The sequence below is a fragment of the Phycisphaerales bacterium genome, from assembly GCA_029268515.1.
In the GTDB taxonomy this organism is placed as follows: domain Bacteria; phylum Planctomycetota; class Phycisphaerae; order Phycisphaerales; family SM1A02; genus JAQWNP01.
In genome coordinates this window covers 1-216873 of record JAQWNP010000002.1, presented here as the reverse complement: position 1 = coordinate 216873, position 216873 = coordinate 1, and the positions used below count along the sequence as shown (strand labels likewise).

General features: G+C 53.4%; 185 protein-coding genes, 3 tRNA genes and 2 pseudogenes. 89 read left to right on the top strand and 101 right to left on the bottom strand.

Translation table 11 applies throughout. From position 1 onward, the window contains the following. The 13 genes from P8J86_02370 to cysS form a co-directional block, all read right to left on the bottom strand. Positions 1-1247, bottom strand: a 1247-nt coding sequence (locus tag P8J86_02370) for an FG-GAP repeat protein (GenBank protein ID MDG2053531.1), incomplete at its 3' end; no start/stop codon positions are given. Positions 1248-1746: 499 nt separating this feature from the next. Continuing rightward, entirely contained in the window at positions 1747-2655 is a 909-nt protein-coding gene (locus tag P8J86_02365) for a sulfotransferase (protein MDG2053530.1), read from the bottom strand. Between the two features lie 86 nt (positions 2656-2741). Next, positions 2742-3524 carry a transcription termination/antitermination protein NusG gene (nusG, locus tag P8J86_02360; GenBank protein ID MDG2053529.1) on the bottom strand — a complete coding sequence of 261 codons (783 nt, stop codon included), beginning with the start codon at positions 3522-3524 and terminating at the stop codon, positions 2742-2744. 49 nt (positions 3525-3573) lie between these two features. Beyond that, positions 3574-3945: a preprotein translocase subunit SecE gene (gene secE, locus P8J86_02355; GenBank protein ID MDG2053528.1), complete on the bottom strand. Its 372-nt coding sequence runs from the start codon at positions 3943-3945 to the stop codon at positions 3574-3576. 105 nt (positions 3946-4050) lie between these two features. Then, positions 4051-4123 (bottom strand) — tRNA-Trp (locus P8J86_02350). A 34-nt stretch (positions 4124-4157) separates the two neighbouring features. Further along, on the bottom strand, positions 4158-4337 hold the full coding sequence (rpmG, locus tag P8J86_02345; GenBank protein ID MDG2053527.1) for a 50S ribosomal protein L33: 180 nt from the start codon (positions 4335-4337) through the stop codon (positions 4158-4160). A gap of 97 nt (positions 4338-4434) precedes the next feature. Further along, complete coding sequence (gene tuf / locus P8J86_02340; protein MDG2053526.1) at positions 4435-5634, bottom strand: elongation factor Tu; 1200 nt, start codon at positions 5632-5634, stop codon at positions 4435-4437. 211 nt (positions 5635-5845) lie between these two features. Beyond that, positions 5846-5917 (bottom strand) — tRNA-Thr (locus P8J86_02335). Positions 5918-6183: 266 nt separating this feature from the next. After that, entirely contained in the window at positions 6184-7242 is a 1059-nt protein-coding gene (locus P8J86_02330; GenBank protein ID MDG2053525.1) for a prepilin-type N-terminal cleavage/methylation domain-containing protein, read from the bottom strand. Positions 7243-7492: 250 nt separating this feature from the next. Further along, on the bottom strand, positions 7493-8692 hold the full coding sequence (locus P8J86_02325) for a YbfB/YjiJ family MFS transporter (protein MDG2053524.1): 1200 nt from the start codon (positions 8690-8692) through the stop codon (positions 7493-7495). Positions 8693-8768: 76 nt separating this feature from the next. Then, positions 8769-10001, bottom strand: coding sequence for a transcription termination factor Rho (gene rho / locus P8J86_02320; protein ID MDG2053523.1), 1233 nt, complete (start codon positions 9999-10001; stop codon positions 8769-8771). Positions 10002-10604: 603 nt separating this feature from the next. After that, complete coding sequence (gene coaE, locus P8J86_02315) at positions 10605-11246, bottom strand: dephospho-CoA kinase (protein ID MDG2053522.1); 642 nt, start codon at positions 11244-11246, stop codon at positions 10605-10607. Next, on the bottom strand, positions 11246-12817 hold the full coding sequence (gene cysS, locus P8J86_02310) for a cysteine--tRNA ligase (protein ID MDG2053521.1): 1572 nt from the start codon (positions 12815-12817) through the stop codon (positions 11246-11248). The genes coaE and cysS overlap by 1 nt, the downstream gene beginning before the upstream one ends. 136 nt (positions 12818-12953) lie before the next feature. Between cysS and P8J86_02305 the strand changes: the two genes are divergently transcribed. Beyond that, positions 12954-13895, top strand: a complete 942-nt coding sequence (locus P8J86_02305) for an NAD-dependent epimerase/dehydratase family protein (GenBank protein MDG2053520.1) — start codon at positions 12954-12956, stop codon at positions 13893-13895. A 29-nt stretch (positions 13896-13924) separates the two neighbouring features. Here P8J86_02305 and fliS read toward each other — a convergent pair whose 3' ends face one another. The 3 genes from fliS to P8J86_02290 all read right to left on the bottom strand — a co-directional run bounded on the left by fliS (position 13925) and on the right by P8J86_02290 (position 18964). Then, on the bottom strand, positions 13925-14374 hold the full coding sequence (gene fliS / locus P8J86_02300; protein MDG2053519.1) for a flagellar export chaperone FliS: 450 nt from the start codon (positions 14372-14374) through the stop codon (positions 13925-13927). Positions 14375-14406: 32 nt separating this feature from the next. Beyond that, on the bottom strand, positions 14407-17631 hold the full coding sequence (gene fliD, locus P8J86_02295) for a flagellar filament capping protein FliD (GenBank protein MDG2053518.1): 3225 nt from the start codon (positions 17629-17631) through the stop codon (positions 14407-14409). Positions 17632-17944: 313 nt separating this feature from the next. Beyond that, positions 17945-18964, bottom strand: coding sequence for a ParB/RepB/Spo0J family partition protein (locus P8J86_02290; protein ID MDG2053517.1), 1020 nt, complete (start codon positions 18962-18964; stop codon positions 17945-17947). Between the two features lie 348 nt (positions 18965-19312). Between P8J86_02290 and P8J86_02285 the strand changes: the two genes are divergently transcribed. Next, positions 19313-20176: a HAMP domain-containing sensor histidine kinase gene (locus P8J86_02285; protein MDG2053516.1), complete on the top strand. Its 864-nt coding sequence runs from the start codon at positions 19313-19315 to the stop codon at positions 20174-20176. Positions 20177-20426: 250 nt separating this feature from the next. Here P8J86_02285 and P8J86_02280 read toward each other — a convergent pair whose 3' ends face one another. Further along, positions 20427-21563 carry an ABC transporter ATP-binding protein gene (locus P8J86_02280; GenBank protein MDG2053515.1) on the bottom strand — a complete coding sequence of 379 codons (1137 nt, stop codon included), beginning with the start codon at positions 21561-21563 and terminating at the stop codon, positions 20427-20429. 188 nt (positions 21564-21751) lie between these two features. Here P8J86_02280 and P8J86_02275 point away from each other — a divergent pair, with 188 nt between their 5' ends. Further along, complete coding sequence (locus tag P8J86_02275; GenBank protein MDG2053514.1) at positions 21752-22132, top strand: DciA family protein; 381 nt, start codon at positions 21752-21754, stop codon at positions 22130-22132. Between the two features lie 22 nt (positions 22133-22154). On the opposite strand, the gene P8J86_02270 is transcribed toward P8J86_02275, so the two are convergent. From P8J86_02270 to P8J86_02255, 4 genes are read right to left on the bottom strand one after another with little or no spacing between them, the layout of a single operon-like run. After that, positions 22155-22595 (bottom strand): thioesterase family protein, encoded by a 441-nt coding sequence (locus P8J86_02270; protein ID MDG2053513.1) that lies wholly within the window; start codon positions 22593-22595, stop codon positions 22155-22157. Positions 22596-22653: 58 nt separating this feature from the next. After that, positions 22654-24036, bottom strand: coding sequence for a 50S ribosome-binding GTPase (locus tag P8J86_02265; GenBank protein MDG2053512.1), 1383 nt, complete (start codon positions 24034-24036; stop codon positions 22654-22656). Between the two features lie 46 nt (positions 24037-24082). After that, entirely contained in the window at positions 24083-26407 is a 2325-nt protein-coding gene (locus P8J86_02260) for a YidC/Oxa1 family insertase periplasmic-domain containing protein (GenBank protein MDG2053511.1), read from the bottom strand. Positions 26408-26461: 54 nt separating this feature from the next. Continuing rightward, entirely contained in the window at positions 26462-27217 is a 756-nt protein-coding gene (locus tag P8J86_02255; GenBank protein MDG2053510.1) for a metallophosphoesterase family protein, read from the bottom strand. Between the two features lie 185 nt (positions 27218-27402). Between P8J86_02255 and lpdA the strand changes: the two genes are divergently transcribed. Both lpdA and P8J86_02245 read left to right on the top strand, forming a co-directional pair. Next, positions 27403-28896 (top strand): dihydrolipoyl dehydrogenase, encoded by a 1494-nt coding sequence (gene lpdA / locus P8J86_02250; protein ID MDG2053509.1) that lies wholly within the window; start codon positions 27403-27405, stop codon positions 28894-28896. 26 nt (positions 28897-28922) lie between these two features. Then, positions 28923-30149: a pitrilysin family protein gene (locus tag P8J86_02245; protein ID MDG2053508.1), complete on the top strand. Its 1227-nt coding sequence runs from the start codon at positions 28923-28925 to the stop codon at positions 30147-30149. Here P8J86_02245 and P8J86_02240 read toward each other — a convergent pair. Further along, complete coding sequence (locus tag P8J86_02240) at positions 30120-31676, bottom strand: GGDEF domain-containing protein (GenBank protein ID MDG2053507.1); 1557 nt, start codon at positions 31674-31676, stop codon at positions 30120-30122. The two genes, P8J86_02245 and P8J86_02240, sit on opposite strands and share 30 nt — an antisense overlap. 200 nt (positions 31677-31876) lie before the next feature. Beyond that, on the bottom strand, positions 31877-32617 hold the full coding sequence (gene recO / locus P8J86_02235) for a DNA repair protein RecO (protein ID MDG2053506.1): 741 nt from the start codon (positions 32615-32617) through the stop codon (positions 31877-31879). Between the two features lie 143 nt (positions 32618-32760). On the opposite strand from recO, the gene P8J86_02230 reads away from it, so the two are divergent. The 3 genes from P8J86_02230 to murJ are packed head-to-tail and all read left to right on the top strand — an operon-like array spanning position 32761 to position 36360. Next, a complete protein-coding gene (locus P8J86_02230) occupies positions 32761-33600 on the top strand; it encodes a ParA family protein (GenBank protein ID MDG2053505.1) in 840 nt (279 codons plus the stop codon). After that, positions 33593-34705 (top strand): VanZ family protein, encoded by a 1113-nt coding sequence (locus tag P8J86_02225; protein ID MDG2053504.1) that lies wholly within the window; start codon positions 33593-33595, stop codon positions 34703-34705. Before P8J86_02230 ends, P8J86_02225 begins: the two co-directional genes overlap by 8 nt. A gap of 38 nt (positions 34706-34743) precedes the next feature. Next, the gene (gene murJ, locus P8J86_02220) at positions 34744-36360 is read left to right on the top strand and encodes a murein biosynthesis integral membrane protein MurJ (protein MDG2053503.1); all 1617 of its coding nucleotides are present in this window, start codon (positions 34744-34746) and stop codon (positions 36358-36360) included. On the opposite strand, the gene P8J86_02215 is transcribed toward murJ, so the two are convergent. Continuing rightward, positions 36347-37750 carry a radical SAM protein gene (locus tag P8J86_02215; protein ID MDG2053502.1) on the bottom strand — a complete coding sequence of 468 codons (1404 nt, stop codon included), beginning with the start codon at positions 37748-37750 and terminating at the stop codon, positions 36347-36349. The genes murJ and P8J86_02215 overlap by 14 nt on opposite strands. A gap of 251 nt (positions 37751-38001) precedes the next feature. Between P8J86_02215 and P8J86_02210 the strand changes: the two genes are divergently transcribed. Beyond that, on the top strand, positions 38002-40758 hold the full coding sequence (locus P8J86_02210) for a hypothetical protein (protein ID MDG2053501.1): 2757 nt from the start codon (positions 38002-38004) through the stop codon (positions 40756-40758). A 328-nt stretch (positions 40759-41086) separates the two neighbouring features. Here P8J86_02210 and P8J86_02205 read toward each other — a convergent pair whose 3' ends face one another. Then, positions 41087-41830: a hypothetical protein gene (locus tag P8J86_02205; GenBank protein MDG2053500.1), complete on the bottom strand. Its 744-nt coding sequence runs from the start codon at positions 41828-41830 to the stop codon at positions 41087-41089. 98 nt (positions 41831-41928) lie between these two features. On the opposite strand from P8J86_02205, the gene P8J86_02200 reads away from it, so the two are divergent. Next, complete coding sequence (locus P8J86_02200; GenBank protein MDG2053499.1) at positions 41929-42495, top strand: molybdenum cofactor guanylyltransferase; 567 nt, start codon at positions 41929-41931, stop codon at positions 42493-42495. 23 nt (positions 42496-42518) lie between these two features. Here P8J86_02200 and P8J86_02195 read toward each other — a convergent pair whose 3' ends face one another. The 9 genes from P8J86_02195 to ispE all read right to left on the bottom strand — a co-directional run bounded on the left by P8J86_02195 (position 42519) and on the right by ispE (position 52308). Next, complete coding sequence (locus P8J86_02195; GenBank protein MDG2053498.1) at positions 42519-43076, bottom strand: hypothetical protein; 558 nt, start codon at positions 43074-43076, stop codon at positions 42519-42521. A gap of 34 nt (positions 43077-43110) precedes the next feature. Then, positions 43111-44226 (bottom strand): ABC transporter permease, encoded by a 1116-nt coding sequence (locus P8J86_02190; protein MDG2053497.1) that lies wholly within the window; start codon positions 44224-44226, stop codon positions 43111-43113. A gap of 59 nt (positions 44227-44285) precedes the next feature. Continuing rightward, complete coding sequence (locus tag P8J86_02185; protein MDG2053496.1) at positions 44286-45446, bottom strand: ABC transporter permease; 1161 nt, start codon at positions 45444-45446, stop codon at positions 44286-44288. Continuing rightward, positions 45443-46150 carry an ABC transporter ATP-binding protein gene (locus P8J86_02180; GenBank protein ID MDG2053495.1) on the bottom strand — a complete coding sequence of 236 codons (708 nt, stop codon included), beginning with the start codon at positions 46148-46150 and terminating at the stop codon, positions 45443-45445. Before P8J86_02180 ends, P8J86_02185 begins: the two co-directional genes overlap by 4 nt. Further along, entirely contained in the window at positions 46147-47478 is a 1332-nt protein-coding gene (locus tag P8J86_02175) for an efflux RND transporter periplasmic adaptor subunit (GenBank protein ID MDG2053494.1), read from the bottom strand. The genes P8J86_02180 and P8J86_02175 overlap by 4 nt, the downstream gene beginning before the upstream one ends. A 99-nt stretch (positions 47479-47577) precedes the next feature. Next, positions 47578-48018, bottom strand: coding sequence for a hypothetical protein (locus P8J86_02170; protein ID MDG2053493.1), 441 nt, complete (start codon positions 48016-48018; stop codon positions 47578-47580). Between the two features lie 148 nt (positions 48019-48166). Further along, positions 48167-49621 carry a pyridoxal-dependent decarboxylase gene (locus P8J86_02165; protein ID MDG2053492.1) on the bottom strand — a complete coding sequence of 485 codons (1455 nt, stop codon included), beginning with the start codon at positions 49619-49621 and terminating at the stop codon, positions 48167-48169. Beyond that, a complete protein-coding gene (locus P8J86_02160; protein ID MDG2053491.1) occupies positions 49618-51318 on the bottom strand; it encodes a M3 family oligoendopeptidase in 1701 nt (566 codons plus the stop codon). The genes P8J86_02165 and P8J86_02160 overlap by 4 nt, the downstream gene beginning before the upstream one ends. Before the next feature lie 114 nt (positions 51319-51432). After that, a complete protein-coding gene (gene ispE, locus P8J86_02155) occupies positions 51433-52308 on the bottom strand; it encodes a 4-(cytidine 5'-diphospho)-2-C-methyl-D-erythritol kinase (protein ID MDG2053490.1) in 876 nt (291 codons plus the stop codon). A gap of 134 nt (positions 52309-52442) precedes the next feature. On the opposite strand from ispE, the gene P8J86_02150 reads away from it, so the two are divergent. After that, the gene (locus P8J86_02150; protein ID MDG2053489.1) at positions 52443-56159 is read left to right on the top strand and encodes a hypothetical protein; all 3717 of its coding nucleotides are present in this window, start codon (positions 52443-52445) and stop codon (positions 56157-56159) included. On the opposite strand, the gene P8J86_02145 is transcribed toward P8J86_02150, so the two are convergent. Next, a complete protein-coding gene (locus P8J86_02145; GenBank protein ID MDG2053488.1) occupies positions 56156-57262 on the bottom strand; it encodes a Nif3-like dinuclear metal center hexameric protein in 1107 nt (368 codons plus the stop codon). The genes P8J86_02150 and P8J86_02145 overlap by 4 nt on opposite strands. Before the next feature lie 31 nt (positions 57263-57293). Further along, positions 57294-58721: a hypothetical protein gene (locus tag P8J86_02140; GenBank protein MDG2053487.1), complete on the bottom strand. Its 1428-nt coding sequence runs from the start codon at positions 58719-58721 to the stop codon at positions 57294-57296. A 223-nt stretch (positions 58722-58944) separates the two neighbouring features. Here P8J86_02140 and P8J86_02135 point away from each other — a divergent pair, with 223 nt between their 5' ends. After that, positions 58945-59790 (top strand): Bax inhibitor-1/YccA family protein, encoded by an 846-nt coding sequence (locus P8J86_02135; protein MDG2053486.1) that lies wholly within the window; start codon positions 58945-58947, stop codon positions 59788-59790. Here P8J86_02135 and ugpC read toward each other — a convergent pair. Next, a complete protein-coding gene (ugpC, locus tag P8J86_02130) occupies positions 59787-60890 on the bottom strand; it encodes a sn-glycerol-3-phosphate ABC transporter ATP-binding protein UgpC (GenBank protein MDG2053485.1) in 1104 nt (367 codons plus the stop codon). The two genes, P8J86_02135 and ugpC, sit on opposite strands and share 4 nt — an antisense overlap. 114 nt (positions 60891-61004) lie before the next feature. On the opposite strand from ugpC, the gene P8J86_02125 reads away from it, so the two are divergent. Next, positions 61005-63485, top strand: a complete 2481-nt coding sequence (locus P8J86_02125) for a hypothetical protein (GenBank protein ID MDG2053484.1) — start codon at positions 61005-61007, stop codon at positions 63483-63485. An 8-nt stretch (positions 63486-63493) separates the two neighbouring features. Here P8J86_02125 and P8J86_02120 read toward each other — a convergent pair whose 3' ends face one another. The 14 genes from P8J86_02120 to P8J86_02055 form a co-directional block, all read right to left on the bottom strand. Next, positions 63494-64645, bottom strand: a complete 1152-nt coding sequence (locus tag P8J86_02120; protein MDG2053483.1) for an ABC transporter permease subunit — start codon at positions 64643-64645, stop codon at positions 63494-63496. Continuing rightward, positions 64642-65535, bottom strand: a complete 894-nt coding sequence (locus P8J86_02115) for a sugar ABC transporter permease (GenBank protein ID MDG2053482.1) — start codon at positions 65533-65535, stop codon at positions 64642-64644. Before P8J86_02115 ends, P8J86_02120 begins: the two co-directional genes overlap by 4 nt. Continuing rightward, on the bottom strand, positions 65532-66905 hold the full coding sequence (locus P8J86_02110; GenBank protein MDG2053481.1) for an extracellular solute-binding protein: 1374 nt from the start codon (positions 66903-66905) through the stop codon (positions 65532-65534). Before P8J86_02110 ends, P8J86_02115 begins: the two co-directional genes overlap by 4 nt. A 97-nt stretch (positions 66906-67002) precedes the next feature. Continuing rightward, positions 67003-70089, bottom strand: a complete 3087-nt coding sequence (locus P8J86_02105) for a glycoside hydrolase family 38 C-terminal domain-containing protein (GenBank protein MDG2053480.1) — start codon at positions 70087-70089, stop codon at positions 67003-67005. A gap of 23 nt (positions 70090-70112) precedes the next feature. Then, the gene (gene ribB / locus P8J86_02100; GenBank protein MDG2053479.1) at positions 70113-71333 is read right to left on the bottom strand and encodes a 3,4-dihydroxy-2-butanone-4-phosphate synthase; all 1221 of its coding nucleotides are present in this window, start codon (positions 71331-71333) and stop codon (positions 70113-70115) included. 202 nt (positions 71334-71535) lie between these two features. Beyond that, positions 71536-72315, bottom strand: a complete 780-nt coding sequence (locus P8J86_02095) for an FkbM family methyltransferase (GenBank protein MDG2053478.1) — start codon at positions 72313-72315, stop codon at positions 71536-71538. A 205-nt stretch (positions 72316-72520) separates the two neighbouring features. Further along, positions 72521-73393 (bottom strand): hypothetical protein, encoded by an 873-nt coding sequence (locus tag P8J86_02090; GenBank protein ID MDG2053477.1) that lies wholly within the window; start codon positions 73391-73393, stop codon positions 72521-72523. 220 nt (positions 73394-73613) lie between these two features. Further along, the gene (locus P8J86_02085) at positions 73614-74921 is read right to left on the bottom strand and encodes a hemolysin family protein (protein MDG2053476.1); all 1308 of its coding nucleotides are present in this window, start codon (positions 74919-74921) and stop codon (positions 73614-73616) included. Continuing rightward, positions 74918-75514, bottom strand: a complete 597-nt coding sequence (gene ybeY / locus P8J86_02080) for an rRNA maturation RNase YbeY (GenBank protein ID MDG2053475.1) — start codon at positions 75512-75514, stop codon at positions 74918-74920. The genes P8J86_02085 and ybeY overlap by 4 nt, the downstream gene beginning before the upstream one ends. Before the next feature lie 194 nt (positions 75515-75708). Then, complete coding sequence (gene nuoF, locus P8J86_02075) at positions 75709-77067, bottom strand: NADH-quinone oxidoreductase subunit NuoF (protein ID MDG2053474.1); 1359 nt, start codon at positions 77065-77067, stop codon at positions 75709-75711. A gap of 26 nt (positions 77068-77093) precedes the next feature. Next, entirely contained in the window at positions 77094-77279 is a 186-nt protein-coding gene (locus tag P8J86_02070) for a hypothetical protein (GenBank protein ID MDG2053473.1), read from the bottom strand. 26 nt (positions 77280-77305) lie between these two features. Next, complete coding sequence (gene nuoE / locus P8J86_02065) at positions 77306-77833, bottom strand: NADH-quinone oxidoreductase subunit NuoE (protein MDG2053472.1); 528 nt, start codon at positions 77831-77833, stop codon at positions 77306-77308. A gap of 62 nt (positions 77834-77895) precedes the next feature. Next, positions 77896-79188, bottom strand: a complete 1293-nt coding sequence (locus tag P8J86_02060; GenBank protein MDG2053471.1) for an NADH-quinone oxidoreductase subunit D — start codon at positions 79186-79188, stop codon at positions 77896-77898. 123 nt (positions 79189-79311) lie between these two features. Next, positions 79312-81039 carry an iron ABC transporter permease gene (locus P8J86_02055; GenBank protein MDG2053470.1) on the bottom strand — a complete coding sequence of 576 codons (1728 nt, stop codon included), beginning with the start codon at positions 81037-81039 and terminating at the stop codon, positions 79312-79314. Positions 81040-81496: 457 nt separating this feature from the next. Here P8J86_02055 and P8J86_02050 point away from each other — a divergent pair, with 457 nt between their 5' ends. Further along, the gene (locus P8J86_02050; protein MDG2053469.1) at positions 81497-83968 is read left to right on the top strand and encodes a lectin-like protein; all 2472 of its coding nucleotides are present in this window, start codon (positions 81497-81499) and stop codon (positions 83966-83968) included. A gap of 181 nt (positions 83969-84149) precedes the next feature. Here the strand turns inward: P8J86_02050 and P8J86_02045 are convergent, their stop codons facing one another. Next, positions 84150-85745, bottom strand: a complete 1596-nt coding sequence (locus P8J86_02045; GenBank protein ID MDG2053468.1) for a hypothetical protein — start codon at positions 85743-85745, stop codon at positions 84150-84152. A 283-nt stretch (positions 85746-86028) separates the two neighbouring features. After that, on the bottom strand, positions 86029-86679 hold the full coding sequence (locus P8J86_02040; GenBank protein ID MDG2053467.1) for a hypothetical protein: 651 nt from the start codon (positions 86677-86679) through the stop codon (positions 86029-86031). A gap of 89 nt (positions 86680-86768) precedes the next feature. Here P8J86_02040 and P8J86_02035 point away from each other — a divergent pair, with 89 nt between their 5' ends. The 3 genes from P8J86_02035 (at position 86769) to P8J86_02025 (ending at position 90198) form a co-directional block, all read left to right on the top strand. Next, positions 86769-87740 carry an aspartate carbamoyltransferase catalytic subunit gene (locus P8J86_02035; protein ID MDG2053466.1) on the top strand — a complete coding sequence of 324 codons (972 nt, stop codon included), beginning with the start codon at positions 86769-86771 and terminating at the stop codon, positions 87738-87740. A 43-nt stretch (positions 87741-87783) separates the two neighbouring features. After that, positions 87784-88095: a FliM/FliN family flagellar motor switch protein gene (locus P8J86_02030; protein ID MDG2053465.1), complete on the top strand. Its 312-nt coding sequence runs from the start codon at positions 87784-87786 to the stop codon at positions 88093-88095. A gap of 78 nt (positions 88096-88173) precedes the next feature. Further along, on the top strand, positions 88174-90198 hold the full coding sequence (locus tag P8J86_02025) for a glycoside hydrolase family 15 protein (protein ID MDG2053464.1): 2025 nt from the start codon (positions 88174-88176) through the stop codon (positions 90196-90198). Positions 90199-90233: 35 nt separating this feature from the next. Here P8J86_02025 and P8J86_02020 read toward each other — a convergent pair whose 3' ends face one another. From P8J86_02020 to atpD, 5 genes are all read right to left on the bottom strand, one after another. After that, positions 90234-91880 carry a molybdopterin-dependent oxidoreductase gene (locus tag P8J86_02020; protein ID MDG2053463.1) on the bottom strand — a complete coding sequence of 549 codons (1647 nt, stop codon included), beginning with the start codon at positions 91878-91880 and terminating at the stop codon, positions 90234-90236. Between the two features lie 70 nt (positions 91881-91950). Continuing rightward, positions 91951-92652, bottom strand: coding sequence for a hypothetical protein (locus tag P8J86_02015; protein MDG2053462.1), 702 nt, complete (start codon positions 92650-92652; stop codon positions 91951-91953). A 91-nt stretch (positions 92653-92743) separates the two neighbouring features. Next, a complete protein-coding gene (locus P8J86_02010) occupies positions 92744-94843 on the bottom strand; it encodes a Zn-dependent oligopeptidase (protein ID MDG2053461.1) in 2100 nt (699 codons plus the stop codon). A 69-nt stretch (positions 94844-94912) separates the two neighbouring features. Next, the gene (locus tag P8J86_02005; GenBank protein ID MDG2053460.1) at positions 94913-96325 is read right to left on the bottom strand and encodes an FKBP-type peptidyl-prolyl cis-trans isomerase; all 1413 of its coding nucleotides are present in this window, start codon (positions 96323-96325) and stop codon (positions 94913-94915) included. Between the two features lie 110 nt (positions 96326-96435). Further along, entirely contained in the window at positions 96436-97878 is a 1443-nt protein-coding gene (gene atpD, locus P8J86_02000) for a F0F1 ATP synthase subunit beta (protein MDG2053459.1), read from the bottom strand. Positions 97879-98126: 248 nt separating this feature from the next. Here atpD and P8J86_01995 point away from each other — a divergent pair, with 248 nt between their 5' ends. From P8J86_01995 to P8J86_01970, 6 genes are all read left to right on the top strand, one after another. After that, positions 98127-98552: a polyketide synthase dehydratase domain-containing protein gene (locus P8J86_01995; protein MDG2053458.1), complete on the top strand. Its 426-nt coding sequence runs from the start codon at positions 98127-98129 to the stop codon at positions 98550-98552. Positions 98553-98622: 70 nt separating this feature from the next. Beyond that, positions 98623-99024, top strand: a complete 402-nt coding sequence (locus P8J86_01990) for a phosphopantetheine-binding protein (protein MDG2053457.1) — start codon at positions 98623-98625, stop codon at positions 99022-99024. A 73-nt stretch (positions 99025-99097) separates the two neighbouring features. Continuing rightward, a complete protein-coding gene (locus P8J86_01985) occupies positions 99098-99622 on the top strand; it encodes a hypothetical protein (protein MDG2053456.1) in 525 nt (174 codons plus the stop codon). A gap of 293 nt (positions 99623-99915) precedes the next feature. After that, complete coding sequence (coaD, locus tag P8J86_01980; GenBank protein ID MDG2053455.1) at positions 99916-100485, top strand: pantetheine-phosphate adenylyltransferase; 570 nt, start codon at positions 99916-99918, stop codon at positions 100483-100485. Positions 100486-100497: 12 nt separating this feature from the next. Next, positions 100498-101190 (top strand): hypothetical protein, encoded by a 693-nt coding sequence (locus P8J86_01975; protein ID MDG2053454.1) that lies wholly within the window; start codon positions 100498-100500, stop codon positions 101188-101190. Continuing rightward, positions 101187-103226 carry a hypothetical protein gene (locus P8J86_01970; protein ID MDG2053453.1) on the top strand — a complete coding sequence of 680 codons (2040 nt, stop codon included), beginning with the start codon at positions 101187-101189 and terminating at the stop codon, positions 103224-103226. Before P8J86_01975 ends, P8J86_01970 begins: the two co-directional genes overlap by 4 nt. Here P8J86_01970 and P8J86_01965 read toward each other — a convergent pair. Then, complete coding sequence (locus P8J86_01965) at positions 103223-104734, bottom strand: chloride channel protein (protein MDG2053452.1); 1512 nt, start codon at positions 104732-104734, stop codon at positions 103223-103225. The genes P8J86_01970 and P8J86_01965 overlap by 4 nt on opposite strands. Before the next feature lie 330 nt (positions 104735-105064). Between P8J86_01965 and P8J86_01960 the strand changes: the two genes are divergently transcribed. The 4 genes from P8J86_01960 (at position 105065) to P8J86_01945 (ending at position 111489) form a co-directional block, all read left to right on the top strand. Beyond that, positions 105065-107425, top strand: a complete 2361-nt coding sequence (locus tag P8J86_01960; protein MDG2053451.1) for a VIT domain-containing protein — start codon at positions 105065-105067, stop codon at positions 107423-107425. 92 nt (positions 107426-107517) lie between these two features. Continuing rightward, positions 107518-108753 (top strand): VWA domain-containing protein, encoded by a 1236-nt coding sequence (locus P8J86_01955; GenBank protein MDG2053450.1) that lies wholly within the window; start codon positions 107518-107520, stop codon positions 108751-108753. Between the two features lie 106 nt (positions 108754-108859). Further along, positions 108860-109567, top strand: coding sequence for a response regulator transcription factor (locus tag P8J86_01950; GenBank protein ID MDG2053449.1), 708 nt, complete (start codon positions 108860-108862; stop codon positions 109565-109567). After that, positions 109564-111489, top strand: coding sequence for a HAMP domain-containing sensor histidine kinase (locus tag P8J86_01945; GenBank protein ID MDG2053448.1), 1926 nt, complete (start codon positions 109564-109566; stop codon positions 111487-111489). Before P8J86_01950 ends, P8J86_01945 begins: the two co-directional genes overlap by 4 nt. 15 nt (positions 111490-111504) lie before the next feature. On the opposite strand, the gene gpmI is transcribed toward P8J86_01945, so the two are convergent. Then, the gene (gene gpmI, locus P8J86_01940; protein MDG2053447.1) at positions 111505-113151 is read right to left on the bottom strand and encodes a 2,3-bisphosphoglycerate-independent phosphoglycerate mutase; all 1647 of its coding nucleotides are present in this window, start codon (positions 113149-113151) and stop codon (positions 111505-111507) included. Positions 113152-113289: 138 nt separating this feature from the next. Between gpmI and P8J86_01935 the strand changes: the two genes are divergently transcribed. Next, positions 113290-114117, top strand: coding sequence for a YggS family pyridoxal phosphate-dependent enzyme (locus P8J86_01935; protein ID MDG2053446.1), 828 nt, complete (start codon positions 113290-113292; stop codon positions 114115-114117). Between the two features lie 23 nt (positions 114118-114140). On the opposite strand, the gene P8J86_01930 is transcribed toward P8J86_01935, so the two are convergent. Then, positions 114141-114785 carry a redox-sensing transcriptional repressor Rex gene (locus tag P8J86_01930; GenBank protein ID MDG2053445.1) on the bottom strand — a complete coding sequence of 215 codons (645 nt, stop codon included), beginning with the start codon at positions 114783-114785 and terminating at the stop codon, positions 114141-114143. A gap of 80 nt (positions 114786-114865) precedes the next feature. Between P8J86_01930 and metF the strand changes: the two genes are divergently transcribed. From metF to P8J86_01895, 7 genes are all read left to right on the top strand, one after another. Beyond that, entirely contained in the window at positions 114866-115795 is a 930-nt protein-coding gene (gene metF, locus P8J86_01925) for a methylenetetrahydrofolate reductase [NAD(P)H] (protein MDG2053444.1), read from the top strand. 45 nt (positions 115796-115840) lie between these two features. Next, complete coding sequence (locus P8J86_01920) at positions 115841-116053, top strand: hypothetical protein (protein MDG2053443.1); 213 nt, start codon at positions 115841-115843, stop codon at positions 116051-116053. 97 nt (positions 116054-116150) lie between these two features. Next, the gene (locus tag P8J86_01915) at positions 116151-116528 is read left to right on the top strand and encodes a hypothetical protein (GenBank protein MDG2053442.1); all 378 of its coding nucleotides are present in this window, start codon (positions 116151-116153) and stop codon (positions 116526-116528) included. 25 nt (positions 116529-116553) lie between these two features. Then, a complete protein-coding gene (locus P8J86_01910; GenBank protein ID MDG2053441.1) occupies positions 116554-116904 on the top strand; it encodes a hypothetical protein in 351 nt (116 codons plus the stop codon). 42 nt (positions 116905-116946) lie between these two features. After that, positions 116947-117861 (top strand): deoxyribose-phosphate aldolase, encoded by a 915-nt coding sequence (deoC, locus tag P8J86_01905; GenBank protein ID MDG2053440.1) that lies wholly within the window; start codon positions 116947-116949, stop codon positions 117859-117861. A gap of 28 nt (positions 117862-117889) precedes the next feature. Further along, the gene (locus P8J86_01900; protein MDG2053439.1) at positions 117890-119374 is read left to right on the top strand and encodes an aldehyde dehydrogenase family protein; all 1485 of its coding nucleotides are present in this window, start codon (positions 117890-117892) and stop codon (positions 119372-119374) included. Between the two features lie 13 nt (positions 119375-119387). Next, complete coding sequence (locus tag P8J86_01895) at positions 119388-120263, top strand: aldehyde dehydrogenase family protein (GenBank protein MDG2053438.1); 876 nt, start codon at positions 119388-119390, stop codon at positions 120261-120263. Positions 120264-120357: 94 nt separating this feature from the next. Here the strand turns inward: P8J86_01895 and P8J86_01890 are convergent, their stop codons facing one another. Beyond that, positions 120358-121281: a hypothetical protein gene (locus tag P8J86_01890; protein MDG2053437.1), complete on the bottom strand. Its 924-nt coding sequence runs from the start codon at positions 121279-121281 to the stop codon at positions 120358-120360. Positions 121282-121528: 247 nt separating this feature from the next. Between P8J86_01890 and P8J86_01885 the strand changes: the two genes are divergently transcribed. Beyond that, positions 121529-121855 (top strand): flagellar biosynthesis anti-sigma factor FlgM, encoded by a 327-nt coding sequence (locus tag P8J86_01885; GenBank protein MDG2053436.1) that lies wholly within the window; start codon positions 121529-121531, stop codon positions 121853-121855. A gap of 64 nt (positions 121856-121919) precedes the next feature. After that, on the top strand, positions 121920-122870 hold the full coding sequence (locus P8J86_01880) for a hypothetical protein (GenBank protein ID MDG2053435.1): 951 nt from the start codon (positions 121920-121922) through the stop codon (positions 122868-122870). A gap of 52 nt (positions 122871-122922) precedes the next feature. Here P8J86_01880 and P8J86_01875 read toward each other — a convergent pair whose 3' ends face one another. From P8J86_01875 to P8J86_01865, 3 genes are all read right to left on the bottom strand, one after another. Next, entirely contained in the window at positions 122923-123177 is a 255-nt protein-coding gene (locus P8J86_01875; GenBank protein MDG2053434.1) for a hypothetical protein, read from the bottom strand. 49 nt (positions 123178-123226) lie between these two features. Beyond that, complete coding sequence (locus P8J86_01870) at positions 123227-124453, bottom strand: pitrilysin family protein (protein ID MDG2053433.1); 1227 nt, start codon at positions 124451-124453, stop codon at positions 123227-123229. A gap of 104 nt (positions 124454-124557) precedes the next feature. Next, positions 124558-125280, bottom strand: a complete 723-nt coding sequence (locus P8J86_01865) for a dihydrodipicolinate reductase C-terminal domain-containing protein (protein ID MDG2053432.1) — start codon at positions 125278-125280, stop codon at positions 124558-124560. A gap of 148 nt (positions 125281-125428) precedes the next feature. Here P8J86_01865 and P8J86_01860 point away from each other — a divergent pair, with 148 nt between their 5' ends. Further along, the gene (locus P8J86_01860; protein MDG2053431.1) at positions 125429-125569 is read left to right on the top strand and encodes a hypothetical protein; all 141 of its coding nucleotides are present in this window, start codon (positions 125429-125431) and stop codon (positions 125567-125569) included. Between the two features lie 299 nt (positions 125570-125868). Then, positions 125869-126132, top strand: coding sequence for a ferredoxin family protein (locus P8J86_01855; protein MDG2053430.1), 264 nt, complete (start codon positions 125869-125871; stop codon positions 126130-126132). An 11-nt stretch (positions 126133-126143) separates the two neighbouring features. Here P8J86_01855 and P8J86_01850 read toward each other — a convergent pair whose 3' ends face one another. Beyond that, a complete protein-coding gene (locus P8J86_01850) occupies positions 126144-126557 on the bottom strand; it encodes a hypothetical protein (GenBank protein ID MDG2053429.1) in 414 nt (137 codons plus the stop codon). Positions 126558-126686: 129 nt separating this feature from the next. On the opposite strand from P8J86_01850, the gene P8J86_01845 reads away from it, so the two are divergent. Both P8J86_01845 and P8J86_01840 read left to right on the top strand, forming a co-directional pair. Continuing rightward, a complete protein-coding gene (locus P8J86_01845) occupies positions 126687-127130 on the top strand; it encodes a hypothetical protein (protein ID MDG2053428.1) in 444 nt (147 codons plus the stop codon). Further along, positions 127127-127366 (top strand): hypothetical protein, encoded by a 240-nt coding sequence (locus tag P8J86_01840; protein ID MDG2053427.1) that lies wholly within the window; start codon positions 127127-127129, stop codon positions 127364-127366. Before P8J86_01845 ends, P8J86_01840 begins: the two co-directional genes overlap by 4 nt. A 124-nt stretch (positions 127367-127490) precedes the next feature. Here P8J86_01840 and P8J86_01835 read toward each other — a convergent pair whose 3' ends face one another. Next, positions 127491-127631 carry a hypothetical protein gene (locus tag P8J86_01835; GenBank protein ID MDG2053426.1) on the bottom strand — a complete coding sequence of 47 codons (141 nt, stop codon included), beginning with the start codon at positions 127629-127631 and terminating at the stop codon, positions 127491-127493. A 45-nt stretch (positions 127632-127676) separates the two neighbouring features. On the opposite strand from P8J86_01835, the gene P8J86_01830 reads away from it, so the two are divergent. Next, a complete protein-coding gene (locus P8J86_01830; protein ID MDG2053425.1) occupies positions 127677-128450 on the top strand; it encodes a sigma-70 family RNA polymerase sigma factor in 774 nt (257 codons plus the stop codon). Between the two features lie 28 nt (positions 128451-128478). Here the strand turns inward: P8J86_01830 and P8J86_01825 are convergent, their stop codons facing one another. From P8J86_01825 to P8J86_01800, 6 genes are all read right to left on the bottom strand, one after another. Next, complete coding sequence (locus P8J86_01825; GenBank protein MDG2053424.1) at positions 128479-130560, bottom strand: hypothetical protein; 2082 nt, start codon at positions 130558-130560, stop codon at positions 128479-128481. Beyond that, on the bottom strand, positions 130557-131021 hold the full coding sequence (locus P8J86_01820) for a biopolymer transporter ExbD (protein ID MDG2053423.1): 465 nt from the start codon (positions 131019-131021) through the stop codon (positions 130557-130559). Before P8J86_01820 ends, P8J86_01825 begins: the two co-directional genes overlap by 4 nt. Next, complete coding sequence (locus P8J86_01815; protein MDG2053422.1) at positions 131018-131467, bottom strand: biopolymer transporter ExbD; 450 nt, start codon at positions 131465-131467, stop codon at positions 131018-131020. The genes P8J86_01820 and P8J86_01815 overlap by 4 nt, the downstream gene beginning before the upstream one ends. Further along, the gene (locus P8J86_01810; protein ID MDG2053421.1) at positions 131464-132210 is read right to left on the bottom strand and encodes a MotA/TolQ/ExbB proton channel family protein; all 747 of its coding nucleotides are present in this window, start codon (positions 132208-132210) and stop codon (positions 131464-131466) included. Before P8J86_01810 ends, P8J86_01815 begins: the two co-directional genes overlap by 4 nt. Continuing rightward, positions 132207-133112, bottom strand: a complete 906-nt coding sequence (locus P8J86_01805; protein MDG2053420.1) for a hypothetical protein — start codon at positions 133110-133112, stop codon at positions 132207-132209. Before P8J86_01805 ends, P8J86_01810 begins: the two co-directional genes overlap by 4 nt. Before the next feature lie 79 nt (positions 133113-133191). Then, positions 133192-133929: a DoxX family protein gene (locus tag P8J86_01800; GenBank protein ID MDG2053419.1), complete on the bottom strand. Its 738-nt coding sequence runs from the start codon at positions 133927-133929 to the stop codon at positions 133192-133194. Positions 133930-134010: 81 nt separating this feature from the next. Between P8J86_01800 and P8J86_01795 the strand changes: the two genes are divergently transcribed. Together P8J86_01795 and P8J86_01790 are read left to right on the top strand one after the other, a co-directional pair. Continuing rightward, positions 134011-134092, top strand: a tRNA-Leu gene (locus tag P8J86_01795). A gap of 32 nt (positions 134093-134124) precedes the next feature. Further along, a complete protein-coding gene (locus tag P8J86_01790; GenBank protein ID MDG2053418.1) occupies positions 134125-135477 on the top strand; it encodes a 3-deoxy-7-phosphoheptulonate synthase class II in 1353 nt (450 codons plus the stop codon). A 30-nt stretch (positions 135478-135507) separates the two neighbouring features. On the opposite strand, the gene P8J86_01785 is transcribed toward P8J86_01790, so the two are convergent. Then, entirely contained in the window at positions 135508-135714 is a 207-nt protein-coding gene (locus tag P8J86_01785; protein MDG2053417.1) for a hypothetical protein, read from the bottom strand. On the opposite strand from P8J86_01785, the gene P8J86_01780 reads away from it, so the two are divergent. The 4 genes and pseudogenes from P8J86_01780 (at position 135713) to P8J86_01765 (ending at position 141804) form a co-directional block, all read left to right on the top strand. Further along, complete coding sequence (locus P8J86_01780) at positions 135713-136981, top strand: beta-ketoacyl synthase N-terminal-like domain-containing protein (protein ID MDG2053416.1); 1269 nt, start codon at positions 135713-135715, stop codon at positions 136979-136981. The two genes, P8J86_01785 and P8J86_01780, sit on opposite strands and share 2 nt — an antisense overlap. Further along, positions 136978-138282, top strand: a complete 1305-nt coding sequence (locus P8J86_01775; protein MDG2053415.1) for a beta-ketoacyl-[acyl-carrier-protein] synthase family protein — start codon at positions 136978-136980, stop codon at positions 138280-138282. Before P8J86_01780 ends, P8J86_01775 begins: the two co-directional genes overlap by 4 nt. 138 nt (positions 138283-138420) lie before the next feature. Next, positions 138421-141501 (top strand): annotated as a pseudogene (locus tag P8J86_01770) (hypothetical protein). A 198-nt stretch (positions 141502-141699) separates the two neighbouring features. Further along, positions 141700-141804, top strand: a pseudogene (locus tag P8J86_01765) (thrombospondin type 3 repeat-containing protein). Positions 141805-142242: 438 nt separating this feature from the next. On the opposite strand, the gene holA reads toward P8J86_01765, so the two are convergent. Further along, positions 142243-143253 (bottom strand): DNA polymerase III subunit delta, encoded by a 1011-nt coding sequence (gene holA / locus P8J86_01760; GenBank protein MDG2053414.1) that lies wholly within the window; start codon positions 143251-143253, stop codon positions 142243-142245. A 79-nt stretch (positions 143254-143332) separates the two neighbouring features. Here holA and P8J86_01755 point away from each other — a divergent pair, with 79 nt between their 5' ends. The 8 genes from P8J86_01755 to P8J86_01720 all read left to right on the top strand — a co-directional run bounded on the left by P8J86_01755 (position 143333) and on the right by P8J86_01720 (position 148923). After that, on the top strand, positions 143333-144760 hold the full coding sequence (locus P8J86_01755) for an ATP-binding protein (protein ID MDG2053413.1): 1428 nt from the start codon (positions 143333-143335) through the stop codon (positions 144758-144760). Positions 144761-144886: 126 nt separating this feature from the next. Continuing rightward, complete coding sequence (locus tag P8J86_01750; GenBank protein MDG2053412.1) at positions 144887-145477, top strand: ATP-dependent Clp protease proteolytic subunit; 591 nt, start codon at positions 144887-144889, stop codon at positions 145475-145477. Positions 145478-145482: 5 nt separating this feature from the next. Continuing rightward, positions 145483-146103, top strand: a complete 621-nt coding sequence (locus P8J86_01745; GenBank protein MDG2053411.1) for an ATP-dependent Clp protease proteolytic subunit — start codon at positions 145483-145485, stop codon at positions 146101-146103. Beyond that, positions 146103-146732: a hypothetical protein gene (locus P8J86_01740; GenBank protein ID MDG2053410.1), complete on the top strand. Its 630-nt coding sequence runs from the start codon at positions 146103-146105 to the stop codon at positions 146730-146732. Before P8J86_01745 ends, P8J86_01740 begins: the two co-directional genes overlap by 1 nt. A 26-nt stretch (positions 146733-146758) precedes the next feature. Next, positions 146759-146950: a hypothetical protein gene (locus P8J86_01735; protein ID MDG2053409.1), complete on the top strand. Its 192-nt coding sequence runs from the start codon at positions 146759-146761 to the stop codon at positions 146948-146950. Beyond that, the gene (locus P8J86_01730; GenBank protein MDG2053408.1) at positions 146947-147753 is read left to right on the top strand and encodes a peptidoglycan recognition family protein; all 807 of its coding nucleotides are present in this window, start codon (positions 146947-146949) and stop codon (positions 147751-147753) included. Before P8J86_01735 ends, P8J86_01730 begins: the two co-directional genes overlap by 4 nt. Positions 147754-147818: 65 nt before the next feature. Beyond that, positions 147819-148679, top strand: a complete 861-nt coding sequence (locus P8J86_01725; GenBank protein MDG2053407.1) for a serine/threonine-protein kinase — start codon at positions 147819-147821, stop codon at positions 148677-148679. Continuing rightward, positions 148669-148923 carry a (2Fe-2S)-binding protein gene (locus P8J86_01720; protein ID MDG2053406.1) on the top strand — a complete coding sequence of 85 codons (255 nt, stop codon included), beginning with the start codon at positions 148669-148671 and terminating at the stop codon, positions 148921-148923. The genes P8J86_01725 and P8J86_01720 overlap by 11 nt, the downstream gene beginning before the upstream one ends. Here the strand turns inward: P8J86_01720 and P8J86_01715 are convergent. Further along, entirely contained in the window at positions 148920-149375 is a 456-nt protein-coding gene (locus tag P8J86_01715; protein MDG2053405.1) for a hypothetical protein, read from the bottom strand. The genes P8J86_01720 and P8J86_01715 overlap by 4 nt on opposite strands. Before the next feature lie 7 nt (positions 149376-149382). On the opposite strand from P8J86_01715, the gene P8J86_01710 reads away from it, so the two are divergent. Both P8J86_01710 and P8J86_01705 read left to right on the top strand, forming a co-directional pair. Then, the gene (locus tag P8J86_01710) at positions 149383-150051 is read left to right on the top strand and encodes a tetratricopeptide repeat protein (GenBank protein ID MDG2053404.1); all 669 of its coding nucleotides are present in this window, start codon (positions 149383-149385) and stop codon (positions 150049-150051) included. Continuing rightward, positions 150048-151001 carry a methyltransferase domain-containing protein gene (locus P8J86_01705; GenBank protein MDG2053403.1) on the top strand — a complete coding sequence of 318 codons (954 nt, stop codon included), beginning with the start codon at positions 150048-150050 and terminating at the stop codon, positions 150999-151001. The genes P8J86_01710 and P8J86_01705 overlap by 4 nt, the downstream gene beginning before the upstream one ends. 2 nt (positions 151002-151003) lie before the next feature. On the opposite strand, the gene P8J86_01700 is transcribed toward P8J86_01705, so the two are convergent. Continuing rightward, entirely contained in the window at positions 151004-152821 is a 1818-nt protein-coding gene (locus tag P8J86_01700; protein MDG2053402.1) for a hypothetical protein, read from the bottom strand. Between the two features lie 50 nt (positions 152822-152871). Between P8J86_01700 and metG the strand changes: the two genes are divergently transcribed. After that, the gene (gene metG, locus P8J86_01695) at positions 152872-154461 is read left to right on the top strand and encodes a methionine--tRNA ligase (protein MDG2053401.1); all 1590 of its coding nucleotides are present in this window, start codon (positions 152872-152874) and stop codon (positions 154459-154461) included. A 25-nt stretch (positions 154462-154486) separates the two neighbouring features. Here the strand turns inward: metG and P8J86_01690 are convergent, their stop codons facing one another. The 5 genes from P8J86_01690 to P8J86_01670 form a co-directional block, all read right to left on the bottom strand. Further along, positions 154487-155185, bottom strand: a complete 699-nt coding sequence (locus P8J86_01690; GenBank protein MDG2053400.1) for a phosphatidylserine decarboxylase — start codon at positions 155183-155185, stop codon at positions 154487-154489. A gap of 6 nt (positions 155186-155191) precedes the next feature. Continuing rightward, a complete protein-coding gene (locus P8J86_01685; GenBank protein ID MDG2053399.1) occupies positions 155192-156172 on the bottom strand; it encodes a helix-turn-helix domain-containing protein in 981 nt (326 codons plus the stop codon). A gap of 133 nt (positions 156173-156305) precedes the next feature. Next, positions 156306-160307, bottom strand: coding sequence for a S8 family serine peptidase (locus P8J86_01680; protein ID MDG2053398.1), 4002 nt, complete (start codon positions 160305-160307; stop codon positions 156306-156308). Positions 160308-160732: 425 nt separating this feature from the next. Then, positions 160733-161059, bottom strand: a complete 327-nt coding sequence (locus tag P8J86_01675; protein MDG2053397.1) for a hypothetical protein — start codon at positions 161057-161059, stop codon at positions 160733-160735. A 20-nt stretch (positions 161060-161079) separates the two neighbouring features. Next, the gene (locus tag P8J86_01670) at positions 161080-161757 is read right to left on the bottom strand and encodes a UvrB/UvrC motif-containing protein (protein MDG2053396.1); all 678 of its coding nucleotides are present in this window, start codon (positions 161755-161757) and stop codon (positions 161080-161082) included. A 321-nt stretch (positions 161758-162078) separates the two neighbouring features. On the opposite strand from P8J86_01670, the gene P8J86_01665 reads away from it, so the two are divergent. After that, entirely contained in the window at positions 162079-162915 is an 837-nt protein-coding gene (locus P8J86_01665) for an RNA polymerase sigma factor RpoD/SigA (GenBank protein ID MDG2053395.1), read from the top strand. Positions 162916-162922: 7 nt separating this feature from the next. Here P8J86_01665 and gcvT read toward each other — a convergent pair whose 3' ends face one another. Together gcvT and lpxD (P8J86_01655) are read right to left on the bottom strand one after the other, a co-directional pair. Beyond that, positions 162923-164047 (bottom strand): glycine cleavage system aminomethyltransferase GcvT, encoded by a 1125-nt coding sequence (gcvT, locus tag P8J86_01660; protein ID MDG2053394.1) that lies wholly within the window; start codon positions 164045-164047, stop codon positions 162923-162925. Positions 164048-164066: 19 nt separating this feature from the next. Continuing rightward, positions 164067-165104 carry a UDP-3-O-(3-hydroxymyristoyl)glucosamine N-acyltransferase gene (gene lpxD, locus P8J86_01655; protein ID MDG2053393.1) on the bottom strand — a complete coding sequence of 346 codons (1038 nt, stop codon included), beginning with the start codon at positions 165102-165104 and terminating at the stop codon, positions 164067-164069. Positions 165105-165227: 123 nt separating this feature from the next. On the opposite strand from lpxD (P8J86_01655), the gene bamA reads away from it, so the two are divergent. The 6 genes from bamA to lpxA are packed head-to-tail and all read left to right on the top strand — an operon-like array spanning position 165228 to position 172142. Continuing rightward, positions 165228-167549 (top strand): outer membrane protein assembly factor BamA, encoded by a 2322-nt coding sequence (bamA, locus tag P8J86_01650; GenBank protein ID MDG2053392.1) that lies wholly within the window; start codon positions 165228-165230, stop codon positions 167547-167549. 29 nt (positions 167550-167578) lie between these two features. Further along, entirely contained in the window at positions 167579-168208 is a 630-nt protein-coding gene (locus P8J86_01645; protein MDG2053391.1) for an OmpH family outer membrane protein, read from the top strand. A 19-nt stretch (positions 168209-168227) separates the two neighbouring features. After that, complete coding sequence (locus P8J86_01640) at positions 168228-168833, top strand: OmpH family outer membrane protein (protein MDG2053390.1); 606 nt, start codon at positions 168228-168230, stop codon at positions 168831-168833. A gap of 19 nt (positions 168834-168852) precedes the next feature. Beyond that, a complete protein-coding gene (lpxD, locus tag P8J86_01635) occupies positions 168853-169878 on the top strand; it encodes a UDP-3-O-(3-hydroxymyristoyl)glucosamine N-acyltransferase (GenBank protein ID MDG2053389.1) in 1026 nt (341 codons plus the stop codon). 29 nt (positions 169879-169907) lie between these two features. Beyond that, complete coding sequence (lpxC, locus tag P8J86_01630) at positions 169908-171269, top strand: UDP-3-O-acyl-N-acetylglucosamine deacetylase (GenBank protein MDG2053388.1); 1362 nt, start codon at positions 169908-169910, stop codon at positions 171267-171269. Positions 171270-171296: 27 nt separating this feature from the next. Beyond that, on the top strand, positions 171297-172142 hold the full coding sequence (gene lpxA, locus P8J86_01625; GenBank protein MDG2053387.1) for an acyl-ACP--UDP-N-acetylglucosamine O-acyltransferase: 846 nt from the start codon (positions 171297-171299) through the stop codon (positions 172140-172142). Between the two features lie 7 nt (positions 172143-172149). Here lpxA and P8J86_01620 read toward each other — a convergent pair whose 3' ends face one another. Next, positions 172150-172587, bottom strand: a complete 438-nt coding sequence (locus P8J86_01620; protein MDG2053386.1) for a hypothetical protein — start codon at positions 172585-172587, stop codon at positions 172150-172152. 160 nt (positions 172588-172747) lie between these two features. On the opposite strand from P8J86_01620, the gene P8J86_01615 reads away from it, so the two are divergent. From P8J86_01615 to glmM, 7 genes are all read left to right on the top strand, one after another. Continuing rightward, a complete protein-coding gene (locus tag P8J86_01615; protein ID MDG2053385.1) occupies positions 172748-173803 on the top strand; it encodes a type IV pilus twitching motility protein PilT in 1056 nt (351 codons plus the stop codon). A 63-nt stretch (positions 173804-173866) separates the two neighbouring features. Further along, positions 173867-175036 carry a type II secretion system F family protein gene (locus P8J86_01610; protein MDG2053384.1) on the top strand — a complete coding sequence of 390 codons (1170 nt, stop codon included), beginning with the start codon at positions 173867-173869 and terminating at the stop codon, positions 175034-175036. Then, positions 175036-175572, top strand: coding sequence for a hypothetical protein (locus P8J86_01605; GenBank protein MDG2053383.1), 537 nt, complete (start codon positions 175036-175038; stop codon positions 175570-175572). The genes P8J86_01610 and P8J86_01605 overlap by 1 nt, the downstream gene beginning before the upstream one ends. After that, positions 175569-177914 (top strand): hypothetical protein, encoded by a 2346-nt coding sequence (locus tag P8J86_01600; GenBank protein MDG2053382.1) that lies wholly within the window; start codon positions 175569-175571, stop codon positions 177912-177914. Before P8J86_01605 ends, P8J86_01600 begins: the two co-directional genes overlap by 4 nt. Beyond that, positions 177908-178477: a type II secretion system protein gene (locus P8J86_01595; GenBank protein MDG2053381.1), complete on the top strand. Its 570-nt coding sequence runs from the start codon at positions 177908-177910 to the stop codon at positions 178475-178477. The genes P8J86_01600 and P8J86_01595 overlap by 7 nt, the downstream gene beginning before the upstream one ends. A 33-nt stretch (positions 178478-178510) precedes the next feature. Then, complete coding sequence (locus P8J86_01590) at positions 178511-178885, top strand: 6-carboxytetrahydropterin synthase (protein ID MDG2053380.1); 375 nt, start codon at positions 178511-178513, stop codon at positions 178883-178885. Continuing rightward, positions 178882-180246 carry a phosphoglucosamine mutase gene (glmM, locus tag P8J86_01585; protein MDG2053379.1) on the top strand — a complete coding sequence of 455 codons (1365 nt, stop codon included), beginning with the start codon at positions 178882-178884 and terminating at the stop codon, positions 180244-180246. Before P8J86_01590 ends, glmM begins: the two co-directional genes overlap by 4 nt. A 110-nt stretch (positions 180247-180356) precedes the next feature. Here glmM and P8J86_01580 read toward each other — a convergent pair whose 3' ends face one another. Both P8J86_01580 and P8J86_01575 read right to left on the bottom strand, forming a co-directional pair. Then, complete coding sequence (locus P8J86_01580) at positions 180357-180905, bottom strand: NUDIX domain-containing protein (GenBank protein MDG2053378.1); 549 nt, start codon at positions 180903-180905, stop codon at positions 180357-180359. Further along, positions 180902-181642, bottom strand: coding sequence for a pyridoxine 5'-phosphate synthase (locus tag P8J86_01575; GenBank protein ID MDG2053377.1), 741 nt, complete (start codon positions 181640-181642; stop codon positions 180902-180904). Before P8J86_01575 ends, P8J86_01580 begins: the two co-directional genes overlap by 4 nt. 81 nt (positions 181643-181723) lie before the next feature. Here P8J86_01575 and phoU point away from each other — a divergent pair, with 81 nt between their 5' ends. Genes phoU through bshB1 form a run of 8 tightly spaced genes read left to right on the top strand, consistent with a single transcriptional unit; the run spans position 181724 to position 189153 of the window. Beyond that, entirely contained in the window at positions 181724-182401 is a 678-nt protein-coding gene (gene phoU / locus P8J86_01570) for a phosphate signaling complex protein PhoU (protein ID MDG2053376.1), read from the top strand. A gap of 5 nt (positions 182402-182406) precedes the next feature. Continuing rightward, positions 182407-183828, top strand: a complete 1422-nt coding sequence (locus P8J86_01565) for a UDPGP type 1 family protein (protein ID MDG2053375.1) — start codon at positions 182407-182409, stop codon at positions 183826-183828. Between the two features lie 38 nt (positions 183829-183866). Beyond that, positions 183867-184649, top strand: a complete 783-nt coding sequence (locus tag P8J86_01560; GenBank protein MDG2053374.1) for a DedA family protein — start codon at positions 183867-183869, stop codon at positions 184647-184649. Then, positions 184646-185317 (top strand): DedA family protein, encoded by a 672-nt coding sequence (locus tag P8J86_01555; GenBank protein MDG2053373.1) that lies wholly within the window; start codon positions 184646-184648, stop codon positions 185315-185317. Before P8J86_01560 ends, P8J86_01555 begins: the two co-directional genes overlap by 4 nt. A gap of 54 nt (positions 185318-185371) precedes the next feature. Next, entirely contained in the window at positions 185372-186508 is a 1137-nt protein-coding gene (locus P8J86_01550) for an AAA family ATPase (GenBank protein ID MDG2053372.1), read from the top strand. A 2-nt stretch (positions 186509-186510) separates the two neighbouring features. Continuing rightward, complete coding sequence (gene truA / locus P8J86_01545) at positions 186511-187338, top strand: tRNA pseudouridine(38-40) synthase TruA (protein ID MDG2053371.1); 828 nt, start codon at positions 186511-186513, stop codon at positions 187336-187338. Further along, a complete protein-coding gene (locus P8J86_01540) occupies positions 187322-188425 on the top strand; it encodes a hypothetical protein (GenBank protein MDG2053370.1) in 1104 nt (367 codons plus the stop codon). The genes truA and P8J86_01540 overlap by 17 nt, the downstream gene beginning before the upstream one ends. Before the next feature lie 41 nt (positions 188426-188466). Next, complete coding sequence (gene bshB1 / locus P8J86_01535; GenBank protein ID MDG2053369.1) at positions 188467-189153, top strand: bacillithiol biosynthesis deacetylase BshB1; 687 nt, start codon at positions 188467-188469, stop codon at positions 189151-189153. On the opposite strand, the gene dut is transcribed toward bshB1, so the two are convergent. The 4 genes from dut to moaA form a co-directional block, all read right to left on the bottom strand. Then, positions 189150-189596 carry a dUTP diphosphatase gene (gene dut / locus P8J86_01530; GenBank protein MDG2053368.1) on the bottom strand — a complete coding sequence of 149 codons (447 nt, stop codon included), beginning with the start codon at positions 189594-189596 and terminating at the stop codon, positions 189150-189152. The genes bshB1 and dut overlap by 4 nt on opposite strands. Positions 189597-189644: 48 nt before the next feature. Beyond that, entirely contained in the window at positions 189645-189812 is a 168-nt protein-coding gene (locus P8J86_01525) for a hypothetical protein (GenBank protein MDG2053367.1), read from the bottom strand. Between the two features lie 804 nt (positions 189813-190616). Then, positions 190617-191639 (bottom strand): DUF368 domain-containing protein, encoded by a 1023-nt coding sequence (locus tag P8J86_01520; protein ID MDG2053366.1) that lies wholly within the window; start codon positions 191637-191639, stop codon positions 190617-190619. A gap of 40 nt (positions 191640-191679) precedes the next feature. Next, complete coding sequence (gene moaA / locus P8J86_01515) at positions 191680-192753, bottom strand: GTP 3',8-cyclase MoaA (GenBank protein ID MDG2053365.1); 1074 nt, start codon at positions 192751-192753, stop codon at positions 191680-191682. Here moaA and P8J86_01510 point away from each other — a divergent pair. Beyond that, positions 192721-193881, top strand: coding sequence for a carbohydrate-binding family 9-like protein (locus P8J86_01510; protein ID MDG2053364.1), 1161 nt, complete (start codon positions 192721-192723; stop codon positions 193879-193881). The genes moaA and P8J86_01510 overlap by 33 nt on opposite strands. Positions 193882-193965: 84 nt before the next feature. After that, positions 193966-194772, top strand: coding sequence for a hypothetical protein (locus tag P8J86_01505; GenBank protein ID MDG2053363.1), 807 nt, complete (start codon positions 193966-193968; stop codon positions 194770-194772). A 67-nt stretch (positions 194773-194839) separates the two neighbouring features. Here P8J86_01505 and P8J86_01500 read toward each other — a convergent pair whose 3' ends face one another. Genes P8J86_01500 through sufB form a run of 6 tightly spaced genes read right to left on the bottom strand, consistent with a single transcriptional unit; the run spans position 194840 to position 200330 of the window. Next, on the bottom strand, positions 194840-195151 hold the full coding sequence (locus tag P8J86_01500) for a non-heme iron oxygenase ferredoxin subunit (protein MDG2053362.1): 312 nt from the start codon (positions 195149-195151) through the stop codon (positions 194840-194842). Between the two features lie 28 nt (positions 195152-195179). Beyond that, on the bottom strand, positions 195180-195566 hold the full coding sequence (locus P8J86_01495; protein ID MDG2053361.1) for a DUF59 domain-containing protein: 387 nt from the start codon (positions 195564-195566) through the stop codon (positions 195180-195182). Next, positions 195553-196797, bottom strand: a complete 1245-nt coding sequence (locus P8J86_01490) for a cysteine desulfurase (GenBank protein ID MDG2053360.1) — start codon at positions 196795-196797, stop codon at positions 195553-195555. Before P8J86_01490 ends, P8J86_01495 begins: the two co-directional genes overlap by 14 nt. Then, the gene (gene sufD / locus P8J86_01485) at positions 196794-198083 is read right to left on the bottom strand and encodes a Fe-S cluster assembly protein SufD (GenBank protein ID MDG2053359.1); all 1290 of its coding nucleotides are present in this window, start codon (positions 198081-198083) and stop codon (positions 196794-196796) included. Before sufD ends, P8J86_01490 begins: the two co-directional genes overlap by 4 nt. 2 nt (positions 198084-198085) lie before the next feature. Then, positions 198086-198850, bottom strand: coding sequence for a Fe-S cluster assembly ATPase SufC (sufC, locus tag P8J86_01480; protein ID MDG2053358.1), 765 nt, complete (start codon positions 198848-198850; stop codon positions 198086-198088). 16 nt (positions 198851-198866) lie between these two features. Further along, on the bottom strand, positions 198867-200330 hold the full coding sequence (sufB, locus tag P8J86_01475) for a Fe-S cluster assembly protein SufB (GenBank protein ID MDG2053357.1): 1464 nt from the start codon (positions 200328-200330) through the stop codon (positions 198867-198869). Positions 200331-200489: 159 nt separating this feature from the next. Here sufB and P8J86_01470 point away from each other — a divergent pair, with 159 nt between their 5' ends. Beyond that, positions 200490-200864: an iron-sulfur cluster assembly accessory protein gene (locus tag P8J86_01470; protein MDG2053356.1), complete on the top strand. Its 375-nt coding sequence runs from the start codon at positions 200490-200492 to the stop codon at positions 200862-200864. A 64-nt stretch (positions 200865-200928) separates the two neighbouring features. Here P8J86_01470 and P8J86_01465 read toward each other — a convergent pair whose 3' ends face one another. Beyond that, on the bottom strand, positions 200929-203796 hold the full coding sequence (locus P8J86_01465) for a glycosyl hydrolase (GenBank protein ID MDG2053355.1): 2868 nt from the start codon (positions 203794-203796) through the stop codon (positions 200929-200931). A 239-nt stretch (positions 203797-204035) separates the two neighbouring features. Between P8J86_01465 and P8J86_01460 the strand changes: the two genes are divergently transcribed. From P8J86_01460 to P8J86_01445, 4 genes are all read left to right on the top strand, one after another. Next, positions 204036-205193, top strand: coding sequence for a cytochrome c (locus P8J86_01460; GenBank protein MDG2053354.1), 1158 nt, complete (start codon positions 204036-204038; stop codon positions 205191-205193). After that, positions 205190-207655, top strand: coding sequence for a PQQ-dependent sugar dehydrogenase (locus P8J86_01455; GenBank protein MDG2053353.1), 2466 nt, complete (start codon positions 205190-205192; stop codon positions 207653-207655). The genes P8J86_01460 and P8J86_01455 overlap by 4 nt, the downstream gene beginning before the upstream one ends. A gap of 97 nt (positions 207656-207752) precedes the next feature. Continuing rightward, positions 207753-209186, top strand: coding sequence for a right-handed parallel beta-helix repeat-containing protein (locus P8J86_01450; protein ID MDG2053352.1), 1434 nt, complete (start codon positions 207753-207755; stop codon positions 209184-209186). A gap of 95 nt (positions 209187-209281) precedes the next feature. Next, entirely contained in the window at positions 209282-209767 is a 486-nt protein-coding gene (locus tag P8J86_01445) for a hypothetical protein (protein ID MDG2053351.1), read from the top strand. 7 nt (positions 209768-209774) lie between these two features. Here P8J86_01445 and P8J86_01440 read toward each other — a convergent pair whose 3' ends face one another. The 3 genes from P8J86_01440 to P8J86_01430 form a co-directional block, all read right to left on the bottom strand. Next, the gene (locus P8J86_01440; GenBank protein ID MDG2053350.1) at positions 209775-212618 is read right to left on the bottom strand and encodes a ThuA domain-containing protein; all 2844 of its coding nucleotides are present in this window, start codon (positions 212616-212618) and stop codon (positions 209775-209777) included. A gap of 132 nt (positions 212619-212750) precedes the next feature. Then, the gene (locus P8J86_01435) at positions 212751-213209 is read right to left on the bottom strand and encodes an NUDIX domain-containing protein (protein MDG2053349.1); all 459 of its coding nucleotides are present in this window, start codon (positions 213207-213209) and stop codon (positions 212751-212753) included. Between the two features lie 39 nt (positions 213210-213248). Beyond that, positions 213249-215054, bottom strand: coding sequence for an ABC-F family ATP-binding cassette domain-containing protein (locus tag P8J86_01430; protein MDG2053348.1), 1806 nt, complete (start codon positions 215052-215054; stop codon positions 213249-213251). Positions 215055-215127: 73 nt separating this feature from the next. On the opposite strand from P8J86_01430, the gene typA reads away from it, so the two are divergent. Beyond that, a partial coding sequence (typA, locus tag P8J86_01425) for a translational GTPase TypA (protein MDG2053347.1) occupies positions 215128-216873 on the top strand: 1746 nt, incomplete at its 3' end.

Genomic DNA, 216873 nt, shown 5'->3' with positions numbered 1-216873 from the left:
ATCTCGATCGGCTCAACCGCGATGAAGGTCAGTGGCATTGAAGAAAGGTTGATGATGCCACCGACGTCGAAGGCGTTTGACCGGACCGCCAAGCGATCACCAGAACTTGCCTCATTGACTGCTGCCTGCAGCGTGCCATAGACTCGGTTTCCGTAATCGAGGTTGAGGACACTGTTGAGATCGAACATATACGCACTGCCGGAAAGAAGGCCGTTGTCGTCATCGCCAGCCGCACCAACCACCAATGTGTTGCCGAAGATTGAAACGCTTCCGCCGAATTGGTCCTCCGCCGCTCCATCAGAGGCGGTGAGCTTTTGCGTCTCTGACCAGACGCCTGATCCATCGCGATCAAAGACATACGCACTGCCGGAAAGAAAGCCGTTGTCGTCATCGTAGGCCGCCGTAATCGCCAATGTGTTGCCGAAGATTGAAACGCTGTTGCCGAAGTAGTCCAATTCCGCTCCATCAGAGGCGGTGAGCTTTTGCACCTCCGACCAGTTCCCTGCTCCATCGCGCTCAAAGACATACACACTGCCGGAAGCACTACCGTTGTCGTCATCGTAGTCTGCCCCGATCACCATTGTGTTGCCTGAGCTTGAAACGCTTCTGCCGAAGTAGTCCTCCGCCGCTGCATCAGAGGCGGTGAGCTTTTGCACCTCTGACCAGTTGCCATTACCATCGCGCTCAAAGACATACGCACTGCCCGAAAGCGAGCCGTTGTCGATGTTGGTATCGTAGTAGGCACCAACCACCACTGTATTGCCTACGATTGAAACGGCGTAGCCGAAGCGGTCGCCTTCCGCTCCATCAGAGGCGGTGCGCTTTTGCACCTCTGACCAGTTGCCAGCTCCATCGCGCTCGTAGACATACGCACTGCCGGAGTCGGCGCCGTTATCGTCGTCGCGGTCAGCGCCGATCACGGCATAGTTACCGGAGATCGAAACGCTGTTGCCGAAGTAGTCGAACTCCGCTCCATCAGAGGCGGTGAGCTTTTGCACCTCTGACCAGTTGCCAGCTCCATCACGCTCGAAGATGTACGCACTGCCGGAGTTCATGCCATTGTCGTCATCACCGTACGCACCGATCACGGCATAGTCACCTGAGACCGAAACGGCGTAGCCGAAGGAGTCGGCAAGCGCCCCATCAGAGGCGGTTCGTTTCGACTCAGGAAAGAAGTCGGCCATCGTCTGACCAAACACACCACTGCTGATGGCCAGCAACGTCAATACACTCAGAACAAGTTTCATCTCTCTTCTCTCCCTCTTTTTACTGACATCAAAACCCCGGCAAAGACACCTGCCCGTCGGTGGTTTACCGCCTTGGTAACTCAGTGATATCGCAACTCCCTTGAAGGCTCTGCGCAGCCCAAACCGCCATCTGTTTTAGATGGGCCTAGATATATCTGGGCCTACGTTCAAACCTAGAACCTCCCCTACAACCCTCTCAGCAATGCGATCGCTGAGGCCACTTTTGCGCCGCCTCTTCTTCATTGGCCCATGGTACTCGGTGGAGCAATGGCCCCGATAGGAAAAAGCAAACCAAATGCACACCTCACGGCACGCTACGGAGAGCCAGACCGGCCTAATACATGAAAAAAGGGGTTTGGGTTGCTTGGGCTCAAACGAACCCAGCGACGAAGGGGTTCGCCTTCAGCCTTTTGAATCTGCCAAGCATGTGGCTGCGTTTACGCGCAGCTATTACCGTAATTGACCAGCAGTATTGAAAAGTTTTGCACAGCCCCAGTTGTCAAGAACCTGGTTTTACCAGATTGAAAGCGATGATTCTAAATCGGCTGAGTGCTAGAAAAACAAGGTTCCGAGGTATCGCCACTACGAAGGTTGAACACGCCATGACATGCCAAGCGAAACAACCTCCTTGGCTCTGTACTCTTAAACTTTCAACCCAAGCATCCAGCTTTCCATCAAGAAGCGTATTGGTTTTCTTGATCATACGAAGGTATTTTCGCGCCAAGAACCATTCCACGGATCGCGGTATCGCTCGGGACGAGATCGCGGCGTTCTTACTTTTGTTTATCTCACGATCGCTTTCGAATACGCCGGCGTCTATTTCTGCGTCCGCGCCAATGTATAAGCAGATTCGCTTGAGCACCGACACCTTATCAGCATCAATTTCATCCTTCGTAATGACCAGCAAACGCTCCGGGCCAAATACCTTCGACCATTTTGTAATGATCTCATGGTAGGACTCTCCGTATTTATGTTTCCAATAGAGTTGAAAGAAAAGAAACAGCCTCCACTCTGAGAGGTTGTTGAGATTCTTGCGGCGCCCTAAAGAACGGTGGGCTCCAGACCATGCTCGGTTGATCGGATGCCTCAGCAGCAGAATGAGTTGGAGTTTGGGATAAAGTCGCTTAATACATCTAATTTGGGATCCAGAGAGCCTCGAATAAGCAACGCTGAATTCCATTCGAATCGATGCTGGTGGTTCACCGGTCGCGGGAATAAAGTTGTCCAGGTATTGCGCGTAGCTTACACCACGCAAAAAGGAATGAGAAAAGTAGTTGAGCTCCTTCCACGTTGGAACGAAGACATCCGGATGATTGCCGAGGCACTCCCACAACCAGGTACTCCCAGAACGACCCATACCGACCAGCATCACTGTTGGCCCACCGTTGTGTTTGGTTGTGTTTCTCACTGGAAGGCTCAGCTATTCAGCACGCGAAATCATTGCAACTCGAATAAGTCTCAGTGAATAATATCGCTATCGAGCAAAAAGACCGGTTAGCCTTCTGCCTTTTGAATCTGCCAGTACTCAAGCTCAATTGGTGCCTGGCGTCCAAAGATGGTAACCAAGACTCGAACGAGACCCTTATCAGGCATGACTTCATCAACCGTACCTTCGTAGTTCTCGAAGGGGCCTTCCTTGATGGTCACGTTATCGCCGCGCTCAAACTCAAGTTTGACGATCGGCGTTTCTTCCGGCTGACGTGAGTCAAAGAGCATCTTCTCAACTTCATGAGCTGCCATTGGCGTTGGACGCCCAGCCGTACCAACAAAGTCGCCTACACCAGTGGTTTCTTTGATCAGGAAGAAAACATCCTGAGGAATACGGCCGTCTTTTTCGAGGTGCATCTCAACAAAGACGTAGCCGGGATAAAGCTTTGTCTCGGTCACACGGTGCTTGCCACCTTTGAGGGTTTTGGTTTTTTCCGTTGGCACCATGATGCGCCCAACCAAATGCTCAAGTTGCTCGATCTGGACTTTTCTTACCAACGTCTCGCGAACATAGCTTTCCTTATTGGAAGCAACGCGAAGGACGAACCAGTCCATGCCTTCGCGATACATGGGCAGATCAACAGCTGGATCAAAAGCCTCGTCTTCCACAGTACCCTCAGCAGCAGACTTTTTTTCATCTGTTGGAGATGCAGATGACTCGCCAGACGATGTTGAAGCAACTTCGCTCTCAGGTTGTTTGCCGGCGTTGTCATCAGCGACTACTTCAGCTGTCTCTGCAGCATTGGTCACTTCTGAAGCCGAATCTATCTTCTCTTGCGCGTCTTGCATGAACATCTCCTGCCGTTGTGGTGTGTATCACCTAACAACGGCGACGGGCTTAAGAACCCTCGTGAAGCACATCAACCCAACTAAAGAACCTCGCGAAACCGAGGTCCAAAACCCAACACGCCAGTGCGACAAACAACGTCAGCAGGATGACTGCCTTGGTTGAAGTCCATAGCTCCCGCTTCGAAGACCAGTTGACTTTCTTCATCTCGCCTTCGGTAGCAATCATGAAATCAACAACAATCGGCTTACGACCAAATAAATAGTATCCCAAGAGCCCAAATAAAAGCCCAACAAGGATGACTGCAGCTGCTTGCACAAAGATCTGTTGTTCTACACCAGGGATTGTCAGAAGATCAGCCAGATCCCATACCCAGACGAGACCCATCAGCATGAGCAAACCATATCCGATGGCGGACATCATCCTTACCCAATAACCTTGGCCACTTTTGTATATACCGGATACTGCCATTTTATCTGTCCGCTGTGTCTATTCTCTGTCAACCCGAATCCAACTGAGACTCAAAAACACGCCGGGAGTGACTCGAACACTCAACCTGCGGATTTGGAATCCGCTGCTCTGCCAATTGAGCTACCGGCGTCTATCAGATCACCCGCGCCGTGTGGGCCTCCGGCTTACTTACGCTTAATTTTGTGCAACGTATGCTTACGCAAACGAGGGCAATACTTTTTCATACCCGCCTTGACCTTCTCATTAATACCGCCCTTAACTCGAATACTGGTGCGGTAGTTTAAATCACTGCACTCGGTGCACTGCAACCAAACAAACTCACGATCTGTTGATTTTTTGGCCATGGCTGGTCTCTCCAACCTCCCCGTCAAACGCGTTCGGCAGATGCCTTATCACATGGTTGGCGGGTGAGATACCTCTCACCCGCCCCATGATTCAATGCTATTCAAGAACCTTTGTCACCACACCAGATCCAACCGTGCGGCCACCTTCACGAACTGCGAAACGAAGGCCTTCTTCCATTGCAATAGGTTTGCCTTCAAGGTCGATGTTCATTTGGATGTTATCGCCAGGCATGCACATCTCAGCACCGCCAAGCAGATCAAGCTTACCCGTCACATCAGTTGTTCGGAAGTAGAACTGTGGCTTATAGCCAGAGAAGAATGGCGTATGACGACCACCCTCTTCTTTGGTCAACACATAAACTTCAGCTTCGAACTTGGTGTGTGGGTGAATGGAACCAGGCTTGCAAAGTACCTGGCCTCGTTCCACATCATCCTTTTCAATACCACGTAGCAAGGTGCCAACATTGTCACCTGCTGTTGCATCTTCAAGAATCTTGTTGAACATTTCGACGCCAGTCACTGTTGTTTTACGAGGTGCTTCACTGAGACCAACGATCTCAACTTCATCGCCAACGACAACTTTGCCGCGATCGATACGTCCAGTCACAACCGTGCCACGACCCTTAATAGAGAAGACGTCTTCAATTGACATCAGGAAGGGTTTGTCTGTTTCACGCTCAGGTTCTGGCACATAGCTATCAAGCGCTTCCATCAGCTCATCAATCGGCTTGCAGACCGCATCATCCGCGCCTTCTGTCTCAAGCGCTTTGAGTGCTGAACCACGAATGATTGGAATGTCATCGCCAGGGAAGTCGTAGCTTGAAAGCAGCTCACGAATTTCCATCTCGACGAGTTCCAAAAGCTCTTCGTCGTCGACCATGTCAACCTTATTCATGAACACAACCATGGCAGGCACGCCAACCTGGCGAGCCAGCAGGATATGCTCACGCGTCTGAGGCATCGGGCCGTCTGAAGCCGCAACCACAAGAATAGCGCCGTCCATTTGGGCAGCACCCGTGATCATGTTCTTGACATAGTCAGCGTGACCGGGGCAGTCGACGTGCGCGTAGTGACGCGTATCTGACTCATACTCCTGGTGACTCGTTGCGATTGTAATACCGCGAGCCTTTTCCTCTGGAGCGTTGTCAATCTGGTCAAACGCACGAGCTGCACCGAGGCCCTTGCTCGCTTGCCGCATGGTGATTGCCGCAGTCAACGTCGTCTTGCCATGGTCAATGTGACCAATCGTACCAACGTTCACGTGAGGCTTATTTCGAACAAATGTCTCCTTGGCCATCTCGAATATCTCCAACCTAAGACAAGGTGTTGAGCATTGAGTACCCAGTGCCGGACCAACCGGAGGCTGTCATACTCAATTGCACTCGACTACCTAATGTCTCTGCTGTTCCCTTTTTGTGGAACCTGTTACCCAACATCTACTTGGCTGGGTTAGGCCCAATCATCTGTTTGACAGCAACGGCTACGTACCGCCACTGATAAAGTTCTCAAGCCACCGACGGGACTTGAACCCGTGACCTCACCCTTACCAAGGGTGTGCTCTACCACTGAGCTACGGTGGCAGGCCGGGGAGTCCCAAACTTACGACCTACGCCAAACAACATGGCAGCATGTCAGAGGTATGGGCCGAGCCCGCAACCGGGAAGAATAAACCGCCCCGAAGTGGGACGGTCTAAGGGGTGAAGTGTACCTATTTCAAGCCTTGAGGCAACCTCTGAAGAGGCCCTCCTCATAGGCTTTATCAGGATTGTGCCCCCAGCACCATCAGCAGCCTGCGGATCGAGGCACTTTATGCCGCTATTTTCCGGCTTTGGCACTCGGAAAGGGCCTAATGGTCGTGATCTTCGTCTTCACAAATTGGACTATGTTTATCTGTCAGGCCTGTTACGCGGATACGTTTTCCATCCATATCCCCGGTTTCAAGGCCCTCAAGCGTGCTCCATCGACCAACACTCTCCATATGTCCATCCAAGAAGAGCATCAGGCATTGGTCGCCATATCGAAAATCCACTTGCCCCGGTGATTGATCATTAACAGCACCGGCACTAGCACCTGTGCCACCACCAACACTTGAGGCTTGACCAAAATCGTATGCATCTCTGAAGGAGTCCCAATACGCCTCATCATCAGTGGGGCGACTTGGCGGTTCTTCTTCTGACAGTGGTATTGCCCATGGATGAGCTCCAACCTCTGGACCAATGGTCTCTCCCGCCATTGAATCAACTAAGTACATTGAAATACTTGGCTGCTTGATCTGTCCGTAAGAATAGTTTTCGCCAATGCGCTGATTGAAGTGATCATTCGCCGCAAAGAAACCTGCAAGCCCTTGCTCCGAAGCGCCGTTGCCATAAGGCGTGGGACTGTCGCTTCCGACCGGGCGTGGAAAATTAAATGAGTTTCGCACGGCTGATCGCAATGGACTCGCGTCATAGTTCTGATTTGAATCGTAAACAGCACCATCTGGTGCTTTATAACGGTAATACGTTCGAGCCCGAAATGGCTCAGGATCATCAGGATCTGCATTCGGATCAACAATCCCGCCTGCAGACATCACCTTGCTATATAAGTCGTTTTCTGCCCAAAGGATGTCTGCCCAAGTGCCTTTGTTGACCGTATCTCCAAGTGCTGGATTACTACAAACCTCTCCAGGATTGTCAGCATCGGAATAGTCAAATTGGCTCGGCAAAATGGAGTCACGGTTATCGTTGCCGTACAAGGTCATCCAAGTAGAGATCTGCTTCATCCGGCTCATCGACTCAGCCCGTGCTGAGACTTTCCATGCCCCAGTAACAGCAGGCACAGTAATGGCGATGAGGATCCCAATGATTGCAATCACGGTCAGAAGCTCAATGATGGTAAACCCACGGAGCTGTTTGGTACGGATCATCAAAAATGTACTCCCAAGAGTGAATCGAAAAAAGTAGCTCGATAGATGGAGCTGGTGGCTCCAAACAACCCAAACACTTCTACCCAGAGAGCGGAGGCTTTGGCCGCCGCCACTGGAACCTATAAAAGAATACCCCTCTTAGCCGTAGAATCCAGCCCGATACAGCAGAAGTGCCTTGTTCGGTGGCCACTATGCCCATGAGCCCCACTTATGGCAAAAACAGGCGGCTTCTTCATTGAATGCCCTCGAATTAGGTGCCCTGTAGTGGCTTTGGAACTCTCACCAAGGCTGCAATGATTAGTGCCAGACTAAAACAAATAACGCCCATCCAAAATCCAGCAATGTAGCCCAGGCTGATATGAATCATCCAACCCATCGCAAATGCGCCGCCCGCCTGACCGATGTTGTATCCAACTGTCATACGCCCCCACCAAGAAGCCTGAGCCTTTGTGCCCGCAAGCTGCAAAGTGCGATGTGAATTGACGGCACCTAATCCCATTTGTGAAAGCCCAAGTACACCACCTGAGATCACAACCAACAAAACGTTATCTGTCATCACGACTGTGAGCACAGCGAGCAGACCGAGCAAGATCGCTAACATTTCAGACAACCAGCGGCCCAATAATTTAGAACCAATACCACCAAATACTGGTCCACCAAACATGACACCAAAGCCATAAACAGCAAAGACCATGGTGCTGAAAGACAGTGGCTGATCCAGCTCTTTATGAACATAAGCAGATAAGTAGATTGAGTGCGGAACGCATCCGGCGGCAGCCAAGGAGTAGGCCACCAGTAGGGTCCAGAGTCGCAGGCCATAAATATGTTGACCCGCCGCATCACTCTTATGACTCGGTGACAACTGTCGCTTTGTCAAACCCGGCCACGCAATGACGATGCAACCTGCCACCAGGGCTGCTGTAAACATCCATCCACCCGATGGGCCCTCTGAGACAAAGAGTGGTAACAGGAGACTCAACAGCACCACCCCAAAACCACCACCGGCAAAGATCAAACCAATAAGAACGCCTCGTAGCTTCGGTGATGCTCCTGCGGTCACAATGACCGGCGCTAAGATCATCCCACCCGCTGCTGTCAGCCCCGCTAAGAAGCGGCAAAATGCCAGCCACCAGAATTCTGCATTCCATGCTGTTCCAAATTCTGGCTTCCAAGCGGCACAAAGAACACTCACCAAACCTATCAATAGCGCAATACGGCATACATTTCCTGCACCAAAACGTTTTGCAAACATGGCGCAGCAGATGGCGCCGATGAGGTTCCCAATAAAATTAATGGTGCCGAGATAGCCCGCTTGGCTCGCGCTGATCCACTCGTGTTCTAACATCGATGGGATCAGTGGGGAGTATGCGTAACGAACCAAGCCGATTGCAGCAAAGAACACCGCCATGCAGGCGATGGTGCGATACCAAGTTCGATCAGCGAGTGCCATCTGCGATCACTTCTCTGGTGATGTCTGAGATACCGCCAAACGACTCCCACTGATTGCTGACAGAAGTCTTGACGACCTACGCAAGGTTCATCGTCATCAAGAACTCAGCGTTGCTCTTGGTCTTAAGCAGTCGCGTTCTCAACAACTCCATGGCCTCGACCACACTCATATCCGAAACGACCTTACGCAATCGGACAACAAGGTCCAACTCCTTGGGATCAAGAAGCAACTCTTCGCGTCGCGTGCCTGATGCAGAAATGTCGATCGCTGGCCAAATGCGCTTCTCAACAAGTTTTCGTGTCAAGTGCAATTCGGAGTTACCAGTACCCTTGAACTCTTCGAAGATGACTTCGTCAGCTTTTGAACCGGTGTCAACCAATGCTGTGGCAATAATTGTCAAAGACCCGCCGTTCTCGATGTTCCGGGCAGCGCCAAAGAACTTCTTAGGCTTAATGAGCGCTTGTGTATCAACACCGCCGGTACCAATCTTGCCCGTGTTCGGCATCGCGTTGTTATAACCACGCGCCAGTCGGGTAATAGAGTCGAGCAAGATAATGACATCACCACCGCACTCAACAATGCGCCTGGCTTTATCGGAAACCATCTCGGCAACTTGAATATGTCGTGAGGCTTCTTCATCAAACGTTGAGGCAACCACTTCGACAGAATCAGGCGTATTGCGTTTAAAGTCAGTTACTTCTTCTGGACGCTCATCAATAAGTAAGACAATAACCTTCGCTTCAGAGTGATTTCGAGCAATCGCATTGGTAATGCGCTGGAGAATAACTGTCTTACCAGTACGTGGCGGCGCAACGATGAGTGCACGCTGCCCAAAACCAAGAGGCGTCACGAGATCAATAACTCGTGTTTCAATTTCTTCAGTATCTGTTTCAAGATGAATTCGCTGATTCGGATGAAGCGGCGTGAGATTTTCAAAGGCGCCGAGATTATGCAGCTTCTTTGGATCTTGACCATTAATCGTTTCAAGACGCAGTAGTGCAAAGTAAGTCTCTGCTTCTTTTGGCGGGCGGATGAGCCCCTTGATGACCTGACCCTTGCGTAGACCAAAACGCCGCACTTGTGAGGGGCTGACATACACATCATCGGGCGACGGCATGTACGAGTACTCAGGACTTCTTAAAAATCCATACCCATCAGGCATAATCTCAAGCGTGCCTTCGCCAACCATTAAGCCCTGTTTTTGGGCGCGAGCTTTGAGAATCTCGAACACAAGTTTCTGCTTGGAAAGCGTAGCAACATCATCGAGCCCTGCCTTCTTCGCCTGCTTCGCCAATTCGCTCATGTTCATCTGCTGAAGTGCCGGCAGATCAAGAGCGTCTTTTTTGATGGTGTCGTACTTACCGTTGGTCTTTTTATCAAGAGCAGCGGCTTCTGCCTCAAGCGCTTCATCACTCGGAACATCACCCGGCTGTAGGGTGACTGTTCCAAAGCTTGGAACATATTTATGTGAGCTCTTATTGCGACGACGACGTGGTTTCTTAGTTGCCATATGTTCTTTCCGGTCCGGGGAAAGGTGGATCACCCGAGTGGGTAATAATAATTGTTTTTCTAAAAGACGTCCTCACACAATTGCGAATATACGTCGACGGTGTTTCATGTGATGAAAAGTAGCTGCATCCCGCGAAAGCAACTTTTTTACTTCTCTGGTTTGTTTCAAAGAAGTTTGAATAAGAAATCAGCCAAGTTCTTTAACCAAATGTATTTGGCAGCATTTGATAAAACAATTAGATCTGCACGCTTGGCTTCGAATAGAACGCCCACAAAGAAGTGGGAAAGGAGTCAAGAGTTGGATCCGGGTAGGCGGTGCCTGGCAGTGCCTGGCTCGCTGCTCATATCCTAGCATCTCAAATCAAAAAAAGTGAACTGACATAAAAACAGTCGCTGTTTGACGTTAATGACTTGCCTCATTCGACTCAAAACCGCCGGTCAGCTTTTCTAGAAAACGCTTTATTTCGACCTCTAGGGCCGCCAGATCACTGTTATTAGAGATCACGATATCTGCCCGTGCTCGCTTTTGATCCACTGGAATCTGGGCTTTGCTGCGTTTATCAAATTCCTCTTCAGACCAACCTCGCGTAACGGCAATGCGCTGGCGGCAGTGTGCCGGCGCTGAGTCAACATAAAGAACGACATCACATTCCTCATCAAGCCCAACTTCCATGAGAAGCGGCGCATCAATCACCAATGCCGGTGTCTCAGGAGGCACGTGCGAAAACACGGCCTCTCGGCGCTGACTCACGAGTGGGTGCAAGAGCTGCTCAAGTCGGATTCGCTCCTTAGGATCTGCAAAAACAATGCGAGCAACGACCGAGCGATCCAACGAGCCATTTTCATCAAGAATAATACCGCCCCACCAACGGACAAGCGTGTCAATGATGCCTGGCTGATTAAGTAAATCACGAACCGCGGCATCAGCATCAGCAACCACACATCCTGCTTGCTGCAGCATACTTGCAACAACACTCTTTCCCGCACCAATTGAGCCAGTCAAACCAATAACGGGTGGCGATGCGAATGTTGAATCTAAAGCCATTACTGAATAATCCGTGACCAGGTTGTTCCTTCAGCACCGTCGTGGATAGCCACGCCAAGCTCGATGAGTTCATCTCGAATTCGATCTGCTGCGGCCCAGTCTTTACTCGCTCTTGCTTGATTGCGATCCAGAATCTTCTGCTCAATCATCGTGGCATCAAGCTCAGCGATATCTGACTGTGGCTCATGTTCTAATTCCAGAATGCCTAAAACAAGATCCATACGTCGAAGTGCTTCAAGCTCTTCGAGGTAAGTTCCATGAGCATCACCATCTGTTGGTGGTGGTGGCTCATCCACTTTATAAACGGAGACGGCCTCATTCAGTGCGCCAATGGCGCCAGCAACATTGAGATCTGATTCCAGCGATGCTGCAAAGGATGGCAATGCGGCCACGAATGGCCCGACTTCAACAGCGCGTGGGTGATCGGCATACTTCATAAGCCACTCGTGCAAACGCGCCCAGCGACTTACTTGCCGTTGTGCGTCACGAAGTGTTTGCATGGTGAAGTTTGCATTCACGCGGTAGTGCGTTGCAATAATGGCCAAACGCAGCGCCGCTGGCGTACCACCTCGTGCATACAGATCACGCGGTGTATAGAACGTGCCCGCACTCTTACTCATTTTTGCGCCCTCTGTCATGAGATGGCGCGTATGAAACCAGAAACGAGCGAATAGTTCGTTTCCAGAGAGCGCACATGATTGGGCAATCTCACACTCATGGTGTGGGAATATATTGTCTTCACCACCCGAATGGATATCGATGACGCCAGAAGCTCGATCACCGAGTAATTCAAGAGCCATCACACTGCACTCAAGGTGCCATCCAGGATAACCTTCACCCCACGGGCTGGGCCACTTCATCACATGGTTCGCATCAGGCTTCCACAACATAAAGTCTGCGGGATGACGTTTGATTTTTTGCGTGGCACTATCAACGCGCCCCCCTTCGCCACTACGAAGTTGGTCAATCGTGTTTCCTGAAAGGCGCCCATAGCCTGCAAACTTCTCGACATCGAAATAGACAACACCATCTTCTGCAAGGTATGCGGAATTTTCATCGATGAGCCGCTGCACAAAGTGAACCATCGCCTCTATGTACTGCGTCGGCCGGGGCATGCGTTCTGGATACTGCTCGATGTCTTCAACAATTCTTAAGCCAAGCTGTCGAGAATCGTCAATGAATGTTTGTGCATAGAACTCTGCGACCGCATATGGGTCATCTGGATCAACACGCACTCCATCTGGAAGTTTGCCTTCCTTCTTGGCCTCTTTAAGTCGCTTTGCTGCGACCTGCATCTTGTCTTCACCCCCACCGTCCGCCGTTGCATCATCAGTCATGTGCCCAACATCAGTCAGATTCATGACCTGGATAACCTCGTGACCCATGAACTCTAGAGTACGGCGAAGGACATCTGCATTAAGAAATGCTCGAAAGTTGCCAATGTGGGCGTAGTCATAAACGGTCGGACCACAAGTGTAAAACGTGACCGTCTGATGAAGCTGATCCAAGGGCTGGAACTGCTCTTGTTGCTTAGTGAGGGTGTTATAAAGTCGAAGCGTCACGTACGTCACGGTACGCCGCCACCGCAAAGACGGCAAGGACCGGTATGATACCCACGCTCCATCAGCCCATTGCTGAGGCTCGTTCGATAGCCAAGATCTCGTTGTTTCCCCCCAAGTCAGGATCAGCAAACATCCCCACTCTCTTATGAATGATCCCACAGATTTCACCCGTCTACTCAACCAACATGTCCTCGTGACTGGTGGTGCGGGATTTATTGGCTCACATCTCTTATCAGCCCTGCAACAAATAGGCGCTCATGTCACAGTCATTGACGACCTATCGACAGGGTCAAAGGACAACGTCCCAGAAGGCATGCCATTTATTCATGGCTCGATTCTCGATCAGAAACTCGTCAAGACTGCCATACATAAATGCCGCTACCTCATTCATCTTGCAGCATTCGTGTCGGTACCTGCCAGCCATGAAACCCCAGAAGTCTGTCGCCAGATCAATGTCGATGGCACCAAGTTACTCTTAGAGGCTGCTGATGAGGCTGGTGTCCAACGTGTCGTTTTCAATAGTTCTTGCGCCGTGTATGGGTCGACGCATGACCATGCTTTATATGAATCGAGTGAGACAGCCCCAGGTTCGCCGTATGCAGAAAGCAAATTGTTAGGCGAAGAGTTAGTGGCAAAGTTCAAGGCCGATCAGCATGGAGGCATTTCACTGCGTCTTTTTAACGTCTTCGGACCGCGACAAGATCCCAACGGCCCCTATGCCGCCGCCATCCCCCAGTTTCTTGATGCGCTACGTAACGGAAACCAGCCGGTTATTTTTGGTGATGGCTTACAAACCCGTGACTTTGTGTACGTTGAAGACGTCGTGCGGGCAACAGCATCTGCACTTCTGGCCGATCAGAAATCACCGGCCGTTTACAATGTGGGCAGTGGACAGGAACATACGATTCTAGAGGTGCTTATTGGCTTGGCTGCCGCTCTTGATATGCCTGTTCATCCTCGATTTGAAAGCCCAAGGCAAGGCGATATCCGTCGCTCCTGGGCATCAATTGAATTGGCTCAGAAGTTCCTAGACTTCAATCCCGAAATCTCCCTCGAAGAGGGGCTCAAGCGTCTCACCAAAGCGTAGTGGTTTTTGAATGGATCGATACAAGTCCATTAACCAGCGATATTGACGCGCGACTGTGATGCCTGCCCATCGAGTGTCTCTACAATTGTTTGGTTGGCCTCAGCCAATGAGCCTTTTGCCATTGCCAGCTTCCAGGTCTCACATTCGTACGTAAGTAATTCAATGACCTCATCGGCAATAGCAACATCACGTCCACTGCTCGCTTCAATTAAGCGCTGATAGATGAAGAGATAGAGTGACTTCATCTTGGCACACAACTCGGGTGCCTCATCATGCTTTAGTGATGACACTAATTCCATAACGATGTCACGCGCTCGCGAGAAACTCTCATAGATTCCTTCATAGTCCTTGGCCACAATCGCCTCACGGCCTTGCGCCGTAAAACGCACAGATCCCTCCAACAGCATCAGCCGCAGCTCCGCTGGATTGGCGGTCAACACCTTGGTCTTCAAATACGCGTTGTGGGTTTCTGTACTCACTGCCTGCTCCATCGGCTTGGTCGGCCAACAAACTACATTGCGCCTTGGACAAGTCCGATATTATTCTGCAGGCTTAGCAGTGAATTGCTCTGCGATTGCATTGATGCGAGTATTGATTCCATCGCTGCAAACTCTCGTTGTAACCGCTCTCGCTTTGCTGCCAGCCGAGCTTCGTAACCCTCGATGCGACTTTCAGTCAATTCAATTTGGTTATCACGAGCATCAGCCGCACGGGCAATGGTGCCAGTAGCGCTTTCAGTCAGCCCTTCAAGCATCGCCTCGATGATGGGACCCAAGCCACGAGCAAGAATCGTGCTATTGGAACCACCGACGGTCACACCCGGCGCCACTTCCTCAGGCTCAAGCTCAACATCTTCAAGGAGTTCAAATAGATTGGAGACTGCTATGCGATCTTGTTCATAGGCTGAAAGAAACTTCTCTTGATCGAACTCTAGCTGACCACCCGAACCAAAGGTAATTCCTACCTGTTGGAGGTAAGTGAATTGCGTATCAAGTCCTTCTGCACGACTCCGAACGACGGCATTAAGCGACTCCCGCACCCTGGCTGCAGTTGCATCACCTAAGAGAATACCCTTTTGTTTCGATTCAACATCGTAGAATTCGTAGTCTTCAAGGCGCGCGATCGCCTCATTGAATGACGTGACAAAGGCCTCTACTGCTGCCGTAATCGATGTGGTATCTCGTGTGACACTGATGGTCACGGGATCAGTGGAACTTGCTTGAAGATCAAGCGTCAAGCCCTCAATAAGTTGATCAAACGTATTGGTTGAGCTGGTCACAAGAAAACCAGATTCACCCTCAGCAGCCGCAAACTCCAAACGTGCGTCCTGGGCTCGCGTCAACATGCCAAGGTTCAGATCCGTGCCCTGAGTGTCAACAATCAAATTACCTGCTCTACCACTGATGGACGACGCAAAAGAGATTCTAAAGGGCGATACAGTCGATCCGACATTCAGAACAGTCGCTGATACTGGAATGTTGGCATCGTTGACTTTGGCAGCGATTTCATTGAGCGTATCACTTGTATTCACTTCGATCACACGCTCATAAGATCCATCGATATATGAATTTTCAATCGTCGGCGATGCACCCTGTATGTTTAGATCTTGAGCCGTTGAACCAGTGACGGACTCCACCGTGATTGGAACAAATGAGCCAGTGTTCTGTGCTGGTTCGCCCAAAAACAACCCATCACCGTTCACGTTGACACCCACCTTAATGGAGAGCCCCTTTGATCGAATCAGCTGGACCAGATCATCCACGGTCTTAAGCGAACTATCCACGGTGACATCAGCACTAACGCCTACACCATCAATAATGCGAAACGTACCCGACCCAATACCTCGACCGTAGTTCAAGTCCTCTAGTTTGGTCGCAGCCCCTATGTACTTGAGCTGTAGGTTTTCACCATCAATTTTGTCGCTTGCCACCGAATTGGAAATACCCAACGAAACAGCGAGTAAGCCGGTAATCTCAAGCACGGCTGATTGGTCCATGGTCCCTGTCTTATCGATCACAGTGAGACCATTATCAGACTCTGCAATTTGAACTTCGGCCTGAACACCAGCATCCGATAGTTGTTGATTGATTCGTTTGACCATCTCGCTAATGGTCTCGACATCACCAAGCCCCGAGATCGTTGTTGAGTGACCGGCTCGATCTTTGACCGTCATGTCGCCCGTGTAATCGAGTAACCCCCCACCACTGAGATTCCGCAGAAGAACACCATTGACATCCCCAAGCAAGCGCTGGCCAGAGATGCTTGAGGCGGCAACACCCTCTCCTACCGTGAGAATCCCAAGGCTCTGCGCCGCATTCGCATTACTAGCGGTGCTCAGTACTTTCAGATTTCCAACCCCACCTGTCCCATCGATCAATTCCATCCGAAGCCCATCGGATGCGATATTGGCTGTGATCGCTCCATTATTCGCGACACCATTTGAATCAACTGCATTATTGATTGCCTGAAGTATTGATTCGAGGGTGTTTCCACCAGAGTCTGGTGGGTTGTAATCCAAAACGGAACCCATCAATGAATCGCTTCCGACACCATCCACCGAGAGCAGCCCAAGCGCCTCTGCGGTCTCATTTCCGAATTCTCCAGCGCCCACCACCTTCAGAACACCGGCCCCACCGGAGTTGTCCGTGAGGGTGAGGCGTTCCCCATTGATAATTGATAAGGAAATGGTGCCCCCGGTCTCAGTAAAGACATGATCCTGGAGCTCCCCGACCGTACTCACATTACTGAGATCGATGTTAAAGACAGTCCCATTGCGGGCCTGTATCTGTAGATCAGCTGTCAGTGGATCCGTGTCAACAGGTACACCTTCTCCATCGTTCAAAAGTGAGAGTGAGGAAGCAGCATCGATGCTCAGACCACTCAAATCGATATTAAAGACACGTCCATCCCGAGCCGTCACTTGGATGTCTGCGACACGATCCTTAATGAGAACGCCAAGGCCATCATTGAGCGTCTGTGTGGCAGAACCCTGATCGAGGTAGTAAATCGAATCACCAATGAGCGAGGTACCATCGAGGGTCCCTGCGGCAAGACCGAGATCTACAGCGATATCTGATCCGCCCAGGCCTGACACTTGCAGCGTACCCGAACCGCCACTCTGATCCGTTAATACCAAGTGATCTCCGTCGACCGTCGCAACTACTTGAACGTCCAGCGACTCATTAAACGCTCGCGTCACATCCCCGAGTGTCACCGCTGAAGTCAGATCGATGGTGGCTTGACCACCTGCTGCGTCCGTGATCAAGATACTGCCGCGCTGGACCCCAAGACCACCATTGAGTTCATTGAGTTCACGTTCCGGGCCCAACTGCCCCTGACCGAACTCAAAGCTCAAGTGCGAAAGACCAAGAGCGGTAGACTCTGCATCTTCAAAGCCCTTACTCATTCGTTGGCTATAGCTTGCAAGTCCTTTCGGGATAAAGGAATACGTTCCAGGCACGGCGCCGTTTGAGGCACTCGCAAAAATAGATTCTGGATTCGATGATGCACCCAACACCGACGTAAATAAATTGCCACTTGTGAGTGTTGAAACACTGTTGAGCACACTTAGTAAACGCGCATTGACATCAAGCAGCGCTGACTTCTCTGCCTGTAAGACTGACATTCTTTCTTGCAGTCGATACAAACCTGTCGACTGCAGCGCAATTAAATTATTGATCAACGATGCAGTATCAATACCGCTAATCAAACCAACGCCTGTTGATATTGATCCCATGGGATATCAGTCTCCTACTGTTGGTCGATGCACCAAAAGCATTGCGTGGTTTTCTCTTGCGCCTTACGGAATATCGAACCGCGCGCACCTTGACCATGCATATCTCTTGAACACTATGCAATTACTGGTCCAAGCATCTCAACGCCAACCAATGCCATATCAGGAGATCGACTGCTTAAAAATGCGCTCAATCCGCGCATCAATGAGCGGATGGTCACTCCCGATCAGATCATCTCTGCGCAGTGACAACCCATCCCCGGCAAGGGGCCTCAAGATAATGCGTAAGTCCTTGCTAATAATGGGCTTACGTATTTTACATATCTGTGTTGAAATGCAATTTGCTCAGGATCCCATCAAACTGCTCAAGGTCAAAGAAGCTGATAATAAGCTGGCCACTGCCCTTCTTTGAACCACTGCGGATATCCACGCGCGTGCCCAAGTGTTCTGCAAGTCGCCGCTCGAGATCATCAAGATGAGCAGGTCGCTGCGGTGTGATACTCGGATGAACTGCAGTGCCTTCACGAGGCGTGGGTTTCCTACTGGCAATTTGTCTTTCAAGCTCACGGACCGACCAATTGTGCTGAGCCGCAGACCGGCTCATTTCCTCTCGACGATCCTCATTTGACTCGGTGAGAAGCACCTTGGCATGCCCAAGAGAAAGCTCACCACTTCGCACTGCTGCTTGGCTAAAGGGATCCAATTCAAGGAGTCTTAAATGATTGGTCACGCTTGAGCGGTCAATGCCCACAAGATCTGCAACAGCCTTATGCGTCAACCCGAAACGATCCGAAAGACGATCGAATGCCTGAGCCCGATCCATTGGGTTCAGATCCTCTCGATGCATATTCTCAATGAGCGCTAATTCAGCACTTGTTTGATCATCCGCTTCTCGAATGACGGCAGGGACTCGGGATGCCCCAGCGAGTTGGGCCGCTCGCCAGCGTCTTTCTCCAGCAATAAGCTCATAACCGCCTGCATTATCCGACTTCCGGCGCACCACAATTGGTTGCATCAGGCCCGCTGATTTGATGGAATCGGCCAATTTAGACAAGGAGAGCTCATCAAAGTCCTGTCTGGGCTGATGTGGGTTGGCTTCAATGGTCTCAACCGCGAGCATGGTGAGGCCGCCCTCTTCTGAGATTTGCTCCGACCTTTGGTCCTGCGTTGCATTTACTGCGGTATCAAAACCATCAACAGAGCTTGCTGATGCAATAGTCACATTTGAGCTTGGCCGGACCTCAACAGGCGCTGTCGAACCAATCAAGCTGCCAAGGCCCCGCCCAAGGCGCCTCTTTGGTGGTTTGATCTTTGGGGTTGTCTTATGTGCATCCATGCGTTTTATCCTTCTATCCGTAGTTCGATCGGCCATTTTTGGTGGCATACGGTGCCTACCTGAAATGGGCCCATTAGATGTTCCACGTGGAACATACCCGAAGCTGATTCAAAGATGTTCCACGTGGAACATTGTCCAGAAACTTAAACGACTCCATAAGACTATCGGACCACATCGCCAGGTGTCCCCAAATATGTTCCACGTGGAACATCTCCTCGAAAGCACGCCTGACGCACGAATCAATAGAAATCGACTTAGCGTCGAATTTGGCTGAATTACCCCCCTCCCAAGGCCGATCAAGATTGCGGCCCATCATTGCAATGGGCCAACCCGGGAGGCACCCGACGTATGGCAAATAGAGATCCACAACCCATTACCCATGGGCAGGTCCTGGCCCGCCTTTGTGAGACAGAGACCCAACTAGAGGCGATGCGCCAAGCGTTAGAGCAATCTGATCGCCTGGCGTCTATTGGATTACTCACAGCTGCATATGCTCATGAAATCAGTAATTGCCTGAGCCCAGCTGTCGCAGCATCCGAGCTTATGGGCATATTTGACCTCAATAGTGACATGTCAGAGACCCCGCTAGCTGCTGCCCTTGCGTCTCTCCAACAGGCCGCTGACCTCAGTAGCGATCTCATTGATGCCACCACCAAACAAGCTCAACCCCAACCAACCCCGCTAAAAACCTCAATTGAGGAAGCCATCGCAGGTTTGCAGCCTATGCCGAAGTATCACGGCATTACTGTCGAACAGCGGATTCCAGCAGATTTAGTAGTCCTGATTGAGCCAGAGGCCTTGGCCCGCGTCATCATCAACCTTGTTCAGAATGCTTGCCGAATCCTTCGCTCTCAACCAGCCGGCCGGCCTCGCCGTATTGTCGTGTCATGTGAGTCTGCACCGGACGGCTTAATTGGACTCGTCATTTCAGACACTGGACCTGGTTTACCTCCAGATATTCTCCGCCAATTCCGACTCAGTGGATCCGCTCATAAATCCAGCACCTTGCCTCCAAACCCGAGCCACAATTTCCGAATTACCAAAGGTCAGCATTCGGGACAAAAGCAGGGGGCCAATGGCGTAGGGCTCATTCTCAGCCAGCGACTCATAGAAAGATCGGGTGGGGAGTTGCTGGTTGCTCATAGCAGTCACAAAGGCACCTCGTTTGTGGCAAGACTGTTAAAAGCAGATGGCCCCAGGAAATCACAATAAATATCGTATTCCAGTCTTTTGAGAACATATCAATTGACTATCGACACATTTACGCCCACGATCGATCAGGAATGGCGTAGATGCCTTTGCAATTGCGCAATTTATAGCCAGCCATAAATCTCTCAGTATCGCTGCAATTAGAGTCATTTAGGCATATTATCACGACAATAGATGTAAGTATGACACTTAACACCTGTTTGGTGTCGAAATAGTGGTGATCATGCGTCTATTTGTTGCGATCTCTCTGGATCTATTCACAGGGAACAAGGATCACATCATCTGGATGTATATAGAGACGCTCTCGTCGGGCTGTTTCCTGGGCAGGACCGTCTACGCCTTCAGAACGGTGGCCGTGGGGACCCGAGGGGTTGAGCTCCAAGACCTTCAACCTTGAGCCATCAGATAAGACGACGAGGTGCTGAGCTGTTTCACCAAGGTACATCGTTTCGGCTCTCTGTCCTTCTAGGATATTTTCAGGGCATTCCCGAGTTGAAGCATCGGTGCTGTCATCAAGTGCCTGAAGTGCTTCAGGACGAATACAACAGATGACTGATTGTCCTTCCTGCGGACTGCCACTGGGTTGCACCAGAGGGCAGGCACTTTTCAATGTCCCCGCAGCTGTCTGCACAGAAAGATACCTATTGCCTACTGGCCCCAATGTTGCTGATAGAAAGTTCGCCTCACCAAGAAACTCTGCTACGAACTGACTGCATGGCCGTCGATAGATGCCTTCAGGTGGTCCGATCTGCTTCGCTTTGCCATCCTTGAGAACAACCATTCGATCCGCCATGGAGAGCGCTTCCACCTGATCGTGGGTCACATAGATGGTGGTAATACCAGACTCCCGACAGATGCGTCTGATCTCACCTCGCATCTCAAGACGAAGCCTGGCATCGAGATTGGAGAGGGGCTCATCGAGGAGGAGCACGGTTGGCTCTACGACCAGCGCCCGAGCAAGTGCAACCCGTTGCTGTTGGCCACCAGAGAGCTGGTTTGGTTTACGCTGCGCATATTGCTCCATCTGGACGCTTGTAAGTGCTTTTTTTACAAGGCCTTGCCGTGATTCCTTGGGTATCTTTCGGACCTTAAGACCGTAGGCCACATTCTCATGAACTGTCATATGTGGCCAGAGCGCATAGCTCTGGAAAACCATCCCCGTCTGCCGTTTATTTGCCGGCAGATGTGTGACATCGCGATCTCCGAAATGAATGCTGCCTTCACTGGGATCGATAAACCCGGCAATCATGCGCAGTAGGGTGGTCTTGCCGCAACCCGATGGTCCCAGCAGAAAGAACAGCTCGCCGCTCTTGATATGCAGGTCAACCTTGTCAACCGCAGTTGTCTGTCCAAAACATTTTGTGAGGCCGGTGATGTGTACGTCAGTCATAGAGCAAGCAGGATAGAGGCGAGAGGCGTCTCGCTGCAATTCGGGGCCTGGTCCAGAGCCACAGATTCGCCTTCATTGCTACTGAGCGGGGTTAAGCATCGCCAATGAAGGTGGGGGACCTGGGGAAAACATTATTCATTTCGGATTGATGGTATCTCAATAGGCATGCCAAAGGTACGATCGATCCGATGTCAATAATCATGTCCAATCATCAACGAACAGACCAGAGTGCTGTTGAGGAACTACAGCGTTTGCGCCGATTTCGGCGCCGAGGAAAGCCCAATCTCTCCGTTGAACCGTTGATCCAGGGCATTCAAATGACAGCCCAAAGACAACATCGACGCTTAGGCAAGTGTATTGATGCCTGGGAAACATTGGTACCCGACCAGTTACGCGAGAAAACCTGTATTGAATCACTCCGACAAGGTACGTTACATGTCACTGTCACCAGCTCGGCTGTTGCCTTTGAACTGGATCGCGCTGTTCGCTCAGGTTTGCTCACGGCCCTAGCAGCACGGATACCAGGGCCTCTCCAACGCGTCCGCACGCGTATCGGATCGGTTGAATAGCCCAACCCAACCATCAATCAACTTATTGAGAAAGCGACTTGGCTTCCGTCGCGGTGATGAGCTTCATAAGTAAATCTGGAATTGGCTGTACTTCGCCGCTGCGCGTCAGGCAGGCAAGGGTAGAGCGGCCAGTTGCCAGAAGGTCTTCACCGTGCTTGAGTTGATAGCTGTGCTTGATTTTGACTCGGCTCCCACCCTCAATAGAGGTGTGCAGCACCAAGAGGTCATCGTATCGGGCGGGTTTCCGGTACTTAACAGCCAGGTCGATGACTGCTAGAAAAACGCCTTCCTCCTCAAACTGGCGATAGGTCCACCCAGTCGCTCGCAATAGCTCAGTACGACCCATCTCGAACCACACGGGGAATCGACTGTGATGAGCAACACCCATTGGATCACATTCGTTGTAACGAACGCGTAGCTCCATTGTCCCATGATCGAGAATATCTGACTCCGGTGTACTCATTCGCTGCGCTCACAGTTGATTTGTTGAGACATTAAGATAACACCACCGCTTTCCCATGCTACTTACCAATACAAAAGCTTGCGAACACATGATCAAGCACGTCATCTGGGGGCACGTGCCCAATCAGTGGCATCATAGCCGTCAAAGCGTCACGTAGTGCCGCAGCAACAAGCTCTGCATCCTGCAGTTGTCGGCTCTCACTTAGAGCAGTCATCGCTCCAGCTTCTGCCAAAGCTTGACTGGCTTCTACCAACGCTTGTCGATGCTTTGCCATAAGGCTTGGTGTTGCACGCGTTAAACTTGTTGATGTCTCACTGAGCGCTTTTCCAATTGAACTTCGAAGCGATTCAATACCAACACCAGACAACGCGCTCACCGCGAGCGGCTGCCGAGCACCGCTAGACAGATCAGCCTCACCAATTTGATCGGCCTTCGTACGAACACTAATAACACTGGACAATTCACTACCGTGGTGTGGTGATGGCTCACATGCAATCTGAACCGTCGCTCGCTCTAACGCCGTCGTTGCTGCTATTTGCATTTGTGAATCAAGTTGACCAGTGCGCTTATCCCAACCTGCTACGTCGACGAGAATACACGCCACAGAACCTGTTGCACTAGGCACCGTCAATCGTTCTGTTAACACATCGCGGGTTGTTCCCGCAACCGGCGAACTCACCGCACGCGTTTTTCCCAACAGTGCATTAAACAACGTTGATTTGCCTGCATTCGGTGGCCCAGTAATGACGACCCATGGCGTCGATTCTGGATGCTCTTTCGCTGCATGATGCCCCAGCCACTGCTGCCAGCGTTCTTGAATGGCAAGAATACGCTTATGTAATACATCCGGTTCAATAGCGACCACGTCTTCTTGATCAGTAAAGTCAATACCAGCTTCAACTAATCCAAGCAGCTGTGTAAGTTCGTCCCCACTACTTCGCGCCCAATCTCCAAAGTCTTCGCTCAACAGTAGTCTGGCTGTTTCTAACTCTTCATCTGATCGCGCTGCAATTGCTGCTGCAACACCCTCTGCTTGTGTTAATGTCAAGCGGCCATGCCAATACGCTCTCGCTGTGAACTCGCCAGGTTCAGCGCGGCGCACAAGATGCTCTTCATCTATTGCTCGCTTCGAACGATCAATAACTTCCTGAACAATACGATCAAGAAGCATTGGGTTTCCGGGACACCTCAACTCAATCACATCTTCGCCCGTGTAAGAATTTGGCGACGGGAAACTCATCACCAGTATTGGCAATGTCGTATTGCGAGAACCATCAATAACAAACCGCATTATCCGCACGCCACGCCATTGCGATTCAATAGATGATTCACAACAGTTATTAACGGCAACAACTGAATGCGCTCCACTGAGTCGTATAAGACCATGTGCGGAATGACCAGGAGGCGAAGAGATTGCGATAATGGTGGCTGATGTGTCCATGAGTACCTACTACCGCACTATCGGATCACAACAATTCACTGAACGACTAAGAGCGCTTTTTGTATCGAGGTGATGGACCGCGGCGTTTATCTTTGACACGCTGCATTGCAGCCTGGTATGCCCTTGCTCCTGGATCCTTACCTTTACCATCGCCTCCCTGCCTCTTCTTACGAGGTTTCGAAAAGTCCATGGTCTCGATCTGCTTGCGTATATGCCGGCCTTCCAGAATGCCGATCGAGCTTGATGTCAGGATATACATCGTGAGTCCGGACGGCGCGCTATACAGCATGATCGGAAAGATAAAGATAATCATGACTTGCATAAACTTTTGCTGACGCAACATCTCTTTCGACATCGATGGATTTGGTGGCGGCGCCAGGTATTTTTGCTGGATGTACCACATGACTGCCATCAATAATGGCAAGACATTGATACCAGTGATATTCACCCATCCCCAAAGTTCAATTGGCTCTTTGAACTCACCAAAGAAGTGATCTGGTGTCGCAAGGTCTGCTAGGAATGGCCAATCCCAGAATAGCTGGAAGAAACCAAAGAACGCAGGTTGCTGGCGAAGATCAAACGCAAAGTAAAGCATCGCATATAACGCGACCCAAATCGGCATTTGAAGAAACAGGGGCAAGCAGCCAAGCATCGATAGGGGATTGATGCCTTTTTCTTGCATCAGTCGCATCTGCTCTTGCTGCTGACGCTTCTTGTCGTTGGGGAACTTCTTTTTGAGTTTCTCTAACTCCGGCTTCAGCGTGCCCATCTGCTTACTAAAGCCCTGCATACTGATCTGTGATCGCTTCGTCAGTGGATGCAACAAAGCGCGTACCGTAATCACCAGCACGATAATTGCAATGCCCCAATCGAAGACCACATAGTTATGTAGGAATGTCAGGAAGTCGAGCAGAAAGATGGCCAGCCATTGAAATGTGCAACAGGCACACATTGATGACATGACATAGAGAATCATGTTGTTCATATTGAGTGCGGCATATGGCTGCTCATCACTCAAGATATACCGATCCAATGGACCAGCATAGACACCAAAATGTAGCTCTACTGTTTGATCCCCAGCAACTTTGACTGTCTCACTAATCAGTGCCGTAAACACAACCTCTTCTGGCACACCTTCACTACTGACATGTGTTTGAACTTGCGCATTGATCGCGGTCACTTCAGGCCGCAGACCCCGATCACCTTTACCCTCTGGGCTCAGTAGCGGGTGCACTGCAAGCGCGAAATATCGATTCGTAGAAGCAAACCATGAGAGGGTATACCCCTCCGCGATGGCTTCCTTTTTGGGCCACAAACTAAAATCCTGGTTCGGTGTTTCAGAAATGTGATCTTTGTAATCACCAACAATTGTGGAATACTCTTCGAGAATCTCACTACCAACCACGCGTCCGAGTCGTTTGGGATCATGCTCTAGTGCAAGCTCGTACCCATAACGGATCCGGCGGCGGTCCATGTATCGGGCTCGATCTCGGTCAAGATCGGTCGGACCATACTGAATCCAAGAAACGTCGAGTTCTTGTTGCGTCAGGTTTTTAAGATCCTGATGGAGTGTGATATCGAATTGATCACCAAGTACAAACCTCCTGGTAATCTCAAGGACGGGTTCGTCCTTCTCATTCACAATCTCAAGTCGGAAAACGCCCGGTGATATTTGCGCCCAATGAATCTTGCTGGAAAAAACCGAAACCCGCTGGCCGTTAATCTCAACAGCACTACTGCCAAGTATGGGGACCTCTATAGACTCCACAGAATTATTGTTATTCCAAGTGAATGTCTGTGAGCGTTGGAGCACGTAGCGACGGTTTTCTGGAAGTGGCACGGTAGGCGTCTGGCCTTCCGCAACTTCTTTCATGTGCTCATCTGCCTGGCGGTGTGCTGAGGCTGTTTGCCAAATATCACTAAAGACAATAGATGTGATCCCAGCGCCGGTACTCGTAAACTGCAACTCCATTGTTGCCTTGGTGGGATCAAGACTCCCCAAGGAATCAATGGTTGCATTTGGATCCGCTGAGCTGGCTACCTTCAATCCCGAAAGTGAGACCAACGTCGCATCGGTGGTCGTTGCTGGAGTCGCATCGATAACACCATTGACATCAGTGCCAGTGGGCGGCGCCGTCGCTTGTTGAGCGGTTGAGTCAGCTGCGATGTTGTTGGTGCTTGTCGCTGAAGTCGCAACATCGCCCTGAGCAGTAGCCGTCTCAGTTGGCGGGGTCTCGATCTCAGCTTGGTCTTCTGGTTGCGACTGAGGCCCGCCATAAATCACCGCAAGTACGATCCCTGCAGCAACAAGCAATACAAAAAGCGTAATGACGAGTCGGCGCGCCTCTGGATTCTGCGGTTTCTTCTTCATGAGGGATGAGCCAAGGCGGTATCAATAAATCCAAGGAAAGGGGGGCATGGGAGGCTAGCGGCCTTCTCGAAGACGATCTCCCAACCAGTTGGTTAGTTCTGCAATATCGTAGATCTTCTCAACAACGGCTTCGATGTCATATTCAAGGCGAAGAAACTCCACTGACTCTCCGTCCAAGATGGCATAACTCGCTCGTGGATCAAGATCTCGTGGTTGCCCTACAGATCCAGGGTTGATAATCGCTTTTTCTTGATCATTCAGCTTATAACGGCCTTCGAGATCACCGGGTGGGTAGAAGTCAGGTTCATCAGTAAAAACACCAGGCACATGGGTATGTCCGACCATACAGAACCGCTCCACGCGGTCAAATACCTGTTGCATCTTGACGGGACTGTTGATTGCATCTTCTGGGAAGATGTATTCGTTAATGGGTCGACGGGGCGAGCCATGGATGCATAAGAAGTTGTCGAAGCTGACCCGCACCTGAAGCCGCCCCAAGAACTCCCAACGGCGGGCTGCGTCATCTGCATTGGACTCACCCTCAAATTGAGTTCGGGTCCAATAAGCAGCCTGCTCAGCTGCCACGTTGAAGTTGGTTGGCTCATAGAGAGCTCCAAAATCATGGTTACCCATCAGGCACCATTCGCAGTGCTCAGCGACAAGATCGACGCATTCGACCGGATTGGGGCCATAACCCAAAATATCACCTAAACAGATGACCCGATCGACCTTACGGTCGGCAATATCACCGAGGACAACCCGAAGGGCCTCAAGATTTGCATGAATGTCACTGATGATCGCAGTGCGCAAGGGGTACTCCTAATACAACGTGAATCCTCGATGCTACGGGGCCACCTATCGGTCGTCAATGAGGGCCCTGTCAGGCCTGCTCGTTACCCCGCTATGAGGCTTTAGGCGGCATCACCAAAGAACCGGCCTCAGAGCGTTACAATGCCCCTCCTCATCTCGCACGGGAAGAAGATGAGCCTACACCAATGAAAGGGAAGACTGCTGTGGCTGATACCAAACACTATGACCTTATCGTCATCGGATCAGGACCGGGTGGCTATGTCGGCGCTATTCGAGCCGCCCAGTTGGGTATGAAAGTGGCATGTGTCGAACGCGATAAGTTGGGCGGCGTTTGTTTGAACTGGGGTTGCATCCCATCCAAAGCACTGTTGCACAATGCCCAGTTGGTCGACGAAGCTGTCAACCATGGCAAAGAGTGGGGCATCAACTTCACTGGCGCCAAGATTGACTTCAAGACCATTGTTGGCCGCAGCCGTGATCTCACCAAACAACTGAACGCTGGCATTGCTTATCTCTTTAAGAAAAATAAGGTTGAGCACATTGCTGGGCATGCCCACATTCTCTCGGGCAACGATGGATCTTCACCCTGTCAGGTTGAGATCAAGAAAGTATCTGGAGATTACTACCACGGTAATGGCACCGATGTGACCGAGGTCATTACCAGTGATAAAGTAATGATCGCCACTGGAGCCGCACCCAAAGAGCTGCCCTTTGCAAAGTGTGATGGGAAGACCATTGTGAGCTCATATGATGCAATGAATCTGCCCAAGCAACCCGCATCGATCGTGATCGTCGGATCTGGCGCTATCGGTATGGAGTTTGCATACTTCTACAACTGCCTTGGCACGAAGGTCACCGTGATCGAAATGGTTGACCGCATCCTTCCAATCGAAGATGAAGATGTCTCGAAGGTTGCACAGAAACTCTTCTCAGCTCAAGGTATTGAATTCCGCACCAACCACACGGTGCGTGCGGTCAAGAAATCGGGCAAAGGCCAAAAAGTCACCATTGGCCCAATGAATGATGAACAAAAATCTGAGGATCTTCAGGCAGATGTCGTCCTTGTTGCGGTCGGTGTTGGTGGCCGCTTTGAGGGGCTTTTTGAAGAAAGCCTTGGCATTGCTGTTGACCGGGGCCACATCAAGACCGACTACCAAGACGCTGAAGAGCCCACCTATCAAACAAGCGTGCCGGGCATCTATGCCATCGGCGACATCATCGGCCCACCTTGGCTCGCCCATGTTGCCTCAGAAGAAGCGGTCACCTGCGTTGAACGCATGGCTGGACACCATACGCTTGGCGTTGATTACAAATCGATTCCAGGTTGCACGTACTGCAATCCACAGATCGCATCAATTGGAATGACTGAACGAGCGGCTAAGGAAGCGGGTTTGGAATACACGGCAGGCACCTACAGTCTTAAGGCCCATGGCCGAGCGATCGCCGTTGGCGCCAATGAAGGCATTGTCAAAATCATTGCCTCAAAACCGTATGGCGAAATTCTGGGCGCGCACATCATCGGCGAGACGGCCTCGGAACTGATCTCGGAGATCTCACTGGCCATTCGACTTGAGGCAACCGCTGATGACATCATTTCAACGATGCATCCACACCCAACAATGGCAGAGGCGATCCACGAGGGTGCACTGGCAACTGAGGGTCGGATGATTCACAACTAAGAACAAGATTCGATCATTACTTATCGATGGAAATTGAATTCAAACAATCTCAACTCGCCAACGGACTCAACATTGTTGCCGAGATTAACCCCGCCGCTCACTCCACAGCGATGGGCTTTTTTGTCAATACCGGTGCCAGAGATGAAGCCTCTCGCATGATGGGGGTCAGTCACTTTCTTGAACACATGATGTTCAAGGGCACTGACACCCTCAATGCCGAAGAAGTTGATCAAGCCTTTGATGATCTTGGCGCGATCCACAACGCGTTCACAACCAGTGAAATGACCGCCTTCTGGGCACATTGTCTTCCTGATCATCGTGAGCAGGTGTTTGCGACGCTCGCCGATATTCTTCGTCCCGCCTTAAGGCCTGACGATCTCGAAGATGAACGAAAGGTCATCATCGAAGAGATCGCAATGTACGAAGACAATCCATTTTGGGTGTTGTATGAAAGGGGCATTGAGTCTTACTACGGCAATCACACATTGTCTCACCGCGTCCTTGGCACCAAAGAAACCGTTTCAAACATCTCACCGCAAGACATGAAACAGTACTTTGATGAGCGATATGCGGCGGATAACACTGTGCTCGCCGTCGCTGGTTGCCTCGACTTTGATGAGGTCGTTGCGCAGGCCAACGCTCTCTGTGATCATTGGCCTACTTCGGGCACCACTCGGTTATACCAACCAGTTGTGCCTCAATCTGATGATTTTACGATGCGTCTACCCACACTTGCGCAGGCCTACGTTGCACTCATTGCGCCGTTCCCGGGTGCGAATGATGACGACCGCTATGCCGCTGCACTTTTATCGCACATACTTGGTGGAGCTGATGGCTCACGCCTTCATTGGGCACTCATTGAAACCGGTTTGAGTGAAGATGCAGCAGCCTACTTCGATCCACGCGACCGGACCGGTGAATTCTTAGCCTATGCCGCATGTCAACCCGATCAGCTGGAGCAAGTCGAGTCATTATTGCGTAGCGAAATTGACGGGTTAATAACGTCGCTGACAGAATCTGATCTCGAGCGAGCAAGGGCGGTATTTGCAACCGCATCGACGCTCAGCGAAGAACTCTCCAGTGGACGCATGCGTCGCTTAGGTCGGCTTTGGACCTACAGTGGGGAATATCGATCTCTCGAAGATGAGCTCAAGCGTATCAGTAGTGTCACGCTGGACAATCTAAAAGAAGTAGCGACTCGCTATCCAATGGAACCAGTTGTTTCAGCTCGCCTCATTCCCGAACACAAATGAACTTGAGTTGACTGACTGACTCTGAGCAGCATCAGCGCTCACTTGAACACAACCACCACCTGCGGCTTTCGCTGCATAGACGCCAAGGTCAGCACTACGAACAAGTGTGCCTCGTTCTCCTTTGCACACCTTCGCATCGATCGTTCCAACACCCATACTTGCAGTAACACTCAAGAAAAGTGGCTGCCCGCTTTCGGTTTCACACTCTATTGGTGTCGACGAAATCATATCGCAGATATTCTGCGCAACGGCGACCGCTTCTTGAGTTGGCGATTTGAATAACAGCACGACGAATTCATCACCGCCGTAACGTGATACATGAGCGCCATTGGGCAAAGACTTGGAAAGACGTTGAGCAACATCGCTTAGAACGACGTCGCCAACTTGATGCCCATGGGTGTCATTAATCTGTTTAAAACGATCCATGTCAATAAAGATGAGTGACAATGTGACGCCTTGACGGTTCGCTGCATTAACACCATCTCGTAATGCTTGTTCAAAGCCTGCCCGATTTGCCACGCCTGTGAGCGCGTCTGTACAAGCTTGTTGGCTAAGCGATTCGTTTGCTTCACGAAGTGCTGTCGTCTCACGTTGCATCGTCAGTTGGTGTTCGATCAAACGCTCTTCAGCCTCGGCCATGATGCCATCAACACTGTTTGACTCCTCTGAAGGAATCCTGAAGAGCGAAGCGACCTCACTGGCGACCTCAGTGACACGACGTAAGACTTGCTTTGCCTGTTCGGCATCCAAGCTGAGGCGATTTCGTACTTCACTTTGGAAGGCTGCTGCCGCATCATGTGGATTCCCTGAAAGAAGTCCGGTTGCGGCAAGATTCGCCGACTGAATGAGTCGAAGAAATGATCTCCATTGATGGGGACTCTTTCCAGCATCGTGGTGCCAACGCATGGTGACCCCGAGTTGCTCTGGCAGATTCCAATGCTCCGCAATGGCCGCACCAACATCAGTATGCCCATAGCCAAATTTGGCCTTTTCCAATGCTTCTAGCTTGTCATGATTGCCTTGCGTTTTCTGTATACAAGTTTGATATTCACTGCCACAGATACGCGAGAGAGCGACCATGCCAATATCTTGCATGAGCGCTGCTAAAAAAGCGATCTCAGGATCACATATCTTTGTGACCTGGGCGAGCTCACGGGCTGCAACAGCGCCGTAAATATCTCTTCGCCAATAATCGACAAAGTCGAAACTCACATGGTTCTTGTCCTCAGCTTGAGGACGCATTGTTTCGACAAGACTAAAACCGAGTACAAGTGTCTTGACAGTGTTAAGTCCGAGATACACAAGTGCCTGTCGAATCGTCACACATGGACGAGCCAGGCCGTAATAACTTGAGTTGACCGTCCGTAGAATCTTAAAAACAAGGCCTTGATCGAGCTCAATCACACGAGCAATTTCCTTGAGATCAATATCCTCAGAAGACGTCAGTTCCAACACACGAAGCGCAATCGTGGGTAGGGAAGGCAGACGCTGGCTGCTGATAATTTGATCGATATCCAGACTTGTCATCTACTTAACCTCACATCAGGAGTTTGCTTTTTCGCCTGTGAAAGCGCTATTTGAGGTGCACTGCAAAATCTGAGCACTTCAGCCCCAAGCCACAGGTTCAGAACCTCATTTCGCTAGACCACTGCTGATATCGGCTTGGCAGAAGGGCGAATTCAGCCAGATGGGCGGCTTGACGACGAACGCCTACTTTGATGTAAAGATCAATGAAATGAGCCCGGAAGGTCCGAGAATGCCCATCGCATTGCTGCCGTTTCGCGACCAATGATCTCACGCAGATAGGCCGCTAAAAGGCGATTGGCTCGCTGAATCACTTCTTGATCCTGTGTTGGCGTTTCACCAGCCGCAATGGTGCGAAGGGCATGCACGGTCGCCACTCGAACACGCCAACGATCGCCCTCGCCAGTATCAAGCACCAAACCGCCGGCCTGTGGACTGAACGCTAAAGTCTCAGCATCGGCGGGGAACGGTTGTCCAGTCACAGCATCACGATCGATGACAGGCGTAAATCCCCCTGAACTAAGCAGACCCCATTGAAACGCCAATAGGCCTAAATCAACGTGATCTGCCAGTGCCTCCAAAGCCGCGGCCATTCCATCGAAGACCGCTGGATGGGGGTCATGGTCGGTCAGAATCCGCTGGACTGCATCGGCCATATAGAGTGCCGCTCGATTTGCCGCCAAGTGTTCATGCACATGCCTAAAAACACGCTGTAGCTGCCACTGTGTAAGCGTCGCCAAATCCGTCGATGGCTTGGTGATTGCGGTGATCTCACCCATCGTCAATACATCAAATCCGCCCGAGAAAGGGGCGTTAGGCCGCTTTGAACCCTTTGCAATACCGCGCATGAGGCCATGTTGACGTGTCAGCAGACAGATCGTCTGTGAGGTCTCAGAGTAATCCCACTGGCGGATACAAATAGCTTGATCAGTAAGGGTTGGCATGGGTTTACGCCGGTTCATTGCTTTTAGGCGAGTTCAGGCAGAGGGAGGATAGCACGCCCTGTCAAACATGGGCCATCAGTGGCCTCTCATGACCTGCGATAGCTATACTCTCTTGAATGCCCCACTGGCCGCGAACAATCGCGATGCTGAATCAAAAGGGCGGCGTTGGCAAGACCACCTCTACAGCCAACCTCGGCGCTGTTCTTGCTGATTCAGGTTGTCGAGTCCTCCTGATCGATCTCGATCCTCAGGGACACCTTACCCTCCATCTTGGACTCGCTCCTGGCCCCGATGATCCAACTGCTTATGACCTCTTGCTTGATCCTGAATGCCAAGCAAGTGACACCATCATGCATGCCCGGGACCGACTCGATGCAATCTTCTCTGAGGTTGATCTTGCCATTGCCGAGAGTGAGCTGCCAGCAGTCAAAGATCGTCAGAGCATTTTGAAACGAAAAATGGCGACCATTCGAGATCAATATGATGTCATCATTATTGACTGCCCACCAAGCCTTGGGCAGCTCACGCTGAACGCGTTGGCAATGGCTGACGAAGTGATCGTGCCAATGCAAGCGCACTTTCTTGCTCTCCAAGGTGTAGGAAGACTGCTTGAGACCGTTGAGCTCATGACACAATCGGTGAACCCGGATCTTCGTGTCACCGGAATCCTTCTTTGTATGTATGAAAGCCAAACAACTCTTGCTCGTGAAGTCGTGACTGACATCAATGAGTACTTCGAAGCTGTTCGAGATCAAGCCGTACCTTGGAACAACTGCTGCGTGCTCCAACCACCGATCCGGCGAAACATCAAGCTCGCAGAAGCGCCAAGTTTTGGACAGACCATTTTTGACTATGCACCAAATTGCAATGGTGCTCGCGACTACAGGGCTGTCGCAGATCAGTTACTTGCATTGTGGGGTGGACCACCGCCACCGCCACCAATCAGCGCTACGGTCATGCTGGATCCACACACGGATGCCTAGCCCGAAACCCTGGCGTGTTCTCTTTATCATCTATCTGATCCTCATTATTGCTGGGACTCATTGGCCACAGCTTGCCATGGGCAGCGAAGTACATCCACCACCCGACAAGCTCATCCATTTCTTGGCTTTCGCAACAGCGCCCATCCTCCTGGTCCTAACCCGCTGGCTCCCACTGATATGGGTCATTGTGCTGAGCCTTCTCTTTGCAGTTACAGATGAAATCACACAACACTATTTTGCATTTGGGCGCGTCTACAATCCATTGGACATGATCGCCAGCGTTTTGGGTGTTTTCATCGCTTCCATTTGGATCTTGGCTTTACGACCAATAGGTCATGACCCGCGTGGTGTCTGTACGGCCCGAACGATTTATCAACTTAATCTGCTGAGCTGGAAGCCTTCTTTTTGGTGGCGATTTGGGCCTGTGGTTTTACTACCGTTTTTTCTCATTACGATTGTTGTTTGGATGATCCTGTGGTTTGGATTCAACCAAAGCAATATGGAGATTGCTGTTTTAAGTGGAACGCTTTATGCGACTTGGGCAACGTACGCGCTCGTCATGAAACTGGTCCGGCATACCCCCATGACGCAATGCTGTTTCAACTGTGGCACGCTTTGTGACTCCGTCACTTTTAATAAACAAGGTCACGCACAATGTCCATCATGCGATACACCACTTCATGCTGCTCAGTGGGACAGGCTGCCACTCCCCGTGGGGCTATTGCGCCGCGCGATTCCACCATCTTTCGCAATGGCATTCGTTTACACATTGGCCATCATTGCTTTGTCCGCCGGTTTTTGCTGGGCATTTGCGGCGTGTTACGCGCATTTCTTAGATCGAAATTTTCCTTGGAATCGTGTTTTTGTTTCACTCGATGTGGTTGGCATCGTGACAGCCATCTGTCTTCTGTTTGGTCTCACAGTTTGGCTGACCCGATCAAAAATCGCAGCCCAGCTCAACAAACGCCAAAGTAGCATTTGTGTCATATGCGCCCATCAACTTGAAGATTCAGTCGCTGATCAGGGCCAGGGGGCATGTCCTCAGTGTGGAACCACTTTTCTCGTTCTTCCCGACAGCGCACCTAAACATTGCACCCTATCCTGACCACGGATCAGGCATCCTGTCGATACATCACCTGAACAATGAATGATCGACTTGAGAAGAATGCCCGTACCGTTTCTTTCCTCACTGGTGTGAGCCGTATCACCGGGTTGGCTCGTGATAGTGTGCTGAGCCGCTTGTTTGGGGCTGGCTCACTGATGGACGCATTTTTCTTCGCCTTCCTGATACCAAACCTCTTTCGCAGGTTGTTTGGTGAGGGTGCGCTTTCTGCGGCCTTCCTTCCAATCTATACGCAGCTCGACCGGGACGATCCAGATACCGCTCGTCGTCTTGCTGCACTTACTGTTGCATTATTAGTCATAGCGCTCGGTAGTTTGGTCATTCTTGGTGAGTTCATACTCTTTCTTGTTTCGCATAATCAGGGCCATGCGTCTCCAACCATTTGGCTCCTAATGCTACTGCTTCCATACATGCCGATGATTTGCACGGTTGCTATCTTTGGTGCCATGCTGCACGTGCATGGTCGTTTTGGCCCCACAGCCGCAGCACCAATCATCCTTAACGGTTGCATGATTATTGCGGCTCTCGCCGTGGGCCTCTCTGTCGATCAAACACAGTCAAACATGCGTCTCCTGACTGTTGGTGCAATCGCCGCTGCTGTATTAGTCGCTGGCATTCTTCAAATTGCTTGGTCGCTCTGGGCGCTGAAGCCATATCTTGGAAATGGCCCATGGCTCAGTGGATCTTACGAGAAAGCCATCACCGCATTTGGCAGTGTCTTGCGTCAAGCATTGCCAATGCTGCTGGGACTTGGCGTCCTGCAACTGAATGTCTTTATCGATGGACTGATTGCCAGTTATCCAACCACGATTGGCCCAACTCTTTTTGGAATTGACTATCCACTGGCTGAAGGGTCGATGGCAGATCTGAGCTTTGCTCAGCGGCTCTATCAACTTCCACTTGGCGTCTTTGGCCTGGCTATTGCAACCGCAATATTCCCTTTGCTCGCTCAACAATCTGCAGATTCAACAGCCTTCAATTCAACCGTCCGACGCGGCATTCGACTATCTCTTTTTGTGGCGCTTCCAGCGGGCGCTGGACTCATACTCGTTGCACAGCCACTGGCCGCAACCCTCTTCCAAGGCGCACGATTTACTGCTGAAGACTCGAGCCGCGTTGCATTTGTTTTAGTTGGATATGCCTCTGCTGTCTGGGCCTACTCACTTGTACATGTGCTCACCCGGGCCTTCTATGCGCGCGGCGAGGTGATGGTTCCAGTAAAGGTAGCACTCTGGATCGTCGGTCTCAATTTCGTTGGCAACATCCTGCTCATCTGGACACCACTGGGCGTGGCTGGCCTGGCCTGGTCAACGGCGATCTGCAGTGTCTTGCAAGTTGCTATTTTGTTGCGATTACTTGCTCGTCATACCGGCACCCTTGTTGATCGCCCTGTGGCGCTCTCGTGGATGAAGAGTGTTGCGACCACAGTTGTGATGTCATTGGTCGTGTGGCTTGTATCGTTAGGCGTTGGCACATCCACACCAGATTGGATAGACGCTTTGATTGAGCTCGTGATACTGGTCGCTGCCGGCATCATCACTGCCGTCTTCGCCGCCATATTATTCAAGCAGCCAGAATTGTGGTGGTTCTTACGAGGGCGAAGCGCCGAAGCGAACAACCAAATCAGCTCGCAATAGACCACTGTGATCCGTCACGGATCACTGGGCGATATAAGGTATCTCGCTCTACTGGTCTAAAACCAGATTCACGAATAGCTCTTGTCAGGTCACTGACAGAACATTCCTGACTGGTACCAGTGCCTCCAACTTTTGTAATGTCATACCAAACAACAGTGCCGTCAATGTCATCGGCACCTGCTTCAAGTTGAAGCTGCGCCATCGCAAGTGTTTGCATAATCCAAAACGCTTTAACGTGTGGAATGTTGTCGAGCATCAATCGAGAGATTGATAGTGTGCGTAAGTTCTCTAAACCTGACGGCGCTGGCAGGTACTCTAGATCACTCTCATCTGGGAAGAATGGCAATGGAATAATAGTCTGGTGGTACCCATTGGGCGTGTCGCCTGCTTGTGGCTGTATACCGTTGGTTTCCGGCCCTGTTAGCACGACCGCTTTTGCGGCTTGCCCATCATGGTTCGTTGCATCCTGGAGTCCAACTCCGAAATTCAGAGCCCAGTCATGAAGTGTCCGATCTTGTTGCTCGCGAAGCAATTGCATGTGATGCAGACGATCACTACGTAATTCCAAATGCCCATAGAGCATTGTTGCGTTGGTATTGATGCCGAGCTCATGTGCTGCGCGATGAACCTCAAGCCATTGCTCACCACGAATCTTGCCCTTAAATGCTTCGTCGTGCACACGATCATCAAATACTTCCGCACCACCTCCAGGAAGAGAATCTAGACCTGCATTCCTGAGATCCTGAAGCACCGCCTTAATTCCCTCTTTCTTATCTCGGCCGCGTTTTGAAATACGCGCTAAGTGGACGATCTCAACAGCGGTAAACGCCTTGATGTGCAATGCCGGTGCCGCCTCCTTAATGGTGCTCATCATCTCTGTGTAATAAGAGAAGGGCAGCCAAGGATGTAAGCCCCCAACGATATGGATTTCAGTCGCCCCTGACGCGGCGGCCTTAATTGCTTCTTCACGAATCTGATCAATCGAATACTCATAAGCGCCATCCTCACCCTTCTTGCGATAGAAGGCGCAGAATTTACAACTCAGAGCACAAACATTGGAATAGTTCAAATGTCGATTGACGTTGTAGTAAGCCACGTCTCCATGAAGACGTCGTCTGCATACATCGGCCAAGCTTGTGACCGTCCAAATATCACCCGTGGAGAAAAGCAACGCTCCTTCTGCCAATGTCAATCGTCGGCCAGAGGCAACTGCATCAACGATTTCAGTGAGCGCCGGATCAAATCCAGGTCGCTGGCGGATTCGATCAAAAGCAACCATGCCAATCTGCGCTGGCGTCACATGACTCGGCCCATTGACCGCCACTTGAGGTGATTCAGAATCCGCACAGGCGGGTCGGGGATCGGAGGATGGTGACTGGGTCTGGCTCATAGAGTGCTCTTTTATAGAAACAAGCAGGCAACATTATTGCTCATCTGACCAAGCAGTCTAGCGTCCAGAAGCCAGAAGAGAGGCTATCGGACCTTCACCAGGCCTGCGAGAGGCACCAATTGACCTCACCAGTGTTCTTTTCTATTTGCCCACTGAAGGTGATCTCATTCCAGGACGATATTCAGGTGCCGCCAAATCACTTTCCAAGCGGCATGGTCAGACCATCCAACTTAACTGTGCCAGAGGGTTCAATGATGAACGAACATGAAGACCACAATGCCCATAATGAGCAGTCCCAACAGCACGATGCTTGTGAAGACCACACCGATCACGATGCCGACGGAGTAGAAAGTGGCCATGACAGCCACGATACTCAAGAAACGCCCTCAGAATCAGAGGCCACCAGTCATTCACAACAGAGTGGTGAGTCGGTCCAGGTCGATACCTCTGAAGTATCAGAAGTAGACACCGGAACTCATCTCGATGATGCCGCTGGCGAAGAAATGATTGCCATTCTCGAAGATGTCGAAGCTCAATTCCAAAAGCTACGCAATGTTCAACAATCCAATGATGCGATGATCTCTTCGCTCTCCGATCGAGCACGTTCATTGTCTGAAGCCGAATCTGAGCTCGCCAATGAGCGTGATGGTTTACTCAGCAAACTCAATCACTTTGAAGAAGATCGAGCTGCCTTAGAAAAAGAACACCAGCACAATACCGAGAAATATCAGCTGGATCGCCAGGCTCTCTCTGAAGACAAACTCTCATTTGACCAGCATCAAACGACCGCTAATGAAGAACTCAAAAAGACCCAAAGCGAACTAGAAGCTGCTCAGGCTGATGTTGAAGAGCGTTCTATTACGCTTACAAAACAGCACGAAGAAGTGAAGGCCCAAGCAAGTGAATTAGAAAGTGAATCTAAGGCACTCAATAAACGCAGCGAAATGCTTGCCGCTCAGGCTCGTGAACTTGGTGACACTGCCCAGAAAATTGCCGAAGCCGATCGCACGATTTCAACACTCAACGAGACGTTAGAAGCAACGACCTCCAAGAATGAAGAAGAAGTGAAATCGCTTTCCTCCCAAAAGGCTGCCTTGGTTGAGAAGATCCAAAGTGGTAAATCCAAACGTACCCATCTACGCGAGCAGCTCGCTCTTTCAGAGAGCAATGTCAGTGATCTCCAACAAAAATTTAATGAACGCTGTGCTCAAATCGATGAACTTGATAGTTGTGTGGATTCGTTAAAGGAATCCCTGAAACACAACCAAGAACAAGCAACCGCATCCGAACATGATGCGCTCGAAATTATCGGTAATCTTGAGGCAGATCGTGACACAGCAAAAGAAAACCTCGCTTCATTGCAAGCCGCACACACTGAGAAAACCGAAGAAACTCAGACACTGACACTCCAGTGTGCTGAGCTAACAGGCCGCATCGAAAAATTGCAGACTCACCTTAGTGAACGTGAATCAAGGCTTGAAGACAATCAATCAAAGCTAAGGGTTGCTGGTGAAAAGCTCACTCATTTTGCAGAGTCTCTGAAAGGGCAAGGGCCACTACTTGAACGCGGTGCTGCTGCTATGGCAATGGTTGAAGAACAATCACGGCAGATCAAATCCCTCACAGGTGAAGTGGCGCAATTGAAGGTACAAGGTTCACCAGATGAGCTGATCAAAAAAGACGAACGTATCAAATCTCTCACAGAAGCACTGCGGCAAGCTCGCGGGCAAACCGCTGGGCAACAGGATCTTGACGCGCTTGAACAAAGCAATGCGTCGCTCTGCGAAGAATTAGAGTCAACTAAGATCACACTTCACGAAACCCAGATCGAGTTAGAGCAGGTCGAAACAACGCTTGCCAACCGGACAGACGATTCTGGCTCCACACAAGTCCATGAATCGCGTGTCGCTGAACTAGAGGCAATGCACGCCGCAATCAAAACTAAGCTCGACGAAGCAACTGCCAATGAACAAGCCGCAAGAAGTCGTTATGAAGATCAAATTAAAACGCTTGAAGAAGAGCTTGATCTTGTAAACAGTACCGCTAAATGCACTGAGGGATCTGAGTCCGGTATGGTCAAAGAACTTCGTGATAAGGCACAACGTATTAATGGTGTAGCGGTACACCTTCGTCGCCGCCGCCAACGACTTGGAAAAGTTCGCCAGCTTCTTGAATCGAGTGCCCAAGCATCATCACCTACAGGTACTGTTGATTTCGAGAAACACTCCCAGCAGCTTCGTTCTATCGAAGATCAACGACAGCAACTCACTGAGTTGCGAACCGTACTGGAATCTTCGGAACGCAAAATGATCCGACGGTGGGCCCATTCCAGAGCCGTGTTCGCATGCCTTTGGTTGCTCGTCATTGCGACCGCCATCGCTGGCGTTTCGTGGGCAGCAACTGACCACTTTCATCCAGCATTACGATCTGCGGCTGTCACGCTCAAAGCAAAGGGCACCACGCATACCAAACTGGATGCCGATCAAAATGCAACGTGGGCAAGTTGGCACAAAGATCTACTCAAGAATGAGAATTTCACTCGCACCCTTGCAAGACGAATGGGCGATCGACGTTTCGAAGAATATCGCACACCACAAGGGGTTGCTGATCGAATCGCACGAGATCTGACTGTTGACAGTTCAGTTCCTGGTGAACTCGCACTAACACTTGTTGGCACCGCTCCAGGCGAGACAGAAGCGTTCCTGAATCTTCTTACCGCAACCGTCATTGCGGAGTCTGCTCGCAACACTGGCAAACATCCTGATGGCGCCAAGGCCATTGCACCTCACCAGATAAGTGATGGCACTGGCATTCGCTATGCGAGCCTGAATCCAACGCCTGTTGCTGATGAACGCCTCGTCAAGGCACTGCCAATCTTTGGCGGCGCGCTGGCTGGTGCGATTCTATTGATTGCACTGATCTACACTTGGCTCAGTCGAGCAAAGCGAGTCTTTGATGAAGCTGATCCCGTCAGCGAGTATGAAGAAATGAACATACAAACAACCTGAGTCTCTTCAAACACCGCTGAATAAGTTGTTTTTAACCGTTCGAGAGCATTTGTTCTCGGACGGTCCTTTCTTAAACCAGTTTAATCGGGCCTTTGAGCTGTACAGGTTGTTCCATCTGTAGCGGTTTGCAGGCCAGAGGACTTCTCGACTCTCTCAATGGACACAAAATACACATCTCTGATTGGCCGATGTCTTTGGTGGAGACCCCTTGAGAACACTGTTCTGTTCTCACTCTTAGATGCCATGATTCAAATCGCCAAACATCTTGTGTATGAACAGCATCCGGCAGCACCGCTTCCATTTCCGACGGAAATGCTCGGTCAGCCTCTTAGCGATCGATGCCGCGATTTGGTTCCTGAGAAACATCAAGAGAATCGTCGGATGGAATCGCTTGCAAAGCGTTTTCATTGTCTTGGTTTTTTTGACGACGACGATCATCAGCCTCGAGCTGCTTGAATCTACGCAGACGTGATGCTTGAAAAACAAGTTGCTTAAGCCGGCGAGCCTGCGCATTTTCAATAGTGCTGGGTCTGCCTGATAGAGACGACCATCGACTGACTCGAAGATCGAGTATCTCATCTGCATCTTGTAATCTGATTCGACTCTGTAATGGCTGCGGATAAATACGTTGTCGTATACGTCCTTCCAATGGACGCTGGGCTTCCGGCACTTCTGGACGTAAGCCTTGCCGCAAACCTTCTCCAGTCAGCTGGGGATGAATCGGACCAATATAGAACGTCGTGCCGTCAGGTATTGGCGTATAAAATTGCCCCTTCTCGCCACGCTGGATCCACGCCCGGGGAAAGACCGCGGTCAACCCGCCACTGCGTCTGGCAAACATTGGGCGTTGCATCCCACGCACGCTATAGATCTGGCGAACATCGCTTGCCGGTTGCAAGCTGTCATGGCTCTGTTGCATCTTCAACGCAAGATCGGCCGCAAGATCTACCTGCTGATCCACTCGAGGATCGATCTGTTCAAGCTCAACACGTTCGATTCCAACCGCTTCCTGAGCCACTGCTGTGCCCGGTATAACAACAAGAGAAATCAACATGAGTAACCAAAACTTCATACCTATAGCCATCGGCATAGCACGGCAATCCGCTTGAAGAGCGTTTGTCAGAACCAACGATCAGACTCACCTGGAACCAAGCTGATAACCTGCTTTACATGAGCACGATCGAATCACCACTGCAGCAAGTGACCGGGGCGGTCCTCGCCGGTGGTCTCAGCACGCGAATGGGAACATCGAAACATGATCTCAAGCTTCCAGATGGACGGACAATGCTAGAGACGATGCTCAGTTTGCTTGGTGAGGTATGTCAGGAAATTGTGGTAGTCGCACCCAATATTGTGATTGCTGACCTGCCACATATCCATGATCCAAAGCCAGGCTGCGGTCCACTTGCTGGTGTCACGAAACTTTTAGAAAGCCAGATTAACCACCATTACTTAATTGTTCCTTGCGACATGCCGCACCTCACATCCAAACTGCTTTCGGAATTATGTCGCCCACTACCACATGATGCTCGGGTCTTTCGCCTCGATTTGGAACCACATCCAAGCCCACTCCCATTGGTTATCTCAAGCAACGCGAAGCTGCAGATGCAACGGGCGCAACAGCAGGGCATAAGAAGCCTGCATCGTGCACTTGCACACATTGATCTGGAAGTTCAAGTACTCCCAGATGAACAAAGAACTTGCCTACATAACGTCAATACACCTCAAGACCTTTAATCACACCACCATTGACATGGCGATCAATCGTGGTCGTGCCCCGCATGGCTAACAGGTGAGACTTTAGTAATCATGATCTTTTCTGCGTCAAGAACAAACACACCATCACTCGCTTGATTGACCTTTCCTGAGACCACCAGTGTTGTGAGAGGTTCCAAACCATCTTTGCCCTCGAGGCCAAGCGGAAGAGGGCGCCCATCGGCACCGACAACCTGAACCGTCATTGACGAGGCCATAATCTGCTCCGGCGGCTCACAACAGTAATCCCAGGGAGCAGGGCAACCATCCTCAGAAACATCACATGGTTTCAAAGAGGCATCGATTAACTGAAAGACAGCTCGGTTCTTTGCAAAGGGTTCCATCTTCCCACCAATAAGGCCAACAACTAAAGCCGTATCACCAGCTTTCTTATCCTTCAGAGTCTCGATCACTGTTTGTGGTGATCCATCAATTGAAGTCGCTACCAAATTGGCCGGTAGTGTAGGTCCACTTGATGTACTGGCCTTGTCACCTTTGTTTCCACAAGCTGATGTGACGAAGAGGAACATCAAAAGTGTTGGCACAAATATGAGTGTACGCATGACTGATATCTCCATGTATAAGTGTGTATTTAACTTAGATTGACTTAAGTGCCTCATTTATTGGGCTCCTCAAACAACGTATGGCTGGGGGTAGTACACCAAATACTGCCACACAAACGGCTGCGACCATCGCAATCATGATTTGAATTGGACCCACCAATAGTTCAAATGCCCCCATCGTAAAACGTACTTCGAGGCCATCAAGAAAGACAACACCAACCAAACAACCAAGCAGGGCCCCAGCCGTCACAGACACCACTGATTCTTGCATTAAGCTCAAACCAATTGCTGAAGGGCGCCATCCGACACAACGCAGCATTCCGAATTCCCGAATGCGCCCAATAAAGGCTGCATACATCGTATTAATGCCGCCAAAGAGTGCTCCAAGTGCAACCAGAATAGCGGTCAACCAGACAATCAACTTAATTGGCTTATAGAAAGCATCAACGCGCTGGTAATACTCTGATACCGGCATGGCAACAAGCTCCAAGTCTAAGCGTTGGAAGGCAAAGGTCTCCAAGTCAGCTAAGTCGCCACCCTTACTGGGATCCATCTCAACCAACACCGAAGAAATTCCTTCCCGTTTGGTTGCCACCATAAGATCCGTCAATGGCAGCCAAATCTCAGAAGCAAGTACTGAACCAGGTGCGACAAAGTGCCCAACAATGGTCCACGTCGTATTGTCAAAGAGAATGGTCTTACCAATCGCCAAGTCCTCGACTGAAACACCCATTTTGATCGGTGCCAGTTGCCCAACCATCAATTCATTGTAAGCCGGCCGCGGTGCCCGCCCCTCAACGATCTGTACATTCTTATGTAACAGATAAGCTGTTTCAGTAATACCCCGTGCAATAGCAAGTCGCTGCTCCGTCTGCGACTCAAGATCGACTGCAATTGCCATAACAACTTCTGGTGAGATGAACTCTAGTTCATCATTAAGTCTTCTAATGCCCGGCACTGACGCTGAAACAAGTGATGGCGTACGTGCATCAATATCACTTCGCTCTAAGCTATCTTCACTACCAGCCCCATACACAACACCTACATTTGGAGACACATCTGCTTTGAGTGAACGCTCCAAGCCATGAACGACACCACTGGCTGCGATTGCAAGTAATGCAATAAGCGCGCCAGAAAGTACGCATAACACTGTGCGCACCTTTGACCGCGAAAGATTGCGAATACCATAATCCCAGGGAAGAAGCTTCATTAGATTGCCCTAAAACAACTGACAAGATCGCGGCGAGCCGCTCGCATCGCAGGAATGATGCCTGCAATCAGTCCAATACCAGTGGCGATGCCCGCACCAATAAGAAACTGCGTAACACCAACTTCAATGGGAATCGAAATTCCCTCAACGCTCAAATTCACTCGAGACAACCAAAGCAGAATAAATGCACCAAGCGAGCCAACAATTCCGCCACAGACGCCAAGCACCAAGCCCTCTCCAACAACCAGTTGAAATACCCTTGTTCTGCGATACCCGAGTGTCTGGAGCACCGCATTATCAACAACACGATCTTGAACACTCAGTGCCATCGCATTACAAATCAATGCAAGTACTGCCGCGAGACATGCCCAACCCAAGTACCGCACGACCCCAATAATGTGCACAATGTCCCCGGCGATATCAGCAACAAAAGCACGCTCTGCTCTCGTGTGTGTTGGTGCTTGATCGCTATGAAACATCTCATCAATCTGTGCTGCTACTGCGTCCATTTTTTCCGGCCCATCAACAATTACATTGAATTGAGTGACTTGACCCTGCTTTGATCGATTCGCATATTGAATATATGGCAGGTGAACAAAAGCAAGATTGTCATAGCCAGATCGATCTGATTCCAAAATACCAGCAACAGTGACCTGATAGCCTGCCGCTTCAAACCGATCACCTACTGACAAAGATCGTCTAGAGGCCAGTGAGCTACCAAGAAATGCCGCATCGTTACGGGCTAACCATTCATCCAGTGAACCATCAATGACAACCGCATCCGTCTGCAATACGTTTTTGAAATCATCTTCCTTCATGCCGCGAAATGTCACGACATCAAGACTCGCGCGGCAATTGTTAACGACGACTTGTATAGGCATGACACGAAGAACGCCTTCGAGCTCAGTAATCCGAGATTGATAGATCTCTGGCAGCGTGCTTGTTGCTGGACAATATCGATTTTCACGATACACCACTAATGTCGTATCGTTTTCATCGGGCTGCGTTGCTATGGTCACGCCATATTGAAGACCTTCGATGAGTACGAAGAGCAGGAGCCCAATAGCCACTCCGGCAATGGTTAATCCACTACGCATCGGGCGGCCTTTAATCTGCCTCAAAATCAATCGCCAAAATCGCGTTGGAAGCCAAATGCTCATGCCATTGCCCCCGCAATCTCTTTATCACTAGGAATGACATGACCATCGAGCAAGTGAACGAGTCGATGGGCATGTCCGGCAATAGCATCATCATGGGTGACCATCAGAATCGTCATTCCGAGTTCCTGATTAAGTTCAGCAATCAAATTCATAATCTCTATCGCCGCATGTGAATCCAGATCACCAGTTGGTTCGTCTGCCACAAGGAGTGTGGGCTTTGAAACAATAGCTCGCGCAATCGCAACACGTTGCTCTTGTCCACCACTGAGCTGTCTTGGATAGTGATCAGATCGATCAGCAATACCAACTCGAATCAGCGCCTCTGAAACCGCATTATGTCGCACCTTACGAGACATCCGTTGCAAAAGTAATGGAACCTCAACGTTCTCATAAGCACTTAACACCGGAATCAAGTTATACAACTGGAATACATAACCAACTGTGCGAGCTCGCCAATCAGCCAGTTTCGCACTCGACAAACTGGTTGTATCAACACCGTCGATGACAACACGGCCAATGGTGGGACGATCAATACCCGCGATAATATTAAGCAGCGTCGTTTTGCCACTACCAGAGGGTCCCATGAGTGCGACGAATTCCCCCTTATTGATTTCCAGAGCAACACTTTGCAATGGCGTAATCTCAACGTCACCACGGTAGTACGTCCGACCAAGTGCCTCACATTGGATCATGGCGTCACTCATAAATCGAGCTCTCCATTCCATTCAGACTCGATCGCCACCGCTTCACCGGCTTCGATCTGCTTACCCTGAGTCACAATGACACGATCTCCGGGCTGTAATCCTGAACGAATAGTCACCCACCCATCGCGTACTGGTGCACCCAGCTCAACAATACGGCGCTGTGCGGTCTGACTGGCTGCATCGACAATCAAAACAACACCGCTGGCATCAGTTTGCTGATCAATCAGTCTATTTGGCAGCGTCATCTGGCGACCGATACTGGACTGTGGCGATTCCTTCTCGGACGCCGGTGAACTTTTAAAACGCACTCGTGAGAGCATTTCTGGTTTCAGTTCTTTTTCAGGATTCTTGATCTTTACCTTCACTTCAATAGTGTTTTTCTGTATGTCTGCTTGATGCACCAGTCGCGTGATTTCGCCTTCGAAAATTCTCCCAGGCAGGACATCAACAATCACCTCTGCTTGTTGACCTACGCCAATTCGAGCTGCTTCATTCAGTGGTACATCGACTCGTACCTGTAAAGATGTTGGATCATAAAGTCGCACGATATAACCCATATCTGTTTGATTCATGTTTGGTGATCGAGGCATTCCGGGCTCTGCGAGACGCTCTAAGACAACGCCATCAATGGGTGATCTGATCACTGTGCGCGACAGAGCCAATTCAGCGGTCGCTAATTCTGCGGAAGCAATTTCAATCTCAGCATCAGCAATGGCATCAGCAACTACTGCAGCTGCGTCACATTGCTTTCGATGTGCTGCAATCTTGAGTCGCTGCTGCACAACATTACGTTCAGTAGCCGCGCCCTTTTCATAGGCCTCCTCAAGTCGACTGAGCTGGTCTTCCATGACAACGCGCTCGGCATGGAGCTGCTCCATCAACGCCAATGCCTGTTGTTTTTTTGCCCGCTTGAAAGCCAAGTGTGCCTTGGCTCGCATGACATCAAGTCGGGCATCATCAGGAATCAATGACGCCAACTCATCACCCTTGGAGACAGTATGGCCTTCAAGAACATTGATTTTCTCAACCACACCTGGAATAAGTACGCTTGCGTTGACCGCAAATGGATCAGGCTCAACCCAACCGGCTGCTTGAAAGAGAATGTCTCCATCCGGCTGCGTTCGCTGATTGGCGAGGCCCACTTGCCCCGTTACTGGAAACACTTCAACGGATGTGCTTGTGCGGAATGTCGCTCGCCCACTCATCACGAGTAAGACAACGGCAAACGCCAAAAGACACGTGGGAAAGACAACCCGCGACCACCAGTGTTTAGGGGGTGGAGTCACCGTAATAGACTGAGGCTCAAGATGCTTAGATTTATATGACATGCACAGATTCCTGACGCAACTGTTTAAAAGAACCGGCTCGCTAAAAACGAGCAATATGCATAGCGCAGCTTGCTCGTCAATACACTGAGTTTTCTTTTCTTAGATGCGAAGGATCTGAATTTGAATAAGCAACTGCCGGCCAGGTGGATCACCTGGCGGCTTGGGGCTCATTCCAAGCTTCGATTGCTGAATGCTGGTGCCGTTCAAAGACTGACTTGCAATCGCGTGGTTCACATTGTCTAGTTCGTCATACGACTTGATCACGACTGATGCCATCATGGGCTCAATCGTTGGTGCATCTGTCACGCTGCAACGACACTGTGAACAGCAATCTTGGCTCGTTTGTTTTACTTGAACCGCCGCGTGACAATCCGTCGCCTTTGAGCTACAGCATGAAGGCGTCTCTTTAATCACTGGCACAAACGCAACAGAGCAGGTCTCTGTACATTGATCACAGTCCTGGCAACACAGCGCGATCGCTGGGTTCAAGAACCAGCCGAACACTGCCAGAAAGGTCATGATGGATGCAAGTCGTTTCATGTGTTACCTGAGTATAGCTCTCAAATGCATACGTAGAGAACTAGTTCTTGGATCATTCTAAGGCATAGGCCGCTTAAAATAGCCCTATTCAGCTTGTTATTGCCCCTCAGTCAAGATGACTCGGTCGGCACCATCTCGATCGACAGCACTAACTCAACTCAATTTCAGCCTGGGCTGCCGCCTGGCAAATAGACGCCCACGCCTGATCGACATGATCCTCGGTTGTTTTCGATGAGCCAATGGCCATGCGGAGCACATATTTTCCTGACAATTTGCAGTGGCTCAAATACAGCTTTCCAGATTCGTTAAGGATATCTAGTAAGCGTTCATTAATTGCATCACCACCGAGATGTCGAAATGTAACAAGCGTGAGTGGGTGAGGCGCCATTAACTCAAAGTGATCGTCGGCCTCGACGTAGGCAGCAAACTTCTGCGCCTGCTGAACATGCTCACGTGCGAATGTACGCAAACCCTCGACACCATAGTGTCTAATGACCATCCACAGTTTTAATGCCCGAAATCTTCGCCCCAGTGGAATCTGCCAATCACGGTAGTCGATCACAGCCCCTGACTCAGTTGCCTTGTTAACGAGAAACTCTGGCAAAATCGACAGTGAACTAATCAGTTCTTCCTTATTACGAATCCAAAAGCAATTACAGTCGAAATTGGTCAACATCCATTTATGAGCATTCACACTGTAGCTGTCTACCAGTTCTAGCCCCTCGTTTATCCACCGACACTCTGGCAACAATGCTGTGATTCCATACATCGCCCCATCAACATGAATCCAAATTTGATGACGTCGAGCAATAGCTGCAATTGCTGGCAGTGGGTCTACCGCGCCACAAGATGTGGTGCCAAGAGTCACTGCCACAAAAAATGGCTTTCGGCCTGCCGCGACATCTGCCTCAATCGCTGCCTCAAGCGCCTCGGGACGCATTCGGTGATCTTCATCAGTGGGTATGAGGCGAAGGAACTGAGATCCAACACCAATAATCCGCGCGCCCTTTTCAATACTCGAGTGGGCATCAGCAGAGCAGTAAGCTGCCAGTGGCTGAGCTTGCCCACTGAGACCAATTTTATTGACATCTCCAGCAGTGACACGCTCTCGAGCTGCAATCATGGCGCAAATGGCAGCACTCGAAGCAGAGTCTTGGATGACTCCACCACCATCAGTGGACGACAGAAAAGTCTTGGGCAAGTCGAGGAGGTCGACCATCCAATCAAGCATCCGCGTCTCAACCTCTGTGCACGCGGGACTGGTTGACCAAAGCATGCCCTGAACACCAAGCCCCGCAGAAAGTAGCTCGCCAAGAATTGATGGCCCAGAAACGTTGGCTGGAAAGTAAGCAAAGAAGTTTGGTGACTGCCAATGGGTTATTCCGGGCAGCACAATCTCATCAACATCTTTCATGACAGCTGACATGTCTTCTGCCTGCTGAGGTGGATGCTCTGGAAGCTTGTTGTAGATGTCACCAGGACTGACTTGAGACAGGACCGGATATTTTTCAACCTGCTCCATGTAGTTGGCGATCCAATCAATCATGGCATAGCCATGCTCTTTGAATTCGCCTGATGTCATATGCCCTGTTTGATCACTCACTCAGGCAACTCCGTAAGCACTTGTCCCACGGTATCCATTAACTTGCCCATCATTTCTGTATCAAACCTAAATTCAAGTCCTGCCGCCTCGAAGAGCTCTGGAAGAGGGCGGCTACCTCCTAATGAAAGAGCCTTTGCGTAGTTCCGAAGCGCTCGCTCCGGATCCTCCCGAAACTGCAGCCACAACTGCAACGCACCGAGCTGAGCAATGCCATATTCAATGTAATAAAACGGAACTTGGAAGGGATGGAGTTGTCGATGCCATGCGCAACTCTGAAAATGCTCGAGACCACTCCAGTCAAGAGCTGAACCAAAACGATCCTCAAGATTAACCCACGCTTCTTCCCGCTCTTGTCTTGAATGCGTTGGGGTGTCGTAGATCCAATGTTGAAATGCATCGATCGTTGCAATCCAAGGCAACATTTTAGCGAGACTCTGAAGCTGAAGACGCTGCGCCCGACTTGCTTCTTCTTCAGTATAAAACTCATCAAGATACGGAAATGATGTCAGCTCCATTGTCATAGAAGCCACTTCTGCAAACTCGATTGGCGGGTTACGGTAAGCAATCAATGGCTCATCTCGAGAGAGTAAGGAATGGAATGCGTGACCTGCTTCATGAACCATTGTCTCGACATCACGATGAAGACCCGCTGCATTCATAAAGATAAATGGAATGCGCTGGCGCTCCTTAAAGACCTGATAGCCACCTGGCTGTTTATTCATTCGAGAGTCAAGATCGAGGCAATCACCTTCACGAAGCGAATCAAACAGTTTGCCAAGAGTTGAATCCATACGATGAAAGACGCGCGAAGAGCGCTCAATAAGATCACTTGCATCAACAAATGGCCGCAGTGGTTCACGCCCATGCGGATCAACCTCAAGATCCCAAGGTCGCAGCTCACTTAGATTCAGCTGCGATGCACGCAGCCTGTCAAGTTTTCGAAGCACAGGAATACAGGTCTCTTCAACAGCTTCATGGAAAACAAAGCAGTCCTTCGGTGTATAAGCGAAGCGATGCATCGCTCTGAACATATAGGAACGGTAATCGCCAAGACCCGTATTGACACCAATCTGATGACGGATTTGAACCATACGATCGAAGATGTCGTCAATACGGTCTCGATCCTGATTACGTCGCTCAGCAACTGCCAACCAAGCGCCCTCACGGACAGATCGATCCGTGTCCTCAAAATAGCGACCCATCTGTGGCAAGGTGCGCTCTTCACCGTCAAAAACGACGCTCATGGCACCACGAATCTCCCCATACTCCTGACCGAGTTTGGTGTCCTCTGTAAAGAGTGGAATATTTTCCTCACAGAAAATCTCTACATCGCTTCGTATACCCTGAAGCAATACGCCATAGCGTTCTGAATCAAGTTGTGAAACAGCTGGCGATGAGGCCACCTTATTGTCCAATTCAAAGGCTGCTTTTTTGAGCGCCGGTTCAGTCTGCTCAACAAACCTGAGATAACCCTTCTTCGCCACTTCATCATCTGTGTGTCGAGTCATACTGACATAAAGTTCGACATGCGCTTCACTCGTGGCAGAGTCAAGCTCACTACGATCAAGTACCAGCGTCTCTAAAGCCTCCGGCTCTTCGACATCACGATTAATCAACGCATCGACAAGCGGTTGAACATCTTCGATTTGAGCGCCATTCAAATTGGCTGGAACAAAACCATCGGTTGCGGTAGCCATAGTTGACCTTTCTACTCATGAGAATTCATATTAGGAACGCACTAGGATACCGCACCAGCAAGAATCCAAGCTGCACGATGGATCAGAGTCACTGACTCGCAGTAAAGAGGGGGCTTAAGAGGTCGCTGTGGCCAATCCAGGGAGGCTCAACTCCTGGTTGACTGCCGCTACGATCGCCTCAGCATGCATTAAGTCATCACAGATCACAAACAATGTAGACCCGCTACCACTGACAGCAGTGGGTCGATTGGCCAGCGCAGTGATCTTCTCTATGTGCTGCTCAAGAATCGGAGCAACACAACAAGCTGCGGCAGTCAGATCATTGAACATCGCTTTTGGATCAATGGGTGAGTCAATCATGTCATAAATTTTCTGTGGGCACGTGGCGTTCTCTGGCAGTTCATCAAACTTCTGATAGACCTGGCCCGTGTGACAAGAGACCGCAGGGAAAAACACTGCCAAGTAGATTGGCGCTTTGAGTGTTTTATGAGTCACTCTCTCACCTAAGCCTTCTACGAGTGCGCTCCCGCCATTGATAAAGAAGGGAATATCTGAGCCGATCTCGGCTCCGATCGCTGCGAGCGTCTCACGACTCACGTTCAAGTCAAAGAGAAGATTGAGACCACGTAATGTTGCCGCGGCATCAGACGAGCCACCGCCAAGTCCACCGCCAACTGGAATTCGCTTTTCTAATTTCATTTGCAAAGGCAACGCTCGACCCACATGTGCTTGCAAAGCAAGATGCGCCCGAACAGCGAGATCATTCTTAATGGGCCAGTTGATCTCACTTTTTTGCAATGCCTCTTCATGCCAGAGAATTGCATAGCGACTCAGCCCCCCGGGCTCGAGCCGATGAAGTGTCAATTCATCGCACAAATCAAGGCCCACCATCCATGAACAGATGGGGTGCATTCCATCGGCGCCGACGGCACCGACCCAGAGTGCAAGGTTGACCTTGGCTGATGCGGATGTCTGAATCACATTTGGCATACCTACCAGCATAGCCGACACCGCAAGAGGGGATCGCTAGCCGATTCAGCGGCAGCAGCATACAAATCCCACCGTGGCGTCTAAACTACGGATTCATCAATAGCGTTTCAAAGACCTCAAAGGCGGAGATTCAAATGACCGAGACCACCTTACGAAAACGCCGCCGCTGGCTTGCTTGGGTTATTGCGCCCATCGCTGCCCTTATCATCATTCTCATCCTCCTTCCGTGGATTCTCTCGTGGGGCATCGCGCAAGCAATTGTTCGTTCACAAATGGATAAATCCATCAATGGCACTGTCAACGTTGAAGGACTTTCATTAAGTTGGTTCGGCTCACAGGAGATAGAGCACTTTGTCATTAACGGTAAAGATGGCGTTACATCAGTTGATGTCGGCGTCAAGCTCAACCGCGGCTTGTTCAGTTTACTGCTGTCGGGCATCGATCCGATTCGCATTGATCTGACTGGCGCCATCTCTACCACGCTCGATCAAGATGGCGCTTTGAGCTTAAGCAAACTTCTTTCAGATCGTAATGACAAAAAAGAAGATCCGAAAAATGATAAGGGTGGGGACAAATCAAGCAGTGATCCCATGCCTCGTATGGATATCAAGGTGCATGACTTTGCTATCACGCTGACTGAACTACCCGACAAACGCGTGTTCACTTATGACATCTCACAGCTTGACGTCGACTACCAACCCGGAGGACGCTTCTTATTAGAGGCGAAAGCCACGACAGCCGCTGATGGGCAGGATGGAAACATTACCCTCAAGGGCACCATTGACAATCTCATCAGCAAGAGTGGTGCCCTGACACCAAAGCAAGCCAAATTGGCTTTCGACATCGGCATGAACAGTGTGGGACTACCACTCACGCCTCCAAAGAGTCAGCTTAAACAGTTCACACTGCGCATGACTTCAGACGATTTATCGAAACGTTTGGTCATTGATGGAAACGCATCTGCCCAATTGGCCAATTCAGGCGCGAGTACCTTCAAGACAAACTTAGTTGTGAACGATCCGATCGTCAGAAACAGCTCTTCACAAGATTTCTCTTTCTCTCCAGCCAATCTTATTGGCACCATCGAGGGGAAAAACCTGCCAACAGCGCTCGGGCAGCCATTTGTTGCGGGTTCCCAACTGCAACTTACGGATGACATTGGAGAGACAATCGATTTCAGCGGCACCTTTGGATCGGCAGATGCACCAACAAATGAAAGTGCTGACACATCAACGAGCACAAATGGCAATAGCTATACGATCGCTATCAGTAGTTCTCAACTCAAGGCGAACTTAACGGGCACCCAGGACATTGCCAGCGGTGGGGGATCAGGGAATGGCTCTATCGATCTTAAGATCAGCCCTGCCACCGTTAAGCGACTCGCCAAGGTAGAAGTCAGCGAAGTCTTACGTACCAAGCTTGAGATTAGTCAATTCACGATTCCGACCAGCGTTAGCAGTGGTGGCATTGAAGAGATCACAGGCACAGGCACGCTTGCCATTGAAAATAATTTCCAGTTGACCGCTTCGCAAGACAATGACGTTTCGCCAGTACGGATACGAGATACGTCTATCTCTTTTAATGCCAAGGGGCTTGGGAAGAACCTTGAACTCAAGGGTGGCGCAGGCATTGGCAGTGGCTCACTGGCCATCGATCTTACTTTCGATGATTTACTTAAAGAAGATGGCTCACTACAGCACATGCCGGGTGTTATTCCGATCGGCACCATAGCGCTCAAGGATATTCCCGTCGATGTTCTTGAGAGTATTGAGTCTCTTGCCGCATCCATAGGCAACGTCAACACCGAGCAACTTTTGGGCAAAGCGATTTCTGTTGATCTCACTTCAAAAGGGCCAACAGAAGCGAGAGAGATCATTGCATCAGTTCAAGCTGCCGCCGGCACAGCCAACGGACGCGTCCAAGTTGGTCCCATTGGCGTTTCAGTGCTTGAGGCCAACGCAGACCTTACATTGACACCATCGATGGCTGCGGGTCTACAGAAGACACTTGAAGAACCAACGCTGATCCTTGCTGGACCTGCGCACCTGACTGCTTCGATTGAACCCTTCTCACTTCCCGAGAAGCTTGGTGGTGGTTTAGCGCCACCTGAAGATCCAATCAAAGCATCATTGACACTTGACCAGGTGACATTCTCTTTAGCGAAGTCATTACCCAATGGGGTCGAGCTGCGCCGAACCAAAGCAACGGTTTCATATGATGTCGCGCAAGGTGGCACCATGGCAGCGGATGTCTCAACACGCATGCGCGCTGCCCAAGGTGGGCAGGTGGCTGATCTCGCAACAACGCTCTCACTAGATCATCAATCTGATGGCTCAAAGAGCCTCACTGGATCAGCAGAACTTACCTCTATTAATACGCCCAATCTCGAAAAAGCGTTGGGTATGCCTAAAGGAAAAATCGGGCTATGGACCGGCGACAGTGGAAAGATCACCGTCAAATCCAATATGACACTGGCGCCGAATAAGAAAGAAAAAGATGCGTTGATGTTGTCCGCAGCCGAGCTGGTTGTCACAACTGCAATGCAGAATCTAAACGGCCGCGCAGATGTAAAGGTCACATCTGAGATGATCAAGGTGACAAGCCCGGGTCTGAAAACGGTGTTCAGCAGCCAAACGCTTGGTGACATCCTAGATAGAGATGTGCGAGGTAGCTCTGGTTCCTCTGGTCAGCTCACTGCAATTACAGTGACCAATGATGTACCACTGTCGCTTCAGGTCGATGCCCTTGAATTGCCACTATCCATGTTCTCCACAGAGAACGAGCAACCGGGCGACGTACATATTGATCTGACGGCAAACATGAGCCAAATTAATATTAAGTCTGGTGATGGAAGCGTTCAGTCACTGAATCCAATCAAAGCGCACTTCGCAACAAAGAGTTTAGTTGAAGGCGTTGTTCTTAAGGCCGCCTCATCTGGTGGAAGCGGATCGGGCACCGTTGATATTTCCGGAACCATCGAACGACTTACCAATCGCAAAGGTATTTGGACTCCAAAGAAACTACAAATTGATCTTCAGGGATCAATCACCCAGGTACCAACCGCACTCTTAGATGCAGCGGCTGATCTTGGTGGTGTGCTGACCGCCTCCCTTGGAGAACTTGTCAGTGGCTCATTGACCATTGACAACTTTTCAAGAGAGACTGGAAGCTTAAACCTAGATCTCAAGTCAACGAATTCACAAATGAATGCCGCTTTGGTCAACAAAGGAGGCGTCCTTCGCACTGATCCGGACTCGCCACTTAAGGGCCAAGTGATCATTACACCACTATTACGCGCCGTCGTGCTGTCGAAGATGGGACCAATTCTAGGAGACATTGATGCTGGGCAAGAACCACTTCGACTGAGTTGGTCTGACGCGGCTATTCCTATTAATGGCGAAATGAAAAATCTTGGTGGCCAACTGAAACTGACTGTTGGAGAGGTCACGTTTGATAGCGGGCTTCCACTCATGTTAGCGCTGAGCGCCGCACAGAGTTCCCACGCCAAGCAGATCAAGGGGTCAATTGATCCAATCACAGCCAACATTACCGATGGAGTTATGGTTTACGAGCCCTTTGCAGTGCATGTTGATAAGTTCAATTTTCCGATCTCTGGCAAGATCAACTTTGTAACCAATGAAATCGACATGACCACCAAACTACCTATCTATGCGCTGGGTGATGTGATCTCTGAACTGCGTCCGTATGTCAGTGATGAAGAGGTGCCCATGGAATATGTTGGCCCTATCGGAAACGCCAAATGGAAACTCAGTTCAAATTTCGATCTCGCGAAGTTTATTCTCCGCGCTACACTTCAAAATACGCTGCGACGGCGTAATGATGGAAACTAGCGCGTCTGCCAAGGTATCTGATCAGCATTGGCAATATCAACGGTCCATGACCCCATCGCACTGAGGCGTTGATCAAGAATTGGTAGGTAGCCTCTTTCCGTATTGGTATGCCCAGCAAGTACAACGCTCATGCCACGTTCAGTGGCCGCCAGTACATCGTGATGACGTGCCTCGCCAGTCACAAAAAGCTGGCAACCGGCAATCATGGCATCTTTCATGAGTGATCCACCAGCACCACAGCAAACACCAACGCGTTTGATGTCTTTGGTATCAGCTGCTGCAACGCGAAGTGAGTCGACACCAAGATGAGCTTTGATTGGATCGATCAGTTGTTCTAATTTTTGAGTGTGGGCCAGGTCAATCATCCGACCAGGCCCAGTGGTGGCCTTTGGTAGTGCCAGCAACGGATAAATATCAACCGGCACCTCTTCATAAGGATGATTTTCTCTAAGCGCATCAACGGCAGCAGACAAGTTGTCCTTTTGACACACCATCTCAAGTCGATGCTCATCAACCATCTCTAAGTTTCCAACCCCACCAACCACGGGATTGGTTGACTGGCCAGGCAAGAAGGTACCGGTTCCTGAGATCTTGAACGAGCAAGATTCATAGTCTCCAATGGCACCACAGCCAACTTTATAAAGAGCGGCGCGTATCTGATCAGTGTGCCCTTCAGGAACAAAGGTCACGAGCTTGCACATATCACTACTGGTATCGAAGGATGTTGAGACAAGTGGTGTGATCTGCCCTTCACCAACACTCGCGGCGAACCAATCAGTGATGCCATTGGCAGCGGCATCCAATGCGGTGTGCGGCGCGTAGATTGCCAAGCCTGCGGTAGCGGCTGACAACACCAGTCCAGCTGTACCGTCGCCACTCAAACGGCTCATGGGCGCAAAAATTGGCGGATGATAACTCACAACTGCATCGCACTTCTTTGCAATCGCCTCTTCCAATACCGCTGGCGTCAAGTCAATGGTCAACAAGAGTCGATCGGCGCTCCAATCGCCTTGGCCTACCAAGAGGCCAGTGTTGTCCCAATCACAGCTACCCTCAAGCGGCGCTATCGATTGCATTGCTGCGACCAGATCACCCACGTTCATCTCTTTGACTCCTGGTTTGACTCTTTTTGCATCATACGTTGCCATGGCGACCTTCGGAGCGATCCGGCCCTACACGTCTGATGAGACTCCAGGCAAGAGCAACATACACCGGCACATATGCAATCAAAAAGACCCACCACGACACTTCCCAGTCATTGGGACGAAGCCATGCGGCATATCCAAAGCTGATTGTCAGTGAGGCAATCCACAAGGCCGCGCTCGGCACGATCGGCATCATCACCAACGGCCACAGCAAATACCAGGGGTGGGCCGCTGGTGAGAGAAGCACCATTGCAAACAAAATAATGCGCGCCGCTGACCATTTGGGCAGCCCTTTGAACACCACCCAGCAAATGATCGCTAGCAAAAGAAAAATACAACAGCCCCGAGCCAACTGTTCTTGGCTGTCATTGGTCCAACCGTTCCCAACCGATCCAACACGCTCAATCAACCAAAGCAGTGGTTCATAGACGCTGCCAAAGTGCGCCCACTTCAGGGTAAACCGTGATGTCGTGGCCCAAAGGTTGGTAAAGAACTCACTTCCAGCAAACACAAATGGGCTGGCGACCAAAAAACAAACGATGATGCCCAACACCAGCGCGCCCAACCAATGAAGTGGTGGACTGCGTCGCAGCAGCACTGGTGCAATAAAGACAGTGATCGGTTTGACGAAGACTGAAAGTGCCAGTGGCACAATCCATATCCACCAAGCGCGTGGGGTCATCTCTACAAGGAACAGAGCGAGCACGAGAAAGAACAGCCCGATTGGTTCTTGGTGTCCCGAACCAGCCACTTCGGTGACCACCAAGGGATGCCAGGCGTACAACGCCACCCACCAAATACTTCGTTTGTGCCGCCAAGCGATGACCAACAGCAAACAGATCACCAACACATCAATGAGACTCAATACATAACGCTGGATCTCAACCTGTTCAGATGCAGAAACCGCACCTGTATTATTGGCAACCGTGGCGCTGAAACCAAACACCCACTGACTTGTCGGCAAGTAGATCGTGTGTAACTCTGGATTGTTCACATGAGCAAGCACTTCATCCTCACCCGGCCACATCGGCGCCCCGTCATTGATCAACTGCTGAGCACGCTGCAGTGGCGTTGCAACATACGGGCTGTCACCATGAGCCACCGCCTGGCCATCGACCACATACCGATACACGTCGTCGCTTAACTGCGGTTGACTGGTGGCCACAACCACCACACGCACCGCGATGGCAACGAAGACCAAGAGCAGCACGTCGCGCCATCGAAACAAAACCGGACCATCGCGCCGCCACAACCAGCGTGCCAAACCTGTGAGGCTTAGCCAACCCACGCCCAGCGCCAGCCACCATCGCCAAAGTCCAGCCGAGCCGCCATGACCATCAGTCATATCCATCTTGGCCAGTGCCCAGGCCGTGAGCCCTAAGCCAACTGCGGCCCCAATCAGTGAAAGCCAGTACAACCATCCCCCGCACGGGGGCAGGCAATCGGAATCTGGTTGGTTATTGGGATGCGGCACCTCAGCATGGTAAGGCAGGGCTACCCAGCACAGGAGGGGGCTCACCTCAAGGTGCTTGGTAATGCCACTTCATCTGCCTACTATAATGAGCTCTCAGGTTGCCTGGACTGGGCCGCGGCACTGTGCCGATGAGCCTTTCAGACGACTCACAATTCAAACTCTATTCGTGGAACAGCACCAAACCATGCTCAATATGCGATCAAGTAATCCAGCCCTGACCAAATACGCCCGCTCCGGACCTCAAATGGCTTCCTATGAGCAGACCGCGACTGCAGAGATCTCTGGCATTGTCAACAAGACTGCGATCTTGGTCACCATCACCATCATTGGCGGTGTGGTTGGGTACGCGGTGACACCGACCATTCCTTGGATTTTGTGGGTCGCCATGATTGGGAGTTTAATCTTTGGGCTGATCGCTGCTTTTGCAATCGGTGCCAACCCCGCCAGAGCGAAGTGGCTCGCCCCGCCCTATGCAATTCTGCAAGGGGTCTTCTTAGGCGGCTTTACCTACGTCATCAGCAACGCTCTTGAGCAAGGTGGGTATCAAGTCTCTCATGGTGTTGCCTTACAGGCATTCATCATCACGTTGTGCATCATGGTTTCAATGCTCTCGCTTTACAAGGCCAAGATACTCAAGCCCACACGTCTCTTCCAAAGCGTTTTCGTGGTCTTAATGGGTGGCATATTCTTGACCTTTATCGCTTCATTCATTGTGAGCTTTATCGAGCCTTCGATTGGTCTACCTTTCATCTCACCCTTTGCTGGCATTGAAGGTGGCCAGCCCACGACATGGGCATGGGTCGGACTGGGTTTCAACATCCTGGTACTTGGTGTTGCTGCGATGGGCTTGATCATGGACTTCAAACTCTGTGAAGACATTGTGGAAAAGCGACAGCCCAAGGCCTTTGAATGGTTCGGCGCCTTTGCACTGCTGGTCTCACTGGTGTGGATCTACTTTGAAGCCCTCAAACTTGTTGCTCGAATGACGGTGCTGACAGGTGGTAACGACTAGGCCGTTGAAGCAAGTAGGGCTCCGAAAGGGCCGGGCTCAAAGAAAAAGAGTTTGTCAGGATCAATTGCCAGTGGCATCTGCGCCGCCTGCGTAGCTAAGCGTGCATCAACACGGGCGATCATGGGCTGACCGGCGCTGGTCACACCAATCAAGTCGGTGCTTTCGCCAAGCGATTCCGCCACTTCTACCTGCAGCGTCAGCATCGAGGGTGCTTGCCCGGGCGTCAGCCCTTGCGGCCGCACCGCCATCACCACTTGATCGACATTAGCCTTTGATAACGCCGTTGCATGAGGCTCGGGAACCAAAATCTCAGCACCTTCTGCTCGTTCACAAAAGAACATCTTGCCATCGCGCTGCACCAGATGTCCATCAAGAAAATTCATCGTGGGCGAGCCAATGAAAGACGCCACAAAACGATTACATGGCTTGGTGTACGCTTCCATGGGCGTACCTAACTGCTGTAACTGTCCCTGCTCCATAATGGCCAAGCGATCAGCAAGTCCCATGGCCTCTTCTTGATCATGGGTGACATAAATCGTGGCGGTACCGATACGTCGCTGCAAAGCTTTAATTTCTGTGCGCATGGTCAAACGAAGCTGGGCGTCGAGATTCGATAGCGGCTCATCAAAGAGAAAGGCTGCTGGTTGACGTACGATGGCGCGGCCCAACGCAACCCGTTGTTGCTGACCACCAGAAAGTGCCTTGGGCTTTCTGTTGAGTAAGTCCTTGATACCCAACATCTCTGCAGCCTCTGCCACACGCTTTTCAATGTCTGCCTTTGGGATGCGACGCATCTTCAGTGCAAAGCCCATATTCTTAGCAACCGTCATGTGGGGGTAGAGTGCATAGTTTTGAAAGACCATCGCCACATCACGTTGACGTGGTGGCAAATCACTCACCTCGCGGTCGGCAATATCAACGCGCCCACTGGTCAGACGTTCGAGCCCAGCCACCAAGCGAAGGGCGGTTGACTTCCCGCATCCGGATGGTCCAACCAACACCAAGAACTCACCCTGATTGACATCAAAACTGACATCATCGACGGCCAAGACGCCGTTGGCATATTCCTTGGAAACGTGATTGAGAACGACTTGGGGCATAGAGCACTGAAGTAGGTTTGATTGGGGCCGCTGCTATATGGTCGAGTATTCATCCCTGCACTGCAATGGGCCGCGCAGGTAACATGCCTTCTGACCCTAGCCTACAGAAAAGACATGCCCAGCTCCCTCAACCGACAACATCTGACATCCGCACATTGGCAGCTTGACGCGCCAGAGGCAACCGAGCTGCCCCCTGAAGTCGCCAACGCACTACCGATCGCTGCCACGGTCCCAGGATGCGTGCATCTGGATCTTCTGACTGCTGGCCTGATCGAAGACCCGCGCCACAACCAAGCTGAAGATGACCTGGCTTGGATTGGACGCACCGCATGGCGCTATCAATGTGATTTTGATGCGGATCCAGAATTGCATGACCAGCCACAGGTTGATCTTGTCTGCGAAGGTCTTGATACGGTCGCCAAAGTATCTGTCAATGGAAAGCCCGTTGGCAGCGCCGCAAACATGTTCCATCGTCACCGCTTTCATATCACCGAGGCGCTGCAATCAGGGCGCAATCAACTGACGATCGAATTTGAGTCGCCGGTGGCATACGCCCAATCACTTTCTGAACAACTTGGTCCGCGACCAGCAAACTTCCCTTGGTCACCTTACAACTTCATTCGTAAGAGCGCCTGCAACTTTGGATGGGATTGGGGACCTCAAGTAGCCACCAGTGGTATCTGGCGTGATCTCTATCTTGAAGGACTAAGCAGCGCTCGAATCGACTCTGTGCGCCCCTTGATCACTGAAGCTTCGTCAACAGCAGCGACCGTCGATATTCATGTGAGGCTCGATCATCGTCTCAAGCACAACGAACCTCTCCAACTGAAAGCCACGGCCACGATTCAAGGCAAGTCGGTGGCATCCAAATCAATGGACTGCCAACACGACGCATCTGATCATGTCATCACACTCGACTGGCTGCAGCCAGAACTGTGGTGGCCACGCGGTCATGGATTACAACCTCTTTATGACTTGCACATTGAGCTCAGCCAAGACAGCCAAGTGCTTGACGCATGGCAAGGGCGGCTCGGTGTACGCCAAGTTGAACTCCGCCAAACACCAGATCAGGCAGGCACCTCGTTTGCATTGATGGTCAACGGCAAAGAGGTCTTTTGTCAGGGGGCCAATTGGATTCCTGAAGATCTCTTTCCAGCAGCCATGACCACACAGCGTTATCGACAGCGTATTGAGCAAGCCTGTGATGCCAACATGAACATGTTGCGTGTATGGGGTGGCGGCATCTATGAAGATGACGCGTTCTATGACATCTGTGATGAGCGGGGCATCTTGGTCTGGCAAGACTTTATGTTTGCCTGCGCCACCTACCCTGAAGATCCACCTTTTGAACAACTGGTTAAAGAAGAAGCCATTGCCGCCGTCTGTCGCCTGGCTGCCCATCCAAGCGTTGTGTTGTATTGCGGCAGCAATGAATGCGTGTGGGCCTATCAGAGTTGGGGGTTTGCTGATGATCTCAAACCGGAGTTGTCCTGGGGCGCGGGATTCTACACGCATGTGTTACCTGACATTCTTGCCATGTGGGATCCAACACGTCCATATGTACCCAGCACACCTTGGTCTGGTGATCTTGAAACACATGCCCAGGAATTAGATTGTGGTCCCCGCCATAACTGGGATGTGGAGATGGCTGGCTACCGAACACTTCTTCCTCGCTTTGTCGCAGAGTTCGGCCATCAATCACCACCAAACTTAGCCACACTTCAAGAAGCGATCGACCACGACCCGCACACTTTGGACCACCGCTGGATGGAACATCGCCAGCGCGCCGCGGGGGGCAATCTTGTTCGTTATGAAAAACCAATGGCGCAGGTATTTACGGCCACTGACAATTTCTACGTCTGGCATGGCCAGGCACAAGCACTGCAAGCTCGATCGGTGAGCCTCGGCTTGAGTTGGAACCGCTGCCACAGCAAGATCTGTGGTGGTTCATTGTTCTGGCAACTCAATGATTGCTGGGCGGGTCACTCATGGTCGGCCATTGACGTCGCTGGTCGACTCAAACCACTTTGGTATGCAGTGCGACGTGTCCTGGCGCCGCGCACCCTGGCCGTTCACGATGTCAATGGACAGCCCGTGCTCTTTGTCATTAACGACGAAGATGAAACATGGTCCATCACACTGGCCGGCCAGCGACTCGACTTTGACGGACGAGAAATCAATTCTGCTTCTCTCGCAATCCGAATACCCCCGCGCACCGCAGAGCCAGTCGCAGCGCTCGATTCGCTGCTTGGACAACCCGACAATCCAACGAATGAACTTTTGCGGATCGAGGGTGATGGCCTAGAAACAGTGTGGTTCTTTGCAGCTGATAAGGCACTTTCTTATCCCGAGCCTCAATTCGACGCAACAGTAGAGCACACGAATGCAGGCACACTCTTGTGGATCAAAGCCCACACACTGATTCGTGACATCATCTTGCGTGTGGACCTCGTCGACCCCTTGGCCACTTGTAGCGAACAGCTCGTCACGCTAGGACCTGGTCAGTCACACACCTTCGCAATCACCAGTGACCACAAACTACAACTCAGCCAACTCACCACAGCGCCAGTATTCTGGCATGCTCAGATGTCCTGAGGCAATCACTACTCTTTGACGCCCTGTGTAGCGATGCCTTCGATCAAGGAACGCTGGAAGAGTAGGAAGAGCACCAAGACCGGAATGATAATCATGGCACTTGCAGCCATGATGAGATTCCATGGCGTACCACCATGTTGAGACTGGAACATATACAAACCTAAAGCCAAGGTGTACTGGTGTTCGTGGTTCAGGAAGATCAGTGGTCCAACGAAGTCATTCCAACAGAAAATAAACTGGAGCAAAGCAACAACCGCCAGTGCTGGCTTTGCTAATGGCAGGGTAATGCGCCAAAACACACCGGCATGTGAACAACCGTCAAGCATGGCTGCCTCATCGAGCTCACGGGGAATACCCATAAAGAACTGTCGCAATAGAAAAATGCTAAAAGCGCCACCAAAGAATGAGGGCAACCACAGCGGGAGGAAGGTGCCGATGAGACCAATCTGCTTAAAGAGCAAATAGAGTGGTGCCATCAGTACTGGAAATGGAATCATCATCGTAGCCAATACCAAACCAAAGATGATGTTTCGACCACGCCAACGCACACGTGAAAATCCGTAGGCAATGATGGCGCTCGAGATGACCATGCCAATAACGCTGAGAATGGCAATGATCAAACTATTCTTCAGGTACAAAGGAAAATCTGCTTGTGATGTTTCCACAACACCAGCGTAGTTGTCCTTTGTAAAGCCCCACAGTCCTGCCCAATATTCCCCACTAAAGTAGCTATAGACATGTTCCTGACCGCGCAGCTGATCAATCTGCTGTTTAAGATCTGCTCGCCTCTGATTGTTGTCAGTCGCAGACCTTTCCAATTCCAATTGTGAAATCTGACGGCGCCGCGCCAGGGCCTCTTGCTCCATCATCTCAACCTGCAACGCAAGATCCGCCGCGCCGGGCATGCCCGCTTGTTCCTCTTGCTGGGCACTTTGCCGAAGACGATCAAGCGCTGTGACACGCGGAAGAATTGACTGATCACTTGAAAGCACTTGTTCAGTTGGCTTGAGTGAAGTCGCACCAACCCAAATGATTGGCAAGAGGAACACCAAGCACACAATCAGTAAACCGCAGACAATCGCCCATCGAGCCACAAAGCTCAATGAACCAGCTCGGCCATCACCATGTGAGCCACGAATTGTTGTTTGACTTTGTTTCATGCGGCTCGATAGTGAACAAACTTACGTGCGAGAAGGAACATGCCCCCGGTCAAGACAACGATTGCTAAAAACTGAATCCATGCCATGGCGCTGGCGTATCCCATGCGACCAAAGACGAATGCATTGTCGTAGAGATACATGGTGTAGAAGAGTGTCGCGTCATCTGGACCACCCTTGGTCATAATGTATGGAACCGCGAACACCTGAATCGACCAGATGATGCCCATCACCACGTTGAAAAGAACCGCTGGTGAAATCATCGGCAAGGTCACATGCCAGAATCGGCGCATGGGACTTACACCATCAATAGCTGATGCGTCATAGAGTGCTTGTGGCACATCACGAAGCGCTGCGAGATAAATAACCATGGCGCCACCGACATACCACAACCCCATCATGATGAGCGATGCCATCGCCCAACCTTCCGCGCCAAGCCAATCAGGTGTCGGCAATCCCACGGCGCGAAGAATGACGTTAAACAAGCCAAACTCATCGTTGTAAAGCCACATCCATCCTAATGAGGCGGCAACCAATGGGACAAGCGTCGGAAGAAACACGCAACTGCGGGCCAAACCAATCGCCGGTAGCTTTTGATTGAGTAACACTGCCAGTCCAATAGCTAAGACGGTCCCCAAGACGACACTCACAAACGCATAGATCGCTGTATTAATAATGCTGCGCCAGAAACGCGCATCACTGAAAAGCTCGACATAATTTTCTGCGCCGATATACGCAGGTGGCTCTAGGAGTGAATATTCCGTCAGGCTGTAATAAAGACTCATGCCTACAGGCACCGCGAGAAAGAGCACAAAACCAACGATCCACGGCGCAATCCAGAGCAGGCCCGTGAGCGTCGTATCACTACTCTTTGATCGCAGCGCCTTGCTCATGTTGACGCTCCTGCAGATTGTCGCTGCTGTTGTCGGCGATTGGCGACATCGATCAACTTCTGAACCCGCTCTTGTACCAATGTCAGTCGCTGCGTCGGATCTGCACCTTCCCAGATACCCTGAAATGCCGAGGTCAATAAACTCGAATACTGTGGCCAAACGCGCGTTTGTGGCAGAATCTGTACGCGAGGGCTTTTGGCAATGGCATCATGGACCGCCACATATGGATTTGGATGACCTTGATCAAATCCAGGCGAGACCTCACTCATAGGCGAACTCTTACAGTGACCCAGCGCCAATGTCTCTTGCACATCTGGCTGCTGCATATAACGGAGAAATGTAAACGCCTCTTCTGGGTGCGGACAGCCACGGGGAATCATGATGACGTCTGCTTCAAGAAGACCACGTGGCACATCTGGATCAGGAAGTCCTTCGTCGATGGGCACTGGGCCGCATCCATACTCAAAGCTGGGAGCAAACAAACGAGCCACATTAGCCATCCAAGGGCCTTGGATAATCATCCCCACCTTGTTGGTAAGAAACGGATTTTGAGCAGTGAAATAGCTACGACCAAAGCCCGACGCAAAACTACGGGCCGCTGCCTGTCCCATCTTTTTGGGGTAACCCGCCACCCAGTCGTACGCCTTTATATTGGCAGGGTTTGTGGCGGTTGCTTGATCTGTTGTTGGGTCATACCAGCTGCCATCAAAGAGAACCGGCCAAATGTATGGCCACCAGTCAGGCACTGTTTGCATGAAGCCTGCACGGATTAACTTCCCTTCAGCATCATGCTTATTCATTTTCATCGCAAATGCATCAAGTTCAGCAATGGTCTTCGGCGGCTTCTCCGGATCAAGTCCAGCTGCTCGAAACAACTGTTTGTTGTAATACAGCGCCATTGTGTAACACGTGTTGACTCCAGCCCACTGACGACCGCGATACGTCAGCAACTTCCAGATGCCACTGGGGTAGTGGTGCGCGCCAAGTGGATCACTGTCCTTAAATTCATCTAAGGGCATCACCGCCCCAGCCTGTGCAAACTGAGAAACGTTGTAACTAAACAACCCAACCAGATCTGGTGGATCACCGCCACCGATCGCCACCATAGACTTTGCCGCAATATCGCTGACTGGCAGGCGCCGCACCCAGATGCGATCCTGCATTTGATTGAAACGATCAACAACGCCTTGAACGGCCTGCCCCTCTGGCCCTGTCCACTTTTCCCAGTAGTCGAGCACGGTTCGGTTCTTGGGAATATCTGCAAGGCTGCGGGGTCGATATGGCCAAACGGCATAGGCAACACCCGCTGCAGCCATTGCACCAATGGCTGTTCGCCGAGTAACCGTTGTAGTGGTGTGCAGCACGCTCATAACGAAACCTCACGTGCATGCTACTTGCTAGACGTCAAAGAGAAAAACAACGCATGCCAAACCGATCCTTCAGAGCAATCACAACCACGCACTTGCTCTAGTGAGCGAGGAGTGTCACGATCTCAAAGGGCCGCATCGAGAGGCTGGTTTGATGTGATACACCATCATGATTGACAACCCCAGTCAATGGCCGTTCACGAAGATCAACCAAGGCAACATCGCTGATGGGGGACTGCCAGTGTACTTGCACCTCCACATTGCGGCCTCGGGTTTCAACAAGACGAAGCACTGTTCCATCACCTTGCTCAGCAACCTTGAGGCATGCAATTTCTACTGGGCCACCATCAGAAGTACTTAGTTCGATGGGCCGCGCCGAGGTGCCGCCCGTGTCTGTTTGGGGTGTATGACTGTTGATTTTCTTGACTGTTATTGGCTCATTCAACGCAGCAGCTTGACCATCAACATTCGCCTGGCGCCAATCACCGCCATGTGGCAAGAGGCTATAGCTCAAACTGTGAACACCGAGGTCAGCCGTCGCATCAGGAAACTGAGAACCACGCACCAGTGACAAACCCATCATGTTGTCATGACATGAGTGGCCATACACCCCATCATTAAGTAAAGCCACTCCCAAGCCAGGCTGTGATACATCCATCCATCGATGACAACAAAACTCGAATCGGGCTCGCTGCCAAGCACTGTTGCGGCCCGTCATTCGGCGCATATGACCAAACTGAATGTCGCATGTGGCCCAACGAGCATTTACTGCAACGGGCATCAACGCTCTCAACAACTTCTGTGATTCACCCCACTGAATCTCTGTTTGGATATCCAATCGAGCACTTGCTGCATTTAAGATATATCGCTGCACAATGCGACTCGATACGCCGAATTGTCGCTCCACTCGGACACACCCTCGCAGTGGATGATCCACTTCGACCTCTATTTTTTCAGGCGAATCATTAAGCGGCTTTGGATGTTCCAAGTAAGACTCATCAATATCCCATGCTTCCCAGTACTCAGGCTGATCGTCATAGAGCACCAATTGATTCAGGCTTTGATCCTGTGCGCACGCATTACCCTCAAAAGACGCACCAGTCAGAGATGAAATCTGCCCAAGATCATTCAACACCACACGAAGTACGCCGTTGTCTAATGAGCGCTCCGTTGTGACCACCGGTTGTGGTAACTTTGGATTGATCTGATCAACGATCGTCACACTCATTGGATCAAGACCAGCGACATAAGATAATTCACCTTCATATTCAACAACCGCCTGCTGAACATGAGAAGTTGAATTCACCACTGCTAACTGTGTGTTCTCATCGCTCACTGTCAACGTACTTATGAGCCGATCCAACTGGCTGCCCACAATCTCATCAGTGCGATTTTTAACTTCTTCATGATCACGATGAGCATCGACATACACATTGGCAATACTGCTTCCAGGAAGTATGTCATGGAATTGATTCAGCAATGTTAAACGCCATGCTTCTTGCAGCGAGGTTCGCTCATCGACATGAATGCCCCCATTCATCATACATAGCACTTCAGCAAGTCGAAGGCGTTCTTCCGCTCGCCGATTGGCTTGCTTGAGTCGGCGATGTGTTGTGAGGGTACCCCGGTGAAGTTCTAAATACAGTTCGCCATCATGCAGTGGAAGTGTGTTACTAGAGGCCACTTGAGTCAATAGTTCCGAAGCAAAATGACGCATGTCCCCAAACTCGACGTTGGGCATTTCGGCCAATTCATTTGCAAGACCAACCCTTGCGATCATCTCAACAGTTGGTCCACCACCACCATCACCAAAACCAAACGGTTGTAGATACGGAAGACCTCTGCCGCCTGCCTTACTACGAGCTCTCTGTTGTCCTGCTAAAAGACGTTCGGGATCAAGCTTCGCGTTGTAGTCATGCCCCGGCGTTTGTTGAGACACCACTTCTGTACCATCAATGCCACGCCATCGGAATGTCATAAAAGGAAAGCCTGTGGTCTGACTCCATGACAGCTTATTGGTAATAAAGAGATTGATTCCAGCCAGCTTCATTATTTGTGGAAGTGAGGCAGGAAACCCAAATGTATCAGGCAGAAAAAGAAATGATGGCTGGTGTTCCTCGCCAAAGTGCTCGATGTTGAACTTCGCGGCATGCAGAATTTGTCTAATGAGCGCCTCGCCAGACGGCACATTACAGTCTGGCTCGATCCACATCGCACCACTCACTTCCCATCGTCCCTCTTTGATGCGCTGATCAATCTGCTTGAACAACGCGGGCGCGTCTTGCATGACCCACTGGTACTGCTGTGGCTGTGTGGCCGTAAAACAGAAACGCTGACTGTCCTTGCGTTCCATTAAACGCAGGACATTTGCGAAGGTGCGAATGCACTTACGTCTTGTTTCTCGAATTGGCCAGAGCCAGGCCGTATCAATATGAGCATGGCCAGTCGCAATCACGCAAACATCTTTAGACAACTGATCTTGAGACCCAAGCATCGATAAGACATCAATTGCATGGTCAATCTGCTTACCAGTCAGATGCGATTGATTCTTCTCAACGATGTCACACACACGATGAATCAACTGCGTCGCAAGTTTTCCCAATGCGTGGCCATGACCTACGGTCATTAATGTGAGCCGGGCAAACTCGAGTCGTGTACGGAGCTGCCATGCGTGCTCATTCCGGTGTGCCAGCGCACACTGTTTGAGACAGCCAGGTTCAGACTCTTCCCACTGGGTTTTTGTTTCATCACTGTCCCACCAAAACGTAGTGGTGCCCAAGGATGCATTACAGGCCGCTTCGATAAAAAGTGACACCTCTGCCTCTTCAACACCTGCGTCAGAGATCAGCGCCCAATCACGATTGATATCGAAACCTTGCCGAGGCACACCATCTTGCCAAAGTAATGCCTCAGTGCTGCTTGAGAAACGAAGGTACACCGGCTGTCCCGCAAGCTTGCTTGGTTGGCTTCCTGTGACATGAAACCACGCGGTTGACCACGCCGGTCCCCATCGCTCACCCAGCTCAAAGGGAAGATAGGATTGCTGAGTTGCTGTTTGATATGAGATCGGATCTTGGCACTGGTAAATAGACACGTCCAACGGCACATTGACTGACCAAGCCGCCGAATCAAGGATCGCCTCAACTTCTTGGCAACGTGCTAGACAATCGTCATGGGCGTCAGACACTTAATGTCCCTGTTCGTTTTTTATTAGACAGTACTGACCTTCGATGATTCACTGCGGTGTACTTCTACCTGCTCAACAATCTCAAGGCCAAAGGCACCAAGACCCGTCATATGCTTAGGCGTATTGGTGAGAATTCGCAGCTTGGTCAGACCTAACTCTCGAAGAATTTGCCCACCAATACCAAACTCACGGTTTTCCATAGGCTGCACACGTGATGCAATTGAATCACTTCGGGTGAGGTCTGGGGCATTGACATCATCATGATGAGGCCGAGAAATCTGCAAGATGCGCTGGCGTAAGCCATCTCCCGCAAGTTCGGGTCGCAGATAAATCAGGGCACCATGACCTGCTTCCTGAAGGGCGCGCATCGAAGCATGCAAGGTCTCCGCTGTTGGATTGTGACCCTCATTAAAAACATCGCCAAGTAGATCTCGGCGGTGCATTCGAACGAGTACGGGATCTTGAATCGGAATAATGTGTCCAGTTGGGCTGAGCTTGCCTACATCGCCGACGCAGAAAGCAAGGTGTGGCAATGGATCAATCACACTTCGAAATGCGACTAAAGTGAACGGACCTTCAGGCGTATCGACCTGCACACCTTCCTGGGGTGACATGCGTTCAACGAGGCTTTCACGGGCTAAGCGATATTCAATAATCTGCTCGACCGAACACATCTTAATGTTGTGTTCTCGGCAGAGAATTTCAAGATCTGGTATCCGTGCCATTTCTCCGTCAGGTCGAACAATCTCGATAATTGCAGCGCCTGGTTTGAGGCCGGCAAGCGTACAAAGATCTACCGATCCTTCTGTTTGGCCAGTGCGAACAAGCACGCCACCTTTACGAGCTTTAAGTGGATTGATATGACCGGGGCGCACGAAGTCGTCCGGCTGACTGTCTGGATCAATGAGCAACTTGATGGTGGCCACTCGATCGGCCGCTGAGATGCCGGTACCAACACCATGCCGTGGATGACCATCAACGCTCACCGTCAGTGGTGTGCCTCGAAGTGAATCATTGGTCGATACTTGAGGCGTCAGATGTAATCGCTCGCAAGATGCTTGATCGAGCGCCACACAGAGGTAGCCGCCTCCAACTCGAGTCATGAAGTTGATGATTCCAATATCAATCTTCTCAGCAGCGCACACAAAGTCGCCTTCGTTCTCGCGGGATTCATCGTCCACAAGAACAATCAGTTTGCCTTCACTCAGATCGTCGAGAATTTCCGGAATAGAGCTCAGTGTCATGAGCTACATATTGTAGTCAGCAGACAGACTCATGCGCGATGAACCTTCTGCAAACCTGCTCAAGGTGACCTCATTGGTCAATGGGGCCGAGCAAAGGTCTTATCAACATGGCATTGCGGCACGCCGGCGACGAGATACCAGCGTGCGAGCGTCGTTATGATCTGAGTCACTCAGGCGACTTGGCGACTTGCGTCGGCATGCGTCAGAAATGAGACGTGTTGGAGAAGAGGGGGTGGTCTTCACGCACGAACACGAGGTCGATCTGGTTCATGGCTGCGTCCAGGGGTCGCCGATGGAGCTCGATCACCTCACAAGCCCGAAAGTCACGCGCAGCCAAATAAGCGATCACCGTATCCACAAGGGGACAGCCCTTGTTGATCTCAATCAATGACACCTCGAGCAGCACCATGTCACACTTTGAGAGCACTCCCTCGCCGCCTGCCAGAACCTCCAATTCGTAGCCCTGGGTGTCCAGCTTGAGTAATACACTGCCCTCCAACCTCTCCAAGTCGATCACGCTGTCCAGCGTCTGCAACATTCGCTCTTCGACCTCGCGAGGCAGCGGGCTGTTTTCATGAAAGACCGAGGAGCCCGACTCCATGACCGCGAACTCCACTTTGGCCCCGGCCTCCTTCCCAAGGAGCTCCTGAATCGCTGTCGCGCCCAGCTCCCGTGCCGCCCCCGCGAACTCCGGAATGATCGCGGCGTTTGGCTCGACCATGACCTGCTTCGACGCTGGCCAGATCTTATGAACCCCTCGCGACCAGTCCCCCTTAAAGGCGCCCACGTCGATGATGGTCGCGGGCTCGTATCCACGATCACGCAGCAGCCTCAATCCATGAAACATGTGCGGCGCTAAGGCGTAGCGAAAGGCGAAGAGGTCGAACTCCTCCCGCGCGATATCAAAGCCCAGGTGAAGAATCGCGTGGCGAATCCGTTTAGGGAGGGCCTGACCCACATCCTTGATGAATTTCTTTAGCATCTGACTCTTACCCAAATCTGCTTTCCCAGGGCTGCTCCCGCCGCGTCTGTTATTAATAGTAAGGTCTTAACGACTGGCTCTTCGATCATTGCGACGCACTGCAGAAAAGCCATGGGCTCGACCTGAAGTGCGGCCAATCGGGACTGCTTCGCGTCCCGTCGTCGCCGCACTGTGGTTCCAGTGTGACGTAACCTTGGGCCTTCGCTTACTCTTGCTCAGTGGTATTTTTCGATCTCGTTCCATTCATATTCTCCTCGATCATGGACATCAGTGTGGCCTGAGCCTCATCGTCATGGCCCATTGCTGCCTGCGTCTCCATCAAGGTTATCAACATGGCATTGCGGCACGCCCGCTGCCACCTCATTGGAGTTCTATTTTCCGTGGAGGCCAAAAGCTTCGACAACATATCTACGCGCTTCGCTGGCTCCACATGCTTCTTTATAAGGTCGATACCCCAGAGTGTGACCAACGCCTCATTTTCCATAAATGACAAAGCGATTTCACTCTCCTCAATGCGTTGCCACATTGGATGATCGTTTGGTTCAGAATTTTCATGTTCATCAGAATGCAAATCAATAAACATCTCAAGATGTTCGCTCTGCTGATCCTCCGAAGCCATGGCCTTATTAACAAGATCACGATACGTGTTCATGCCTTGTTGCATGAGCATTTCACGAGCTTGAGGTGGAAGTGGCTCATCGAGATGAGAACTATCAACGACTTCACCATTGACAATCACTGTATGAGAAGCATGATCACCACTATTCCAGTCATCGGGCATCTCCCCATCAAAGATCATCTCGATATCAACAGACGTCATCAGATCGCCTGGTTGAGATGATGATTCTGAATGGCGAGTCACCACAAACGTTTGGCCGTCCATGGAATGACCTTCACTCCCACGGACGATGAATTGCTGCTCACCTTCTTTGTCATGAGACTGCGAAGTGATGACTTCTGGAGAACTCGCATGGCTCTTGGCTTGAGCAGTTGATGTCTTTTGGTTTTTACAGCCAGCAGCGAAAACTCCGCCCACCAATACGACCGTAAAAATCAACCCAAAACACCGAGGCATCATTTTGATTCTCCTGAAAACTTGCTGCGCCCCAACGCCTCTCTGCAAGCCGATGAACTGAATGTTGAATCGGCACAACTGTATCTGCGCAGTGAACGAATCATAACTTATGCAAATACACCATAAGTGGCATTGTGCAATGCGCGCTGAGTTTCTTTGCTAAAAAGTTGAATAACCCTACAAAAAGACGCGTTTCCTATAGGTTACTCATGTAATGAACGCATTATTCATCATCATTCGGCGCATGCTCACCACTTGTTAAAGGCGCCTCAACCAATGCGACCGCAACTCGTTGAATGTGTGTAGGTGTCGCTTGCAACACCGTAAAGTGGGTATGAGCAGCTTCAATAACCTCACCAACTTGAGGCACGCGGCCAATATACGCCAGTAGGTATCCACCAACAGTGTCGTACTCTTCATCCTCCGGAAGGCTCAACCTGAGCTTTTCGTTGAGGTCATCAATATGGAAGCGACCATCGACTTCTGCATGGCGTTTGTCGATCATTCGAAGTTCGGGCTCTTCATCACCATTGGGCTCATGCTCATCATGAATTTCACCAACAATTTCTTCGAGCACATCCTCAATAGTAACCAGGCCCAAGGTGCCACCATACTCATCAATAACAATCGCAAGATGCACCTCACTGCGTTGAAAATCTGCAAGCAGTTCACGAACTGGTCGAGACTCTGGCACCACGATCGGCTGGCGCAATAGTGGCGATAACTTAAAATCAGAAGTGTCTTCCCCGAGGTACGGGACCAGATCTTTGACATAAAGAATGCCCGCGATCTGATCGAGGCTGCCTTTGTACACCGGGATGCGTGAATGACCAGCATCCACAATGAATGATCTAATGAAAGTTAAGTCGTCTGTGAGTTCGATACCTTCAACATCTGTACGCGGCGTCATCACTTCGCCGACATCTGTCGAATTAAACTCGACGACATTTTCCAACATTGCCGCTGCGTGCTCATCCAGCCCACCCTCACGATGTGTATCTTCGATACTCTGAAGAAGCTCAGCCTCCACCTTGTCTTCTGTCTCAAGATGAACGCCCGAAAGTCGCCGAACCACTTCATCGACGAAACGAAACAACCAAGAGAATGGGCATCCCAAAAAGATTAGAACTGAAACAGCTGGAATCGAATGTGCTAGAAATTTAGTCCCTGCATGCACAACAAGTGCCTGAGTGACCATATCTCGCACAATCCACAGCAACAGCACTGCGACTGCGCAGGCGCCCACCAACTCAAGCCAAAACGTCCAATGTTCTGCTTCAAAGTCAACAAAGTAAAAGAGAATAAAGCCAAAGAATGCTATTGAGGCAAGTGTGCGCAGAATGGTCGCCATCAGTACGGCGCTTCGCGCGTTTTTACTTAACCATGCGGCCTTGTGTTCACGATTACTTGACTCCAATGCGCGGGCAAGTCCTGCCTGGGATATATCTGCTAACGCAAGTTCTATTGCGGAAAGATACGTAGCTAAGATGAGTAGAATTGAGGGCACAATCCATGCAAAGATGGGCATCATGAGTCTGGCCCCCCTGAAAAGAGGGGACCAATGCCAATCGCTGTCAGAATGCGATCTTCCTCATCATGCATTTGAGTAAATGCTTCTGCATTGGTGTCGTCATGTCCATCACAGTGCAACATGCCATGAATGGCATAGAGCAGCAACTCACTGTCAACGGCGTGTCCACGTTGGGTTGCTTGTCTCTGCGCCTCATCAAAGCAGATAGCGATATCTGCCACCTCTTTACTCGACTCTGTATCTACATCGAATGTCAATACATCTGTCGGCGTTGGATCACCACAATGCTGATCATGCAAGGCACACATCGCAGCATCATCAATGATGGCGATCGCAAAACTCTTGTCTTGTGTCTTGAGATAAGTAGCGGCTTGTTTGAGTTGAGTTGTAACAAGCTCAAGGTCAATCACGCAGGGACGATCAATTGACCAGATCACATCCACTTCACAGACGCACTGATGTCCTGGGCAATCCTCTTTAGATTGCTTTTGTGTCTTTTCCGGTTCAGGAGGTTGGTCAGGATCTGCCAGCGGCGCTTCTGATGAGCCGGGTGCAGATTCTGACGAGGCGGACGGTTCCGCAATGGGTGCCATTAAATTTGATGACCTCAAAACGTCTTGAATGATGGGCATGGTTGATTGACGCCGCCCACCGCAGCGATGCAGACCGAATCTGCTAGACGACACAGCATAGGCTCGCACCGCTGTGTGGCAAGGGTAATTCCTGCCACGTTGCATCAGTGGCCAGGAAGGGGCCTTCCAGACGTTCTTGGGGCCCTTGATTACCTTTATTCGGTTTGACCACCGACTGTTACCGGAACATAAGATGCCCGTACGCGAGATTCAAATTCACTGCGATATTTGTTGACGATGGTTCGTACCGCCCAGTTGGTACCGTCTGCCAAACCACAAATGGTAGTGCCTGGCATTGAGCCCATTGATCCCGCAACTTCAAGAAGCAGGTCAAGATCTTTCGTTGTTGCATCACCAGCCTCAATTCTGCACAACAACTTATAAACCCACGGCGCACCCTCACGACATGGTGTGCATTGACCACATGACTCGTTACTAAAGAAACGAGCAATATTTCTTGCTACCGAAACCATATCGGTATCTTGGTCGAAGACCGTGGGGCAAGCTGTACCAAGACCCATGACCTCGTACCGGCGACCAATGTCAAAATCCATTTCGGCGCCAAATTGATCGGCGCCGAGTATGCCCATGCTGACGCCTCCAGCAATCGCGCCCTTATAGGTCTTGCCACCTCGCATACCGCCACAGTACGTATCGACGAGATCATTGAGAGGAATACCCAGGCCAACTTCAAAAACACCAGGACGCTCGACATGACCTGAAACGCCAACAAGTTTCGGTCCATAACTCGGAGGGCCACCAATCGAAGAGGCAACCCCAATCGACTGAAACCATTCTGTGCCGCGTGTCAGAATAGAAGGCAAGCATGCCAGCGTTTCTACATTGTTAACAATCGTTGGTCGCCCAAAGAGACCCTCAACTGCTGGGAAAGGTGGTTTGACGCGGGGCCAACCTCGTTTACCTTCAATGGCCTCTAACAAACCAGTTTCTTCGCCACAAATATAAGCCCCGGCGCTGCGATGTAAGTAGCACTCGACTGCAAAATCTGTCTTACCGTTCAAGAGGCCTTTGGATCCAAAGATCCCTTTGTCGTATGCCTCTTGAATCGCTTGCTCAATCACACGGGCTTGGTGATGGTATTCGCCGCGGATAAAAAAGTAAGCCGTATCAAGTCGGCACGCCCAGCAGGCAATAGCGATACCCTCAAGTATCAGGTGTGGGTCGTAATCACAGAAGAGTCTATCTTTGAAAGTGCCTGGCTCGGCTTCGTCACAGTTCACAGCAAGATAGCGCCGCTTCCCATCAGGTTCAGGAAGAAACGTCCACTTCAAACCACACGGAAAGCCAGCGCCACCACGACCCCTTAGTTGTGATTCCTTGACCAAATCAACAATCGCCGCTGGATCCATCGTGAGGGCTTGATCAAGTGCTTGGTAGCCACCGGTCTGAACAAACTCGTCATAACCAACCAGATGCCTGTCACGTGGATCCCCCCATGGCGCCGTTGGAATGCGCTGGGTCAGTATGGGTTCTTTCATGTGGTAAGTAGACATTGATTGCGATCTCAGCTGGACATGTTTTAGGAATCTTGATTTGTTCGTGTGGCCTTAAACTCAACTTCTTCAACCGTGGTGCGTCGTAGTGTTACATCACCTTGTTCTCGCTCCTCAGTGGTGCGGCTGATCTCCCGGCGCTCTGAGTTTTCAGAAGGCGTGGTCTTGATCGCACGACCAACATGGCCGACGAACTCGCCGATGCATCGCATGATCGACTTTTTCTGATTTGAAGCCATCAATCTGGCAGACTTTCGAGAATTTTTTCCAGCGATGTGATACTCAAGTTGTCATAGCGTTGGTCATTGACCAAGGCACATGGCGCTGTATCACATGCACCAAGACACTCCATAGTCAGTAAGGTGAACTTACCGTCGTCGGTTGTTTCATGCGGTTCGATGTCGAGCTTTTCACGCACATAGTCGACGATCGCCTGGTGACCACAAACCTCACAGGCAATTGACTGGCATACTGCGACTACATACTTACCAACTGGCTCTAAATGGTAATCCTCATAGAAGGATGCCGTGTCAAGCACATCACCTGGTGTGATCTCTAAAAAGAGAGCAATCTCAACCATTGCTTGAGCAGCAATGTAACCATAGTGGTGTTGCACATCGTGGAGAATGGGCATCAACGCACCCATTTTTGTTTCATACCTGGGTAACACGTCTTTACGATAGGACTCAAGCATCTGCGGCGTGAGATAAGGAATATCACGCTTTTCAATCTTGGTAGTTGCAGATGGTTTGGCTCGCCAAGTCATGTTGTTGTTTCCGAATTGCTACTGCGCACTCTCGTGCAAAGAAAAGGTAGGGGGGTTTCAATCTAACGATCGAGCTCCGCCGCGATCACATTAATCGAACCGAGTACCGCTACAAGGTCGGCCAGTTGATGTCCTTCAAACATCTTGGGAAATGTTTGGTAGTTAATAAAGCTTGGTGGACGCACAGCCACGCGCCAAGGGCAGCGGCCACCATCACCCACGATGTAATAACCAAGTTCACCATTGGGTCCTTCGATGGCACCATAGCACTCTCCAACAGGTGTATCCCAACCTCGGTTGGTCATGACCAACTCAAAGTGTTGAATCGTCGCTTCAATAGAACCATAGACATCGCCTTTATCCGGCAACCGAGTCTTCCCTTCAGGATCTGAGTCGATTGGGCCGTCAGGAATGTTGTCAATCAGTTGATCAATAATACGCCGGGATTGTCTGAGTTCTTCAAGTCGCACCAGATAGCGACAAAGGCAGTCACCGTGGGTTGCGATAGGCACATCAAACTTTACAGCTTCAGCGCCCTGGCCGTCCCAATTGTCTTTGTAGCACAGGTACGGCTCGTCCTTTCGAAGATCTCGCTTAACGCCAGAGGCCCGTGCCAGTGGTCCAGATAGTGACCATGCAATCGCATCTTCTTCAGTAATGATGCCAACATCTTTAACACGATCAATAAAAATACGATTGGTATTGAGCAACGTCTCAATATCATTCATGGCTTTCGGAAGTCTGACATCGATGAATTTTCGAACCATGGTTCGGAACACTGCCATATCTGGAATGTCACGCATCATGCCGCCAACACGGGTTCCATCTGGATGGAACCTTTGTCCAAACAGAAAGTCGAGAATGTCATAGATGTGTTCTCTCTCATTAAAACCATAGAGAAAACCTGTGAAAGCACCTAGATCAAGCGCAGCGGCGCCGACACAAAGCAGGTGGTTTTGAATACGCCCAAGCTCTGCAAGAATCGTTCTCACCACTTTGCAACGTGGTGTCAGATCAATCCCGAAGAGAACTTCAGCCGCGTGATGCCATGCCACATCGTTGACGATGGGGCTGATGTAGTCCATACGACTAATGGTGCACACATATTGGTTGTAATCGTGGTGTTCGCCTAACTTCTCAAATCCCGAGTGCAAATAGCCACAGTGGGGAATGGCCCGTACGACACGCTCCCCATCAAGCTGCAAAATAATTCTCAGCGTGGTGTGGGTCGCTGGATGCTGGGGGCCAAAGTTCAAAACCCAGCGGTCGCCACCATCAACGAGCGTCTCGTCAAGATAATCGACGGAATCAGCATCAACGGTATAGCCCTCATCGGGATGGATGGAATAGGGCATAGGTGGTCAGTTCCTGATCTAATTTATCGCCAGTGGATGGGTCTGGTGATGCCCAAAGCCCTGCTTTGTGACATCTTTCACGAAGGGAAAGTATACCCAGCTGCCTGCGTTATTGACGGTTTATTAGACCCGGAAGATGGCACCCATTTTCTTACCCATCATCACTGAGGCTCCAATGAGCGTGGCCGCCAGGAGTGCCATGCCCCAAACGCCCATCGCACTGGCAATGGCGGGACCATCGCCCAATCGCTCAAAGAGCACATAAATCGCCTTGGTCATGGGGAAGTCAGCCTCACGCTGAGCCAGAATGATCGAGTCTGAAACCTCGAGCATGGCAAAGCTAAAGGCCAAAAGAGCACCTGCAATCAAGTTCGCCATGATCAGTGGCACGATGATGGTCCGAATAGCCCGGAGCTTGCTTGCTCCCATATTCAAAGCTGCTTCTTCAAGCTGCCCCGAAGTCTGTTCCAAGCCTGAGGCGGTCGCGCGAACGACATAGGGAAGACGCCGAACCGCATATGCGATGACTAGCAAGACCGCTGGATTGGGCTCAGCGCCGGTCACACTGAGCACGCCTTCAAGCGGATCGCCCTCTCCGAAAGGCCAGCGTAAGGTCACGGCCACATATCCAAAGGCCATCACCAAACCGGGAACGGCCAGCGGCAACATGGAGAGGCTATCTAGGAGCGTGCGGCCCCAGATGCGGGTGCGAACAATTAAGTAGGCAATCAACAGCCCAATACCAAGATCGAGTGCGACCGCGCACACTGAATACACGAGACTGTTTTCAATAGACCCCATTGCTAAGGGATGGGTCAGCGCATCGTCATAGTATTGAAGTGTGAACTGCTGTGGGAAGATGGACTGATACCACGAACCATCCACCGCAAGACTCGAAAGTACAACACTGATATGTGGGCTGACCGCCATCAGCACAACAACCGTACATAGTGTTAAAGCACCCAGCGCAGCAATACCTTTTAACTTCTTAGGTATCGCCTGAACCGAGGCTTTGGCATACATTTCATGGCCTCGGCGGCCGAAAAAGAATTTGCCAACGACATAAATTCCAATCGCGATCGCAAGCATGACCGCAGTCAGCGCATAGGGTTGCTGCGAATCAGACATTTCCTTTATCAACTGAAAGATCTGTACTGGAGCAACTTGCTGATAGTCGAACATCAGCGGTGTACCAAGCTCTGTAAATGACCAGATGAAGACAATCGTGCTACCCGCAAAGAGTCCCGGGCGAATCAGCGGAAGCGTGATCTTCGTGAAGCGACTCCAGGGACCAGCACCAACATTCTCTGCCGCTTCAGTTAACGCTGGATCCAGATTGGCAAGTGATGCCGTGGCGTTGAGATAAATGATTGGATACAGGTGCAGCGCTTCGATCACGACAATCGCCCAGAAGCCACCTTTACCAATAAAGTCAAAACCAGTTTCGAGAAGACCTAGATCTATCAACAGTGTGTTGATAGCGCCACTACGTCCAAGCAAGTGGGTAAGACCAATCGCACCAACAAACGGTGGCAAGATTAAGGGCACTAAAATCAGTGCGCCAAAAACTTTTTTCCCTGGAAAGTCATAACGCGCCGTGAGCCCTGCCAGTGGTAATGAAATGATGATCGAAAGCAGTGTGGTACAACCAGCAATCGCCAATGCATTGAGGAGGCTGTTGCGCAACACTTCATTGGTGAACACCTCACCGATGTGATAAAGCGTAAAGCCACCGTCATAAGAAACAAACGCACCTTCGATCGTCAGCCAAATCGGGTAGATCAGGCACACAGCAAAGAGCACCAGGAGGGTGATCATGAGGATGGAAGGGCCCACAGAGCGGCGTTTCATGGGGGAAGTTTACTGCACCGCCACTCACATTCGTGAAAGTCTTGTTTATCGCTCTTGTTTGGCCAGTATTTCGTAGGAAAAAAGAGCCAAAAAGGCTATGCTCGACGGCTGAAAAGTTGGCTGGTCAACATGTTTCTAGCCATGCAGGGATTTCTAGGTGACTATTTTGGGCCCAACTCCTAGAGGATCCTTGCCAAGTAAACCGGGGCGTCTTCGCTCAGACGGCGACAGGTCTTGGCGAGGCGATTATCCACTTAAGTCCTCTCAAGGTAGCGCCATCGTGAGCATTGATCGCGATGAGCCATAGAACTGCGCAGCAACCTTTGCTTCTGCTAGGCTCTGGGTCGGTAAGTGATGTTTGAGAGGGAAGTTGTGAAAATCGTGTCGCAGTTGTGGGAAGACGACTGTTAATTCACACGAGTCACACAACCACGTTCGTACAACTTGGAGATCAGAGATGAAGACCCCCAACTGCTTCGCAGTCTTTGTCGCGTTGTTTGGCGCGTTGTTCACTATTTCAACCAGTGCAGCAGGCCAAGCCGTGCAGTGGACCCAAGCCGAGGGGGGCAATGGGAACTGGTATGAGGCTGTCGATATCGACAGCACGTATCACGCGGCCCGCTCATATTGCGAAGACCTTGGCGGGCATCTCGTCAGCTTAACTTCTGCGGATGAAGATACCTGGGTGTATACCAACCTCGATGGCGGAGACGCCCGATGGATTGGCGCCTATCAGGACATCAATTCACCAGAATATTCTGAACCAAATGGTGGGTGGGGTTGGGTCAGTGGTGAGGCTTGGTCCTATACCAATTGGAATGGCGATGGCCCTGACAATAACGATTTGAGCGTCCCCGATGAAGAGGCTGGACACTACTGTTGTGGTGGTGCTTGGAATGATCTGTATGAAGTCACAAACGGCAGCCCGGTTGAAAGAAAGTTCATTATGGAATGGTCCGCCGACTGCAACGACGACGGCATGGTCGACTACGGACAGATCTTAAACGGTGAACTGACTGATAATGATGGCAACGGTGTACCGGACATCTGCGAGCCAATTACTGTCGACGACGACGGGCTCGACGATCCTGACGCCGACTTCGACAACATTCAGGATGCGATCAATGCGTCCAGTGACGGCGACGCGATCCTCGTCATGCCAGGCACGTATACGAGCAACGGCAACAGCGTCATCACACTGCCCAATCACGGCATCAGCATCATCGGCAGCGGCGGCGCTGCAACCACCATCGTTGACGGCCAGGACGCACGCCGAGGACTCATCGGCAATGGTGGCGGTGACAACGGCACGGTGATCGAGGGACTGACGTTCCAGCACGGCCGCGCCGACAATGGTGGCGGTCTGTACCTGTTTGACTGTGACCCGACTATTCGCAACTGCATCATTCTCGAAAACAACGCCACTCAGGATGGTGGTGGAATCTTCTGCCGACGAAGCGATCCAGTCATCGAGAACAGCACGATTGAGAAAAACATCTCAACTCAGGGTGGTGGCGGCTTCCTGTGCTGGGAAAATTGCTCCCCATTTATTGCAAATACTACGTTTGCTGAAAATACTTCCACCAGCAGCGGTGGCGGCGGATTCTTTGCTGGAAATGACAGCAGCTTTACACTGACGGACTGCACCTTCGATTCCAATACCGCGAGTACTAGTTCAGGTGCAGCATCCATACAGGATTCGACCGGGCAGATCGCCACCTGCACCTTCAATGCCAACTCGGCCCCAATGACGGGCGGCGCACTGACCATCTACGACGGCCCGGTTTCGGTCACTAACAGTGTCTTCACTGGAAACACCTCAGGCGATGGCGGTGCCATTCGCTTCTTCACGGATTGTGACGTCACGCTGGATGGCTGCACGTTCAACAACAACCTGGCAACTGATCGGGGCGGGGCATTGTTCCTCACAATCAATCCTGGCGCAATCGTTGATGTCAAGAACTGCAACATTCATCACAATGTGGCCGATGGCCATCCAGATGGGTTCGGCGGTGGCATTGCCGGAGGTGGCTGGAACGGTGATGACACTGAGCCAAAACTCGAGAATACGGTGGTCTGCCAAAATATCCCCGACCAGATCGATGGCGAAGGGTCATACCAGGGCTATGTCGACAACGGCGGTAATACCGTGTGCGAGCTGCAACAATGGCGCGTCGAAGATGGCGGGAACGGGAATTGGTATGAGCGCTTCTCAGTCGCTCAGATTGATTGGACCGAGGCGGCGGCAGCTGCTGACAATCAGGGTGGTTACTTGGCGACCATGACATCTGTTGAGGAAAATGCCTTTATCACCAGTAGTTTCCCCTTGGTTGACTCAGGACCCGGGTACTGGCTTGGTGGAACAAAGGAAGGTACCGGTCAATGGCAGTGGGTCACCGGTGAATCTTGGAGCTATGAAGCTTGGAACCAGGGCGACTGCCATCCATCGATGCAGCCATCTGATGTAGAAGGTCGAGATTACCTCGACATGTTCTGTCAGCAAGGTGATGTGGCGTACTGGTCAAATGATTGGGATGACTGGACTGGTAGTTTGGGTTATGTTGTTGAATGGTCTGCCGACTGTAACGGTGACGGCATTGTCGACTACGGACAGATCTTAAGCGGCGAACTCGCTGACGATGATGGCAACGGTGTGCCAGATGTTTGTGAGGAATGCCCAGGTGACATCATTGATGATGGTGTAGTTGACCTTATTGATTTCACAGCGTTCCTAGTGAACTTCGGTGCCACCGGTGAGAACATCGCAGATCTCAACGGCGATCTGGTTGTTGATCTCAACGACTTCTCAATCTTCTTGGTCAACTATGGCAATGTGTGTGAAACACGCAGCGCTGTCGCAGAGACCGGTCTAGGCAAGGTTGCCCCAACGCACCACATTGGAGGCGTTCCACGCAGGTCAATGAACTAATACGTTTCTCTTCCTTGATACCAACCAAAAGGGCGTCGTTTTCAAAACGGCGCCCTTTTTTGATGACTGTATCGATCGTTGACCAGTACACCGACCACGCCCTAGGTCTAGGTCTAGGTAATGCCATCTCGAATAGAAAGTGATTAAGGAGCTGGTCAAATGCCCCAGATTTCATGTGCACTTAGCCGCCAGCAGTCGTCCCGAAGTTCACAAGAAAGATAGAGAAGTCCGAGATGTTGACCGTCCGGTCGCCATTCAAGTCGCCGACACACGCGTCACCAAGATCACAGCTGATGCCAAAGTTCACTAGGAAAATCGAGAAATCTGAAATATCGACAATGTTGTCATTATTGAAGTCACCCACCAATACGACCTCTGATGATTCTGGAATCTTCCATGCGACTGCCACATCGCTCGTTGCATTTGAAGTGCCATCAACACGAGACACCTGCAACACATATTCACCAGGCGCTAAATTTGTGGCATGAATAAGTTCAACATTGTCAATAGCACTCTCACTGGTCACATTGCCGCCAAAGACACGCGGGCCTTGCCCAAGTAGTGAATTGAGATCATTGCCTGAAACAGACCAAAGCAATAGATCAAAGTCTGCAACATAACTAGTCGAAAATACTGTGTTTGTTTTTCGATACCACGTTGCCAAGAACTCAACGTCGCTTGCCTCAGTCAACTCAAAACGCCAATAAGAACTGTCGCCAATCGTGATGGTATCGAGGGCCCAACCTGGTGCCGAGATTGTGTTTTCTGAGGGAACGGTACTCTGGCCATTCGTTTCGCCATTGGCCAGAATAAGGTGACTGTCATCAACCCAGAGGCTACCCGCACCATAGACTTCATCAAGACCACGATCGGTCCATCCTCGTGTCGCACCCGCATCAACAGGATTATTGGTCCAGTCATTGCTCCGATCAGCGCCACAAAGTAGAACTGCTTTGATGACATCAGGTCGCTGTGCATCAGGGTTGCCTACAAGTTCAGAATCGGTGCGCGCTGTCTCAAGAAGCAGTGAAGCCGCAGCCCCAACAACAGGCGTAACAAAACTCGTAAAACTACTACCTGGGGCCACCATATCGGGCTTGTTACGACCCGGACCATCATTACCTGAACCAACATCGGTTGACGCATGCGTACCATCAACGGTACCAACACTGATGCTGTTATAGCCATGAGACATCAGGGGATAGGCTGGTTCACTATTGTTTACGCCCACACACATAATGACATTGTCTCGATCGACCACATAATCAGCTCGGCGTAGAATCTGATTGTCCCAGCTACCAGCACTTCCAATCCATGAGTGGTTCACGACTTTCTGATCAGAGGGAGTCACAAGCGGCACACCGCTTGTTCCGACTCGCAAAACCGAACTGATCCAATCGTTGACTTCATAAATATATGCTTTATCAATTCCTGGCGCGATGCTCCGGGCCAGACCGAACAAGTCCTTCGAAACTTGGGTGGCATGGCTGGACGCACCAGACGGGCCACTAGATTCAATGATCGTCTTACCCGCAAACTGTCCCGCATTTTCATCTGGTGCGTAACTGCCGCTACTCGTAGCGGTCTCAACTTGGCCAACAGCAACACCACTCCCTGTGGGAACATCGCCAATTCGTTCAGCCAGCGCTTCTAAACCAGTAACAGCGTCATTGGGATTTGCCCAAGCCAAGCCACTGGCCAAACCAACAGCTGCAAATGCCATTGATATGAGCCCACACTTGGGCTGCTTTCGTTTGTTTTGATTCGAAGCCCGCATCAACCTGCTCCCTGATCGTGGTCAGACATCATAGGTACGCAATCTATTGTTCGGCGTGCGAAAATGCCATCCTTTAAGCCTATCGATAGATCGGCCCCTGGCAAAGAAAACTCAGCGCTTTCCAAGTCTATTTAGATTTCTCGTAGAGACATAATCGTCGATTTTAGTCAGAAAACGACTATTTTGTCTTTAAAGAGCCGTGTCTGCCGCATGAGCGAGCCCATTATCGAGAACTTGGATTGGCTGGTGGCTGATTGGGCGGCACCTGAGCATCAAACCCAGTTCAGTGGCCTCGTTCCCAGTTATTGGCTGGTCGCTGAGTGGGCGGTATTTGAGCATCCGCTGCTTCATCGGATAAATGGCTCAGTTCATGACTCACTGTGGCCAAGAGTCGACGCTCAAAGGCCTCATCACGATGCACTGATGTCCAGATAATGCCCTTTTGGGTTTGCCTGCCTGGATCATTGGCAACGAAAACACCCGAGCGATTGCGCGTCCAAGAGTTCCGTTGGTAGCCAGGTTGCCCCGCCCGCTCAAGAAAGACCCAAGCTCGCAACTCAAGTTCACCCTTGTAATCGGTGAGGTCGAGATCAGCCGAGCCCAGAGCCACCATATCGGGGCCGGTTAAGACCTCGGTTGCCCGAAGAACTGACTCTTCGAACCCCACTGGTGTGAATTCAAAACGAACTGTGCGTCGATGCATGCCCAGGGTATTTTCCATGGCATCTGAAAAGGTAGGGTTATCCGTCTTCCAAGGCTCAAATATTGAACTGGCAATGGCTGGATCAGTCTCAATAACCCCATTTCGCCGATCACGCATTCGCGCCGGCATACCCCACTGATTTGCTGCCTCCACAGCCGCATCAAAGGCCTGGTTATATGACGATGATTCCACCGTTAAGACATCGGGGCCTTTGTTGGACTGGCAGCCCATGCCGATCAGAACCAGGCTAGCCAGAAGGCAAATTGAAGTCGGGCGGTGCATATGTGCAGTCTACCCGAGACCGGCGGTAGAATTGCAGCATGCCCACAGTGCCTCCATCTACCCCCCAACATCTGCTTCAACTCGAGGGGCTTTCAGCCGCTGAACTGACGGCATTTGTCGTACGGGCCATCGATCTCCGCGAGCAACCTGATCCAGGACCAAAAAACGGACCACTGGCTGGAAGGGCCATGGCCAACCTCTTCTTTGAAGACTCTACCCGGACAAGACTCAGCTTCACTCGAGCCGCTCAGCGGTTGGGGATCCATGTCCTTGATCTCTACGCTTCAAGCTCAAGCGTATCGAAAGGTGAAACACTTCTTGATACTGCTCGCAATGTCAATGCCATGGGCGTTGATGCCATCGTTATTCGCTGCACACCCAGTGGGGGCGCCGCACTGCTCGCCGAACACCTCGATTGTTCAATCATCAACGCTGGCGATGGCAAACACGAACATCCCACTCAAGGTTTACTTGATCTGATGACGCTTCTGGAACATTTTGCAGAGGGCCCAGTACCAAGCGGGCATGAACTTCAAGGCAAGCGTATTGCCATTGTCGGTGATATTGACTCCAGTCGAGTTGCTCGCTCGAATATCCATGGGCTCACAACAATGGGTGCCAATGTGGTTTTGGTTGGTCCATCCCAACTTGTGCCAGAAACACTTTTACATTTACCCAGGCCCTCTGGAGGTGCCAGTGGAGGCGTTGAGATAACCAATGATCTTGACGCTGTTCTTTCAGATTTAGATGCGATCATGATGTTGCGTGTCCAGTTTGAACGGCACGAAAATGACGTCATCGGTGCCGATTATCCGGAACAATTTGGACTGACGCCCGCCCGGGCAGCGAAGCTCAAGCCATCCGCACCAGTGCTCCATCCCGGACCTGTCAACCGCGACTTTGAACTGTCTGCTGCCGTCGCAGATGACCAAAGCCGCAGCCTCATCCTGCAGCAGGTCAGTAACGGCGTGGCGGTGCGCATGGCTGTGCTAGAAGAATTGTTGGGCTGAGTCGCGTCTTTCCAGAAGGACATGTTGTTGATGAGATGATCGCTTGGCCGATACTAGAAACATGCCAAGATCACTCGAAGCAATCAAGACCCTTGAAGTGCCAATTATTGTCCGTTTAGCACAGTGTAAATTGTCAATGAAACGAATCTCTACGCTCACACCTGGTGAGATCATCGATCTTGGCATTTCGCTTGAGACCGATGCATCCTCCGGCGGTTCGGGGCCCCTGGATATTCTCGTCAACAACCAAAAGATCGCCCAAGGGCAAGCCGTTAAGGTTGGCGAGAACTATGGTGTCAAAGTAGGCCAACTCGACGATTTGGACACACGAATCACCGCGTTGAGTACAGGCTAAGACACTCCACCTATAAATTTTCTACTCATGGCAGCCTATCACCTATGATGGAAGTCGTTCTTTAAAGGGAGTCATTCCATGCCTCGTGATATTCCCGTCGGCAATGGTGACATGCTTGTCACATTCGACAACCTCTACCAAATTCGCGATATCTACTATCCACACGTTGGCCTACCAAACCATACTGATGGCCATGTACAGCGTTTTGGTGTCTGGGCCGATGGTAACTTTGCTTGGATCAGCGACCCCGAATGGAAACGAGAACTTCGTTACAAGCCCGACACAATGATCACTGAGGTTTTGCTGAAGCACCCGAAGCTTCAGCTTGAGTTGTTGTGCTGTGATGCAGTTGACTATGGATCACCTGTCTACTTCAGACATATCACTGTCACCAACCTCACGAGCAAACCCAGAGACGTTCGCGTCTTCTTCCATCATGACATCTCCGTCAATGGCTCTCCAGTTGGTGATACAGTCAATTATGACCCGGTTTTGGCTGGTCTCGTGCACTACAAAGATGGCACCTACTTCATTATCAATGGATGTGATGATCGAAAGTGTGGCATCGATCACTGGAGCACCGGAGCCAAGCGAATCAACGAAGCAGAGGGCACATGGCGCGACGCCGAAGATGGAAATCTCTCTTGCAATGCCATTGCACAAGGCTCTGTTGACTCCACTGTTGGTTTCAACTTGCAATTACAGCCGCGGGGCAGTGGTGGGCTGGTCTATTGGCTGGGCGCAGGCGAGTCGTACGAGGATATCAAGCAGCTCAACCAGAAGATCCTCAGCAAGACCGCACGACGCATGATGAGTCGAACCGAAGCGTATTGGCGGCTTTGGGCATGTAAGGAACCAACTGACTTCTCTCCATTGGCTGAGCCAATCCGAGACATGTTCATTCGCAGTGAGCTCATTCTCCGCACCCAAATTGACAATGACGGCGCCATCATTGCTGCCAACGACTCGGATATCACACGCTTCTCTGGTGACACCTACTCCTATATGTGGCCACGGGACGGAGCGCTCTGCGCCCATGCACTTATATTGTCTGGACAGGGCGAGTTGAGCCGAAATTTCTTTCGCTTCTGTGAACGCGTCATCGAGCCAGATGGCTTCTTCCTTCACAAGTACAACCCGACTGGTACATTTGCATCAAGCTGGCATCCATGGATGATGGAGGGGCGCCGAGTCCTACCAATCCAGCAAGATGAAACTGCACTCATGCTCTGGGCGCTGTGGCGACACTTTGAGGTTTTCAGAGATGTGGAGTTCATTAAGAGCACCTACACACCACTGATCATCAACCCTGCCCGCTGGATGCTTGAGCACCGCGATCACAATGGTCTTCCAAAACCCAGTTGGGATCTCTGGGAAGAGCGGTGGGGCGTCCATACGTTCACTGTGTCATCAACGATTGGAGCACTCAATGCTGCAGCCGCATTCGCCAATGAGCTTGGTGCTGCTGACCATGCAGCAGAATTCCATGAAGCAGCCCAACGAATGCGCGGCGCGCTCATCCGACATCTTTGGGTTGAAGAGGAAGGCCGCTTCGCTCGTATGGCAACGCCACAAGAAGATGGCACTTACCACTTAGATATGACTGTTGATGCAGCGATGTATAGCCTCTTTGCATTCGGAGCGTTTTCTCCTGATGACCCAATGGTGACATCAACGATGAATAGCATCAAAGAAAAACTCTGGGTTGGTACACCCATTGGTGGGTTGGCACGTTATGAGAATGACTATTACCACCAAATTGAACATGATGACATTGAGAAAGTACCCGGTAATCCATGGGCTATTTGTACGCTCTGGCTTGCGCAATATGAGATTGCCAAAGCAAAGAACATCGAAGATTTGAAGCACGCAATACCCTACATAGATTGGGTGCATCAACGCTCTTTGATCTCTGGTGTGATCGCTGAACAATTCGACCCTTACACTGGTTCACCAATCTCGGTGAGTCCATTGTCATGGTCACATGCAACGGTGATGACTGTGGTGATGCAGTATCTACTCAAACACGCTGAGATTACTGGCAAGCCATTGAGTTCGATGGCCGCCCTCGTCAAAGGCCTGCGCCAACCCTCCGGCGACTGACCTAAGTAAATCATATGTTTCTTTGTGAGACCGTACTAAAGCTCGATGAGTTCCATGTCTGAATCAAGCGATGTGTCGAGTACTGGCAATGAAACGTCTTTGATAAACATCTCTAAACCAGTCACTTTTGCCATACGTTCACGCACATTAGCGGGATTGAAGTATCCCAATGATTCACCGCTTAAGTCCGCCAAAAGATCAATGGCAATTTGTGCTTCACTCTTGCAATAGTCAATCGGTTCAATGGCACGCTCAAAAGCCTGTAGTCGACCATGAACGTCTTCAAACGTACCTGACTTCTCAACCCAAGTCGCTGTCGGTAGTAATACATCCGCACGACGGGATAGTTGACTCTCCAGCGTATCAAGCAGTATGAGCTTGCGATCCTGTCCGATACCAGTAATCAGTTGCTCCGTTGCCCAGGCACTCGGGTAGTTCCCTGTTGCAAAAATAAGATCGATACTTGGACAAGAAGCCATGTGTGCTAACAGTGATTCATACTCAACGATCTTGTTTTTGAAAGTGGCCAAGACACGACGTACACCGCGAGCATTCGGCGCTTTCTCTGCGTAGGAGGTATACCCACTCGGAAACGTTTTATCTTCTCCATGTCGAGGCACTGGCCCCACTGCAAAGGTCACGTCGGCATCCAAGCTGCTGGCGTACTGAGCCAACAACCAGACGTCTTCACAACTCAACATTGGACTTACCAGTACGAGCATCGATTTAGAGGCTCGCATGAGGGCATTCGCTTCGTGATAAGCCGCCTCCCAAGCATGCCCGGCCTCTGGCATTTCAAATGCATCTTGACCACGAATTGCTGGCACTCGCAACCGCTCTTCCGCGTGAACAAATTTCCAGCCATAGCGAACCTCATCGGTAATCCACCATTGCTTATGGAATGGGTTGGGACGGGGCTTAACGCGATAGACAACACCATCATTATGTTCGACCGAAATATTGTCACCAGAGCAGGTCAAACCATCGATCGATGCTGTTCTCTTGAGGAACCAAACTCGTTGTTGGAACAGAAAATCTTTATCGAGCAGTGCTCCAACAGGGCAGATGTCGATGACATTTGCACTGAGTTCGTTATCCAAAGCCATACCTGGAAACACATCTATTTCCTCATGCCCGCCACGGCCCTGCACAAGGAGTTCTCCAGTTCCTGTCACCTCACGCGTAAATCGCACGCATCGTGTGCACATAATGCACCGGTCAGCGTACAGCAATACATGTGGTCCAAGATCCTTCTTGGGTTGTTTGATCTTGTCTTCTGTAAAACGCGATTGCCCACGCCCATATTGGTAGGCATAGTCCTGTAAATAACACTCACCTGCCTGATCACAGACCGGACAATCAACTGGATGGTTGATGAGCAGATACTCCATCACTGCCTTTTGATTGGCGATCGCCTTTGGGCTCTCGGTATAAACCACCTGGCCATCTTGTGCATGCGTCTGGCAGGTTGGAAGGAGCTTGCCCATGGACTCAAGCTTGCCTTCGTTCCGTGGATTTGGTGCCCAAACCTCAGCGAGACAGATTCGGCAATTCGCGGGAATTGAGAGCTCAGGGTGATAGCAGTAGTGGGGAATCGGCAAGTCATGATCAAGCGCGATCTGCAGGATCGTCTGCCCCTGATCGAAGTCGTAGGTCTGTTCGTTGATTGTGATTGAAGGCATGATGATTCCCGGGACTTGTCTGAGAAGGCAATCGTAGCAGCGGCCCACGCTCGATGCACGGCGCTTTGGGCTAATCTGAGAGCTCGCCGATCTGGGTCTCAGCCGTCAGGAGGAGGCTCCCATCTTCGACCACCACATCCCTGATCAACACATGACGGCCGTCAAATAGGGGAACTATGGAGGAAAACCCCTGCTGTCCCTGCATTGTGGCGATTGCTTGATCAGCCATTTCTTGATCAAGCTCTGCCTCTGGGATCGCAGAACGCAGGTATTTAATGACCCGGGCCATTGGGTCACCAGGAATTGAAATGCGGCCAAGGCCCACACTTGATACCCGTAAAAAGAGCTCACCGTCGCGCACCTCTGGCTCAAAGCCGGCAACAACACAAGATGGTGAGTCGGTGTTGCCAAACCAGGTGGCTAGTTGGATTTCATCTGGCACGAAGTTCAACTGGGGTTGGTTGACGCTTTCGGGAAACCGAGCCTCAAATTGGCCCTCCATCCAATCTGGCAGACGGGCTGCAATCCAAGCATTGACAACCGCCTCATCGATACGAATTCGCCACAGCTCATTCGGTTCCCGAATGAGCTGGAAAGCCTCAACAAGTTGCATCTCGCCAAGTTCACCTGCACGCATGACCACGGGATCGTCCCCTGCGAGTGGTTGATACCAGGAAGGTGGGAGCGTGGTGAGGTACCAGATGACTCCCACTGCAACCAGCGGAATACTGCACGCCAACAGCACGATATTGATACCAACCCGTACAGACATGATGAAAGTGTAAAGAAAATGGCCTGTTTAGATGAGAGCGCACCACGACACGCAGTCAATGAACTCTACCCACGTACGCAAAGAGAAGAACTTATTGATCCATTTGTGGATCAAGACCCAGATGATTCAGGAAAGCATCCATCCGCGGATCACGGCCAAGATACTCAACAACCATATCCATTGCATCCTGACTACCACCACGCGAGAGAATCATCTGGCGGTAATAGTCACCTGCTTCTGGACTCAATAGACCCAGCTCACCAAAACGCTCATACATATCCTGAGCAAAAACGAGGGACCAAAGATATCCGTAGTAGCCTGCTTGATACCCCGTCAGGTGGCCAAAGCCTGCCTGAAAGCGGGTGGTTGGAACGGCCTCATATAGCTCGATATCTTCAAAGAGATCTAGACCGAGCTGCGTTGTATCAACCTCACCACCGGGCACATTGTGATACGCCTGATCGACCATCCCGTAGTAGATCTGATGCTCCGCAAGCATACCCGAGCCAAGGTTTTTGGCAGCAATCATCCCCTCTACAAGCGCCGGTGGGATTGGCTCGCCAGTCTCGTAATGGCGGGCATAGATTGCAAGAATCTCTGGTTCCCACACCCAGTTTTCCAACATCTGACTTGGCGCTTCTACAAAATCACGTTCCACATTTGTGCCTCCAAGCGAAGCATATTGTGTGTCGGAAAGAATCGTGTGAATACCGTGGCCGAACTCATGCAAAAATGTCTGCATCTCATCGTGCGTCAGCAGTGATGGTTTATCTGATGTTGGCTTAGTGAAGTTACACACCAATGCTGCCACTGGCACTTGGCGCTCGCCATTTGGAAGTGTCTTCGATTGACGCACGCCCCACTGCGCTGCGTGTCCATACTTTCCTGGACGGGGGTGCAGATCCAGATAGAACATGCCCAGTGTCTCGCCAGAATCCTCATCTTTGACCAAGAAGAGTCTGACATCTTCGTGCCAAAGGGCCGGCCCGTATGCTGTCGCCTGATCGGTGACTTCTTCAAAGACAACACCAAAGAGTTTGTTGTTGATTGAAAAAATGGTTTCCATCGCCCCATCGATAGGGAAATATTTCTGCACTTCTTTTGAATCAACAGCATATTTACCTTGCTGCAGCTTACCCACGTAGTACGAAAAATCCCACGGACGCAAGACGGCATTTGGATCACCCGTGTCATCACGCTTCACTTGCGTGAATTCATTCCAATCCTGCTCCGCCTTCTTACGAACAATTGGCCGAAGGCCAGCATAAAATTCCGCAACACGGCCGGCATTCTTAGACATTCGTACTTCAGTTTCATAATCAGCGGCAGTTTCATAGCCCAGCATCTCTGCGACCTGCGCACGCAGTTCAAGCATGTTCTCGAGCACCTGAACGTTCTTAGAACCCCCGCGACGCTTATAGGCTGTCCACACTTTTTGGCGGCTGGTTTCATCATCAGCATAGTCAAGCAACGGCCCAAACGTGGGGTAATCAAGCGTCACAACATACACGCCATTTGATTCTTTGAGCCCATCAATAAAATCATCGTCCATGCCAACGAGCTCTTCACGTGTCAAAAGCACCGTCGTCTCATCTTCAAGAATATTGGTGTCAAACTCCTGAGCAAGCTTGGCGATCTGCTTTTGCATTGCGGTGAGCTGTGCTCTGGCCTCGGGCGAAAGATCCATTCCAGCACGCCGATAGTCTCGCACTGCATCACGAAGCAATCTTGCCTGCTCACCCTCTAACTGTGGGTTGGTAGCGGCGTACGCGCTCACCGCGTGATATAAACCCTCATTTTTTCCGAAGTCGATGAGCCATGCATCAAGCTTTTCTGTTGCCATACGACCAGCTGTCTGAATGTCAGAATCTGGTGATACATATGACAAGAACTGGTTCATGTTGGTTTGATTCTCAAGCTCATTGAGCAAATCATCGATTGCACCAACAGTGTTATCAAAGTTCCGCTGATCATCAGGAATGGCGACGATCACCGCTATTTGCTCATCTGCATTGGCAAGTGCCTGATCAACATGCGCAGAGACTTGATCAGCAGGGACTGCAATCGGTTTGCCGCCAGCCAATTCTTGGGCAACTGCCATCTTTGTGGCAAGTCCGCAGAGCAGTATTGCAAACACCAAACATTGACTACAAACCTTGGTACGCTGCGAAGTGGGGGAGCTCACCATCATTTTGCATTTCCTCGTTGTTATACGTTAGAACGGGCATCCATTTTCAATGACTGGCGCCGCTGTTGAGGATCAGTCGTGGTCGTGACCACTATGATCGTGATCGCTGTGGTCGTGATCGTCGTGATCGCTGTGGTCGTGATCGCTGTGGTCGCTGTGGTCGTGATCGCTGTGGTCGTGACCACTATGATCGTGATCGTCAGTGTCTGTCTGCGATAGCGGCTCAGTCGGATCAACATCGATCAACTCAACATCGAAGATCAACAGCGCATGCGGAGGAATTGCCGGTGGCGACCCGGCTTTACCATAGGCGAGCTCAGACGGAATCACGAGCTTCCGCTTTGAACCTACCTGCATACTGCCAACACCTTCGCTCCAGCCGGGTATCACTTGACCAAGCTTAAAGTCGACTGGTTGATCACGATCGTATGAGCTATCAAACACAGAGCCATCAACTAAATAGCCTGTGTAGTGCACACGAACATTCGTCTCAGGACCCGTCGGTGATGCCCCATCGCCCGCTTCGATTTCATAGCTTTTGAGACCTGACTCCGATGTCGTGGGCGCTGAAGTTGCGTGCCACCCGGGCAGCGGGTCAGGCAAACTCGACCAGGGATCAATGGCAATAAGATTCACATCGAAAATAATGCTTGCGCCAGGTGGCAGTGCTTGTTGTGGCTTTCCATTGATTAAGGTTTGGTGCCACGGAATCACTATCTTTCGCTGGCCGCCAATCGCAAGGCCTTGTAGCCCATCGCGCCACCCTGGAAAAAGTTCGACCGGTAAATCTTCTGTTCCGCCAACTTGGCTTGAGTCATAGATGACTTGTCCATCAGTCAGGTATGCTTTGGCATTGACGCGAACAAAATTGTGATCTGTATCAACCTTGGCGCCGGTTCCAGTTGCGACATCAGAAATCTGGACACCAGATTCAAGCAGCATCATTTCATTTTCAGATGACTTGCCCGGCATCGTTTCTGGAAGCCGCGACCATCGATTAATGTCTAGCAGTTCAACTTCAAATACCAAGTCTGAATTTGGTGCGATCAATGGGGGAACACCTTGCTCACCATAGGCTTGATCAGTAGGAACCCAGAGAAGACGTTTGCCGCCGACACGCATGCCCTGTGTACCTTCACGCCAACCAGGAATCACCTGCTCAAGTGGAAGTGTCACTGAAGAACCACGCTCAATCGAGCTATCAAAGATCGTTCCATCAGCCAGCTGACCGGTGTAATGGACCGTCAGGAAAAGACTGTCGCCATCAACTTGTTTTCCATCACCCTCACTGAGATCGACATAGCGCGTTCCAGAAGCCGTGGTTGCTGCATCCTCCGGCATCACTGGTGCCGATACAGGCGCGACTGCTGAAGCTCCAGGTGCTGCTGGAGGCACGACGGTAACTGAATCATCACTGGTTGGCGTCGATGTTGAAGGCGCCGTCGTCGTTTCTTTTGGCTCATCTTCGGCAGAACACGACAGCATGCTGCTGGCGCTTCCAACCAGTAACGACGCGATCAATAAGCTCGATGAAAAGCATTTCAATCGTCGACATCTGCGACTTTCTGCTGCGCACGTGTTGCAAGCAGCATTCATCATGCCACTGTTGCCATCTGCTCAGCCTTCGCTTTGGCGTCTTCGAGCGTATTGACATACATGAAGGCGCCCTCAGGCAGATCATCACCTTCTCCATCACAAAGACGCTCGAATGAATCAATGGTGTCTTCGAGCGGACTTGCAACACCAGGAATGCCTGTGAATACTTCACCAACATAGAAAGGCTGACTCAGGAAGCGTTCAATCTTACGAGCGCGACCAACCGCTAACTTATCTTCTTCAGAAAGCTCATCTACACCAAGGATGGCGATGATGTCTTGAAGGTCACGGTAACGCTGCAAAATACTCTGGACGCGACGTGCCACTGCGTAATGTCGTTCACCCACAATTGCTGGGTCAAGAATTCGCGAAGATGACGCCAGTGGGTCAACCGCAGGATAGATGCCCTTCTCGGCAATTGTTCGCTCAAGAACAACAAATGCATCGAGGTGAGTAAAGGCCGTCGCAGGTGCTGGATCTGTCAGGTCATCGGCAGGCACGTAGATCGCTTGCACTGATGTAATAGCACCTCGGGATGTTGAAGTAATACGCTCCTGCATCTCACCCATCTCTGTCGACAGTGTGGGCTGATATCCCACTGCTGAGGGCATACGGCCAAGAAGTGCAGAGACTTCAGAACCCGCTTGTGTGAAGCGGAAGACGTTATCAATAAAGACCAGTGTTTCTTTACCAGACGCATCACGAAACTCTTCTGCCATCGTCAGAGCAGCGAGGCCAACACGAAGCCGTGCTCCGGGGGGTTCATTCATCTGACCAAAGACCATGGCAACCTTATCAATGACATTCGCCGTGTTGCCCTCATCATCTGTGTACTCAGCTTCTTGCATTTCCAACCAAAGGTCGTTGCCTTCACGCGTACGCTCGCCAACACCTGCAAATACTGAGTAACCACCAAAGTTTCGGGCCACACGTGCAATCATCTCTTGAATGATCACTGTCTTACCTACACCAGCACCGCCAAACAAACCAATCTTGCCGCCACGCACAAACGGGCAGAGAAGATCAACCACCTTGATGCCGGTTTCAAGTATCTCTGTTCTCGGATTTAGATCAGCGAGCTCTGGTGGCTCTCTGTGAATGGGACGCCTTAATTCTGATTCAACTGGGCCGCGGTTATCGACCGGCTCGCCAAGCAAGTTGAATACGCGACCAAGTACCGACTCACCAACGGGTACGGTCACGGGGCTACCGATATCGGTGCAGGATTGGCCGCGCCGAAGTCCATCGGTACTGGCCAAAGCCACGCAACGCACTTGGCCTCCACCAAGGTGCTTACTGACTTCACCGACCAAGCGTAGTGCCTGACCTTGAAGATCAATCTCGCATTCCACTGCATTGTAAATCTGAGGAATGTCGTTTTCGGGAAACTGTGCGTCGAAGGTCGACCCGATGACCTGGATGATGGTGCCACTGGTGGCCATATGCCTGATTCCTGAATATGTAAGAGAAAATAGGGCGGGCGATGCTCATGACGACCCCCGCGCGGAAGCGGTCACGAAGAATCGCTAGAACCCTGATGAACGGCAGAGGATAGCCCTTAGATGGCCCTCTGCCAAGGTGCCTAGATCTCCCAAAAAAGGGTTTTTTGAGGTGCGGCACCGATGGCTCTTGCTACAAGGCCTATCTCTGCTAGGTTCTTGCCAGCTGAAGTAAGGAATTAAGTGCTGTTATGAAGTTCAGAATGGTGGACCAGGTTGTTGAACGCACCCCCGACCGGGTGGTCACCATCAAGCAGGTTTCGCTTGCTGAAGAGTACCTGCGCGATCACTTTCCTGGATTTCCGGTGCTGCCAGGCATCCTTATGGTCGAGGCCATGGCCCAGGCAGCTCGAGTCATGCTTGGCGAAGAAGGTGACCAATTCGTGCTCGGACAGGTAAAAGCAATGAAATTTGGGCATGTGGTCCGCCCAGGCGATGCACTCTGGATCGAGGTTAAACTCATCAAGAGGCTCGAAAATGGTGAGGTCAACTGCAGAGCCTCCGGGCGGGTCCTGGCCGCCACAGCAGAAGAAGCACCGGAGCTGGGGGCGACAGCTGCAACCGGACGGTTTACCATGCGACCCGTCCGCACCACCGCGGCTATTCAATCCGTGTGAGAGTGGATGCCATGAGAGCCTACGTAGGTTCTTGGGCAATCAGACTGAATTGAAACTACAGGAGCGCGGCGTGCTCAATCGCGACGAGATATACGACCAAGTCAAAGAAGTTCTCGAAGATGCACTTGGTGCGGATCAAGAGGACATCACCATGGGCGCAAGTCTGACCAAAGATCTTGAGGCCGAGTCAATTGACTTCCTCGACATCGTCTTCCGCCTAGAGAAAGCTTTCTCTACACCCGAAAAGCCATTCAAAATTTCTCAGGGCGAATTGTTCCCTGAGAACCTGATGGAAAATGCTGATTGGGTACAGGACGGGAGACTGACAGACGCAGGCATTGAAATGCTTCGCGAAAGAATGCCTCACGTTGATTTTTCATCGATCGAAGATGAACGTGAGGTCACCAAGGTTGCAGATGCATTGACTGTTGCGTCAATCGTTGACTTTGTTGCTCGCAAGCTTGACTCATAAAAAGTTCTGAGTTGATCTTTCTCCGAATGCGATGGATATGCCCAGTTTTTAGGGTTATGGAGATTATTGGTTGATGCGTTGGCTCTGGATTGACAAGATCATTGACTTTGAAGAAGGCAAAGTCCTTCGCGCTATCAAGGCAGTGACGCCGGGCGAAGAACAGCTCCACAGTCCTATGGACAGCGAGGGAAACCCGTTGCCACCAACGATGCCATCTACATTTGTTATAGAGGGTATGGCTCAAGCTGCCGGTATTCTTGTAGGCACCGCAACTCGATTCTCTGAAAAAGTCGTGCTGGCCAAAATTACCAAAGCCAGCTTTGATCGCGAAATTGGGGTAGGGGAACTCATACGCTTCTCTGCCGAGCTTGATCGCCTCGATGACCAAGGCGCTGCAACCAGTGGTTTTATTGATGTACGTCTTCGTGGTCCCCAGCCGAACGCTCGTCAGTGGGAAAGAGTTGGCACTGTGGATCTCATGTTTGGCCACCTGGACCGCAATATGTCTGGCATCGAGTTTCCAGAAGAGAACTTTGTATTCTCCGATAACTTTGCATTCTTGCTCGAGGATGCTGGGCTCTCGCATCTCCTGCCTTGATGGCAATAGGTGCCCATAACTCGGTTTTCCCCCTCCAGATCCCCCATACGTGATGCTTCCTCTCCCAGACCATTCAATTGGATGGGCTTGGGCTTTGCTTCCAAACAAGAGCTTGCATATGGCCAGGGGAAATGGAAACTCCTATCGATTCGACATTCATAGCCCCCTGGATCGGCCCCGTACTGGTTTGCCTCCCCGGACGGGGCCTTTTTTTCTTTTGACCCAGCGATACCGCATCAGCCACGATGAATGGGGATTCAGATCGTCTCTTCTGGCGATAGAATGACCCAATCATGACTGGCAGTGCTTTATCTCATATCGCTATCTACCCAGGGTCATTTGACCCGATGACATTTGGACATCTTGACGTCGTACGTCGAGCCCGCCAGATGTTTGACCATCTCATTGTGGGAATCGGTGTTAACCCGGAGAAGCCAACGCTCTTCTCCGTCAAGTCACGTATCAACATGACAAAACGCCTCATTGATGAATTGGTTGCTGAAGATGACAGTGGCTCCACCGTTGAAGTTGAATCGTATGAAGGGCTCACTGTTGACTTTGCTCGAGAAAAACAAGCCTGTGCTTTGATCAGAGGCATTCGCAACATCAGCGATTTGGCGATGGAATGTCAATTGGCTATTACGAATCGCCAGGTCGCAGACATTGAGACTGTCTTTGTGGTCACTGGCGAGCCCTATGCGTACACCAGTTCGAGTCTGATACGGCAGGTTGCAGCGATGGGTGGTGATGTGAACCGGCTGAATTCAATCGTTCCACAGATTGTCATTGATCGTCTTCGCAAATTACAAGCGGATCCCAAAACCCCACTTCAAAAGCTCGTTCGAGATGACTCCATTGAGTAAACCAAACCTCTTATGACCTATCCACAATTTTGCATTATCTCAATTGGCACACTCTCCGCCAATTCGATCTGGAATGAACAGAGTGATACACGAACGGGCCATAGCACCACGACGCTTGTCTCAGTCGGAGACGAGCATGTGCTCGTCAATCCTTCGCTACCACCGGCGGCTTTGTTAGCCCGGCTCTCAGAGCGAACGAACATTCGCCCCGAGCAGATCTCACGTGTTTTCCTGACCTCTTTCGATATTGAAAACCGCCGTGGTCTTTCTGTTTTTTCTGACGCACACTGGTTGATGTACCAACCCGAAATAGAGGCTGCCAGCGAAACACTTGAAGTACGTAATAGCGAAGCGTTAGCTGATGAGAACTTTGATTTGGCGGCTCTCTACGAGCAAGACTTAGAAATTCTGGGCCGCATTGAGGCCGCTCCAGATCATGTCTTAGCCAATGTCGATCTCTTCCCCTTAATTGGCGTTACACCTGGCTGTTGCGGACTCATACTTTCTGAAGCAAGGCGCACCGTACTGATCTCTGGTGATGCCATACCATCTGATGAACACCTGCAACGCGGTGAGGTTCTTTCCACTAGTTGGGATTTAAAGCTCTCGCAAGAGGCCTTAAAAGAATCACTTGAGATCGCTGATGTCATCATACCGGGTCGTGACAATGTAATTCTCAATCCACTACGAACCGTGTTCTCATGAAATGGCAACCGCTTTGCAAGCTTGCTGATGACTGCAAATCTTGGTTGGCTTTTTGCTTTTTCCTGGCCATTATTTTGGCCCTCGCTCCTGCACCATCAGTCGCACAAACTCAAGAAGAGTCAACTCAAGATAAAGACACTGTCCAAGATCCTGCAGAACTACATTGGGCCGTGAAACTTGGACTGCGCGTGCGGCAGTTAGACTTAGCGATACCATTGATTGATCAGGTGGTATTGGTTCCCGACCCAGCGACGTATCTTCAGGAAATCGCCAGGTGGTCTCCGACGGCAAGATGGCCCGTACTCATTGAAGATGAGCATTTTTGCTCAATGTTTATTCGTCGCTTTAAACCGAGTCGTGTTCTTCGACGAACATCATCAAACGGTCTGCCTACTGATAAAAAAACACTCCAGCAAACACTCAGGGGCGTCGTCATCAAAGCGCTTGGTGGCCAACCAAACAAACAGTCGCTTTCAGATCTTCTCCAAGGGAGTCAATACCCTCCGCCTGGTGTTGTGATAACCAGTGTTGATGATCCCGCCTGGGTTGCTGCAGTTGCACTTGCTGCGGGACGAGCTCAGCCCCTGGCTTGGATGGATACTGACTGGGGTCCCGAAAAAGAGTGGACCTCCATTCAAAAGGGTATGTCACTCATGGCTGAAGTGCGGATGATTCTTGACCGTACCGGGCTGCCTTGGGAAGAACCAGGTGACACGATTGAGACGCTCACCATTTGTCGCAAGATGCCGATTGGCGTGCATCTCAATATGCCAATTGAAGTACAGCCGCCATTACCTAATCAGACGTCGGGCAGACTTGGACTTGCAACGACGGATGCCATTGGCCGAGACCATGTCGCCAAGCGGGGGGTTTACACCGGCTGGATATTCGGTGATGAGAAACGCTGTGCCTATGTCGCCATGTGCTCTTTGTTTCTGCCACGCACCAAGGTCACTTTGGTTGATGGTTATGCCAACAAGACACGTGGCATGGAGCCCTATGATCTGTCAGAGGCTGCAAAAGCCTTGAACACGATGGGCTATGGTGTTGACCTTTTTAAGGGCGGACAGGCAAGCCCGCTTAATTGGCAGCGAAGACTTGTAGGTGGCCTCACCACTGACTTGTTTTTTATGAACTCACGGGGCAGGTGTACCCAGTTTGGCCTTGTTAAAGGAGATGGTGAAGCTGTTGACGTTCCCCTACTAAACACACCTGTTGCAATGCAGTTTATTCACAGTTACTCCATGTGCAATCCCAGCGACCCTGCAACAATCGCTGGCATGTGGCTCTCACATGGTGCGTACTCTTACGTTGGTTCAATATCAGAACCGTATCTTGCCGCATTTGTTCCGACGATCCGTGTGGCAGAAAAAATGGTGAACTTTGTGCCATTCATCATCAGCTGCCGCTGGTGGCCTGAGGCAAGCCCATTCTCCCGCCCCTGGCGCGTGAGCACTTTTGGTGACCCACTTATGTTGGCGCCATCTCCAAACCGTTACGACATTCAGCGCGTCGCACCGCCTGACGACGGCCAGATTAGCTTGCGCACTCAAGCTGTAAGTCTCATGCGCAGCGCCACTAAGAATAGTGATGCTGCTGACTATGCCAAGGCCATTCGATTGCTTGTCCTGATTGGTGAGGATCAACTGGCTATTGAATTCTGGGAATTGGCTCAAAAAAATGGGGTCGAAAATTCAGGCTCAACCGCGATCCTCGGGCCTCTCTTTCGTGCAAAGGACCAAGAGGCTTTCTTGACTGCCTGGCAAGCAACCTCAGATAAAACCGCAATTGACCGGGATATGCTCTGGCATCTTTGTGGCAATCTAATGACCTTTGAAACACATCAAAAGATCATCAATACACTCTCAAAGAATTTGCGACGGCGTAGTCACGGGACCGACTTAACACGACTCGCCCCGTACTTGGAAAGAACAGAGGGCTGGGCAACCGTTCGTCAATTAGCCGAATCGGGACTGAAGACTGCGACGAATCAAGAGGCCATTGATCGCTATCAAGCCATCTTGGACCAATACTAAGTTTGCGCCGCCGGCTGGCCGCCGCTTTCCTTTGATTCACCTGTTGCTGATTTAACTGGATCATCAAGGTTCTTGAGGAAGATATCTGCCAAAGCCTCATAGATAGCCGTGCGACATACTAAGTGCGACATCTCATAAGCAATCACTGCCGTTGCTGCCAATGCAATCGTCATGTAGCGCCCATCGGTCATTTCAACCAATATGACGAAGCACGTAATTGGACTCTGTACCACGCCTGTGAAGTACGCCACCATGAACATCATCACGACAGCCTTCATCGAGATGCCATCGAATAAAGTACTAAACAAAGGGTGAGCAACTTGGCCAATTCCAGCGCCAACAGAAAGACTGGGATCAAACAAGCCACCAGGAATACCGCTAATCAGGCAGAAGAAATTCGCTGCTGCCTTGGTAATTGGATAATGCCATGGGAAGGATGTTTCAGCCAACCATGGAAAATCTGGCTGCGCTTCTTGCATGAGGATGATCTGAGCCTCAGCAAATCCACTCCCGTAGGAAAGACCGCTTGAAATAAGTGCGAGGCCGCCAAGACATGCTCCAAGAAAACCGGCTGTCATGTAGGGATGCTTTTTAACGTTGCGTGTGACGACTGGCGTAAAGTGAACCACCATCCAGGCAAAACAGCCACCGAGAAGGCCGCCGATGATGCCGATGACAGGTACGGCGATCCACTGCATGACGCCGTCTAACTCAACATTGCCGCCCTTATTGACATTGCCATAGAACAAGTAATCACCGAGGAAGACGATCCCGACCACGCAGGCGATGATCACGGTTCGAATAATCGTTCCCGCATTGTTCTTTTCGAACCCACGGCCAATCTCTTCAAAGGCAAAGACAATGCCAGCAATAGGCGCGTTGAAGGCCGCAGCAATACCAGCACCACCGCCACCAAGAATGAGGCCGCGTCTTACTAAATTCTGTTGAAAACGGGTCACCTTCGTAATCAGATACATACAGCATGCGCCCACGTGCACGGAAGGGCCTTCACGACCAATCGTCATACCGGTAAACAGGCCAATGGTCAGCAACAACATCTTGCCTAGCGCAATGCGCAGTGAAAGCATGCGTTTGCGAATTGGTCCCTCGGGCGTCTTGAGCGATGCAATCGCTTGAGGAATACCGGTGCCCTCTGTCCCTTTAAAATAGACGTCTCTTAAACGGCAAATCACAATCATGCCGACGATGACCAGAGCGATCGGGATGATCGTGCCCAGGGCGCCAGGCATGGTCCAGGTCCAATCGTTTTCAATGCCGAACCAGCTAAAGAACATGCCGACTTCGGCATCACCCTTCATGACCTCAAAAAAGAGCCGGCCAACTTCTTCCACACGATTAAAGTAAAGCGCCGCAAGTCCAGTCAGAATTGCTGCTATCAGAAAGAGGCTGTAACGGAACCAAGCATGCCTCGAGAAGATCTCTTGTCGCCAGGGGTGGCGTTCGACTTCGGCCTCAAGGTTAGTTGGATTCTGTTCCTTTGGATCCATCACACTTCTTCTCTGTCTTCTCTGAAAATCACGCGACCTCGATCACGGCGGCGGCCACCCATTCCATGATGCTATTTATAACAGGCCCATGAGAATGGGGGCTGATTAATCCCATTCTGGCAAGATGCTGCATGTGACAAATCTGTTACAGCAAGGGGGCCCTAGTCTTCGTAATACCCTATGAAAACAAGTCCTAGCAAGACCCGCAGCCACTCTCAAAACCACACGTTACATAGCCGTTACCAATCATCAGCGGTCCCAGACGTATTCTCTAGTGAGGCGAGAACACCGTTCTCCAAACAATACAAAGCTCCTGTCTGAGGATTGCACATGTTGCTCATACCCCCAAGAAATATTCGGCTGCCACACACCGTCCGCCGTGCCTCAATAACGATGATTTCATCATTGCTACTGATGGCACCGGCGGTAGTGGCGCAGACAGTCACAAACAACATCAACATCATCATTCCCCAAGTTCATCCGTGGGCCATGCCAATGGCCAACCACAGACCAAACCATGTATCGCCAATAATGGTACGCCCCAATCTTCAACCGATGGTGTTGATCGAGTCTGTTGATGTGGATGTAGACATCAAGGGTCAGGTTGCGACCACCCGACTCGGACTGAACCTCGTAAACCAATCCAGCCAAGACCAGGAATCACAACTTCTTTTACCTGTGCCAGATGGCGCTGTGGTGACTGAATTTGCACTCGAAGGCACGGCGCTCTCGGCAAAAGCTGATCTTCTGCCAAGCCACGAAGCCAGGCGAATCTATGACGAGATCGTCAGCAATCTTCGTGATCCCGCACTACTCGAATTCGCTGGTTACAACCTGGTACGTTCGAGCGTTTTTCCTGTGCCTGCGCAAGGTAAGCAGACAATCATCCTGACCTACGAACAGATTCTCGGCGGTGATGGAAATCGCATCGACTATGCCATACCTCGAAGTGAATCACTAAGGCAGCATGCGCCATGGAACATACGTTTCCAGATAAGTGATGAAACCCCAGTCTCAATGGTGTATTCACCAAGCCACGATCTGATCACAAAACGTAAAAGTGGGTCAAGCTTTCATGGCGAGATTTCTGAAAAAGCTCGGACCGAACCCGGTAGTTTCCGTCTGTCATACCTGCGTGACCGTGATGCCATGAATGCTTCAGTAATCGCCTATCCAGATACCACTTCTGGCCAAGGCGGTCACTTCTTGTTCATGTTAGGGATGCCTACTACTGATGCCGCAGACAACGGAACCCTACAACGAGAGGTCACGATCGTCCTTGATCGCTCGGGATCAATGGCTGGTGTCAAACTACAGCAAGCGTGCCTGGCAGCACTTCAAGTGATCTCAGCTCTTGAAGATGGCGAGGCCTTCAACATCATCGATTACTCAACTGGCGTTGACCAATTTGCAGCTCAACCAGTCATTAAAACAGATGAGACTGTCAGACAAGCAGAGGCCTATCTCTCTAGCATTCGTTCAATTGGTGGCACCAACATTAACAGCGCTTTGCGAGCAGCACTCAAACAGCCACCGATGGAGGGTTATCTGTCCATGGTTCTGTTCTTAACCGATGGCCTACCGACTGTTGGTGAGACATCTGAAGTCGCGATCCGCGAAAGTGTGGAAGAACACAACAATCACAACAGACGCATCTTTACATTCGGCGTCGGCAATGATGTCAATGCGCCGCTGCTCGATCACATTGCAGACTCAAGCCGGGCAACCAGTACTTTTGTTCTTCCCCATGAGGATGTGGAGCTCAAAGTTGCCCGTACCTTCCGACAACTTTCTGGCCCTGTGTTTGCGGACACCACATTGATCACACGAGATTCGGCAGGCAACCAATCAACGCGTCTGGTGCGTGAAATGACGCCACAGCAAATACCTGATGTCTTTGATGGCGACTATTTGATTCTGCTCGGCAGGTACATCGACAATCAGCCAATCACCTTTGAAATCAGCGGAAAAACTGCCTTGGGTCCAAAGAACCATGTCTTTACTTTCGACCCATCTGATGCCTCGGTAGACAATTCTTACGTTGCTCGTCTTTGGGCGAGCCGTCAGATCGCATATTTGATCGATCAGATTCGCCAAGCCGGCGCCGCTGAAGCCGCGAACCCACTCAATGCCGCGACCACAATGACTGAGCCAAAAATAGTTGAACTGGTCGAAGAAATTATGCGTCTCTCGACGACCTATGGAATACTCACGGAGTACACCTCCTTCCTGGCGACCGATGGCACGCATTTACCAAACACCGCTGCCCGTTGGGGTGCTGCTGTTGGAGGTTGCATGACCGAGCTTGAAGATCGTGCCATTAGCAACCGTAGTGGCGCGGGAGCTGTCACCCAAAGTCTCAACTTGTATGCCTCGAAAAACGTTGAGCAGCTTGGCTACAGAAACGGGTTCTTCGATGCCGAACAAAACGAGGTCTCATTCGAAACAGTGCAGCAGATCTGCGACCACACCTTCTTTTACCGCGGAGGCACCTGGTTTGATGCACAACTCATCAACGAACAAGTTGAAAGCGATCCTGACGTAGTCATTGACTTTGGAACACCCGAGCACATGAATCTCGTACGTGAACTAGTCAAAGAAAGGCGTCAAGGCGTACTCTCGCTAGATGGTCCAATTGTGCTTCGCCGCAATGGCTTGACTTACCTCATCAAGGCAGCAGATGACTGCTAAGGCCAACCATTTGCAATAACCCTTACTTCCCATACGTCACTCTTTAAAATAATTTCGAGCCAACCGCTCACACACAAAATGGAGTCCACAAAATGAATCCCACCCGAGTTCTTCTCACCGGACTGTTAGCGACAAGTTTCTTTGCGATCACGCCCTCTGCCACAGCTCAAGATCCGGCAGTGACCACGGCGACTGATCAATCGCAACAACCTGCCGAGCAACCCACCATTGATCTGGTGATCTGCTTGGACACCAGCAATTCAATGGATGGTCTCATTAATGCCGCTCGCACTAAGATTTGGCAGATTGTCAATGATCTTGCTCTTGCTGAACCAACGCCGCGTTTGCGCATTGCACTGCTCGACTACGGCAATGATTCTCTTGATCCAGAAACAGGATGGGTTCGGATTGACTCGCCCTTCACAGAAGACCTTGATCTCATCTCACAGCAGCTCTTTGCGTTGACCACTGATGGCGGCAAAGAATACGTCGGGCGCGTGCTTCAACGATCACTTGAAAACCTCGACTGGACGGATTCGGAAGACACTCTAAAACTGATTGTGGTTTCAGGAAATGAAAGCGCTGATCAAGACCCTGAATACAACTTTCAAGCGGTATGTCGCGAACTTATTGCCAAGGGCATCATGGTCAACTCGATCTACTGCGGGGCTGTCACCAACGAAGACGCGCCGGGCTGGACACAAATTGCAAAACTGACAGATGGTCAGTTTGCCTCAATTGATCCTGACTATCAAGAAGTTGCAGTCGTAACACCATTCGATACTGAAATGGCTGATCTCAGCACAAAAATTAATACCACCTACATTCCCATGGGCGAAGCCGGAGCAGCCGCATGGTCCAACCAGACAGAACAAGACTTCAACGCAGCCAGCATAGGTGCGGGCGCCGCAGCATCACGCTCTGGTACAAAAAGTAACAGTCTCTACTATTGCGGCTGGGACTTATGTGATGCCCTCGACCGTGAGGAGGTTGATCTTGACAACATCGATGACGAGGCACTTCCTGAAAATATGCAAAAGATGACGAAGGAAGAGCGTGTGGCTTATGTCGAAACCAAAAAGGCTGAACGCCAGGTGATCCAAAGTCAGATTCAAGAATTGAGCAAAAAACGTGAGGCCTTCATTACTGAAGCACGCAAGGGCCTCGCGGAAGACAACGAACAAGCATTTGATGTGGTTGTTCGAGCAGCAATTCGTGGCCAAGCAGAGAACAAAGGCTTTGTATTCCCAGAAGCACCTGTAGCCGATGATGCCTCAAGCGTTGAGACCCCTGAAGAAACCACTGAAAGCAGCGATACCTCCTCCTAACCGGCCTCTTCTTCTCTCTCTCGGACTGCCGCGAAGGCCACCCAACCCTCGCGGCAGTCTTTTTCTTATCATCCAACCAACAACCTTCTTCGAGGAAGCATCTGAAATGAAGAAACGAAACATCCTGGTTGTCGAAGATGATGGACCAATCCGTCAAGGTTTGGTCGACGCCTTAGAGAGCGGTGGCTATGACGTGATATCGACCGGCAATGGAAAAGATGGTTTGGTGCTCGCGATTGAATCAGATCTTGATCTGGTACTGCTTGATGTGATGCTGCCTGAGATGAATGGGTTCGATGTGCTGCGACATTTACGCCGCGCCTCACCAACACTACCTGTCATCATGGTGACTGCAAGAGGTGCTGAGAATGACCGCGTTGAGGGCCTTTCACACGGCGCCGACGACTACGTTCTCAAGCCCTTTAGCGCTCGTGAACTCCTTGCCCGCGTTGAAGCTGTCCTGCGTCGTTCACCAGCTCGTCCGATTGATGTGCGCCGACTCAGTTTTCCCGGCGCCGTCCTTGATCTGGAATTACGAGAGGTCACTTATGATGATGATCCTGCCCCCAAGTCACTCTCTGAGAGAGAAGTAGGCATTCTTCGTTACCTCGCAACCAATAAAAGTCGTGTCGTCCAGCGCGAGGAACTGCTACAAAATGTGTGGGGACTCGATCCTCGTGGTGTGCATACGCGAACCATTGATATGCACATCGCTCGGCTGAGAGAGAAGCTACCCGCTGGTGATGAAATCGTCCGAACAGTACGTGGCAAAGGCTACACACTCGGAGACACCGTCGAGGTCGCGGCCTCATGAATCGACATTGGAAAATTTGGCTTGTGTTCAGTGGCGTTGCCTTTCTCGGGCTCGCCTCGCTTGTCGTACTTTCCTTTATCGTCATTTCATTAAGCCAAAACGCAATTCGTGATAGCGCCGAAGATCAGCATGGTGATCAAAGACGGCTTGCTATTTCTAATATGGAAGCATGGCTCTTGCCTTTGCTTTCACGAGAAGCGGATCGGGAACCACAGCAATATCAGCCTTTCTATCAACTTGGAACCGCGTTCAATCAGACGCTACTTAATCCGATATCGCTTCATCAGTTTGTGGTGCCATCTCCACTCCTGACATCAACTGATCAATTCGTACTTGTTCATTTCGAACTTAATGAGGCAGGAGATATCTCATCTCCTGAAGTACCAACAAGACCGAGTTATCGAGATTTAGCCGAAGCTGCCGGGATTAGTCCACTTGAGATTGACAAGTCCAAGAAGGCGTTAGTGCGCGTCAAAGAGATTCTCGCTTCCTTAAACAACAATCAGCCACTTCTTACCCGGATTACAGAAATGGAGAATTTCTACACCATCGGAAGTGAGCGAATCAATGAGAGTCTGGCCCAGCAACAACTAGACATTGAGAGCGAAAATTTTCAAAGTGCGACCGAACCGGCTTCTGAGGGCGCTGATTTGGCACTGGCGCTTGATTCGGCAGGCTGGGTTGGACGATCTCAGCGTGCCGTTGTTGCGCAGTCTGTCGATCAAGACAGAGCCTATGGCAACAACCCATCTGGAGGCGGGGGCTTTGGCGGGGGCTTCGGCGCAGGCTCCAAAGACGGCATTATCATTGGCAGTACCAAAGCGACTGTTGGCGGCCTCGTACCACTTTGGCAACATGACACCACTGAAGAACATTCGCTGCTCTATGTCCGTCGCTACATCAGACCTGATGGCGAGAAGATGGTGCAGGGCTTGTTGGTTGATTGGCCGGCCTTACAAGCTGCATTACTTGAACAAATTGTGACGCCGCTGAATGGGGCGCGTTTTGAGCCCTGGCAAGGGGCGCCCAAGGCAGCGCTGATTGATGCTGGGTTTATCAAGGCTGGACTCCCATCAATCATGGCTGAACTCATTGACGATGGAGCCCTCATCACTATTGGAGTGAGTTGGAGCACCACCACCCTCATATTAGTGATTTGCTGGATTGCAGCGGCTGTTGCCTTTGTGGCTGTTGGTCTCATGCTGCGAAGCAGTGTTCTTTATGGTGAGCGGCGGAGCATGTTCGCCTCCGCAGTCACTCACGAATTGAGAACTCCACTCACCACCTTTCGAATGTACTCTGAAATGCTGGCCGACGGTCTCATTACCGAACCAAGCAAGCGCCAACAGTATCTTGAAACACTACGAAGTGAGTCTGATCGTCTCTCAGGTTTGGTTGAGAATGTGTTGGCTTACGCACGCCTCGAAGAAGGAAGGCATCGAGTCGCAGCCCGCCGTGTTGAATTCCGTCAATTGATTGAGTCACTTCGCACCTTACTGTCACGACGTTGTGATGCCGAGGCGCGTCCATGTTCAATCACCGTTCATGGATCTCAAGATGCTGAGCTCTATATCGATGTCGAGTCACTTGAGCAGGTGCTCTTCAACCTGATTGATAATGCCTGCAAATATGGAATCAACCCCGACCGTCCCGAAATTGAAGTTGATGCAAACTTGACTGAGAAACATCTGTCCTTTGAAGTTCGTGATTACGGGCCTGGTATCAATCACGCACAGTCCAACGCTATTTTTAAGGCATTTGATCGCGGCGAAAGAGCAAGTGATCCAGCGCCCGGCATTGGGCTTGGGCTCGCGCTTGCGCGACAGATGGCGGCCTCTATGGGTGGTCATCTTGTTTTGCGTGAAGATATTGGCGAGGGGGCCATGTTTGAATTGACTATTCCACTCAAGTATGAACCATAACCAAATCAATGTCTTCTAATCAGTCTCAAGAATTGACTGGCCGGTCATTGCTTTCGGCGGATCAATGTTCATCATGAAGAGTACGGTTGGCGCCACGTCAGCGAGACGGCCACCTTCGCGGAGCTTCATGTCTTTGAAAGCCTCTCCAATAATGTAGAGTGGCACTTCATAAGTGGTGTGTTTTGTATGAGGGGAAACACCGTCATCCATCCGCATTTGCTCTGCATTCCCATGGTCTGCAGTGACAATCAATGAACCACCTTGTTGAAGCGTTGCTTCAACAATTTCGCCAACACACGCATCCACAACTTCAATGGCTTTGATTGCCGCTTCCAAGTTGCCGGTATGACCAACCATATCGCCGTTGGCAAAGTTGACCACAATCAACGCAGGACATTTTTCAGAAGCAATCTGCTCTAAAACCGCATCACGCACTTCGTATGCAGACATCTCAGGTTTTTGATCGTAGGTTGATACGTCTTTTGGACTTTGAGCAAGGTATCGGCTCTCTCCCGCGTAAAGTTCTTCCTGGTAATCATTGAAAAAGAAGGTCACGTGCGGGAATTTCTCTGTTTCTGCGCAACGAAACTGTGTGAGTCCTGCATCAGCAATCACCTGCCCAAGAATATCTGGCATGGTTGGTGGCTTTGAAAACGCAATCACCACTGGTAGGCCTGATTCATAACCCGTCATCGTGCAGAAATAGAGGTTGCTTATTAAGCCGCCACGATCAAAGCCGCCACCCGGTTCCTTATGAAAGCGAGCTTCATCAAAAGTAAACGCTTTGGTCAACTCCCGTGGCCGATCGCCGCGATAGTTAAAGAAGATCACGGCGTCTCCGTTTTCAATCAAGCCAATAGGTTTTCCTGAAGTGTCCACAATCTGTGTTGGCACAATAAACTCATCACCATGACGATTCTGATCAGTCGGATTTTCGTAATACCACGACACCGCCTCTGCAGCGGTTGATTCTTGACGAATCTCTGGCACTTGATCGAGGTCTTTGTAGGCCACTTGGTGTCCCGTAAGAGCCTCATAGGCACGAGCCTCGCGCTCCCAGCGATTGTCACGATCCATCGCATAAAAACGCCCCATCACCGTACCGATGCGACCAACCTTTGCCTCACTCAGTTTATTTTCAAGCCCTTCAATAAAACCGCGGCCGGAGGTCGGCCCCACATCACGGCCATCAGTAATGGCATGAACCACCAGCCGATCCGCCGCAAGCTGCTGCTTTTTGGCAAGATCAATCAATGCATAAAGATGGTTGATATGGCTATGAACACTACCGTCACTGACCAAGCCAATCAGGTGAAGGCGTCCCGATGTCTTGCTCACGTGCTCGAAAGCCTCCAAGAAGGCGTCTACTTGGGCAAAACTGCCATCTTCAACCGCCTTGTTTAATCGCATCAGCTCCTGGGGCACAATTCGGCCGGCGCCAATATTCTGGTGACCAACTTCAGAGTTGCCCATGGTGTCGGCAGGGAGACCCACATCCCGGCAGCAGGTGTGAATCAAGGCTCTTGGCCAGGCTCCATCGAGTTGATCCGCAATGGGCGTCTTTGCAAGGTGAACGGCGTTGAATGGATCGTGTTCGGGGTGTGGATTCTGGCCCCAACCATCTCGCACGATCAAGACAAGTGGTGCGTGTTTTGATGCCATTCAGATAGGGTAGCCGAAGCCTCAGGGCCGTGTGACACTGGCCAGAGACCATAAGGTAGGAGGGGCCTTGGGCAAAGTTCTTCCACAAAACACCAACTCTATGAGGTTCTGGCTTTGCTGGGCGTTGAGTCGCGGGGTATGCTCACAAGCATGCAGGATGCAACTGATACCACAACGGAAACGCCAGCGACCGATTCGCTGCGTAAAAGGTACGAACAAGTCAAAGCAAAAGTAGCTGCTGCGGCAAAGCGAAGCGGCCGGCCGGCAAACTCCATCATTCTGGTGGCTGTGACCAAGTACGCCTCTATGGACCAAGTACGAGAGTTGGTCAGGCTGGGGCAGGCCGATCTTGCTGAAAGTCAGGTCCAGAACTTGATGCAGCGCGCCGCACAGCTCGACGAGTTTGTACAACGACATCGAGAACTTGGACAATCTGGTGCCACCACGTTGCCAGAACAAGTTCGCTGGCACATGATTGGCCATCTACAACGCAACAAGGTTCGAAAGGCTATTGGCGTCATCCGCCTCGTACATAGTCTTGACTCACTACGTCTCGCAGAAGAGCTCCAGGCTATTGCTGGGCGACTCGATGCTGAGAATCCCGTCGAGTTGCTCATTCAAGTAAATATCTCGGGCGAAAAGTCGAAGTATGGCGTTGCACCTGCTGCTGCTCGTCATCTGGTCGAACAGATTGACACCATGCTTGCTTTGCGACCGCGCGGCCTGATGTGTATGGCTCCTTTGACCGAAGACCCGGAAGAGGTCAGACCAGTCTTTGAACGATGCCAGGAACTGTTTGAAGACATTCGTCGCGCTGGTGTCGGCGGCGAGAAGTTCAACATTCTTTCAATGGGTATGACTCATGATTATGAGGTCGCCATTGAGTGTGGTGCTAATTTAGTCCGAGTTGGCTCCGCAATCTTCAAGGAAGATGGAGAGCCATACGGGCCGCAAAACCGTAAGTGATGACCAGCTCATACACCGCTATGTTAGGCTGAGTGCTCGTTAATCCCTAGCGATACTTGGCAAACCAATTGCTCAAGCGACAGGGTAAGATCAACGTCCACCACAGAGCATCCCTCTGCATGCAAGCGGATTGGTGCAAAGTTTAAGATGCCTTTAACGCCCGCTTTTACCAGACGATCTGTGACTGCCTGAGCAGCTTCAGCGGGTGTCGCCACAATCCCAACGCGGATGCCTCGTTCCACAATCAGCTGCTCTAGATCTTTGAGTGGACGAACCCGATGACCCGCGACGGTGGTGCCAACCACCTGTGGATCTGAGTCAAATACCGCTGCAACATCAAAACCCTTGTCGCCAAAACGACCATAGCCCATAAGAGCTCGGCCTAACTTTCCCGCGCCAACAACCGTGACATGCCATGCACGATCTGTACCCAATACATGGCGAAGACCATTGGCTAGCTCATCGGCCTTATAGCCAATACCTGGATGACCGGTCTGGCCAACGAAAGCTAAGTCTTTGCGAACCTGTGCATCAGTAATGCCCAGGGCTCGCCCAAGCTGTTGGCTACTCACCGTCTGATCATCATGATCGCCGCTCGACTCAAGCTCACGCAAATACAGACTCAGTCGTTTGACTGTCGGCGCCGGAATTGATGACTTCGATGGCAAAAGTTTCGTCCTGTGGATGAGAGATCAATTCTATCAGCTCGCGGATATGGAGTATCCCTCTGACGTGATACGATGGGCCTATGCATATGAACGATGTCTTCAATCGCGATTCCATGACCTTTTCTTTCGAGTTTTTCCCTCCAAACTCTCAGAAAGCTGCTGCCATTCTGCTTCAACGTATTGCTGAACTTGAGCAGCTTCGACCATCATTCGTCTCCGTTACTTATGGCGCGGGTGGCTCAACGAGGGATCGCACGCATGAGCTGGTACTAAAGATCAAACGACAGACTTCCTTAGAACCAGTACCGCATTTGACTTGCATCGGCCAGAGTCGTCAGGACATGCATCAGATCTTGGCTCAATATGCCAAGGAGGGTATTAGTAATATTCTCGCGCTACGCGGTGATTGGCCTCCTGAAAAAGAGGCCTACGACCATTCGCTTTCCGACTTCCCTCATGCAAAAGACTTGGTTACTGATATCGCTCAGTTCAATACTTCTGGCAAGCACCCCGAATCTCGAGGATTTGGTATTGGGGTTGCAGGTTTTCCTGAGGGCCATCCCGAGACTCCAAATCGGCTGATGCAAATGGACTACCTCAAGGAAAAGGTCGATGCTGGCGCAGACTATGTTTGCACACAGATGTTCTTTGACAACAACGCGTTTTACGATTGGCGAGATCGGTGTGAACTTGCCGGCATCAAAGTCCCACTCGTTGCAGGCATTATGCCCATCACTTCCGTCCAGAGTATGCGTCGCATGGCTGATCTTGCCGCTGGCACCAATTTCCCTGCAGCACTACAGCGGCGAATCTACCGCTGCCAGGATGATCCTGATGCAGTCCAGCGTGTCGGTGTCCATTGGGCGACTGAACAATGTGGCAATCTCATCGACAACGGAGTTCGAGGTATTCACTTCTATACTTTGAACCGATCACAAGCCACCCTTGACATATTCCGATCCCTGGGCATCGGTGATACCGCCTCTCTGCGACACCAATCAGGGTCATAGCATCAGGAAAGCGAGTCTCGGCCTGGGCCTTGTTATGCTATCCGGATGAACCTTAATGCCGCCATCATCCGACTACTGATACTGAGCCTTCCTGTGATCTGGATTGCGCAAGACGTCCTGGCGGCGCCAGTTGCACCTCCAAGCCCTGAACTACGAAAGTCACCTGCAGCATGGATTGGCATACTGCTCATGGTATTGCTGGTGGTGGTCATACTTGTGATCAGCCTATGGCCGTCAAAACGCGGCCATCAAGACTGATTGGAAGGCCGGTGCGTAGAATAAGGTCCGGGACGATCGCCCGATGCTTTGTTGTGCTGCGCATCGGGATAAGCAAAACAAGTGAAGGAGTATTTCTATGTCACAGCCATCGCCAAAAACTGGCATTGACCCACCCATTGAAGAATACGCGCAAACCGATTCCTCGAATGCTCTCGGTGAACCGCATCGCAAACGACGTCTCTTTTCGGGTGTTCGCGGTCTGGTTGTTTTGAATATTGCGCTACTGCTCGTGCTCGGGACCATCATCTTTGCACCTCAGACAATTGCGCAGATGGGATCACGAAGCACGTACGCTCTGATATCAAGCCATATCAATGGCATGCAGACCGACGTGGTTTTCATTCTGGATACGACATCATCCGAAATGATCGCCATTAGCTACAACCCTCAAACAAATTCCATAGAGCGCCTCGGCTACCGCAGGCTTTCCTCGGATGGCTCCCGTGTCCGCTAAGGCAAAATTTCTACTGGAGAGCAACATGTCCAACACACCACGATCAAAAAACACCGGCAATTCCATCAGTACTGCTGCCGCCATTCTTTGGGGCTCGGCTTTCATTCTGGTGGCCATGATTATTATCCAAGGTGGCGCACTTACCAATAACAATGCCCATGCAGAACTGGTGACCTCTGTCAATGGTTACTCGATGCTGACCGGCTCAGCGGGATCCGGTCCCAAGGAACGGCCCCATGAGCTGCTGTATGTTGCAGATGATCGCGATCAGACCCTGATGATCTATGAAATCAAAGATGCCCGCACGCAGCGAGGTTTAAATCTGCTTTGGGCAGGCAGACTGCCACAGATGTTTGGTGCTGCTCGGCTCCCTTAGTGCCAAAAAGGGCCGATGACGTCAGTTCGGTACACTATGAGAATGGATCGACGCACTACAGATGCCGTAATGGTCGAGCAACGAGCTCGGGCGATGACGCGCCGATCCATCAAGACTGAGGCGAAGCAAGTGGCCCTTCGATTGGCCATCGCCATGATTGATCTCACCACATTAGAAGGCAAAGACTCACCACAGAAGATTAAATCACTGTGTCGCAAGGCCATTCGCCCCTACGACGGGCTCCTCGATTTAGAAGTCCCGCCTGTTGCTGCTGTCTGCGTCTATCCATCGCTTGTCCCAGTCGCCATCGACACATTGGCAAACTCAACCGTCTGCGTCGCCTCTGTTGCAACTGGTTTTCCAAGCGGCCAGTACCCCCTGGATATTCGTCTGGCAGATGTTAAGCAAGCGGTCGAAGACGGCGCTGATGAAATCGACATGGTCATTAACCGCGGCGCGTTCCTTGCTGGCAAATACGATCAGGTTGCCTCCGAGATTACAAAGACGCGCCTGGCATGCGGTCCCGCAAGACTTAAAATTATTCTTGAAACAGGTGAACTGGAAACATACGACAACATAAGGCAAGCCAGTGATCTCGCCATCTCTGCGGCAGCGGATGCGGGACCAATTGAAACTGGAGACGTCTTTATAAAAACATCGACTGGAAAGGTGTCGCCGGGTGCCACGATGGCCAGTACTTTGGTCATGCTTGAAGCCATTCGTGACCATTACCATGCAACCGGTGTTCGTATTGGCATGAAGCCTGCTGGCGGCATTCGAACTGCCAAAACAGCTATTCATTACTTAGTCATGCTTAAAGAAACACTTGGTAACGCCTGGCTCACACCGGAGCTCTTCCGCTTCGGCGCCTCCACACTGCTTAACGATCTACTCAGGCAGGTTGTTAAACAAGAAACTGGACATTACACCGCAGGATGGGATTTCTCCATTGCCTAAGTAGGCATGGAGCGCGAAGGAGACTGTATTGAATACGCGCATTGAAATCGATGCTTCACAAGACTCGGCCGAGGCAACCAATTTTAATTGGGAATACAGCCCTGCGCCAGAACGAATGCAGATTGATATTCAAGATCGGTACGGGCTGTTTATTGATGGCAAGTTCCAGCCACCAACCTCTAAGAAGTACTTCAAGACATTCAACCCTGCAACTGAAGAGGTGCTCGCTGAAGTCGCTTACGCTGGCAAGAAAGATGTAGACAAGGCTGTTGAAGCAGCCCGCGTTGCGCAGCCAAAGTGGGCGAGACTTAAAGCAACAGAGCGAGCCAAATACCTCTTCAGAATTGCCCGCCGCCTCCAAGAGCGAGCGCGCGAGATCGCGGTCCTTGAGACGATGGATTGTGGAAAACCAATCAAAGAGTCTCGTGACGTTGACCTTGTTCTGGCAGCTCAATATCTATTCTACTACGCAGGCTGGGCGGACAAACTTGATTATGCCTTTGCTGGAGCGCGCCCTCGGCCAGTTGGTGTGTGTGGGCAGATCATTCCTTGGAATTTCCCACTCGTTATGGCTGCATGGAAACTCGCTCCTGCACTGGCATGCGGAAATACCTGTGTCCTTAAGCCTGCTGAAACGACACCACTCACAGCACTGCGCCTGGCGGAGATTCTTCAAGAAGTCGATTTGCCCCCAGGTGTTGTCAATATTCTCACTGGCAATGGTGTGACCGGCCAAACGATTGCTGAACATCCCCAGGTCAAGAAAGTTGCTTTTACTGGCTCAACAAAGGTGGGCAAGATCCTGGCAAAAGCTTGTGCCCAAAGCGGCAAACACCTGACTCTTGAATTGGGCGGCAAAAGTCCCAATATCATCTTTGAAGATGCCTCTATTGATCAAGCCGTTGAGGGCGTTGTTTCAGGCATCTATTTCAATCAAGGACAAGTCTGCTGTGCCGGGTCTAGACTCTTCGTACATGAGTCAATTCATGATGAGATCGTTCAGAAGCTGACGCACCGACTTGAGTCATTACGCGTTGGGGATCCACTGGATAAGAACACCGACATCGGTGCAATCAATTCACCCCAGCAACTGAGTAAGATCGAGCACTACATCAATGTGGGTGCTTCAGAAGGTGCTGATATGCACGCGTGCCCAGTCGGCGATCTGCCGCCTAAGGGTTATTGGTGCCGCCCGTGCTTCTTCACTGACGTGCAACCGAGCCATCAAATTGCACGTGACGAGATCTTTGGCCCCGTACTAGCTGTCATGACTTTTCGGACACCGAAGGAGGCATTGGAGCTAGCCAACAACACGCCCTATGGACTCTCTGCAGGTGTCTGGACTGACAAAGGGGCGCGTATATTTGAACTTGCCAAACAACTTGATGCCGGTGTGATCTGGTGTAATAGCTACAACCTGTTTGATGCCTGCTCACCCTTTGGGGGCTTCAAGGAATCAGGCTTTGGCCGTGAAGGTGGCCGTCATGGCCTGCGACCCTACGTGGTGCTCTAGGAGAATCTCACTTATGTCAGATCGCTTGACTGTGAATAAAACATACAAACTCTACATTGACGGCGCGTTTGTGCGAAGCGAATCTGGTGCGTCTATTGGCGTCGAAGATTCTTCGGGCGCCGTCATGGCTCACCTTTGCCGAGCATCCCGCAAAGATCTGCGGGAGAGTGTTGAAAAAGCAATCGCTGGCTTTGATAGATGGAATGGCATGACAGCCTACAACCGAGGCCAGGTGCTGTATCGAATGGCTGAGATGCTTGAGGGTAAAGCGGAGGAGTTTAGCCACACATTGATGGAAACCTGTGGCTACAAAGCTGTGCAGGCTCGTAATGAAGTTGCGATGTCTGTGGATCGTTTGGTGGGATTTGCTGGTTGGGCTGACAAATTCCAACAGGTGATTGGTTGCCATAATCCGGTCGCTGGCCCGTATTACAACTTCACTGTGCCGCAAGCAATTGGCGTCACAGGTGTTGTTGCCCCAAATGAACCACCTTTACTCGCACTTGTGACCATGATTGCCGGCCCACTGACTTGTGGTAATTCCATTGTGGCGTTGGCCAGCGAAAAATACCCCTTGCCAGCAGCCATCTTGGGCGAGGTTTGCGCCACTGCAGACGTGCCCGCTGGAGCCATCAATATCCTGACCGGTCGCCGTGCTGATCTACTGAGCCATCTTGCTGATCACCGACGCGTGATGGCGATCACCGCCGCTGGTGTTTCTGGCAACATGGCCGAACTACTTCGATGCGGCGCTTCGGAGAACATCAAGCGGGTCACGATCTACAAGGCCAGCAAAGCTGACTGGACGAAGGATGAAAAGTGGCTCGCACCGTGGCGACTTGAAGAACATGTCGACGCCAAGACAATCTGGCACCCGTCCGCAACCTGATTGTGAATGGTCTTCTGCAATTTGCTTGATCTAAAAATGGCCGCGAGGCCATTGTGCTGCGCACTGGTGGGCATAGTAGAAGGCAGCAAAGGATCTACAATTCAGGCACCTCGACAAGGAAGGGACGCTGGCGGTATGTTCCTTGGCTTGGATCAGTGGCGTCCATTGGCGTTTCGAGTGGGGCACCATTGAGTAGCCGAGCAGGGAACTGATTGGCCAGTTCATCGACTTCAATGCTGCGCAGGCCCGTTGAAGGATCTAACGCTCGACGATCAAACAGCCCAACGGTCACCGAACTCATTTGTAGATCTTCATTGTGATGAAAGTACGCTGGTTTATTCTGGCTACGAAGCTGACTGGCGTAAGACTCCGCACGGCGGCGCCGGGCATTCCTATCCATGCCCTGGGGATCATCCAGATCTACCCATACGGCGACATCCAACGTATAGAGAGGTACAACGGTAGGGAACTCCACTCGGGCTGATCTGAGGTCAAATGGAGCGAGCTCGCCGGGTCGTGGCTTTGCTTCGATCTTCTTGAGCATCGCAGACCGAAAGAGTTGACGACCCTCAACCTCCATCGCCAAAATTTGTTCCCGATCAGGCTCCACGCGATCATCATCCCAACCGTTATATCGCCCCCAAACCACCATGGTTCCGTGCCGATGGGGCTCAGTCCTTGCTGCAGATAGCGCAGGCAACAATGTCTGAGCATCTCTTAGCCACTTTTGGGCCTGGGTCAGGTGCTGGTCGTTTGTAAAAGTTGCCAAGACCAAAACCCAATATGTTTCACTGGGTGAGGATTGAAAGTCTGCTTCGGGGCTCGCTGGAACCATGCCTGGGTCCCAATTCTGGCCAAAGTCATATGGTTGGCCGCTCGAACTTGCCGCCACTGGTGACGTACTCTGATGAGGCCCGTCAGGGGCACAACTAGAAAAAACAATGGTCAGTACAAGCAAACAAATAATGTTGCCTAAAGAATGCCCCGCAGGAGAAAATCCCAACCGATTGATCAACATAGTGCCACTCTAAAAACCCCCTTTAAGGTCCCTAATAACCAACGTAACCTTACGAACCCTGCCTACTTGTGTCAAAGAGGCGGTTTGTTGGAAAGTTCAAGATACGAAGGGGCCAACGTCGATAATCTTATTGGCGAGTGCGGGTTTCCCCAGGTGCTTCCGCATCGCCAAGAGCGTGGGATCTAATTAGGGAGCCGATACAGGGCAACACACCTACAGGTGGTAGGTGCGGAAGGAGTTTTTCGAAATGTCAGAGATCTCATCAATAGGTCCAGGCAGCGGTCAGGTGGGACCGTCAGATCGACCGAAGCGACCAGATAGCGATTCGGAAGGACTGCGCGGAAGCGCGAATCAACTTCGCCCCGGCGAATCTGATATCAACACCGACCGAATAGATGTTTCTGATCATGCCCGCTTCCTCGGGATGCTCAAATCAATGGCCCCCCCTCGTGAGGACCGAATTGAGGCCGTCAGAGAGATGATTGCAACTGATCAATATGTCACTGATGACATGCTTAATGTGGCTATTGACCGGCTCGCAGCTGATCTTGATGAGCCAACTATAGAACCCTGAGCATTTGGTCGAATCGATAAAATTCTGACAAGATTGCCGCCATAGAAGGTTATTCTTGTCTGCCATGAATACTTGGCTTTACACCATCACGGTTTTGATCCTCTTGACCAGCTTCCTTGGCAGTTGGGGCTGTCAATCATCCACACAGAAGCAGGCCCTAGAAAATAAAGATGCCACCGGTGTCTGGACTTTATGGCCAAAGTCCATGCGCGTGCATCCGCTCACCCGCGTCATCAATCAGGCAGACATGAGCCCACCCGTGGTCGAACTGCGTGTCGAGTTCATGGATCCAACAGGAGATCCTATTAAGTCGACGGGACAGATGGCGATTACCTATAGCGATTCGACCGGGCGCGTTCGGAATGCTCCGCCACTGGGCCTCTGGGAAACAGATCTTCGTGACCTGTCTACCAATCAGGCGCACTGGGATGATGTCACTGATACGTATCTCTATCGCTTCCCACTTCCAAACACCGCCACCAACGAGAACGGCATGCTTCGCGTCATCATGCTTCAAGAGGATGGCCAACAGTTCGATGACGTTTTCGCACTTGAGATTCCACCAGCGACCAAGGCGGGCAATACACAAACAACCTCTCAAACGGTTCCATCGGAGGTTCCTGAGAAAATAGAAAGCAAGGTACTCAAACAAGCCATGATTGATGCCATGCTTTATCTGCGAGAGAACGAGCCAGGTGAACAAGACGCCGATTCAGTACCCAGCCAAACCGAACGCGCCATCGTTGAAATTCGTGAGGATATGCCTGATTTCTTGATCGTTTCAAAAGAAACTGAACAGAAGCTACAGGCTGGCACTTCGGTCATCGGTGCTGATGAAAGAATTGCTGCCGCCAGCGCTTCCCTCATGGATTTCGAGGTTGTACTCTCTCGTTTAGTCGTGTTCTTGCTCGAAAATTACGAAGCGGGCAATCTCTCTCCGATTCAAACGGAGCTGCTTGCACAGTTGATGTCCGCAAATGTGAAGCAGGCAGAAAATGCATTTCTTAGCAACTAAGAAATACATCGACTGAACTTATCCGTTGAGCAAGAACAGCCCACAGCTGTGGTTAGGCTGCTTCAATCAGCGTGTACTGGTCAAGGTTCAAAATGGTGATTTCGCCGTCGTCTAGTTGCAGTTCCAGGCGATCAAGCCAGAGCTGATCATCCTTTGCGTGCGCAAACCATGAACCGGTCTTTGCCTGACGATAGCGGTTGATGATTCCTTCGACACAGGTTGACCAGGTGCGATCACGCAGGGGTGTCTGCTGGGTCACCTTCACCCTATTGCCCGGCTTAATGAGATCAGTCATTTGTTGCTGCATCTGGGCATCTTAGCACTGCTTGAGGGGCGAATCGCCGCAAGCAGCCAAGCTATTGAATATCTCGAGAACCAAGTGAAACAACCGTTTCCGGCTGAAATGGGTGTTTTGATAGATATTCATTGAGTTGATGGCAGTCAATTTCGTCGATTTGATCGGCAATACTGGCAAGTGAACGAGCATGGCCGAGCCGATCCATGTCATAAGCCAGTGCACCTGCCCTGGCTTGCGTTGATTCACCTTGCATGATGAGCCGGCTTTTGAGGCCAATGACAGCCCGCTGGAATTCTTGCTCCGTCACGCCTTGAGCCATCCTGGCCAACTCCATCTGACACACCTCAAGTGTTTCATGGGCCCGCTCTGGAGTAGTTCCTGCATAGATTGTGACATAGCCACGGTCTCTTCCAGAGTGATAGGAAGCGCCCACGCTATAACAGAGAGAACGCTTTTGCCTGACTTCTGTAAATAAACGCCCACTACTTGAGCCACTCAAAACACGAATCGCCAAACGTTGCAGCATGCTTGTGGGATCGGCTTCCTTCGGCGCATTGAATGCGATACCAAGGTGAACCTGCGAAGCATCTGCCTCGAAGTGGTGGCGGCCCATTGCCCCTTTTGCAGCTACGTCGATTTCTGAGACCTGGCCGACGCGCCCAAGAAGCGCCTGGTCAAACCGTTCGGCAATCTCGTCCACTTGAATGTTCCCAGCAACTGCGATGATTGATCCATCCGCTACTGCTCTTGTTTCCCAGTGCTCACGAAGTTCATCGATACCAGCACCAATCAGTACCTCTTCTTGTCCGTAGCCACTTCGATTGAAGGGTTCTGGCAAATGGCACTGTGCTAAACGCACCATGGCAAGGTGTTGAGGATCATCGTCAAGGCCCTTAACTGACTGCAGGCATAGACTTCGTACTGGATCTAATGCCGCCTCTGGAAGAAGTGGTTGTTGCACTGTTGTTGTGAGAAGATCGATTGCTTCATTCACATGATCACTGACCATACTCGCAGACAATGCCATGTGTCTTGAACGAACTGTGATGTGACGTTGTACACCGATTCGATCAAAAGCATCACTCAGTTGGCGGCTATCCAATCCGCCTGCACCACGAAAGATCAATTCACTTAACAGCGCCGCATATCCGTCAGCATGTGGTGGGTCGGTTGCCGTGCCAGCGGACAAAAGCCAACTGACTGCGACGGATGAAACACCGGCGATAGGCTCAGCGACCAATCTTGCACCACAGGAAAGTTCACGTTGCTCAATTCCACTGGACATTTCTAAGAAACCACCAATCTAGAGGCCATAAAAAAGGTGACCATTAAGGACAGACAAGGAAGGATCGACACCGGACATCGTAGTTAGATGTCACCATGAAGCGATCATTTTGGAGGCGATGTGACCACATCGGCCATCGAATAACAACCCGGAGAACGGCCAACAATCCAGCGGGCTGCAGTGAGCGCACCCAGCGCATAGGCCCTATTTGATCGCGCATTATGAAATATTTTAAAAATTTCTTCAGGGGTCTCAAAACTGATTTCGTGGGATGGCGAAGCCCCCTCAATGCGGTTGCTTTTGATGTGGTCTCGAACCTGTGATTTTGGATTAACGGCGCTGATCGCAGCGGCTAAATCAAGGGCAGTTCCAGACGGCGCATCCCTTTTGGTTGATTGGTGCGTCTCCTCAATAGATACCTTTGTATCCACTCCAAAAAAGGCCGCTGCAGTGGTGACAAGCTGTCGCATCTGAGCCACCATGATCGATGTATTTGGAGCCAGGAGTACAGGGAGACTTTTGCTTGCAAGTACTATTTTTTCAGTAGTTTGCTGCGACATGCCGGTTGTTCCTACCAGCAATGGGCAGCCAGATTCTTGGGCTAATTCCAATCCCGCCAGCGGTCCTGGATCGAGCGTGAAATCAAGTACAACATCTGGCTGAAGTGACGCAAGTTTGGCCCGATCAGCATCAGAATATTGCTCAAGACGCCTGACTCCTGCAGCAAGCTCAAAGTCTGACATCTCGCCAGCAATTGAGGTCACCGCAGACCCCATACGGCCCGCCGATCCATGGACGATGATGTGTATCACGGAGGTGTTATCCACTGCATGTATTCTCCCATAGTAATTTTTTTTCTGTCAAGAGACTTCACAGACAGGCCCGATGAAGGTAAAAATTTTGCTAAGCGGACGTTCCGCACGCAGTTCCTGCGCATTCTCCGACACGCTAGCGTAGAAACAGGAGATCAAATACATGGCAAAGAAACGTGCCACAAGAAAGAAAGCTGGTGGTCGCAAAAAGGCCACCCGCAAGAAGGCCACTCGTAAGAAGGCCACTCGTAAGAAGGCCACCCGTAAGAAGGCGACTCGCAAGAAGGCAACTAGACGCAGATAGCGCCTATTTCTCAGCGATTCAGTTCATACACACGGGCGGAGCCTTCAAGCTCCGCCCGTGTTCAATTTTGGGTCAGCCAAGGCGGGGCCTTCGAGTTCCACCCACGTTCGATTTGAGGTGAGCAAGGAGCGGGCCTTCGGACCTGAAACGGTTCTGTATTTGAGTATCGTTCTTTGGTTCGTTGGAGGCGATCGCTTGGTTTGGTCGACAGTTTCTCAGTAACAGAGCCCCATTTGACGACGGGGCAGCCTGCTACCATACGGGCTTGTTTGAGCCCATTTGTAAGGAGACTGTGCTCGATGACGCACATCATCGCTGAGCCTTGTATTGGCACCAAAGACGGGGCCTGTGTAGATGTTTGCCCAGTTGACTGCATTCATCCAACGAAGGATGAGGCCGAGTTTGATCCGTCTCAGATGTTGTACATCGATCCCGACACATGTATCGACTGCGGTCTCTGTGTCGACGAGTGTCCAGTTCAGGCAATCTTCCCAGAGGAAGACTTGCCTGAAGAGTGGACGAAGTACATTCAGATCAATGTGGACTGGTACGAGAACCACTAGATCTGGGACGGCTAGGCGGCGTTATCTTCAACTTGTGACGAGTAGTGGTTCATGCCACTGTCGGCATCTGACGGCTCAGTCCAGTCTTCGCAGTCAGCACCAAGATTGAGTTCGCTATCCATTGTCTTGCGATAGCCGAGTTTTCGTACGACTTCGAGGACGTCCGTCCATGTTGGGAATGTCTTCCCATTGACTCGCTTAAATGTGTCGATCGCCTGAATGAATAACATCTGCTCAGCCGTCATTTCGCCCTCTTCGGCAGCGCGAAGGAAGTCGGTTCTGCGGCGACCCGGCCCACGGCGACGCTCCAGATTAGTGGCGTCTGGCGTGACCATGTCTCTGCGATCGGCGCCTGATCGGCGATCTACAACGCTGAGGGGGTTCGGTGGGCGAAGCTGGTCGCCATGAATGTGCTGGTATGACATCTCGTGAGGCTCCAATGAAAGGGAACGATCAAGATCGTTACTATGGGCCATCGGCTTGCCGAGGACTCCACTGAAGCCGACAATGCAATCTCCTGAGGACTCGCGTCCGGAGCAGCCCGAACTACCCGCATGACCCGACGCCCCCAAGATTCAACGCCTGAACGCACGTTAGAGCCCGTAGCCGCCATTCTGGCCTGGGTGCTTCCGGGTCTTGGCCACTGGTACCTCGGCCAACGTATACGAGCCATTCGTGTGTTTGCGGGGATGGCGGTGTTGGTGCTTGGCGGGTTATTCATTGGTGGCGTCGATTCTGTGGATTCGGAGGACGATTACCTTTGGTTCTATGCCCAGGTAGGTGTTGGGCCAGTCGTGATGGCGATTGATGCAGTGAATCAAGCGATCGTGAAGGACATGCCCGAGGATGAGCAACGGGCGTGGCGGAGCCTTGGTCACGTGAATTCAGTGGGAACCCTCTTTATTGGATTGGCTGGGCTGATGAACGTCGTCGTCATTCTCGAGGCGTTCTATCCACGGCCAGGGCAGCAGCGTGAACGCCGCGTAGAGGCCACATGATGTTGGCTTGGATTCCATTCTTGCAGCCCTTCCCAGAGCTGGTAGTCGGTTGGTACTGGCTGTGCATTCCGTTGGTAATCGGTGTGGCGATGGTCTACAAGGCATTGTGGATTGACCAAGACGGGCCATGGGCTCGCCAAGTGGCGGTGATGTCGGGATTGGTGGTTTCCGCACTGATCTTGGTGGGTGTGTTGCTTGGTGTATTTGTGCAACTCGTGATTCCCATTCTGCAGTAGCAGTGGGGGGTTCTGAACATTCTCGGACGAGCAACGTCCGAGAATAAAATGTGCCAATCCTCGTCACAACCACTTTTCCTTCTCAAAGCATCAGCCTTCTGCTTGCCCTGCTGTTCATCCGATGTCAGTTGTTGGGCAACGCTTCGGATGGCGTTGCCAGGAGAGAGAAGGCACCAACAAGACCAAGGACGGTCATATGAGCAGGATTGCGCGGCAGCAGTCGTCGCTGAGCGAGGTCGAACAATCGACTTCGATTCGGCGGCACGGACGGATAATGGACTCCAGTATTGAGGGGAGGCGGTCCCCTCGGGTGGGACGTTCAATTGACCCCTCCATTCAAGCATGTTGGGATGCTTGGACGCAGCATCGCTGTTTGGAGGCGAAGCAAACCTTGACCATTCACTACATGCGAACGCATGTTCGCCCGATTGCTGAGCGAATGCGGTCAATGCTCCCTAGCCATATCGAGGTCGATGATCTTGTGCAACAAGGCTACTTAGGGCTCGAAGATGCGATGTACCGGTTTGATCCGGCCCAAGGCGTGAAGTTCGAGACCTTCAGCTCCCGTCGTATTGGGGGGTCCATGCAAGATTGGCTGCGTTCGCTCGATCATGTGCCAAGGCTGATGCGTCGCCGGGCAAAGATTGTGCAGCAGCAGGTTGACTTGTTCCTCGCTCGCTTTGGCCGTCATCCGGACGGCGATGAGTTGCGAGCAACAATGGACGTCGGTGACGCGGAGTACGCTCGAATCATCGGTGAAGACGCTCCGCCAGTTGTGGTCACGATTTCGACAGCATCAGGTGGTGAGGATGATGACCCAGTGTGCCTGCCTGAACGTCATGCGGTCAGTCCAAGCCGAGCGACCCAGAGACGTGATCTACGGCAGTGGATTACGCGTGATCTAGATGATGTCGATCAGATGATCGTTTCGCTGTACTACTACGAGTCGCTCACCATGCGGGAGGTTGGCATCACGGTTGGATGCAGCGAGTCCCGTGTGTCACAACGGCTCGACTCCATTCTCCAACGCCTTCGGTCGCGAATTGATCTCACAGCAGACCATTTAATGACAATGGCCGGATGAGTTGATGCCAGGATCACGAGCGACCCGCTCAGTGGTCAGAGATGTCTGGATCGATTGCTTGCAGACGGGCCAGCATGGCATCGAGCCTCGCACGGTTTGCTCCTGCTCGTCGGAGGACTTCCAGCAGCCGTGTATTCGCTGCTCGCCAGCGGTCTGGATTGTCTGAGCGTGGCATCGCGGCAATGCGGCGGTAGCCACGGGCGGCTTCAGCGAGCATTGCTCGATCATCGGAGTGCCGAAGGCAATCGCAGCGACCGAGTACTGCTGCAAAGAGTGATGGGTCGCTTGCGAGTACAGCGTCGTACCACTTCACGGCATCATCGCACTGATCGGCTCGTCGCAGTACTTCGGCGATTGCGAGGATTGCATCGGGTTGGCCGCTGGGCGGGGGGAGCGACTCAAAAGTACCCACCACGCTGGCCGCGACTTCCACGCTCAGAGAACCCGCTCGTTGCAGCACATGACGGGTAATTGAGTCAGCATCACGCGCGCGAGCAAGTACTGCTCGTAAGCCATCAGCATCGCCTGCAGTAGCAGCGAGAACGGCATCGAGCTGGAGACGATCGTCCCCTGTCAGCCACGTGAGCGCCTTCAAATTTTCACTTATTGCCCTTGCGGCTGCAGGGCCGTCTTGCTCCAGGGTGGAGTAAACAATTATTGCTGCAAGCCCAGCGGCTATTGGCTCCGCCTTGGCCGACCTGAGATGATTGTGTTGCTGTGCCGCGGCTGCTAAGGCCGAGGCATAGGCAACCTGAAGCGAGTCATCATCGCCGGTTTGCCAACCCCCCAATCGTTGCGCTCGATCCCGCAGCACATGGCCGATCTCTCGCATGGCTTCGATTTGATCATCCCCTCCTGGTGGGATCTGTTGCAGCCGCTCAACTGCCACATCAATAGTCCCCATCGTCACTTCAATCGCCGCCAACGTGCGGGTCCAAGCAGCCATCCGTTCACCGGATGTTGCAGCCAGTTCCAGTACGGCCAATGCCTCGTCACGATGCGGACCGCGAGCAAGGCGTGCCGCAATGCTGGCCGCTTGGTCGATTCGCCTAGCGGTCTGTGGCCCTCGCTGTTCAGCTGCAAACATCCACGCTCGCATAGCCGCGAGCATCTGGCCGCTTGCAGCTTCTGCTTGAGCGAGTACAGTCGATGCTTCGCTGGCTGGTAGGGAGGGGGCTACGCCCTGAAGGGCTAAACGAAGCCAGCTGGCGGCTTGCATTGGCTGGCCATCGGCAAGCGCGGCTTCGGCGGCACCCACGACCGCGACCAACTCGAGATCCACCATGTCTTGGTCAGAGATGCTCTGTACATTGAGCCGAGCGGCCATCGCCGAGGCGATCACAAAGGCATCGCGTTGGTCCATGCCACATCGTTGGAGTGACACGTTCGCAGCGACCGACACACGCAGTGCTTCGAGGGGTCGGTCTGCGTGTTGTAGGGCTGCCATTGCAGCCTCGGCATAGAGCACAACTTGCCATGGCTCGCTTGTTGCTCGCAAGGTTGATTGCCACTGACTGCCTCCGTTGAGTCGGAGCGAGACCGCGGTTGCTGCGGCATCTTCGAGTGGTTCTGTCGACGAGGATTCTCGAATGGACTTCAAAATCGATAACGTTTGGTGGGTATCGCCCGACCGAAGGTAGAGGTGCGAGACCAATCGTCGAGCCCTTCCATCGCGATCTCGTTCAAGTAACGGGCCAAGATGCACCAAGGCTTCAACCTTCGCTGCCTCCGCATCTTGTTCGCCTGCTTCGATGAGCAATGCCTTTGCCGCGCAGGCCAGTCCACGGGCGCGGGCCCAACGAGCAGCATCAAGCGACACTCTCACGCCTTGCTCGGCCTGCGATCGGAGGGCTGTATCCACATCCATTGATACAACTAATGCCTCATTGATCATCGCTACTGCGGCGGCATGTCGTTGGGCATCGGCAAGTCCGAGCATTGCGAGGTCAATCGTTAACTCATTCTTCCATTCCTCTCTGAGCAACGCATCCAGTAACGACAACCCGGCCTCGATCTTGGCAGGCTCGCTCGTTGCATCAGCCCAATCGGCACGATGTGATGCAATGTCACCGACATTGAGCATGGTGAGCGTGAGCATGGCAGCAATCACGAGGGCGTCTCCAACGTCACATTGGTGCATCCTGCTGCCACCGCTGCATTGAATGTCTCCACGACATGAGACCAGGCCACCTGACCGGTGGGCACGATGATGATCGGGTGGTCGGGCAGGAAGAGCGTTCCTTGTGGTGTGATGGACGCCTCCAAGAAGTCACGAAGACCGTCGGGTGATCCGGCTACAGACCAAGGGCCATCAAGAGTCAAACGCGCCAACGTACCGCTCGAACCTGCCGCTGCCAGATGCACGCGTAGCGGCTCGTCGAGGATGTCCAGTGGATCGGCAATATCCGCAGCGAGTGGCGGCAACTCCAATCGAAACACTTCTTCGGAGGGGCTAAAATCGGTTGCCACCATGAAGTACATCAGCAGCAAGAACACGACATCAATCAGTGGGGCGATCTGCAGGCCCACTTGAGTGGTACGCCCTGTGCGGGGGCGAGCCAACAAGCTCATGGCGCATGCTCCCGCGTGGTGGCGAGTTGTACGCGAATAGTGGTGCCAGCGGCCTCCCCAGCCGATCGTGCTTCTTCCAGGATGGGAGCGACCATGTCCCATGATGTACTCCGTGCGGCGCGTACCTGCACAGCTGTGTCCGGCACCTGGCGAACCAACGCGGCCATGGCAGTACCGAGTGCCGCACGACCACGTTCGTTGGCTTCGTATACAGCGCCCGCGAGGTGATAGGTCGGCGATGCGCCGTCCACCACACTTACAATTGCCCGAGGTCCGGGAGGAGGAACCATGGTGGCAGGTGGTACCGGTGAGGGAAGATCCAGCCGCGGCCGGTCCTCGTCAACAATGCGAGAGACGAGCACAAAGAAAACGATCAACAAGAACACCACATCAATCAGTGGTGTCATGTTCGCCTGCACGGAAGTTTCGATACGGCGCCGACTCATGCTGTGTCCGAGTGGCTTTTCTCACGTCGTGGACGGAATCGGCCAAGCAAGTCCTCGGCCGCGAGCGTTGCCTCGGCTGTCATGGCATCGATTTTTCCTCGCAACATCGCGCAGGCCGCGAGCGATGGAATAGCCACGACCAAGCCCCAAAACGTTGTGGTAAGTGCGGTCCCGATGCCGCCGGCGAGCATGACCGGGTCGGCCGCGCCGCCCGAGGCGACGATGGCGGAGAAAGCCAAAATCATGCCGTAGACCGTGCCAAACAAACCGATCATTGGGCTGACCTGCCCGATGATGTTGAGCACTTCGATACGGCGAAGTCTTGTCAGTGTGTGCTCTTCTGAAGCCTGCTCAAGTGCTCGCACCACGGCCTTCCAGCCGTGCGGCGCTTGCCGCATGGCGTCGGCCATAATTTGTCCGATGAAGCTCTCGTCAGACTCAGCTCGCGACATGGCTTCACGAAACCGGCTGCTGTTGATGTCAGCTTCCATTGCTTTCACAAAGCCGTCGGGCATAATTGTCTGGCGGCGGTTGTCCATAGCCATGGCAATAGCAAGGCCAACGGCCGCTGCAGACATGCACAAGAGCAACCACGTCACGCTGGTTCCGAGGATTTCAATGTCGCCATTTGCTCCGCGAGAGATAAAGAAGGCGGATGCAAAACTTCTCGCTGTTGGTGCTGCGGCGACTGGCGAAGCGAATAGCAGAATTGCCAATGCTGGCACGAGACGTCGAATGATCATCGATCAAGTTCCTCCAGGGTGACGCGGTGTACGTGGCCATCGCCATGTTGGCTGGCGATTTCGCCCATTAAGGCAGCCTCGTCGGGCGAGTTGTCCGTGACAAGTCTGATACAACTGATGCGGATGGGCCGATTCCCTGACCCGCGACGTGGATTCATGGAGTCGAGCGCTGTAAGCGTTGCGTCGCGGTCAACTGCCCATCGACCCCGCCCATCTAGGCCTTCGCTGAGCAGCATGATCAATTCTGGTTTCATTGCGACTGCGGCTTGGAGGCCAGGTACGGGGTCTGAACCAACGCCAAATCGCTGCGATGCAGTTGTCCGCAATTCATCGATGAGTGACGTCACTGTGGCTGGGCTCGCGAATGCCAGTCCACCCCGCGGCATCACGCGGACATCCTCGCCTGCGAAACAGATAACGGCGCATTGCTGATCACTGCTCATCGAGCCGAGGGTTCGCTCTACTTCGTCGATGACAAATTGGATCCATGCAATCATGCTGCCGCTGACATCGATGACAAAAACGACTTCACGGGCCTGCTGCATCGATGCGCCTGCGAACGCAGTTGGGGTACTGACACTGCTTGCGGCGGCCGGTGCGGGCCCATCAATTCGTGGTGTGTCGGTCGGTGTGGATGTAATGGTCGGCATTGGGATGCTCGTGGCCGTTGAAGACGACTCAGTAGCCGTCCCAGTGTGCAGTGGCATGACTGGTGTCAGCACGATGTCAGAGGAGGTCACAATGGGCGAAGGCAATCGTTCATCAAGCCGAATGATGGACCATGTCAAGGCAAATCCAATGGCGATCAGCCCCGCGTGCACAGCAAGTGAAATGGTCCAGGGCCCAAGCCGTCGCAGGCTGTGCCCCGGTCCAGTTGAAATTGAAGAGGTGGGTGCGCTCATCAAACGTATGGCTCCGGCTGCAAAGCATACGAGACGCTCGGGCCGAATCGGCGAAAGGACGCGAAAGAGTAGGCGTGCTTTACTTGATGTCGCTCGAGGAAGAGAGGCTTGTTGAGGGCTCTACCCGCGGCTTCGAGCGAATACTTCCATCGACCGACAGCGCACCTGGCCCAGTCATCAGGATGCCGACGGCCAGCACAAAGAAGGCGAGTGTGGCGAACATCTCGTGGAAGGTTTGCTGGCTCGAGGTCCACAGGAATGGATCGGTGGAGAACATGCCTGCCTCCACAACACTGGAGAACCAAAATGATGCCCCGAGCATGACGGCCATGGCAAAGGCCCAGAGGCGGCTCAAGAGGCCAATAAAGAGCAGGGCACCGCCGACAAGGCTGGCAACAGCTGCGGCCCAGGCCAGTGGCTCAGAAAACTCGCCCACTCCGCCTGTACGTAGTTGGATGGTGATTCGCTCGGCTGCAGCTCGCATGACGCCGCCTTTGCTCGGTGTAGCGCCGGCAAGGGGCCCAATTGGGCGTGGCGTTTCTGCCACAGCATCCGGCTTGGGCTCGGGGGCGGTTTCAGCCACTGGCTTCTCTACAGGTGCCGCTGCTGGGGCAGGTGCCGCTGCTGGGGGGGCCTCTTTTTGAAGAGAGACCTGGACCGGCACTGCCGGGCCATCCTCCAGAATGCGGATCTCTTGCTGGGTAAAGGGCACTTCATTGAAGCAGGCATGCCACCCGGCAAAGAAGAAGCCCGCACCAAGCACGATGCGAGAGAGAAGGGGAATGAGTCCGGTTCCGGCGATGGTGGCATATGACATAACTGATGGTTCCGTTGGCTTTCAGTGGGTTCGGGGTAGCCCTGAGGGTACTTCATGGTTCATAATCGGCATTACACGCACGCGGGCGTGGCGGAATTGGCAGACGCGCTGGTTTTAGGTACCAGTGGGGCAACCCGTGGAGGTTCGAGTCCTCTCGCCCGCATCATAGCCCCCCTCTAGAGGATCCCACTCGGAATGACGGAATGGACAAGCGATTCGTGGCGAGCGAAGACAGCCCGCCACCAACCCGCATATCCCGACGTTGAGGCATTGGCCGAGGCGACCGGTGAGTTGGCCGCCATGCCACCGCTGGTGACGAGTTGGGAGATCGAATCGCTGAAGAGTCAACTCGCCGAGGCTGCAGCCGGCAAGCGGTTCCTCTTGCAGGGGGGCGACTGTGCGGAGTCATTTGGTGAATGCACGTCGAGTGTCATCACCAATAAGTTGAAGATCCTCTTGCAGATGTCGCTGGTGTTGGTGCACGGCATGCACCGCCGCGTCATTCGTGTTGGGCGATTCGCAGGGCAATACGCTAAGCCGCGAAGCGATTCAATGGAGACACGCGGTGACGAGTCCTTCACCAGTTACTACGGCGACATCGTCAATCGCCCGGCCTTCGACGAGAAGAGTCGACTTCCCGATCCGTGGCGCATGCTGCGCGGGTACGAGCGTTCGGCACTTACACTCAACTTCATTCGCAGCCTCGTCGATGGCGGGTTTGCCAATCTACACAACCCGGAGTATTGGGAACTCGACTTTGTCGAGCACTCGCCGCGGGCGACCGAGTTTCACAGCATCGTCGAGTCGATTGGCGAGTCGGTTCGTTTCATGGAGACCCTGAGCGGCATCTCGGTCGCTGATATTTCTCGTGTCGACTTCTACACGAGCCACGAAGGATTATTGCTTCCATACGAAGCGGCATTGACCCGCAGCGTGCCACGTCGTGATGGCTGGTACAACCTTTCGACGCATTTTCCATGGATTGGTATGCGAACGGCAGGGATTGACGAAGCGCACGTAGAGTTCTTCCGTGGTATTCGCAACCCTATCGCCATCAAGATGGGACCTGCACTCGACCCAGTGAATATGAAGTCGGTGTTGACCAAACTCTTCGACGTGCTGCACCCAGACGACGAGCCTGGACGTCTTACGCTGATTCATCGGTATGGCGCAGCGAAGGTTGGGGACTATTTGCCGGCCCTCATTGATGCAGTGAAGTCGACCGGTCGTACGGTGCTCTTTGTGTGTGACCCCATGCATGGCAATACACGCAAGACCGAAGCGGGTATTAAAACCCGCAGCTTCGAGGACATTCTGCTTGAACTTGAGCAGGCCATCGATATTCACGCCGCATGCGGTTCACATCTTGGCGGCGTGCATTTTGAACTCACCGGTGAGAATGTCACAGAGTGCACCGGCGGCGCTCGAGGCTTGACCGACGACGATTTGCATGACGGCTATCGATCACTGGTCGACCCGAGGCTGAACTATGAGCAGGCACTTGAGATGGCGATGCTGATCGCGCGACGGCTCGCACCCATGAGCTAGAACCAGGTCTTCTCGCCAGCCATAGAGGTGTCATAGAAGCGTTGGTCCGGGCAGGCCAGATACACGATGCCTTCGATCAGGCCAATGATGCCCATAATCGGCGTCAATGATCATGGCTGCGGCAGGAATGCCAATTGCCAATGTTGCCTTGCTCACTTCAATAGACATGCCGTCAGCGTATGGGCTTTGGTCCGAGTCGTACGGCCGGCGTGCCCGAGTCATACAATCCACGGCCATGAGCTGCCAAGTCGCCATCACAGGAATCGGACCCGTCACCGCACTGGGCATTGGCATCGACCCATTGTGGGACGCGCTGAAGGATGGCCGTTCTGGCATTCGCCGGCTGGAGTCCTTTGATGGTTCGAATTGGGCCTGTCCGTTTGCTGGCGAATTGCCAGCCGACGAGTTTTCGATTCGCAAGATCGTCCCAAAGCATTACCGCAAGGCGACCAAGGTCATGTGCCGCGACGTTGAACTCGCTGTCGCAGCTGCACTCGCAGCAACGGCCGACGCTGGACTTGTCACGGCAGGGGGCGGCGAGGGTGAGATCACTATTTCGCCACCACGCATGGGCTGCCATATTGGCGCCGGGTTGATTGCGGCCGATGTGAATGAACTCGGCGCCGCGCTCGTCACAAGTCGCGATGACAATGGGAACTTTGATCTGCACCACTGGGGACGCGAGGGTATTGAGAATCTCACACCGCTGTGGCTGCTGAAGTACCTCCCCAATATGCTCGCCTGTCACGTGACGATCGTGCATGACTGTCAAGGACCGAGCAATACGGTTACATGTTGGGAGTCGAGCGCCACACTCTCACTGGCCGAGTCAATGCGTGTTATTCAACGCGGCGCCGCCGATGTATGTCTTACTGGAGGCGTCGAGAGCCGGCTCAACGTGCTTGCGACTTGGCGACAGCAGTGTGCTGGCCGTGTCGTTGCTGCCACGAGCGATGACGATCCTGCCACGCTTGTTCGCCCATTTGCCGATGATGCAGCAGGCACTGTGCTTGGCGAAGGCGGCGGTATTCTCGTACTCGAATCCGTCGAGCATGCTGCGGCGCGTGGCGCAACAATGAAAGCGATTGTGTCGGGCCTTGCCTGTACACAGAGCATCGAAGACAACGTTTTGACGGCCGCTTCGGCAGAAGCAATCGGGGATGCCATCAGCCTGGCACTCACCCAAGCCAACTTGAAGGCTTCGGATATCGACGCTGTTGTTCCGATGGGACTTGGCATTGTGGGCATTGACGCAGGCGAATCTGGTGGCTTGCAGGCTGCGCTGGGGACGCATGCCGACACGCTTCCTCGCATCTTGATTACGCCCGCAACCGGCAACTGCTGCGCCGGACACGGTGGCGTGCAACTCGCTGTTGCGGCGCAGTGCCTCGCCACTCAGCGATTGCCCGGCAGGCCAACGTCGCTCAGCCATGTGCTGGTCATTACGGCAAGCCAGGGTGGGCAGAACACCGCCACGATTCTTTCCAAGGGGCCCTCGTCATGAGTTGCCGTGTGGTTATCACAGGTGCCGGGTGGATTACTCCGATGGGCCATGACATCGAGTCGGTCTGGAAGCGACTGGTCGCTGGCGACACCGCTGTGGCAGCCATCGATCGATTCGACGCATCGACCTTCCCGACAAATTTTGCGAACCAGGTACGCGGTTACGACTGGACCAACTATGTCGAGGATGCATCACGTCACGGCCAGCCCGGCATGCATACTGCCTTTGCGCTCGGCGCGGCGCGGCAGGCATGGGACTCGGCGGGCCTCGGTGATATGCAGGGCCTTGATCGCCGCCGCTGCGGGCTGTATCTGGGTTCGGGCGAGGGGGTATTGGACTTTGACTCGTATCAGAAGACAAGCCTGTCTGCGTGGAATGGTGAGTCAATTGATGACAGCGAGTGGCTCGAAGCGGCCAAGAAGCACATCGCCTGCGCGTACGAGGTGGCTCAGGAACCGAACGAGCCAATTGCTCATATCGCTCGTGAGTTTGGCTTGCGTGGCCCCGCCTTCAATTGTCTGACGGCCTGCGCTGCAAGCACCCAAGCAATCGGCGAGGCCTGCGACATTCTGCAGCGAGGCGATGCCGATGTGATGATCAGTGGCGGAACACACACGATGCTGCACGTGCTTGGCATGACAGGCTTCAATCGTTTGACGGCACTTTCAACCAGAGGCGACGACTGTACGCATGCGTCGCGTCCATTCAGCCGCTCGCGTGACGGGTTTGTGATGGGCGAAGGCTCGGGGGTCATCGTGCTGGAGACCTTGAAGCATGCTGAGTCACGCGGCGCCAACATCCTCGCCGAGATTACGGGCTACGGATCGAGCGCCGATGCCTACCGGATTACCGACCTGCATCCAGAAGGACGTGGCCCGGCCGCTTCGATGCACGCAGCGCTGGCGCAGGCGGGCATTGATCCAATGGCTACGGGCCAGGACGGCCGGCCGGGCGTGCACTACATCTCGGCGCATGGCACGAGCACCCAAGAGAATGACTCAATCGAGACCGCATCGGTCAAGCGAGTCTTCGGCGAGAACGCTCCGCGTATTCCGATGACCAGTATCAAGTCGATGATGGGGCACCTCATTTGCGCCGCTGGCGCGGTGGAACTCATCACCTGCCTGCTGATCATGAAGAATGGCGTGATTCCACCGACGATCAATCTGACCGACCCCGACCCCGAACTCGACCTCGATTATGTGCCAAATACGGCCCGCGAGGCTTCAGTGGACGTGTGCCTCAGCAACTCATTTGGCTTTGGTGGGCAGAATGACACTGTCATTGTGCGGCGGGATTGACTCAAAAATAAGTGTCGCTGCTCTTGCCGCCCCACGTTCTCCGCACAAGACTCATCGTTTTACAGTCCCTGAGAAGTCCAACGAGGAGTAGACTGGAACTTCTCACCTGGGGGGGCAGGTAGAGCGTGCCAACACAGAATGATTCGACCGACCCTCATCTCGCTGATTTTGTCACTGCCTCCCGCGGCAGTAGCGCAGTCGTCGGCCGCCTTTGAACAATTGCTTCCGGGCGGGACGGCAGGGGATCGATTTGGTGCTGCCTTGGACCGTCATGGCAATCGGCTCCTCATCGGGGCTCCGTCTGCAGCGTTGGGTGCACTTGAAGCAGGTGCGGTGCAGGCGCTCATCCGTAGCACGGCTGGCGTATGGGGCCCATCGCTTGTTGTGGGCGGAGCGAATGGATATTTCTCGGGCGACCTGACTCCAACGGATCTTGACCACCTTGGCTATGCCGTCGACCTTGACGGTGATCTACTCGGCGGATTGACGGCGGTTCTTGGTGCGCCCGGTGCCGACACGCCTCCCTTGGTTGGTGATAACACCGGCGCTGCCTATGTGTTGTCTGACTCGCAGGGGCAGTGGCGGATCGTGCACCGACTTGATCCGTGGGACATCGACGAAGATGAGCCGAGCCCGGCAAGCGATCTTTTTGATGATGCCAACGTCGACCCAACTGCTGGGCAGTTTGGACATGCAGTTGCTGTTGATGGGGACATTATTGCCATTGGATTGCCCTACGCAGCAGCCGCACCTGCTGATGGGACCACGCTCTTGCAAGAAGCAGGGGCCGTAGCAATCTATCGCCAGCAAAGTGGTTCATGGAAACTCGAAGCTGTGCTGAGCCGAGCCGATACGGACACATGCCCGGACGATATCAATCAACTCGATTACTTTGGATACTCGGTGGCGGTCTCAGGGAATGTCCTTGTCGTCGGCGTGCCCCTTGCAGACGACCCTCGCATGACCGGAACCGGCGCGTGTGTCCTCCCTGGCTCCGACCCCAACGACCCCGACGACTTCAACTGCATCCAACTCAGCGAAGAGAGCTGCGCCCTCTTCGGTTCGGCTTGGACATGGCTTCCAGGTCAGTCGTGCGACAACCCAGGGCTGGTCAACCCCCAAGGCCAGACCGGCGCCTGCTGCTACTTGAATACCAGCACGTGCGAGTGGGAAACCGTGGATGGTGTTTCGGAGATCGAGTGTGCGCTGGACTTTGACGGCGTCTATTTGCACGGGCAGGCGGCCGGCGCAATTGAATGTCCAATCATTGATACGACACCACTTGTCGACAACCTTGGAGCCGTGCATGTGTTCCACCGGAGTTCGAGCGGAGATTGGGAGCATGCCGTCACACTTCGTCCGCCAGTGTTCGGCGCCGCGCAGCGCAACTATCGCACGCCCGAGAGTTGGTTCGGCTTGTCCGTTGCGGCTGCAGGCTCGACCATTGCCGTTGGACAACCCGGCTTCACGCGGCCATTGCTCGCTTCGCCCGAGGAATACGGTGGACGTGGGATGGCGTGGGCATTTGAGCGAGAGACAGCAACGGATGACTTATGGGCCTTGAACACAGCGCTCGATCCCAATGTGCCAGTCGCGTTTTGCCCACTTGTTGCGCCACTGCTTGATGGGGCGCGATATGGATGGTCGGTCGATGCGAGTCCATGCCATGTTGCAGTTGGTGCACCTGGTGGAGACTTCAGTGTGGACGCCGATCCTGGGCGAGCCTATGTCTGGGACCATCTTGCTCGCGGATCATGGTCAGGGGCCTCCATCATTACCAAAGACGCACAATGTGTAGGTTTGAAACCGCTTTCTCATATCGAACCAATTGCGGGCGACCCTGGAGAGCAGTGGGGATACGATGTCGCGGTTGTCGACGACGGACTCACCATCGGCGGCTGGTTTGATGGTGCGGACGGTCCGTTCGCTGGTGCAGCCGAAACGTGGATCTTGGAATGTCCATGCGACGCGCCCATAGATGACACCGACGATTGTGACCAAGATGGGTGCAGCGACGCGTGGCAGATTGCGATTGACCCACTGCTGGATCTTGCAGGTTCATGCTTCGACCTCGACCCGAATACGGGCATGCCGATGCCGGATGGTGTGCTTGACCTTTGCCAAATGGGGTATTCCCCTGGCGCGTTCCGATTGGAGTCTGGACGGGGATATCAGATCGTTAACAGTCCAGGCGAGACGCTCGTTGAGGCACTCACAGATCCGCGACTGCTCATCGATGGTGTTGAACTTGCAGCCTTGTCTACGTGGACTGAAGCTGTAGAAGTGGCGATTCTGTCCGAGTGGAGTATTGCCGCCGACGGTTCCTTGTGGCTCGGTGGTACGCAAAGCGACACATCTGGCGCAGATGATGAGGGCTGGGAATGGCCATTGAATGAGACATGGTTCTGGACAAATTGGTTGGCTGGGCAACCAGACAACGCGGCGGGCAAAGAAACGGCCCTGCTTGCGATTGGGGATGGACTGCCGTGGGCGTGGTCGGATGAGTTGTCATCGGCGACAGCCGCAGGCCATGTGCTTGAGTACGACTCTGACTGTAATGCCAATCTGGTGCTTGATGCCTGGGACATTCACACGGCACTGGTCGAAGACAGCATCGTGCTCGATTGTGATAGTGATTGTCGAATTGATTCCTGCCAAATTGCGGCAGGTACGCGATTGGATTGCAATGGTAATGGTGTGCCCGATCGCTGCGACATCTCTTCGGGAGACAGCGAAGATTGCAATGGCAATGACATTCCTGACCTTTGTGATATTGCGACGGACAGCAGTGAAGACTGCAATCTCAATGGTGTTCCAGATGAGTGTGACGCGGCCGACGATCTGTTGATCTGCGACGCCATTGTGATCAACGAGGTCTTGGTCGATGCGGCTGAGGACATGAATGGTGATGGCGTATTCCATCCGGGCCAAGATCAGTGCGTGGAAGTCATCAACAATTCTGCAAGCGATGTCGACTTGTTTGGCTGGACGGTTCTTCAGAATGGCTTGATATGGAATGAGTTCACGGCTAGCACCATCATTCCAGCCAAGTGCGCGATCTTGATCTTTGGTGGCGGCAGCCCGAATGCAGCGGATTTCCCGGACAATATTGCATTGCACACCGCGAGCAATGGGCCATTTATGGCGCTCTCTATCCCCGCTTCAGGAACGACGGTTTCCCTCGAGTTGCGGGATGACACCAGTACGAGCCGAGATAGCGTGACGTGGGGAGATGAGGCAGACACTGGTGGTGCGAGTCTCACCCGTTGCCCCGACATTATTGGCACTGACGAGGACGGCGATGGACTCATCGACCTTGTTGTTCATGACACATGCGAGGATCCGAGCACGCAGTTCGAGTCATCACTTGGCCTGTTCGTGAATGGAGCGTTGCTGCCATGCTCGACGATCGATGGGGATATTGACGGCGACGGTATTCTGGACGATGACGACAACTGTCCCGCGATTGCCAACCCATCCCAAGATGATTGTGATGGTGACGGCATTGGCGATGCGTGTGACGCTGACGGAACAGACTGTGATTTTGATGGCGTCGACGATGTTTGCCAGATTGCACTCGACCCCGCTCTCGATTGCGATGGCGACGGCACGCTGGACCTTTGCCAAATTGTCGAGAGCTTTGGCCTGCTCGACTGCAATGCCAACGGCGTACTGGACACCTGTGAGATGGCCGATGGCAGCACGCCTGATTGCAATGAGAATGGTCGCCCAGACGAGTGCGACTTACTCGACGGCACCAGCCTCGACGAAAACGGTGACGGTATTCCAGACGAGTGTTGTCTTGCGGACATTCCTTGCGACGGCGTGAAGGGGCTGCTCATCATCATCGGTGACCTAGGTTGCGTTGGACTTCCACCACTGTGCCCGGGCGACTACAACTGCTCTGGCGTAGTCGATACTGATGATCTGTTGCAGTACCTCGCGGACTGCTTCAATTAGTCAGGCCGCAAGCGTCTCGGCAATCTCCACAAGCATCACCTCAAGCATGCGATCGGCCCGGCCAACACCGCTTCGGAGTCGTTGTTGGCCTCTCAGCGCGTCGCCCAAAAGGTGCGCCAGCCTGTCGGGCGACACGCGGTTGGCGACCGATATCGTGGCGTCCCCTGCTGGGCCCCAGAGTTTGAGGTCCTTGCGGATCTGCTGGGCGGACATGCCGGCCTCTCGCATACGCGATGCCGCATGCAAACGACGCAACATGTCGGTTACGGCCCACGCCACAAGCACGTCACTTTGTCTGGAAACGCTGAGTAGTTCGTGAAGCGTTGACAAGCCGCGCGCTGCACCACCACCAAGAATCGCATCTTGTATGACCCATGCCTTTTCTTCGCGGCTCAGTGGGACGGCTTCATCAATCAGGTCAACCCCAATTGGCGATCCATCCACACACATCGCCGTGAGCTTTGCCAGTTCTGCGTCGAGCCGCGCAAGATTGCAGCCGACTCGACGGACGAGTCGCTCAGCCGCCGCTTGCTCGATGCTGCCGTTGTGGGTTTTGGCGACACGCCCTTGCACCCATCGCAGTGTGTCGGCTGGCCCAAGTGGCTTGACCCGGTGCACCACGCCAACCTGATTAATGGCCTTGTCAATCTTGCCTCGATGCCATGTGTCGGCTCGCAGCAGCAGTGTGGCGTCTTCGCAGGGCGAAGCCACATACTTCTCAAATAGCCCACGAGCCTTGCTTGGTCCACCACCATCCGCTTTCGCCGCAAGCAGCCTGTCAGCCTTGTCTACGATCACGAGTTTGTGCTGTTGCAGCAAGCCGTAGGTACGTAGTTCGTCAAGGATCTCGGCTGGAGAAGTGTTGTCGCCATTGAAGTCGAATCGCTCGATCTCGCCGTGGGCGGTTTCGAGGGCATCAATGAGTTGGCGGGTGTAATACGGCACCAAAAAGGCGTCGTCGCCGATCAGGGCAATCACACGCATATCTGCATTGAACTTAGGGGCTGCCATCGCAACCAGCCAGCGTATCGAGTGTGGCGATCTTGCGACGGGGGCACCTTGATGTCTCTGGCACCGTAGGATGATCCTCATGCTCGTACTTGAGGTCATCGAGGGGCCCGACCGCGGCCGCCGTTTCCCCTTGCCGCCAGGTGAGCCACAACTACTTGGCCGCTCGTCAGAGGCAATGCCCCTCGGCGATCGGGCCATCAGCCGTCGCCATGCTGAACTCACCCCTGACGGCAACCAATGGACACTGCGTGACCTCAATTCCTCAAATGGCACCTTTGTCAATGGCAGCTCTGCGGTTGGTATCACTGCGATTGGCCTGGGGGACACAATTGCGTGCGGCTGCACGCAGCTCCGGATAATTGAGACGGAAGACATTATTGCCGGGCCCGCCCGCGACACACAGGCAGCGCGCCGCGCCGCGCCGCCATGCTTTCTGCCGCCATCTGGCGAGGTGCAGGGCCGCGTGCTGGCCATGTTGTGGTCAATTGCCACTCGCGAGGAGCAGCCGGACGCATTGCAATTGCCCGCGTTCTGTTCGTCGCTTGCTACTGCGATTCAAGCCGACGCAGTCACGGTCGAAGGAGCTGCGGGTGAGCACTCGATTCGGGTTCCGATTTCCCTTGGCAACCGACAATGCTGGATTGTCCTAGATTTTCGCGAGCCTCCAGAGTCGTGGTGTCAAGGTGTTGCGGAACTTGCCGTGTGGCTTTTTGAGACCATCGACGAAGCTGGCCGCGTTGGCGAGCGGGACCGTCTCGCCGCTATGGGCGAGACAATCGCCGTTGTGAGCCATGCCATCAAGAATATATTGCAGGGCCTGCAGGGCGGTGCCGGCGCCATTGAACTCGCGATTCAGCGGGGCGATCTACAACTCGCCCGCGAGGGCTGGCCCATTCTTTCTCGCAATCTGGACCGCATTCACGACCTGACCTTCAATATGCTTGCGTGGTCGCGGACGAGTCATCTCGACATCGAGTCAGGCTCGCTTGCGAGCGTTGTTGATGATGTGGTTGCGTTGCAGCAGCCCACATTCTCGCAGCGGCGGGTGAAGCTTCAAAATGCCAGTGGGCCCATGGCTGACGTGCCATTCGACGCGGCGTCCTTGCATCAAGCCCTTCTCAATCTCGTGCTCAATGCGCTTGAAGCAGTTCCAGCACGTTCCGGCGAGGTGCGTATCGAGACGGGCGTAGACGAACCTCGTTCAGAGGCCTTCATTGCTGTCATCGACAACGGCCCAGGTGTTCCAGTTGGCTCACACACCAGTATTTTTGAGCCATTTGCTTCCAGTCGAGGCCAGCGGGGTACCGGGCTTGGCCTGGCCGTCACGCGCCGTATCGCCGCGGCACATGGGGGGAGAGTTGTCCTGCAGACAGAGGAGGGCACGGGGTCCAGATTTGAAATCCGCCTGCCGCTGCATGTTGCGACTGGGGATCCAGGCGACACCGATGTGCCGCCTCCGGCAAGTATGGACTCGGGGCACTTTGGCCCACGTGAGCGATTGCACTAATTCGGGAGGTACATGAAGTATGATCCCTACTCTCACTCTAGGCGAGCACAATCGCCCTTGACACAGGACGCACACACCGCAATGTATATCGAGGTGCCTCGACCAGTCTCCACAATGCCCCCCGTCATGGCGTCGGGCTCGTACCAGCGAACCCGCGAGATGTCACTCGACGAGTTGTTGCTGGAAAACCGCGTCATCTTTCTCGTCGGCGAGATCAACCAGGCCTCAGCTGCTCGGGTGATGATGCAGATGCTGTACCTCGAAGACCAGAAGAAGGGTCAGCAGATCAACTTCTATATCAACAGTCCAGGCGGTGCGGTCGATGACACGCTCGCCTTGTACGACACGATGCGGTTCATTTCGAGTGATGTCGCGACCTACTGCATAGGTCGTGCCTATAGCGGCGGGGCCGTGCTTCTTGCGGCGGGCGAGGCGGGGCAGCGGCACATTCTGCCACACGCCAAGGTGATGATTCACCAGCCTTATGGTGGCGTGACCGGCCAAGCTTCTGACGTCAAGATTCAGGCCGAAGAGATCATCAGGTCCAAGGAAACACTCAACCATATTCTTGCTGATCACACCGGCCAGCCGTACAAGACTGTGTCGGCTGACTCAGAACGAGACAAGTACTTCACCGCAGCTGAAGCCAAGGCCTACGGCCTCGTCGATGAAGTTTGTGAGTTACCAGAACCCAAGAAGACGAAGAAGGACGCTTGATAGACATGTCCCAGTTGATCCCCATCGTCATTGAAAAAGAAGGTCGCGGCGAGCGTGCCTATGACATCTACTCGCGGCTTCTCAAGGACCGCATTGTCTTCCTCGCCGGTCCAGTGACCGACGCCTCGACGAATCTGATCGTCGCGCAGATGCTCTTCCTCGCGAACGAGGACCCCGAGGCCGATATTAATTTGTACATCACCTCGCCTGGCGGCAGTGTGACGGCAGGGCTCGGTGTCATCGACACGATGAACTTCATCCCCTGCGATGTCGCAACCTTCATCATCGGTCAGGCTGCGTCAATGGGCTCGCTCATAGCCTGCTCGGGCGCTCCGGGGAAGCGTTGCTCGCTGCCCAATTCCAAGAACCTGATGCATCAGCCGCTGCTCGGTGGAGTGCTTGAAGGGCAGGCGACAGATCTCGAAATCGAAGCCCGCGAAATACTGCGACTACGTGAGGTGTTGTATGGCATCTACGCTGATGCAACAGGCAAGACGGTCAAGCAAGTCGGCAAGGATTGCGAACGAAACTTCTGGCTCGATGCTCCTCAGATGGAAAAGTATGGGCTTGTTGATCGAGTGATTGATCGCTTGATTCCGGAAAATCCGGCCGCCGAGAAGAAGTGATGAAGCGTGGGGGGTTGCTCGTGCTCCTGGCACTCATGGTTGCGCCGATCCAGGGGTGTGACGGGGCATCACGACGCGCGAGCGCTCGCCTTCGAACCGAGAATGCTGGATTGCTTCGTCAAATTGATGAGTTGGAGGCCCGCACACGTGAACTTGAAGCTGGCCTGCTCGCTGCCGAGCAAGAGCAACATCGATTCTCAGGGCAATTGACGGCTGCTCCAAGGCTTGCCACGATCACGGTATCGCCAATGTCCGGGTTTGAGCCTGGCAACTCAGAAGACACCAAGACTCTGGAAGTCCATGTCGCGGCGACGGATGGGTTGAATCGCCCAATCCAGCTGGTCGGGCCAATAGAAGCGCAGGTTCTGCGCCCAGTCCCTGGTGCCGAGCCAGAAGTCGTTGCCAGTGCCATCCTCAGCCCCGCGGAAGTACGCGATGCATGGCGTGGAGGGCTCTTCGGCACCACCTACCTTGTGCCTATCCAACTTCAAACCGCCTCGCTGGCGAAAAATAAGACACTGCTTGTACATGTCTTCCACGAAGACCTGACTACTGGCCAACGAGTCGAAGGTACAGGCGGCATCGCCACACCAGAGCTCGCCAACCAGTCATCCACACCTTCGCCATGAGATTCCGCGACGATAGACTGCCAGTCATGCGTGTATTGCTCTGTGCTGTATGTATTGCCCCGCTGGCCGGTTGTTACCGGCCGCTCTTTGATGAGAAGTTGCCGCGACACCAATATGAACAGTACGACACAGCAAGAAACGGCAGCGTGTCGGCCGAAGAATATGACCTCTTTGGCAACCCGAAACCACAGCTTCGAGAACGCCTGAGCGACCGATGAGTGATTCCAATCGCGTGGACTGGGAGACTGACGCGGCGCTTTGCGTGCAAGACGAGGAAGTAGAAGCGGTTCCCATTCAAGTGGGGTGGGGGGGACTGGCCGATATATCTACAGCGGGACATGGACGCCCCTCTGTCATGACAACACACACCCCCACCTCATCAGGCGGTCCAACCCGCCGCACGCAGTTTGTCTTTGCCGCCTTCGCGGTTGCGATGACAGGTGCAATGGCAATTCTCGCCATCGACGCGCCGCAGCCTGCAGGGGGATTCCCGCTCGTAGAAATCACGCCGCTGGGTGATCGATCAGAAACTGAGCACGACTTACTCTTCCCAGATGATGGTCGCCTTGACCGTGATCGGTGGACAGGTATTGTCGTTCACCATCTCGGTGATCCCTTCGGCACGCCTGAGTCGATCCATCGCAAGCACCTCTCGTGGGGCTATCAGGGTTTGGGCTACCACTTCCTACTCGGCAACGGCAACGGACTTGCCGACGGCGAGATTCATGTGGGATATCGATGGATCGAACAGTTGCCCGGAGCGCATGTTGTCGGTGAAGCGGGCCGCGATCATAATGAGCACTCAATTGGTATCTGTCTCGTCGGGAATGGCGACCGACAGCCCTATACATCGAGCCAAATCCGCAACTTGGCTCGTCTGGTACAGCGTATTCAGCAAGAATGCGGTATTCCAGAAGAGGCTGTTTACTTGCACAGCGAACTCTCGCCTAGTCTGATGAGCCCCGGTCGCCTCTTCCCTGAAGCGGATTTTCGATCGCAGTTGCTCGACTTACCGCGTTGAGTCCCTGACCACAGCCCGGTATCCTTTCCGCTTTCCGCCCTTGCTGGAGACGGTGGATCCACGATATGGCTGCCCCAAGAAAGATTGCTGGGTTCAACGTTCTGGCCAAGATTGGCGAAGGCGCAAGGTCCACAATCTACGCTGTGCAGGATTCCAAGAGCAAGCAGGTCTGGGCTCTCAAGCACGTCGAGTTGCGAGAAGAGAAGGATGACCGTTTTCTCGAACAGGTGCAACGCGAATTTCGCATTGGGTCAAAACTTGACCATCCGGCCATTCGCAAACTGCAGAAGATCGTCAAATCACGGAAGATGTTCAAGATTCAGAGTATGGCCTTGATCATGGAATTGATCGATGCGAATACGCTCGATCAACAACTCCCACGTTCGTACGGCAAGGCTTGTAGCGTGTTCGTACAGGTTGCTGAGGCACTTGGGCATATGCATGAACGTGGCTATGTGCACGCAGATATGAAGCCGACCAACGTGCTTATCACCGAACAGGAGATGGTGAAGGTCATTGACCTCGGCCAGGCGTGCCCAATCGGTACCGTCAAGAAACGAATTCAAGGAACGCCTGGGTACATGGCCCCAGAGCAGGCCTCTCGAGAGGCCATTGACCAGCGGACCGACATATTCAACCTCGGCGCGATGATGTATTGGGTGCTTGTTCGCGAAGTTATTCCAACCGCGATGCCGCCATCTGGTGGCGATGCGTCGATGCTTTCAACCCTGGATGTGGCTGATGTGCCAGACCCGATCCCGCCGCACGAGGCCAACCCGATGATTCCAAAGACGCTTTCGAATCTCATTCTTGACTGTGTTGACAAGGACCGCGCCAAACGACCGGACAGCATGGAGGAAGTCATCCATCGGCTCAAGAAGCGGTCTGCACCACCAGATCCTTCGAGCAGTGCCGATGCAGGATGATGACCAAGTCTGTCTGTGCTTCCACGTCACCCAACGCAAGCTTCGCGCCTACTTGCGGCGTGAATGTCCCAAAGTCGCATCACAATTGACTGATTGCCTCGGTGCTGGTACTGGCTGTGGTTGGTGCCGCCCCTTCTTGGAGCAGCTCCATAGGCAGTGGGAAGCAGGCGAGGACATCGGGCTCGACGTCCGCCCACCCAACTACGCTGCAGGCCGTGACCGGCACCGCGGCGTTGACGGCTAGTCATCAAGCATCATCAGTTGCCCGTCCGCAAGTCGCCACACACTCGTGCGGCCATCTTCCCATTGCACAATGGCTGCGTCACACGATCCAATTCTGAGGAGCCCACTGGCCACCCGCTCAGCTACTCCTCGGCCGCCGCTGACCTCTCGGGGGCTGCCATCAAGCCACTTGGCGTTGTGGTCCGGTGTTCTCGTGAGGGCCAGTGACGTGCCTGGCGGGGCTGTGTCAGGCCGCTCATCACACCGCAGACTCCACAAAGGCGATCCCTTGGCCACATCTCGAGCGACCAGAAGATCCCAATGGCGACTTCCATCTGGCAGCACATGATCAAGTACCACCACCTGTACAGCCCGCGCCCCCTGCTCAACTGGCCAAATGAGAAGTGTGTTGTCCACGAGTGTTCCACCAAGGTAGTCCCCAGACCTGACTTGGCCGGCGGGGAATCGTATCATGTAGGGCGTGAATCTACTACATCCACCCTCGATCGTCCTCGCGGGACTACTGCTCGGCGGCAGTCTCATTGCCTGTTCTAGTCACGTGCCCAGTCACGCCCTCCGGCGAAACGCAGAGCGGGCCACATCGATTGCCGATTGGCCAGCCGCTGTTGAGTGGTATGGCCAACTTGTTGAGCGTGAGCCGACCGATTGGAGATCCCAAGCCGCGCTTGGCCACTCAGCTTTGGAAGCGGGCGATCTGACCGTGGCACGGCGCTCACTTGAAATAGCCTCAACCTTGCAGCCAGCGAATGCCGTGATCGCTCGCGATCTTGCCGACACGCTCGAGCAGCAAGAAGCATGGGACGATCTCTTCGCCTACTTGCGAGACCGAGCAAACACGACATCTTCATCAGAAGACTGGCTCCGCCTTGCTCGTGTGGCAGTGGAAGCGGATGACCCCGATACTGCTCGCGAGGCATTGCGGACTGCGCTGGCTGTGGATGCAGACGAAAATATCAAGCCTTATCTACAAGCGGCTCGGCTTGCTATGCGACTCGGCGAGAAGCAAGAAGCATTCCGCGCCTTATCGCTTGCATGGGAAATGAACCCCAACAACCCAGAGGTTCGAGCCGCACTCCTGGATATTGGTGTTGTGCCGGGCCCGACCATGCGACTGACTACTGGCGGATGAACCACGCCCACGCAGCTTCCGCAACGACGCTGCTTGATCAGCTCGGTGGTCTTCATGACGCGTCCCGTTTGCGGCTCTTAGTGCTGCTTGATGCACATGAACTCGCTGTTGGCGAGTTGGCTGCAGCCATTCAGTCACCACAATCAACTGTGTCAAGACACTTGAAGCGACTCATGGAGTCTGGGTGGATTCAACGTCGCAGTGTTGGGCCCCAGGCTTTGTATCGGCGAACGAGCACCGAACGTGAAGGGCATGCAAAGCAATTGTGGGCAGCCACGGTTGGCACACTCGCTGATGAACCAACCCATACCGAAGATCTGCGTCGAGTCAGAGAAATCCTCGCACAGCGGCATATTGACACGCGAGCCTACTTTGGGGCAACCGGTGGCGATTGGGCTGACGTCCGGGACCGGTTGTTTGGAAGCACCATTGTGGATGCTTGGTTCCCGGCCATGCTTGATCCAAGTTGGACTGTGGCCGATCTTGGCTGCGGCACAGGTCAACTTGCATCGGTCATTGCGCCTTGGGTGTCTCGAGTCGAAGCCGTTGATCGCGAGCCCGCGATGCTGAATGCGGCTCGGAAGAGATTGTCGGGCGTTCAAACGGTTCGCTTTCACGAAGCAGATATGCGTTCGTTACCGATTGATGAGGGCTCGGTTGACTTGGCCATTCTTTCGCTGGTGCTGCATCATGTTGAAGAGCCACGCGATGCGATTGAAGCGGGTGTTCGGTTGTTGAAGCCGGGCGGTAGATTTCTGGTGATCGACATGGTCGCGCACGATCGGGTTGAGTACCGCGACACGATGGGGCATCTTCATTTGGGTTTCGACGATTCATCAATGCGAAGCCTGATGCAGGCTGCCGGGATCGAGATGCAGCGTTATGTGCTGCTGCGGCCAGATCCCGAGGCGATGGGCCCTGGGTTGTTTGCGGCAACAGCGACTTTGTAGGCCTAGGGCTCGTCTGTCGTCGAACTGGGCAACCAGACTTGCTCGAGGAGGTCCACAAAGCTCTTGTCGGCGTTGGCCGCTCGCATTGTTTGCAGTCCGGTGGTGATCAGGTTTGGTCGGTCGAGTTGATGACCAATATAGGCCAACAAAAATCCATATCGGTCAAGATCTGCTTCCCCACGAAGTCGTGCGGTGAGAATTGAAATGGCTCGGTCCATATCCTCGGGGGCGGGGAGCAATTGTTCTGAATATTGCACGTCGATCATTTCGGGCTGGAAAGCAAGCAAGGTTTGTAGGGTCAGCGCTGAAGACAAGTACAAGTTGGCTCCCAACTCGGCGTGTCCGAGTCCGGCAGTCGCCAGTGGGTGGCCTGGGACAAATCGAAGCGCACGATTGAATCGCCGCTCTGCCCGGAGGTAGTCGCCAGATTCAAGCTTCTGCGAAGCTGATGTCACAAGGTCATCAAACCGGCCACCATCACCGGCCGCAAGTGAGTTGACCTGCTGGCCATGCCGTAGGACCAGCCCAAAGTCCTCGAACTTCAGGGCCGGTGCGACATCCAGAGGACGAGTAGGCACAGTAGACGCTGAAGAAGTGCCCGAACCGGTGGGCGTTGTGTCTTCGCTTGCCTGCAGATCAGGATTCAATGTTCCGCCTATGGGAGAAGTTGGAGAGCGCAGATCCTCTGGCGTAGTGGGAGGGGGCAGGCTGTCAAAGCCCACAATGAGCCCTCCCCGCAGGGTGCGGTAGTCGCGATCGAGTCTGTTGAGTTGGTCCGCTGCAGACATTGATCCTGTGGTCAGTGAACCATATCTTTCGGCCATATTCTGGTAGATGCCGGTCAAATCTTGGGCGACCGGGACATTGGGCAATGTTTGTATGCCAGCGTCCACGCGAGTGCTGGGCAGGCGATTGTCGGGCAGTGATAAGTCGCCAAAGCGAGTGTCCCACATCTTCCCCATCGGCGGTACGCCCAAACCGCGGTACCCATCGTCACGGACACTTGCAAGGTCAAAGGTTGTCATTCCGCGATCGAGCGAGCCAGGTTGGATCGAACGTGTGCCCAAGCCACGAATCTGCGAGCCCACATATCGAATCGGCATGTTGGGGCCAACCATTCCGTCGCCCATGTCTCGTTCGAGATGGCCGTCCCATGTGTCGTCGATGCTTCCACGGAGCATCGTTCCGAGTCGATCGCCAGACAAAACGCTTCGATCGGCATTCAATCCAAATGAGAGTTTTTGTGGTTGGTACAGCGGTTCATTCGTGCCCGGGAGTTTGGCAGGGCCACCTCGACGATTCACTCTTCTGCCGCGTTGGTTGAGGCTTCCCCTTGCATCAGGGCCCATCTCCGAGGTCAATGCGCCAGAGTGCCGTATGCCTTCGCCTGATTTCCACTGGTTATAGAAATATGGGTTGTAGTAGTCGCCGTCTGCGCCGCTCGCCATCACAGCGTTGCCCGAGCCCCCCGTCATCATTTCGGTTTGCAGGCTGCCTACGTGCTGCCAATACCACGGATTGTTATAGAGGCTGGTGGTTTGCAGGCTTGCAGCCGGATCGTCGAGGTTGTGTGCCCTGAACTGCGCATTGGTGGTCAGGTCAAATGAGTGCTCAAATCGCCGACCGCCATTTATATTCGTGCGGTATTCAAACTCATGCGGCATGTTTCGTCGCTCTCCGACGCCGGAGGCACCGAAGTCGCCTGACACTCCGCCAACGCCGTGGACCTGGCGGATGGGTTCGCTCGATAACCTTGTTTGCGCGTGGACCGAGATGGTCATAAGCGAGGCAATGACAAGAGCTGGCTTCATGTGGTTCATGTAAGGGCTAATCATAGCCATGCGACAGACGCCTCGCCCTGATCGGTACCATGCTCGCTATGACCGGCATGCCTCGATCAATCACGACACCTATCTACTACGTCAATGACCGGCCGCATATTGGGCATGTGTACACGACAACCATTTGTGACGTCTGGGCCAGATTTCAGAGATTGCTGGGCGAAGACGTGTTCTTTCTGACTGGCACCGACGAGCATGGGCAGAAGGTCGAGCAATCCGCAGCTGAGAAGGGCATGGAACCACAAGCCCTCGCCGACCAAAATGCAGCCGAGTTTCAGAAGATCATGGGCATGTTCGATCTCACGAATGATGCATTCATTCGCACGACCGACCCACGGCATGAGCGGCAAGTGCAAGGCTTTGTCAAGCGACTCATGGACTCTGGCGATGTGTATCTCGGCACCTTCGAGGGCTGGTATGACGCAGGACAAGAGGAGTATTACACCGAGACCAAGGCCCGCGAGGTTGCGTATACATCCCCGATCTCAGGTCGGCCGCTCGAGCGTGCAACCGAGGAAAATTATTACTTCAAGTTGAGCGCATTCGAAGAGCGACTGTCGAAGATGTTTGACGAAAATCCACACTTTGTGAGGCCAGAAGCACGTCGAAATGAGGTGCTTGGGAGGCTCAAGGAAGGCCTGCTCGATGTGCCGATCAGTCGCAGTAACTTCTCGTGGGGAATTGCAGTCCCTGATGCGCCAGATCATGTGATCTATGTCTGGATCGACGCGCTCTTCAACTACATCACTGCGATGGGGCTTGGCGAGCCTGATGGCGAGTGGGCACAAGGGCGTGCCAAGTATTGGCCAGCGTCGGTGCAAATCCTTGGCAAGGAAATTCTTTGGTTCCACGCTGTGATTTGGCCAGCACTCTTGATGGCATTGGACATGTCTTTGCCGCACTGCGTATACGCGCACTCCTTTTGGATTAGCGAGGGCAAGAAGATGTCCAAATCTCTAGGGAATTTCATCGATCTTGAGCAGTTGCAGGACTACATCAATACGTATGGCCGGGATGCGCTGCGGTATTTCTTGGCTGTCCAAGGCCCACTGGGTGCAACCGACTCTGATTTTTCTCGACAACAATTCCACGACACCTATACCAGTGATCTGGTGAACACACTCGGGAATTGCTCTAGCCGCACATCCGCGATGATCGGCAAGTACTGCGATGGCGTTTTGCCAAAGGACATCGATGTATCGATCGGTGGGGTCGAGTGGTCGGACCTTTGCGCTACGCAGGTGGCCAAGACGATTGATGGTATGGAGAAGTTTGAACTCGGCTCCGCGATTGCCAGCGCGATGACAATTGTCCGGGCAGTTGACTTATTCATCAACGATACGGCACCATTCAAACTTGCAAAAGATCCTCAGAACACAGAACTTGTTGGTGCAATTCTCTACCGCTGCGCCGAAGCAATTCGTATTGCGGCTTGTTTGCTTGAGTCGGTGCTCCCCGAGGCTGTCGGCGCACTCCGTGAAGCGTGGAGCCTCGGACCAGCGACAGGCGATTTGGCGAAGGAGTGCACATGGGGCTGTTTCCAGGAAGCCGCTGCAGTACAGAAGGTGGCGCTCTTTCCAAGAGTCGACGCGGCAGCGGCTGCTTCGTCGTCCTCGTAGGCAGCGTCACCAAAGTCTGCTTCTGTTATTGCCGCGGGGTGGGCAAGCGTTCTTGAACTGGCACGCTTGCAAGCACCGTCCGGCCTGCAACGACTTTGTCGCCAATAGCAACACGCACTTCGGCACCACAGTCTGCAGGCAGAATGAGCTCGGTTGTACTACCAAACTTAATCATGCCAAAACGATCGCCCCGCACAAACTGCTCGCCGCTTGAGAGGGGGCACACAATTCGTCTTGCAATCGCGCCGGAAACCTGCCGCACTCCCAAGCACAATTGATCTGATCGTTTCAGACGAGTAAGCATTGACTCGTTGATCTTGGCCGACTCGGGATTTCTTGCATCAAGAAACTTGCCCGGGCGGTACGTCAAATCAATCACCGTGACATCACACGGCATGCGATTGATGTGCACATTGAGAACACTCAAGAAGATCCGTACAACGATCGCTGGGCCATGCACGGCTTCGTGCGAATCCAATGTTTCGATAGCGGAGATACAACCGTCTGCTGGACTGAGCATGTCAGCGGCAACAAGGCCCGATGGTATGCGGCGGTGGGGGTCCCGAAAGAATGCGGCTGTGCAGAACCATGCCAGCGACGCGAGCCCTGTCAGTGTCCAGTTCACCCAGCCAAGGGGAATAAGCCACCATGCGATGACCACGATGGAGGCTGTAGCGATGCCGCCAAGGCCCCACTCACGAAGGCCAGCAGGAGCGAGTCTCATGATTGATCAGCCGGCCTTGCCGCCAATGACCCAGCCAACGAGGCCCAGCACAACTGTGCCGACGAAGAGGCCACCAACCCACATCCACATTTGCTCGGCCATGAGCGAGGCAATGCCTGAAGCACCACCCATCGTTTCAACTGCGGTGATCGCAAAAACAGCGATCAGGGCGAGCAAGCCTCCGATCATCAATCCTGCACTCAGCCCAGACCAAGCGGGGTCCCAACTCTGTGTTGCCGCCATCACCGGCGCAGCCAATGAGGGAGCGGCCTGGCCACCGATTGCCGCCACTTGGGCGGGGGCGACCTCATCATCTTCGGTCGCAGCCTCAAAGAGGCCTGATGCTGCGGGGAAATTGACATCGTCTTCGCTTGAGTACACCTCTTCGAGCAATTCAGCGCCGAGTGAAGTGTCATCGGATTCGCGGGTGAGATCCAGAAGCCCACTGCCTGAGCCGACTGACTCAAGTGTGAGATCATCATCGAGACCTTCGCCAAGTTGCGTATCTCCGCCACCCTCAATCGCGGCCCCATCGAAGGCCGATGCAGAAGCATCGGCGCTGTCGGGAGGGGAGCTCAGTTCGGCTGAGAGATCAAGATCGTTGTTGCCGCCGGACATCATTGAGGAAGAGCCAAGTCCAATGGCGCTGCCGGACTCTTCGATGCTGCCGCTTAGGTCTGGGTTCGCCGCGGGCGTTGGAATATCAGCACTTTGGCTACCTGCGAGACCAATGCCGCCAGTAGCCGATGCGCCGAGGCCGAAACTGTCATCAAGATCAAGCGAGGAACTATCGAGATCGAGATTGAGATCAAGCTCGCCAGAGTCCTCGCTCGCAGTCAGGAGTTCAATCTGCTCGACTTTGAACACAAGGTGCTCGCCGTCACGGAATTCTTGAATCTGTCCAGAGGCGACCATAGCCTCGACTTCGGTCTCGCTCTTGCTGAGCTTCTCGCAGACCTCCGTGAGTGTGTAGAACATCTTGGCCATTGGTCATGAACTCCTCGTGCCCCACTCAACGCATCCCAATACCCCGGTCTGGGATCTTTGAGAATCGAAGAAGATACCGTATGCGGGGCGGGGCATCAAATGTATGCGACATAAGAACGAACTGGCGAGTGCTCTATTCCGGGCAGGCGCCACCATCAAGTAATTGAATCAAGTCCAACTCGCTTACGAGGCCATCTCCATCCAGATCCCATAGGGAATCAGGGGTTCCAAGGGCCTCCAGTGCTGCAAGCACCTGCTCAGGATGGACATCCGTTGGCTTGGCGTCATCCAGGCCGAGTGGGAGGATAATGCTCAGCGATTGTTCGCTCAGGCACCATGTTGCCCCTCGATCGAGCGGATCGAAGATGGAAACTGTATGAAACCACCCTTCAAAGGTGTTTGCTACGAGTAGTGGGTGGCGACCTGCCGAGAGGAGCCCGTCGTCGGTGAGTCGGACGATGAGCGTGCCATCAAGCCATGCTGTGTCGCCGATCACCATGAGATCACGATCAATCATGGGCACATCGCCAGCCACCTCAAGATCGAGGGTGGCCCACGGTCGCTGTAGATAACTGCCACTTGTGGTAATCAAGCCGTTGTTGCGTGCAGGCTTGAACAGTTCGTCGTTGATGAGCAGTGTGCTTATCCAGCGATCGCCGTAGCTGACGCCGCTGGCGTCATCTCCATCGTCCACGTGACCGGCCGATCGTGGGGATCCGGTATTTCCCCAATGAGCAATGGCCAGCAGGATGTCATCCGCACCAATGAAACCATCGCCGTTGACGTCGCCAGGGCACGGTGCGGGTGGGCACGGGCCCCAGCCCGCGATGATGAGCAGCAGATCGTTTGTGTCAACGACACCGTCGCCATTGGCATCACCAGGCAGTTCAGAATTGCAGCCGGAGTCTTGCTCTGACAGGTCCGAGGCAAAGTAGTTCGGGTCGAGTCCATTGCCGGACGAGAGTCCAACAATCGAATCAGCCGAGTCAATGCCTAGCCACGCCAGGGTGATTGATTCATCGTTATGCATGAGTAGCTGGAATGTATTGCTATTGGACGAACTGTACTCCGGCACATCTTGCCAAGTGATCGCGAGGCCGTTGATGGTGTTCTTCCAACTGACAGTGCCACCGGCAGATGGGTTGAGGTCATCCCAAAGTAGGCTGATGCGCGGCTGCGAGAAGTGTTCGCTCAGCGACTCGGTGTAGTCGCTTTCGCCGCTATTGAACGTAACAAAGCCATTACTGCCGACGTAGAGTTGTGAGTACGCCTCGCCATGGAGCATGACTGAAGAGGTGGGCGAGATTGCTTCGTAGTCATCATCACCCAGCGAAAGGGCTGCGCCGCCTGATGGATTGACTGGAAGCGAGTCAATGAGTTCGGGACAGGCTGTGTACCCATTGAAGGTGCTAGTGGGCGTGAAGTGGATCAACATTCCATCGAGGTCAAAGTTCCCATATTGCTCGGTGAAGTAGTTTGGAATGTCGAGCGTATCGATCATCCAGCAGGTGCCGTTGTTGTCAAATGACGCTGTGTTACCAGCCATGTCGATTAACTCGATCGTGTAGTAGTACGTTGTACTGTGATCAAATCCTGCACCGATTTCTGAGTGGTTCGTATCGAGACCAGATGGACCAATGGTCCGAGAGAGGTCGTTGCAGGCTGGCCCAACGCGGACGATGAGTGACGTCGACTCATTACTCGCTACGTCAAACTGAATCTCACCTGGATTTTCAGCAATGGCAGCTTGCATGATCAATTGAGGGGCCTCGCCGTCCACGACGGCGGATACGAGATGTTGTACATCGATGTTTCCGTCGGCATCTTCGGCATCAAGATAGATTGCTTCAATCGTTGAACCGTGTAATGCAAGAATTGTTCCAGTCGCATCGGTTGTCGAGTGCAACATCGTTCCGCTGAAAGCCGATGCTGCAGGATCTTCTTCGTAGAGCGTGATCCACTCCCCACTAGGTTCATCATCCGAGCGAATCAAGACATCAACCGAGTCAGTGACGGTATCGTCGGTATTGAGATCGCAGTCGACAACGGTCACGCTGAGAGTACCTTCGAGCGGGTAGGCGCCGCGGTCGAGACCGATAAGGCCTGTGCGCGAGCATGCAACTAAGTTAGGCGTTGCCATCACGCCGAATGTCTGTGGGCCAACGGGCACGGAGAACCCTACGATTTGCACACGCCACACGCCGGCCTGCGGGAGGGCCACGGTGACTTGCTCGATGTTGTTGAGATGATCTTCGGCAGTCTTCGTTGCAGGAGCACCCGGGTTCGCCGGGTCAATTGCCCACGGATAGTGGCGATTACCGTCTGGTCCGAGCACGACGAGGTCAAGATCATTTACCAAAGATGGAATGACAAGAGGCGTGGCAGGCGCATCATCCCACGCGAGTGTCACTTGCAATTGCGGATCGCCAGGATCGACGATCACGAGAAACTCAAACGAGTCGCCGTGGGCGACTTCGTTTTCAATGAGCGATCCACTGCGAAGGTGGTCAACTGCGGCCTCGGCGCGAATACTGCCGTACCCGTACTGGCAATCCGGCCCCGCGTTGCCAAGGTCTACTGCCGTGTGCGCAAGCATGGCCTTGAGTGTGCTATTGAGCATGTCCGGCTTGCCCGGGTTCATCGTTCGCCAATCCTGAATCAGCAACGCGCCAATGCCGCAGGCCGTCGGGCTTGCCATCGATGTACCGCACTTCGAACTGTAGCCACCACTAGAGGAGCAACTTGTTACGCCGCCGTCGCCATCGCTCTGGCAACCCGCGGTCGAGATATCTGGCTTGATGCGGCCATCATCGGTTGGCCCCCAACTCGTGAAGTTGGTAACAGATTCATCATTGCTATTGAGTGCCCCGATAGTGATGTGGTTCTTTGCGGTCGCGGGAGGTGCGGTCGAGTAGAAACTCGTTCCACAATTCGACGAGCCTCGCTCATTTCCGTTGGCCCACATGATTCGGATGTTGCCGCCAAGTGCACCACGCACGACCGCATCAATCACACTGCTGGTGATGCCGTAGTTGCCGGTCCACTCGCAAGGGAAGCCATTGGGTGCCGTATTGGTGCCGATGGAGTTATTCGCGATGACCGCGCCATAGTTATTGATGGCGTCGCCATAGTCGGCTTCGAGGTCGCCCGGATCGGTGTACAGAAAGCCCTCTTGCAAGCCTCCCTCTTGTTCAAATCCATAGGACTCGATCGTGACCGCAGGAGCCATGCCGCGGTACTGCCCGCCGCTGGCGCTGCCGTCGCCGCCAATCGTTCCCGACACATGTGTGGCGTGGTCGCTGGTACCACTGGTGTCACGTTCGGTGAGTCGTCCGCTAAAGTCGGCGTGGCCACCAAACGCTTTGCCGCCGTCATACACCATGACGACAACGTTGTCGCCATCGAGACCATAAGGCGATTCTTGTAAGACGTTCGCTTGCGTGACTTCCCGATTTTGGTCATTTAGTTCGTTGAACTGTGGCATCGCCGGCTCAATCCAGAGCACGCGGTCGTCTTCAGCCAGTGGCACGATTGCTGACATTGGGATGGCCACGGTGAGCCCATGCACGGTCTGGAGTTTGGAGAGCACTGTCGCATCGGCCAGCACAGGAAGGTCAACAGCCAACGCGTCGAGCGACACGTCGCGGTGGGCCAGCATGTACACGACGACGCGAGGGTCGGCCGCCTCGTCGAGTTCGCGAAGTAGGGATTCGATGTCGAAGCGTTCACCGGCGGCGAGCGCAGTGGAGGCGCTTTGGTCGATCGTCCAGTCCGGTACGCCACCGGATGCAAGATACGGATGCACTTTCCAGGTTGGGTCGATGGCACCGATCCAAGAGACCGCGTCGAGTACTTGCGTTGAGCCTGCTGCGGCTGGTGCAACAGCGGCGATCCATGTCGACCCGCCAAGGCTACGAAGCAAGGTGAGCCCATGCGCTGCGAGGTCGGCTGTTGCATCAGTATGGTTCAGCACCACGATGGCATGTGGGTGCGTTGATTGCCAAGTGAGCCGAGCAAGCTCAGCAGACCGCGCCGTACGCGTCATTGCTTCGACTCTGACCTCGCCCGTTTGCAGCGGCAATATATGTTCGAACGATCCTGTCGCGACCAAAGCCGCGCATGTCAGTGCCATCATCAACATTCATTCTCTCCTCTTTCGATACACGGCCCTTCTCAGGACGTACGTGGAACCACTCCCCATGGTTGTGCATGAACAAGACGTTTTGTGGTCTCATTGACGCGTAAGGCCGGTCAGACATTGACAGGCGTTGTCATGGTTCCCATTGCGGAAACATCGCGAAGGTCGTTTCACCAATGAAGGGCTTACTTGCCATGAACCCATCTCTCATGGATGGCTTTGGTAAATCGACATTCATAGTAGAGCATGTCCGGCTGATGTGGCCAAGCAGAATTCTGCAGAACTGAAAGTTATGCATCGCAGGGTCAAGGCGGCGTTCTTGAGGCGGCAGGGGCTTTCAAAGAAGCGTGGCCCTCAACAACAACTTCATGGCAAATCACAAATCGAGAGTGCTAAAGAATCAAAGAAGGGATCGGCCAGTGCTAATTTGTTGATTTGGCGGAGCGAAGCATCCACACCGCGGTTGTCAGGAGCAGAATGGGGAGGCCCACGCCCAAGAGTTGAGCCCGAACCGGATGGCCGGCAAGCCAATCTGCCGCGTAGAGCCCACTTTGTGGTGCCCCGCCTGGCATCGCCAAGATGGCGACGCGATCCAGATTGGATTCCCCGCCACAACTCATCATCAAGAGGCCCAGTGCCAGGGCGATGAGAAAGAGTCCCCCGCCGATTCGCAGTGCTCGATGCATTGGAGCAGTATCCCACAATGGCAATCTCGGCGCTGCAATTTCTCGGCCTTTGGCCGAAGGCATCCGAGCAACAGACAGGGTTGTTATCGCATTTGCCGCAGCTCATCTCGCAAGATGGCGGCGAGCTCATAGTTCTCGCTGCGTAGCGCTTCTTGTAGCCGATCATCGAATTCGACACGTTGCGAGCCGGGGAGCCGTGGAATGAGCAGATCTTTCATGCCTTGGAGGAGTTGCACATCATTACTCGACTCGAATGCGGCAGTTGAGAGGAGCGACTGCAACTCCCCCAACGCATCATCGATTGCAAGTCTGGCAAGGTCCCGGCGGGTACGGGCAGTGGCTGCATCGGCCATGGCGCGGCCTCGTAGTGTGATGCTCCGAGCGAGCAGGGCGTGGCTGGGAGCAGTGCCGCTTGCTTTAGCCTCAAGTTCCATGGCGCACGCCCGCATATGGTCGGCATCGAGGGCTGCTGGACCAGGTCGACCAAGCAATAGCAGGACCTGCACGCGGGCATCGAATTGAGACACTTCGTCTCGCAGGGCCAATTCATCCTCCTCGCTGAAAGGGCCTTCGGTCTCCTTGAGTCTGCCAAGGCAGGAGGGGAGTCCGTCGGGTCTACCCGTGACCTCCAACTGGAGGAGGCCCAGAGCTACACGAATCTGCAGCACATGTCGTCCATCTGCGAGTTGGATTTCTCGCACGTCAAGCCCGCGGCCGGATCGGGGCCACTGGCGGAGGAGGTCAGTCAGGTCGTGGTTCATCTTGGGCAAAGCCATCTCAATATGGGTGAGGGTTATTCGGGCCGTGCGGAACAGGTGATCAAAAAATTAGATTGACTTCCTTGACACCCACTTATTGCAGTTAAGCAGGCCGATTGATGGTTCGATTGTAGCGGTAGATGTGAATTCCTCAGGATTTGAGGGAACAGTCACATGTTGCTATCGGACCTTGATAGTGGGTGTTGAATTTGCTCTGTTGTCATTGCGGCTTCAGGGAGGCCAGCCGGGTGCTTGGAGGCACCGATGAAGCCGCGCTCATGTGGGAGCGGCGAGTGCCCGGCTCAGTAGGGAAAATGGTGTGAAATGGCACGGTATTCATCTGACCGCAATCTTGAGGTCTATCTTCGCGATATCAATCAGGTTCCCCTGTTGACTGCTGCTGAGGAAAAGACCCTTGGCTGGCGGATTATCAACGACAACGACTTCGAGGCCAAGGACCACATGATTCGGGCGAATCTGCGGCTTGTTGTTGCAATTAGTAAGAACTACATGAGGCGAGGCCTACCAATTGGCGATCTCATCGAAGAAGGCAATATTGGCCTAATCCGAGCTGTCGAAGGCTTTGACCCTGCGCAGGGCGCGAGATTCTCGACCTATGCGTCATGGTGGATCAAGCAATCGATCAAGCGGACACTCATCAATGCTCGTCATCCAATTCACATTCCGGCCTACATGGTTGAATTGATTACGCGATGGCGCCGGACGAGCGCCGTATTCGAAGACGAACAGAGCCGGCCGCCGACGGTTGAAGAAATGGCTGATCTCATGGATTTGCCAGAGCGTAAGGCTAAGATTGTGCAGCAAGCAATGCTGGCGCACCGTTCGGCTTCGCATGCTCCAACAGTTGAAAACGGTGAGGCGCTCGACTTCGCAAGTGTCATTGCGGACGGTCGATTAGAAACTCCAGAGAAGACCTTTGGCCGCGGCGAAGATCTTCAGGCGGTGTTATTGATCATCGAGACGCTTGAAGAGCGTGGTGCTCGGGTACTGCGTCTTCGGTACGGCCTTGAAGGGCAGGCGCCGCTGACGCTCAAACAGATCGGGGCCGTGATTGGCTTGACGCGTGAGCGCGTGCGACAGATTGAAATGGACACGCTGCGGCGAATTCAACACAAACTCAAACTGCGCCGAGTGGCGTAGAGGCCCACTACTTCTTTAGGAATGGCAATTTGCAGGTCTCGGCATTCACCGAGGCGCGGCCAAGGTTCACCTCAACCGAGGTGCCAGGCTCGCATGCATTGCGGTCGATAATGGCCATCGCAATAGATTGCTCAAGCGTTGGGCTGAGGCAGCCACTGGTCACAGTGCCAACCGCCACACCATCAGCCGTGACGGGCATTCCTTGTCTTGCTGCTCGCTTGCCTTCGAGGATGAGCCCGGTCAACTGTTGCTTCGGACCGCCTGCGGCCATGATCGCTTCCAGGGCATCCTGGCCGATAAATCGGCCAGTGTCGTCATCTTGGCCCTTGTCGAGTTTGATGGCAAAGTTCAAGCCAGCGGTGAGCGGGTCAATTTCTTCGGTGATTTCGTGGCCATAGAGCGCCATGCCGGCCTCAAGGCGTAGTGAGTCGCGAGCGCCAAGACCACAGGGTTTGACTGCAGTGTCATCGGCGTCAATATTGCCAAGCAACATTTTGACCATCTGTCCTGCGAGCATTTTGGGCAGGATCACCTCTACGCCGTCTTCGCCGGTGTATCCGGTACGCGAGACAAGGAATTTGGCAATCAAGATCGACTTTTGGGTGAAGCGATACCGCTTGAGCCCGGGAATTTCCTTGGAAAACTGACCGATGAGTTCCATGACCTGAGGGCCTTGCAGGGCGACCATTGCCGTTGACTCGGTTTCGTCTCGTTGCTTGAAGACCATGTCGCCTTTCACAGCTTCGAAGTGTTCAAGCAGTTTCTCTCGGTTCGCAGCATTGCACACCATGATGTATTCGGCATCATCGATGCAGTACACAAGCACGTCGTCTCGGCAACCGCCGTTCTCGTTGCAGACCAAGGAGTACCGCACCTGCCCAGGCTGCATGCCGTTGATCTTGCGGGTGCATACATGGTCGAGAAACTTTCTCGCGTCTCGCCCGGAGAATCGCAGTCGACCCATGTGGGAGACATCAAACATGCCGCCACTTCGACGAACTTGCAGGTGCTCCTCGATGATCGAGCCGTAGTGCAGTGGCATCTCCCAGCCTGTGTAGTCGACGAGCTTCGCGCCGTGGTCGACATGGAAGGAGTGAAATGGGGTCTGACGCAGTGTTGTCAAGGTGGCCATCCCGGCATCGTATCTGCAATCAGTCTTGCTTTGCCGCTCGTTCTAACTTCTTGACTCGCTTGAAGAGGGCAGCGAGGTTGGTGCTTGCCAGCGCATTGCGTTTCGCCGTATCGGCGGGGATCGCTGGTGCCCCACCTACTTGGGTACCTGCCGGGATATCAGTCGCGATCCCTGTCTGAGCGATGGCCTGTACGCCATCTCCAATCGTCAGATGACCAGCTACCCCGGTCTGTCCGCCGAGCACGACGTGATGGCCCATTGTGACGGATCCAGCCACTCCCACCAGCGACACCAAGAGGCAGTGCGGCCCGATGCTTGTGCCGTGTCCAATCGAAATGAGGTCGGCGAACTTGGTGCCGCGGCCGATGCGGGTTTCGCCCATGGCGGCTCGTTCAATGGCACAGTTTCCGCCAATCTCGACGTCATCCTCCAGTACGACGATGCCATGCTGGGGGATCTTGTGATGCTGTCCTTGGTGCGTGGCGTATCCAAAACCGTCATTGCCAATCACGGTTCCAGCATGCAAGGTGACCCGATCTCCAAGAATGCAATGCTCGTGCACCACGCTATTGGGGAACAAGATGCAGTCGTCCCCGACTGTTGCGTCCGGGCCGATCCACACGCCTGGGTAAAGATGACATCCCCTTCCCACAGTGGCCCCGGCCTCAATCACCACAAATGGGTGAATATGCGTGCCCTCGCCGATTTGAGCGGATTCATGCACGATGGCACGGCGGCTGTGTCCAGAGCCATCATGATCCATCGGAGCAGGGTGCTGCCGCATGCCCTGCAAAGCAATGACTGCATTCCGGAACGAAAAGTAGGGATCCTTGCAGATCAGGGCGTTGAGGCCGTCCGGACACTCCACACCAGTCGAGATCAGGACGGCCCCGGCGGTGGTCTTGGCCAGTTGATCTCGGTACTTGGGGTTGGAGAGGAATGTGAGTTCATCAGGGCCCGCGGTCTCGATGCCCGCGCATCGATTGATATGCCGATCCGGCTCGCCGCTGAGATCGGCACCAAGGTGGTCAGCAAGTTCTCGTAGAGTCATGCCCATGAACGGTGCTCCTTCACATGCTCAGGGTACCGCCGCACCGCCGAGGGCGGCACCCGATGGGGCTCGCAGGTATCCTTCATACCCCGAATGGGCCGGTTTCCATCCATCTTGCTAGGTCTCCTCATGTTGCTCGCCATGTCGGCGTGGGCTGGGGCCGTTGCGTCCGACTCGGACTCACTGCTCGACCGTCCGATTGGAAGCATTCAGGTCAAAGGTCTCGAGCGTGTATCAGAGCAAACGGTGCTCAATAACATTCGCTCGCGCGTAGGTCAGCCCTATGACCCAGAGACCGCTCAAGGTGATATCTCAAGACTCACCCGGCTGGGTGACTTTGCGAGCATTGACATTATTGCCAAATTGCGGACAGACGGAACCGTTGATCTGACATATGTCTTTCGGGAGGAGCGGCTCCTTGCCGCAGTGTCAGTGGTGGGCAACCGTGTGTTGGCTGACCGCGCCTTGCTCGGTCCGACCGGTTTGCACCGTGGCTCACCTCGCGATGATTTTCTCATTCAGCGCGGCATCCGCGAAATGATAGAGTTGTATCGCAACAAGGGGTACTACCTCGCCGAGGTGTCACTGGACTCACAGCAACTCGAAGACAATGACATTTTGATTTTCGAGGTTATTGAAGGGCCTCGCGTGCGGACGCGGTCCATCATTTTTGCCGGGGCGACATCTTTCTCGACCGGACAACTTTGGGCTGAAATTGAAACGACCACATGGTTTCCATTCTTGCGTCGTGGAGAAGTAGACCAAGACCAGTTGGCTGCAGATGTTGTTTCGCTGCAAAAGTTCTATCACGATCGTGGTTGGATTGATGTGCGTGTTGACAAAGAAATTGAAGTGAGCCCGAGTCAGCGTGAGGCCAAGGTCATCTTCCTCATTGAAGAAGGCCGCCGGTACACGGTTGAAGAGATTACGGCGTCGGCCCCCGGGGGTGTTCCGCTCGAGGTGTTCTCAGCTGATCAAATTACGGCCATCATGAATATTCAGGTTGGCGATGTGTTCCAGCAGGACCTCGTGAAACGCTCGCGTGAATCAATTAATGATGCGTACGGCGTGCTTGGCTACCTTGATGCGCGTGCCGCCATCGTTCCGATTCGCAAAGGAACAACGACGGGGCTGTCGCTGATTGTCGAGATCAGGGAGGGCCAAGTTGCGGATGTGGGTCTTGTCAATATCACCGGCAACACCCTGACGAAGGACAAAATCATCCGATCTCAGGTCGGCCTCATCCCAGGTCGTCGTTTCGACGCGAGTGAGGTCAAGGCCACCAAAGAACGCATCATGGGGACAGGCCTCTTTGGCGACGCCAAAGTCGCTGTGCAGGCGCCGAACGAAGACAACCCAGAAGTCCGCGATGTTCTTGTCGAGATCAAGGAAAAGAACACGGGCTCGATCAACTTTGGCGTGGGAATTGGTTCGGACGCCGGTGTGCTTGGAAATATTTCGCTCACGCAAAACAACTTTGACCTCTTTGATGTGCCAGAGACATTCGGCGAGTTTGTTCGTGGCCGCGCGTTTCGCGGAGCAGGCCAACGCTTTGCAATGAATTTTCAGCCTGGTACCGAAATATTCGCCTACGACATTAGCCTGACGGAACCACAGATCTTCGGTACTCCATACGCACTTGGCGGGTCCGCGGGTTACTTCCGCCGCATCTTCGATAGTTATACAGAAGAGCGATCGTCGGTTGGGATGGTGTTGTCACGGCGTCTCGGTGATGTCTGGTACGCATCACTTCGACTCGATGCAGCCAGTGTAGAACTCACGGATCTCAATCCTTTCGAGCCGGTTGACGTATTGCAGGACGCTGGCCCTGAGACGCTCATCAGTACAGGACTGACGCTGACTCGCACCACGATCGATCAAATGTCGCGTCCAACGCGGGGCAGCCGAACGCAACTAGATATTGCGAACTGGGGCATGATTGGTGGTGACCGGAACTTCAACCGTGTGTCGATTGACTACACGACGTATTTGGCTCTGCATCGCGATTTTCTTGGTCGTGTCACGACGCTGCGGGTTGATGCTCAAGTCGGCCAAATGTTTGGTGGCGATGCCCCGACCTATGAGCGATTCTTTCTCGGTGGGCGTTCATTTCGTGGATTTCAATTCCGCCAGGTATCGCCAATGGGCATTGACGCTGCGGGCAACGTGACCGACGTTCCAGTTGGCGGCACATTCATGTTCTTTGCAGGCACCCAATACCAGCACCCGCTGATTGGCGAATTGCTCGATGGTGTGGTCTTCGTCGATTCAGGCACGGTCAACAATGACCCGGGCTTCGATGAGTACCGAGTCTCCGTCGGGATCGGCTTTCGGGTGTATATTCCCCAACTTGGGCCGACACCCTTGGCGTTCGATTTTGCAATCCCCCTCATCAAGCAGGATGAGGATCAAACACAGCTGTTCAGTTTCTCGGCCGATCTTCCTTTCTAAAGGGTGGAGGCGAGAGCGGGAGGTTCTTCATGGCGAGTCACTCACGTATGTCAGTTCCAGCCCTTTGTCTTGCTGGAATTGGACTCTTTGCAATCGGCCTGATGCCGGGCGAAGCAGCTCAGCGAGGCGCCAGCAGCCCCGTTGCGGTCGTCAATCTTTCTGGTGTTTTAGAGGGCTTGGTTGAGCGCGCCGATGCCGAAGCGAGCCTTCGGGCCAAGGCAGGGCAAGTCGCTGCCGAAGCAGAGTCTCGCCAAGAGGCGGTGCGTGGCTTTCAGGTTGAGCTTGCCGCCATTACCGATCCAATTGAGCGATTGACCGTTGAGGAGCGTGTCGATGGAGAAGTTGTGCAGTTCATGGCTTGGCAGGAACTCATGAAGCAGGAACTTGATGTCGATCGCGCCCTGCAACTTGAGAAGCTGTACCGCGACATCATGGCGGCAGTAGCCGATATGGCAACAGCCGACGGTATCGATTTGGTGCTGATACATGATGGCATCAGGCCAATCGAGACAAATCCATCACCTGAAGCGCCGCCACTGGCCACGCAGGTGCGACAACAGATCGCACAGCGTCGTATTGCCTTTGCGTCCGAGCGAATAGACCGAACGCGGGATGTCATCATCCGCATGAACAATGCCTACCAACCAGAACGCCGCTGAACCGGAGAGGAATGAAACCATGCATCGACATGTGATTCGAATCATCATGCTTGCCGCCGTCGTGGCAAGTACCGTGCTTGCTTGGGACGCGGTGGCAGGTCGCGCCTCTGCACCACCCACAGTCGTGGGCACTATGGATCTGCCTCGCGTACTTGAATCGCTCGATGAGTGGAAAGCCGAGATGGCGCGTTCCGCTGCAGCAGGCGAGTCATTTCAGGCTGAATTGATTAAGAGTCGTGATAATCTAGACGCGCTCGCCGCAGATCTTGACGACTTTGTTGTCGGGACCGAGCAGTATGCCGAGGCCGAGCATGCGCTCAAGAAGGCGTCAATTGATCTTCGTGCGTTCATGAGTCTGGCTGATCTTCGAGAGGCTCGAACAAAGCAACGGGCCATCCTTCGGATTTATAATCACATTCGTGAGGGTAGTGCAGCCGTCTCTCAACAGGAGGGCTATGGCATTGTGCTGATGGATGACTCTGCTATTGCAATTCCTGAAGACAGCGCCGACATACTTGGCGACATTTCAGCTCGTCGCGTGCTGTACGCGAGTCCTACCCTCGACGTGACGGATGCGATCATTCAGCACTTGAACTCGCAGTGGCAAGCGGCGTACGGGCAGTGAGCTGCATGAGATTCCCAGCATGTTGAGTGCTGCGGACATCGCGAAACGCTTGGGCGGCGAACTTGTCGGCTCTGGCGATCTTCGAGTTGCCGGTTTCGCTGGTCTTGACGAGGCGACAGCGAGTGATCTTGTCTTTATTGCGCACAGTAAGTGGGCAGGAAAGTGGGCGGAGAGCAGCGCACTGGTCGGCTTGGTATCTCGTGATGTCGAGGTGCCAGATCATGACGAGACAAAGCGAACACTCGTGCGGGTTGAGAATGCCGAGATCGGCATGATGCTGCTGCTTGAGTCGGTCGCTGCTGAACTCAGGCCATCGCCGGCTGCGTTTGTGCATGCCACTTCGAGCATTGATCCGACTGCAACTGTGGGTGATGAGGTGAGCATTGCCGCCGGAGCCGTCGTACAAGCAGACGCCCGTATTGGCAACGGAGTAGTGCTCGGTGCAGGCTGCGTGATTGAACATGGGGCTATCGTTGGCGATGGCGCAATAGTGCACGCTTCGGCGGTGCTGGGTGCGGGCTGCACACTGGGCGATCGATCGATTTTGCATCTCGGCGCGGTCATTGGGTCTGAAGGCTTCGGATTTCGCCCGGACCCTGAGACCGGCCTTCCCCGGCGCGTGCCACATCTGGGTACGGTCGAAATCGGCGACGATGTCGAAATTGGCGCATCGAGTTGCGTGGACCGCGGAAAGTTCGGCCCGACTCGAATTGGCGAGGGAACAAAGATCGACAATCTGGTGCAAGTGGCCCACAACGTTCAAATAGGGAAGGGTGTCCTTATTGTGGGCCAAACGGGCATTGCTGGCTCGGCTGAAATCGGAGATGGGGCGGTACTTGGGGCTCAAGTGGGCATTGCTGAACATGTCAAAATCGGTGCTGGGGCCCGGATTGCGGCCACCAGTGGCGTTATGCGAGACATACCGGCGGGTGAGGACTGGGCAGGTACACCAGCACGCCCAGCCCGGCAGACTTTGCGAGAGGTTGCCGCCCTTCGTAGACTGCCCGAACTGGTGGCCTCAATGCCGCGTCGGGAATCGTCCTGACGACTGCAAGGCCCTCGAATTATTTACTTATGGCCGATCAGGCGACCGCCAATTCTCAGTCCGGTACCCAGACCATTCATCAGCGAACCCTCGCTGGCGAGATTGTGGTTCAGGGTAAGGGTTTGATGCTTGGGCAAGATGCCACATTGCGAATGCTGCCTGCCGAGGCGGATGACGGCATCGTCTTTGAGCGTGTTGACCTTGATCCACCAGTCTTGATTCCAGTAAGCATCGAATATGCCATTGAACGCGATCGGCGAACCGCTGTTGGCCGCGGTGAGGCAGTGGTCGAGACGATTGAACACTGCATGTCGGCTCTGCGTGGCGCTGGCGTTGATAATGCACTGTTGCAAATTGATGGTCCGGAAGTGCCCCTCGGCGACGGCAGCGCCGCGGCGTTCACGGAAGGAATTACTGAAGTTGGCACCGTTGAACTCAAGGCAAGTCGGCAGGCCCTGCGCATTATCGAGCCAATCATTCTTCAGGACGGCGAGTGTATGTTGGCCGCCTTTCCTGTTGATGGTGATGAAATGCGAGTCATGTATGAGCTTGACTATGGCGATGAGTCTTCACGCATTCCAAGGCAGTCATTTGCCTTCACGCTGACTGAAGAGGGATATCGTAAAGAGGTAGGTCCTGCCCGCACCTATAGTTTGTCAGAAGAGGCGAAGGCTCTGCAAGAGCAAGGTCTTTGTAATCATCTTTCTCCTGCTGACGTGTTGGTTGTTGGCGACGATGGTCCAATTGACAACGTCTGGCGATTCGAAAACGAACCAGTGCGGCACAAGGTGCTTGATCTGATTGGCGACCTGATGTTGGCTGGCGGTCCAATATATGGCTACTTTGTAGCGAGTCGTTCGGGTCACACTTTGAACCGACGCATGTGCAAAGCCATCCGTGAGCAGATGGAGAACCGTGATCGCGATGAGCGGCTCGATGCCGGTCGTACGATGGATATTCGGGCCATCCAGCAGATCATGCCGCATCGATACCCGATGTTGCTTGTTGATCGAGTGGTTGAAGTTGACGGAAACAAGCGGGCAATTGGCGTCAAGAATGTCACGATCAATGAGCCCTTCTTCACGGGCCACTATCCGGGGACGCCGATCATGCCGGGCGTACTCATTGTTGAAGCGATGGCCCAACTTGGCGGTTTGCTTCTGAGTCAGACGCTTGAGCATCACGGCAAGATTGCGGTCCTGCTGAGCCTAGACCGTGTAAAGTTGCGACATCCGGTGACGCCGGGTGATCAACTGGTTCTTGAGGCCGAGACTATTCGAGCAAGCACACGAACGGCTGCTATTCAATGTCGCGCCCATGTCGGCGCTCGGCAGGTTGCTGAAGCACAGATTCGATTTATGATGGTGGATGCCGATCAGGCACCTGGATGAGGAACGCGGCAGTATCGCTTGAGCACTATGGCACAGATTCACTCCACTGCAATCATCGACCCATCGGCTGAACTCGCCGACGATGTAGTTGTTGGCGCCTACTGCGTAGTCGGCCCAGACGTTGAGATCGGGGATCGGTGTGTGCTCAATGAGCATGCCATCGTCGTTCGTGGCACACGTATGGGCACTGGAAACCAATTGCATGCAGGTTGCATTGTGGGCGGAGATCCACAGGATCGAAAGTATGCAGGCGAACCCACGTTGCTTCGAATCGGCAATAACAATCATATTCGTGAGCATGTGACGATTCATCGCGGAACGGGAAGTGGTGGTGGTGAGACCATCATCGGGTCCGACAATTTGCTTATGGTTGGGTGCCACATTGCCCACGATTGCATCGTGGGCAATGGAACTGTTATTGCAAACCAAGTGATGTTGGCTGGGCACGTCAAGGTTGAGGATGGCGCATCCATTGGCGGTGGTGCGGGCGTGCATCACTTTGCAACCATTGGCCAGCTGTCCTTTGTAGGGGGACTTGCGAGAATCTCGCGTGACGTTCCACCATTCATGATCATCGAAGGCCATCCCGCAGAGGCCCGAGCGGTCAACGCCATTGGCATGCTTCGGAGTGACTTCTCACAAACTGATGTGGATGCAATGAAGGAAGCTTTCCGGCTCTTGTTCAAGCATGCCACGCCGGTTGCCGAGGCACTGCCTGAATTGCGAAACAAGTACCCAGACCATGGTGCTATTGAACAATTGTGCCATGCCGTTGAGGCGGCTGCGTTAGGGGTGCATGGACGAGCAAGAGAGGCGCATCGTCCCGACAATAAGTGGGCTACGCCCCCCTCCGTCGCTGCAACAAAGCTCTGAAGCAGGACTATTGCTCAGCCGTGATGACCGCGCTGCCAGAGAACGATGCGGCAGGGCGGTAGCCCCAGTCGGCGAGTGTCTCCGAGATGGTGGTTGTGTCGAGGTAGCGAAGCGACCCACCAACGTGAATGTTTGTTCCAGGGGGGACGCCAGCTGGTAACACGACTGGCAGGTTCGAAACCCGCTCAAATCCAGGTGACAACACAATTCCGCCCGCATGCCGACCGGTCCAGGGCAGATAGCCGGTTGCATGCACGGTGTACTTGTATTCCAGCAATTTGATCGGTTCGGAGTTCGGATTGGTGATTCGCACAGGGACGGTGCCCGCGGACGCGTCCGGCGTTCGTTGGGTAATGGTGGCCTGTTCGAGTACTTGAACAGATGGGGGCGTGACGCACCCTGCTGGGATGAGGGCGGCTGTCAGGAGAAGGGAGCGTATGTGCATGAATGCACAATACCAAACGGGAATCAAGTGCCTCTGCCCGCATAGATCGGCCAGTCCGCACTGCATCATTCTTTGGGACTGACTTGTGGCGAATCCACTCAGGCGGCAATCCAAACGAGTCGATCCCGAATATGTCCACCTCTGGACTTGGAGCCATTGCATGCAACTTGACGAGATTCTGCACGCTGCCGATGCCCTTGGGGCCAGCGATATCCACCTTGTCGCGGGCCATATTCCGATGGTGCGGGTTGACACGGTCATGCAGGGCATGGACTTGCCGATGCTCAGCGCGGCATGTGTTGAAGCATTTGCCAGAGGCATCACCAATGACATCCAGCAAGACCGGTTTGCTGTTCAGAAGGACATCGATCTGTCCTACGCCGTAGAGGGTCTGGGCCGGTTTCGCGTAAATATCCATCATCAGCGGACAGGGATGGCGATGGCCATGCGTTCCATTCGGGAGACGGTGCCACCGCTCGAGTCACTGAACTTGCCGCAGGTCGTCCAGAAGTTTGCTTTACTCCCTCGTGGCCTCGTGTTGGTCACCGGCGATACTGGGTCGGGAAAGTCGACCACGCTGGCTTCGATCATTCAGGCGATTAATGCCCGCGAGCGCAAGCACATCATCACGCTTGAAGACCCCATTGAATACACCTTTGAATCTCGGCAGTGTCTCATCGAGCAGCGTGAGCTTGGTGAGGATCTCCCTGACTTTGCTTCAGGTCTCAAGCACGCACTTCGGCAAGACCCCGACATCATCCTCGTGGGTGAAATGCGTGATCTCGAAACAACAGCTCTTGCGATGAGTGCTGCGGAGACAGGCCACCTTGTGCTCTCAACGCTTCATACGGTGAGCGCCGCTCAGACGGTCGAGCGAATTATCGATATGTATCCGGCCAATCAACAGAATCAAATTCGGTCAATGCTCGGCGATACCTTGCAGGCTGTTCTGTCGCAGTCGCTCTTTCCTCGGTGTGACTGCGATGGCATGGTGCCAGCAGTCGAGATTCTGCTGTGTACGTCTGCGGTACGCAATCTCATTCGAGAGAACCGCACGTTCGAGATTCCAAATGTCATCGAGACGAGTCGTGGACTCGGCATGATCACCCTCGACGGTTCGATCGCCGAGTTGTATTTCAACGGATTTATCTCGCGAGAAGACGCAGTGTCCCGAGCGACGTATCCAGATGCTATGGAGCAGGCAATCGCTGCCTGATCACGCATGCCCAATTACCAGTGGGAAGTTCGTACATCATCGGGAAGCACCGAATCGGGCCGCATGAGCGCGGACACGGCAGGCGTTGCGGCGATGACACTTCGGCGGCAGGGGCATCATGTGCTCAAGTTGATCCCGATCACAGAGCACCGCATCGAATGGAAACGGATTGTTGAAGTATTAAATGCAGGCACCGGGCCTTCTCAGAAGGAAGTGCTCGATTTCACGGTGCAACTTGCTGTGATGGTGCGAGCGGGTATCAACTTACGTCTTGCGTTGGACGGAATTGCTGAACAAACGAAGAACACCAAGTTCCGTCGCATCATTCAGACTGTGCGGGCAGATGTCGAGTCCGGCAAATCATTCTCCGAGGCTATTGCAAGGCACCCTCGTCTATTCAATCCTTTGTACGTCAATATGGTCAAAGCATCCGAGATGTCAGGCTCCTTCGCAAAGATGCTTGATCGAATTGCTTTGTTCATGCAGCAGCAACTTGAAACCCGCAAGATGGTTGTGGGTGCGAGTATCTACCCAGGCATCATCGCCATGATGGCTATCGGCGTGACGGTTTTTTTGCTGACTTTCGTGTTGCCACGCTTTGCAGGAGTGTTTGCGGGCAAAGAAGAGATTCTTCCTGGCCCGACGAAAGTACTGTTGAGCTTGTCCGCTTGGATGGTTTTGAATTGGCAACTTCTGGTCGTCGCTGCAGTGGCAGTCATCATCGGATTTCTGTTGTTGCTGCGTACGAATCCCGGGCAACTCTTCTTTGATCGCCTCAAACTGACGGTGCCGCTCTTTCGTGGCATGTTCCGTGCGCTCTATGTCAGCCGATCGTTGCAAACGATGGGAGAACTGCTCAATGCTGGTGTGCCGGTACTTGATGCCGTTGGCGTGACAGCAGACATCTCCGGCAATCGCCTGTATAGCGATCTGTGGAGGCGTGTGCAATCTTCGGTACGAGAAGGTCGAAAACTTAACGATGAACTCGAACAGTCAAATCTACTTCCAGGTTCGGTTGTGCAGATGGTTTCTGCAGGCGAAGAGTCTGGCCGCCTTGGTGAAGTACTTGAAGAGGTTGCCGACTTCTACCAACGCGTTCTACGCGATGCAATCAAGACGATGACCAGCATGATTGAGCCGGTCCTGATTGTGGTCATGGGCGGCATGGTTGGGTTCATCGCAATGGCGATCATCCTGCCGATCTTCAAAATGAGTTCAGTGGTGTCTGGCTGATGCATCAATGCTCGTACAGATCGTCAGGGCGTCGCGGCTTCACGTTGGTGGAGACGGGGCTTGCGATCATCATCGTGGCGACGTCGATGCTGGCAATGGTTGCCGCTCATGAGGCATTTGTGCATCAGAATCAATGGGGCGAGCGAGCATCGCAGGCCGCCCGCCTTGGTGCTGAGATTCGTGAGCGAAGCATGGTGCTTGCTGTATCTGACCCGGTGACGGGCACAGCAACATGGGGCACTGAAGTTGGAGAAGGAATGATCTTTGACTGGGATGATATGGACGACTTTGATGGTCTTGATGTGTCCGGATACGGGGGAGACGGTCCGATTGATTCTTCGGGTTCTGTCATTCCGGCGATGGACGGTTGGAGGCAAGTCGTCGCGGTGCAGTCAGTCGATCCAACCAATTTAGCGATCGTTCTGCCAGATGGCACAGCCGAGGCTGTACGCGTCACCGTCGACGTGTATTGGCAGGAATCAGCAATTGATCCTGGTGATTTGGTGACAACTGTGACATGGGTGCATATGCAATGAATAGCAACAATGCATTTCGTCGAGGCGTGTCCTCCGTCCTTGCCATGATCTTCTTGGCAATTGTTGCCTCATTAACCTCGGTCATGGCGATCGTGTCTGAAGGCAATGTGCGCAGTGCTGAGTCGGCCATTCATGTCTCGAGAAGTTTGAGCGCTGCGGAGAGCGGGCTCAAGGCTGCCATGTGGCGTCTACGCCGTGAGTGCTCCCGTTTCATTGTCGAGGCGGGCGACTTAGAGGGCGGCTTTGGCGATCGCTTGTGGACTGGTACATGGGTTGGCGCAGACGGCACTGTTGATGTGCAGCCGGCTTCCGGGTACACGCCATTGGTCACCAGCGGAACTGGCTTGATGTATGCCGTGTATGACGCGCACCTATGGCATGATGACCACAACGTAGTGTTCGATGAGGCCGGTGCCTCTGTCGACGCGGTGTTGGATGAGGCCAACAACATCGTCACGTCGCAGGGCATTCCCCTGCATGACGGATCCAACCCGCCGTGGTACCAACTTCGATACGAAATGCTCGCAGACGGCAGTGGCGTGCGGGTCACAAGCCGTGGGATGGTTGGCGACATACAGCGGCTCGTGCAGATGGACTTTCTGCTTGAGAAGCGAATCGAATATGCGCTACTCGGGCAGAGCCGCATCATGATTGGTAAGAACGTGTTAGTCGAGGGTCCGATCGGCGTGCTTTATGGAACGGAAGCGGGTGAGTTGACCCCGGACAATGGTGACCCATTGGTTCTACGCAGCGATTTCTACGATCTGGACCCAGTAACACTCGATCCACTACTTGATGCATTGCACGCCATGGTGGCGAGTGATGATGTTGATGGTGATGGTCGCTTGCGGCCCGGTCATGCCACCGAGGGGATAGCGCTTTCGGGCAACCCCGACTTACAAGACCACGATTCGGATCAATATGTTGATGACTTTGATCTCTTTCTCGGAGTCTTTGATGCCGACGATGACGACATGGTCGTCTTCGATCCATCTGCAGCTCAGGCTGCCGGATGGGGTGTGCTCGCCGACGAGTTTGACGCGGACGATGATCTTGCTGCGCTGCTCGACGAGACCGCTCCTGACCGCAATGACGACGGCCTCATCAACGCAATGGATACGGCCCTTGGCTATAACGATGGCATATTGGATGGACGCGACCGATACGCCAAGGTTCGCGGTCACTTGAACTTCGCCGTTGATGCCGCTTCATGGGAGACGGCCCGAGGAGCATCTTGGCAGTCACGAGTCGAAGGTGTTGTTCGGCCGAGTGGTTCGACTGCCTCAGCCAGTTTCTCCGTTGGCGACCCATGGCTCCTTTCTCTGACCAGCGACATGTTCTTGAACTCAACGACGTGGTATGAAACAAAGGCAGGCCTTGGTGCATCTTTCGCATCGCAGGTCACAGCCAATGGCGGATGGAGTGGTGAGACAACGAGCCCTGAAGGGGTGCCCTGGGGCTCGGCTGGCGCCTATGACTTGTTCGACCGGCCTGTGTACCGCAATATGACCTTCGGTGATATGGCCATTCCGATGGGCACCAATGCTTTGTTTGTGGACTGCTCGTTCGTGGGTGTAACGTGGATCGAAACCACCGAGGCCTGTACTGATATCAATTGGAATTACGCTGGTGCCCGCGAGATGGGCCCGGGCAGTGTGCCGCAACTTCGCTTCCCTGACATCACGGCCACTTCAGGAGCGATTGAGTACACCGATACCAGCGCGGTTTCGAACAATCTTCGCTTCGATGGGTGCACATTCCTTGGCACACTCGGTGGGGATCGACCGCTGGAATACACGCACTGGCGGAACAAGGTGCAACTCACCGGCAACACGCGTTTCTACATCGACCCGAATGATGCTGATCTGTTGGCCGAGTCCGACGCGACGGCCTTGCAGGCGGTGCTCTTGGCCATGCCCGAGTCTGATCGCCAAGAAATGGCTCGAACAAGCATGCTATTGCCGGGCTGGTCGGTTGATGTCGGTAACTTCGAAAGCGATACGAGCACAACTGTGAAACTGACGGGCACCATTGTGACGGGCCTGATTGACATTCGTGGTTCTGCTGATGTACATGGCACACTGATGACGACCTTCCGTCCAACCGAAACTGAAGGGCCGTTGTTCTACGGCGGTACGCCCGACGCATTCAACACAACACTTGGATATTTCGGTGAGGATGATGGCGACCAAGAAGGTGTTGATACAGAAGATCCTGGGTTTGGTGGATTCGGCCGAATCACACTTCGTTATGACCCCGAGGCGAAACTGCCCGACGGCATTCCTTGGCCTCTCTTGGCGACTCCGCAGTCGACAACCTGGTACGAAGGGGGCTCATGGTGAAGCAATCTCGCCGAAGAGCATTTTCACTGGTTGAAGTGCTGGTTGCATTGACCATCTCTGTCATTCTGCTCACCGCAACCATGTTTGCGCTGCGCGCAAGCTTCGAGTCGTATCGTCGATCAGCAGAGCGTGTATCTACCAATGTCTCAGGCCGCTTGATCATCGATCGTGTACAGATGATGATTCGAGGTGGTGTTGATTTTGGTCCTACCCCAGCATCGCCAGCTGATGTCATTGTTGAGTCCGATGAGTTGTCGATTCAAGTGGCGGACGGTACTTGGACAACTATTCGGTGGGACGATCTGACCGAAACCGTGTACTGGGAACAAGGCAGCGACAGTTGGCCGATGCTTGAGAATGTCACACAATTGGTCGATGGCGCTGGCGTTGCAATTTCTCCATTCCGACTGCGGTTTCGAGAAGGCCGCTGGCTGACCCACGCCACCATCGACCTCGTCGTCCATGGCGAGGGCGTCACGAGTACGGACATCGATCTGACGGAGGTGCCAGAGATGCGATTTGTCGGCTCGGCCATGCCTCGCCGTGTGGCTTGGAGCGAGTAGTCAGCGTACAAGGCTTCCGTTACCTTGCCCTGCATGTTCAGCTTACGGATCGAGCGCACGTTTTCTGCCGCGCACGCCATCGTTCTTGGTGGCGAGCGAGAAGCCCTGCACGGCCATGATTGGCGGGTGCGGGTGACGGTTGAGGGCGATCAACTGGATGACGATGGACTTTTGTGCGATTTCCATTTATTGGAGCGATTGCTGGACAATGCGATCGCGCCGCTGCGAGATTCCAATCTCAATGATGTAGCAGTGCTGACGGGCATCAATCCAACCGCTGAAAATGTCGCCCTCTATCTCGCGAGCACTGTGGCTGGCGATCTTCCACCGGGTATTCGCCGACTTCGGTTGGCGATTACCGAGGCTCCAGGTTGTGAGGCCGCCGTGACGCAGGAATTGACGATATGAGTGATGCCCCTCTTATGCTCGGTGTGTCGGGCGCACGTGGCATTGTTGGCAAGACCATGACCGAACAGGTTGTCAGGCGATTCGCTGCATGTTGGGGTGCACGGCTTGCCGCCGATTCAGCTTCTCGGCCGACGGTGTGTCTTGGCAGAGACACTCGACCCTCGGGCGAGTTATTTGCAACTGCCGCTGCTGCTGGTCTTACTGGTGCTGGATGCAACGTCATCGATCTTGGCGTCGTGGCGACACCCACTGTTGGCGTGATGATTGGCGCAAGGCAAGCTCAAGGCGGTGTCGTCATTACGGCCTCTCATAACCCGGCTCAGTGGAACGGGCTCAAGTTGCTTGATGAATTCGGCACGGCGCCATCCCCCGACCTTGCGGCGGAGGTTATCAAGGTGTTTCGTAGCGATCATCAAGTGGAGGCTGCTCAAACTCCTGGCGATATTGAGATTGACGCGAGGGCGACCGACACCCATGTTTCCAAAGTGCTTGGTTCGATTGACCCCATGCCACTGCGTGAGCGGGGCTTTCGCGTGGTGCTCGACTCGGTACACGGCGCAGGTGTTGCAGGTGGTTCGGCCGTATTGGGACATCTGGGCTGTGATCTGATACATCTTGGCGAGCAGGCAGACGGTGACTTTCAACACACGCCGGAACCAACGGCTGAGAATCTCACCGGACTTTGTGAGGCTGTTCGTGCCGCCGGCGCGGACATCGGTTTTGCGCAGGACCCTGACGCAGATCGTCTCGCATTGATTGACGAACAAGGCCAATACATCGGCGAGGAGTACACGCTTGTACTCGCTGCTTGGCGGGTGCTGCTCGAGAATCCATCCGCGACGCTTGTGACGAACCTTTCAACGAGTCGCATGATCGATGATCTTGCAGCGAGGTTTGGCGGCTGCGTCTATCGCAGCGCTGTTGGTGAAGCCAATGTGGCAGCGGTGATGCGTAAGCACAACGCAACCATTGGCGGCGAGGGTAATGGTGGAGTTATTTTGCCGCATATCACCTATGTGCGAGACAGTCTCTCCGGTATGGCCTTGGTGCTGGATCTCATGCGCCGCGAGAATAAATCACTCTCGGAACTCGTTGCAGATCTGCCGAAGTACGTCATTGTTAAACAAAAGTTGCCGTTGGCATCCCGTGACACTTTGGCGCCCGCACTGGAGCGACTGCGGAGCGGGTTTCCTGATGCCCGTATCGACGACTGTGATGGTGTCCGCATCGACTTCCTTGAGGGCTGGGCCCATGTCCGGCCAAGCAATACCGAGCCCATCGCACGCATCATCATCGAGGCTTCCGATGAGGCCTCCGCCGCTGCGCTTGTGGATCGCGTGCGAGAAGTGGCGCATCTCTAGCCCAGTTCGGCGATGGATCGCTAGGGTTTTTGTGCGACATGGCCAGCGCGTACTGCAGAGCTCATCAGGGATGTTGGAGAGGTAGGGCCCTGCCTCGCGCTTCGGATTGTTCAGGACTCACTCGCACAGGTGCTTGAGGCTTTCCACGACTCCTGCACCGTCCACGAGAGTGGTGTGGTCCGGCAATCGATATGGCATGCGAAGTACCCGCCGGCATGTTCCGCTACCAGCGGCCAGATGATGGTGCGGTCGGTCTCGGGCAGGGGTAAGTCCTCGATCGCATCGCGATCGAGCCACTTCAGTGTGCCCTCGTTCATTTCGTACGCGGCAATTTCATCATGCCCAATGGTCCTGGTAACTTCGAACAGGAAGAGCAACCAGTGGCACTCGCCCTCATACGCGGTCTCAGACACCATGCCCATCAGCCGTATTTCGTCATAGCCCAGGCTGATGCCAGCTTCTTCCTCGGTTTCCCGCAACGCGCAGCAGTGCGGACTCTCGCCAGTTGACGGTTCCAGTTTCCCACCAATAGGCGAGTACATCCCACAGTTGGGGGCTTTGGCTCGATGCAGCATCAGCAGGCGCCCCTCGGCATCGCGGAGGTAGCAGAGCACAGCGATGCGGTATGGAAGAGATCCGTCGGAGAGGTTGGTGCTCATGGGGTGGATGCCTCGATCAACTCGACCATCTCCTGGACGGCCTGCTTCATTCCCGTAAAGATTGCCCGCGACACGATCGCATGGCCAATATGAAGTTCGCAAAGCTGTGGGAGCCCGGCGATGGGTTGGATATTGTCGTAATTCAGTGCGTGGCCAGCATTAAACCGCATGCCAGTTTGCACGATGAGCTGCCCAGCTTGAGCGACGCGATCAAGCTCGACTGTGGCCTGGTCGCTCTCCTGCCCATACTGCTGTGCAGCCTCTGCCCATGGGCCTGTGTGGACCTCACATACTGTAAATCCGCAGTCTGCGGCTGCGGCGATTTGGCTCTCATCGGCATCGATGAAGGCACTCACAGGAATCGTTGCAGCTGCAAATTGTTCGATCACGCGGCGAAGGGCATCCTTCTGGCCAGCGACATCGAGCCCGCCCTCGGTCGTAATCTCTTGTCGGCCCTCAGGAACGAGCATGGCCGATTGGGGCATAACCGAGAGGGCGATCCTCAACATCTCATTTGTGGCGGCCATCTCAAAGTTCAGGGGTACGCCCACGGCCTCACGGAGTCGCCGCACATCGGCATCCTGGATATGGCGTCGATCCTCACGCAGGTGCACCGTGATTCCGCCAGCGCCGCCGAGTTCAGCCTCAGCAGCTGCCGCAATTGGGTCTGGCTCGATCGTTCGTCTTGCTTGGCGAACGGTTGCGACATGATCAATATTGACACTGAGTATCGGCATGGATTCAGCAATGGTACCCCTCCTACGGAAGGCGCAGGCCCCGTTGCCGATCTATACTCCAGTTTCGCATACGGACGTGGCATGGACGACTTTCACAAGAGCCTCGAATACGTTCTCGACGACCTGCTTTCGCAGGGGCGTCGCGTGACCGACCTGTCACTTCTCGCGGTCGAGTCCTACTTCCAAAATGATGCCGCAGCCGCAGCAAAGGCCATCCGAGAAGATGTCATGGTTGACCATGTCGATGTGCAGATTGAACGGGCGTGCATCAACTTAATGGGGCACCGCCCCAGTGAGATGTTCGATCAGCGCTCGATTCTGACTATCGTCAAAGTCAACAATGAGTTGGAGCGGATTGCCGACTGTGCAGTCAACATCGCCGAAGCCGTTGAGCAGAGAAAGTCCACTGAGGTGCCCGACACACTGCAAGTTATGGCAAATAGCGTGGTGGGCATGGTGCGAGACGCTGTCGAGGTCTTACGGTCACGTGACACGGCGCTTGCGCAGCGAGTGCTTGGCTTTGATGACACCGTCGATGCATTCAAGGATGAACTTGTATCGCGTGCACAAACCGCTCTTGCGAATGGGGTCGTGTCTGTTGGCGCAGCCATGCAGTTACTGACCGTCGTGCGAGAGGTCGAGCATATTGCCGATCACTGCACCAATATATGCGAGCAGGTCATCTATCTCGAGACGGGGAAGATTGTTCGGCATCTCGCGTCAGGTTGGACATCGCCGGCTTTGCCGGAGGATGGCTGATCCCGATGGAAGCGACCGCATCACTGTGTGCTCGGTTGGATGCGTGCGGGCAATCTCATCTCGCTCTGGCGATGAAATCTCAGCCAATCATTGGCGATTGTCTTGCGAAAGTTGACTGGGATGCAATTCCCTCGCTTGTCGATCGCTACGTGCGTCGCCGGCCAGTCGCTGCCTCAGGCGATTTGCACCCAGCCGCATGTGTAAGCACGAATCCTGCTTCTGCAGGGGGTGCGGTCACCTTGCTGGATGCGGATCAACTGCGACAGCGAGGCGAAGCGATGCTCTCAGCCGGCCGAGTGGCAGTCTTTACGGTTGCCGGTGGCCAAGGCACACGTCTGGGATGGAACGGCCCCAAGGGCACTTTCCCCGCAAGCCCGGTCATGGGCAAGCCGCTCTTTCGGTTGTTCGCTGAACAGATATTGGCGGCAGAAAAGCGATGGGAATGCCGCATCCGCTGGTTCATCATGACCAGTGAGGTCAATGACGCTGCGACGCGAAGTTTCTTTTTGGACAACCGCTGTTTTGGACTCGACCGAAGGCAAATCATGATGTTTCCTCAAGGCATGATGCCCGCGTTTGACGCCAACACCGGTTGTGTGCTGATGGACTCACCAACATCACTGGCGATGAGTCCGGACGGTCATGGCGGCTCGTACGGCGCACTGCTGCGGTGCGGCGCACTTGACCAGATGGAGGGTCGCGGCATCGACATGATCAGTTACCACCAGGTCGACAATCCGATTGCGCCTGTTCTGGACCCCGTCTTCTTGGGCTTACATGCAGACACCAATTACTCATCTGGTGAATTTACGAGCAAGATGGTGTTTAAATCGAGTCCTGACGAGAAGGTGGGTGTGTTTGCGATTCGGGGTGGCGTGCCAGGGGTTGTTGAATATTCTGACATGACCGAGGCGCAGGCGACGGAAACTGATGAGGATGGCCGGCTTAAGTTTTCCGCTGGCAACTTGGCTATGCACATCATCAGCACCGATTTTGCACGTCGCGTGGCGATGGCTGGGGAAGAATCGCTGCCTTGGCACCGAGCCGACAAGAAGGTGCCGTGCATTGATCCAGAAACAGGCAAACGCATCACCCCGAGTGAGCCCAACGCAGTCAAACTTGAGCGTTTTGTATTCGACGCGATGCCGGTGGCGAAGCAGCCGGCGATTCTCGAGGTTGACCGCACCGCAGAATTCGCTCCAATCAAGAACGCTGACGGCACCGATTCGGCCGAGTCCAGTCGTCAGTTGCAGTCGGATCTATACGGAAGTTGGCTCGAAGCGGCTGGAGTTGTCGTGCCACGCCGCAATGACGGTCATGTTGATGCGATCATCGAGATCTCGCCTTTGACGGCGATGTCAGCTGTCCATTTGTCGGCTACGGCTTTGCCTGATCGCGTCGAGCCAGGTTCGTCAGTCATACTGTAGGCGGACATGCGTCGTCTCCTCCGTGTAGCCTTCACTCTATGAGGCGATGGGTATTGATATTGCTACTGGTGACGCTGGGTTCTGCGGTTGCCGCTTCCAGCGAGGGCAATCTGGTCGACGATCCCCGCTCTCTGAAAGGCAAGGTGGAGCAGAAGGTTGAGGACTCGCTCGTCGATGAAGGACCGTGGTTGCTCTTTGGCGTGATCATGCTTGCTGGTGTTGGTATTCCTATCAGCGAAGAGATCCTCATTATTCCTGCTGGGTTCCTCATCGAGCGGGGCGTTCTACCGCTCTGGCCGACAATTGCAGCGGCATGGGCTGGAGTGGTGCTTGCAGACCTCATCTGGATGCTGCTTGTCCGTCGGTTTGCCCATCGCCTACTTGCGATTCGCTTCTTTAGACGGATGTTTCACCCCCGTCGGCTGCTCGAGATCAAACACCTGCTTGATAAGTGGGGGGCAGGCGTCGTCATCATGGGACGTATTCTGCCTGCCGCTCGAACACCAGTTATCACTGCCGCCGGACTCGCGCATATGCCAATCCGGAAGTTCATGCTAGGTGAGTGCATTGGAGCGGCTAAGAGTGTGGCCTGGCAACTTGGCGTGGGCTGGTTGATTGCCAAGGGCATTACTGAGTCGACCCATGATCGGCACATCGTGGACGCGGTGCTCATTGGAGTGGGTATCTTGGCGTTGCTGATGATAATTTGGTGGGCTCGTCAACGAAAAAAGAAACACCATCAGCATCGCCCGAGGGCTCAGATGCGTTGGCTCCGCGAGGCCTGCAAGCCCCCATTAGAACGGACAAGAGCGCACGCATGACCGAATTCATCTCCCAGTACGCCGACTACCTTCCATGGGTTGTGCTGGGTTTGCTGCTTGCAAGTTCCATCGGGATTCCCATCGGTGAAGACATCGTCATTATTCCTGCGGGGGTTTTGATTGGTGAGCAGATGTTGGGGACCGAAGTATGGGTGCCAACGCTCATTGCCGCTATTGTCGGCGTGGGGACTGCCGATGTGTTGTGGTTCACATGGTGCAGCCTGTTTGGTACGCGACTGCTGCATCGAAGATTTATCCGGCGAATGTTGCATCCCAAGCGACTGCTTCAGGCCAAACATCAAATTGATCTGCGTGGTGTGTGGTTCATTGTCGCCGCAAGATTCATACCAGGCAGTCGGACACCGGCCATCACGGTTGCAGGGTTGATGCATCTTCGGTTCTGGAGATTTGCGATTGCAACGTGGCTGTGCGTGCTTGTGACCGCACCAATGCAACTGGGTGCAGGCATCTTGGTGGGCTATGGATTGGCTTCACGAAGTGCCTTTGGGACGATTCAGTGGATCATCGCTGGGCTCGTGCTTGCTGTGGTGGTGTCGGCAGTCGTCATTGTCTTCGCAAAGTCCCGCAAGGGGGGTATGGTGCCGCCGCGGGCGAGGGCATCATGGCTGCGGCGGTATCGCCACCCACCAAATTCGAGCAGCCACTGAACAAGTCCCGGGGAAGGCCGAATTTTCCAGCAACCCGTTCATGGGCGTTATCCTATGCCCATGCGAGCAGTCATCACCGGTCAAATCGGCATCGACAAGAAACCATATCTGAACGCTGTGCGCGATCTCGGCGGAAGCCAGGGCACACGCATTGAGTTGTATAACGTCGGCGACCTGATGTATCAGGAAGGGCCAGACGTTCGTTCCGGTCGTATTCTCGACTTACCACTAAGCCGATTGGCGTCCCTTCGCCGCGCGGCGTTCAAGGACATCATCGCTGAGACTTCGCCGCCGAGCAACTTCCCCGACATCATGGTCAACACGCACGCAACATTCAGGTGGCGGCACGGTTTGTTTAGCGCCTTCGACTTTGACCAGATGGAAAAACTCAAGGCAGACATGTTCATTTGTTTGCTCGACAATATTGAAGTCGTGCATCATCGCTTGCATGCCGAACACGACATCGATGCAACACTTAAGGATTGCATGGTATGGCGTGAGGAGGAGATTCTCGCAACCGAGTTGCTCGCAAGTGCAATGGGATGTGCGAATCAGTTCTATATCCTCAGCCGCGGTCGCCAGCAGGACACTGTGGAAACATGTCTTCGATTGGTTACCCGACCCGACATGAAACGTGTGTATCCGTCATTTCCCATGAGCCACGTTATGGACATGCCTGATGTGCTCGATGAAATCGGGCGCTTTCGCGACGCATTGGCCGAGCACTTCATTACGTTCGATCCAGCGGATGTTGATGAGAAGCTTCTTTTGGATCGCGCTATCGAAGCAGCAAAAAAGGGACAGGATTGGATTGATGTTGCGCCTCATGCCTTCGGTGGGCGTAAGGGTGCAGACCTTCGTGTCAGTGTTCGCGAAGTGCTCGATATTGCGGGCGATGTCGACGGGCAGATTTATATGCGGGACTTTAAGTTGATTGATCAGAGCGACATGATCGTTTCGCTTGTCCCTGAATTGCCGGGCGGCATTCCGGGCCTCTCCAGCGGCGTTGAACGAGAGTTGCAGCACGCGTGGGAGCACACCAAAGAGGTGTACGTTGTGTGGAAGCCAGCCAAGCCACCATCACCGTTCATTACCGAGACGGCGACGAAGATCTTTCCCGATGTGGACGCAGCCCTTGGGTATTTCGAGTCCGAGCGAATGTTCGCGGCTGGAAACCTCTTCGGACACTGAGCGTGGCCCAGCGCCGCATCAAGTTGACGGTCGCCTATGACGGGACCAACTTTCGAGGTTGGCAGAAGCAGCATCCGCCAGATGAACCACCGCTTCGTACTGCGCAGGGAGTGTTGGAGCAGGCCGTTCGCCATGTTGTTCGCGAAGAGGTCTCAGTGCACGGCGCGTCTCGAACGGATTCTGGCGTGCATGCCATCGGTCAAGTCGCAGCATTTGATACGAAGAGCGAGATGGATGTAGATCGGTTTGCGCCAGCAGTTTCGTCTCGATTGCCAGATGATATTCGTGTGCTTGATGCAGAAGAAGTCTCTAGTGCATTCAATGTCATCGGTGATGTGCAGGACAAGTCTTATCAGTACCGCGTGGCATTCGGTCGGCGGGAGGCACACCAACGACCGCTCTTCGATCGGCACCATCTTGCATGGGTGCCATGGGACCTCGATGTCGACGCGATGAATGCAGCCGCTGCCTTGCTTATTGGGCAGCATGACTTTTCAAGCTTTACTCGACTCAATCACGGCCGTGAATCAACGGTGCGCACGGTTCACACATGTGATGTCGAATTGCCTGCTTCGCAAGTGGCGAGTATTACCGTATCGGGTGGAGGATTTCTGTGGAATATGGTTCGGATCATTGCTGGCACATTGGTTGAGGCCGGCGCGGGCAGAAGAACCTTAGACTCGATTCAAACAGCACTCGTAGCGGGTGAACGATCAGCGGCGGGTGTGACGATGCCCCCCGAGGGTCTTTCGCTGCAGTGGATTCGCTACGGTGAGCCTGGAAGCGGGCGGCAGCGTCAATTGCAGAAGCGACGTGATGATATTTCGTGAAATCGAACCTGTATGGGCAGCTTCTCTGCATCGCCAGCTGAATGCTCAAGCGGCAAAGTATGGTCGGCGAGACCTCATGCAACATCCAGCGGCGTCAGCAAAGGCATTGCTCCGTACAGTGCTCGCTGAAACATTGCTCCGAGCCACCGAACAGCACAACCACTTTGTGCATGCACAAATCGCTCTTTGGTCACGAGCACTCCCTTACATGGATTCGTGGATGGAGGCAGTCGATGTAGGTGAGCGTGAGGCGTTGATGGTGGCGATGGCCTCGGGGCCATTCGGTCCAAACTGGTCGGCGAGGGAGACGCTCTCATCAGCTGCGCGGATTCACGGCCCAAACACAGCGCAGCGGGCAGCCAAGGAGTCACAGGAGGCTATTCTGGCTGCGGGGGTCGGGCCACACATTCGCCGCAGTATCGAATCCGCCATGCGAACGATGTTTGCTGAAGAGGATGCTCGTGCGGGTAGGGATGCAGTCATTGCGCATGTGCATATTGCCGCAAGTTCGTTAGCGATTCCTGCATGGGAGAGCACGATACAACTTCGAGGGGCTGTCGAAGTACTCGATGAGCGGCTTAATCGTTCGCTTGCTCGATTGGAGTCGCAGTCACACTGGTTGTGTGCGGCAGGAGATCCGTGGCAGCATCCCGGAGCCTTTGCTGTGATGGTCGGGCTGCAGAAAGTCGCGGCGGAGCGGGCGGTGTTTACAGCATGTGCCACAATCAGCGTATGGGACGCTGCCGGCCAGCCGCTTCGGCGGCAATTACTTGATGCAGCCATGCAGATCAGAGATGATCAAGACAACGCCGCAACGCATGCTGCGTTGGCCCACATTGCAGAGAGGCATGGTGTGCAGCCAAAACTGACTGCTGCGCTTGCGGGCATCAACTGGCCGAAAGATTCTGCTGATCGCCTGCTTTGGATGCCGCCTGATGGATGTGTTGATGAAGTTGGGCGGTTGCTTATGGCCATGGAAGCTCGACGTTTTTATGCAATCACTCGGTCCATGCCGAGGTGGCGGGATGCATGCAAAGAGGTTGAGTTCATTGCTGGGCAGGTACTGGCCTGCCTCGATCTTGAATGATCAAATCCCACTACAAGCCTATCGAGTTATGATTACCCACCATGGCACGCATTCTCGTCTTCGGTCCGCACCCTGATGATCAAGAACTTGGTATGGGCGGCACGATCGCCAAACTTGCTGACCAAGGTCACGAGGTTGTCCTTGTTGACATGACTGATGGCGAACCCACGCCGCATGGTGACGCGGAGACTCGGGCAGTCGAAGCGAGCCGAGCAGCAGAGATTCTTGGTGTCACTCGTGTGGAGGTTGGACTGAAGAATCGCTACGTCGAGCACACGATTGAAGCAAGGCATGCGGTTGCTGGCATCATTCGTCAACATCAGGCTGACATACTCTTTGTGCCGTACTTTGAGGACGCCCATCCTGATCATCGAGCTGTGACCCGCATTGTCGAGGACGCACGATTTGATGCGAAGTTGACCAAGATTGACTTGCCCGGCGAACCCGTCTATCCGCGCTGGCTATTCCACTATTACTGCACGCACCTGCGGATCATTCCATCGCCGTCTTTCTTATTGGACATCACGGGATATGAATCTCGCAAGCGTGATGCAATCGTCGCCTATGAGACGCAATTTGTGATGCCTGAGAAAAATCGGCGGGTTGTGGAGTGGGTTGAGCATGCAGGCGCTTACTTTGGCAGCAGGATTGGTGTTGCGGCGGCCGAGCCTTTCTTTGCTCGCGAGCCGATCGGGCTGCGTGGGCTATCTGATCTTGCCCTTGGCTAGACCTCGGTGCCGGTCGACCCAAATCCACCAGATCCTCGAGAGGTTTCGTCAAGTGAGTCGACTTCTTGAATCTCGCAGTGCGTGACAGGCGCGACAATCATCTGCGCGATTCGCATGGCAGGCTCGACTGTGAACGCGACTTTCCCCAAGTTGATCAGCGGCACCGAGACTTCGCCGCGATAGTCCTCATCGATTGTGCCAGGGGAGTTGGGCAGTGTGATGCCATGCTTGCTCCCAAGCCCTGATCGAGGGCGTACCTGGCCCTCATGCCCCGCGGGTAGGGCGATCGCGATGCCAATTGGAATCATGTGCGTATCACCGGGCTCGATGGTGATGGGCGAATCAATCGCGGCATGCAAGTCAAGCCCTGCAGCGTTGTGAGATTGATACTCAGGGATATGTGCAAGCGGCGAGAGCCGACGAATGCGAAGTGTGGGTGCCATGGTGTGGCACGGTAGCGGGTTCAATTCTAAGGTGGGTGCTACCCGCTGCTAGGAATCACTTGTTCGGAGCCTGGAGAGGCCACTGCAACTCGTCATAATCGGCAGCTCGGTTTCGGGTTGCAATGCACGGTCGACAGAGCAAATGACGGCATCAGCGGCCTTGACAGCCTGCCCAACCAATGCGGCATGTGTGGAATTGGCTGGTGGAGTGTCCATGGGGTTTGTGTGTGTAATGCTGAGTCTCGTTCTAGAAATCGGCGATCAGTTTGAGATGACGCCGTGTTGGTATTCGTCCAGAATGGTTCAGCAACTGCACATTCGGAGGTTCAACAAAGCCTTTGGTAGCAAGCGACTTCCGTAGCCCAATGTGTGAATGATTTCACACCTCAAGCCCCCATCAAGCAACAGAGAAAGCAACGAGGCCCACCGATTTGCTCGGTAGGCCTCGTTGAAACGGTTGGACTAGGTGCATCATGGAACGTCGTCGCCGCGCTGTATTGGCTGGCCAGGGAAGCGTCGTGGCTCTAGGCGGGCCTCTCATCATCCACTATGGGAGTCAATGCTTTTTGTGAACCAAGAATCTGGAATTCCACAAGTGAATTATTCATCTGGTTGTCAAACAGTCACTTACATCTAGATAAGTGTGCGGGCGCTTCCCCGGCAAATGGGTGAATACTCCATCAGGTCGGAGGTCGAAAAAACCACCGGCCTCGCCTAAAAGGCGAGGCCGGTGGTGGAGAGAGAGGAGAGATCAAGGAGGAGAATCAAAGTTGGATGGAGTCCTTTCAGGGGAGTCCAGAAGTGAGTCAGTCATGCTCACTTCACCCTCAACTACGGGGTTCCCCGTCCTCTGTTTGATGCGGCATCAAACTTTCAGTTCTTTTTTTCAAAACCAAGCGTTTCAATGCCAAAAACGAGGGTTTACCCCAGTCTGTGATACATGAAGTTGTTGGGCAGGCAAGCATCTATGGCAAGCAGATCTTGTGCATGGCTGGGGCACACCAAGGCACCTCACACCTCTTAGGCGAGGCCGGTGGTTTTTTCGACCTCCGAGGAGGCGTCAGCATCCTCATCGTCCCCGCCAATCATGCCGATTCCGACCGAGCAAGCGAAACCCACAAGTACCAATGCAATGGCCGAGGCCCACTGTCCGGCCGAGGCGGTGAAGCCTTCGGTGGGCCAGTGCTTGACATCGATCTCAGGAAGAGACGCTGCCGTGACCGTTTGGCCCTGAACGACTTCGCCAATGGCTGGCTGGCGAGGTTCTCGAAATGGCCAGAGTCCAAGGACTGCACCAAGTAGCAAGCCCATGAGCACGCCCAGTGTCGCTTGTTTGTAGTGTTCGAGCAGCCACTTCACGGCATTGCTTACGCCAACGACCCCAACCACCGCACCAATTCCCACGGGGATGAGGACTGCAAGTGGTTCGGTCAGTGCGCCATCGCCAAGCACAGCTTCTTTTGCGCCCTGCACTGCAGCCAGTACGACAAGGTATTCGCCAAGAATGAGCAGCACATAACTGCCAGAGAGCCCCGGCAGCACCATTGCAGAACCTGCCGCAAGTCCAGCGATCAAATGCAACCACCACGTACCAGCGCTTGCGCCCTCGCTACTTCCGGATGCCTGCACGACTGCGAGAAAGATCATGAATCCCATCCCACACACAAAACCGGCGATAGCGGCAGGTGTGACGGGCTTCAGCAGCGACCACAGCAGCGGTACGCCACCGAGCGTCAGTCCAAGGAAGATGCTGTACATCACCCACCGATATTCGGTGACGAGATCTGCAATAAGCCCAGCCCCGAGCACGATTGCACATCCAGCACCAGCGATGATGACAGCCAGCGTGACAATCGTTTCTATTGACCATCGAAATGTCGTGACTCGTGCCACGGCATCTACAAATCGGCGGTACACGCCCGCGGCGAGCAACATGGTGCCACCGCTGATGCCTGGAACCAGATTGGCAAGTCCCATCAGAATGCCGCCGAGGCCGCATCGGATCAATACCAACGGATTTTCCAGTCGTGGGCCGTGTGTCATTGGTGGGGAATGGTATCAGCGGTTGCAGCGGGGGCTTCGGTCAGCCGCCAATGGCAGACATGCCTCGATGGGGCTGCGAAAAATCGCTGCCGCCGATGCCATGACCAGCCTGCTTGGTCCACACCGAATCAACAAGGAAGCCGGCAAGTTCGTCGATACTCGCTCCACGGCGTAGTAGTGGGCGAATATCCCATTCTGTGTTGCTAAAGAGACAAGGCCGCACCGCGCCTTCCGCAGTCACCCGTAGCCGGTTACATGCGCCGCAGAACGGGCGTGTCACAGGTGCAATGACACCGATTCGCCCCGGTGCCCCATCGGCGAATCGATAATTGCGTGAAGTGCTGTGGATATTCGACGAGTCGGCCACCTCAATTGCGTGCCGCATGCAAATAGCGGCCACAATTTCCGTCTCCGATACAACAGTCTCGGGTTTCCAAGATCGACCAGAGTCCAGCGGCATGAATTCAATGAAGCGGACATCAAGGTTCCGCTCGCGGGCGAGATCAGCAAAGTCGGCGTACTCATCCTCGTTGACGCTCCGCATTGCGACGACATTTACCTTTGGTCGCGGGAAGCCAGCTTCACGCGCTGCGTCGATTGAGCGAAGTACATCTGCGACACAGGAACTAGATCGAGTGATGTCAGTAAAGCGTTCTTCACGCAGTGTGTCGAGGCTGAAGGTCAATCGAGTAAGTCCACTCGCTCGCCAGTGGCGTGCTTTCGACTCATCGAGACGCCAGCCATTGGTGGTCATGGCAATGTCATCGAGATCCCGCCTCCCCAGTTGAACGATGAGTTCATCGAGCTCGGGGTACAGGGTCGGCTCGCCCCCGGTGATACGAATCTTGCAAATGCCAAGTGATATGGCAGCATCGACAACTCTCAAGTACTCGGCAATCGAAAGGAGTGATTGCTTGGGCAGAAAGCGGTCGTCGGGCTCCATGCAATAACGGCAACGAAAGTTGCAGCGATCAGTAATGCTGAGTCGGAGATCATGGATCGTTCGCCCGTGAGAGTCACGCAAGGCGCCTTTGGCATGTTCATCGCGAGGTGCCAGTGGAGGCTCTATTGAAACATTGAGTTGAGTGAGTGGCCGGTCCATGAAGCCGACCATGATAGTTCGCTCGCGTGGGCGTACTATCCAAAGCATATGCTGTGCACAACACCCCAATTCGCTGTCCTGCTCGCTGGTGCCGTGACGATCTTTGGTGGCTGCGAGTCAACTGGACCGCGGCTCTCCAAGCCGCTTCCGACTGATCATCCACGCACTTATGTGGCTGGCTTTGTCATCACGCCGCCAGTCATCGATGGGCAACTCGATGAGCGTGCCTGGCATCGAGCCCCATGGACGCAGAACTTTGTCGACATCGAGGGTTCACAGAAGCCCGCGCCAGAATTCCGAACTCGCGCGAAGATGTGTTGGGATACGGAGTACTTCTACGTCGCGGCCACGCTTGAAGAACCACACCTGTGGGGCACCTTGACCGAGCGAGATTCGATCATCTACCACGACAATGATTTTGAGGTATTCATCGATCCAGATGGCGATCGGCACACCTATAACGAGTACGAAATCAATGTGCTTGGTACCGAGATGGATCTCTACATGAACCGCCCGTATCGATCTGGTGGCGACTACGACATCGTGTGGAACTTTGATGGCGTGCGTTCTGCAGTGAGCCACACAGGCACAATCAATGACTCATCTGATCATGACAATAGCTGGACCGTTGAGATTGCTATTCCATGGTCATCCATGGCCGACACCGCTGGCGTGGGATGCCCTCCAGGGAATCAGGACACGTGGTGGGTGAATTTCTCCCGAGTGCAGTGGCCGTATGAGATTGTAGATGGGCGCTATGTCAAGCCAGACGGAGCGAGAGAAGACAATTGGGTTTGGTCTCCACAATACGCCATCGACATGCACCGTCCCGAGTATTGGGGTCTTGTGCAATTCTCCACATCACAGCCTGGGAACACTATGTTTGCGGTGCCGGATGATGTTGTCGTGCGGGCACAACTTCGCGCCTTGATTGCCGCAGATGAGAAGTTTTCAGCTTCACAAGGGAGCCCGCCCAAGACGATCGCTGATCTTGATGGTCTATGGAAACCAAACCAAGATTTGCCGATGCCGCGGTTGAGTCCTTCCGCTGATGGACGCCTGCTTGTGCAGGAGTATCGGGGCCAGCGGTGGGTGATCGATGCCACTGGACGAATACGCGGGCCTCGTTCATACCGGTAGCGTTTTGGCAGCGATGGTCGAGATGCTGACAATCCTCTCGTAGAGTCCATCCGCCGCACAGCACGCGGCGAAAGGACGTGATACATGATCGCAAGTATGAGTGTCGCCATCATGGCGACTGTGGTATTGGTGCGCGCGGAGCCGATGTGTGTGCCAGGAGACTTTCAGTCAGTGCAAGCTGCAATTGATGCTGCGTCAGACGGCGAGACGATCGTGCTTGGAAGGGGCGTGCACCGTGGCGGCGTTGACATGCGCGGAAAGGCGATCACGCTGCGCGGGAAGTACGGGGCTGAGTTCACAGCAATCATGGGCGGAGAGGGCGTCATTCGCTGTGTAAGCGGCGAGGGTCCGGCAACCGTCATTGAAGGTCTGACGATTGCAGGTGGGACTGGCCAACTTGATGCCGATGGTCTTCGCCGCGGCGGCGGACTATTGCTCGTGGACGCAAGCCCCACGATTCGGTTGTGTTTGGTTGTCGGTAATACCGCCGATCGCGGAGCGGCTGCCTGGATTGCCAGCGGTGTACCGGTGTTTGAGGACTGCTGGTTTCATGACAATATTTCTGAGCAGACTGACGGCATTGTGTGTGAAGGGACAGCGCCGAAGTTCATTCGGTGCGGATTTCACGAGGACGGCGTGCAGTGGGCAGATGCGCCAATTGTGAGTATTCGCAACGACTGTGATCAGCCCGGCGGCGCCTGTTGTCTGGGGAATCACTGCGTCGAGACAACCGATGAGGCGTGTATGGCTGCAGGCGGTTTTTGGCATGCGGATGCAGCCTGTGGTAGTGGAGTATGTCCCACGCCATGTTTCGGCGACACCAATATAGATCGCCGGGTGAATCACACTGATCTGCTGAATGTTCTCAACAACTGGGGTATGTGCCAGTGATGGAGGGAGAGCAGTTTTGTAGGGAAGCTCGTTGTAGATGAGTGGTGCCGTAGCAGCGTGAACACTGCTATGCCTTGATCAGCACATCATCTCCATCGATTTTCACTTCGTACACGCGGAGCGGTTCGTCTGCTGGAGGATCATTCGCCTCACCATCGGCAAGTCGAAATGACCCGTAGTGCAGCGGGCACACGATGCAATCGCCCTCTACATGTCCACCGTCACAGAACGATGCTTCGGCGTGTGTGCACGTGTCATTGACGGCGTGCACCGTCTCGCCCAGCTTCACCAGTGCAATGGCAACGCCATTGATTTCGGCGCTGGTGAGCTGGCCTTCTGAAAGACTCGACAGGGACGCAATTCGAATAAAGTTAGTCATAGCAATGGAAGAATACCGTCTGAGAAGACTAGCGGCGATCGCGTGGTTTTCGACCGATCGTCAGATTGGTTTTGCCCGCAATCTTCTGGGGGTCAAATTTGCCGGTGAAGTCGAGGTCGAGCTTGGCAGCTTCACTCATCATCTCGGGCTTCCACTCTGGTTCCCAGACGACATCAACAGCCACGCCACTCACGCCTTCAACCGCTGCGACAGCCTGCTCAACCTGTTGGGGAAGCACTTCCGCGACGGGACAATTCGGCGTGGTGAGGGTCATGTCGATGTGTACTCCGCCTCGCTCATCGATCCGGATGTCATAGATAAGCCCTAGCTCGTACAGGTTGACCGGAATTTCGGGGTCACGAACGGTGCGAATAGCATCGATGATGTGCTCGCGGAGTGGGCTAGCCGAAGACATCGATGATCCTCCTGATGGCAGTTTCGAGCGTCTCAAGTTCAGTGGATGTGTTGTAGAAAGCTGGCGCAATGCGAGCAGTTGTGGTCTGGCCGAATCGATGTAAGGCTGGTTGAGCGCAGTGGTGTCCGGCACGAATGGCGATGCCGTGCCGGTCGAGCATGGCGCCGATATCGGCGGGGTGCATGCCGTCAATGATGAATGAAATTGCACCAGCCCGCTCAGTGGGCTCGCCGACCAACTGTAAGCGATCAATTGATTGCAGCCGCTTTACAGCCTCGTCAAGGAGTCCTTGCTCACGAATGCCAATCGCGTCCAAGCCAATGGTGTCAAGCCACTCAACCGCCGCGGCCAAGCCAATCGTGCCGCCAATATTGGGTGTGCCCGCTTCAAATTTCCACGGTACGTCGTTCCATGTACTGCCTTCGAGTGTGACCGTGCGAATCATGTCGCCGCCACCCTGCCAGGGCGGCATTGATGCAAGCATCTCGCTTCGTCCGAGTAGGCCACCGATGCCGGTTGGGCCATACATTTTGTGGCCACTGAATGCGAGAAAGTCGCAGCCCAGTGAATGAAAGTCGACAGGCATGTGCGGTGTCATCTGCGCGGCGTCGATCAGGGATACAATGCCTCGACTTTTTGCCAGTGCGCAAACATCCACAATCGGCGTCACCGTCCCGATCGCATTGGAAACGCAGGTCATGGCAATGAGCCGTGTATTTGGTGTAATCGCCGATTCCACAGCCGCGACCGTTAAGTCGCCCGCATCAGTGACATCGGCGACTCGAAGATGAGTGCCCAGCCGTTCACACAGCATTTGCCATGGCACAATATTGGCATGGTGTTCAAGGACCGAAATCAGGATTTCATCGCCAGCCTTGAGGTGAGCGGTGGCCCATGAGCCTGCCACAAGATTGATTGCTTCGGTCGTGCCTCGAGTAAAGATAAGTTCAGGACTATCTGCGCCAAGAAAGGTAGCGATGTGTTCGCGGGCATTCTCATAGGCGGCCGTTGCTTCGCCTGAGAGCGTGTGGACGCCGCGATGGACATTGGCTGGGAAGGTCGATTCGTAATTGGCCACGGCATCGATGACTGCTTGCGGCCGAGGAGTCGTTGCGGCGGCGTCGAGATACACCAGCGGTTTGTCATGGACGAGTCGCGCAAGGGCGGGGATGGATTCGCGGACAGCTTGCAGATTGATCGATTCGCCGATCTCTCCGGACTGGCGACTCACAATGACACGACGCCTTCGTCAAGCATTTCTGCGCCAGGTAGTTGGGCCAGAATGCGACGTGCGAGATGTGTTCGGAGTGCTACCAAGGGAACTTCGTCGATGACTTCGGATGCAAAGGCCCATGCCAGCAGTGCCCTCGCTGTTGATTCAGGTACACCGCGAGCGCGAAGATAGAAGAGCCCCCCGGGATCAATTTCGCCAGTTGTCGAGGCGTGTGTGCACTTGACATCATCGGCGTAAATCTCAAGTTGAGGCTGGCTCCAAGACTTCGCCTCGGTACTGAGCAGAAGATTGCGACTCGTCTGCACAGCATCGGTTCCATGAGCGCCGTGATTGACGAAGATGCGCGCGGTAAATGCGGCGGTACTCTTGTCAGGAAGGAGGTGCTTAAAGACTTCACGGCTGGTGCAATTGGGTGCCATATGGGAGACATATAGGCGGCTATCGATATGCCGCCGATCATCACCGATGCCAAAGCCACGGATGGCGACATGTGCACCTTCGCCGTCCAGTGAGTTGTAGGCCCTCGTGCGGGCTACAGCACTTCCAACCACGAGGACGACCGACTCAAAGGTGCTGCCAGCAGCCTGTTTTGATGCGATGGCACCCATATTGAATGTGTCTGGCCCGTCTTCGATCAACCGGGCGTGATCGCAGTGCGCGTTCTCGGCGAGCACCACTTCAGTCATTGGTGTGACGAGTGCTTGTCCTTCGCTTGCCCATGTTTCGAGAATACAGGCACGGCTTCCGCGGCCAATACGAATGACGATACGAAGCGTGCAAGCGATGGGGTCTGCGCCGGCGGCAGCGACGTGCACGATATGGATTGGATCAGTGAGTACTTCGCCATCTGCGATCTCGATGAGCACGCCATCTTCGACGATAGCGGTTGCGAGTTGGGCAAAGGCGTCGTCGCTGAAATCTGCAATCTGATCGAGTTCGGTCTCGCCGAGCATCGGACCGAGAATGCGAACGCCCTCTGGAAGAGGCGAACTATTGTCCGCGTCAAACCGTCCATTGACAAATACAAGCTGTGTTCCTGTCCCGTCGATGGAGAGCGTATTCAGCAGTTTGCTTTCAACGACGGCTTGAGGAGCTGGAAGCCACTGCGTTTCAGCCAGTTTCCGAAGATCACAATATCGAAAGGCGTCTGTTCGCTTAGTCGGCCATCCGAGTTTATGTAGGCGGGCCGAGGCGGCGAGTCGGTGTTTGCCGAGTGACTGCTTTGCGAGTCCGTCGATGGCGTCGGATAAAGGGCACATATTGTCGAGTATTTCTGTGCACATGGTCAGGCGCTCGCTGCGACCTCTTGTTCGATCCAACTGTAGCCCTTCTCTTCGAGTTCCATTGCCAATTCCTTGCCGCCACTGCGGACGATCTGCCCGTCAAGTAGCACATGTACAACATCTGGCACGATGTACTCAAGCAGACGCTGGTAGTGGGTGATGATAAGAAAGCCACGCTCCGGACTTCGTTGTTGGTTGACGCCAGCGGCGACGATCCGCAACGCATCGATGTCGAGTCCCGAGTCGGTTTCATCCAGAATTGCCATGGTCGGTTCAAGCATGGCCATCTGGAAGATCTCAGCGCGTTTCTTTTCGCCGCCAGAGAACCCTTCGTTGACTGGCCTGTCGAGCAGCGATTGATCGAGTTCTACCCACGCGGCCTTCTCCTTGACCAGTTTCAGGAAGCCATAGGCATCGAGCTCATCAAGTCCTCGGTGCGCGCGAATCGAGTTGACCGCAGTTCGCAGGAAGTACTTTGTGCTCACGCCGGGAATTTCGACGGGATACTGAAAGGCAAGAAAGATGCCTTCGCGGGCTCGTTCTTCCGGGTCCATGTCAAGGAGATCCTTGCCTTTGAGCGTGACACTCCCCTGAGTTACCTCATAGGTGTCCTCGCCGGCGATCACGCGAGAGAGGGTGCTCTTGCCAGATCCGTTGGGGCCCATGATCGAATGCACTTCGCCTGGTTTGATGGTGAGGTTGAGACCCTTGAGGATCTCAATTCCATCGACTGATGCGTGTAGATTTTTGACTTCAAGCAGGCTCATAATTGGTGGTTCCTTCTCAACCGACGCTGTCCTCGAGGCTCACGGCGAGCAGTGCTCGTGCCTCGACAGCAAACTCCATGGGCAATTCTGCGAAGACTTCGCGGCAGAACCCGTTGACGATCATCGACACTGCGTCCTCAGACGAAATGCCACGTTGATTGCAGTAGAAGATCTGGTCTTCACCGATCTTTGTTGTTGAAGCTTCATGTTCAACCTGGGCAGTGGGATTCTCAACCTCGATCACCGGGAAGGTGTGAGCCCCGCACTCGGTGCCCATGAGCATCGAATCGCACTGTGTGTAATTTCGTGAGTCTTCGGCGCCGGGGAGAATCTTGACGAGGCCCCGGTAGGTGTTGTGGCCCTTGCCAGCGCTGATGCCCTTCGACACGATATTGCTTCGTGTTCGTTTGCCAATGTGGACCATCTTGGTGCCCGTGTCGGCCTGCTGGTAGTTATTTGTGAGCGCGACCGAGTAGAACTCGCCAATGCTGTCGTGGCCCTTGAGGATGCATGATGGGTACTTCCAAGTGATTGCCGAGCCGGTCTCGACCTGCGTCCACGAGATGTGGCTTCGGTCGCCTTCGCACAATCCGCGTTTGGTGACGAAGTTGTAAATGCCACCGACACCATTTTCATCGCCCGGATACCAATTCTGGATCGTTGAATACTTGATCTCAGCGTCTTCGAGTGCAATAAGTTCAACCACGGCGGCGTGTAATTGGTTCTCATCCCGCTGCGGGGCGGTACAGCCCTCGAGGTAGGACACATACGAACCTTCGTCTGCGATGATCAGTGTCCGCTCAAATTGGCCTGTATTCATCTGATTGATACGGAAGTAGGTGCTCAACTCCATCGGGCAGCGAACGCCCTTGGGGATGTACACAAACGATCCGTCAGTGAACACGGCTGCATTCAGAGCGGCAAAGAAGTTGTCAGTGCGAGAGACGACTTTGCCGAGGTACTTTTTGACCAGGTCAGGGTGATCGCTGACGGCTTCCGAGAATGGGCAGAAGATTACGCCGACTTCGGCGAGTTTGTCACGGAAGGTTGTGGCGACCGAGACGCTGTCAAACACGGCATCAACGGCAACGCCCGCAAGGGCGGCGCGTTCTTCAAGTGGAATGCCTAGTTTCTCGTACGTTTCAAGAAGTTTGGGGTCGACGTCATCAAGGCTTTGTGGGCGGTCTTCGTCCCGTATGGGCGCCGAGTAGTAGGAAATGGCTTGGTAGTCGATTGGCCGCCAGTCGTGGTCGGGCCAGTGTGCCCACTCTGGCTCGGCCATTTTCTTCCACTTGGCGAAGGCTTCGAGCCGCCACTGCAGCAACCAATCGGGCTCATTCTTTCGCTTGGAGATGCTTCGGACCACATTCTCATTGAGTCCGGGCGGCAGTGTGTCTGACTCGATGTTGGTCTCAAAGCCCCAGCGGTACTCTGAGTTATCAGCCCATTGGTCAATCGTTGTATTGGAATCGGTGGTCATAGGTGATGGTTCCAAAGGCAATAGGGCGGAGAGAAGTCGTAAGTTAGAATAATTCTAGTCTGCAATAAGGACTTTCGCACTGTCTCAAGCCGGTTAGAATGGTAGATTCCGGCCCTGAGTTGGGGTCACTCGTCCTTCAGCATTCCGGAGACTCTCCCTATGACTGTCAGCATCACCGAAACGGCTGTTCGTGAGATCGCCTCCATTATTCGCCAACAAGACCTCGATGCGGCGATCATCAAACTTCGCGTCGGTGTCAAGGGCGGGGGCTGCTCTGGTTTTTCCTATCTGCTTGACTTGACCGAGACGGCGAGAGAGACCGATGAGGCTTGGTCATTCGACTACGAGATCGAGGCAGCTGAGGGCGAGGGGAGCGAGTCTTTCCAACTAGAGGTCATCTGCGACCCCAAGAGTCTGCTCTATCTCAACGGTACCGAGATCGATTTCAAGGACGAGATCATGGGCCGCGGCTTCGTCTTCAATAATCCCAACGCGACGAGCAGTTGTGGTTGTGGCAGCAGCTTTAGCGCGTAGCGATCAGGCATAGATCTGTAGGTGAGAGCAATCGCACGGGCATGTTGTGGACTGGGCCAGCAGATCACCATGCAGCCAAAAACGCTTGTAAGTCACTTACATCGACGACTCCATCGCCTGTCATGTCCGTTGGGCAATTAACATCTTGGCAGGTGCCCCATGTCTGCAGAAGAATTAACAAGTCTGAAACATTGATGTCGCCGCTTCCATCAAAGTCGCCGCCTGGGGGACATATGGTCATGTTGCCATCGTTGGTTGTAGCAAGGGTCTGACCTGAGGCAACGCACATTCGAAACCCATCCGTAAAGACTGTTTCGCTATCAGCCTGCGACATATTGTGAGCAACATAGGTGCGAGTCGTTCCATTGAAGAACACCGCCGAGAGCGGCGAGTTGCCACTCACGCTTGCATCAACTTGGCCGAGCCCGGCGAGGGCTGAAATCCACCAGTACGCTCTCGCCTTTGAGTCACCGCCTTCTGGCGTATAGGCCCATGCCTCTAGACTACTGAGTGCAGACTGTGGATCAAAGAGTGCCTGATAACTCCATAAGATGTCCTGCCATACGGTTGGAGCGCCTCCATTCTCGGCGAGAAAGTATGACCACAATCGTTCCACGGCATCGACTCGCGTGCCGAGGTACAGCGAGCCACCGGTAATCGGCAGCATGTTGATGCCATGAATTTCTTCGACATTGGCGGTCCACCACGTTGCGTACGTGGCGCCAGCGTCCCAGACAATTCCAGCAAGATCTCGTGGCATCTCGGCTGGGAATACTTGTTCATCAACATCAAACCAGTACTGTTCGATCGATGCCGATTCGACGGCGAGCAAGAACAAGCCGAGGTCGCGAATATCATTGCGTCCGGTTGTCTCGCCCCACATTAAACATCCGGCTGCAAAGTTCATCGACTCTGAGGACGACTCTTGGTTGTTGCCTGCTGCGAAGCCAGCGTGACCGGCGGCGTAGGAATAGCCGACATATGGTTCAAAGTTGCGGAGAAAGCAATAGCGTGTATCACTTCGATCCCAGTTCGCAGCATCACTGACCAGTAGGTCAACCATGCCACCCCAAGCTTCATCGTCTGCCCATGCAGGATCAAAGCGTGCCACTACGGCTGCTGCCCACAGAAAGTAGCCATAGTGAAAGTGGTGATCATTGAGTTCGCTGTCGGCGCCATAACTCGCCGGATAGCCAATGAGTGTGCCCCACGTATCGTGATATGCAAATGCCGCATTTGAGGAACCACCACTGCCTGGAATTTCAAACGTCAATCGGTCAACCGAGAACATTTCCGCGCCACCACCACCTTCGCATACGACATAGACATCATGTGTGCCGCTCAGCAAACTGGGGTCTGAGATCGTCATACCCATGGCGAGGTCGTCCCAGTTGCTCCAGCCACCAGTGCTGCCAACGGCTGCTTCGGCGATTTTTAGTCCGGAGGGGCTGTCCAGACGAAGACGCAACATCGTGCTTCCTGTCGTGCCTGATGCGCGGCGCAGTACGACGCGGTTGGGAAGTTCGTTCGGAAACTCGATAGCAGCAAGGCGAATCCAGTCACCATCACTGAATCCAGTTACGGCATCGCCGTCAGCGCCATCAACCGATTCAACTACGACACCCTGCATTGAAGCCGCGTTTTCGGCTTGTAATAGATCTGATGCATTGCCGCCGTCATCGGATGATGCGTCGACCGTGAACCACTCTTCGAGTCCAGACTTCAAATCAGCAACAAGTTGGTTGCGGCTATTGGTGTCGCCAGTTGCATTCGCCATCATTGCGAGTTGGGCAGTGCGGCCAAGGGATTTGCCACCCCAATACGTATCCGATGTATAGCTGGCCGCACCATTCGAGACGCCTTCGGCGATTAAGTTAGTCGCGGTGAATAAATCGATTGTGTCAACGGCCGGAAGTTGTGGGAGCGCTGCGGGAACGGGGAAATCAACTTCAAAACTTGCGGTCGACGCAAGTTTCAGTAGTCCTCGTGCAGACGGGTAGGTATGGCCAGTAAACGGCGCATCTGCATAAATCCATTGGTGGCGATAGAGGCAGCAGAGTGGGTCGGCACTGCCGCCATCGAGTTGCTCAACTGTAAATGCGTAGGTAGCGCGCACGGTGCGTGAATCAGGTTGCCACTCCCAAGACACTTGCGTGTCGCGGACCGCTGCAAAAGCAGCCGCTTCAAATAGCGAGATAGTGTCGCTAGAGCCATCGGGCAAGATGCCGGCAGACACATGCGCTGCGCCAGCACATCGCCAGAGGCTGCCCTCTTGTGTCCAATGGAATCCATTCGGCGCGAAAGCGGCCCAGTGCTGGCCATTCTTCTCGAGAACAACAGTTCTTTCACTTTGAAAGTGAACGGTGGTATTTTCGGCATGGATGATTGGATCGCCGCCTTGGCACTCAGCAAGCACGATTGGCATGCCGCGACCAATGGTCGCCCGCAGTGATCGCGTGCCGTCGTTCCATGCAGCGACGACTGTCCAATCGCTGTTACCAGCGACTTGTACTTCAGGCGAGGAGAGCCCGTCGACACCGATCGTGATCGCGGCGCTTGAACCGGAGAAACTATATTCGTATCCGCGATCCCAACTTCCTGGGGTTGTGGAGTGGCCGAGATACAAACCCTCGCTTGCAGCTTGCATCGACAAGGGATGTGGATGGAATGGTTGGCCGTATGAGTTGCCCGGGTGGCGCTCCCAAATGAGCGAGGACCACCAAGTATTGGTCGGCGGGGCCCCGGCGAAATCACTTGTGACGCGAGGTGTGACGGGGTTGCCATCGGTGTCGGTTGGCCCTGAGTAGGACACTGAACCATCTGCATGGAAACTACCGAAACCGATTGACTGCGTCGGCCCTGCTTGTGTATGGCTGATCACCATGATCGCTACACCAGCAGCACATTTACTCATCACATCGCTTATTTGCATACTGAATCTCCTGTAAATAGCCTCACAAGGCCGGCTGCATGCTCGGAGGAGCAGCGAGCAAAGCATCTCATTCAACCTACGAAACAACGACTCAGTAGGTCGTTGTGATTGGCCATGATCTCACCCGCAATCGGAATAAACGGCGGATGAGCTGTGTGGCGGTTTCAAAGGCGTTTTTCAAGGCCTGCAGAGGGCGAGTTTTTCGCTATCCTTTCCCGCCTATGGCCCAAGGACACAGCATGACCGTCAAGTCGATCGTCACCAATATTGTGTGTGTCGTAGTTGTAGCGCCGATTTTGGCTGCAATTATTGTGTGGGGATGCTGGGTGCTCATACCGGAACCACCGCCTCCTCCGGCGTCGATTGAACCGCCACCATCCAGCCAAACGGACAACGCTTCCTCGGCACATATCCGCCCCGCACCACAGACGTTGGTTTCGGGGCGGACGGTTTATATGGCCAACTGTGCTCGATGCCACGGTGCGAGTGGTGACGGGCAGGGCACCGAGAAACTTGATCGGCCCGCGCGTTCCTTTTTGGCAGGCGGATTCTCATTTGGCAATACCACCGAGGCCGTGCGGCGTGTCGTGCAGCACGGCATTGCAGGAACGCCTATGCCTGGGTTCATCAAGATACTCAGCGGACAACAGACCAAAGCAGTGGTGGAGTATGTGCTGTCACTCTCGCCGCCCTCACCACCTCCGAGCAATGATGCTGAATTGGTCGTCGACCACCGACCAATGGTTGTGCGAGGGATGTTGCCGCCACACGGACCGGGCGATACCCCTGAGCCACGCGGCATTCTCATTGGTGGTACAGATGGTCTGACGCTGGCTTACAACACCACCGATGCCAGCTTTCGGGCCGCACGGCAAGGAAAATTTGTGCGACGCACTGATTGGGAGGGGCGCGGTGGCACTGCCCTTGAACCACTCGGGAGAGTCATTCACCGCGCTGGTCCATGGCCTTCGTTCTTCATTGGTGGTGATCCGATCTCTGCAAAGTTCCTTGGAACGAGCATTCGTGATGATCGTGCCAGTTTGCGCATGGCGATTGCTGGTGCGAGCATCACTGAGTATGGGAAGACAGCGACTTATCACGATATCCCAGGTTATGTGCGTGTACTTGACATTGAAGGCAATACCAATGGATTGAGTATGTCGATCCCGGCAGGCTCATCATTGGCCGTGCTTGGAACTGCTGATGGATGGTCATGGTGGAGATCTGGGCCAGATGTCATTGGTGTCCGTGGCGGACGATCTCATATTGATCGTTTCTCGCTTCCCGCGAACGGGAGTGTCGAGATTATGGTCTTGCCTGGTCTTGACGCCGAGCGAGCTGCCGCCGTAGGGATACCGCTTGATCCCCAAGACCGGCGAACGGTGATGCCCTCATGATTGCAATCACGACACTGCTGCTCGCCATGACCGTGACCGACTCGTGGCTTGTGGAGACAATTCCAGCGCCTGCGGGCGAAGTCATCGAAGCTGGCGGCTTGGCATTTCTCCCCGACGGGCGTGTCGCCGTGAGCACTCGGCGGGGCCGCGTGTGGCTGGTAGATGGCGCACTTGGCAATGATCCGTCCGATGCCCAGTGGACACGCTTTGCCGATGGCTTGTGGGAGGGTCTAGGTCTTGATGTTGACGGGGATGATTTGATCGTCTTGCAACGCGGTGAATTGTCGCGACTACGTGATGTTGACCACGATGGCTTGGTTGATGATGTGGAGGTTGTGAGCCAGGACTGGGGTGTGTCAGACAACTACCATGAGTTTGCATTCGGGTTACCTCGCGATGAAAGTGGTGGACGATTTATCGCGCTTAATCTGGGCTTCGGTTCACCTGAGTGGTGGCATGGGCAGGCATTCGAACCCCATCGTGGATGGATACTTCGGGTGTCGCCTGATGGAGCGGTTGAGCCATGGGCGTGCGGATTCCGCAGTCCCTGTGGTCTTGGAATTGATGTAGACGGTCGACTGCTTGCAACAGACAACCAAGGCGACTGGATGCCATCGTCGCCGATCTTTGTCGTCAAGAAGGGTGGCTTTCATGGGCATCCGGCAAGCCTTCGCTGGACTGAAGGCTACGGCTTCGGCGAACGCAAGCCACATGATCGCGAGCCGCCCAATGTCGAGCGAGTTCCCGCCGCGATTTGGATTCCTTATGAATGGTCACGGTCAACGGGCAACTTGGTTCCAGACACGACTGGCGGGGCGTTCGGTCCCTTTGTAAACCAACTCTTTGTTGCCGAAATGACCACTGGACGAATTCTCCGTGCCGAGATCGAGGAAGTTGATGGTGTGTCCCAGGGCGCAGTGTGGCCGTTCTTGAGTCGTGTTGGCTCAGTCGCTCGTGTTGCGTTTGCGCCCGATGGTTCACTGGTGTGCGGACTCACCAATCGTGGATGGGGAGGCTTGTCACCCGGGCATGGTCTGGCAAGAGTGACTTGGCAGGGCGAGACGCCATTGGAGATGCTGCATATGCAGTTGGTGCCGGGTGGCTTTGATATCGAATTCACCCACGCTATCGCAGGCGTGGTTGCTCCTGAACAAGTACAAGCTGAGTCGTACGATTACAACTGGTGGTGGAAGTACGGCTCGCCTGAGCAGCGGCGAAGTGCGGTGGACATCACGCAGGCGACGTTGTCGAGAGATCGGCGTATTTTGCACTTGGAAATGCCTGAGTTGTCTGCGGGCCGTGTTGTGCGTTTGAAATTGAGTGATATCGTCGACACTTCGGGTCGAGCACTTCGCACCGACGAGGTGGCTTACACAGTCAATCGGCTTCCTGGTGGCCCCACCCGCACCGTTGCCCGTGAAGTTACGCCGCCGCCGCCAAATGCAAGAACGGCAGATGAATCGGGCTGGCTGCGGCTGACATGGGCTGATCCTCAACAGCTTTGGTCTGGCGATTGGCGACTTGCGAAGGACAAACTCGATCTCAGCGATCGAACTCGATTTACCCGTAGCAGTGGTAATGATTTGCTCGTCAATGATTCGGCACAAGAAGACTATGTCTTGCAGGCATCGCCTCCAAGGAGTGCTCGTGTGCGTGCTACGATCATGCTTCCGAAGACTGGAGGAATTGCGATCGGTCTTCCAGGTCATGCAGCGATTGTGGTGCGGGATCACGCGGGACATGGATCAGTTGAAGTCATCGACTCAGACGGCGTCATACTCGCGCAATCAACTGAAGATGCATGGCGCGGCCCAGGCCAGCGGCACCAACTTGAGTTCGAGGTATCTGATGGGCAACTCAAAGAGGTACTCATGGACGATATGCAAGTGCTTGCGGGAATTGCACTGCCCACTGGTGGGCACGAGCAGTGGCTGCGTGTGCTGGCGGCTGTGGGACCAGGAGGCATCGCCGACGTTCGGCTCAAGCCGATGATCGATGCCGCGACACAAGGCGAGTCGCTATTGCGTGGTTCGTTTGTATTGAGCGGAGATCTTGGCGGAGGGCTTGGTAGTGAAGGTCTCTCGCTGACAGGAAGCGGCCAGTTGCAATTGCGGTCTGACGTTGGTCGGAACTGGCGAATTCACGGAAAGCTGCGGTTTGAGTCTGGTGCATCAGCCACACTTGTGATTGGGGGCGTATCGATTGCGATTGCAGAGGGTCGCTCGCCAGCGCCGAGCACAGGGAGCATCCTTGGGCATAGGCCACTGGCGGTTCGCTTGATCCCTGAGGACACCTGGTATGAACTCGATGTGACAGGTGCCAGCGAGGCTGTGTCGGTGTCTATCAACGGCATCGAGGTGGCGGCGTCCTCTGTGGCATTCGCCTCTGGTGGTGTCTCGATCGAGTTGCAGGCAGGTGGAATCGACGTTGAATCGTTGAGAATTAGCACTCCTACGCAGTGATATGCTCGGTGTACTCCAATTCCAGAATTGCTGTTGCAGAGATTGTCCCCGCATGCGGTACGGTATGAGATGCAACTATCTGGAATGAGGAGAGCTCATGATGAGTCGATTGATGGGTTTTGGATGTGGCATTGCAGTAATTCTTTTGGTGGGCTCGTTTGCGGCGGCGTCCGTGCTGGAGGTACCAAGTGGATATCCAACGATTCAATTGGCAATCGAAGCGGCTTCTTCAGGCGACACCGTGCAGGTTGAGCCTGGCTTCTATCACGAAAAACTCGACTTCCTGGGCAAGCCAATCTTGGTCATGGGCGACGGTCCTGAAACAACGATTCTTGATGGCAGTGGCCTTGGCGGGCCGGTTGTTCGATTTGCTTCCGAGGAAGGATCAGGGAGTGTGCTCGATGGGTTTCGCATTGTTCATGGGGAGGGAGAACTTATCAATGATCCGGTCTTTGGAATGGTCCATTGCGGCGGCGGCATGCTGATAAATAGTGCGTCACCAACCATTCTCAATTGCATCTTCGACACCAACGCAAGTTGGGGTGGCGCAGGTTTGTGTGTCAATGGAGGCACGCCCACGATTACCGACTGCACGTTTCGAAATAACACATCGGAGGGGCACGGCGGCGGCGTGTATGCGTTGCACTCAACACCAACATTTGAGCGCTGCCGATTTGAGTCCAATGTGGCTTCGTGGGGTGGCGGCATGACATGTACCGACTTGACCGATGCCATTATTACCGACTGCGACTTTGTTGCCAATAACACGCTGAATGTTGGCGGGGGGATGTTCATTCGATCGAGCAGTAGTCCGACTGTTACAGGCTGCACGTTTGTGAGCAACTTTCAAACCAGCAATCCGCTTGGTAGTGGCGGCGGAATCTGTGTGTATGGCAGCGGCACTGGGGGCGGGCCCTGCTACCCCGTGATTGCAGATTGCCTCTTCGAGAATAATGAGGTCAATGGCGATGGGGGCGGCATGAGCAACGCGTATGACTCACACTCGGCAGTGAGTAACTGCGTATTTCGTGGGAATACCTGCGGACGTGATGGTGGAGGCGTGGCTTGTGTTGGCGCCCATGAGCCTGACGTTCCGAGCAATGGCACATTTCATAGCTGTCTCTTTGAAGATAACGTAGCCTCCGATCGAGGTGGCGGCTTCTTTGTTCGGGCAAGCGAACCATCGATGATGAACTGCGATCTGCGTGGCAACTCTTGTGGCGAGAGCGGCGGGGGCCTTCACTTCTTTGAGGGGCCGGCGAGCACAGTGATGGAAACTCGTCTGTGCGGCAACTCGTTGGAGCAGATTGATGGTGCCTTTGTAAGCATAGGTGGGATCGTTGTAGATCCAGAGTGTTCGGCCTGCTCAGGCGACATTACTGGCGACGGCACTGTTGGCGTTGATGATGTGCTCGAACTCATATCCTCATTCGGTCCGTGTGATGGATGTCCGGCCGATGTTGATGATGACGGCATCGTCGGTGTAGACGACATCTTGATCGTGCTTTCTGCTTGGGGCGACTGCCCCTGACCCTACATGTCTCTGAAGGCCCGGCCAATGAATAGATGATTCATTACCTGTGCTATCTGAGCATGGGCGAGATGTAAACTAAGAAAGAGAACACAATGGGTCGGTGCTTATTTTTAATGGCGTTGGTTTTTGTTATGACTGCAGGCGGTTGCATTGCGGCGGCCCGAAAAAGCATCGGAACAATCGTCGGCCCGAAGGGGAAGATGGAACTCATCGAATACAACGGCGGTATCGAACCTAGCGAGCAAGTTCAGAGCGTTTTCATCGTGAACAAATTGGGCGTTCAGATCGAAGCCAAAGATATAAGTGTGCTGCAATCGAGCATCGAGTCACAACTTGCAGCGGCAGGCTTGTTCGGTGGCGGCGCGGCCGATCTGACATTGTCAATGGAACTGACACGTTCTATCGACAGGCCCGCGAGGAAAGTACTCGAACTTCAAGGAACCCTCACGCGTGGCGATATGACCGTTGGCATCGCAGAGTTGACTGTAAACATGAACGGCTTTGCCAACAATCGAGAAGTCGCCGATCGCATTGGCAGTGCAACGGTGGAGTTTCTTGAGCGTCTTGCTGAGAATTGACCCCCAGCTATTGTTGGGCCGAGAGAAACGCAACGATGTCGCGTAGTTCGTCATCTGAGAGGAATGCCGCCAAGGCGGGCATTGCCGAGGCTGGCGCTATCCATCCTTCTGCCAACGCTGCGTTGGGGCTGAGGATCGACTCAAGAAGTTGTTCCTTACTGAGCCGTCCGCCAACAGTAGATAGATCTGGTCCGACGCCAGTTCCTGAACCATCCAAACTGTGGCAGCGAAAGCAGGCTGCAATAGTGTTGGTGCGAAAGACTCGCTCGCCCTCGGCGATGCGGCCACCTTTGAGACTCAGTGTTCGTTGGCTCGGCGTTGTGAGCGACCCGTCGGCCTTTGCGCGGGCAAGTTCGACCATGGCGAGGAGATCAGTGGATTGGTTAGGGCCGGTGAGCAGCGGGGCTGTCGCAGCCACAAATGCGTTGGGGTGTGCAGCGGCGGCGGCAGTGAGCGAGAGCGTTATCCAGGGATCGCCTTGTGCCTCGCTGAGTGCACGCCCGGCGATCGCTGCGCCCATCGCATCAGACTCCGGCAGGCGTGAGGCGGCGAGGTAGGCGTGGCGGCGGGTCGCAGCATTCGAGTGTTCGAAGATGCCTGCTTCTAACAGGAGTATTGATGACGCCTCGCTTCGTGGAAGCGAAGCCAATGCTGCATGCCGAGTGGCTGGTCTGGTGGCGCGGAGTGCCTCCGCGAGCGTTGTCGTTGCGACTCGCCCACCGAGCATGCCAAGGCCGTGCAGTGTCCGGATGGCCTCAGCGGCGGCGAAGTCGTGTTCCCCGCGAGCAAGTTCATGGAGTAATGGCCCAGCCTCGGCATACATGCCCTCGACAAGGAGTCGCCTTGCAGTTGTGCGCCAGAAACGGTTGTCGCTCGACAGTGCGGCGATGAGCTGCTCGGCAGTGGCATCAGAGAGGTCTGGCGTTTGCGTGGAGTCGCTTGAGACCAGCCGATAGATTCGCCCATGTGTTCGGTCGCGTAGTGGGTTGAGGTGGGCGTTGCCCGGTCCATAGTTAATGTCCGGGAGGCCTCGCTCTGGATTTCCTGGCAGATTATGCAGGATGATGAACTGTGCGAGGTCTGCAATCCAGATGGCGCCATCTGGGCCGACTTCGGCTTGCACCGGGCAGAACCATTCATCGGTGGACGCGACAAGATTGAAACAATCGCGTGTCCGAAAGCCAGATTTTTCTGGGTAGACTTCTTGTCGGCCAACAAGATGCGCCGTTGGTTCGGCAATGAAGGCCATGCGTTCAGGCCAGTGGGCTGGCACTTGTGTCCCGGTTGCAAATGCGTGGCCAGCTGCTGCTGTGAACTGGCCCATGAAGTCACCTTGTTGCAATTGAGGAAGCGCTGCATGCACGATCGTGCTATCGGCCACGATTTCCGCGCCCGGGTGCTGCGGCAGGCTCGCCGCAAGATCGGGCTTCGCCGCGCCGACAAAGAAGGATGGTGCGCCATTGGCCGTTGAGCCAAATACTTCGCCGTCGCTGCGGAGGCCGAGCCCCCATGTGTTGTTGGTGAACTGCGCTACAAACTCGGGATGCAACTTGGCCTGATCCGATCGCCAGAGTCCTGATGCGAATGTAGGGCTGTCTTCGCTCTTGTATCCGGCGTATCCAATAGCGCCCCAGACGTTGTTGTCGGGCCCCCAAGCGAGATTCGAGGGGCCGGCGTGGGTATCCCACGTACCGAAGCCAGTGAGCAGGGTGGCGCGTCGATCGGCTTGGTCGTCGCAATCAACATCTTCGTAGAAGAGGAGGTGTGGCGGTGACGCCACGATCAAGCCACCAGTGACTTTGAGCAGGCCCGTGGGGATATTGAGGTTCTCGGCAAATACTGTTTTTGAGTCGGCCATGCCATCGCCATCGGTGTCTTCGAGCACACTGATGCGATCGGTGCCGACACCATTATCTCGCGTGTCATTGGGATAGTCGGGTGACTCGATGAGCCAGCACCGACCACGCTCGTCCCACGTCATGGCGACCGGATTGACGATCAGTGGCTCGCTCGCAAAGAGTTCGGCGTGAAAGCCTGCGGCGGGGATGAGCGCCGCCGTGGCTTGCTCGGGCGTGGATGCCAGTTGGAATGGCATCGGCGGGTCATGCGATTCGTAGTTGGGCACCCAGTCATGTGGCTCAAAGTCAAACTCCACGGGCTTGAACTGGCTGTGGCGGGAGGCGGCGAGGGGGCCAGCGGCCCAGACAATCGCCCGCTCGAGATGGTCGACCCAGCCCGGGTGCGTCCAGGTGCGGTGGTCATGCCCTGATGCCGTGTAGAAGATGCGTCCATTTCCATGGGCTCGTGTCCAGCACCATGGCTCGTCGCCACGTGTGGTCAAGAGTGTGCGATCGTCGTCAATATGTTCTTGAACATATGTCTCGTCCCATGTTTCAAACGGTGTCCAGCCCCGAGTGATCGGGTGTGATTCGTCTACGACATCTTGTGAAAAGACTTCTGAACCGTGCGATTGAAAGCGAGCGCCAATGAGTGAGATCCAACTGGGCGATTCCATGAAGCAGCCGCTCGTGCAGTGCAGGGCCGCAAAGCCACCGCCCGCGCGGATGTAGGCGTCGAGCGATTCAGAGAAGGCCGCCGGTTCGACTGACTGGGCCGGGTGGTTGGCGTACATGACGACGCAGTCGTAGCGGTCAAGTACCGCAGGCGTGATCGCGTCGAGATCATCTTCCCAGTCAAACACAATTCCTTGGCGGGCGAGTGGCCCCCAGACATCGTTCAGGCGAACTTCAGGTTGGTGATAGGCGCGGTCACCAAGAAAAAGCACATGTAGTCGCGTATCGGCTGGGCCGAAGGCGATGGTCAGGCACAGTGTGGCGAGCAGGAGGTGCATCGTCGCACTGTAGTTTGTTCAAGGGGCGGGCTGGTATCAGGGCTTCGAGCGCGGTGTAGAGTTGCGAGAGCGGCGCTTGATGATGCCCCGGTAGAAATTCTGCCCGTACGCGCGCCATAGAATCTTCACAGCCTAGTCGGCCAGCGTTGACGCCCAGCCTGCTTTGTCGGGTTCTTGGAGCCACTCCACCAGTGGCGTGGGCAGCAGGTTGTGGTTCGAAAGTTCGCCAACTTCCACCCAGAGAAACTCCAAGTGCTCCTCGGCGGGAGACGCTGGTTTGGGCGTCTGATCAGAGCGGAGCGTGGGCGTGTCAACGTCAAAGACCAGAGAGATTTCACACTCGTCGCCCCAGCCATTCTCGATGGCGCCTACAAATGACTGCACGGTGGCATCAATACCAATCTCTTCTTTCAGCTCGCGGGCCAAGGCAACCTCCGCTGGCTCGCCAAAATCAATATGCCCGCCGAGTAGAAATGTGTAGTTGCCACCACGTTGCTTCACGAGCAGCACGTGATCACCATCTCGGATGATGCCGCGGACGATGTAATGAAATGTACCGTCGTCCATATGTGATTTTTTGACCTTTGTCATAGCAATACTGATGATACCGCCGAGGGCCGGCGTAACGAATTAGTCTGCCATCGCTTCAAGCTCGGCCCAGCGAGCGTACAACTTCTTGACGTGTTCCTGCGTATCCGAGAGCGATTGGAATATCTCCCTAGCGCAAGCATGCTGTGTATTGGCTTCAGCGTCGGCCTTGAGGGCTTCTAGACGCTCCTCAGCTTCGAGAATGACTTTTTCCATCTGCTTGTATTCACGTTCATCGTTGTAGGTACGCTTTCGTTTGGACTTTTTGGCTGCGGCCATGGGAACAGCGTTCTTCTTTGCTGATTGAACCACAGTTTTAGAATGACGCATCGCCTTCCTATGTGCGTACCATTGTTCGCAGGTTTGAAACTCTTTGATTCCACCTTCGTCATCAAGACCGACGAACTCCGTAGCAATACGATCCAACATGAATCGGTCATGCGTTACCAGGGCAATGGCACCGGGAAATTCCAACAACGCGCTCTCTAGAACCTCCAGCGAGGGGATGTCAAGATCGTTCGTCGGTTCATCGAGCAGCAAGATGTCTGCAGGTTCAAGCATGAGATTGGCAATTAATAGTCGAGCCTGTTCGCCGCCCGAGAGATTGGCCACCAATGTTGCGAGTTGATCAGCTTCGAAGAGAAATCGTTGTGCCCATCCTGTGACATGGACTTGTTTGCCGCGGTACTCGATCATGTCACCGACCGGGCAGAGCGCTTCTTGCAGTGTTTGTGTCCGATCGAGCGTTCCGCGGTGTTGGCTAAATGTCACGATGCGAAGATCGACTGCACGTTTGATCGTTCCGCTGTCAGGCTCAATTTCGCCATTCATCAATCTCAGAAGCGTCGTCTTCCCTGCGCCGTTGACACCAAGAACCCCGAGCCTACGTCCGGGCGTGAGCACCAGATCAAGATCATGAAAGAGCCGCTTTCCACCCATTGACATTGCGACACTGTGCAATGCAAGCAATCGATTCGTCTTTCGCTCAGTGGCCTGAAAGTCAATGGTCGTCGTTCGAGTTGGCGCGATGTTGCGATCTTTGGTGGCCTTTAATTCTCCGCGACGATCTGCTGCTGCTGCCACCTGCGTTTTATTCCGGGTTTGCCGACCTTGAATGCCTTGACGTAGCCACGCCGTGTCTCGTCGAACCTTGTTTGCAAGTGCCGATTCTTCGGCTGCCTGGGCATCCAAGAACGCATGCTTGCGATTGAGAAATTCGGTGTAGTTGCCCGTTGCCTCAAACATGCCACCTGGATAGGCGGGCGAAAGTTCGATGATTCGATTCGCTACGTTCTCGAGAAATTGCCGATCATGCGTGATAAAAATCATCGCGATTGGTGTGGTCCGAGCAAATGACTCCAGCCACAATACGCCTTCAAGATCCAGATGATTCGTCGGTTCGTCCAGCATCAAGAGGTCTGGCTCAAGGCCAACGGCGCACGCAATGGAAAGCCGTTTTTTCCATCCGCCGGAAAGTTCGGAAACAGGCCGCTCAAAGTTCTCAAATCCCAGTTTCGACAGCGCAATACTGGCCCGAGTCTCACTGTCAAGGCGAGGGTCTGCAGCACGCTCCATGGCCGCTGTAGCGACTGAAAGCGGGGTGTCGCCATCCTCGTAGAGATCACTCTGCTCGACATAGGCAGCACGCATCGACTTTCGCCGGGACACAGTGCCTTCATCCGGTTCCTCAAGTCCTGCAAGGATGCGGACCAAGGTTGTCTTTCCTGCGCCATTGGGGCCAATGAGGCCGGTGCGGGCCCGCTCCCCAATAGTGATGCTTACCCCTTCAAAGAGGGTTGCAGCGGGGTGTGATTTAGATAGATCGCGGGCAGAAAGCAGGTCGGCCATAGGTGGAAATTCTATCGGATCTAGGCTGGTTCATCGTACAATGCTCGGCTTCCCCTTTGGATTCACGCTACTCATGCTGCACACCGCCGACCCAAATCTCAGAAACGTCGCGATCATTGCCCATGTCGATCACGGCAAGACCACCCTGGTCGATTCAATCCTCGCCTATTGTGGTTCGATGCAGTTGAATCGCGACGAAGCCGATTGCATTCTCGACTCAGATCCGCTTGAGAAGGAGCGGGGGATCACGATCACGTCCAAGAATTGCGCTGTGACCTATCGGCCGCAACATGGTGCTCAGGCAGGTTCGACTTGTCGTATCAACATTATTGACACTCCGGGGCATGCCGACTTTGGCGGCGAGGTCGAGCGTGTACTGAAGATGGCCGACGGTGTGTTGTTGCTCGTCGATGCTTTTGAAGGACCGATGCCCCAAACACGATTTGTGCTCGGTAAGGCACTTGAACTTGATCATCCAATCATCGTTGTGATTAACAAATGTGATCGCCCCAACGCGAGGCCTGATGATGTGATCACCGAGGTTTTTGATTTACTTGTCGCACTTGGAGCGAGCGATGAGCGGCTCGACTTTCCGGTCATTTATGCCTCAGGCCGCGATGGGTGGTCGAATCTCGAAGAGGGCGTGCACAAAGGCGATATGAAGCCAGTTCTTGATGCGGTGATGGAACATATCCCATCGCCCGTGGGCTATGCCGATGTGCCGCTGCAGATGCTGATCGCAAGTCAGGACTACTCGCCGTACGCGGGTCGTATTGCCATTGGCCGAATCTTTGCAGGTGCGATCACGGCAGGTCAAGCTGTAACGATCTGCCATGAGAGCAAGAATCGGATGGCGAGAGCACTCAAGGTGTATCGATTCAAGGATCTCGGTAAGGCGCCTGCCGAGATTGTGTCGGTTGGAGATCTTTGTGCGGTAGAAGGCATTGGCGACTTTGAAATCGGCGACACCATTGCCTGTCCAGAGCAGCCCAATCCAATCGCCAGAATTGCCGTAGATGAACCGACGCTTCATATGCTCTTTCGCATCAACGATTCGCCCAATGCTGGACGCAGCGGCAAGTTTGTCACAAGTCGTCAGATTGATGAACGTTTGCAGCGAGAACTTCGCAGCAATCTGGCATTGCGAGTGGAGCCAGGCAAGACGGCCGACGAGTTCCAAGTATCGGGACGAGGGCTTTTGCACCTCGGCATTCTGCTCGAGAACATGCGCCGCGAAGGGTACGAACTCACTGTTGGCCGTCCGCAGGTTATTGAGAAGGTGATTGATGGTGTGCGAAGTGAACCGATCGAGCTATTGACGATTGATGTTGACCAAGATCACGTCGGCCCGGCTATGGAATTGCTCGGTGCGCGTGGTGGTGAAGTGCAGACCCTTGAGCAGCGGGGTAATCGCATGCACATCGAAGCCGAGATTCCTGCGCGTGGGTTGATTGGTCTTCGTAGCCATATGCTTACTGCTACAGGCGGTGAAGCAGTGATGTATCACTGTTTTCAGCGGTATGCGCCTATTCGGGCGACGCTCTATCGTCGCCAGAACGGCGTGATGGTGGCGACGGCGGACGGGCAGGCGACGACCTATTCAATGCTCAGTCTCAGTCAACGCGGCGTTCTGTTTGTCGAGCCACAGGATGTTATTTATGCAGGCCAAATCGTGGGCGAGAATGCTCGCGACAGCGATCTTGGCGTCAACATCGTCAAGGGCAAGGCCTTCTCGAATGTACGCGAGGCAAACAAGGAAGCGACGGTCGTCCTGAAAGCCTCTCGCGACATCACGCTTGAGCCGGCGCTGGAGTACATC

Coding starts and splice junctions, on each gene's coding strand:
- lpxD (MDG2053393.1), bottom strand. CDS start 165,104: ATGGGCATGACTCTACGAGAACTTGCTGACCACCTTGGTGCCGATCTC.
- P8J86_01895 (MDG2053438.1), top strand. CDS start 119,388: ATGTCAGATCGCTTGACTGTGAATAAAACATACAAACTCTACATTGAC.
- P8J86_02125 (MDG2053484.1), top strand. CDS start 61,005: ATGCCCAGCTCCCTCAACCGACAACATCTGACATCCGCACATTGGCAG.
- P8J86_01920 (MDG2053443.1), top strand. CDS start 115,841: ATGAACCTTAATGCCGCCATCATCCGACTACTGATACTGAGCCTTCCT.
- P8J86_01675 (MDG2053397.1), bottom strand. CDS start 161,059: ATGCCTTCGGCCAAAGGCCGAGAAATTGCAGCGCCGAGATTGCCATTG.
- P8J86_01950 (MDG2053449.1), top strand. CDS start 108,860: ATGAAGAAACGAAACATCCTGGTTGTCGAAGATGATGGACCAATCCGT.
- holA (MDG2053414.1), bottom strand. CDS start 143,253: ATGGCAGCCCCTAAGTTCAATGCAGATATGCGTGTGATTGCCCTGATC.
- P8J86_01965 (MDG2053452.1), bottom strand. CDS start 104,734: ATGGATCCAAAGGAACAGAATCCAACTAACCTTGAGGCCGAAGTCGAA.
- bamA (MDG2053392.1), top strand. CDS start 165,228: ATGTTGCTCGCCATGTCGGCGTGGGCTGGGGCCGTTGCGTCCGACTCG.
- P8J86_01810 (MDG2053421.1), bottom strand. CDS start 132,210: ATGATCATTCGACGTCTCGTGCCAGCATTGGCAATTCTGCTATTCGCT.
- P8J86_01790 (MDG2053418.1), top strand. CDS start 134,125: ATGACGGAATGGACAAGCGATTCGTGGCGAGCGAAGACAGCCCGCCAC.
- sufC (MDG2053358.1), bottom strand. CDS start 198,850: ATGAGCCTGCTTGAAGTCAAAAATCTACACGCATCAGTCGATGGAATT.
- P8J86_01755 (MDG2053413.1), top strand. CDS start 143,333: ATGCTCGTACTTGAGGTCATCGAGGGGCCCGACCGCGGCCGCCGTTTC.
- P8J86_01505 (MDG2053363.1), top strand. CDS start 193,966: ATGATCGCAAGTATGAGTGTCGCCATCATGGCGACTGTGGTATTGGTG.
- P8J86_02055 (MDG2053470.1), bottom strand. CDS start 81,039: ATGAAACGCCGCTCTGTGGGCCCTTCCATCCTCATGATCACCCTCCTG.
- nuoE (MDG2053472.1), bottom strand. CDS start 77,833: ATGACTTGGCGAGCCAAACCATCTGCAACTACCAAGATTGAAAAGCGT.
- P8J86_01620 (MDG2053386.1), bottom strand. CDS start 172,587: ATGCACATACGCTCCCTTCTCCTGACAGCCGCCCTCATCCCAGCAGGG.
- P8J86_01880 (MDG2053435.1), top strand. CDS start 121,920: ATGAATACTTGGCTTTACACCATCACGGTTTTGATCCTCTTGACCAGC.
- P8J86_01985 (MDG2053456.1), top strand. CDS start 99,098: ATGCGTTGGCTCTGGATTGACAAGATCATTGACTTTGAAGAAGGCAAA.
- P8J86_01600 (MDG2053382.1), top strand. CDS start 175,569: ATGAATAGCAACAATGCATTTCGTCGAGGCGTGTCCTCCGTCCTTGCC.
- phoU (MDG2053376.1), top strand. CDS start 181,724: ATGGACGACTTTCACAAGAGCCTCGAATACGTTCTCGACGACCTGCTT.
- ugpC (MDG2053485.1), bottom strand. CDS start 60,890: ATGCCCCAAGTCGTTCTCAATCACGTTTCCAAGGAATATGCCAACGGC.
- P8J86_01725 (MDG2053407.1), top strand. CDS start 147,819: ATGGCTGCCCCAAGAAAGATTGCTGGGTTCAACGTTCTGGCCAAGATT.
- P8J86_01680 (MDG2053398.1), bottom strand. CDS start 160,307: ATGATGGCACTGACATGCGCGGCTTTGGTCGCGACAGGATCGTTCGAA.
- P8J86_01885 (MDG2053436.1), top strand. CDS start 121,529: ATGTCAGAGATCTCATCAATAGGTCCAGGCAGCGGTCAGGTGGGACCG.
- P8J86_01645 (MDG2053391.1), top strand. CDS start 167,579: ATGGCGAGTCACTCACGTATGTCAGTTCCAGCCCTTTGTCTTGCTGGA.
- glmM (MDG2053379.1), top strand. CDS start 178,882: ATGAGTGATGCCCCTCTTATGCTCGGTGTGTCGGGCGCACGTGGCATT.
- P8J86_02120 (MDG2053483.1), bottom strand. CDS start 64,645: ATGAAACAAAGTCAAACAACAATTCGTGGCTCACATGGTGATGGCCGA.
- recO (MDG2053506.1), bottom strand. CDS start 32,617: ATGCCAACCCTTACTGATCAAGCTATTTGTATCCGCCAGTGGGATTAC.
- P8J86_02200 (MDG2053499.1), top strand. CDS start 41,929: ATGAGCACGATCGAATCACCACTGCAGCAAGTGACCGGGGCGGTCCTC.
- P8J86_01455 (MDG2053353.1), top strand. CDS start 205,190: ATGATTGCAATCACGACACTGCTGCTCGCCATGACCGTGACCGACTCG.
- P8J86_01605 (MDG2053383.1), top strand. CDS start 175,036: ATGCATCAATGCTCGTACAGATCGTCAGGGCGTCGCGGCTTCACGTTG.
- P8J86_01785 (MDG2053417.1), bottom strand. CDS start 135,714: ATGGCCGTGGATTGTATGACTCGGGCACGCCGGCCGTACGACTCGGAC.
- P8J86_02090 (MDG2053477.1), bottom strand. CDS start 73,393: ATGATGCCTCGGTGTTTTGGGTTGATTTTTACGGTCGTATTGGTGGGC.
- P8J86_01435 (MDG2053349.1), bottom strand. CDS start 213,209: ATGACAAAGGTCAAAAAATCACATATGGACGACGGTACATTTCATTAC.
- moaA (MDG2053365.1), bottom strand. CDS start 192,753: ATGGTCGGCTTCATGGACCGGCCACTCACTCAACTCAATGTTTCAATA.
- P8J86_02230 (MDG2053505.1), top strand. CDS start 32,761: ATGCTGAATCAAAAGGGCGGCGTTGGCAAGACCACCTCTACAGCCAAC.
- P8J86_02040 (MDG2053467.1), bottom strand. CDS start 86,679: ATGGGCTGCCAGTCCAACAAAGGCCCCGATGTCTTAACGGTGGAATCA.
- P8J86_01700 (MDG2053402.1), bottom strand. CDS start 152,821: ATGAACCACATGAAGCCAGCTCTTGTCATTGCCTCGCTTATGACCATC.
- P8J86_02015 (MDG2053462.1), bottom strand. CDS start 92,652: ATGTCTGTACGGGTTGGTATCAATATCGTGCTGTTGGCGTGCAGTATT.
- P8J86_01775 (MDG2053415.1), top strand. CDS start 136,978: ATGAGTTGCCGTGTGGTTATCACAGGTGCCGGGTGGATTACTCCGATG.
- P8J86_02265 (MDG2053512.1), bottom strand. CDS start 24,036: ATGGACACATCAGCCACCATTATCGCAATCTCTTCGCCTCCTGGTCAT.
- murJ (MDG2053503.1), top strand. CDS start 34,744: ATGAATGATCGACTTGAGAAGAATGCCCGTACCGTTTCTTTCCTCACT.
- P8J86_02010 (MDG2053461.1), bottom strand. CDS start 94,843: ATGATGGTGAGCTCCCCCACTTCGCAGCGTACCAAGGTTTGTAGTCAA.
- bshB1 (MDG2053369.1), top strand. CDS start 188,467: ATGGCACGCATTCTCGTCTTCGGTCCGCACCCTGATGATCAAGAACTT.
- P8J86_01580 (MDG2053378.1), bottom strand. CDS start 180,905: ATGAGCACCAACCTCTCCGACGGATCTCTTCCATACCGCATCGCTGTG.
- P8J86_02240 (MDG2053507.1), bottom strand. CDS start 31,676: ATGACAAGTCTGGATATCGATCAAATTATCAGCAGCCAGCGTCTGCCT.
- P8J86_01915 (MDG2053442.1), top strand. CDS start 116,151: ATGTCACAGCCATCGCCAAAAACTGGCATTGACCCACCCATTGAAGAA.
- P8J86_02035 (MDG2053466.1), top strand. CDS start 86,769: ATGCCCACAGTGCCTCCATCTACCCCCCAACATCTGCTTCAACTCGAG.
- P8J86_01945 (MDG2053448.1), top strand. CDS start 109,564: ATGAATCGACATTGGAAAATTTGGCTTGTGTTCAGTGGCGTTGCCTTT.
- P8J86_02150 (MDG2053489.1), top strand. CDS start 52,443: ATGACCGAGACCACCTTACGAAAACGCCGCCGCTGGCTTGCTTGGGTT.
- P8J86_02285 (MDG2053516.1), top strand. CDS start 19,313: ATGGCAAATAGAGATCCACAACCCATTACCCATGGGCAGGTCCTGGCC.
- secE (MDG2053528.1), bottom strand. CDS start 3,945: ATGATGTCCGCCATCGGATATGGTTTGCTCATGCTGATGGGTCTCGTC.
- tuf (MDG2053526.1), bottom strand. CDS start 5,634: ATGGCCAAGGAGACATTTGTTCGAAATAAGCCTCACGTGAACGTTGGT.
- P8J86_01975 (MDG2053454.1), top strand. CDS start 100,498: ATGACCTATCCACAATTTTGCATTATCTCAATTGGCACACTCTCCGCC.
- P8J86_01595 (MDG2053381.1), top strand. CDS start 177,908: ATGGTGAAGCAATCTCGCCGAAGAGCATTTTCACTGGTTGAAGTGCTG.
- P8J86_01665 (MDG2053395.1), top strand. CDS start 162,079: ATGGCACGGTATTCATCTGACCGCAATCTTGAGGTCTATCTTCGCGAT.
- P8J86_01995 (MDG2053458.1), top strand. CDS start 98,127: ATGAAGTTCAGAATGGTGGACCAGGTTGTTGAACGCACCCCCGACCGG.
- P8J86_02170 (MDG2053493.1), bottom strand. CDS start 48,018: ATGAAACGACTTGCATCCATCATGACCTTTCTGGCAGTGTTCGGCTGG.
- P8J86_01715 (MDG2053405.1), bottom strand. CDS start 149,375: ATGATACGATTCCCCGCCGGCCAAGTCAGGTCTGGGGACTACCTTGGT.
- lpdA (MDG2053509.1), top strand. CDS start 27,403: ATGAAAGGGAAGACTGCTGTGGCTGATACCAAACACTATGACCTTATC.
- P8J86_01525 (MDG2053367.1), bottom strand. CDS start 189,812: ATGGACACTCCACCAGCCAATTCCACACATGCCGCATTGGTTGGGCAG.
- P8J86_01805 (MDG2053420.1), bottom strand. CDS start 133,112: ATGAGCGCACCCACCTCTTCAATTTCAACTGGACCGGGGCACAGCCTG.
- P8J86_01750 (MDG2053412.1), top strand. CDS start 144,887: ATGGCGTCGGGCTCGTACCAGCGAACCCGCGAGATGTCACTCGACGAG.
- P8J86_01970 (MDG2053453.1), top strand. CDS start 101,187: ATGAAATGGCAACCGCTTTGCAAGCTTGCTGATGACTGCAAATCTTGG.
- P8J86_01815 (MDG2053422.1), bottom strand. CDS start 131,467: ATGAGTCGGCGCCGTATCGAAACTTCCGTGCAGGCGAACATGACACCA.
- P8J86_01575 (MDG2053377.1), bottom strand. CDS start 181,642: ATGCCGATACTCAGTGTCAATATTGATCATGTCGCAACCGTTCGCCAA.
- P8J86_01705 (MDG2053403.1), top strand. CDS start 150,048: ATGAACCACGCCCACGCAGCTTCCGCAACGACGCTGCTTGATCAGCTC.
- P8J86_01780 (MDG2053416.1), top strand. CDS start 135,713: ATGAGCTGCCAAGTCGCCATCACAGGAATCGGACCCGTCACCGCACTG.
- P8J86_01550 (MDG2053372.1), top strand. CDS start 185,372: ATGCCCATGCGAGCAGTCATCACCGGTCAAATCGGCATCGACAAGAAA.
- coaE (MDG2053522.1), bottom strand. CDS start 11,246: ATGGCTTTAGATTCAACATTCGCATCGCCACCCGTTATTGGTTTGACT.
- P8J86_01615 (MDG2053385.1), top strand. CDS start 172,748: ATGCAACTTGACGAGATTCTGCACGCTGCCGATGCCCTTGGGGCCAGC.
- lpxC (MDG2053388.1), top strand. CDS start 169,908: ATGGCCGATCAGGCGACCGCCAATTCTCAGTCCGGTACCCAGACCATT.
- P8J86_01850 (MDG2053429.1), bottom strand. CDS start 126,557: ATGTCATACCAGCACATTCATGGCGACCAGCTTCGCCCACCGAACCCC.
- fliD (MDG2053518.1), bottom strand. CDS start 17,631: ATGGGATCAATATCAACAGGCGTTGGTTTGATTAGCGGTATTGATACT.
- metG (MDG2053401.1), top strand. CDS start 152,872: ATGCTCGCTATGACCGGCATGCCTCGATCAATCACGACACCTATCTAC.
- P8J86_02225 (MDG2053504.1), top strand. CDS start 33,593: ATGCCTAGCCCGAAACCCTGGCGTGTTCTCTTTATCATCTATCTGATC.
- P8J86_01690 (MDG2053400.1), bottom strand. CDS start 155,185: ATGAGACTCGCTCCTGCTGGCCTTCGTGAGTGGGGCCTTGGCGGCATC.
- P8J86_01670 (MDG2053396.1), bottom strand. CDS start 161,757: ATGAACCACGACCTGACTGACCTCCTCCGCCAGTGGCCCCGATCCGGC.
- P8J86_01870 (MDG2053433.1), bottom strand. CDS start 124,453: ATGTCCAGTGGAATTGAGCAACGTGAACTTTCCTGTGGTGCAAGATTG.
- sufB (MDG2053357.1), bottom strand. CDS start 200,330: ATGACCACCGATTCCAATACAACGATTGACCAATGGGCTGATAACTCA.
- P8J86_02110 (MDG2053481.1), bottom strand. CDS start 66,905: ATGAGCGTGCTGCACACCACTACAACGGTTACTCGGCGAACAGCCATT.
- coaD (MDG2053455.1), top strand. CDS start 99,916: ATGACTGGCAGTGCTTTATCTCATATCGCTATCTACCCAGGGTCATTT.
- P8J86_02195 (MDG2053498.1), bottom strand. CDS start 43,076: ATGCGTACACTCATATTTGTGCCAACACTTTTGATGTTCCTCTTCGTC.
- P8J86_01495 (MDG2053361.1), bottom strand. CDS start 195,566: ATGTCTTCGGCTAGCCCACTCCGCGAGCACATCATCGATGCTATTCGC.
- P8J86_01685 (MDG2053399.1), bottom strand. CDS start 156,172: ATGGCCAAGATGTTCTACACACTCACGGAGGTCTGCGAGAAGCTCAGC.
- rpmG (MDG2053527.1), bottom strand. CDS start 4,337: ATGGCCAAAAAATCAACAGATCGTGAGTTTGTTTGGTTGCAGTGCACC.
- P8J86_01855 (MDG2053430.1), top strand. CDS start 125,869: ATGACGCACATCATCGCTGAGCCTTGTATTGGCACCAAAGACGGGGCC.
- P8J86_02005 (MDG2053460.1), bottom strand. CDS start 96,325: ATGCTGTCGTGTTCTGCCGAAGATGAGCCAAAAGAAACGACGACGGCG.
- dut (MDG2053368.1), bottom strand. CDS start 189,596: ATGGCACCCACACTTCGCATTCGTCGGCTCTCGCCGCTTGCACATATC.
- P8J86_01740 (MDG2053410.1), top strand. CDS start 146,103: ATGAAGCGTGGGGGGTTGCTCGTGCTCCTGGCACTCATGGTTGCGCCG.
- P8J86_01430 (MDG2053348.1), bottom strand. CDS start 215,054: ATGGCCGACCTGCTTTCTGCCCGCGATCTATCTAAATCACACCCCGCT.
- P8J86_01860 (MDG2053431.1), top strand. CDS start 125,429: ATGGCAAAGAAACGTGCCACAAGAAAGAAAGCTGGTGGTCGCAAAAAG.
- P8J86_02305 (MDG2053520.1), top strand. CDS start 12,954: ATGAATGATCCCACAGATTTCACCCGTCTACTCAACCAACATGTCCTC.
- P8J86_01445 (MDG2053351.1), top strand. CDS start 209,282: ATGGGTCGGTGCTTATTTTTAATGGCGTTGGTTTTTGTTATGACTGCA.
- P8J86_01440 (MDG2053350.1), bottom strand. CDS start 212,618: ATGCACCTCCTGCTCGCCACACTGTGCCTGACCATCGCCTTCGGCCCA.
- P8J86_02070 (MDG2053473.1), bottom strand. CDS start 77,279: ATGCGATGCATCGGCGAGTTCGTCGGCCATGTTGGTCGTGCGATCAAG.
- P8J86_02290 (MDG2053517.1), bottom strand. CDS start 18,964: ATGGATGCACATAAGACAACCCCAAAGATCAAACCACCAAAGAGGCGC.
- P8J86_01460 (MDG2053354.1), top strand. CDS start 204,036: ATGACCGTCAAGTCGATCGTCACCAATATTGTGTGTGTCGTAGTTGTA.
- lpxA (MDG2053387.1), top strand. CDS start 171,297: ATGGCACAGATTCACTCCACTGCAATCATCGACCCATCGGCTGAACTC.
- P8J86_01800 (MDG2053419.1), bottom strand. CDS start 133,929: ATGTCATATGCCACCATCGCCGGAACCGGACTCATTCCCCTTCTCTCT.
- P8J86_02060 (MDG2053471.1), bottom strand. CDS start 79,188: ATGCCCTATTCCATCCATCCCGATGAGGGCTATACCGTTGATGCTGAT.
- P8J86_02020 (MDG2053463.1), bottom strand. CDS start 91,880: ATGCCTTCAATCACAATCAACGAACAGACCTACGACTTCGATCAGGGG.
- P8J86_01610 (MDG2053384.1), top strand. CDS start 173,867: ATGAGCGCGGACACGGCAGGCGTTGCGGCGATGACACTTCGGCGGCAG.
- P8J86_01820 (MDG2053423.1), bottom strand. CDS start 131,021: ATGAGCTTGTTGGCTCGCCCCCGCACAGGGCGTACCACTCAAGTGGGC.
- P8J86_01560 (MDG2053374.1), top strand. CDS start 183,867: ATGAGGCGATGGGTATTGATATTGCTACTGGTGACGCTGGGTTCTGCG.
- P8J86_02185 (MDG2053496.1), bottom strand. CDS start 45,446: ATGAGCATTTGGCTTCCAACGCGATTTTGGCGATTGATTTTGAGGCAG.
- P8J86_01555 (MDG2053373.1), top strand. CDS start 184,646: ATGACCGAATTCATCTCCCAGTACGCCGACTACCTTCCATGGGTTGTG.
- P8J86_02245 (MDG2053508.1), top strand. CDS start 28,923: ATGGAAATTGAATTCAAACAATCTCAACTCGCCAACGGACTCAACATT.
- P8J86_01840 (MDG2053427.1), top strand. CDS start 127,127: ATGATGTTGGCTTGGATTCCATTCTTGCAGCCCTTCCCAGAGCTGGTA.
- ybeY (MDG2053475.1), bottom strand. CDS start 75,514: ATGGCACCCATTGCGGAACCGTCCGCCTCGTCAGAATCTGCACCCGGC.
- P8J86_01520 (MDG2053366.1), bottom strand. CDS start 191,639: ATGACACACGGCCCACGACTGGAAAATCCGTTGGTATTGATCCGATGC.
- metF (MDG2053444.1), top strand. CDS start 114,866: ATGCATATGAACGATGTCTTCAATCGCGATTCCATGACCTTTTCTTTC.
- P8J86_01890 (MDG2053437.1), bottom strand. CDS start 121,281: ATGTTGATCAATCGGTTGGGATTTTCTCCTGCGGGGCATTCTTTAGGC.
- atpD (MDG2053459.1), bottom strand. CDS start 97,878: ATGGCCACCAGTGGCACCATCATCCAGGTCATCGGGTCGACCTTCGAC.
- P8J86_02115 (MDG2053482.1), bottom strand. CDS start 65,535: ATGAGCAAGGCGCTGCGATCAAAGAGTAGTGATACGACGCTCACGGGC.
- lpxD (MDG2053389.1), top strand. CDS start 168,853: ATGTTGAGTGCTGCGGACATCGCGAAACGCTTGGGCGGCGAACTTGTC.
- P8J86_01935 (MDG2053446.1), top strand. CDS start 113,290: ATGCTCACAAGCATGCAGGATGCAACTGATACCACAACGGAAACGCCA.
- P8J86_02160 (MDG2053491.1), bottom strand. CDS start 51,318: ATGGCTACCGCAACCGATGGTTTTGTTCCAGCCAATTTGAATGGCGCT.
- P8J86_02330 (MDG2053525.1), bottom strand. CDS start 7,242: ATGATCCGTACCAAACAGCTCCGTGGGTTTACCATCATTGAGCTTCTG.
- P8J86_02095 (MDG2053478.1), bottom strand. CDS start 72,315: ATGCTAAAGAAATTCATCAAGGATGTGGGTCAGGCCCTCCCTAAACGG.
- P8J86_02085 (MDG2053476.1), bottom strand. CDS start 74,921: ATGATGCCCATCTTTGCATGGATTGTGCCCTCAATTCTACTCATCTTA.
- P8J86_01845 (MDG2053428.1), top strand. CDS start 126,687: ATGACCCGACGCCCCCAAGATTCAACGCCTGAACGCACGTTAGAGCCC.
- P8J86_01470 (MDG2053356.1), top strand. CDS start 200,490: ATGACTGTCAGCATCACCGAAACGGCTGTTCGTGAGATCGCCTCCATT.
- P8J86_02045 (MDG2053468.1), bottom strand. CDS start 85,745: ATGCGGGCTTCGAATCAAAACAAACGAAAGCAGCCCAAGTGTGGGCTC.
- P8J86_02175 (MDG2053494.1), bottom strand. CDS start 47,478: ATGTCATATAAATCTAAGCATCTTGAGCCTCAGTCTATTACGGTGACT.
- ispE (MDG2053490.1), bottom strand. CDS start 52,308: ATGCCAAATGTGATTCAGACATCCGCATCAGCCAAGGTCAACCTTGCA.
- P8J86_02275 (MDG2053514.1), top strand. CDS start 21,752: ATGTCAATAATCATGTCCAATCATCAACGAACAGACCAGAGTGCTGTT.
- P8J86_01450 (MDG2053352.1), top strand. CDS start 207,753: ATGATGAGTCGATTGATGGGTTTTGGATGTGGCATTGCAGTAATTCTT.
- P8J86_01960 (MDG2053451.1), top strand. CDS start 105,065: ATGTTGCTCATACCCCCAAGAAATATTCGGCTGCCACACACCGTCCGC.
- P8J86_01565 (MDG2053375.1), top strand. CDS start 182,407: ATGGAAGCGACCGCATCACTGTGTGCTCGGTTGGATGCGTGCGGGCAA.
- P8J86_01910 (MDG2053441.1), top strand. CDS start 116,554: ATGTCCAACACACCACGATCAAAAAACACCGGCAATTCCATCAGTACT.
- P8J86_02025 (MDG2053464.1), top strand. CDS start 88,174: ATGCCTCGTGATATTCCCGTCGGCAATGGTGACATGCTTGTCACATTC.
- P8J86_02215 (MDG2053502.1), bottom strand. CDS start 37,750: ATGAGCCAGACCCAGTCACCATCCTCCGATCCCCGACCCGCCTGTGCG.
- P8J86_01465 (MDG2053355.1), bottom strand. CDS start 203,796: ATGCAAATAAGCGATGTGATGAGTAAATGTGCTGCTGGTGTAGCGATC.
- ribB (MDG2053479.1), bottom strand. CDS start 71,333: ATGACACTGAGCTCTATTCCGGAAATTCTCGACGATCTGAGTGAAGGC.
- P8J86_01590 (MDG2053380.1), top strand. CDS start 178,511: ATGTTCAGCTTACGGATCGAGCGCACGTTTTCTGCCGCGCACGCCATC.
- P8J86_02050 (MDG2053469.1), top strand. CDS start 81,497: ATGAAGACCCCCAACTGCTTCGCAGTCTTTGTCGCGTTGTTTGGCGCG.
- P8J86_02180 (MDG2053495.1), bottom strand. CDS start 46,150: ATGAGTGACGCCATGATCCAATGTGAGGCACTTGGTCGGACGTACTAC.
- rho (MDG2053523.1), bottom strand. CDS start 10,001: ATGAACATGAGCGAATTGGCGAAGCAGGCGAAGAAGGCAGGGCTCGAT.
- nusG (MDG2053529.1), bottom strand. CDS start 3,524: ATGCAAGACGCGCAAGAGAAGATAGATTCGGCTTCAGAAGTGACCAAT.
- sufD (MDG2053359.1), bottom strand. CDS start 198,083: ATGTGCACAGAAATACTCGACAATATGTGCCCTTTATCCGACGCCATC.
- P8J86_02145 (MDG2053488.1), bottom strand. CDS start 57,262: ATGAACGTGGGTGATCTGGTCGCAGCAATGCAATCGATAGCGCCGCTT.
- gpmI (MDG2053447.1), bottom strand. CDS start 113,151: ATGGCATCAAAACACGCACCACTTGTCTTGATCGTGCGAGATGGTTGG.
- P8J86_01730 (MDG2053408.1), top strand. CDS start 146,947: ATGAGTGATTCCAATCGCGTGGACTGGGAGACTGACGCGGCGCTTTGC.
- P8J86_02270 (MDG2053513.1), bottom strand. CDS start 22,595: ATGAGTACACCGGAGTCAGATATTCTCGATCATGGGACAATGGAGCTA.
- P8J86_01640 (MDG2053390.1), top strand. CDS start 168,228: ATGCATCGACATGTGATTCGAATCATCATGCTTGCCGCCGTCGTGGCA.
- P8J86_02210 (MDG2053501.1), top strand. CDS start 38,002: ATGATGAACGAACATGAAGACCACAATGCCCATAATGAGCAGTCCCAA.
- P8J86_01955 (MDG2053450.1), top strand. CDS start 107,518: ATGAATCCCACCCGAGTTCTTCTCACCGGACTGTTAGCGACAAGTTTC.
- P8J86_02280 (MDG2053515.1), bottom strand. CDS start 21,563: ATGACTGACGTACACATCACCGGCCTCACAAAATGTTTTGGACAGACA.
- P8J86_01735 (MDG2053409.1), top strand. CDS start 146,759: ATGCGTGTATTGCTCTGTGCTGTATGTATTGCCCCGCTGGCCGGTTGT.
- P8J86_02205 (MDG2053500.1), bottom strand. CDS start 41,830: ATGAAGTTTTGGTTACTCATGTTGATTTCTCTTGTTGTTATACCGGGC.
- P8J86_01500 (MDG2053362.1), bottom strand. CDS start 195,151: ATGACTAACTTTATTCGAATTGCGTCCCTGTCGAGTCTTTCAGAAGGC.
- P8J86_01875 (MDG2053434.1), bottom strand. CDS start 123,177: ATGCAGCAACAAATGACTGATCTCATTAAGCCGGGCAATAGGGTGAAG.
- nuoF (MDG2053474.1), bottom strand. CDS start 77,067: ATGTCTACTTACCACATGAAAGAACCCATACTGACCCAGCGCATTCCA.
- P8J86_01720 (MDG2053406.1), top strand. CDS start 148,669: ATGCAGGATGATGACCAAGTCTGTCTGTGCTTCCACGTCACCCAACGC.
- P8J86_02260 (MDG2053511.1), bottom strand. CDS start 26,407: ATGAAGAAGAAACCGCAGAATCCAGAGGCGCGCCGACTCGTCATTACG.
- P8J86_01745 (MDG2053411.1), top strand. CDS start 145,483: ATGTCCCAGTTGATCCCCATCGTCATTGAAAAAGAAGGTCGCGGCGAG.
- gcvT (MDG2053394.1), bottom strand. CDS start 164,047: ATGGCCACCTTGACAACACTGCGTCAGACCCCATTTCACTCCTTCCAT.
- deoC (MDG2053440.1), top strand. CDS start 116,947: ATGGATCGACGCACTACAGATGCCGTAATGGTCGAGCAACGAGCTCGG.
- P8J86_02325 (MDG2053524.1), bottom strand. CDS start 8,692: ATGGCACTCGCTGATCGAACTTGGTATCGCACCATCGCCTGCATGGCG.